The sequence below is a fragment of the Allomuricauda sp. NFXS6 genome (genome assembly GCF_040148835.1).
In the GTDB taxonomy this organism is placed as follows: domain Bacteria; phylum Bacteroidota; class Bacteroidia; order Flavobacteriales; family Flavobacteriaceae; genus Flagellimonas.
In genome coordinates this window covers 1-230,686 of record NZ_JAGEMG010000005.1, presented here as the reverse complement: position 1 = coordinate 230,686, position 230,686 = coordinate 1, and the positions used below count along the sequence as shown (strand labels likewise).

The following is a 230,686-nucleotide window of genomic DNA, read 5'->3' as shown; positions in this document are numbered from 1 at the left end:
ACGACCACGGTGGCATCTTCGGCAAAAACACCGAACTCTATTTTGCTATATTAAGTGGGGTCACACTAATAACAGGTTTCCTATTGGAGAAATTTACAGGGGTTTCAGAAAACATTCCTTTTGGACTCTATATTGCGGCCTACTTTTTTGGAGGTTATTTTACCCTGAAGGAAGCTATTAGCAAAGTGGCCAAGGGCGAATTTGAAATCGATTTCCTGATGCTGGTCGCGGCTGCGGGGGCGGCCTATCTGGGCGAATGGGCAGAAGGTGCCTTGTTGCTTTTCCTTTTTAGTCTGGGTCACGCATTGGAAAACTATGCAATGGGCAAGGCAAAAAAGTCCATTGCGGCACTGACCGACCTCGCCCCAAAAACAGCCCTTCTCAAGAAAGATGACGATACCGTTGAAGTGGGTATTGAAGAACTACAGGTGGGCGACATCATCGTGGTGCGCCCCAACAGCAAGATATCCGCCGATGGTGTAATTGTAAAAGGTAACAGTAGTGTTGACCAGGCACCCATTACCGGGGAAAGCGTTCCGGTGGACAAAACACCAATAGAAAATCCGGACAAAGAGTATACCTCAAAAAGCAATATTCCCAATGAGAACCGTGTATTTTCAGGAACCATCAATGGCAACAATACCCTTGAAATAAAGGTAATCAAAGAGGCAAAAGATTCTACCCTCAACCGCTTGGTCACTATGGTTCAGGAGGCTCAAGACCAGAAATCGCCCACCCAGTTGTTGACCGACAAGTTTGAGCGGTACTATGTGCCAGCGGTCATTATACTGGTCGTTGCACTGAATTTTGCTTTTTTGGTCATCGATGAACCGTGGAGCGAAAGCCTATACCGTTCCTTGGCGGTATTGGTAGCTGCAAGTCCGTGCGCGCTCGCCATTTCGACGCCATCTGCTGTATTGAGTGGTGTGGCAAGGGCTGCGCGTGGCGGGGTCTTGATAAAAGGCGGTCGCCCATTGGAAGATTTAGGGGTGCTTACCGCATTGGCCTTTGACAAGACAGGAACGCTTACCGAAGGAAAACCAAAGCTTACCGACGTCGAAAGTTTTGGCAGTATAGATAAAAAGGAACTGTTGGAAATCGCGATTGCGGTTGAGGAACTGAGCGACCACCCCCTGGCAAAGGCAGTTGTACGGGACGGAATGGAACGGCTCGGGAAGGACACAAAGATTCCGGATGCCGATGATTTGGAGGCCGTACAGGGCAAGGGCATAAAGGCAAACTATCAAGGGAATTCCATTTACATTGGTAACCTGGAACTCTTCGAGGATATTGATAAGGGCGTACCCGACGATGTATCAGAAAAGGTAAGAGCGCTTGAAGGGGAAGGAAAGACCACGATGCTAATAAAAAGGGGCAATGAATTTATAGGGATGCTGGGGCTGATGGACACCCCACGGGAAAAAGCCAAGGAAACCCTTGCCCAACTAAAGGAAATAGGCATCAAGAAAATGATAATGCTTACGGGCGACAACCAGAAAGTGGCAGATGCCGTAGCCGAGGAAATTGGGTTGACCGAAGCTCGCGGAAGTCTGCTTCCCGAAGAAAAAGTGGAGGCCATCAAAAAACTTGCGGAACAGGAAAATAAACTGGCAATGATAGGTGATGGGGTCAATGATGCCCCTGCTATGGCAAACAGTACCGTTGGTATTGCAATGGGTGCGGCGGGAAGCGACGTGGCTTTAGAAACCGCAGATATAGCACTAATGGCAGACAAACTGGAAACCTTGCCTTTTGCCATCGGTTTAAGCAGAAAAGCGAAGGCGATAATCAAGCAAAACTTATGGGTTAGCTTGGGGGTTGTTGCCCTTTTAATTCCTGCGACAATTATGAGTTGGGCAAGTATAGGGATAGCCGTGGCCATTCACGAGGGCTCTACGTTGGTAGTGGTGGTCAATGCATTGCGTTTGCTCGCCTACAAAAAATAAATTCAATAAAGGAGATTGCCTTTGAATCAAGGTTAAAAATGAACAAAACGGAAAAAATATTGTCGAATTACGGTATTCGCCCTACTCAAATGAGGTCCAAGATATACAGGTATCTGAGAAGGAAGCAAAGTGCCGTGTCCTTTTCCGACTTGAAAAAGGTCTTTGCTGAAAAGAGCGAAACCAATAAGACAGCAAACAGAACGACCTTTTATCGCAACCTTAAGATTTTTGAGGATAAAGGACTTATTCATCAGATAAATGATGGAACCGGAGTGGCAAAATTTGCGATTTCCGGTGAAAATGCAAAAGGTGAATACGGTTCAGATTTACATCTGCACTTTCATTGTACCGAATGTAAGAAAACAATCTGTTTGCCAAATAAAATACCGGAAGAAAGTTTACCAGCTGATTATAAAATAAACGATGTCAACCTGGTATTAAAAGGAATATGCGTGAAATGTAAGAAAAAATAACAGGTGGGAGTTCCAGAACTTTGAACCCTTGCGCCCAAGAGTCAAGTTCAAGGTTCTTCCACCTTATTTAACCAAAAAAATACAACTATAGAAAAATATGATATAACAATTATTGGTTTGTGTTTTGGCGATAATGGAATTCAGGGCAGCGGCAGAGGATATCGCACGGATGCCCCATTGGCATCCCACATTTTCAGAAACCTTTAAGGAAGCCTTTCTGGCCGCTACCGAAGATAGGGCATTGCATATATAAATATTGGGGCAAGTAATACCATATAAAATATAAGATGATGAAGAAAATTCAAAAGCTAACCCAGGAAATCAACGAATTGACAGTAAGGATTGAACACGAATATCCCGAACTCTATCGGTATTTGGATGAGAACCCCATAACGATTCCCGTAGATGATGAAGCAAAACCGACCATTAAATCGTTCGCTGATTATTTGGAGAGCTTAAAATCGATTTTGGAAAAATATATGGAATCCCATAATAAGTAAAGAGTGAAAAGACCAAACGTAGAATTTAATACAGATTATTTAAATGTCCACCATAAACAAAACCACTTTTAAGGTAAGTCAAATGGATTGCCCTTCAGAAGAACAGATGATAAGGATGAAACTGGAGTCAAACCCTCAAATCAAATATCTGGACTTTGACATTCCGAATAGAAAGTTGGATGTGTACCATCAGGGGAATGCCCAAGAAATAAACGTGGAATTGGGTGCATTAAAGCTGGGGGAAAAACTTTTGGGAACAGAAAAGGCGGAAACACCTATTGCCGAAGACGAGACCAAACAAAAGAAGATACTCTGGTGGGTCTTGTACATCAATTTTGGGTTTTTCGTTATCGAAATGACCACGGGTTGGATTTCTTCCTCGATGGGCCTTATTGCGGATTCACTAGATATGCTAGCCGATTCCATTGTGTACGCGTTGAGCCTTTTTGCCGTAGGCGGCGCTATTTCCAGAAAAAAGAAAGTGGCGAAGTTCAGTGGCTATTTTCAAATGGCCTTGGCCCTGCTGGGATTTTCGGAAGTCCTGAGAAGGTTTTTGAGCAGTAGTGAAACCCCTTTGTTCCAATGGATGATAATCGTTTCCATTTTCGCCCTTATCGGCAACCTCGTTTCCCTATGGCTGATAAACAAGGCCAAAAGCAAGGAAGCGCATATGCAGGCAAGTGCCATCTTTACCTCAAACGACATTATTGTGAACGGCGGGGTAATACTGGCAGGGGTGCTGGTTTATTTTTTAGACAGTAAATGGCCCGATTTGGTCATAGGCGGTATTGTATTTGCCTTTGTGATGCGAGGAGCCATTAGAATTTTAAAATTGTCCAAATAACGTATTGGGAAGAAAAGAAATAGCAAAAGAAAGATTTTGGAAAGGAATCCAAATGCCATATCCCGAATAGGACTCAAAACTACCCTCGTAGGTATTTTGATCAGTGCATTATTGGCATTGATCAAAGGTTTGGGCGGGGTGTTCGGGCATTCTTATGCCCTTATTGCCGATGCGATCGAATCCGGGGCGGATGTGCTGACATCCGCACTATTATGGGCCGGGTTGAAATGGTCGTCAAGGCCACCGGATGAAAACCATCCCTACGGACACGGTAAGATAGAGGCCCTGGTGGCGGTGGGTATTGCTATAGCCCTAACCATTGCAGGTGGTATAATCATAAGGGACAGCATCGACCATATTCTGGTACCCCACAAAACTCCTGCACCCTTCACACTCTTCATACTGGTATTTGTTGTCCTCACGAAAGAGGCGTTGTATCGTTATGTCATGAAAACAGGTGATGAAATCAATAGTTCGGCCGTCAAGGCCGATGCATTTCACCATAGGAGTGATGCCATTACGTCGATAGCCGCTTTTATAGGTATTTCCATAGCATTGATCGGTGGCGAAGGGTTTGAGATAGCGGATGATTTCGCGGCACTCATTGCAGCGGGCATTATTCTGTTCAATGCCTATAAAATAGCTAGGTCATCGGTAAGGGAGTTGCTGGACGAAGCTGTTGAGCCCGAATTTCGAAATGAGGTTATCCGACAGGCCGAAGCCGTTCCTGAAGTGGTAAGGGTAGAGCGCTGCCATTCCCGAAAGATGGGAACGGCCTTTCATATCGATATGCATATTTGGATCGATGGGGAATTAACTGTGACCGAGGGCCATGATATTGCACACAAAGTAAAGGAGAGATTGTTCAGGTCATATTCCGAGATACTTGACGTGCACATCCATATCGAACCTAGCAAAGAGAGAAATGTTAAAATGACAGAATTATGAACAGTTGGCTATGGGTACTCGTTTTGGGCCTAGCGGCCTGGGCAGCACACTGGGGTGCGGATCGATTGTTGACCCCTTTAAAGTTGCTCCGCAAGCAATGGGGCCTTACCGCTTCCGCTGGAGCCGCTTTTCTTGCCTTTGTAACGGCAAGCCCTGAAGTTGCCATAAATATTACCAGTGCAGCTCGGGGAGTCTCCAATATTGGCCTGGGAAATTTGTTGGGTTCCAATATTATTTCCATTCCCTTAATGGTGACCATAGCTTATTTTGCTTCCCGGAAACAGTTCAAGAACAACAAGGAACATCAAGAGCATCTTGATAAAAACGTTCTGGCATTGAACAAACGTTCGGTTTCCGTACTGTCCCTTCCATACTTGGGCATTATCGCCCTTGTGGCCATTTTGACCTTGCCAAAGCCCTGGCGCGGGCTACAACCAATAGACGGGTGGATTATGCTGGTCGCTTATGCTGCCTTTTTGACTCACGCAATCATAAAAGGCAAGGAAAAGGGCAAAAAAGTAGAATGGAACAAAAAACAGGTCTGGTTATCGATTGCCGGGGCCTTGGCCATAGCAGTCGGAGCATTTTTCATAGTGAAGGCGACCGAAAATATTGTTTCTGCCCTAAATATTTCTGAAATCGTGGGAGGCCTTTTCATCACGGGCATAATGACCACCGCACCGGAAATATTCAAGACCTGGAGCGTGGTAAAAGGGGGAGAGGTGACTGCGGGTACCACCAGTGTTATAGCGGACAATGCCGTAACGATGACGGTGGCATTTTTTCCGCTGGCGTTGGTAACCACCCCCATTGAGGATTTTGAACTGTTCTGGGTCAACCTGGCCTTTGTCGGGCTTATGCCGCTGCTTTACACACTATTTGTGCATCAAAGCAAGGAACTGCACGGTTTCTCTCGTTGGCAAATTTTTGTGTTTGATGCTGCCTATGTCGCCTATTTACTGGTCATGGTTTTTTTCGTGTTGAAACTTTTTGATAGATGAAAAAGGAACTTTTTAAAGATTGCTCGATGAGGCTCAATATGCTGGATGAAAACATCCACAAATTGGCCGTAAAGTATGCTGAAGAATACTATATAACAAACCAATGCTCCAAGGAGGAAGCCCTTGAACGCGGTATTGTAAAAGCAGAGATGGAAGGGCGAAAGCTCTAAAAAAAGTATAGAATATGGACTGGACATTTGAAGATTTCAAAACAAAGCTTGATGGCCTACAGCCGTCAGTTCGGAAGAAGGCCCTCAAAATTGCGCAAGAATTGGTAAAGGAGAATGGGTATTCTCGTGAGAAGGCCATTACGGAGGGAATCAAACGTGCAGAAGAATGGTTTTATGACCTTAGGGGATAGCATTGGTGCGTTAATTTAAGTAAAGCACAGTACATTATGTCACGGGAAAGGAGAAAGCGGAGACTAGAGGAAAAAAAGGGTAATTCAATAAACAAAAAAGTGAGAACCAGAAAGGAGAAAGCGTATTGCCTGTTGGTTTTTGTGGCAATGTTCCTTGCGGTGCTGACAATTGCCTTTCTAGATGCAATTCTATATGGTTTTTACCTGCTTTTCAATTGAATAATTAAACCTAAAAAGAAAGATTAATGAAGTCAAATCAATAAAAACAAAATGATATGAAAGATGACGGAATTTTAATACCTGTAGATTTCACAGAGGTTTCAGAAAATGCGGTGAGCTATGCTATTGGGCTAGCACAAAAATTGAAATCAAAACTGGTTTTTGTCCACGCCTATTCAGTGGCATATCCATCCGGTACGCCCATCGGGATGGCAACTATGGCACACAATGTAACAGATACCACAGCATCACAAGAAAAAATCAATAAAGAAAAATTGGATAAGTTTCTAAGAGGCTTTCCTGAACTGGACAAGTTGGAATTTCAAGCAATGATCGGTTTCGGGGCAACGGTCGATGTGATTTCTGGCCTAGCTAAGGAAATAAATACCAGTCTTGTCGTTATGGGTACCAAGGGTACGGCTTCGGGATTTGATGAAATTTTTATTGGAACCGTTACCGAAAAGGTGACACAAAAGGCACCTTGTCCAGTACTGGCCGTACCTGAAGATGCCAGCTATACTGCATATAAGCGTATCGGGGTCGCAGTGGATACGGATAGTATGGATAATAGAATAGATTTTGAAATGTTGTCCAAATTATTGGAAAACTATAATGCACAATTGCACTTTGTACATATAGCGGACAAACAGGAAAGGGTGCCGGAGAAAGCATTTATTCGTGAAAGATTTGGCAAACTTCTTGTACCTAATCAATGGTCTTTTACAGTTATCGAGGAAGGCAAACCCGAAGAGGGTATCGATGAATTTTTGACTGAAACCCCAATAGACCTATTGGTTTTGCTTTACAGGGAACACGGATTTTTTGAGGCAGTTTTCAAAAAGGGGCTAAGAAAAAAAATGCTGTATGCCTCCAAGGCCCCATTGCTGATAGTTAAGTAGCCCTTCTACTTATGTGCTCTAGTAAATATTAGTTTTCGCTTACTACGCGAAATTATCGTGCTCATTCTGGAAGCTAGTGGACTTGCCACAATGTGGGAGGCCGTATTTGCCGATGTGGGAGTAGCGTTATTGGCAATATTCAATGCGGTTCGATTGCAGAAGATGAAGTGGACTTAGGAATAGTAAGTATCGAAATATAAATTTTCATTCTGACCAACGCACAATTTCCCACAGTACGGGATTTGCATAATTAAATCAACAACCCTTTTAAGATGTAAACACTTCTTTCTTGATAAATTACTATAAATAAATTTAGACTAAACTAAAAATATATTTATATTTACAAAAATATAAATATAGCAATGCCTAAAATTATTCAATTTTACATTGGTCTGTCCTTAATCGCTCTACTTGGCTGTGAAAATTTCGGCCCCGAAGAACCTATGGAGTTTGAGTTATTGGATGGGCCGTTGGATGGATTGTCCGTTAGTGAGCAACAGCGTTTTTTAGCCGGGGATATTGCCTTTAACGATGATGTTTTTACCGTTGAAAAAGGCCTTGGTCCCTTGTTTGTTGGCACCAGCTGTGCAAGTTGCCATTCAGGGGATGGAAAAGGTCACCCATTTAATCAACTTATTAGGTTTGGTAACAATGATTTGACCATACCCTCGATGTTATCCTTTGGTGATGGCAGGAACCAGATTCAAAATAAAGCCATACCGGGTTTTGAACCGGAGACCGTGCCGGAAGGCTTCCCATTTTCCATTTTGGTCGCTCCGGCGGTGACGGGATTGGGTTTGTTGGATGCTGTCTCTGATGCGGATATTTTGGCTCACGCAGACCCTTCTGATGAAAATCAGGACGGCATTAGTGGAAGGCCTCACTACAATATTCCTCCTGAATTCACCAAGATTCGGAATAATAGTGTTCCCCAGGGAAACAATTATATCTTCAGGTTTGGAAAGAAAGCGGGTAGTTATGATTTGTTGCACCAAAGCGTCAGCGCATATAACCAGGACATAGGAATTACATCCCTTTATGACCCTATAGACCCGTTCAGTGGACTTGAAGAGGATCCTGAAATAAGCACCCAGACCTTGAACGATGTCGTTTTCTACCTTAAAACCTTAAAAGCACCAATTCCCAGAAATCAAACAGACCCCGATGTAATTGCTGGGAAAGAACTCTTTGAATCTGTACAATGTGCTGTCTGTCACACACCCACGTTGACCACAGGATTTTCCCCAATTGAATCGTTATCCCTTAAGGAATTTCATCCCTACACGGATTTGTTGTTACATGACATGGGGCCTGAATTGGATGATGGATTCACCGAAGGAAATGTCGGGACTTCTGAATGGAGAACCCCACCGCTGTGGGGAATCGGTTTATCGGCCAATTCCCAAGGCGGGCAAATGTTCCTGTTACATGATGGAAGGGCTTCGAGCATTGAAGAGGCAATTGAATTGCACGGCGGTGAGGCCGATAATTCAAAAGCCCGGTATTTGTCCCTGACCCCAAAAGAAAAATCACAACTGATAAAATTCATTAATTCCCTATAGGTGCATAGAAAAGATTTTATTAAACAATTTGGATATCTGATTGCAGTCCTGCCAGCTTCTTCCGCTTTGCTCAGTAGTTGCGCAGGCCTGTATTATGCTTCCTTTGTTGAAGAAGGGAGAGTGCTACGAATTTCAAAGGGTGAGTTTCAACAGGTGAAAGGGGGAAAGCAGATTGAACGTGATTTCGTAGTCATCCAGAGCGATTCCATGCGATATCCGATCGGAATATTCAAAACACAAAACAGTAATTATCTGGCCAGTTTGATGCAATGTACCCATAGGGGCTGTGAACTCAACATTGGCGGCGGCATATTCAACTGTCCATGTCATGGCAGTGAGTTCGACCGTTCAGGCAGGGTTTTAGAAGGGCCGGCCGAAGAAAACCTAGAATCATTTGAAATAACCACCGATTATGAGAATATCTATGTGCATGTCCGGTAAAATATATGTGGCCTTTGTCTTAATGAACGTCTGCGTTTTAACCCTTAGCTCGCAAACCATCGATAGGGACAGTATTCGGGAATCCATGAATATGGATGCGGTTTATGACCGTCCGTTTTTGACTTTCGATAAATTTCCAGTCAATCTTGGTGGTTATCTTGAGGCGAACTCAATCTACAGTATTGAGGACGGATTGTCGGAGGGGCTTTCTTTTCAGGCCCGAAGATTGACCCTTTTCGTTTCGGCGTCCATTTCAAAGCGCATTAAGTTCTTGACCGAACTGGAATTTGAAAACGGGACAGAGGAAATTGCCATTGAATTCGCCTCAATGGACATTGCCTTGCACCCCTTGTTGAACCTTAGGGGAGGCATCGTACTGAATCCAATAGGATCCTTTAATCAAAATCACGACGGACCAAAATGGGAGTTTGTCGAGCGGCCAGATGTCAGCACCAATTTGTTGCCCGCCACTTTCTCCAATGCCGGATTTGGTATATATGGAAAGGCATATAAGGGAGCTTGGACCTTGGGCTATGAAGCATACCTCACCAATGGCTTTGATACAAGCATTATAGATAATGAGGAAGAAAGGACATTTTTGGCCGCAGTCAAGGAGAATTCCTCGCGTTTCGAGGAGAATTTTAGCGGCAATGCGCTCCTCAATGGAAAGTTCGCCATCAAGCACAGAAAATTAGGAGAATTGGGCATTTCCTATATGGGCGGGGCATACAACAGGAAAGAAGTTGATGGGCTTCAGGTTGATACAAAATCAAGAAGGGTAGATGTTCTTGCCCTGGATTTAAATACTGCCATTAAAAAAACGGGGACAAGGTTTATCGGTGAGATGGCCTACATATGGGTCGATGTTCCGGACACTTTTACGCAGCAATTTGGTGATCGGCAAGTTGGTTTTTTTGTGGACATTGTTCAACCGATACTAAGTACCGCAGTATTGGACTGGGAAGATGCCATACTCAATCTATCGCTCAGAACGGATTATGTGGATTACAACATTGGCAGGTTTGCCCAGACCAATACGAATATTGGGGATGATTTATTCGCAATTACACCTGCAATAAGCTTTAGGCCCGCACCACAGACCGTTCTAAGGATTAACTACAGATACCAGTGGCAACATGATATTCTCAACAATCCATCCTCAAGAACCGCTACATGGTATTTTGGATTCAGCACCTATTTTTAATAAAATATTCTACAAAGCTGCTTTGATTTCATACCGGGTAGAATGTACTTAAGTAAGGTGTGATTTTAAAAGAGCATCGATGGATAGTATTATTTAAGTATTTGCTTAAATAATTATATTAATATATCTTTGTCAAAAACAGTACTATGGCACTTGAATTAAGTTGTACACGCGCCGAGGCCGACCAAAAGCAACTAATGCGTTGTCGCGAAACCTTAGGAACAAACTCAGAGGCAATTTCCGAAATCAGCAAAATACTCGCGCTGGCCGGTAACGAAACACGGTTAAAGATATTATTCCTGTTATATGAGGAAGGTGAGCTTTGTCCCTGTGATTTTGCCGATATACTTGAAATGAGCGTGCCCGCAATTTCACAGCACATACGTAAAATGAAGGATGTGGGACTGATTGTTTCGAGACGTGAAGGGCAAACCCTGTATTATTCATTGGTCCAGAATCATAACGAAATATTGGAAAATGTGTTTATTAAAATTCAGAAAAATAAAAAGGTAGCATAAAATGGAAACAGGAAAAACCTCGAACAAGGTAGCCTACGCAGGAATATTGACGGCCATGGCGGCATCAATATGTTGTATAACCCCGGTTTTGGCTTTGATTGCAGGAACCAGTGGAATCGCATCCACGTTTTCTTGGGTGGAACCATTTCGGCCTTATCTTATCAGCAGCACTATACTCGTATTGGTCTTTGCCTGGTACCAGAAACTACGACCAAAAACACAGGAGGAAATTGACTGTACCTGTGAGGATGATACAAAACCCTCCTTTTGGCAATCCAAAAGCTTTCTTTTAATAGTTACGGTTTTCGCGGGATTGATGCTGGCGTTTCCATATTACTCCAATATGTTTTATGCACAGCCGAGTAAGGACATTGTCTATGTCTCGCAATCCAATATTGTAAAGCACACGTTTAATGTTGAGGGAATGACCTGCGCAGGGTGTGAAGCCCACGTAGAGAGCGAGGTCAACAAATTGGATGGCATATTATCCGTCAAGGCCAGTTACGAAGGTGCGAATACCCTAGTGGAATATGATAAGACCAAAACCGATTTGGCCGCAATCCAAAAAGCGATAAACAGCACAGGTTATAAAGTAATCGATGGTGAAAACAAAGAAAACGAGTAGATGAAAAAGTACGATGTTTTTGTTATCGGTTCCGGGATGGCAGGGATGACCATTGCCAATAAATGTGCTTCCAAAGGCCTTAAGGTAGGCATTACTGACGAACTGCCCTACGGTGGAACCTGCGCGCTAAGAGGTTGCGACCCCAAAAAGGTAATCATCGGTGCGACAGAAGTAAGGGATTTTGCAATACGCTTAAAGGATAAGGGTATCGATACGGTTCCCAATGTCAATTGGCGGGATATTATGGCCTTCAAACAATCCTTTGTGGATGCAATGCCGCCCAAAATAGAAAAAGGATACAGGCATAATGATATAGACACCTATCATTCTTCGGCAAAATTTCTGTCCAAAAATACCCTACAGTTGGGAACAGATACTATCGAAGCCGACAAGATTGTGATTGCAACGGGCGCAAAACCAAGGGTACTGGATTTTGAAGGTGGGTACTTGGCACTTTCGAGTACCGATTTCCTCAATTTAAAGGAGCTACCCAAATCCCTGCTCTTTATTGGCGGAGGTTACATCGCCTTTGAATTTGCACATATCGCCGCCCGTTGTGGTGCCGATGTAACTATTGTACATAGGGGCAAACGACCTTTGGAAAACTTTGAACAGGATATTGTAGTACACTTGATAAATGCCACGAAGGAATTGGGAATAAAACTGGTTCTAGCGACCGAGGTTTCTAAAATCGAAAAGAGAGATAACCACTATACAGTTAAAGGAACTACCGACGGTAAAGAAATGACATTTAGAACGGAAACCGTTTTCAATTCGGCCGGTCGCCCGCCTGCAATTTTTGATTTGGAGCTGGACAAGTCCGGAATATCCTTTTCAAAAGAAGGGGTTGCCGTCAACGAATATCTTCAAAGCGCATCGAACCCAAATGTTTATGCGGCCGGAGATGCGGCAGATTCAAAAGGACTGCCCCTGACACCTGTTGCCGTTATGGAAGGACATATTGTAGCTTCGAATATCATCAAGGGGAACACGAAAAAAGTGAGCTATCCACCTATGCCCTCCGTAGTTTTCACTTTGCCAACATTAGCAGCCGTAGGTCTGACCGAGGCAGAGGCCAAATCACAAAAAATCGAATATCAGGTCAATTATAACGAGGTGGGCAATTGGTTCAACGCAGAGCGGTTGAATGTTAAGGAATATGCCTTTAAGACTATTGTCGATAAAGAAGATCATACGATACTGGGAGCACATTTAATTGGTCCCAACGCCGAGGAAACCATCAATTTGTTCGCAATAGCGATAAAGACCAAGATGAGGATCAACGATTTAAGGACTATGATTTTTTCTTATCCAACATTATCCTCGGATATTCCCTATATGCTTTAACAAAATATCAAAATTTATGAAAAGTGATGAATACACTAAAAAGCACTGGGAAGAGGTTTATACCGGAAAAAGTGATGAAGAAGTAAGTTGGTTTGAAGGGAAACCCTCGACTTCATTGGATATTATAGCTTCCCTTGACTTACCCAAAGATAGTTCAATTATTGATATTGGCGGGGGGAACTCAAACCTTATCAGTCATTTGTTGAAAAATGGCTATAACAACCTGTCCATTCTTGATATTTCAGAAAATGCACTTCAGCGTACCAAATCAAAATTAGGCAAGTCAGCCACAAAGGTGCAGTGGATAAATTCGGACATATTGAATTTTGAACCGACCCAAGACTTTGAGTTATGGCACGACCGGGCTACTTTTCATTTCTTCACACGGGAAGAAGATATCTTAAAGTATATTGACATACTAGGTCGTTCCCTTAAGACGGGAGCGTATTTTATACTGGCAACTTTTTCGACCACCGGCCCAAAAAGATGTAGTGGATTGGAGATTGCCCAATATTCTCCTGAAAAACTAAAGGAATTGTTTAAAGTAGATTTCACCCTATTGGAATCCTTTGAAAAAATTCATAAAACCCCTTTTAAAACAGAGCAAAATTTTATTTATAACCTGTTTCAGAAAAAATAATATGGACTACGAGAGAATCCTTTTAAATTCAACCATTACCTGTCCCGAATGTGGACATACGAAAGAGGAGGAAATGCCAACAACGGCCTGTCAGTTTTTCTATGAATGCGAAAACTGCAATCAAATATTAAGACCAAAGGAAGGCGATTGCTGTGTCTTTTGCTCTTATGGGACGGTAGTCTGCCCACCAATACAAGAAGGCTCTGGTTGTTGTTGAATAATTTCGGGATAAATTTGTAGAGCACCCCCAGTACAATTATATATTGCCAAAATTTTAAAATCGATGATACCACGAGATTTAAGCAAGGACATAAAAAAGAGGTTGCAAAGTATCAATGGGCAAATTGGTGGCCTCATTAAAATGCTCGATGAAGATACAGACCCAGAGAAGATTTTAATACAGTTCAAGGCAGCACAGAAAGGATTGGATAAAGCTCATTTTCTGTTACTGGACGAAGTTTATCGAAAAGCTTTGGCCATAAAAATATCTGAAACTGTCGAAGCCTGCCCTGGAAACTGTGGCAATGAAGGCCGTATCGAATTTATAAGAAAACAGTTTCCAGATTTGGAATTGGACAGCCTAACGGAAAAGATGAGGGAGATAGATGCACTAAAGGCCAAGCTCGAAAACCACAAAAATGCTTGACCCCCGCAATCACAACCGATTTGATGGCCTGCACGACGCGGGCCATTTTTTTGAAATTTTATTTGGAGACCACCCTACCCACCAATCTACCTTTGATTCGTTGTTTGAATTCAATGACGCGTAAAGAAATTTTAAATAGTTAAAAAACAGAAATATGAAACGTCAAGTAGAAGTTTTTACGGCCAATTGTCCGGTCTGTGACCCAGTGGTCAAAATGATAAAGGAAATGGCCTGCGATAAATGTGAGGTAACCACATATGATTTGGTCAAGCAATGTGAAGACAAGACCTGTCTTGATAAGATGGATGAATATGGCATAAAGAAAGTTCCCGCTGTGGTAGTGAACGGTGAGCTCTTGGAATGCTGTAAGGATTCGGCTATCACCGAAGTGAAATTGGTAGAAGCGGGAATCGGACAATCCTAATTATAATGTGTTTGAGTATGATTAACAAAGTATTCCCTAAAATATCATTGAACATTCCCTATCTCAAATTGATATTGTTATTGGCCATATCAGGATCGGCGATGGCCCAAGGCCACGGCCCACTCTATGGGCTTCAGACACCGACCCTTGCCAAAGGTGGGGTCGATTTGAACGTGGCGGGAATGAGCCTAAGTACGGAGACCGAAACGTCCTATATGCTCCGCTATCTGTTTTCCTATGGCATTACGGAAGACCTGCAGATAAACCTGACCACCCCCACGATGATAGAAAGGTTGGGTGATGCACCGAGGACACGGGGCAACAGCAATATGCCCGCCAACGGGGATATTGAGGCTTCCCTTTGGTACCGGTTTTTCTCGAACGCCTTTGGGGTTGGAAAACGCTTTGAGTCCACCGCCATCGTGGGCGTTTCTGCGCCGACGGATGATGTCAGGGGACAGGCCAATGTGGGCAACTCGGTACACGCGGCCATTTCAACGGGCTATGCCTCGCGCACTTGGTATGGATGGATCGGTGGCGGATACCAATATTATTTTGAGAAAGGTGGCGAACAATTGGGCGACCTGCCCTACGCCAGTGCGGTAGTGGGGTATCGCCCCAATATATTTATGGGCGATTACCCAAAGCCCGATTGGCGCATTTTCATAGAATCATTGGCCGAATTCCCTGGCGACAATAAATTTGAGGGGCAAATGGACTTTACAGATTCGCGCAGTACAAAAATACTGGTCGGGCCCTCTTTTCTTGGACTATATGGCGCTTGGGGAATATCGTTCGGTGCGATGTTTCCGGTCGTACAGGACTTGACACTTGGGGCAGTGAAAGAAAGGTATCGATTGGCCATAAACTTAAGCTATTGGTTATAAAGCAAGAATTTTAAAAATGTATAAAATGAGAAATATATTTAGAATTATGATGATAGGTCTATTCGGAATTGGCACAGCATCGGGGCAAATTACCAAAGTTGACCAAGAAGTTTATGGAATGGATTGCGCCCCTTGCGCCTATGGCCTAGAGCGGGGACTGAAAAAGATGGATGGGCTTCAGGAAGTGCGTGTCAGCCTCAATGACGGAAAGGCATATATGGGATTGGCTGCCGAGAACGGACTTAAATTACGTAGCATTCAGGAAGAGGTAAAAAAGAACGGTTTTTCGGCAAAAAAAGCTGAAGTGACCCTAATTGGAAACGCAACGAAAGAAGATGGCCAATGGTACATTGAGACCGCTAATGAACGATTTTCGGTATCGCAGGATACGCCTACGGCGTTGTTACAAAAATTAACCGTTGGAACAGCAAGCATAAGCGGAACGGTGCAGGATGAGGAAGATGATAACCTCTCTGGCCAATGGTCCATCGTACTAACCAAAATCGAATAGATTTTATGAAGACTATTTCCAAAATGGTATTGGGAAGCAGCTTGGTTGCCGCCCTTCTTCCCTTGATGTGCTGTTTTTTGCCTGCTCTGCTATCGGTCGGCGCGGGATTGGGTTTCTTGGGCGGAAGTTTTGAATGGGTACATCCTGCCCAACCCTTTCTGACCACATTTTCGGTCGGAGCCCTTGGGTTTGCCCATTTTAAGAATTTTAAAAGTTCAAAAAAATGTAGTGGAGGGGAATCCTGCCAAAACGACAAAAGTAAACGTACCATCAATACTTGGTTTATGTGGACATTTACCTTGCTGATTCTTGCTCTTATGATTTTAAACTACTGGTATGAACTTTAGAAAGTTATTCATTTTTTCGGTTTTTGCTTTGGTTCTTCTCACATCCGGTTGTGAAAGAACGAAAGAACAATGGCAGTTCGAACGGAAAATTATACTTCCCAAAGAAGCCCGCCCCTTGGCTTTGGCCAAGGACGAGGAGGCCATTTGGTTTTCAGATCCGGATTATTTCCGCTTGTATAAAATCGACCTGAATGGAAAGGTGTTGGATTCCATCACGAGGATACAACGGCCGATGAACATCCATATGGATAAGGAAACACTTTACATACCCGAATTCTTGACCGACACCATCTGGCAATATAAAAAAGGTAAAACCAGTCCGTTGAAAATCAACAAACGGCCACAGGCCCCGGCGGGTGTTTCTGTATATGGGGATACCATTCTGGTAGCCGATTTCTATAACCATCGTATCATCGTTCAGACACCAAATTATAGCTATACTATTGGAAAGCAAGGCCATAATGAGGGCCAATTGTATTATCCAATAGATGTAAAACTAAAGGATGGTAAGGTATTCGTGGCCGATGCGTACAACCATCGGGTTCAGGTCTTTGATTTTGAAGGCAATCATATTGTTACGATCGGCCAAAATGAAAAAATAAACGTGGCCTCTGGCATTACTTTGAGCACTAATGAATTAGCTATCACCGACCAAGAAAATAACCGGATATTAATTTTTGATTATCAAGGAAAGTTGCTGCAAATATTAAAGGAAGGCATTTTCTATCCAACAGATATTCACTTTGACAAGGGAAGGCTTTTCATCGCCAATTTCAAGGACAATTCTATATCCCTTTATGGCAGGTAATATCAATTGGATATTTTTATAAAAGCTATCTTATGCGTTCATACTCCGTAAATTCGAACGTAGTCTCGCCATTTTCGTTTTTATCCGATTCACTTCTGACAAGTAATTGTTGGGCATTTAATTGAATTACAATATGGTATTCACTTGTATTAGAATTAACATGGCTCAGTTTTCCTGATTCTTCGAGAGACCAAGTGCCAATTTCAGTGAAAGTTTTTGATATCTGGCTATGACAGGCAATTGCCCCGATTCCCCAGAAATAGCGGTTATCTTCTTGCTCGTTACCCTTAACATATCTGAGAATATCATCTTTTCGGCAATTTTCGAATTGGGCAAACAAATCTTCCAAGGGCTCCAATATGCCCAATGAATCATTTGGTTGCCCTCTAAATTCTGCAATCCTTTTCCAATCTCCTGCTAAATTATTTTCGGTAAACAAAAGGTTGACTTGTTGTGAACTTTGGTCGTCTTTTTTGCAAGACCACATAACCAACAAGGAAAGTGACACTATGTAAATTGTTTGTTTTGGCATTACTTGATTGATATAAAGTTACATCTTATCCTAACATTTAGTACATCTATTTTACAGAACTATAGTTAGATAGGTTCCAAGTTGTTTTAAATGGCCATTCACTATATAATTTCAAAATACAAATAAGATTCTCGCATTGGAATTTAGACCTATTGGGTTGTCAAGGCCAAAAAAGTCTATCCAATTAGCGATGTTGCCTTTACGTTTCCCGTCGTTTTCCTGAAATCTCAAGTATTTTGACCTGATAGACAATCGGATTTCCCCTTTCGTATAATTTGCTCGAAAATTCATTGATAAACTCAACCTCTCTCCGTTCTTTTCTACGGATAATGCTCTTCACGCCTTCGGTAAAAAGGTGTAACTTTTGTTTGGCAATATTGCCCTCAAGTTCTTCGAATGTGCCGTGCACCATGGCCGATTCCCAATTGAACATCGATTGTATTTCTTCTACCTGTACGGTAACCGAGTTGTTATTTCGCATCGCATTGATTTTATGGCCATCCGAGGTATAGCTAATGATCGTATTGTCGGCAGGATCAAAATAATAGGTGATGGGAATCAAATAAGGCTTCCCTTGCCATAGATAGGCCAAGTGGCCGAGGTAATTGTTTCTGAGGACGCGCTCAATCGCACTAGTTGTTAAATCTGTCATTGCTATTGTTTTTGAATATTACTGATTGCTTATGTGTTTTTCAAAGTGTAGTTTCCACTTGTATTCCATCATCGATTATATATTTCCTTTTTTAAGTTGTTGTGCCTCATGATTTATCGCCTTGTCCGTACAGACAGATAAAGAGGCGAAACCATTTAACCACTTGCCAACATATTATAACCTATAATTTTTCAAAAACCTTAAATGCGGAAGAAAGGTTAGAAAAAGCATGGCTGTGCGTACCATTTGGTAAGAAATCCAATTACCCAACTTATTGAATATACCGGCTCTTTGTCTTAGACTCCCCTTTGTAATTTCGCTACACTGGCTTATAACCATTTCAAAGTCGGCCCGAAGAATTTTGGCAAAATTGACCGAGTGAACTTCTACGTTCATTTCAATACTGCCATAACAACTAAGACTGTTCAAGTTAAATGAGCCTATGGTAGACCATTTATTATCTACTACCGCAGCTTTACCGTGTACCACGGATTTGTTCCACTCATAGATTCTCATATGGTGGTCTAGAAAAGAGGAGTACAAATGTTCGGTAGCCCTACGTACCAAAGGCACATCGCTAATGCCCGCTAAGATCACCGTTGTTTTTATTCCTCTTTTACAGGCCTTTTTCAATGCCTTTGCTATTCTGCTTCCAGGCAAAAAATACGAGCCTATGATAACTATTTCCTTTTCGGCATGAATGAAGGCGTTCGTGTAGGCATCACAGACTTCCGTTTTTTGCTGTAGCCAGTCGTTCTGTAAAATTCCCACGAGTGCCCTACCTGCCGAATGTAACACGGGTGGTATTTTTTTTGAGCTTCCTTTTTTGAAAAAATAGTCGCTACACAGTTTTTGAAGATTTTCAGCTGCCGGGCAATTCAACTGAACGGCATAGTCCAACCAAGGTTCCGAACCTGTGGTTCCGTGGTATTTATTGGCAATATTGATTCCGCCTATCAACGCTATTTTTTCATCGGCGACCGCAATTTTATGATGCATCCGCCTGCCGATATAAAAATTGTTCAAGGAGAATAAAGGCGAAAAAAAACGAAGTAAAATACCATGCTGTACCAAATCCTGGGCAAAACTATCGGGTAATGCAGCGCTACCATAGGCATCCAATAAGACATATACCTTTACTTTTCGTTGAGCGGCTTTCTTTAAACAGGAGGCTATACGGTTTCCCGTGTCATCGTTTTCAAAAATGTAGGTCTGTAAATGGATTTCTTTTTCTGCCCTATCGATTAACATTTCCAGCCTTAAAAAATAGTCTTCTCCCGAACGGACCAATTCAACATATTTCGAATTGTCAACAGCATTTTGAAGTGCTGTTTTACTACGTTTTCTAAGTGCATATCGATGGTCCATCGCTACCCTTTTTTATGCTGGTCGGCCAATAATGGCCTGTCAATCCCTTTATTTGGTCGATTCAAAAAATAAACCAGTCCCATAGCACCCAAAATGGTTGTACCGGCAATAATAAAAGGATAATAAAACCCTCCCGCTATTAGCCAAGTCCCCAATACCGGACCCAAAATTTGACCGATACTATTCGTGGAACTTTGAATGGATATATTCCTTCCCGTGTTTTCCTTGGAAATCAAAGAAACTGCCGAAAGCAGGTTTGGTGTTACCATGGCTCCCCCTGCTGCGAAAATTATTATAGTAACATAAATGTATAGTTCACCGCTCACAAAAGGGAAGACAACTAGCGAAACACCGGAAATCAATAACCCCAATGTTATTTGCTGTTTCGAGGTCAGCATTTTTTCTCCATAGGTCGCAAATACAGGCTGTAAAACTGCCATAACGGAACCACAAAGCATAAAACCAATACCCACCTGATTGGTTGTAAAGGCCAACTCATCCTTCCCATAAATTGAAAACACGGTCTCAAACAAGGTAACCACGAACTGCATCACAAAGGACAAGAGCAACAAAATGATAAAATAGTTACTCAGGGAAAAACTGAATTTGACTGCCTCAGAAGCAATACGATTTTTTATTTCGGTATTCTTCAGCCATTTTATGATTATCAGCAATACCACAAAGCCCAAAAGAGCTGCCAAAATAAAGGGAACCGAAAAACGGTCTAAGTGGAACACTCCAAAAGAGTATGTATAGTGTAGGTTCGTTTGCGACAGAAATCCCCCCAGAACAGGGCCAAATATCACACCGGAACTGATAGCGACCCCAGACCAGGCCATTATTTTGGTCCTTCGCTTTTCTGAAGTGATATCACTTAAATAAGCATTACTGACAGGAATAACCGCAGACGTAAAGATGCCCCCTATGATACGGGCTATATATAGCATCGACAGGGAAGTGGCAAGACCCGTTAGCAAGTTCATCACGACAAAACCTACAAGCCCCAATAGTATTATAGGTTTACGGCCGTATTTATCGGAAAGCTTGCCCCAGACGATAACGAACAAGAGCTGGAACAATGGATAAATACTGGTTAACATTCCGATATGGAAGTTGATAAGGTCCGTATCCAGATTGTCTTTTAGAGCCAGTCTTTCCGTGTAATAGGGCAGGGTAGGCAATAAAATACCGTACCCGAGCATTACCACAAATAAACTTAACAGCACTAAAAATATCCTGTTAAGTTTGTCCTTTCTATTCATTACTTTTTCCCAATTTTTCTTTTCAACAATTGGGCGTTAATGGCTACAATAATGGTGCTCAAACTCATAAACACGGCACCAACTGCGGGACCCAGTACAAAGCCTGATGAGTACAAAACACCTGCTGCCAATGGGATGGCGACCACGTTATAGCCGGTGGCCCATATCAAGTTCTGGATCATCTTGTTGTAGGTGGCCTTGCCGAACAAAATCAAATTGGCAATATCCTGTGGGTTACTGTTTACTAGAATAATGTCGGCAGTCTCCGCAGCGACATCGGTGCCGGAGCCCACAGCTATTCCAACGTTGGCTTGTGCCAATGCAGGTGCGTCATTGACCCCATCGCCCGTCATGGCCACAAACTCTCCTTTGCTTTCCAACTCTTTTACGATTTCCACTTTTTGATGGGGTAGTACCTCGGCATAATAGCCATCCAACCCTAATTTATCGCTAACAGCCTTGGCGGTTTTTTCATTGTCCCCGGTGGCCATCAAGACTTTGATGTTGTTCTTTTTGAAAATTTTGATGGCTTCAGCGGATTCCGGTCTAATCTCATCCGCTAAGGCAATATAACCGACCAATTTTCCATCGATTAGAACAAAAACCACCGTTTCAGCGGCATCGCTATAGGCATCTTCAGGAATTGCAATTTTTTCATCCCTTAAATAACCCGGACTTACTACTTTCACTTGCTTACCTTCCACATTGGCCTCTACACCTTTACCAGTAATGGCATTAAAGTTTTTTGGTTTCGGGATTGTAATATTATCTTCTTTGACCTTTTTTATGATTCCAACTGCAATAGGATGTTCCGAGCTCTGTTCCAAGGCACTTGAAAGCCTTAAGATTTCTTCTGTTGAATATTCTTGTTTAACCGATTCAACTCTTGTGACACCAAAATCACCTTTGGTCAATGTTCCGGTTTTATCAAACAACAAAGCTGATATTTTTCGGGATTCTTCAAAAGCCGTTCGATTTCTTATCAGTAAGCCATTTTGGGCGGATACTGCGGTAGATATAGCGACAACTAACGGAATGGCAAGTCCTAATGCGTGTGGGCAAGCGATAACCATAACCGTTACCATTCTCTCCAAGGCATATACAAAAGGGAAGCCTAAAATCAACCAAACTGCCAATGTGCCAAAACCAATTGCCAGGGCTATGTATGTCAACCATTTTGCCGCCCTATCGGAAAGGTTCTGCATTTTAGATTTGGTCTTTTGCGCTTCCTCAACCATTGTGATTACTTTGTTGAGATAACTGTCCTTTCCGGTATGTTCTACCTTAACCTTTAAGGTGCTATTGCCGTTTACTGAGCCTCCAATTACTTTGTCGTTCTCATCTTTTTTCACTGGCTTGGATTCCCCTGTAAGCATTGATTCATTTAAGTAACTCGAACCATCTACTATAATCCCATCAGCAGGAACTTTTTCACCTGGCTTTACTAAAATCACATCGTCTTTTAACAAATCTTCCAAGGGAATATCTTCTATAGTATCACCCTTTACCCTGTGGGCTTCGGCGGGCATCATACTTACTAATAGCTGTAAGGCTTTTGATGCACCTAGCACACTTTTCATTTCTATCCAATGGCCTAAAAGCATAATTGCGATCAGTGTTGAAAGTTCCCAGAAAAAATCTTCACCTCTTAGTCCGAATACTGTGGCAGTACTATAAAAGTAGGCAACGCTTATGGCCATGGAAATTAGGGTCATCATTCCAGGTGCACCCTTTTTGACCTCTGACCAAAAACCTTTTAAGAAAGGCCAACCTCCATAGAAATAGACGATGGTAGATAGTGCAAATAGGATATATGGGTTTCCTGGTAAGAGAAATTCATATCCGAAAAACTCCTGTATCATTGGCGAGAAGAACAATATGGGAATGGTTAGCACGAGCGTTACCCAAAACCGTTTTCGAAAATCGGCAATCATCATTTTGTGATGGTCGTGACCCATTTGACCGTGACCTGGATTATGACCTGAATGGTCGCCAGAACCGTGATCCATTTTACTATGATCCATCTTGCTATGGTCGTCCGATTTTGGGTCTTCCATTTTCGAGTGATCCATTTTTGAATGGTCATCTTTGTCGTGATTCATTTTAGAATGGTCCATTTTTTTGTTCTTTTGCTCTTCGTGATTGTCCATAGTATTCTATTTAAGGGTTATCGTAATTTTTTTCGCATTGCTTCCGAGATATTTTCAGCATAGACCCCATAGGCATCTACCAAAAGCCCCTTTATACCATCTTTTGATGAAATGGCATAAAGAACACTGTTATCGTCCGTACTGCTCATACCTTCAAAACGATGGGTTTCATCCACATCAAATTCTTCGGGATGGATTTCCAATTCCAATGAAGCACATTTTATACAGTCGGGGGCCAAATTGAAATCATAGGTATATCCCCTGATCTGTAAGTCATTAATTGCTTCTGATAGGGTGTCATAGTTTCTCATAATTTATTGTTTGTATGTCATCGTAAAATAGCTGCCGTCTTTCTCGGTAAATTTCTGGAATGATAACAAGTTCTCACTTGTAAGTTTTTCACTTGCAACATAGTCCAATTGTTTAATTCGTATACCAATGGCATAGGCCTTAATATTGATTTTGGATTTGATTGTTTTCCCATTTCCGTTAGATTCCAACACGCGGTCATAAATTTTAATCTTACTGTTGGAACCAAAGAAGTTCAACAATCCCGAATCAAAGCTCATTTCGAGTTCAACATTCTCTAAGTTCCCAAGGTCATAGAGTTCCTTGAAATTTTTGGACACTGTATTGATTTCGGTTTCCTTGGATTTTGGCTTTGAAAAAGGGAAGGCCATTACTATAATACTGGATTCATCCGGTTTGCATCGGTAAGTGGTGGTATATTTATCGGTCGGGGTGCCTTTTTCATCAAAAAGCTCGGTTGTGACAACAATTTCATAGTAACCATTGGCTTCTTTTAGCTTTCCGGCTTTAAAAGTTTGCTTGTTCAGAAAGTCTCCATTTTTATCAAAATTTTCCCGTACCACCAATCTATCGGACAATTGTCCAATCAACATTTTATCTTGTGGGTATGCGGAAAAAATCATAAAAACGTATACTATTAAGTGCAATCCTATTTTCATATGTGGTGCATCAACTCTTTTACTTCCTTGGCGATCACATCGCTCAAATCAATTTTATTTGACTGGTGTGGAATCGTGTTGCAGGTAATGATGTCCTCCACATAAGCGTCCCACAAATCTTGATAGGCATTTCCTGAAAATACGGCATGAATGCCAATGCATATTGCAGGTTTCATTCCCGCACTTTTCAAATGCTCCGTAGTTTCTATCATGGTCCGGGCCGTAGAAATGATGTCGTCTACTAAAACTGGCGTCGCTTCCTTATATTTATCTACATCGGGAACGGAAACTTCAACATCACGGTCGCCATGGCGGACCTTTTGTAACACCGTGAAGGGTACTCCCGCTTTTTTTGCCACATCGGAAACCCATTGCTCACTTTCGGAATCGGGCCCGATAAGTACCGGATTATGAATGTTCTCCTTGATGTATTTGGAGATTTCGTCCGCTGCATGAATGACCCTGTTCGGAATGTTGTATACCTCGCCCAACGAATGTATTCTATGTAGATGCGGGTCAATGGTCGTGATGCTATCTGCAAAACCAGAAATCAATTTTCCGAAAAACCCAGAAGTAACCCCTTCGCCCTTATGAAAAACCTTGTCTTGCCGCATATAGGCCAAATAGGGAGCCACCAAGCATGTGCACATCGCGCCCAAAGATTTTGCGGTGTGGCTTAAAAAATACAATGGCAATAGTTTTTCATCGGGTTCGTGCAAGGTGCAGACCATGATTACACATTTGTCTTTTACATCGGAAAGGATACGCGTGTAGGATTCCCCATCCGGAAATTTGCGTATGGTACATTCCCCGATTTCCGCTTTCATTTTCTCTGCCAATAATTCCGTGAGTTCTTGGTTTCCCAGAAGACTGAATAATATAGTTTTCATTTGTCCTTTTTTTATTCTATTGTTATAATATCGTCATGGTTCTCATAATATTCCAAGGCATAATTCAACTCACCTTGCGATTCTGCAAAGAGCGTATACAGCAACTGGCCTTTTTCTATTTCATCGTTCAAATGAACGTTCAGTAAAATACCGGCAGATTTTGATTGGGGCGCACCTGAAAGTTTGGCGAGTTTTGCAATCTTTCTATTGTCAATACGCCGTAAAACACCTGTTTTTTTGGCTTTTATTTCGAATTTATAAGGTTTTAGGAGAGGTTGTTTAAAATTACCTTGGGCTTTACAGATAGCGAGAAATTTGTTATATGCCTTACCTGATTCCAATAGCCCTCTGGCGGTTTGCTTTCCTTTTCCCGATTCGATTTCGCCAGAAAGCTCTAACAGCTCGCCCGCCAACAGAACTGCCCTTTCTCTTAGGTCTTTCGGTGCATCAACTTCATTCTTGAGTACACTAAGGATGTCCATTGCTTCAAGGGCTGGACCAATACCTCTGCCGACAGGCTGTGTGCCATCTGTAATAACTACTCTTGTAGTAAGGCCAACAGCTTTGCCCACGACTTCGAGATGTTCCTTAAGCTTCATGGCAGCGTCATTGGTACGAACCTTGGCCGTTTCGCCGACAGGAATATCAATGACCACATGGGTAGAACCTGCTGCCGCTTTTTTGGAAAGAACCGATGCAATCAACTGCCCTTCGCTATCAATATCCAAGGCTTTTTCAATTTTGATGAGCATATCATCTGCCGGACTTAATTGGGCGGTACCCCCCCAAACAAAACATCCGCCTTCTTTTTCAACAACTGCTTTGATTTCTTCCAAAGAAAGGGTAACATTGGTCAATACCTCCATGGTATCGGCTGTTCCTGCCGGGGAAGTAATGGCTCTCGATGATGTTTTGGGCATGGTAAGCCCGTAGGCTGCAACAATGGCTACAACGATGGGTGTTGTTCGGTTTCCTGGCAAGCCACCGATACAATGTTTATCGACTACGATTTTTTTGTTCCAATCCAATTGTTTTCCAGAAGCTATCATGGCTTGTGTGAGATTCGAGATTTCATTGACATCCAATCTATTTCCGGCACAGGCCGTAATAAAAGCCGAAAGATGAATGTTGGAGTAATCTCCTTCAACAATATCTGTAATGATTTCTTCGAAGGCCGTATAAGCTAGTTTTTGATTGTAGATTTTGGCCCTTACATGGCTTAACGAATCTATAGGTTCCAAGTGCGACACCCTTAGTGTTTCATTTCCGGACACTTTTAATTTTTTCGCCGCCGCTTCCGATAAGCCTATCTCTCCGGCTAGCAGCACATCCGACGTTATTACATTAAGACTGGCAACGATGGAAGTATTGAAATTGGATACCCGGATTCTGGTTAATGCTTCAAAACCTTCGGAAACACAGACATGGCAATCTTCCCGCATATAAACCACATGTTCGTTCTGTGTATAAATGCCCAAGTGTTTATATTTTAAAGTACTCGATTTTTCTTCCATAACCTTTTCGTTATTTTATTTTTAATAGTGTTGGTGATGCCACCAATAGTATTCCTATAATCTAGTCCATTAACTGTTTTGAAAAGTTTCTACGGATTCAATGCTATATAATTTGGGAATTTCAGAATCCCAATCATAAGTTTCCTTAATGCCTTTTTGCAATGCCTCCGCACCTTCCTTCTCTCCGTGAACAATAAATATCCTTTCCGGTTTCTGTTCGACCTTGCTTAGCCAATCCAATAGTTCGGCATGGTCGGCATGCGCCGAAAGCCCTTCTATTTCTGCCACCTCCATTTGAAAGGATACTGTTTTTCCGTACACTCTCAATTCCCTGTCGCCGTCCAACAATTTCCGTCCCCGAGTACCTTCTGCTTGATACCCAACAAAAAGCAAGGTGTTTTTTGGTTTTTGCGCCTGGGTTTCCAAGTAATTAAGCATTCTACCTCCCGTGAGCATTCCGCTTCCAGCGATGACGATTTTAGGTGTATCATCGCTTCTCAATTCCATTGTTTCCCGATAACTGCTTACGACCGTAAAGTGCGAACATATTTCGTCACACTCAGCATCTTCCAACCTATGCCAGTCTCTAGTTCGATGGAACAGTTCCAGTACGTTGGCCCCCATCGGGCTGTCCATAATCATCTGTACTTTGGGAATTTTATTTTGTTTTAACAACCTCCAAAATATCAGCATCATCAATTGGGCACGCTCTACGGAAAAACTTGGTATGAAAAGGCTTCCGCCCCTTTCAATGGTTTTGTTGACCAATTTTTCAATTTCGGGAAGTGCCTCCGCCTCTTCGGGATGAAACCTGCCGCCATAGGTCGATTCTATAAAAAGAACATCCGCCTTTTTTGGTTTTAGCGGTGGATATAGCAATAAATCGTTGGTTCTGCCGATATCCCCTGAAAAAACAAAACGTTTTCCGAGAACATCCAATTCAATGTAGGTAGCACCTAGGATATGGCCGTTGTACTGAAATCTAGCCTTTATGTTTTTCATTAAGGGCAGCCATTGGCCGGGGGGTACTCCCTTAAAAAAGGGAACGGTTTTTTCAACATCCTTTAAGTCATAAAGTGGTTCGGCGGGGCTGTGTTTGGAATAACCTTCCTTATTGGCCCGTTCGGCTTCCTGTTCTTGAATCTTGGCACTATCGTTCAATATGATTTTGGCAATGTCCAGGGTGGGGTACGTTCCATAAATGGGCCCCTTAAAACCCTGTTTGACCAATCTGGGCAGATAGCCTGTATGGTCCATGTGCCCATGCGTAAGCAAGACCGCATCAATTTCCGAGACTTCAACGGGTGGATACTCCCAGTTTTTTAGACGTAGTTCTTTTAGCCCTTGAAAAAGACCACAATCAATCAAGATTTTGCGTTCGCCGGTATCCAAGAGATATTTTGAACCGGTAACGGTTCCAGCAGCTCCTAAAAAGTGAATGTTTATTTTGTTGTTTTTCATTTATAGTACCCGTTTAGTGTCCCCCACAGCAGGAAGGTGTGTTCCCTTTATCTTGGTCCGGTTGGCATAACTCCGCTATTTCTTTGTAGAGATCATGAAAATCCTCTTTGATGAGAAGGGCTAGTTTCTTGGTGGATTTGGGTTCGGAGTTTACCATCTCCAGTAATGTTTCGAAGGCCTCTTCAAGTAAGCTTGGATCATCTTCCATTGCTTGGTAAAATGGCTCTAGGTCTATACTGTTCTGTTTTTGTAATGTTTCTGTTCTCATCTGTTTTCTTTTTAGGATTGATCAATGTTTATTGGTTTAATGTGCTGTGCATAATTCTTCTGAATCTTCGAGAATTTTTTTTTGTCGTTGCTTGGCGATACCTATTTGCCCCAAAAATGATGGGTTTTCGCTAATGTCCTTGCAGAGCACAATGCCCTTATCCAATAATTTGGATTTCTCGGCCTTTGTCAATGTTGTTAAAGAGGTTAAGGGATGTAGGCCGGATCTGTCTATGCGTTCTTTCAGACCGTTCCCTTTCGGATAATCCCAACTTGTAAGCATCAGCCCAACACAGGTACCATATTGTATGGCATCGGTGGTAAAGCGGGTATTGGTATAAACACCCCCTTGATGAAACTTGGTTTTATGGCCTTGCTGTTTTTCCCATTGTTTTTCCACATCCAAAAATCTTGAATGGATATAGAGCGGGATTTTCACATTGCAAAACCGGCCCTGATCACTATGGTATTTACATTCAATCATATAATGCTTGTTGTCTTTTTCAGCTATCACATCCACTTCATGCTGTACACAATTGCCTTGAACGATTACCCCGACTTTTGTATCAAAACCTTCTTGACTCAATAGGGCCCCAACAAATTTTTCAAAGGGATAACCCGAAGGCCCGAGTTCCATAAGGGCTTTTTTTAGTTTATACCGCGAAGCGCTCACACGGGCCTTGCTCTTTAGCATCCTAAAGGCACTTCGGTATATTTCTTTGGTGGTCATGCCATGGGATACCCTGTCCCTAATTTCATTGGCAATTTCTTGAACAAGCGTTTCGTCAGCCTTTGAACGGCGCAATGATTTGATGAGCTTTTTGATATCGAATTCCTCAAGTTCACCGGAATATTTTCTTATCTGTACCTGCTGGGTCATTCTCTATATTTTAATGGTCATCACTGGTAGCGAAGAATGGTTGGCGACCCCTTCTGTAATGCTTTTTGAGAACAAACTTAAAAATCCTGTATTCCCATGTGTACACATGGCGATCAGGTCCGCTTTGTTGTGTTTCAAATATGTATTGATGCCCGTTTCAACTTGGTTTTCGTTATACACGTTCATGGAGAAATTCTTGAGTTCTGGAAAACCCTCCAAAAACTTTCGTATGGGATCTAGGCCAAGGGCGATACTATTATGGTCCGATGCCGTGTTGATGCGTAATAGATGAATTTTCGCATTACATTTTTCTGCGATGGAGAGTACTGCCCTAAAAGCACTGCCCACATCTTCCATAAAATCTGAAACGAAAACGATATCCTTGAAAGGAAACCTTACATCATCTTCTTTTACCACAACGACCGGCACATCGGATTTTCTTACCAAACGCTCTACGTTGCTACCAAGAAGTTCACGAACTATGCCTTTGGTGCCACTGCTTCCTGTAACGATGAAATCATGGTCATAATGACCCGAATGTTTCAGAATGTTGTCTTGATCTACATGAAATTGTAAAAAGGTTTGGCATTTTAGATGTTCTTTTTCGGCCTTTTTTTCCAGTTCACGTAACGAGGCTTTCGCTTTTCCAATTTTTTTGAGGGTTTCTGGATACCGTTTTTCCTTTTGCTTATCCAATTTGACCCAATCGACAGGAGTCTTTAACAAATGGAAAAAATGAATTTCCGCATTATAAAGTTTGGCCATTTCAATGCCCAAATCGGCGGCTTTGTTGCAGTTTTCTGAGAAATCCGTGGGTACGAGTATATTTTTCATAGTGCTATTGTTTTTAGGTTTATATAGATTTAAGTACTTCCTATGGAAGCTTGTCGTTTTATTTGCTGGCTACTTCGTTTCCCGAGTCGATTTGTTTTTCAAAACAATCCAGATTATGTATGGTGGTTTCGGCAATATTCGTCAGTGCCGTATCGGTCAAGAAGGCCTGATGGCTCGTTATCAGAACATTATTGAAGGTCATCAAACGAGCGATTACATCGTCCTGTAAAATCTCGTCAGAATGGTCTTCGAAAAACAGTCCTTCCTCTTCTTCATAGACATCCATACCAAAGAACCCGACCTTTCCGGTTTTTAGTCCATCGATGACCGCTTTGGTATCTACCAGACCGCCCCTGCTCGTATTGATGAGCATAACACCTTTTTTCATGACCCCAATTTGCTCGGCATCTATTAAATGTTTCGTGTCGGTAGCCAAAGGCACGTGAAGACTGATAATATCCGATTCGGCACATAATGTTCTACAATCGGTATAGCGGGCACCAAATTTTTCTACTAGGTCTTCATCCTTGTTGACATCATAGGCTAGAATTTTACAGCCAAACCCATGAAGGATTTTGACCAAGACTGCGCCAATCTTTCCGGTGCCCAATACCCCAACCGTTTTGCCGTTCAAGTCAAAACCAGTGAGTCCGTTTAAGGAAAAGTTTTGTTCACGCACTCTATTATTGGCCCTAATTAGTTTTCTGTTCAAAGCCAATATGAGTGCGACCGTGTGTTCTGCGATGGCGTAAGGCGAATATGCGGGAACACGAGCCACCTTGATGTTCATTTCATCCGCCTTTTCCATATCCACATGATTGTAGCCTGCCGAACGAAGAGCTATGTATTTGACTCCGAACGCACCTAATTTTTCCAGTACGTTGGCGGATGCATCATCCCCTGTAAATAGACTGATGGCCTCCGAGCCTTTTGCCAAGGGAACGGTATGCTCGGATAATCGTTCCTCTAGTAGCCTCAATTCATGTTTGCCGTCATTGGCGGATGTTAAATAGGATTCTTCAAACTTATGGGTGCTGAATACCGTTGTTTTCATTTGCGTTTTAATTTTATTTACCAAAAATCTTTACGAGTTCGTACAACTCGTCTTGTACCTGGTGTTGTTTTACCACTTGGTCAAAAGGCGTGAGGCTAAGTTCGTTGTTGAGAATACCGACCATAACGCTCTTTTTTTCTTGTAAAAGGGCCTTTACCGAAGCTGCCCCAAGTCTTATCCCCAACATACGATCGGCAGCGGAAGGGTTTCCACCGCGTTGCACATGCCCCAGTTTTGTGATACGGAGGTCTAGCTTCGGATTTAATTCTTTAATCTTTGATGCCGCTATTTCGGCACCAAGTTCATCGCCTTCGGCAACAACGGCTATGAAGGCTTCTTCGCTATCATAAACACTTGCCTTTTCGAGCAAACGGACAAAATCTTGTCCACTTTCCGGCACTAAAATGGCATCGGCACCTACGCCCAACCCAGAATGCATTGCTATATATCCGCAGTCCCTTCCCATTACCTCAATTAGAAATATTCGGTTATGTGATTCTGCTGTGTCCCTGATCTTATCAATGTTTTCGATTGCCGTATTCACTGCGGAATCAAAGCCCAAGGTGAAGTCGGTTCCGGCCATGTCATTGTCTATGGTACCTGGAATACCGATAAATGGTAGTTCGCAAATCTCCGAAAAGGCGAGCAGCCCTTTAAAAGTACCATCCCCGCCCACGGCGATAAGTGCATCGATGTTATTTTTCCGAAGGTTCTCCAGGGCCTGCTGTCTTCCCTCTTTAGTTAGGAATCTTGCGCTTCGTGCGGTCTTAAGAAAAGTACCGCCCCGATGCACTAATTTTTGAAGTTCCTGGGTATCCAATTCGACTAAATCCCCATCGATTAGGCCTTCATAACCTTTACGAAAACCACTTAATTTTATGCTGTTCACTTCGGCAGTTTTTGCAATGGCAAATAAAGCTGCATTCATGCCTGGGGAATCCCCTCCCGAGGTAAATACCCCAATATGTTTCATATTCGTGTTCATGATTTAGTGGTTTTAAGATTAGCGGTAATCAGATCGGGTATTTTTCCGTAAAACCGATTGAAAACCATACAAGCCGTTAAGTCTCCGGTAACATTCACTGCAGTTCGGAACATGCCGAGCAAGCGCTCCACCCCGATTATTATGATAATTCCCTCAGAAGGTATTCCGGCCCCCGATAGTACCGAAGCCAGTATGACAACGCCACCTCCAGGTATGGCCGGGGTTCCGATTGAGGCCGCAACTATCGTAACGACGACGACAATAATATTTAAAAGGTCCATTTCTAATCCGTAAGCCTGTGCTATGAATAAAGTGGTTATGGTCTGATAGAGGGCCGTCCCATCCATATTTACAGTAGCCCCGATCGGAATTATGAAATTACTGATAGAGCTATCTACTTTCAGTTCTTCCTCTGCTGTTTTCAGCGATAAGGGCATGACCGCGGCAGAACTTGTAGTCGAGAATGCTAAAAGTTGGACATCCGTAATCTTTCTCAAAAATTTAAGAGGATTAGTCCGGCCAAGTGTGCTTACCAATAAGAGGTAGATAACAATCAACATAAATAGGCCCAACAGTACAACGAGCACATAAAAACCCAATCCTGAAAGGGAGCTTAACCCGACACTGGATGTAAGCTGGGCCATCAATCCGAATACTGCCACCGGCACCAACAACATGGCCCATTTTACTACGGTCATACAGATTTCCTGTACGGCACTCAAAAGTAATTTTACTGGTTTGAGCAAATCATTGGGTAACGACAGAACGGCTACCCCTATTATAATGGTAAAAATGACAATGCTCAACATTTCGCCACTTACCATGGAGGCCAATGGGTTTTCGGGCAGTAGATCCGTTATGGCATTCGGAATATCATTTATTCCAAAGGATAGTTCCGAACTTTCGGCAGTATCGGCCAATGCATTTGCATGATCCATTTCCGCCTGTTGGTGCAGATACTTTCCAGGTCTGAACAGTGCGGCTAGCAACGTTCCTATGGTTACTGATATAATTGTTGTTGATATAAAATATAAGAGCACACCACCCCCCAACTTTTTTAGATTTTCCTTGTCGTTACTGGCTATGCCCGTAATGATGGAAGCCACAATCAAGGGAATCATTATCATCTGCACCAATTTAAGGAAGAGCATTCCCGGTAGGGCCAACCAATTTCCCAACATATCGGCAGTCGCCTTACTGACCCAACCGTTTTGAGGACTTAATAACAACCCGAAACCTACACCCAAAAACAAAGCGATAATCACTTTTAGCCATAGCCTGCTCTCTACCAGTCTCTGCAAGTAATGGTTGAGTGATTTTAAAGATTTTATTTCAGTTTCGAACATGGTATTTTATCACTTAGGCTATCGTTATTTTCTCCTCCAAATAAACACTTTGGACTGCATGCAATAATTCTACCCCTTCCTTAATGGGTCGTTGAAAAGCTTTTCTTCCAAGTATCAGACCCGAGCCTCCTGCCCGTTTGTTTATGATTGCGGTTGTAATGGCCTCGGTCAAATCGGATGCTCCTCTGGAACCCCCACCGGAACTGATCAGTCCTACTTTGCCCATATAGCAATTGGCAACCTGTAAACGACACAAATCGATGGGGTGTTCGGTGGTCAGGGTTTCATACATGGCATCGTCATATTTCCCAAATTGAAGGTCTTTAAAACCGTAATTTGTAGTGGGTAATTTTTGTTTGATGATATCCCCCTGTATTGTTACCCCAAGGTGGTTGGCTTGTCCCGTTAAATCTGCAGCGGTGTGATAGTCCTCTTTATCCGTTTTGAAAGCATCGTTACGGGTGTAACACCACAAAATCGTGGCCATGCCCAGATTATGGGCCTCGGCGAAGGCTTCCGCAATCTCCACTATCTGTCGATTACTTTCCTTAGATCCAAAATATATGGTCGCCCCAATAGCAACTGCGCCCATATCCCAAGCGTCCTTGACCTTTCCGAACAAGGTTTGGTCGTAGGCATTGGGATATGACAGTAGTTCATTGTGGTTTATCTTCACGATGAACGGTATTTTATGCGCGTATTTCCGAGCGTACAGACCTAATACACCAAAAGTCGAGGCCACCCCGTTACAACCTGCGCCAATGGCAAGTTTTATAATATTCTCAGGGTCAAAATAATCGGGGTTTTTATAGAAGGAAAAAGCGGCACTATGTTCGATTCCCTGATCTACGGGAAGTATGCTTAAATACCCTGTATCCTTCAGGTTGCCATGCCCGTATAATTGGGCAAGACTTCGAAGCGTTTGTGGATTACGATTGCTGTTGACAAAAACTTTAGAGACAAAATTTTTATCGGGCAATTGCAGTTCATCCTTGGTAATCTTTTCGCTAACATGATCTAAATAGAAGGACGCTTTGTCCCCCAACTGCTCTATTATTTTTTCGTGAGAGTTCATTGTTTTAACTATTGATTAATACCTAGACTTTTATTGGTCTTAGCGATGGATTTATTACCATCCATCTCGATTCCGGTAAGTGCCCGAATGGCGTCGATGGTCTCGGGAATTACAATCGCTTGATTGTCCACCACGTAGGCATAAAAGAGTTCATCGCCCACCACTTTTAGCATATCTTCCCATAGGGCTACCTCGTACATGTCGCCCCAAGGCCTGCCCATATCCAAAAACATTTCCTTGATGGTGTTGTTGGAGACCAAGCCTTGATCATAGTGAATAAACTTGATTCTACTTGAGGTTTTGAGGGCGTTCAACACCTCTTCCTTTGATGTTTCTTTCTTTAGTTTCACGTTCCAGTAATGCATATGGCTCAAGGTTTGGGGAACTTTGACCGCTGAAGTAATGACATCCAAATCAGGATCCACGCTCTGTGCGTCGGGACCTTGGTGGCTCGGGATTTCTTTTTCCGGTACCATGGTGTTCATAATCCCTCCTAAATGACTTTCCCAAGGGTCGGTCGCCCTTCTTAAAAGTGTGCCACGTGCATAATCCAGTAAATCGGCCCTTTTTAAAGCGGTCAATGTTCTCAGGATTGATGTGGTATTACAGGAAACCACTCGGGTTGCATTGATATTCAACGCCGTGTTATAATTGTTTTCAGCACTAAAGGAGTGGCCTGTTGTCTCGTGCTTTTCCCCACCGTGCAGAATGAATTTGATATTGTGTGTTTTATAGGTTTCCACGTTTTTCGCCGCAATCATTTTTGGGGTGCAATCCACCACAAGTTCCACTTTATCCAATAAGTCCTGCATATTGCCCATTACCGAAATGCCCGAAGCCTTCATTTGTTTTTCCGCTTCGGTGGTTGTCGCATAGATATCATAATCCTTTCTTACAGCGTTCTGTATGCGCCAATCGCTGATAATGTCGCAAACCCCGACTAGTTTCATGTCATCCTGTACCTTTATGGCATCGGCAACTCTTTTGCCGATGACCCCGTATCCTACTACTGCAATATTTTTCATTTTCAATTGTTTTTAGTGATTCAATATTTATTCTTGGGTTGATGTGTATTGCGCATCAACTTTCTTTGTTCTTTTGAAACTTCTTATGATTACCCTATTACTTTTTTCGTAAGTAAAATAGCTGATGGCCCAATTGAAGCCCACCAATAGTTTGTTCCTAAACCCACTGATGGAGACCAAGTGAACAACAGACCATAAAAGCCAAGCGGCATAGCCACCGAAATGAAACTTCCCCAAATCAGCGACCGCTTTTCTCTTGCCGACAGTGGCCAATGAACCTTTATCTTTATATGTAAAGGGTTTTGAAGGCTTTGAAAGCAAGGTGTTGAGCAGTACTTTGGCCAAATGTCTGCCTTGTTGTATGGCGGTTTGGGCTACTTGGGGATACCCTTTCGGGGTCTCATCTGTGATTACCCCGGCGATATCCCCAATGGCAAAGACATTGTCCATTCCATAAACTTTTAGGTGGTGGTCCGTTTTAAGACGATTGCCCTTGACAATAGACGTCTCATCGAATCCTTTTGGAAAATCTCCAGTTACCCCTGCTGTCCAAATCAAGTTCTTGGCTAAAATGGTCTTGCCGCTTTTGGTTTTGACCACCCTGCCATCATAGTTACTAACGGATTCTTTCAACATCACCTTAACGTTCAGATTCTCTAAATAGGTCAGCGTTTTTGAAGAAGCTTTGTCCGACATGGCAGAGAGCACTTCGTCCATAGCTTCCACCAAATAGATGTTCATGATGGAGGAAGGATACTCGGGATAGTCTTTAGGAAGGATGTACTTGCAAAACTCCGCCAAAGCACCTGCCATTTCTACTCCGGCGGGACCGCCACCCACGATCACAAAATTCGTGAGGGCATCGCGTTCCTCATCATCGCACGTGATCGCGGCCTGTTCCAAATTTTGCAGCATCATGTGGCGGATATTTAGAGAATCCCGGATATCCTTCATCCCCAAACTATTTCTTTCCACTTCTTCCATACCGAAGAAGTTGGTCTTTGTTCCCGTTGCCAAGACCAGATAATCATAGGTAAGTTTTCCTTTGTCCGTTATGACGGTATTGATGGAGTTTTGAATTTCCTTTACCTCGGCCAGCCTGAAGCTCACATTCTTATATCCCTTGAATTGTTTTCTAAAAGGGAATACAATGCTATCGGGTTCAAGCCCACTGGTGGCTACCTGATAAAATAAGGGCTGAAACTGATGAAAGTTATGGCGGTCAATAAGTACCACCTGAACATCTTTATTTTTCAACCCTTCCACCAATGCCAGACCCGCAAAGCCACCACCTACAATGACTATTCTTGGGAACCTGGAATGCGGCAAGCAGATTGCATCCGTCACTTTGCGTGTATTGTTTTTGCTATCGTCTAACATTTGGTTCTTGCCTGTTAACTTTTCAATAGTTGTTTTTCTCTTTTGAACCGCGTTTTCGGACTATCATGACGGAACAGTCGGCATGTGTTGCCAAGGACTGGGAAACCGAGCCGAGCAAAAATCTAGAGAATGCGCCATGGCCCTGCGACCCGACTATGATCAAATCGGTATCAAAGGCTTCGGTCTTTTCTAAAATTGCACTTTTGGGAAGCCCCTCTACCACGGCTGTTGTTATCGACAATACGTCATTCTTGTCCCTTAATGATTTTGAAGCTTCATTAACAAGATCTTCTGCCGATTTTTTCGCACTGGAGACGGTTTCTTCATAATAATTTCCAAGCGTGCCGCCCAAGGGTAGGGCACCAGGAGCGGCCAACATGGGATTTTCGAACACATTCAAAATACATACTTCGGTACCCGCAGGGAACGGCAGCGTCGCAAGTTCATCTATGGCGACTTTACTAAAGTCAGAACCATCTATTGCCAATAGTATTTTCATCTTTGTAGATTTATTTGTTCATGATTAATTATGTTAATTCCCATATTGCCAAATCAACTTATGGCCAAGGGTTTCATCAATTTTTTCCAATACAAATGCTCGTATAGCCCTGACCAGTACATTCCGAAAGTAAAAGCGAACAAAAGCTCTTCAATTGGAATGCCGGCCACTAGAATATCACTAAGGTTTTCCAGATTCCAGAAAAGTTCTACATAGTTGGGATAGAACGGGAGTATACTTCCAAAATAAACAAAGTACAATGCCGTGAACAGAAATCCACTTATCCAGATTTTGGTCTTTAAATCCGGACGGCAGTATAGCGTGGCCATTCCACCCAAAAACATGGCCAATATTCCACAGTAGATATGATTCAAAGGCGTGAACAGGGCCAATACCAAAAACACTACTGCCGGTACGAAAAGGATATATAGGTGCAACCGGTGCCTTTCATGTTTCCGTTCGGTATGCGGTATTTCAACATACTTTCGCTTAAAAATAAGATTGTAGATTACCGTGCCTATGCCCCCTATGGCAAAAGAGAAGATTAGGCTTTCAATATCGAACCCTGTCTTTATTGCCAAATCGAAAAGCGATGGCGGATGCCAATATTGGGGAACAAAAAGGGGTTCGGTAAGCCCAAAGGGCATGGTTATCCAACTCATCTTCAGCATTTCTCTTCGAGAATCTTTCTTCATTAGATAGACCACGCCCCAGAGGGCTAGAATAATAAGGGACCATATGAACCAGACGTACTGCATTTATCGTTTTAGCTGTGCATTGTAAAAAGCTGCGATCAGCGCTCCTGTCAGCCATCCGATAATGAATGTTTGGATCATCCCAATTATAGCTTCCCAAAAAGGAACATCCATGCGAATAATACTGGTTGTGTCAAGCCCATGGAGCAGGCTGTTGAAAAAATCTATGGTACCTTCCCTGCCGGCCGTAAACATGACGACCATACAGCCAATGTAGAGGATGGCGGCAGTGAGACCGAATGCAAATCCGAATTTTTTAATGTTTATACGGTTCATGATTTCTGTTTTTAGTTATTTGTCCGTTTCCAAGGTTTTTTTTGAATCTTCATATTCTTCCTTGGTAATTTCTCCTTTTGCAAATCGTTTTTTTAGAATTTGCATGGGATCTTCATTGCTCGATTTTTGGTAGGGTACGTCATACGGGATAAAGAAAATCCACACCAGTAGTACGAGCCAGATAATCCACCATATAATGTGCATGCCGCCCCAATGTCCTTCGAAATAGTGCATAGCTAAAAGTTTTAAATGTTAGTAATTAATTCAATTCTGAAATTGTATAACCTTCAAGTCGATTCAACTGTTTCTGCAGATCATCGACCGAAAGGTTCGATTTCATACTGATCTTGGCGACTCCTTTCGGACTTAAAAAAATCTTTGCCTCCTCAATGTCTTCATGAGACTCCAATACTTTTTTGACCTTTGTTATGCAACCGCCACAACTGATTCCGTCTATTTGATATTTTCTTTTCATTTTTTTTGCGGATTTCAGTGTTGATGCTGTTTTTGGTCGTGCTTTTCCTTTTCTTCCTTTTTTCTTTTAAGGTTATCCTCCGTTAGCCCATGGGTATGGCCACCATGTCTCATAGGCATCAAGAGATGCACCGCGAACATGATTACTATGAACGTAAACAGTGTGAGGTTGCCTTTAATGCCGAATGCTGGTGCAAAAAAGATGAAAAGAAGCGGAAGTCCGCAACCTAGTATCATCCATATCCAATGATTTTTCATAATCGAAAATTTAAAAGTTAATCCTTAATGGTGTTCAGAATGGTCTTGCTCAGATGGTTCCATTTTATTTGAACCGTCCATCATGCCCATTCCTTTCATATCCATTCCCTTGTCGCCCATCATCTTCTTACAAGACTCCATACAATCTTCGCTCATCATGCCCTTTTCGTGCATCATTTGCATCATATTGCCTATCATTTTTCCATCTTGCATCATGGATTGCATCATGTTTTTCATCATCATACTATCTTTCATCATCATCTGTATTCCCTGGCCCTGTATCATAGTACCCATCATCTTTTGATTGCCCTGCATCATCTGCATGGCATGGTCGTTGCCTTGCATGTTGTCCATGAATTCAGTCATGTAACTGTGGTTACTGGCAATTGCCTCAAAGAGTTCCGTTCTCGTTTTCGAATTTTCGAGCATTGCGTTAGGATTTGTTTTCTGGTTGCAACCGGATAGACTTACTAAGCCAATTGCCAGTAAAATAATTGCTGCCGTTCTCATCATATTTGATTTTTAATTAATATTATTTCGGTTATTCGTTTTGTATTTATCTCTAATTGTCTTGTTTTAGTAGCATTTTCAATTCTTTTTTTAATTCTAAACATTTGCTTGTTTTTCTGGTAATCTCCAAGGTTAAATCTATGTATTGCCAAAAGCCTTTGTCTGCATAATTCTCTTTATTATTTATATAATTTCGTCAAAGAAATTTCGTTCCCAGGCTTGATCATTTTTATAGTCGGTCATGCTCATGCCCATGATTTCCTTAAACTGCCTGGATAAGTGGTTGACACTGCTGTAATCGAGCAAATAAGCGATATCAGAAAAGGTATGTTGCCGCAACTGAATGAGCTCTTTTACCTTTTCTATCTTCAGCTTTATGAAGTATTTTTCAATAGTGATATTTTCATTTTTTGAAAAAATCTTGCTCAGTACCTTGTACTCTCGATGTACTATGTTAGCCAGATAGTCCGAGGTTTTTCCCCGAATGTTGATAGGGATATCTGCGACCAATGAAATCAAGGCGATCTTGATTTTCTCGACTATCATCTCCTCTTCGCTTTTGGCTATTTCAAAACCGTTGGAATGGAGGACGCCCACCACTTTTTGGTCTGCTTCGACAATAGCTATTTCTGGAGCCTTTACCGTAAGTTTCCCAAGTTCAAGGGATAGTATGGTAATGCCCAAATCATACAATTCTTGCTTTATGACCTTTAGGCAACGCCTACAAACCATATTCTTTATCCAATATTCCCTTATGGAATCCATGGTGCACGTATTATGGTTTACAATAAATCTCAACAGGTAAAACCCTGTTTGGCAATCAATCTGAATGTTCTGTCGTGGGCATGGGGTACGACAAAAAGGGGCCACTTAAGAGGTATGGCCAATGCGAAGAGCGGACTATTGCATAAACAATCCGCTTAAATATAAATCAAATTAAGAAAGTCTCGTGAAGAACTAGTAAATCCTTCTGAATCAACGGAGGTTTATAGTTTTTGAAGGGAACTACATTTTCCTCAAGTCCTTCAAAAAGGTTTATATAAGTGTGGACAAAGGCCTTTAAGAAGACAAAATTTTGAGAATCAATCTCAAAGGAAACCTTTTGGAGATTATCATTACCTTGCTGTATAAATGAATCATCACTACAACAGTCTCCAACTCCAATTGAACATTTTTTTGAAGTGTTTTCCGTCTTTTGGATTTTTTGATCACAGGGCGTTGCTTTACCGAACACGGCAATATCTACCAGTTTTTCACAGCAAAAATGCATATCCGCCGTAAACGAGGTAGTCGAAAAGAGTACCGCCAACGTCAAAAAGATGGATAATATTTTGCTAAAAAACTGCTTCACATTCTAAAATTACAAAATTTTGTTTACCCCCAAAAATAATCGATTTTTTTGATAATCTCACTTAATTATCTGAAAATCAAATATATATTCGGTGATACATATAGCCTTAATACCAAATGTAAACTAAAGGCTTAAACAAATAAATGATATTTATCATATCGCCGATAATTGATTTTGTTCATACGTGACTTGAAAGAAAAATCAAGGGATTAGATTTCCAAAATTTTGTTAAACAAAAAAAGAGTGTTAAAATTTTTGTAGTTTTGCAGAACGGATGAAAAGTGTTTTCCATAAAATAACATCGTTTACAATGGCACTATTAGTGCTGTTATCAACCTTCTCTTTTTCGGTTGCACAACACTATTGTGGTGATGTTCTGGTTGATTACTCTTTCTTGGGCCATGCAGAATCTTGCGGCATGGAAGTTCAGGAGACAGCAGAGTTACCAGAGTGCAATTTGGTCAAAGCCGATTGCTGTAGCGATGAAGTCCTTACCGTTGATGGCCAGAACGACTTAAAAGTATCGTTTGAAAAATTAAGCTTTGAACAACAACAGTTTGTTGCCAGCTTCATCTACACCTATCTTAATCTTTACGAAGGACTACCTGAAAACATAGTCCCGTTTAGTGATTACCCCCCTCCACTTTTGGTCAAGGATATACAGATCCTAGATCAGATTTTTCTCATTTGATTTTTAAGTAATAGCATTTTACAGCCCGACTGATAGCAGTTTAGGGCTTATCCTGTTTTCGTTGGTTTCCGGCCAGCACTTCTAATTACTTAATCATCAATACCATGCTGAATAAAAGCATCAAATTCCTTATCGAAAATAAATTGGTAGCCGTTTTGCTCCTAGTCCTTTTTGTAGGCTGGGGAACCGTAAACGCCCCTTTCGAGTGGAGCACTGGCTCATTACCAAGAAACCCTGTTGCCGTAGATGCCATACCTGACATCGGGGAAAACCAGCAGATTGTTTTTACCAAATGGGACGGTCGTTCCCCACAAGATATCGAGGATCAAATTACCTATCCATTGACAACCTCACTCTTGGGAATACCAGGGGTTAGGACCATCCGTAGCTCCTCCATGTTCGGATTTTCAAGTATCTATATCATATTTGAAGAGGATATCGAGTTCTATTGGAGCCGCAGTCGAATCCTTGAAAAATTGAACTCCTTACCGAGCGGTTTACTGCCCGACGGGGTCAACCCTGCATTGGGGCCGGATGCCACAGGACTTGGACAAATCTACTGGTACACTTTGGAGGGACGCGATGAGAAAGGAAATGTCACAGGCGGCTGGGATTTACAGGAGCTTAGAAGTATTCAGGATTTTTATGTCAAATATGCCCTATCATCGGCAAGCGGTGTTTCAGAGGTGGCCTCTATAGGGGGTTATGTACTCGAATATCAGGTAGATGTGAATCCCGAACTGATGAAGCAATATGGTATTGGGCTACAGCAGGTGGTAAAAGCTGTAAAACAAAGTAATCGTGATATTGGGGCACAGACCTTGGAAATCAACCAGGCCGAATATCTCATTCGCGGGCTTGGGTATGTGAAGTCCATCGAGGATCTACAGAATGCAGTCGTTACCTCTGAGGATTACACGTCCATTCGCTTAAAGGACATTGCAAATGTTTCCTACGGACCGGCCACACGGCGCGGCATATTGGATAAGGAAGGAGCAGAAGTTGTCGGGGGGGTAGTGGTCGCACGGTATGGTGCCAATCCCATGGAAGTCATCAATAATGTCAAAGACCAAATCAATGATTTAAGTGCCGGACTGCCCTCAAAAGTACTTGAGGATGGCAGAACATCCCAACTTACCATTGTTCCTTTTTATGATAGGACCGAACTTATTCAAGAAACGCTCGGAACCCTCAACGAGGCCCTGACCTTGGAAATATTCATTACCATTTTGGTCATCATTATCATGGTCTTCAATTTAAGGGCATCCATCCTGATATCGGGACTGTTACCGGTTGCAGTGCTTATGGTGTTTATTGCGATGAAGCTATTCAATGTGGATGCAAACATCGTGGCACTTTCGGGTATAGCCATTGCCATTGGAACCATGGTGGATGTAGGGGTCATACTCTCGGAAAACGTCATACGGCATTTGGACGAAAATGAAGAGGGCCTACCCATTAATACCGTTGTCTACAATGCCACCGCAGAGGTGTCGGGGGCCATATTGACCGCCGTGATGACCACCATCATCAGTTTTATTCCGGTATTTACGATGATCGGGGCCGAAGGAAAACTCTTCAGACCCTTGGCCTTTACAAAAACCTTTGCGCTTACCGCATCCATTATCGTAGCCTTATTTTTGATACCACCATTTGCGGCCTTTCTATTTAGAAAAAAAAGCATAAAGAAAACTACTGGATACGCCGTTAATGGAATATTGATACTTCTAGGGATTATAGCCCTTGCTTATGGCTTTTTATTAGGATTTATATTGATTGCCTTCGGTATCGTAGGCTTGCTAAAAAATCCGGAATTGGCATCACGTATTTCCACTGGATTTTCGCTTTCCGAAGAACGAGCCAATCTTATCAATATCATTATTTCGGCCTTTGCAATTGTTTTTGTTTTGGCGGAATACTGGAGACCTCTCGGTCTTGATAAGAGTATTTTTTGGAACCTGATTTTTGTTTCGCTTATATGTTTCGGACTACTGGGCTTCTTTACCATATTCCGGAACTATTATACAAGGATACTTCGCTGGGCATTACGGAATAAGCTGATATTTCTTTCCATACCCACCGCCATTGTGGTATTCGGAGTAATGATTATGCGCAATACGGGCAAGGAGTTTATGCCTTCATTGAACGAAGGTTCGTTTTTGTTGATGCCTACCTCCCTTCCGCACGCCGGTGTCGAAGAGAACAAACGGGTATTGCAGCAACTGGATATGGCTGTAGCCAGTATTCCTGAAATAGCAACGATAGTCGGCAAATCCGGTAGAACCGAATCCGCATTGGATCCGGCGCCCTTGTCGATGTATGAGAACGTCATCCAGTACAAGCCAGAATACATGTTGAACGAGAACAGGGAGCGCCAACGGTTCAAGGTCAATGAAGATGGCCTCTTCGAACTCAGGGACGGCACCTTTGTGACCAATCCGAACATGGTTGTAGATGATGAAGGAAATTACGATGAATCTGCCATAGTTTCTGCATTCTCTGTTAAACAAAAGGATTTGATTCCCGACGATGATGGGGAATATTTTAGAAACTGGCGGCCTGAAATTGAATCCCCCGATGATATTTGGAACGAGATTGTACGTGTAACGAAACTTCCAGGCGTTACATCCGCGCCCAAACTGCAACCTATTGAAACCCGCTTGGTCATGTTGCAGACCGGCATGCGTGCGCCCATGGGTATCAAGGTAAAAGGGCAAGATTTAAAGGAAATAGAAGCCTTTGGCCTCAAGCTGGAGGACATTTTAAAGGAGGCCGAGGGGGTCAAGGATGAAGCCGTGTTTGCCGATCGAATTGTCGGAAAGCCTTATTTGCTTATAGATATCAACAGGGAGCGTTTGGCACGATACGGCATTACCATTGAAGATGTGCAAAGCGTGTTGCAAGTAGCGGTTGGCGGCATGGTGCTTACCCAAACTGTTGAAGGCCGTGAGCGTTATGGAGTTCGAGTACGGTATCCAAGGGAATTGCGAGAGAATCCAGCGGACTTAGAGAATATTTATGTTCCCGTTGCCAAGGGAAGCCCGGTTCCTTTGAGCGAGTTGGTTACCATTCGATATGAAAAGGGACCACAGGTCATCAAGAGCGAAGACACCTTTTTGGTGGGTTATGTACTGTTCGATAAGTTGGACGGTTTTGCCGAAGTCGAGGTGGTCGAGAATGCACAGGCCCTTATACAAGAAAAAATAGATAATGGAGAATTGGTGGTTCCCAAGGGCATCAATTATTTGTTTACCGGTACCTATGAAAACCAACTACGTGCCGAAAAGACGCTATCGGTCGTAGTACCGCTGGCATTGGCCATCATATTCTTGATTCTTTATTTCCAATTCCGTTCAGTAGGTACCTCATTGATGGTGTTTACCGGGATTGCTGTTGCCTTTGCCGGAGGTTTTCTGATGATTTGGTTCTATGGTCAGGATTGGTTCCTGAACTTCAACTTTTTCGGGGAAAACCTACGAGACCTCTTCCAGATGCATACCATTAACCTGAGTGTTGCCGTATGGGTTGGGTTTATTGCGCTCTTTGGTATTGCAACCGATGATGGTGTGGTCATGGCCACCTACCTGACCCAAACTTTTGATAGAAACAAGCCCGATTCCCTTGTATCCGTTAGGGATTCGGTTGTCGAAGCTGGTGAAAAACGTATCCGTCCGTGTTTGATGACGACCGCAACCACTATTCTGGCACTGCTTCCGGTATTGACATCCACCGGCCGTGGTAGCGATATTATGATTCCGATGGCGATCCCTTCTTTCGGGGGGATGCTTATCGCCTTGATTACCCTATTTGTTGTTCCAGTGTTGTACAGTTGGAAGGCCGAGTTTCAATTAAAAAGAATGTCCAAATGAAGAAATACCTATACATATTGATCGGAATAGTATCCATCGCTTCTGTGAACGGACAGGAACTGGAAAGCCTTATCCAACAGGCCGAACTCAACAATCCGGAAATCCAGGCTTTTGAGCTGCGGTACAATATTGCCTCCGAAAGAGTGAACGAGGTCAATACTTTGCCCAATACGGAGGTAAGTGCCGGACTTTTCGTAAGCGAGCCCGAAACACGGACCGGAGCACAGAAAGCACGGTTCTCGGCAAAACAGATGATCCCGTGGTTCGGTACCATTACCGCCCGTGAAAATTATGCAAGTTCATTGGCCGATGCCCAATACGAAGAGCTGGTCATCGTCAAAAGAAAATTGGCGTTGTCGGTATCTCAGTCCTATTACCGATTATTCTCGATAAGGGCGAAGCAAAGCGTTTTGGACGAAAATATAGAATTGCTGGAAACCTATGAACGATTGGCCTTGACCTCGGTAGAAGTTGGTAATGCCTCCGCAGTAGATGTGTTGCGCTTGCAGATTCGGCAGAACGAACTGCTTCAGCAAAAAGAAGTTTTGGAACAGGAGTATTTGGCCGAACAAACGCTGTTCAACAATCTATTGAATAGGGACGAACAAACACAAGTCGAAGTTTACGAAGGGCTTACGGTACCCGAACAAGACCCGATAACGGAAGAAGGAAGCCTTGACCTGCATCCTGAACTTTTAAAGTATGACAAGTTGTACGAGTCGGTCGAACAATCTGAAATCTTGAACCAAAAAGAAGCCTTACCGAATCTTGGTTTCGGATTGGATTACGTACCCGTTGCCGAAAGGCCTGATATGTCTTTCGATGATAACGGAAAGGACATCTTGATGCCGATGGTATCGGTGTCCATCCCGATATTCAACAATAAATACAAATCCATTTCCCAACAGAACAAATTAAGGCAAGAGGAAATAACCGCCCAAAAGCAAGAACGAAGAAACAAGCTCGAAACACTTTTGAGCGAGGCCATTAACAACAGAATGGCTGCCAGGATTCGTTTTAGGACCCAAACAAAAAATATCGGACAGGCCAAGGACGGGGAGGAAATCCTTATCAAAAGCTACGAGACCGGAACCATCGATTTTAACGATGTGCTCGATATTCAAGAGCTTCAGCTTAGGTTTCAAATCAATCGAATTGAATCCATCAAGGGCTACTTTGTGCAGTCGGCCATTATCAATTATCTAAGGAGTTAATGTCCGTATCGATAGGAGTAAGGTATCTCGACTGAATAAAATAAAATATTATAAACCACAAAAATGAGAATCATGATCAGAAAAATTACAGTGTTGTTGGTACTTCTCATTTCGTGCAACATTGCCGCACAATTAGTATCCAATGAAAGCGAAGAAAATGTGGATAATTGGCCTGAACGGGTCTATGATTTGACCATTGGTTACGAAACGGTCAACTATACCGGAAAAGATGTGAAGGCCATGACGATCAATGGTGGTATTCCTGGACCCAATCTCGAATTCAACGAGGGCGAGTTTGCCATTATCAACGTAACCAATACGATGGATGTCGAAACCTCGGTACACTGGCATGGGTTGATACTGCCCAACTTCTACGACGGCGTACCTTACCTTACAACGCCACCAATTGAACCCGGCGAGACCCAACAATACAAATTTGCGCTGAAACAGTCGGGCACGTATTGGTACCATTCCCATACGGGTTTACAGGAACAACGTGGTGTTTATGGCTCCATCCAGATCAATCCCAAAGAAACAAATCTTGAGTATGACAAAGATTTGGTACTGATACTTTCGGATTGGATGGATGAAAATCCCAAGACACAACTGAGAAACCTTAAACGAGGCAATGAGTGGTACCTAATCAAAAAGGACCAGGTTCAAAGTTGGGACAAGGTAATCTCAAAAGGTGCGGTAGGTGCGAAACTAAAAATGATGTGGCAGCGTATGCCCGATATGGCCATATTGGACAATTATTACGACCTGTTTTTTATAAATGGAAAATCTTCTAATGAATACCCTGATTTCAATCCCGGCGAACGGGTACGATTGCGCTTCGTAAATGCGGCCGCAGCTTCCTATTTCTGGCTGACATTTGGTGGTAATGACCCTATGTTGGTCTCTGCCGACGGCCTTGATGTAGTGCCGGTAAAACAGAACAAGACCCTTATCGGTGTGGCCGAGACCTATGATTTTATAGTGACCATACCACAAAGCGGAAAACTTGAAATACGTGCCACTTCTCAGGACGGATCTGGTCAGGCTTCCGCCTATCTAGGGACGGGCGATGTTTTGGAAGCCCCCACGGTACCTATACCCGACCTTATCAAACTAATGGAAAACATGATGTCGATGGACATGAAGATGGGTGCACCCGCGGCCAAATTCAATCCCTCCAAAAACGATTCCATCAAAGTGATGAAAAAATATGCGATGGATATGGGCGGTATGAAAATGGACCATTCCAAAATGGATATGCAAAAAGAAGATCAAATGCAGAAGAATGACCAAAAGATGGAAGATGAAGGGGGTAAGATGAAAATGCCAAAGGATAAGACGGATCATGCCAAAATGGAGATGAAAGACGATAAAATGGATATGAAAATGGGCTATGTGCTGCCCGCCGACAAGGTCATTGGCGATGCCATGAAAACCGGGGGCAATCCGGAATTTAACTACAACTATCTCAAAGCACCCGGAAAAACGGTATACGAAGACAACAAACCTGTTAGGGAAATGCTGTTCAACCTTACGGGAAACATGAACCGTTACGTATGGAGCATCAACGGGGTTCCGCTTTCAGAAACCGATAAAATAAAAATTGAACAAGGCGAAGTAGTGCGCATTACTTTGAACAACCTGACCATGATGCACCACCCGATGCACCTACACGGACACTTTTTCAGGGTACTGAACGAACACGGCGAATATTCGCCCTTAAAACATACGGTCAACGTGGCCCCGATGCAAAAAGTGGTCATCGAATTCGATGCCAATGAATATGGCGACTGGTTCTTTCATTGCCACGTACTGTACCATATCAACAGTGGTATGGCAAGGGTATTCAGCTATGACACCCCAAGGGATGAACGATTGAAAGGGTATCCCTTATCCAACCTGACCACCGAGGCCGACCATATGTGGACATGGGGTGAGGTTACGGGTGCCAGCCACATGGGCGAGTTTTTTCTGACCACTACGAACATCCGAAACCAGTTCATATTGCGAGCGGAATATGGATGGAACGAGAACTTGGAAGCCGAATTTACCTATGAACGATGGCTGAACAGTTATTTCCGTGTTTTCGGTGGGGTAAATGTCGAAAACGAAATGGAAGATAGTATGGATGAAATAGGCACCACGGGAGTAGTGGGTATCCGGTACTTCTTGCCATTGTTGATAGATTCTGATCTACGCATCGATAATAAACTACGGCCGACGATTTCATTTTCGACGGCTACGATGATCTTTCAGAGACTCGCCCTTTTTGGCGAATACGAATATCAAATGGATTTTGGCTGGGTCAATGATTTTGAACCGGGAACCGATTTTGAACAAGAGCAGACCTGGCAAGTAGGATTGGAATATGTCCTGAGCAGAGATTTTTCCTTAATGGGCAGTTACGACAACCGTTTCGGTTGGGGAGGCGGACTTTCAATGCGATTTTAACACATGGGACAATACAAAAAAAATAGCCTGAGTTTGACCGGTGCCGTATCTCTAGGAACGGGGGTAATGATTGGCGCAGGTATCTTCGCGCTGTTAGGGCAGGTAGCAGAATTGTCTGGTCAGTGGTTTCCCTATGCGTTTTTGCTGGGGGCCATTATCTCGGGTTTTAGTGCCTATTCGTATGTTAAGATGTCCAATGCCTATCCCTCTGCGGGCGGTATCGCCATGTATCTCAAGAAGATATATGGTAAAAGTGCATTGACAGCTTCCGGAGCGTTGTTGATGGCCTTGTCAATGGTCATCAACGAGAGTTTGGTTGCACGTACCTTCGGCTCGTACACTCTACAATTGTTCGATGTAGATGATAACAGTGTTTGGGTGCCCATTTTGGGGGTATTCCTGCTGATTGTCGCCTTTCTTATCAATATTTCGGGCAACAAAGTTATCGGAAAGGCCTCTTTGGTCATGGCCATTCTAAAAATAGGTGGGATAGCCATTTTTGCCATAGGCGGTCTATGGGCCGCAGGTTTTTCATTCTCCGAAGTAGTTCCGTCCGAAAGTCTGACGGAATATCCAATCACTAATTATTTGGGAGCATTAGCTCTATCTATTTTGGCTTACAAAGGTTTCACTACAATTACCAATAGTGGCGATGAAATAGTCAAACCCAATAAAAATGTTGGGCGTTCAATTGTCATTTCTTTGCTCATCTGTACGGTGGTCTATTTATTGGTCGCTTTTGCGGTCTCTTCCAATCTTTCGATAAACGAAATCATAGCAGCGAAAGACTATTCATTGGCAGAAGCTTCCCGCCCCGCTTTTGGCAAGTATGGGCTTTGGTTCACAGTGGGTATCGCCATCATATCGACAATTTCTGGTGTGATAGCAAGCATTTTTGCAGTATCCAGAATGACAGCAATGCTGACCGAAAAGGAATTGATTCCCCATGAGCATTTTGGTATGCCGGGCAGGCTTCAAAAACATATGCTGGTGTATACAGTAATTCTGGCCATAACCTTAACGGTTCTATTTGATCTTACGAGAATCGCTTCATTGGGTGCTATATTTTATTTGATTATGGATATAGGAATCCATTGGGGAGTGTTTAAAAATCTTCGTAAGGATGTTAAGGCCAATCCTGCCGTTTTGATTACTGCTATTATTCTAGACGTAGTGGTTCTTGGGGCTTTTCTTTGGATAAAGGTAAGCAGTGATGTATTGGTCGTACTAGTGGCGGTCCTACTAATGGTCTTGATTTTTTTCGGAGAAAAATGGTTTTTGAAAAGAAATGATAGTGATGAAAAAGAAGATTTTAAAAATGATGTATGAATCTATAAAAATTAGAAAAATGAAAACAAAAGGAATTTTAATGACAATCGGATTAATAGCAACGATGGTTGGCTGTAAATCAACTTTCAATGCCTCCGAGACCATGCAGGTAGATGAAAATAGAAATGCCATCTATCAAGAGATTATCTCAAATCCGGTGCAGTTTGCCAATTTTATCAGTGAGGCAAGAAAGAATGAAGAGGCCAAAAAATTATTGATGAAAGCCCATATGGAGCAGATGGAATCTGGGGATATGAAAATGATGATGGACAAAAATCCCGAAATGAAAGAAAAAATGCAGGCCCATATGCAGAAGATGATGGAGAAGAATCCTGAAATGAAGGAAAAGATGCAGTCCAAAATGCTCGATAAGATGATGGAGAGTGAAAAGGGCCGTAAGATGTTGATGGAAAAAATGCACAAAAACGAAATGATGAAAAAACAGATGAAGGAAAGAATGAAAAATATGATGGATGAGAATCCTGATATGATGGAAGAAATGATGCAGAAAATGATGGAAAAAAATCCAGAGATGATGAAAAAGATGAAAGAAAAAATGAAAAATAAAGGAGCGTAAGCCTTTGAATACCGAGGTGGATTGAAAACAGAAAATAACTATTGAAATTCTACAATTATGATGATGTGGTGGTGGGTATTGATACCGGTCATTTTGGTGTTGGCCTTTTTTATGTATAACGGACGAAATAGCAGAGGTTCCAGGACCAAGGAAAATCCTATGGAAATTCTAGACAATCGATTCGCCAAAGGCGAACTATCCAAAGAAGAATACGAAGAACAAAAACGAACTATTAACTCTAAAAATTAAAACGATGGAATATTATTTCAACAAGACCCTTAACGAAGACTTTGATAAGGTAATCGAGAGAGTAACGGAAGAACTGAAAAAAGAGGGTTTTGGCATCTTGACCGAAATCGATGTCAAGGAAACCCTGAAAAAGAAACTGGATGTTGATTTTAAAAAGTACAAGATCCTCGGTGCCTGTAATCCGCCCTATGCCCATAAGGCACTGGAAGCCGAAGATAAGATAGGTACCATGTTGCCTTGCAATGTAATCGTGCAGGACGTATCGAAAGGGAATGTAGAAGTGGCGGCGGTAAATCCAATGGCTTCAATGCAAGCAGTCGACAATGAAATATTGGCTGAAATCGCAAATGATATTACCGCCAAATTGGAAAATGTGATCGAGAAACTTTAGAAGGGATAAATATGGAAAATAATAAGGGTAAAAGCGAATGGGTCTCGCAACAAAATTATTCAGAAAGTCAGAGTACCCCTTATTGCATTACGCGGAGGTACGGTAGTTTGACATTTGAGGAAACCGTACAAAACGTAAAAAATGGCATTAAAAAGTTAGGTCTTGACCTTGTTGGTGAATTTGACGTGCGCGAGTATCTCAGTTCAGATATGGAAAAGATGCCTCGGCACCTCATTCTAATGGTATGTGAAAAAGAAACTGCATTAAAACTGATTTCAAATGATATTCAAATGAGCGTTCTTTTTCCGTGCAATGTAACCATTAAGGAAGTGGAAAATAATACGATTATCGAAGTGTCGATAGAAGATACAGATTCGACTTGGTCTTCCGCAAAGAAGAAAGAAATAATAGAGGTGGCCAAAAACACAAAGAACATCTTGAAAAAATTGCTCGACACTATTGAACAGCAAAATGTAAAACTATAATTAACATCAAATTCAACAATCATGAGAAAATCAAATGTAACAACTGGAATTTTGGCCATGGCAATCATAACCCTATCGGCCACATCTTGCAAAGACAAGAAAAAAGTGCAGGAAAACCAAGAAGGTCACCAAACAGAACAAATGGAGGACAGCGGCCATATGGATGGCGCTATGGAAGACCATTCGCAAATGGACCATGACAACATGAATCATGGCGAAATGGCAATGATGTCATCTGAAGTCATCGCTGACTATCTGACGCTAAAGAATGCTCTTGTGTCCGATGACAAAGATGGGGCCGCAAAGGCAGGAGAAAAGCTTGAAGGCAGCCTAAAGAACTTCGATACGAGCAAATTCAGTGATGAACAGCAGGATGAGCTGAAAGACATTATTGAAGATGCCACCGAACATGCAGAACATATCGCGAAAAGTGACATCGGGCATCAACGTGAGCACTTTAAAACCTTGAGCAAAGATGTAGTCGATATGGTCGCCATTACTGGTACAGAAAATACTTTGTATGAACAATATTGCCCAATGTATGATAACAACAAAGGAGGTGCCTGGCTAAGCATGAATGAAGAAATCAAAAATCCATATTTCGGGGATAAGATGCTCACTTGTGGAAAAGTACAAAGGGAAATCAACTAAGTGAAGAAAAGTATAAAAATCATAGCACTAGTGTTTTTGGTCGGGTTTGTGGGGATACAGTTTTTTCCCACTTCCCGAAACCAAAGCGACACAATACCAAAAACTGACTTTATGCTTGTGAACGATGTACCGAAACAAGTGGAGAACATCATCAAGACCTCTTGCTACGATTGCCATAGCAACAACACGGATTATCCTTGGTACAACAAAGTGCAACCCGTTGCCTGGTTTTTGGAGGATCATGTTACCCATGGCAAGGAAGAATTGAATTTTAACGAATGGGCCGATTATTCAAACAGAAGAAAGAACAGCAAGTTAAAATCGATCATAAGTCAGATAGAAAATGGAGAAATGCCCCTTTGGTCTTATACACTAATTCATAGGGAAGCAAAACTTTCGGAGGACAAGAGGAAAACCGTTCTCGATTGGGTTTCAAAATTAAAGGACAGTTTATAAACTAAAAATCCAATAAATGAAGAATTTAAAACATGGTGTAGTAACCCTGCTCATGTTGGGGACTACAATGGGCTACGCACAGCACAAAATAGAACTGAACCATGACCATAGCAAGATGGAGATGAAAGTGGTCGAGTTGGAATTTAACGACAAGAACATCGCCAATGCCTACGAACATTACGAGCACATTAAAAATGACTTGGTCGGTTCCAATCCGGGCGATACCCAAAAGGGAGCGGTTATGTTGAACGAAGCGCTAGAAAAAATCGAGGGTTCCGAAGCGGCATTGGCGGCCTCGCAAAAAATCGCTGCTACCGATAATTTAGAGAGACAGCGAAAGGCTTTTTCCGATTTGAGCAATGAAATGGAACCCTTGTTGAAAGGAACCGTTACATCGGGAAAAATCTATAAGGATTTCTGCCCCATGGCCTTGAACGGAGGTGCTTATTGGTTATCTGCCATTAAGGACATCCGCAACCCATATTATGGAGCAAAAATGCTAAGCTGTGGAAAAGTGACAGCCATCATCGAAAAGTAAAGCTGATTGGGGAGGTTGAATATAGTTAATGATTAGTGTTTAAAATGCTTCCCCTTTTCAGGTAGTAACAATTGATTGTCTCGGTATAGTTATAGGAGTTTTTAAAAATAACGTGTAGAAAAAGAAAATAACATTCGCAAAATCTAGATGGAAACATTAAGCCTTGACATTTTTGTTGTGCCCACCGTTGCGCTGACTTTGGTCATTCTGATGTATATCTATTTTGCCAAACAGGTACGGAACAAAAAAAATTATAGGAACTATATCATCGGTATTGCATTAATAGCGTTTTCGTTCAATTTTATTTGGGAGCTGGCACAAGGTCCGCTCTATGAAGGTTTTGAATACGATTGGCAACATATTTCGTTTTGTGCCTTGGCATCCATCGCCGATATGTTGATGGTGCTTATTCTGCTTTTCGGATTTGGCCTGTTGTATCGCAATGTGTTTTGGATAGATGATTTAACTCCAAAACAGATTTTGGTACTAGTTACAATCGGAACGATCGGTGCCATATTGGGAGAAATTTGGCATACCTCAAGAGGCGATTGGAACTATGCAGGGGCTATGCCTATAGTGCCATGGGTAAATGTGGGGTTGTCGCCGCTATTACAATTTGCGGTATTGCCCTATTTGATTTTTGTGATTGGTAAAAACTATATAAACAAGGGGAATTTGGAAAAGTAAAATCTGGGCTGGTCGGGAATGTGTTTTTTGATTGGTTAGTTATTTAGTGTATTTCATGACCGCCCAGATTGTTTTAATGAAGAAAAAGTCCTGTTATGGGAAGGGGAACTTCGTTGATGTAGTGTTTAACGCCCTTCCCTTGACAGGCACAATATAGATAATGTTGTAATGAAAGATTGTTGTAAAAGGGGGCCGGAAAAGTCAGGGAAACAAGGTTGGAAAAAGTGGTTCAACTATACCATTTACATCGTTATAGGCGCTATTGTATTAGGTGCGCTTATTGTACAGTTAACGAATAATGCATCATAAAAACGATTGATTATGAAAAAAACGGTCTCATTTTTAGTATTACTTCTAAGCCTAATGTCGCTTCATGCAAGTGCACCTAAGTCCATTGAGAACAGTTCAGGGTATTCGGCGAATAGTTTAGGAACCTTTAATACTGTTGAATTGTCCGAAAAACCACAGCAACATACCGAAACCCACGCCGAAAAGCCCATAAACAAAGAAGAGGTAGGTTTGGATGAATTCGACAATTTACATCCGTTGGTAGTGCATTTTCCTATCGTACTCCTGTTGTTTGCGGCATTGCTCCAAGGTATTCAGCTCTTCGTCCTTAAAAGGAACTTGGACTGGGTTATCCTGTTTCTTATCGGTACGGGTTTTATTGGGGCCTACGTAGCGGGAACTTTTGTACACCCGCATACCCATGGCCTTACGGATGTAGCTCAAAAAATCCTGGACAACCATGATAAATATGCAGATTGGACTATTTGGTCAAGTGCTTTGGCCGCAGTTTTAAAAATTATCAGCCTTTTTTGGATAAAACTGAATCGAGGTTTTGAAATTGCCGTTCTCTTTATTATGGCCTTTTCGGCGTTCTCCGTTTCGCAAGCAGGGCATTATGGCGCTCAGCTCGTTTATATTCAGGGTGTTGGACCACAGGGCCAGTATTTGGAAACTGAAAGGGCAGGGGAAGAAAGCCATTCGCATTGAAAAACAAAGCATGAGAAGAATATTTTTAATATCGTCGATAACGCTTTTAGTGGTACTTGCAGGGCTCATAATGTGGAAGCCTCATTTCTGGTGGCTTGCGCTGTTGATCACACCTTTTATGCTTCTCGGCTTAAGAGACTATTTTCAAAAAACCGATAATATCAAAAGAACCTATCCGTTGTTGGGCAGGATTACGAAGCTTCTGGAAAAACAACGTCACGTCGTTCAAGAAACGGTTTTATTGAATAGAACAGAGGGAAAACCTTTCAATTGGATACAGAAAGAAATTGTTTATAAACGTGCCGAGGACGCGGTCAAAAACCAACCCTTTGGAACGCAGATTCCGTATGACGAAGTTGGTCGCGAATGGTTTACCCATTCCACGTATCCTGTTAAGGAAATCAAAGATGATTTTAGGGTTGCCATAGGGAGTTCAAAATGCTCAAAACCCTATTCAGCGAGCATTCTAAATCTGGCAGGGATGAGCTATGGTTCCATCAGTAAAAATGCAACGCTGGCCCTTAACGGCGGTGCAAAAATTGCTGGCTTTGCGCAAAATACCGGCGAAGGTGGATTTACGCCCTACCATCAGGAATATGGAGCTGATATTATCTTTCAGTTCGGTACAGGCTATTTTGGGTGTAGGACAGAAGAAGGGAATTTCGACCCTAAAAAATTTGTGGAAATCGCATCCAATGAAGTGGTCAAAATGATTGAAATAAAAGTCTCACAGGGTGCAAAACCCGGTTTTGGGGCCATTCTTCCTGCCAAAAAAAATACCGAGGAAATCGCAAAGTACAGGGACGTAGAAAAAGGAACCGAAATTCTATCGCCACCACATCACGCTGCATTTGGTACTGATTTGGAAATGGTAGCTTTTATCCAAGAATTACGGAAGCTTTCCGCTGGAAAGCCCATAGGGATTAAAATGTGCATCGGACAGCAGGATGAATTCGAAAGAATGGTCCGCATTTTCGCCGAAAAGCAAAACTATCCGGATTTTATAGCCATAGACGGTGCAGAAGGTGGTTCCGGTGCTGCACATATGGAATCGCTGCATTGGGCTGGAATGCCAATAATTGAAGCCGTGCATTTCGCAAACGGCATTCTTAAAAAGTATGGGTTGCGCGATGAAATAAAAGTAATGGCAGCAGGAAAAATAATTTCAGCTTTTGATATCTATAGAATGTTGGCACTTGGTGCCGATGCTTGCTATAGTGCCAGAGGGATGATGTTTGCCTTGGGCTGCGTACAATCCTTAAAATGCAATCTGGATACCTGCCCTACGGGAATCACCACAATGGAACCTTCAAGGGTCGCATCATTGGTAGTAGAAGATAAAAAGACCAAAGTAGCCAACTACCATAAAAACACTATGGAAGCCTTTAAGGAGCTGCTTAAATCAATGGGAATTGAAAATAGAAGGGGTATCACCAAAATGTATATAAAGAGAAGAATCAGTGAGAATAAAGCAAAAGGCTATGATGAAATTTTTATAGATAACAAATAAGAATGGATAAAGAAAAAGACATAGAAACCACAGGGGCATTTTATGGACAGCTTTTCAATAGCTCAAAGTATGTTCTATTGGTGATGCTTATTGCTTCAGTAATCGAACTGTATGCGCTACCTACTATGGAAGGGTTTTATGCTATGATTATCCTACTGGCCTTAACATTACTAAAGATAGGATTCATTATAGCCTTGTCCTTTAACCAATTGATGAAGATAATTGGTCAGAGCCATCTATTGAGCCACGTACTGGTGTTGTTCGGATACCTGATTGTGTTGATAGTTTTCTCGTTTGCAATAGATTACACAGCGTTGCAGTTTGTGGATGCTATTCATTTTAAAATGAACAACAGTATTGGCAAAGATGGACTGTCGGTATTTTTTGATTTATCCTATTTCAGTTTGATAACATTCTCATCAGTAGGATATGGTGATATAGTCCCAATTTCCTTACCCGCGAAAACCTTGGTGGCGCTTGAAGTGGCACTGCGGTTTTTCGTCCTGGTCTTTGGTATCGCAAATGTGAATAGAATACGAGTAAATAAATAACCTTTAAAAACTAAAAGTATGCAAACACTAAAATCAACTACAGTAACAATGTTGCTCATAATAGCGACAAGTCCACTATGTGGTCAAGATGCAAAAACAGAAAAAGAAGCAGTGCTTACAGTAATGAAAAGCTATAAGGATGCCCTACAAAACCTAACGACCGATGGTACTTTCGAATTATTTACCGAGGATTCCGAGGTTTTTGAATCGGGAGGCGTCGAGGGTACGTACAGCCACTATATAGAACATCATTTAGGACCGGAATTAGGTCATTTTGAAAAATTCGAATTTTCAGATTATGAAATCGATGTAAAGGTAGATGTACCCTATGCCTTTACTACCGAAACGTACATATATACCATTGTCCTCAATCCAGACGACAAGGGAAATAGCCGGACTATAAAGAAAAAAGGGGTAGCAACCTCAATCCTTAAAAAAATAGATGGAAAATGGAAAATAATAAAAACCCATTCATCTTCAAGAAATATTAAGTAACACCCGATGAGTAGATATATTTCAATTAGTATAGTGTTTGGTCTTCTTCTTATTACCAGCTGTAAAGAGAAGAAAACGGAGCCAATGCCAGAACCGTCAAAAGAAGCAATCACAGACCAACCGCCAAAAAAAGTGTTAAGCCCTCACACCTCTGCAATGGCGACCATTGGTAATGCGCACATCCATATTGATTATTCATCGCCAGGGGTTAGGGACAGGATGATTTTTGGTGGTTTGCTGGCGTATGACGAAGTCTGGCAAGCTGGGGCACATATGGCTACGTGGATAGAGACGGATACGGATATAGAAATAGATGGTAAGGAACTAAAAGCAGGTAAATATGGATTTTTTACCATTCCTTCAAAGGAAGAATGGATCATCATTTTAAATTCCAATTGGAACCAGCACGGTAAGGATGAATATGACGAAAAAGATGATGTAATACGATTTAAGGTGACACCGATTATTGCGGATAGCCTAAAGGAACACTTAGAATATAATATCGATAAAATTAGTGATACTGAAGGTGAGATAACATTAGCTTGGGAAAAAGTTAAAGTAGTAATTCCATTCAAAGTAAAATAACAAGATAGGGTCAACAAGGGTACGATGATAAAAAAATTAAAAAAACGTGTATCATCAAAGAATAAAAACTAATACAGTTTAAACCGTGAACGAATTTTTAAAACAATGGGGCGAAGCCGCCTATACGACTACCGGATTTTTCTGGATGGCGCTTTGGGCATTCATTTTGGGTTATATCATCAGTAGTATGATACAGATTTTCGTGACCGAAAAACGGATGCAAAAAACAATGGGCGAAAACGAAGGCAAAAGTGTGCTGTTGGGCACGTTTTTCGGCTTTATAAGTAGCTCGTGCAGTTTTTCTGCTTTGGCAGGTACAAAATCCATCTTTAAGAAAGGTGCAAGTTTTGTGTCTTCCATTGCTTTTCTGTTGGCATCGACCAATCTCGTCATAGAATTGGGGATTATCATTTCCATCTTTTTAGGTTGGCAGTTCGTGGTGGGCGAATATGTAGGTGGTATTCTCTTGATTGGTATTTCGTGGATTCTGATACGACTCATCAATCCTAAAAAACTCATCGAAAAAGCCCGCAAAAATATCGAAAATGAAGATGATGATGAGATGGACGGTTCCAAAGATTGGAAGAAACAAATCAAGAACGAAGACAGTTGGGCGCGCGTTGCCAAAAAATACAAGATGGAATGGCAAATGGTCTGGAAGGATGTAACCGTAGGTTTTACCGTTGCGGGTATTACAGCGGCTTTTGTGCCAGATTCGTTTTTTCAGACCTTATTTATAAATAGTGGTCAAGGCAATACAGATTTCACTTTTCTCGAAATTCTGGAACATATTGTTGTTGGTCCAGTTGCCGCATTCTTAACATTTATCGGTTCAATGGGTAACATCCCATTGGCAGCATTACTATTCAGCAAAGGCGTAAGTTTTGCGGGCGTAATGGCCTTTATTTTTAGCGATTTGGTGGTTTTTCCAGTACTGAGAATCAATGCAAAGTATTATGGTTGGAAAATGTCACTCTTTATTCTATTCTTACTTTTCACGGCATTGATTGGCACCTCTTTGACCTTGCATTATGGTTTCGATTTGCTGGGAATATTGCCCGACCCTTCGCAGGTCAAGATTCAGGATAAGGAACATTTTAAGATTGATTATACCTTTTTCTTGAACGTTGCTTTTCTCATCATTTCGGCCTATCTCGTTTATCTGGGTTTTTTCAAAAAAAAAGATGTAGAACATTCAATGAGCGAGATGGCACCCAAGAGTCCATTGTTGGAAAGTGTTTTAAAATATGCAGCCTTCATCTGTTATATATGGCTCGCTGGGGGACTTATTGTAAAATTTTTAGTGAACTAAAATTCGGATATAGAATAAAACAAATATGGTCAACAGAAAAACAGCAAAATGGATTCGAAAAGCCCACCGCTACTTGGGCATCTTCCTAGGTATTCAGTTCCTGATGTGGACGATTAGCGGGATGTATTTTAGCTGGACGGATATCGATGAAATACACGGCGACCAGTTCAAAAACCAGAAGCCAAAACAGACGGCTTTTTCAGATTTATTGGGTACAGGCCAATTAGATAGTACGCAGCCCATCCAAACGCTTGAATTATTGGAAATAGCAGAAGAACCTTACTATTGGATAAACGAAGCAAAGCTTTATAATGCCAAAACAGGAGAGGAAAAGGACGGTATCACTAAAGAAGAAGCCCAAGAGGTAGCACAAAGATATATACTTCCAGAGCTTAAAATAGCCGCAATAAAAAGGATAGAAGAAGTCGGAGACCACCACGAATATCGAGGACGTCCCCTACCGGCTTATGAGATTTCGTATGAAACACCACAAAATTTAAAGGCTTATGTGGCTGTCGAAAATGGGGCGTTTCAAACGGTGCGGCATAGAGATTGGCGCTGGTTCGACTTTCTGTGGATGACCCATACCATGGACTATGACACAAGAGATAATTTCAACACCCTTTTGTTAAGGTCATTTTCGCTTTTGGGACTAATAACCGTGTTGAGCGGCTTTGTCCTATGGTATATATCATCGCCATCTATTCGAAAGATAAAAAAACAGATTTAGAAAGTAATTTAATGAATGGAGACGTAATTTATGGAAGAAAAGAACCCGAACGGCGAGATTAGAAAAGTGCCATTTGAAAAGGAAGGCGCCTATATTTTAGCGGGCATTATCATACTTTTTATAGTACATACGCTCATTGTACTGGTTTTGAAAACTATTAGTGAATCCGTATAAATTTTTAAGAAACAATAACATTTCAATCTTCAATATCATGAACAAGAACATCATTTACATTGTAGTAGCCGCCTTAGCGGTCGGTTTATTGGGGGGATATTTTATTTTCTCAAACGCTGAGGCCGATCAATCGGCCATAAAAGATCTTTCGGATATGTCCGATAGCCATGACCATTCCGGAGAATCCGAGAATCAGATGTGGACCTGCTCCATGCACCCACAGATTATGCAACCCGAACCGGGAGACTGCCCAATCTGCGGTATGGATCTCATTCCTGCTGAAACCGGAGCGACGGGGCTTAGTGCCAATGAAATAAAAATGACGGACAACGCCTTGGCCTTGGCCAATATACGCACCTCTACCGTTGGTACAGGTGGTTCGGATGGGAGTTCACTTAAACTCTCAGGAAAGATTCGCGAGAACGAAGAAGCCAATGCTACCCAAGCTACATATTTTGCGGGTCGCATTGAACGGCTAAATGTGAATTATACCGGAGAGAACGTTGCCAAGGGCAAACTTTTGGCAACCATCTATTCCCCAGAATTGGTAAGCGCACAACAAGAGCTGTTGACGGCCGCATCCATGAAGGAATCGCAACCGGCATTATACAATGCCGTTCGCAATAAATTAAAATTATGGAAGCTTTCTGACAATCAAATAGATAAGATAGAAGAAGTGGGCAAAGTGCAGGAAAACTTTCCAGTCTATGCCACAGTTTCAGGAACGATTACCGATATCATGGTTGAAGAAGGAGATTATGTAAAACAAGGGCAGCCTTTGTACAAAATTGCCAACTTAAATTCCGTTTGGGCGGTATTCGATGCCTATGAAAATCAGATAGCATCGTTGAAGGAGGGTCAGGAGGTCAAGATAACGACGAATGCCTATCCCAATGAAGAATTTACGGCAAAAATATCCTTTGTAGACCCGTTACTTAATTCTTCTACAAGAACGGTCATGGTAAGGGCAATACTTAACAATAAGGATAATCTCTTGAAGCCGGGTATGTTCGTGGAAGGTACGATCAAAGCTGCCGAAATGCAGATGGAGAATACCGTTATCATACCGGCCAGTGCCGTAATGTGGACGGGGGAACGATCGGTGGTTTATGTAAAGACCAATCCCAATGAGCCTGTCTTTGAAATGCGCGAAGTTGCCCTTGGAAGTACCAATGGCGATACCTATACAATAATTAGCGGGCTTGAAAAGGGGGATCAAATTGTGACCAACGGAACATTTACCGTTGATGCGGCCGCACAGTTACAGGGTAAAAAATCGATGATGAACGCAGAGGGAGGCAAAACCATGACCGGGCATGAGGGTCATTTGGGTATGCAGGAAGGAGATAAAATGGAACCCTCAACAAGTACGGGCACCGACCATTCTAAGATGAAAAAAAGGATTGAAGTATCAAGTGAGTTTCAAGGTCAGTTGAAGCAGGTTTTCGAAGCCTATATAGATGTTAAGGATGCTTTGGTAAATGATGATGGCGCGGCCGCACAAAAAGAAGCAAAACAAATGGAAGAAAGTTTGGCCAAAGTCGATATGAAGTTGCTAAAAGACAAAGAGGCCCATGATCATTGGATGACCATTCAAAAAGAGCTCAAAGCATCGTCAAATGCAGTGGCCAGCACTTCTGAGATCAAGGAGCAAAGGGACCACTTTAAACATTTATCGGCCCACATGATCAGCGGTGTTCAGCTTTTTGGAGTCAATCAAAAAGTGTACAACAGCTATTGCCCGATGGCAGATAGCAATAAGGGAGCCAATTGGCTAAGCCTGGAAAAGGAGATTCGAAACCCATACTACGGAGAAGCAATGATGACTTGTGGGGAAATTAGGGGAACGATACAATAATTAATTATAAGGCCGATAAAATTATAATAGAGAAAATTGAATGGTGTGAGTAAAAGAAAAATGAAAAGATTTTGGCATCATGAGTCAAAAACGTAGGGAGAGAAGAAGCCAACAAAGAAAGGAGAGCAAGAAAACAAAAATAGAATCTAACCGAAAAACAAGATTCTATGCTGCATTGGCGATTATCATCTTGTTTATAGTCACGGTAGTCTTGGTTTTGTTGAGAGCGATTTGGGAACATCGGTCCCATCTGTGATAATGGATAATGTGAGCGCAATGTATTTTAAAACTTTATCATGAGCCATATGCTGCACATAAAAAACATGGTCTGCCCAAGATGTGTTACGGCGGTATACAATGTTCTGAAAAAGATTGGTATTGATTATTCCAATGTGCAACTGGGCCAAGTCACATTGAAGGAAGAACTGACCGCAAAACAAGAAAATCAATTACAAACCGAATTGAATAAGCTGGGTTTTTCTTTGATCGGTAATCGCAAGTCTCAATTGATCGAGCGTATGAAAAATCTTGTAATAGAAAAAATTTTTCATTCAAGACAAGAATTAAACGTCAAATTGACCGATTATGTTGGTTCAGAAATAGGTCTGGATTACAAGTACTTAAGTTCCCTTTTCTCTTCCGTGGAGATTATCACTTTTGAACAGTATGTCATTAGCCAAAAAATTGAAAGGGTTAAGGAATTGCTCATCTATGACGAGCTAAGCTTAAAGGAAATAGCCCATCAGTTAGACTATAGCAGTGTCGCGTATTTAAGCAACCAGTTCAAAAAAATCAATGGTATGGCACCTACACAATTTAAGAAAAGTGCCCTTCAAAATAGAAAATCGCTGGATAACATATAATTTATAAGCTTAACCTTCTCTTCGTGGCTTGTGATAAGAAGTCGATTCCCATGCATTGAATTTCATTATCATCTTCTTTATGTTCAGGTTTCAATAAAGATGTTTAGAGATTTTTTGGTGCATAGTGATGGGCGAACTTAAACCTATTGCACTGAATTTTTAGTCATTAATGGCAAAAGCTCGATTACAATAAAACTTTTTAGGTAATCGCATACTTAAATTGATGTAAATAGCCCTAAATAATCGAATGGGTCAAGGTTTGTTTTTTTTCAAACAACGCCCAGATTTAGTAAATGTTATTTTTCGATAACGTATTTGAATCAACACTTCTGATTCAAAAGGTGAAATTGTTAGAATAAAAATTGATCATAATATGAAAAGAAGATACGAAATAGAAGGAATGACCTGTAACGGCTGTAGAAATCATGTTGAAAATGCACTTTTAAACGTCGCAGGAGTGGCCGATGTATCTGTCGATTTGAAGGATGCCGAAGCAACGGTAGAGTCGCAATTTGAAGTGCCTTTGGAAAATTTGCAAGAGGCCTTAAAAAATGCTGGTAATCAATATAAAATACAACCTGTAAATTGAGTGGAACATGGCTAAAATAATCCCTTTATAGTTGTCCAGTAATCTTGATGATGGCCAAAAAGAATGAAATCATATTAACCAATTAAAAGTATATACAATGGAAAATAAAGAAAAGAAAGTCAACAATTACTTAAAGTTCTTCGCAATGATCGGTACCTCAATGGTCGCGATGTTCTTTTTAATGTACACACACTCCTATCAGATTATCGATCACTTCTGGTATAGTGAAACCAGGTTCTTTATGACGTTGATCATGGGTGGGTCCATGGTTATTATCATGCTGCTGTATATGCTACAGATGTACAAAGACCGCAATAAGAATATTGCCATCTTGGCTTTGGGTGTTTTGCTGATCGCAGGCGGAATATGGCTGGTCAGGAGCCAGGTTACGGTTTCCGGTGTTGACTATATGGAAGGTATGATTCCCCATCATTCCATCGCTATCCTAACTAGTGAACGATCTCAAATAAAAGATATTAGGGTAAGAAAACTTGCCGATGAGATCATCAAAGCGCAGCGTCGGGAAATAATGGAAATGCAATGGTTAATCAACGATATCAAGAAAAATGGGATAGTAGAAACAGAAGAAGAAAAGGAAAAGCGTTCGCTTCCCAAATTTGAAGGATCGCTTACCGAAGAAACAACAAACCTTGACTGATACGGAAAAGTGAATGTCAGGAGGTAATAACAGTTTTTACTTTCGAAAGGAAAAAACGAAAATACAGGAGAATAAACGAAGGCATTTCGGACGTTAAATTATAAACGCATAAAATTTTTATGAAAATACAGCAATTTGAATATGAACCACTTTCCCACTATTCATACGCACTGCTGAGCGAAGGGGAGATGGCGATAATCGATCCCGATCGCGACCCGATGCAGTATTATAATCTTGCGCATAAAGAAAATGCTGTGATTAGAGCTGTGCTATTGACCCACTCCCATGCAGACTTTGTAAGCTCACATTGGCAAATTAGCAAAGAAACAGGTGTCACGATTTATAACAGCAGCAAATTGGAAGCTGAATACCCTTTCGAAAGTTTTGATGGGAACAGTGCCATATTCGTGGGCAATACCAAACTAGAAGCCATAAATACTCCTGGGCATTCATACGATAGTATTTCCATTCTTGCCACAGATGAAAATGAGGTTGCACTTTTTACGGGGGACACCTTATTGATCGGGGATGTCGGACGCCCGGACCTGCGCGGAAATGAAGATGACAAAGAGCAAAAAAAGCAAGCACTGGCCCGTGAAATGTTCAACACAATTCGAACTAAATTCAAAAAAATACCGAATGAGGCCATTATTTACCCCGCCCACGGGGCGGGATCCCTGTGCGGCAAAAGCATGTCGGCAGATAGCATTAGCACATTAGGTAGGGAGCGAAAGGATAACTGGGCATTTGGCCATCAGAATGAAGACGAGTTTGTCAAAGAACTCCTTGAAGACCAACCGTTCATACCGGCCTATTTCAAACATGATGTAGCTATGAACAAAAAGAAAGTTGAATCGATTGATATGGTTACCGCTAAAATCCCTATTCATCTTAATGCCGAAACACCAAAAGATAATATCTTAATTGTCGATAGTCGTGATGAAAACGAGTTTAAACAAGGTCATTGGCCACAGAGTATCAATATTATGCAGGGTGGCGAAGCATCCTCTTTTGAAACATGGTTAGGTACTATAATCCAACCAAATGAGGAATTTCATCTGGTTGTCGATTCTCCAAAAAGTGTAAAGACCATCGCCCGGCGGGTGGCGAAGATTGGATATGAAAATCAACTCAAGGCGATAATTACCCTTTCGAAGAAAAGCTTTGTCGAAAACGAGCGATTGGATTTCAAGCATTTTGTGCAAAATCTGGATAATTACACCATTGTCGATGTCAGAAATACGGATGAAGTAAGAAAAAAGAAAATTTTTGACGGTGCCCTGAACCAACCCCTACACGAACTAAGGGAATCAATTCAGGACATTCCTAACGACAAACCCATTATTGTCCATTGTGGCAGTGGATATAGAAGCGCGATCGGAAGCAGCATACTTTCAAATGAATTGCAAGACGTAAAAGTATATGACCTAGGGGAAGTTATTGAGAAATTCAAATAACCAAGATGCTAAGTTTTAATTGGCAGAAGATGTAAGACAAAATTTTAAATGGTCATGGGAACACGTTTTTTTACAGGTTTAATCATTTCACTCTTAGTATTGGCAACTACAAATGCGCAGACCGTCGATTCGCTACCGCCGATATCGGCCTCCAAATCCTATTCCAACTATAGCAATGTCATTGGCTGGAAAAATGGAAGGACCCCCAAAGCCCCGCCCGGTTTTACCGTTACAAAATATGCTGACGGTTTCAAGAATCCAAGGTGGATGTACGTTACACCGAACGGCGATGTACTTGTGGCGCAAAGCAATTCGAATTATCCGCTCTGGAAAAAAATCGGGGCATGGTTCATCGGGGCATCAAAGTCGAAAAGCTTTAAGAACAGTGCGGACTTGATAACCTTGCTCCGCGATGTAGACAAGGACGGGTCTCCCGATGAACGTACCGTATTTCTCGAAAAGGAACTCGATCAACCATTCGGAATGCTTGTGCTAGATGATTGGTTCTATGTGGCCAATACCAACGGATTGCTACGTTTTCCTTACAAGCCCGGTCAATTGCAAATATCGGGAAAAGCGGAAAAAATTACCACCTTACCCGCAGGAAAGGCCAATCGGCACTGGACACGCAATATTATTGCCAACAAGGACGGCTCGAAAATATATATAGCGGTCGGTAGTGGCTCGAATGTTGGGGAGAAAGGGGCAGAGGCTGAATTCATGAAGGCGGCCATTCTTGAGATTGATCCCGATGGCGCAGGACTAAGAATTTTCGCATCAGGACTAAGAAACCCCGTGGGTATGGATTGGAATCCCGTTACCGGAGACTTATGGACGGCGGTCAACGAACGCGACGGATTGGGCAACAACCTCGTACCTGATTATTTGACCAGTGTCCGCGAAAACGGATTTTACGGTTGGCCCTACTTGTATTATGGGCAAAATGAAGATCCTAGGGTAAAATGGGTGCCTTCGGCCCAAGTGGGAAATACACTGATGCCCGATGTGAACGTTGGCCCCCATACCGCATCTTTGGGATTGACGTTCTACACGGGCGATTCCTTCCCCGAAAAGTATCGGAACGGGGCCTTTGTCGTACAGCATGGCTCTTGGAACAGACAGGTTTTATCAGGCTATAAAGTGGTTTTCGTGCCTTTCGAGAACGGAGAACAAACTGGAAAACCTGAAGATTTTTTAACGGGTTTTATTGTTGACGGCAAAAAAGATGAGGTCTATGGCCGACCCGTGGGTGCCGCCATACTACCCGATGGATCGATGTTGATATCCGATGATGTGACCAATAGGATCTGGAGAATTAGTTGGGACGGTAAACGCGGTATGTGAGGGATTCTCAGTGGGGGTTTGCCGTTTTATAAGTACTTTTATTTATGGAAGATGCACAACCTCCGATAAATGATTTGAGAAATCTTTTTGAAGAAGCCAAGGCTAAAAGCGAATTCGATTTTGTACTTAACCTGATTAATTATAGGGGAATCAGTTCATCTAATTTAAACTCTAACCTTCATGAATGGTTCGATGCAATCGAGTTTTATAAAAGGTTGTACAATGAATTAGAAGGAAAAGAGAAAACCCGTATGGGTTTACAGATTTACTCCACTTTTTTTGAGAACAGCGACTTCTACAACATAATAGGTAATTTGTGCCGTATTAAATTGGGGTACAAAGGTTCATCATATCTTTTTTGGAAAACGAAAAAATATGAGCGCCTTTTGGGAATTGGCGAAAAACAAGATTTCTTGATGGAGCTCTTGGCCGATTCGGAAAAGCAGCACCTAATCGATTTTTATGAACAGAACCATTTTAAAGAAATACGCAACAGTTTCTTTCATTCCGCCTATTCTATAGACGAAGGTCGGTATGTTATGCACGATTCAGACCCTATCAATTTAGATGGCGTTTTGATTCATTCCTTCGATTTAGATGAATTTTTCTATCCCAAGTTGAACAATGTTATTGACTTATTTGACATTTTCAAGAAATTGTATTTTCAATATTTTAATTCTTATAAAAAGGATGTGGTTGTAATGGGAATGTTTCCCAATCCTTGCGAGGTTACCATTTTGGGTTCTGAGGAAGGACTGAAAGGTTTCCGCATTAAAAATGCCGTCAACTTCTTTGGTAAATGGCACGATTCTGGCATTTGGTTCGATGAAGAGTATGGTTTTTGGGCAGGCCATAATATCAATATGAACTTAGCCAGAATTGAAGATATAGAGATTGACGAACAATTAAGACGATACGAAACAAAAGCTAACATTACCAAGAATGACTTAGAGTTTTTCAATTTGGTGGATAAAATCAAAGAACGAAATAACCCGCAGGAAATACGACGAGCAACACTATTACTGTTGAAATTTGGGGATGTCCGTAAAGACAAAATGGATGTAGAGGAAAATGAGTACAAGAAAAGGAGCTTTCCCAAAATCATTCTTCCCTATTATCGCAAAGCCATAGAGATAGGGGCACATATCTTCAAGGATTTAGAACAGTTTAAGAAAACAGTCGCTGAGCTAGAAAAACAACTTTGACTAGTTGTTTTCCCGAGAATATTACAACTCTTTCAGCAAATTTCGTAACAAGGTTGGCGGTAACGATTCTGAACTTTGCATAAAGCAATTCAGGTAAAGCTATGGAAACCACAACTGTTTTGGAGCAAAAGGATAAAACCAAGAAATCAGATATCAAAAAATCCTTTCCGGTAACAGGTATGACCTGTGCTGCCTGTGCCAGTAGTATGGAGTCGATTCTTTCCCATATCGATGGTGTAAACAAGGCCACCGTAAATTTTGCCAGCAATTCCGTGTGGGTAGATTATGATGCAAGTGTTTCCGAAGAAAAACTGCAAAACGTGCTGCGTGAAGTGGGCTATGATATCATTATTGATGTCGAAGACCCAGCCGAAGCGCAACAAGAACTTCAGCGGCAACATTACCGAGACATAAAAAACCGTACCATTTGGTCGGCAATTTTAACGTTGCCCATTTTCGTTCTTGGGATGTTCTTTATGGAATGGATACCTGGAAAATGGATTTCGTTGGTCTTGACCATACCGGTGCTTTTTTGGTTCGGGCGTAGCTTTTTTATCAATGCCTTTAAGCAAGCAAAGTACGCCAAGGCCAATATGGATACTTTGGTCGCGCTCAGTACGGGGATTGCCTTTGTGTTCAGTGTTTTCAATACGCTCTTTCCCGAATTTTGGTTGAGCCGTGGTATAGAACCTCACGTCTATTACGAAGCGGCCACGGTCATTATTACGTTCATTTCCCTTGGGAAATTGTTGGAGGAAAAAGCAAAGTCGAACACTTCTTCGGCCATTAAAAAACTGATGGGATTACAGCCCAAAACGTTAAAGATTGTTGAGGACGGTGAAGAAATGGAGATTCCGATTTCCGAAGTCCAAGTTGGGCAGACCATCTTGGTACGGCCTGGTGAGAAAATTCCTGTGGATGGTGAAGTTTCAAAAGGCAACTCGTATGTTGATGAAAGTATGATTACAGGTGAACCTGTTCCCGTAGAAAAATCAGATGGTGGAAAAGTATTTGCGGGTACGGTAAACCAAAAAGGAAGTTTTCAATTTACCGCTGAAAAAGTAGGCGGCGAAACCTTGCTGTCCCAAATCATTAAAATGGTTCAGGAAGCCCAGGGAAGCAAGGCACCCGTTCAAAAACTGGTCGATAAAATAGCGGGAATATTTGTTCCTATCGTTTTGGGGATATCTATCATTACGTTTATTGTTTGGATGTCGGTAGGAGACGATAATGCATTTTCGCAGGCCTTATTGACCTCTGTAGCAGTATTGGTTATCGCTTGTCCCTGTGCATTGGGATTGGCTACACCTACGGCTATAATGGTGGGGATTGGCAAAGGTGCCGAGAACAATATCCTAATAAAAGATGCCGAAAGTTTAGAACTAGGACACAAAGTGAACGCAGTCATTCTTGATAAAACGGGTACCATTACCAAAGGAAAACCATTAGTGACGGATATTCATTGGTCTGAGAATAATAAAGACACGAAAAAATACAAACAAATTCTTTTAGCAATTGAAGCACAATCAGAACACCCTTTGGCGGAAGCGGTGGTCAACCACTTAAAAGATGAAAATATTGAAAAAGCTGAAATTGCTTCTTTTGAAAGTATTACAGGAAAAGGCGTTCAAGCTGAAATAAAGGACGGTTCACAATACTATGTTGGAAACCATAAACTAATGCTTGAGAATAATATTCAAATCGACGCTTCCTTGATGCAAACAGCAGAGAGTCTTGAAGAGCAAGCAAAGACGGTCATATTTTTTGGTAATGAAAAACAAATGCTCGCGATACTCGCCATTGCGGATAAGATTAAGGAAACTTCAAAAAAGGCCATAGCAACACTTCAAGAAAGAGACATCGAGGTCTTTATGCTTACTGGAGATAATAATAAAACCGCATCGGCTGTCGCAAAACAAGTAGGAATAACAAATTATCAAGGAGAAGTAATGCCCTCGGACAAAGCAGCTTTTGTAGAAAAACTGCAAGCTGATGGAAAGATCGTAGCTATGGTTGGCGATGGCATCAACGATTCACACGCCTTGGCGCAAGCCAATGTGAGCATTGCCATGGGTAAAGGTTCTGACATCGCTATGGACATGGCAAAGATGACCTTGATTACCTCAGATTTGCAATCCATTCCCAAAGCGTTGGAACTTTCAAAAAGAACCGTTTTGGGAATCCGTCAGAACCTGTTTTGGGCATTCATATATAATATCATTGGAATACCGATTGCGGCGGGCGTTTTGTATCCCATAAATGGGTTCTTATTAGACCCAATGATTGCGGGAGCAGCAATGGCATTCAGTAGCGTATCTGTGGTTGCAAATAGCTTAAGACTTAAACGAGCAAAACTTTAATAATTAATTATAAATTCAAATACGATGAAAACTTTAAAATTTAAAACAAATATCAATTGTGGTGGTTGTGTCTCTAAAGTAACCCCATTTTTAAACAAACAAGAAGGCGTTGAAAGTTGGGAAGTGGATACCGCTAATCCTGATAAAATCTTGACTATAGAAAGTCATGGTGCTTCGGAAGAAGATGTAAAAGCTACTTTGCAGAAAATAGGGTTTAGCGCGGAAAGTGTTGATGTTCGTTAATCACCAAACGCCTATAATAAATTTATATCCAATCTAAAAGATATCGTTCTGTCAGTACTGACTTAAGTCAAATGAAAAGAAAATGAAGGTAGCGGAAAAAAGCAAATTCTATAAAACGAAGTTATTGTGGCACCGAATACGCCATGGATTATTTTTATTCACCCTTAGGAATGCTCTGACCCGGATAGGATTGGACATCGCACCCTACTATTGGTATAGGGAAATAAAAAATGGAGCCGAAAAACCTGAGATTCGAGATAGCTTCAAAGACTATGAATTATGTTATATAGGTTTGGACGAGATTGGGATAATGAATAACATCATGGGGCTTACAACCAAGGAATTAGAGCAGAATTTAAGTATGGGGCAGATATGTATCGGTCTCAAGCGAGGGAAAGAGATTGCCGCCCTATTATTCGTTGATTTGCAGGATTTTGTGTTTAAAGGCCGCTCCTTCAAAATAAAAGATAAGGAAGGTTACCTTTTGAATGTTTACACGTTTCAGGCGTATAGAGGTAAGAACTTGGCTACCTACTTACGTTATCATTGCTTTGAACTTCTTGAAAACTATAGCGTAGAAGAACTTTACAGTATTGTCTCCTACTTCAATACGTCATCAATAAAAGTCAATGAAAAATTGAATGCCCAAAAGTTGAAACTCTATTTGTACATAGGATTGTTAAAAAGATACCATTGGAATTTTCTGTTGAAGGACTATTCCAAATAATCAAACCGGATAATTTATTATATGGTGGTCATTCTTGGAAAAACTAAAATCAGATGATATTCCCTTATCCGCTACATCAACTATGATTTATACGATTATATTCGGATTGATGCTTGTCCTTGCCGTTTATTTTGTTTCAAAAATAGGAAGCAAAAAAGTAAAACCGTTCCCAAAATATTGGCATCCGTTACTGATGGAAAATGTGCTCTTCTACCGCAACCTTCCCAAAGCAAAACAGGTAGTTTTTCAACAACGAATGATGCAATTTTTAAGTGAAGTCTATATTGATGGGGTACAACTGGAATTGCAAGAGCTCGACAAGATTTTAATTGCGGCGAGTGCTGTAATTCCCGTTTTTGGTTTTGACGAATGGCACTATACCAATTTAAGCGGAATCCTATTGTATCCTGATAACTTCAATGAGGATATGCAATTTAGCAGCAAAGATAAATCGCGTAATATCGGCGGAATTGTGGGGAATGGACGTTTTGAAAAGCAAATGATTTTATCGAAAAAAGCATTGCATCACGGGTTCAAAAACACAACCGACAAAAGCAATACTGGCATACACGAGTTTGTGCATCTTATTGATAAATTGGACGATTTCACGGATGGAATTCCGGAAAGGTTGTTGGAGCATCAATATACCATCCCGTGGTTAAAGTTGATCCATGCGGAAATGGAAGTTATCAATGCCAATAAATCCGATATAAGAAACTATGGCGGTACCAACGAAGCGGAGTTTTTTGCCGTAGCTGCCGAGTACTTTTTTGAACGTCCCGATTTATTTAAGAGAAAACATCCAGAACTCTACAAAATGCTGGTAGAATGCTTTAGGCAGGAACCAGGAGTTTTAGAAAAGTAACGTTTCAAGAAACCGATTTTTTAGTTTTGGGTAGTAAAGCACCACAACGTAATTCCTTATTTAGGTGTTGGTATTACTAGAAGAACCTTACGAACCATTTTTAATGTTATACCTGATGGATGTTAAAAGATTGAAGCATACATTTTTTCGACATTTTCAATTTCCTCTTGGGATAATTCCTCGAATTCTTTTGCCTTTTTAGTTTTTGACAGCTTTCCCTTGTTTTGATTGAGAAGCTTGATTAATAGATCTACTTTGTTATCGGGCAAATTAACCAACGCATTGATTTGATGGGTCATTTGGTCATATTTTTCCAGAAAATCCAACTCTTCGGGTATTATCTTTTCAATGGTCTCTTCGACACATTCATAAAGAAACTCTGTCTGCAATGTGGCGTCAAAATAGCGATAGAGGTCAATGGTGTCGTTCAAGATTTCAACGTTGTGGTCAAGGGTCGGCTTCCATTCGATTAGATTAAGTCTGGGCGATGAGAAGTGCTCCAGAATATCTTGATACTCTCCTATCCGATTCAGTATAGCTGCCGAAATCGGAAAGATCATATCCCTCTGGGTATAGCCCATGCGAACCAAAATATGATGTATGATATATCGATGTATCCTGCCGTTTCCGTCTGAAAGAGGGTGGATGAACACAAAACCAAAAGCGATACTGGCTGCCGCCAAAACTGGGTTATAGCCACTGTTTTTCAAGAGGTTGTTAGTGTCAATCAATCCACGTAGCAATGATTCCAAATCTTTTGCCTTGGCCGAGATATGATCAGGCATTGGAAGTAAGCTTTCGCGGTCATGTTCACCAATAAATCCTTCGCCTTTGCGAATTCCCATGTGCTTCAATTTCTTGGTGCCTATTACAATATCCTGAAGTCGCTCAATCTCTTCAATCGTCAATGGTTTTTTACCTGCCTGGCCAATGGCCTTGCCCCAATTTCTGGCCCTCATGTTCGGAGGATATTCCCCCTCGATGGCAAAGGATGCTTTTGAATCTTTCAGCAAAAGGAATGCGGCCGTCCTACGTATCAAGTCCTTATTTCTTCCCATTAATCCTTTTTCCATGATTTCAGGAAATTTTGTTGCGGCGTAAGACTCTAATTTTTTGGTCTTGCGTATCATGGGACAGAATTCTCTGGTACCCGGTAGATTATTCTTTACGCGATGCCTGGTACTATTTTCAACCGGTCCTACATATTGATGCTTGGGGTTTACAACTTCAACATAATTACCGGTTTTTAAATCGGGGATATCCAGTTTTTTACCAAAGAGCCATTCATATAGGAACCAAATCCTTCTGGAATATTGACCAGTGGGCTCGTTCTGCACCATGCTCATTACCGGCGCATCACCCACTGCCAGAAAAAACTCTTTTAAAATGAGCAAATCAATACCTTCGTACTTCAGTGCAAAAGTGAGATGGCCACTTGCATTATCCTCGGGGATATACCGTTTTGCAAATACCTGCCATTGTGGGGTATTGTACCGCTGTTGTTTCTCTGTTACAATGGCAAGTAGCTCTGGTAAAGGTAATCGTCTATTTCTTGTATCCTCGATAAATTGTAGAAGCCAACCATACCCAACCAAAATTCCTTCCTCTGGCAAGACCCTATCGTGAAAAGTGCTTATTTTTCGTGCAAATTGATTACTCATAGTTACATTTCATGAAATATAAGTACAAATATAATATGAAAAATGGTTACTTTTCATGAAAAACAGTTATTTATGGGTAAGAGACATGAAAATAAGTTTCTCTTTGCTTAAAAGGAGTTTGACAGATACCTTATTTTAATATGTACTCAACCACTGTTGAATTTTAACAAATCATCTACATCAAGATTTCCAGAGCAGACGTAATTCGCCGCGACACAATCGAGATCTTTCCGTTCCAGATTTATCAACCTCCTCGGAGCCGCACCTGAACACGTGGAGGCGTAAAAGTGCGCTCCCTGCATTTATCTTGTCAAATTACGCAATTTAATCTTCCATTTCTTGTTTTAATCTCATTGATAGTTTCTTAATCGACTGGAAGGGTTAAAAAGGTTAGGGATAAAAATTTTATCTTTATAAAGGCGTCTAAACATTTCGAAATGAAAATCTACACTAAAGTCTTTTTAGTTTTATTGGTGCTATTAATTTACTCTTGTAATAATGACGACAATGGTGTTTCTGAAGCAGATAGGGCAGAAGCCTTGCTTGGTCAATGGGAGTATGAGGCCATTGGTTCCAACATCGCAGTCGATATTAATGGGGATGGCACAGTGAATGATGACTTTTATAATACAAACGAAATTCGGCAGTGCCTAAAGGACAATTTGACGTTTTTCAATGATAGGGGACCTGGGGAAAAGGATGTTTTCACCATCAATGAAAATGGACTTTCTTGCGGTGATGTTCCGGCATTTCAAAACGTGGAAAGTGATACCTATGAATTAATAAATAACGAGATTATCCGATTTGATACCCGTAGCGATTGGACGATCATAGAATTTACCCAAAACCGACTAGTTGTTGAAGAAGAGGACTTTTTAGATGACCGCAATGTGATTGTTACCTATGTATTTAGACGTAGTTAACAGCCTCAAAAAGGAATCTTTAAACGAAGAGATATTTGTCTTATACCCTTATTACTTTACCAAAAGCCACTTCACTCCACTGTCCATTGGTATCCCTGACCCTGACCTCAAAGTCTTGGTCTAAATAACGTAGTCTGCTTTCTCTGGCCTCCTCCTCTAACAAAAAGTATCGGTCCACACCATTCCCCACAGCCTCATTATAGTTGAATACCCGGGTATCCCATCGATTATCCCTTCTGTTGTAAATCCTGATCTCTACTCGGTCCAAGGTGGCACCCCCATAGGCCTCGGAACATCCGATATCATAACAAGTGTATATCCTTACCTGATAATCGCATCCATTCAAACCGCCACAACTGACATTGTACTTTTCTCCTTTTACAAAAGCTACAGGCCTTCTCAAGGTATCCACAAATGTGCTTCCGGTTTGCGTTTCCCCCGTTGAGTTCTCCACCTCAAAATCAATGGTGAACGTATCCTGACTGTCGGGATAGAATGTGAGATTGGTGCTCCCATAGTTCAATGGAACGGTTTCGCCCTCATCATATCTTGATCCTGAAAGAAGAAAATAACCCGCTCGATTACCCTCAAAGGAAAAGGTCATCGTATAGGAAACCGTATTATCATGGGTGCCTATGGCATTGGTGATGACAGTTATATTGAATGCCTCTCCCTCAAGGCGTTCACCAGGAGCCTGACTTATGGTTAAATCGAATGGCTCAACATATCGCTCATAATCAATATCCACACTTTCGTTTTTGGTGACATTGGAAGAAGATATGGTGTTGAATACTATGTTGTGCAAACCCTCCGAAAGGCCGGTGTAGTTACCCGAAAATGAACCAACGGGCACTGGGAATGCCTCTCCTGGGCCATAAGAGTTTCCGTCAAATTCAAAAGTACTATTAGCATTGCCGGTAGAATAGTACATGGTATACGTATCTCCCCCCAGGCCGATTTCAGTAATATTAAAGTTAATGGGTATGGCCTCTCCAATAAATGCGCCAGGCCCCGTAGCATTTACAGTGAGAACATAGTCTTTCGGGCTGACATTGACCGTAATGGGAACAGGTTTTTCCAGCCCTGTCTCATTTTTGGCATAAAAAGTTATAGTAACCGTTCCCTCGCTGATGCCCTCCAAACTCCAATTGAAATTCCCCTTGGGAACATCGTAACTATTGCCTGGGCTTACGGCGTTTCCATTGGTATCCTTCAACAATGCATTGCCGTTCATTGCAAACCGCATGGTATAGTCCGAAGACCCTACGCTTTCTGAAATATTGAAGTTTACCGAGGTCACCTCCCCAACAGAAATATCCGATTTTTGGATGCCGCCAGTGAAAGAAAAATCAACTTGTTGATATGCTATGGTTATAGGTTCCGTCGCATGGGTTACGCCTGATCCCGACTCGACACTAAAGACCAAATTATGCTCACCAGGCTCAAAACCGGTATAAAATATGTTGTTTATGTCTGCGGTCAAGTTAAATTTCTCCCCAGGTCCATAAGAATTTCCGTTAATACTTACCCCACCACTTTTTCCAGAGGTAAAAAATGCCTCATAGGTGTCATTGGTGCCTTCAGGTTCTTCATCGATATTCACAATAGCAGAAACGGGAATATTGGTAAATTCAGATGTTTTTGATGGGGTGAAAGTCGCCTCGAATTCATTTTGCTTGATTTCCAGATCGATGATAACCGGTTCAGAGGATTGTCCAAAATTATCCGTTACCACAAAGGAAACTCTATGGGTATCAGCCGTCTCTGGGATATAGAACAGTGAAAAATTACCGAAAGCGACTGGATAATCCGTTGAATTTATGAGTTCTGTACCGTTCACGTTGCGTACAATACCATTTCCCTCCAGAATTTCATAGGAGATGCTGTATTCTATATTGTTCGTGTTTCCATTGGATTTTATATTGAAGTTGAATTGGGTCCTTTCATTGATGAACACCGAATTACTTTCCGAGTTGCCGGAGAATGTGAACGGAATATTGGCGACCTCGATTTCGACGCTGTCCCGTTTTTGCTGACCATTACTGTCCCGTACGTCAAAATATATTTTACGCTTTCCCAGATTCGTACTCGTAAATGAAAAATTATAAGTGTCAGGGTCAATGGCCCTAAATTGCCCCGGTTCCATAACCCCGCCGTTCTGGTCCCTTACGGTTCCACCACCCTCACTTGAACTGGAAAAGGAATGGGTTATCTCATAGGTCACATTCGAATTTTCATCCTGTGTTGCAAGGTCTATGGCAATGGCCAGATTCGTATCGAGCTCCACCTGTGAAGAGGAAGCCGTTGTATTGAGTGTAAAACCAAGATTTAATACAGTCAATAATAGTTCTTGGGTCAAGGTAGCGCCATCAGGGGCTTTGGCAGTAACGATCAGTTTATGTTCACCCAAATTCTCGGGTAGGTAGGATAGTTCGGAAATGCCTTTTGGCAGGAAAAATGGATTCCCCGCATCAAAGACCTTATCGCCCAAATATAATTTGCCCGAGCCGTTCTCGATTTGATACGTTATTTCAAAATTCCCTATTGCACTTGGACTTTCAGTTTCCTTATCACGAATAAGTGTAAGATTGACCGGGTTTTTTGAATTGATGATAAATTCATTAAGTCCCTTGTTGAGCAAGAAACTGAAACTGGCATATTTGGCACGATGAAACAGCTCCAATCTCTTCTCTCGCATGTTGGAATCCCATGCTAAAAAATTGATCTTATGCATACCGGTATCAATAGCCACGTAATTATAGGCCCAATTTTTATCGGTTATGCGCAATGTGTCGTTCTCACGTATCGTATCCCCCTCCATGTTTAAAAAATAGCCTTTTGCATTGGCTGCCGAGTATTTTAGAAAATAATCTACTGTAGAGATTTCCTTTTCCGGAACCAGGGAAAATGAGGTTCTCGTACGTTCGAATACAAAGCTTTCCTCGGGATGTTCCACCGAGAAGCTGAAATCGAAATCTTCCAAAATGACATCCTCAAAATCCTTGCTACAGGCAATAACTAGGATAGAAATGAGGGTCAAAACCCCTATTGTCACTTTTGTAGTAGTTTTTAACTTTTTCATTTTCGACTGGTTTTAAAACAGAAAATAACGAAGGCCGATACCTGCATAGGGATAGAAATTGCCCACATCGCTATTTACATGATAATACTCGTTGGCCTTGACCAAGAGGGAAAAATCATTGCTCAGGGTAAGCTCGCCCTCAAGCCCTACATAGGCTCCGTAGATAAACTGGCTCTTGGCATCGATGACCGCACCCGTTTCCAAGAGGCTATTGCCATTGTTGATGACCTCGTAACCGATAATGGCACCACCCCCGATATTGAGCGCATAACGTTTAAAGTTTCTTTGTTCCAGAATTTTAAAGAAATAGCCAGGTTGTACCGTGAATATGTTGTAGGGAATCGTGAACGTACCTCGGTCTTCCGCTATGGCGGCGAATACGCTCAACTGGGCATACCGATTTCGATTCAAGTGGTAATTATAGGTTGCCATAATGCCAAAACCGTCTTCGGCATATCCGCTGCTGACCCCGATTGATGAAGCATAATTGCCTTCCTGGGAATGAATTGAACTGCAAGCTATTATTGCGGTTATGAATAATAAATTTTTCATGTTCAAAAGTGTATTGGGTTGTTGATTATTTCATGCCCGATTTTCAGGGACAGGTTTCGGTTGCCCGATTCTTCGTCCAATTCCACGACCACCTCTTTTTTTTCGTCCAATGCGAATTTTTTAAAGACCACCACGAAATGGTTCTCGCTCTTTCCGGCCACCGTTTTGGGCTGTTTGTAGGTAAAAAGGGGCTTTAGTTCCATTCGCTGGTTGCTGCTACTGTTCCTGTAATTTGTGGCGATTTGGTGCTTGATGAAATTGATGTCCAGATCAAGCCCTTCCTTATTCTCGATCCGAAACTGAAAATAGAGTTCGTCCTCGTTGTAATAGACCCCCTTGAGCCAAAGAAAAACATTATCCAACCGTGCAAAATAGCGACTGATTCTGGCCCTGTCAAACTGCATATAATAGCACCGAAGACGATAGTATTCCATTGGATCTTTTTCGTAAAGCTCTTTGGTTGCCCTGTCTATGGAATTGTCGGAAGTTTTTGCAGGTTTAGCCGTTGATATGGCTACCGCCTCATTCTCTTTGTTTTCTGATGTAGTACCCTCAGAAGCGTTATTGTTATTTTGCACATTTCTTGTTGTTCCATCAATATTGGTAATGGCCATTTCGGGCTTGATGTACCAAGTGAACTGTTTTGGTCGCTCGGTCAGTTCAAGAATGAAATCATAGACTTGGCCCGATTCTGTAATTACGGTATGGTTCGTAAAGTTTTTTTCCTCCGTGGCAAGTTCATCGTAATATAGCTTTAAGATCCTTCCATGAAATTTACTTCCCTCAGCTTTTGGCAGGTCTGCTATAAACCCAAAATCGTTCCCGATAATACTTTCAGAAATATTTTCAGGAAATATCAAAATGGTCTTGTAGTTTCTAGCCACTTCCAAAGTGTCGCTATAACGCTGTGCGGCACATGCCGAAGCGAAAATAAATGTTGATATGAGTAGTATTTTCTTAGCCATTCATTTAGGTTTTGGGCACCAAAAAAACACGGTCTCCATTGACCAATAAGATTTTATCCTGTTGTTTGTATTTTTTCTTCTGGAAAAAGTTGCCGAAGGAGCGGACAAGGTTTCGACCGAGTGGTGTTTCAGAAACTTCTCCTGCCGCTTCGGAAAGTTCATTGACTCCTTGTTGTCGGATCTCTGCGTTAAATTCATTCAGCAGTTCACCTGCCCTTTCGTTGTGTAATCCGACCATTCCATCTTCTTGGTCGATAGCCGTTAGCGGTATCTTTACGTTGTCGATATTGGTTACTTCCAACAGAACCCGAGATCCTTGCAAGTTCGATTTGGCATACACAAAGGTGTTCTTGGGGAATCGCTTGTTATTATAGTGCACATCTTCCCTTAAAATAAGCACTACACGATTACCGGGCAGTATGAACTGATCGCGATATATTGACGCATCAAATTTTATTGATTCCACGGTAACTGTAGATGGTGATTCCATATAAGGTGCGGAATAGTCCTGACTTCGCGAGAGACGTTCGTCACGAGCTTCCATCAGTAACTTCCTGTATTCCAGTTTTTCTTTGGCTACGCTCTTTTTTGTAACATATTCGGGGGTTGTAGTGTTTTGGTCGAGGGTGTTTTCATCATCGATATCTTGCGAAGCCGTTTCGTCCAATGAAAAATTGTTCAGTTCTTCCAAGAGGCGTTCCAGTGAATCGTTTTCTTTTTTTGAGTGGAGAATGCTTTTGAAAAGTCCATTATTCTTCTGGGCGTCCAAAGAATCTTGTTGAGCATTTTTATAGATATCGTTTGGTTCCTCGACCTTAAGTTCCTTCTTTTGGTCCGGCAGGAAATTGTTGTAACCATCCTTATCCAAATCGTTTTTCCCATGGTTCCGCACAGAACTTATACTGGTCGTGATAAAAAATACCGTAAGCAACACGATTATGGGTGCAGAAATAGCGAACAGCTTATGCTGCCGTATCCAATGGTTAAACTTTTCAATCATACTGTTCATAGGTTGGTGGTTACAGATCCGTATTGTTCAAAACATCGAACCTGAGGATCTTTAAACCGTTCAAATTGTTCGGTGTCGATTTGGTCTCCTCGATAAACCCCGTTGTGATCAAGGTTCGATATTCCGCATTCCCATCTTTTAAGATTCGTTGTTTTCCGACAAACCGAAATGGAAAGGGATAGCGTGAGTAATCCACTAAAATCGAATCCTTTTCCACTTCGATGGAATAGCCACTTTTGGCTATATCCTCATAATAACTTTGATCGATCAACCTATTGTACAATCGCTGTACCGAATGATCGCCCATATAAAGCGCCCTGCCTTCAATATTTCTTTTGATATGGCGCAAATCAGGTTCCAAGGCAAAGAAGAGTTCATGGAAATTTGCAATATGGCCTTCGCATAAAATATCTACCGCCCGCTTGTAGTCCTTGATTCTGACTACGGCCAATTTCTGGCCTTTATCGAGCAGATAGAAACTGTTCCTGGCACTCTCGTTCGTTCTGTAGGTATAGTAGATATTGAGGATGGTCGAGACGAACGTAAGAATTAAAGATACATATAGTACCTTGTTGCTATTGCTACGAATCCTACTTAAATCGTTGAAAATCCTGTATTTACCGTCCATCTGTTCTTCTGTGTTCGTTTAAATTCTTCTTTGATCGTTGAAAGGATTATTGTATCAAAGTTCTTACGCCTTTTGTAGCTCCGCCCGTCTTTGCATCGACCGCTGTCTGTGCGGCTTTTTTGGCATAATGTTTTGTCCTGTCTTTTAGTTGGCTTGCGCTTACGTTCATGCCCTGCACAATAAAGTTGGACAAGACCGGTGCCTTGAGGTATACGAATACGTTCATTAACATCAATAGGGCACTTGTCAGCACCAGGCCCAAATTGGCTTCTCCGTCGTATAGCAAAGTTTGTATAAGATTATCGAGAATCTTGAGCATAAAATTGTCGATCAGATATAGCATGGGTATCCATAGGCATACGCTCATAAACTTCTGTAGCCAAGCTTTCCACATCCCCGAAAAGACAGGAATGAATGACAGCCCGATATTCAACGGGCCAAATATGATCAGGACGAAAAGGTAGATTACCGACATGGCTTTGATGCCGACAAATACAACGGCCGATATGAACGAGGCAATCGACGTGGCCGTAGAGGTAACAAATCCCAAGGCGATGGATGCAAGTCCTTCCGAATCCAAAGCCAATAAGCTCCATGTGCCGTCCTCGGACTCAAGGGCCTCCATCTGTGCTATAAAAATCTTCGTTTGAAGTACGTCCCACGAAATATCGTTGGCTTTAAAAGTTGTTCCGACCGTTTGATAAAACTCGTATATGGTCAGGATAACCACTTCGTAGTTCAAAAGCAATATGGCCAAAGGCACCCATTTGAGGTAAGCAAGAATGTTCGCTCTTTTTTCTTCGTTCAGAAACACGCCCAGTGCGATAAGCCCGATACCGATATAGGCGAATTGTTGCCCGATACCTATAATGGGATCGACCACCTCAAAAGCGTCAATAATATATTGGTCAAAAAGCTCGTTGACCGTTTCCCGAATTCCTTTGTCCGTAATCTGCATGGTTTCTTTTTATTCTTTGTTCATATTTATCAGTGTGCTTCTGGACTTTCTGAAGGCATTGGTCCGTGAAAGTTTGTTGTTATAGACTATCAGGTTATCGAGAATACTTTCCAGTTCACTGTTGATTCCGTTCACTTTCTTTAGGCGTTCCTCGGGTAGGATTATCGCCTTGGTCTTCAGGATATCGTTGCATTGTTTAAAAAGGTTTTTGGTTTCAAGGATAGCGTTCGCGGCAAAGCCAAAAAACTCCTGCCTTTCTTTTCGATTCAAGTGTTCCAATTGTTGTACGGTCTGTTTGGAAGTGCGATACGCCTCCAAAATCTTGGTTTTTAAGTCGATGGTCCTGCTAACGTCCGTCGATTTGGTCACATAGGCCGGTGCCTGTTTCTTGGCCTCCAGCTCTTCTTTAAGGATCTTTCTCGATTTTAAGGTTTCATTGTTGTTTTTCTCCATCAGGTTAATAAGGCGGGAAAGATTTTTGTTGACGGCCTTTAGCTGTATGTTGATATTCATCAGTTGACTGTTTACCATTCCAACGCTGGCGTTGGTCGCGGCATCGGTAACCGGAATTTGGGAAATGATCGCCAATGGAAAAAGCAAACCCATTAATACAAATGTTCTTTTCATAGTCTTAGTTTTATGGAGCATTTTCAAAGGCGTAGGCCTTTGCGGTCAACTCCCAATTTTTATGATTCTTTTTATACAGTTCCAAAATTTTACCGCTCTCGGTCGGATTGGTTTCGTAAATGCATTTCTCTTCCAAAGAGGTTTCCAAGCCGTAGACCTTTACCTTGTCCATCCAACAGAACGCGGCCTCACGGAACTTTCTGTCCTTCGGTAAATCCTTATTGATGGAAAGAATAAGCTGTTTTTGTTTCTCGTTTAAACCCATAACGGTCTGTATCTTATCGAAGGATTGGGCAAAGTCCCGCATGTCCAGGAAGACCTTGATGTGCGAGTTGACCACAATGGCATTTTTGATGATTTCGGAGGAGATAAAGTCACTTACTTTTTGGGAAATAAAAATAGGCTGGCCTCCCAGTTTTCGCGCCATTCTTGATTGGCTGTTGAAATAGTGTACCAGTTCGGGCCTTACCAAGGCCTTCCATGCCTCGTCTACGGCCAATATTTTATTTATGGACAGTTTGGCGAGGTCATGCATCTTCTTGTTAAAGATCTCCATTATCATCAGCGCAGTGATGGGAAACAGCAGCTCGTTATCGATCAGTTTGCCCAATTTGAAGTACACCACTTTTTCATCGCTTAGTCTGGTAATCCTATCGTCCTGTTTGTTCAAGAGTTCGCCTCTCGGCCCGCCTGTGTAATACTTTTCCAGCAGGAAGAGGAACACATTGGCATCGAATTTTTCCTTCGGAATTTCTTTGGTTCCAATAAATGCTATTATATGATTCCTGCAATACTCATAGAAAGTGTCAAACCTGAAATTTGTATTACCGCTTTGCCACATTAACTCGTAATAACCCGTAACCAAAAGTTCGATAACGGTATTTGCGACTTCCAAACCTGTGACATCCTTACTGTTACCCGTAATCAATTTGAGAAGCGTTACAAGGTGCAGCAGTTTGCTTTCGGCCAAAGTCTTGCTCCGAGTGCGGTTCTCGACAACATCGTGATTGTCCAGAAGAAAAGGATTGAAGGTAAATGGCCGGTCATCATCATGCTGCAGGATTATGCCACCAAATACCTCGGTAAGTTTATCGTAGGAATTGCCGTCCTCGATGATAACGGCCTCCCCGCCTTGCCTCAGTTCGGAAGCGATGTAATGGTTGACATAATAGGATTTGCCGCCGCCCGACCCGGAGGCGACCAACATCCCCCGATTGAATATCCAACCTTTTTCTTCAGGTATTCGATACAAGCTGGCAGTAAGCGGCCGGCCGGAGATTCTATCCACCGTACGCAGCCCATCAACGGCTTTCGACGAATCTTTATAGCCGCCTTCAAAATAGAGTAGGGAGGAGGCCATATCGCTCGGCATGGGTAGGTATAGCTCGAACGGGATGCCAATAGCATTACCAGGGACACCGGCAAAAAACAGATTCTTCCTATCTATACTGTTCCTCTTTGCATTGATCTTCAATTTTTTAAAGGCGGAAGAAATGGAGTTTTCCATTTGCCCTTGCCTGCTCCGGTCGTCCTCGAACCCGAATACATTGAGATGGTAAAAGACCGTTTCCTTGTGGTTTTCAAGGATATCTTTGGTATAGTCGAATATTTGATCCGCGTATATCGCGTTACTGTCATCTTTCTTTCCGGTACTGAAGCGCTGGAAGCTTTTCGCTTTTTTCCGTAGGCTGGAAAGTGCTTTTTCCTGATCCGGTATGTGGATATATTGATTGATGATATGTTCATGGGGCACCTTGAAACCCAAAGAAAACAGATTGCCGATAGGGAAACGATTATGACGGGTAGTGAACTTTCCATATAGCTCATGGGTGCCTACATGCTCTTTGGTGAACTGATCCAAATTTTCCAGCGTGAAAAATTGCCCCTTCTTACTGCCAATATTTATGGAGTTGTTGGCGAAATCCACATCGGTTAGATTGGCGTTTTCTTCACAAATGCCAAAATATTTGGGGTATAGCCCATCCGGGGAAAACAAATCGTCATAATCCAATAGTTCGGACTTTATCAGACCGCTCGAATTAATCAAATTGTCGACATTCTCCACTTGATTTTCGAACTCCTTCAATATTCCGCTATCGATGAATTCTTCGGGAACGGTATGCGACAAATAGAATTCCCGCCTTTTGCCCAAGAACGAGTTCGCCCGTTTGGAACCATAGGTAATGTAATTTTTGGGAACAACGCTGATATATAGATAATGGCTGCCGACCAAATAAGGGCGGTCCTCAAAATGTTTTTCGTTGGCGCGTTCCAACATATCGCCTCGTAGCCTTTGGGAATTCGGAGTATAATTTTCCTGAAGAAAGAAATCCTGCCGGTGTAGGAGCCTATTCGGGCCCAAGACATTGATGATGTTGGAAAACAGCTCTTGAAGCATTCCATATTCCAGAGCATCCAATGTATATACTTCGGGTAATTCAAGTTTTAGGGGAACGGTCAAACAACCCTTCTCTTTGGATATCAATGCCCTTCTCTCATAACCGTAAATAGGGAACGCGTCCCAAAGTGCTACTTGTTTTTCCATAGCAATAGGTTTTCGTATGTATTGGATATTTTTATGGAATCGGGTTTGGCGGCATCTGCCATTTTTTTGACAAACCCATTGGCGCCGTAGGTTCGTGAGTAGAACAGAAGGACGAGGAATATGATGGCGATTGCGATGACGATCGCTAACATGGCCAATACCATCGGAATAAAAGTGGATAGGACCAGTCCCAGTATAATCGCTGCCAGGCCAAGATAAAGGCAGTACATAATGTACTTTGCCTTGAGGCCTCGATATAGGACATCCTTTTGCAGCCCTTTCCTGATCGGGATAAAATTATTCTCCATGACGTAAGGAAATTTAGATGTTGGCAATTTCCTCGCCAATGGCGATCATGGCAAAAAAGATGGCTATCCCAATAATGGCCTTTCCAAGTTTATCCGCAAGATCCGTCTGTTGGTTACGGATATAGATATAGGCCAAGGCCATAATACCAAGTGCCGTGCCCGCTATAATCTTGATAATATCTATGATTTCACGGGAAAGGCTTTTGGAGTCGTTCTTGAAATCTTGCGCCTCTTGCAGGAGTTGGTCAAACTGGCCGTAGAAACATATGGGAATGCAGACCAGAAGTAGGAATAGGATAATGGGATCAGGTTTCGGAATCCGGCCCATTGTTCTCGGCCGTATCCTCATTGCGGATAACTTTGAGTTTTTCATGCTTTTTGCGAGTTAAGGAATTTGCATCATCTTCCAATGAACCCTCTTTAAAAGCTTCCAGAAGTTCCGAGGTGTTTTCCACTTCGGTCATCTGGTCGAGTACAGCTTCCAAATCAGTTTGTTCATTATCTGACTTATATGCAAATATATTATTTAAATGCAAAAAAGCAATATTTTTTGAATCTTTTTTCTTTGACGTTTTTTTCTTCTTGAACAGCACCCACAGAACATACCCGTAATAGATTAGGGCCAAACCTATCAATATGTACCAGTAGCTGCTCAAAGTTTTCTATTTTTGTTCTATTATGTTTATCAGTTTTCTATACTTTTTATCTATAAAATCTTCCAAAACCTTTCTTATCAAGTCATTGCGATGGGTTTTTATGTCCAATTTATAGGATGCCCCCTGTGCCAATTTTTCATATTTTCCCATGCAGTCCTTACTTAAGGAAAGCACGAAGGATTCCTTTCTATCGCGAAAGTTTTCCGTGCGTAGGAACAATTTAAATTGTCGAACCGGGTACTCGTCGGTCATTGAAGAATTTTTGGATGTCATCCCTTTATGATTCTCAATGACTGCGGTTTCTTTCGTATTCCTAACGGTTTTAGGCTCAAAATGTTGTTTGGACCCACTCGGCGTTTCCTCAATCGAACGCTCACTTTTCAAGGTCTTCAGCACATTCACGGTTTCTTTGTTCTGTTCCGCCATTTTTTGGATCAGACCTAGTGTATTTACTTTTTTTCCTCTTTTCATAGTATTGCGCTATTTTGTTAGTTGGCTTACTTCCTCAAAGAAATGTTTGATATCTTTTTCGCCCCTTTCTTTATGCTCAGGTATGGGGTACAGTGTATTCCGATATCTTTCCTTGTAGATGGTCTTGTCCTTGACTACACTGGTCATCATGGGAATACCCGCCTCTTTAAATTGCTGGCGCAGCACCGCAAACTTGTTTCTTTTGACCAGCTTGTACTTGTTGAAAAAAAGATGGATGCTCTTTAATACACGCTCTTCATTATCAAGGAAATTATTTTTCAACGTGAAATAAAAGTGTGAAGTGCTGTCTATTTCCAGTTCGTCATGGTCAAAGGGCACAAAAACATGTTCCACATACATTAGCCCTTTGACCATCTCTACATTCAAACTGCCAGGAAGGTCGAGAATTATATAATCCACTTGGCCATAGTACTTCAGGATGGCATCCTGTAGATTCTGAACGGTTACTGGTTCAATAGGATAAAGTTCCAAACCTGCCCTTTCTTCGGCATCCAACATTTCCATTTCCCGATTCCGTTTTTTGTAGATGGAGTATTGAGGATTATCGGCATCCAAAAGCACAATTTTTTGCTGCTTTGCATAGAAAAGATTTGAAGCTAGAATAATGTTCAATGTCGTTTTTCCGATACCACCTTTTTCGCCTACCACACTAATAATCTTTGTATCCATAATCCGTTATTTAGTTCTTTCAATAATTAGTTAAATGATGAAATAATCAAGGCATTGTTTAATGACCTAAATCCCTAATTAATTATATAATTATTGAGAAATATATAATTATAATTTGTTAATAACTAGATGTTTATGAAAAATAATTTGGGCTAAAACCATATGAGGCCAAATGAATCTAAATGGATCCACAACGTGGTTTCATTTGGCTTAAGGACGAATCTATTTTTATGATATTTCGATGATTTTCTTGAAATGTATAAAGGTCCAATAATGCAAATAGGACCGATTTTTTAAATAATGATCTTGAAAAAATAGGATGGCTGTATCTAGAGCATTTTTGGGTTCAAACACAGTATGACCGATGGGTAAAATCAAAAGAATGTGTAGCCCTTGTTCCTGTGGAAGCCAAGAAATGCCTATCGGCCTCCTTGGCATCCTCGGAACCGCTCAAAAGCCCATGGGACAAAAAAGTCCCATGCACTTTTTTTGCCCAGGCACGGTATTTAAGTTTGCTGTATCGTTTATTATCATTTGAGATGGTGCATATCATAAAATGAATCCGTTATGGGGGCAATAGGTTGTCTTGACAACCCTACTTAAGATGGTAAAAACAATCGTTCGCTGTTATCCAAGATGTTATAATGTCCATAATTAATTTGATGGTACATTTATACCTTAAATATCCCATTTACTTTCGGTAATAATTTCGTATATTGAAATTCAGAGAATTTCGCAAGTTATGTTTTAAGTATCTTAAAACTACTACTTCTAACGAAGTGAAAAATGCGGTTATACCGTTAAACCAGAGAAATGGCACGTAAAACAGGCAGAAAACCTTTAGGCAATAAAAAGCGGATACATGGCATAGTGCTCCGCTTTAATGATTCGGAACTGCAAATGGTCAAGGAGACCATGGGAACCTACAACCTCGATTTTACCAAAAGGGGAGTAGTGGCCCCTTTTTTAAGGCGGCTGATACTTGATAAACAACAGGCCGAGGACACCAAAAAACTGCCCGGACCTTCGGCAAACCTCATTTATCAAATCAATAGGATCGGCACCAATATAAACCAGCTTACAGCAACTGCACATGCCAAAAATTTGAGAAGCCCATCCGCAAAGTTGGATGCTGAAATCGAAAAAACGAATACCTTATTGATGCAAATTTTGGAACTGTTAAGTGAAAAATTACCATAAATGATCGGTCGTATTCTATATCGCGAGACCGTACATGGGGTATTGAACTATGTTTTTGGAAAGAACGGAAGTACCATTTTGGGCTTTCAGAACACGATATCGGAATTTGGCACCACCCCTAAATTTTTCGCGAATACATTACATTTTCAGGGCCAACGCCATGATTCGGCCAGTCGATATGCCCATATTACCCTCAACCTGCCCCATGGGGAGCATCTTGACGACAAAACGTTCTATAAGGTTGCCAAGGATTATATGGATGAAATGGGATACGGGGAACAGCCCTACGTCGTGGTACGCCATAGCGATACCATCCATGAGCATGTACACCTTGTATCTACCACCGTGAACGAATCCGGTACGCTCATCAATTTGCGCAACGATTACCATAGAAATGTAGCCACCCAAAGGTTTTTGGAGAAAAAATACGGTCTCTCTCCTTCGCCGGGCACAAAGGTTCAAAGGGACCTTCCGAAGTACCGTTTGCCCGAACTACAGCTTTCTGTCGATGAAAATAACGGGACTAAATTCTATATGCAGGATGTAATCAACGGCCTGTTGCAGAAATATAAAGTTCGGGGTTTTGAAGAGCTGGCGCGATTGGCAAAACCTTACCATATCGTCGTAAGGACGATGACCCATGCCAGCGGAAGGGTAGGGGTGGCCTACGGCATCGACAACCAAAAACAATACAATACCCAGTTCATAAACGGCTATGTCGTCCATCCTGAACTGAGTGGGCCAAAACTAAGGACCATCTTTGAAAAATACAGCAAATCAAAGCTTTTACCCATGCACAAAAAACGTTTGGAAAAGCAACTGCTGACCACATTTAAACTCTTCAATAATATTAAGACCGAGGATTTGCCCGATGTCCTGAAATCTTATCAGAACATCGATTGTCAGCTACTATATGGAAGGAATAGGCAATTGGCGGACTTTATTATATATGATAAGTCGGGATATACTTTTAAGGCATCCGAGATAAGCCTGCAACACGATTGGCCCAATAATTCCCGATTGAGTGGAGACCAGTCCTCCGAGACCCACATTGATATTGGGAGTAATCAGTTTAGCCTTGAAATCAAAAAACTGATAAAGAACGCTTTCTACAAATCGTATCTGGGCACAAATAAAAGCAAGGAGCTATTGTCGGAATTTGTTGTAAACAGAAATCTTAAGGACTTGCTGCCACTTATAGCACGTACTGAGCACTATTCTTTTTTGAACCACTATCTAGGTGCAAATAACGGAAAAATGTTGCCCAAGACCCTTAAAAATAGGTTTGATGACATTCGAGCCGAATTCGCGAAGACCGAATCGAAAAGGGAAATCAAAAAACTGGAAATAAGGACGGGGTTGATTAAAAAGGTGCTGGAAAAATCGGTTTTTGACATAACCAACGATACGAACATCGCATTTTATCTACTACGGGGGTTAGGTCTAAAATATCATCACGGCAACGTTACCTTTTTGAATTCTGGCACACATTCCATTCCCCTTACATTGCAAGGAATAATTCCCTCCAATTCCGATGAAGCCTATATTTCCACCGGGTCCATCAACCAAAATGAAAAGGTGTTGGAAATGCTAACAGCGGACGATAGCACAAAAGCCATGGATTTAAATCCAACATCATTTTTCCTGCCGATATTGATGCCGGAATTATATGGGAGCATGACCAAAACGTTTCGAACGGGTTACGAGAAAAAGAGTTTAAAGGCCTTTCATAAGGCAATGGAAGGATTCAATATCCTATTTGAAAAATCCCCAACCGATTATATAAGGCTTTTCAATGCCAGAGGTTTCTTTTTTGAAGCACGGGGAGATAAAATCCATGTAGCATCCATCTATTCCAAATATCCGGTCAGTGTTCCATTACGTAAAAACACTAATGAATATCTCAGTTCCCTGAAAAATTTGGATGATGTACTGAAAGAACAACGCACGGCCATGGATAGTATAAAAAAGCAGGGACGAGGGCAGCTTAAAAACCTATGGGTCTCTTATTTAATGGAAAAGCAGTGGTACGGAAAGGTTGCCTACATAATGGTCTATGAAGGTATTCAACCCAATTTACATCCTGAAACGATGGAGTACCATATGGAAAACGGCTTACGGGAAAAATTGATCGAGATGTCAAACCGAAAAGTTAGTGCCGAACAGGCCTCATTGCTACGAAAAAGTGTTTATGCATTCAGTTCACTTCTAGGTGGCGATTATAAAGAAGAAGACGTCTTTAACGGGTTTAAGGACGAGTTTACTGACTACTCGAAATATAAATCTTTATTTATCTAGGAAAAGACACCTTATCGGGATTTGGTTTTGGCGAAACACTTTTTCAGACAACAGGCTGGTACCTATAAGTACCACCATCCACCAAAGCTACGACCCGCGACGTGGTCGACTCGGTAATCTGCGAAACACTGTCGGCATAGAATAGTCTTACGATAACTTTTGGGTTGTTGAAATAGGGTGGTTCCCCTCTCAAGGGCTGCCCTTCGTCAATTCCGGCTATGAACATGACCTGGCCTATGGATTGCCATGATTTCGCCTTGATGAAGAACCCATATTTCAATTCAGCTTCGTAGTATTGTTCGTAAATATTTAAAAGACCATCAGAATTCATACCCTGCTTATTTTAAGCTCCTTGTATCACGGAGAATTTTATTAATAAAGTGTTTCAAAAAACATGGCTAGTGTCGTTAATTTAGAAGTTGAAGCCAATGTCATGATTTTGGGGACGCAATAAAAATTGATTATTTGCGCCTCTTATTTTCAACTAAATATCCCAAATTCTTTAATTATCCCTAAGAGCTTGACTTTTCGAAAAGCCAGTTGGAGTTAACCAAAACTCCATCACTCCATGCCGAGATTTTTATATTTTTTATCGAGGATTTTCTAGTCCGTTTTAATCTCACATCATAGACATTTGCTCTTTCGTCGTTTAGTTCTCGTATTGAGTGCCATATCTTTTGGACTACGAGTTTTTCTCCCAGCTCTATTTTTGATCTAGGGTCCTTTGAAATTACTGTTAGAATATCCCCAGGTCTTGCATTGAACCATAGTCTGGCCTGTTTCAAATTTTCCTCAACTTTGGCTTTTTCCTTACTTTTACGCCAATTTGGGTAAAGAAGTCCTGAACTTGATAAGGATTTATATTCCGAATTGGTCAATCCATTTCTACACCAATCGGCGAACTCAAGTAATTCTTCCATGGTAAACTTTTTTGCGGGACGCTTCATTTTATTGGTTTGAAATATAAAGTCATTGAAATATTGAATTGGTACACGAGTTTAAATTTCCCATCGTAACCTGGTTACTTATATCCAATACGTTTTCTGGGCCCGGTCTCTTTGACGATAAGCTTTTTGATCGCGTCAAAGACCACTTTGAACTGCTGGTCGTATTTCCGTTCCATAGCCAGTATTTGTTTCTCCAGCTCCTTGTTCGATTGAAAAAGCTTTCTGAGTTGGACAAAGGTTCTCATTATAGCGATATTGACATCAAGTGCCTTTTGGCTTCTAAGTACACTGGAAAGCATAGCCACCCCTTGTTCGGTAAAGGCCATGGGAACGGCCCCACCTAAAATACTTCTGTTGGGTATCACATTCTGTGATACCAGTTCATCTATCTCAGGGACGCTGAGCTCGAACATGAAATCCTCCGGAAACCTGTCGAGGTTCCGTTTGACCTGCTGTTTTAACGATCTTGTTTCCACTTCGTATAATCTTGCCAAATAAAAATCCAAGATTACCTTGTGCCCCCTTAAATAATGGATTGTTTCGGCAATGGTTTCTGATACGATCTTTGTCATATTTGGTCGGTTTTGGGGTATCACAAATTGTGATACCCCTCTTTAAATTTTCTTCTTGAAGGTCATTAAGGCATCCACTATAGAGGACTCCAATTCCTTATATTCCTCCTGTACATCCGTTTGGTACACCACGTTCTCGCCGATATTGTGCTTTTCGATAAACTCGTTATCGTACGAAAAGATCCACATCATATTATAGCCCAACGTATAATAATATAGTGCCAGCTTTATAGTGGTAAGGGAAATGGTTCCCCTTTCGACGTTCGCGATGGTCATGGGATTCATATCAAAACGCTCCGCAAGTTTTTTCATTGAGAATTGACTCGTAATTTGATTGTCGGTGTCCTTCTTGACCAGTTCTTCGCGTATCATACGCAAACGCTCCCCGATGTAAGCAAAGTCCTTCTTTGACCCTTTCATGATTTTTTCTATATCTTCCATACTATTTAGTTTACTAGTTTATATGACACTTCAGCTATCGGCATTCTTGATTGGTGAATTTGAGGCTATGCTAAGTTGCTATTCATTATTCTTCTTTGGTTTCGACCGGAAAACTCGAATATAAAGCCTCCAGATCCTCTTGTTCGGCAGCGGCGAACAAATTCACTTCCTGGCTTGCCGACACCTTTTCGAATGTCGGGATTTGATGGACCTTTAAGAACGCATCTGCCAATTCCCTGCTCGGCTTCTTACGATATTCTTTCATGAAATGCGCTGCGATGGCCTCTTCCTTCTCTAGGGATTCCCCGATCTGATCACCCATTTTATTTTTATCGAAAACGGTGGATTCGAGTTGCTTTCCCGTGCTTATCAAATATTCCTCCTGAACTAAAGTATCGATATCCTTAATGACTTTCAAAAAATTGATATCCAACACATTATCGATTTCCTTGTCAATGTACATCCGGTCCACTAACTTAAAAATGAAAGCCTTTAGATCTTCTTTTGAAGTTTTCCTTCTTGAAAGCTCTTCCAAACGGGGCAGGTGGTCAAAAAGTTTCAGTTCACGTACCAATGCTATGAACTGCATACGTTTTATGGTATTGGAATAGTGCTTATGGGCAAACTCCTTTAGATATACATTGTAAAAATCAATATAGTCCAATTGCTGGAAATCGATTGCATGGACATTATCGAAAAAATCAAGGGTCCCAATAAGTCGTAGCTTTCCTTCGACCAACTCTTTATGGTTCTTGCATTTAAAATGGGTATGTACGGGAATATCGTATCTACCTTGAATTTTCTTCGAGGCCATATTAGGTCTTATCTGGCCGAAACATAGTTTTTGTTCAATGGGATTTTCAAAGGTGTCGGCAACGATTCCCCCAAAATGACCTGTGGACATGCTCGTAATCTTACTCTTCGGCAGCAGTTCGGAGAGAATGGTACTATAATTGACCGTAGTGTCGTTATTGGAAACCGTTTTGCTCTTTTTTTCCTGATGTATCCTACCGAATATTTCACTTATCCGTCTTGCGGTTTCTCCTTTGGCGGCCCCACTGAAAACGTTCGAGCAATTGTCGAATATAACCTCCGCAAGTTCTCTACCGTAATCCGCGATCAGTTGCGTGACGCTCTGGATGCCCAATATGGTAGCGATATAGTGCGACCTTCCGGTATCGATTATCTTTCGAAGCCCCATAATAAAGACAGTCGGGACTTCATCGAAAATCAATCCTAACGGTCTTCCCCCGGGTTTATTGACTACTTGCAAGGTCTTATTGATGTAGAGGCCGATAGGGGCCGCGTAGACTTCCGAACGGTCAGGATTGTTTTGGATACACACGATTTTAGGTTTTTTGGGATTGTTGATATCCAGGCGAAAATCGTTACCGGTCATGATATAGTAGATTTCCTTGTTGGCCAACATCGATAGTGAAATTTGTGCGCTCGCGGTCTGCCCTGCCAATTGCTGGCCCGCTTGTCTTTCCATGGCATCCTTAAATGGAATCATCAAGGTGCGTACCTCCAGGTCCTGCATCATGATTTCCAACAGGTACTCGATGTTGACCATGGATAAGGTAATGGCGTGGGGAAGCGTACATATGTTCTTGCCCAATTCCTCGGATTTCTTCTTCAAGTACCAAATCAGTCCCGAAACGAAACTTATGGCGCTCTTCGCGAAGAAATCGCTGCGCTTTATCCAATCCTTGTTCAGGTTTTTCATGATAACGGTGGCCGCATCCGCAGCATCGGACTGGTTCTTCATCAAATACGGATCGATGGGATTGCAACGGTTCGACTTTTCGATGTTATCAAAACTTATGACGTAGAATTCCGGAATTTTTACGGTTCGGGGGACCTTGTCATTTTCGGGCCGTTCCCTTTTTCTTCTGAGGTAGTTGTAGGCGATTTTGCTCAGGGTGTCGAATTTAAAATCATAGAGCAGCATGGTAAAATCCTTTTCTATCATTTGCTCGATAATTTCCTCGATCAAGGCAAAGGACTTTCCGCTACCTGGCGTACCGATAATCAACAAAGCGCGAAAAAGGTTGACAAAATTTATCCAGCCCTTTCTTAATCTCCCTTTATACCTATATTCATAAGGTATGTTTACCGAATGTTCGGTGTCCACACGTTTTTCCGTTTGCCGAAACATCTCGTTCCGGTCATTGAAAGGGTCGTCATCGACCATGTTGCCGAAATTCATCGTTTGGAAAATATGAACCGTACCGGACACGGTAAATAGGAACCCTAAAAAATAGAGACCTGCGGACAACCACAACATACCGATATGGTTCGTTTTAAAATATGCAGATATTAAAAGAAGCATACAGCCCATACCAAAATACGAAAGGCCACCGGAGAGCGATTTGCCTTCCTGTTTTTTAGGGTTGTATAACAAGACCGCACCAAAAATGCACATCACCAACAATCCCCTGCTTTTCAGGGGGCTTTGTAAGGGTCCAAATCGCATCAAGAACCGATAAACTATTTCGGAAAGATTGGAATCCAACTGCCGGTCCTGCAGGATGGGATAGTAGCCCGTAAAACCTATTACCGTAAATACCAGCACGGATAGTAGCATTGCCGAAAAAGCCAGATTCTTGTCCTTCATGTTGAAAACTTCAGGGTTGGAATGAAATTGAAGGACTAATTGAACATACGTTCCTTCCATTGCTCTACCACTATGTTGGACGCAAGGACGAAAGATACTTCATTCGACTTTATGTAGTCTATGGTCTTATCCATCAATAGACCGGCCTGATCGTTGATGAATTGGGCATAGGTATCCGCTTTTTGCAGACGGTGCTTTAGTTCGATATCGTTCTCTTCGACGAGTTCGTCCAAGAGGGCGACATAATATTGGTTGTCCTGTAGTTCTTCCGATAGTGGTTCCATGATATTCATGCGATATGGTTTTGTAAGTTATCGTTTTTCTTTGTTCTTTCATCCTCCCTTTCCCTGGAAAGAAAAGCGGTGTTCTTAAAATGGGAGACAATGGCCAAATAGGGGATGGCATACGTATAGGTCAACCCGAAATCACATTCGACGCCATTTGGCTTTATGGACTTGATGGTTCCTTTGTTCGTTGCGCCCTCTGGACCCTTGGGCGATTTCAATTCGATTTGATCGCCAATCCCCAATTCCTTGGGTACGACTTTTTCCATTTTTATAAATTTTGTTTTTTTCGAAACCATGAGGTCGTCGTTCCAGTCCTTTCCGTTTGATTTATGGATGTTGGCGGTAAAAGGGAGATACAGGCCGTTAATGGCGTCGAGTAAGGTCTTGAATACATTTTGTTGCCGTATGATATGGGTAGTATTGATTACTTCCTGTAAAGAGAATTCCAAAAGCAATTTATCGGAGAACCCCACACATCGAACCAAACCAAAAACATGGTTATCCCTACGGAGGTCAGAGGTCAATTTTTCCTCCAAGAGATTTTTGTGGGATGCAATCCGATTTCGCACTTTTTCAGTATAATGGATGCTCAAACTGACATTGCCATTTTTGAACGAGGCTTCCGCATAGAGGTCCGTATTGTTTTGATTGATCAGGGCCGTAAAGATCTTTAGGTCATACTCATGGCCAGATATGTCATTGTCCATGATGGATTTGAGTTCGAGGCCTTTATTTTGTAGCATTGGCGTAATCAATTGCATGAAGAATTGTAGTTTTTCCCTGTGCACGTTCCCACCGAAGGAAACGTAGAAATCATCCTTTTTGCCATGAAGTTCTTGGTAGGAAAGAAGGTCTATACCGCTTTCCCCGAAAATAATTCTGGTCGGCCTTGCCATGATTTTGGAATGAAAAAGAAAATGATCTTTTTGATTCAATACAAGACGGAACTTTTTTACTTTATTGTCGGCCCTTCTGCGGTAGGGCTTGTTATAGAGGATATAGTTTTTTGGGTCGCCCGCCAAATCATATTTGGGAAAGGCGATGTTGGCGATTCTACCGCCGTTGTCCCTAATGTGATAGGCATTGAAAATGCGGCCCCTAAAGAGCGGACTGTTTATGGTAGCTTTGCAGATTCCCCGATGGATCCGTAAATAGTTTGAATTCCGTAACGGGACTATATTGTATTTTTCTTCCAACGATTTTAAGAAAGCATTCGATTTTGTGATTTTGATAACGGTGTTCCCTAGATCGTAGGTTCGATTGGTTATTTCCAAACCGCTTTCTATGGCTTTGTAGAAATTGGCACTACGTTGCAAAAGGTATTTAAAGAACAGGCCCTTGTCGCAGGAATCGTTCCGGTTGAAGTAGGTCATGGGTTTGCGCATCGTCTGCAGTACAATGCGGTCCTCGTCATTTTGAAACTCCATAGACCCGGCACTTTGTTGTACCAACTTGTATCCGTTCTGATGTAGGTACATCGGAAAATTAGCCTCTTCATTGATCTGGGCAATCAAATTTTTATAGTGTTGCGGGTTATCCCCGTAGTTTGGACTTTGCATGGAAAGGTTTTAAAATGGCCGACACACCAAGCATGTCGGCCATTACATTGAGTTGGTAATTATTGGATTACATACTTATGGCGTTGCTAGGCTGTTTCTTTTTTTTTCGCCGCTTACCGTTATCGCATCCTTGGTTTCCATATCCTTGACCTTTGCTTTTTCCAAAGATTTAGTAATAAAGCGCTCGGCTCTCGGGCTGTAGCTGACCATATAGGTCAAGGGCCCCTTCTTGGTTGCCTTGATCGTTATTTTCGTCTCCTTGCCCTGATTTAAGGAATCCGCCTGTTCTTGGGTCAATTGTTGCCCATAGAGATAGGTGCTGGACGACAAAGCCGATTTTGTACGGATGTCGTTCAGTTTTGGCTCGTAATAGGCCAGTTTCGTGAACGATTCTCCATTGGAGGAACGGCCCTCAAAGGAAACGAACCGGCCCTCATTGACCATTTTGTCAAACTCGGCCTGTGTAAACTGGTGGTTGTATGCCTTGGCCTGGGCCAAGGTTACCTCCTCCTTGCGCTTGATTTGAACATCCAATCGGGAACCAGAAGTGGGGCTGTATACCATTTGCACCATTTTAACGCTTTCCTTGATGACACCATCTTTTGGATACGCGGATTTATGGAGGTATTCTTCCCCTCTTACGATGGCATCCTGCACATTCTCGGGGAGCTTGGCAAAACTGATATACGCACCTTCAAGCCGTTCTTTGGCCTCGCCCAACGCAAATCGCTGCGCAGGAGACTTTTGCATTTCGAGATATTCGCTCTGCTTATCGATTTCAAAGGTCAGATTGTCGGCCGTCTTCACTTTGTACGTTGTGTCGTTGACGGCGACCGCATCGCCTTTCTGCCATGCCTGATTGAGTTTTACGAACACTTTTTCTACTTGTTTTTCCATTTTTGAGTGATTTTTAATTGTTAAGGAATTTTTAATTAAGTACTTTTGAGTAACGAGCATTTCAGGAGTGATTTGCTAGTTAAGGAACGGAAAAGGGGCGGGAGCGCCCTTTTTCCATTTTTTTTATAGTGCGATTCTATATTCTTTCAACTGCACCTCCTTTCCGCTTTTGGATCGATGTTCCATGGTCTCCCATTCCGAATACCAATTACCGGACTTGGGTTTTAGAATATCTATCGCCTTGTTCAAATAGTTTTTATAGTACGACCAGACCAAAAGTTTAATGGCGTTCGTCTCCAAGGGCAATCGCACCTTGATACTTTCCTCGTTTTTGGAAACCGAGATTCCGTACCGGTTCAATCGATGCTGGTCGAGTATGTTGTTATATCTTAAAAAGCTTTGGGCCAGTTCCTTATTGTACCTTTTCGTATGGTCATAAAATCTGGAAAAGGCTTTTTTGTCGCCAATAGGGAATCTTAGTACCATATCCCTGTCCGTCAACGACAATTTGAATCCGGAATCCTTTATGAAGGTTATGAAATGAAGGTCCCGTAAATAACCTTCTATTTTCTTTTCTCCGGTAAAACTAAGCATAATCTTGTCCACTTTAACGGTTTGCCGTATTTGAAAAAGAATATCGGTTGTTTGTGAATTTATTTCTCCCAACGCCATATACACCACGTTTTTCAATTGGAATTTTTTATGAAAGGCCAAGGCCTCCTTGGGATTCTTGAAAAGAAAGAGTCCGTCAATTTTCTTGGGTATATTGGAATACCATAAGGCATGCTTCGCAGCTGATTCCCGGTAGGGGGCCACATTTTTGCCCGCGTCGACGAAATACCCGCAAACGGTATTCTGCATATTGAACAGGGGGAAAAGAATCTCCCCTTTTTCGTTTAGGAACATACGGCCGGTAAAAGAGGGTAAATCGGCAGCATCACCGTACAGGCCTTCGCCATTATTTTGGATGGGAAGTCTATAAGAATCGAAATGATTGAAATCCTTGGGCACTTTTTTGAACTCACCCTTCCAATCCCTTGATATGGTCAAAGCGTCAGTCTCCAATACCTTTGTATGGTAGGCCGCTACCTTGTCCCATAGCATTTCTTTTTGTACGCCCTCAATTTTCGAGACGTGTTCGGTGATCAGATCTGTTGCCGAGAGTTTTTCCTTCGGACGTTGGGCCTTATAGTACAAAAAGCCCTCTTCTGTATATATGACTATATAATACAGTCCGGCATTTTCGAAAATGCGATGGGTCTTTTCCGTTCGAATACTTTGGAAACCCAAGTGTTCAAAAAGTTTGGGGAGATGAATCCTATAGTCTTCCACAAGCCATTTGTTCATCATATCCTATTAATGTTTGTGTATTTGCATTAAAATAATATATTTGCTTATAAATACAAATATATGAATTTTTTTGAATTCACAACATTTCGAACAAAAAATATCATCTTGGGCATTTGGGAATGCTTGAAACAATTGGGAAGAAAGGAGTTGGCCTATCTTCTTTTATTGACGCTTGTATGCCTTGTGTATTTTGTACAGGGAGATCACAAGATGTCGGAAACGAGACTGCATGACGCCACCGTTGCCATGGCCCAGTATCAAGAACGCCTAAAACTGAATATAAATTCCGATTATGGCGATTCACTGACCGTTCAAAAAGAGCGGGAACAACTACTGATGGCCATCGAGGAACGCATCGTGACGTATCTCTATCAAATTCCCGATTATTCCTATATAGGTTCACTGGAAACGTACTTGAAATGTCGCCACGTACTATTGGAGCAACTCCCTTCCGCCGTTCCCTTGGAAAAAGGAGATTATATACTTTCGAGCGATTACGGTATTCGGAGCCATCCGATTTCCGGAAAGACAAAAAAACATTTTGGAATCGATTTGGCCGCATCCAACGGCAAACCCGTCTACGCATCGGCCTCCGGTATCATTACCGATATTTTCTATTCCGATAAGGGCTATGGAACCCATATCATAATCAAGCACCGATTCGGTTTTCAGACCCTTTATGGGCATCTGGATAAAGTTTTGGCCCATAAGGGCCAAAAGGTCGAACAGCATGAACTCATCGCTACCGTGGGAAGTTCGGGAAGTTCCACTGGCTACCACTTACATTACGAGACCATCAAAAATCAAGTAAAGATCGATCCGAGACCCTCACTTGCCTTAAAGAAGAAGATATATGAACATGTAATCCAAATAAATCCAAATAAAGATGGAGAAGAATAGCATAAAACGTTGGCAGAAGGTACTGCGTTCGGCAAGAAGGCTGTACCATTCCGTAAATAACTATAGGATGAGCGCTAAAGACCCCGATTTCAGGGATTTCAGCCTTCTGGAATACGACAAAGTAACACCTGAAGAGGTAAACGATGCGAAACGATTGGGTTTCATGAAACAACTCCAGCTTGCAAAAAGGGGATATGTAGATAAGAACCTTAAATTACAATTGGTAGCCGCAAAACGGAAAGAACGTTTTATAGAACAAGACCACAAGATTGTTCCCTTCGGAAATCTTCGGGTCATGGAAGGGGAAAAGCTAGTGGCCATGATGCAATTGGGCTTTGACACCCTTAACGAAACTTTCTGCGTAGCCTATCGCAATCATGAAAATATTCCCCTATGGAAACCTTATGACACGGTAAGATTGGAACGGTACTTTGGTGCACTGCATCCGGAAATGGGCAATAAACTTAAATTAAGCCATATTTTTTTCGATATAGGTGCTCTGAAAGTCGGCCAAGATTACAAATTGGCGATTTGTCGGGTCTATAATGATGCCGTTCGGCAAACATTTCATAGCAACACCTATTTTCAAAATAGTATTTCCTCCCCAAAGGAAGACCTATTAGTGAACCCCAAAAACTATTTTGGCCAGCAATTTTATCTGTCCTTGTCGCAAGGGAAGGAAACCATAATGACATTGACCGAGGCGACCGACCTTTATTTTGTTTTTCAGTCATTTATGGAAACGGCACCGAAACAGGAATCCATTTATTTTGAAAAGCAAGAGTTTAAGAAGCGATTTCTCGATAGCGGAATTATAGTATTGGCCCATCTTAAACATGGACTCCGCCTAGGGGTTCAAAATGGAACGTTACAGATAGGGAAACATGACGGGGCAAATGGAAAGGGGCGTTTACGCTGGGAAAATTTTGAAAGCCGGATGCAATCGGGTTCGCTCTCGGCCATTGAAAAGTACTATATATCGAAAGAGGTCATTTCAAAAAAGAACTTTTTGGTCGAAACGGATGCCATTTCCTTGAAATCCGACACCAATGAGGCCAGTCTAAAAAAGCACTATGGCACAGGAAAATGGCATTTTTTGGAAGGGAAACATCATCGGTCAGCAATGAATTCCAGACCGGTTGACGACTCGGTATTGGAACACATCAACCGAACCTATTCCCGAAGTACTAATTTCCAAACTGCGTTGGCAAAACTTCAAAAAAATCAAACCATACAAACTGCACAAATAAAACAACAATAGCATGGATCGGAATATGCTTATACATCAGGGCAACACCTTTGAGAAGGTAATGGAAACCATCGATTTTACCTACTACATGGATTTTAGCGAAGGGGACGATAACGGCAGTGTTATTCTATTCGATAGGGAAACACAAAAGTTGGTTTCGGATAACTATATGGCGAACCGTGATTTGTACGAAAACCTTTTGTACTACAATTACGAATGGATTTGTAAAAGGCTCAGATATGCCAGAAAATGTATGGTCGAAGAACACGGAATCGACCTTGCCAAGGAATATTTTCTCAAACATGAAAAAGAGTTCCAGGGAATTCTTTGCAGGTCTGAAAATATAACGGACAAATGCAATATGGCTTTACAAAAGGACTTGGGTTTTACGCTCTCAAGAAATGATCTGCAAGAAGTTCGCAAGCTTCTGAACAGTAACCAAAACAAAGGATTAATTATGTAACATAACCATCCGATCAAGTTCCTTAACTCACTCACTCAAAATGAAATACTCAAAAAAGAAGTACCTGGATTATTTGGTCAGGACGATTGAAGCACTCCACAGTCCTGAAAATCAATCCCATTTTTTCATCAACAATCCAGGATTCGGAAATATCTTCGACATTCTAAAAAATGATGCCTACCGGGCACAGCTCATTAGGATATTGGAGAAATATTATGGCGAAGAATACACAAACACCATTATCGGTAGCCTAAAAAAAGGATCGCTTAATTCTTTTTACACCCCCGAGCCGATTATCGATGCAATATCCCACTATTTAAAAACCCAAGGGTCCTTTACTCCTAAAACCATTCTTGAGCCAAGCGCCGGTAACGGGCTGTTCATTCGGGAATTGTTGAGGCGCTATCCCTCCGCGAAGTTTACCGCTTTTGAAAAGGAGATACTAACCGTACGAATATTGGAGCACAACTTCAGGTTCCGGCAGCGGGTCAAAATCTTCGGCGTTCCCTTTGAAAACCTTTCCCGGACCGATGCTGCGAAAAGCTATGACCTGGTCATCAGCAATGTGCCCTTTGGGGACAATAAAATATTCGACAGCGGTCTAATGGGCCATCCGTTACAAACCAAGATTTCCAGAAATATCCATTCCTATTTTGTCTACAGAAGTCTTGAATGTCTAAAACCTTCAGGTGTTTCCATTTTGATATGCACCAAGAATTTTATGGACAGGACCAAATACGTTCCAATTCGGGAGCATATCATCAAGCGAAACAATTTTATGGGTGGGGTGCGTCTGCCCGATACTACGTTTTCCAAAGAGAACACGGCTATTGTAACGGATATTCTGGTTTTCCAAAATAACCGGCGTATTGAAACTTCGAACGAACAGAAGAAAATAAACAGCTTGTTTGCCAACAGTTCAGAGCAAACCGTAGGGAAAAATAATGTTCAGATAAACGACTACTATACCGAATATACCTCCCAAATTATTGGAACTATCGAAGAAGGCGGTCTCTACAACAATGCGGACTACACCGTAAAAAGCGATAAAGGCTTGGCGCATATCGCTCTTGAAATCAAAGCGTTGATGGCAGGATTTACCGTGCAACCAAAGGCGCAAAAAAAGGCCACAATTCCGGCCATTGCCCCAAAACCTAAAGAAACCTCGCAGGCGGAAGAAACGGCCATCGGTATTTCCGGTGCTGACGATCCCGAACTTAAACCTGGAAATCTGACCATCAAGCAACAAAAACTCTATAAAGTAGAAGAGGAAAACGGTTTACGGTTATTGAAAGTAAAGCCCCGGGAGTTCGATAGGCTGTCAAAAATAATAGCGCTGCGGGATACCTATTTCAAATTTTTACGGGCACCCGAAGAACAGATCGACAAGGTAAGGGACGAGCTAGACTATCAATACGATGCCTTCAATTTCCAGTACGGGCGGCTCCATGACAAAGCCAACTATCCCTTTGTGACCTTGGATATTCAGGGGCCTTTGATTTTGGGGCTGGAAACACCGAAAGACGGAAACTTTATCAAATCGGAGGTTTTCAATAAATCATTCCGGTCGATTTCAAAAGAAAAGCCGCAAGAGCCGAAGAAAGTGCTCAGCTTGGAAGATGCCATTTATTATTCCCTGAACAAATTCAATCGAATAAAATTGGATTCCCTGGTTTCGAACACGGGCATGGAACAGGACGAAATCATAAAAAAGGCTTTGGATCTGCAACTATTGTTTTTGGACCCGAAGGAGCAGGGATGGGAACTGGCCCCCAAGTTCCTGTTTTTATCGGGAACCATTTACGAAAAACTGAATGCCTATCGCAAAAACGATTTTGGGGAATATCAGTCCTATGTGGACAAATCCTATATCGAACGTACTGTTGTTGCCTTGGAAAAGGTAAAGCCACCGATGACCCCTTACGAGGATCTGGATATCAAACTCCATGAACCGTGGTTTCCCATTGAATATACCCAAGCCTTCATTTTCGACACCTACCGCTCCTTGGTACATATCGCCTATAACGAGAGTACCTCCAAGTACATGGTCAAAATCGAAAAGACGGATTATGAGTATATCAAAAAATTCAGCGTGCGTACGGAACATCGCTATTACAATTTCAAAGAGATATTGGAAGGCGCATTGAACTCCACCATACCCTACGTCACAAAAGGCTCGAAACAATATAAGCGCACGGACAAGGCGAAAATGCAGGAAATACGCATCAAGTTCGACCTTATTTACAAGGAGTTTACCGCATACATCTTGGGCAAGCCTGAAATCAAGGCGCAATTGGAGCGTATTTTTTACAATACCTACGATGCCCAGGTCCATCCGAAATACGACGGTGACTACCTTCATTTTGAAGGGCTGCAATATTTTACCCCGTACAAAAGCCAAATGGATACGGTTGCGGGAATCATCGTAAACCAAGGCCTTTTGGTCAACAAGGAAGTCGGTTTTGGAAAAACCTTGGATATTGCCCTTACGACCCAGAAACTAAAGGAGCTGAACCTCTCGGAAAAGACATTGGTCATCGGTCTTCGCTCCACCGTGGTGCAATTGGAACGGGAGTTGTTAAATGCATTTCCCACGATGAAACTATTGGTGGCCCATGATAAGGTAGTAAACGGGAAGACAAAGCGAGACACCTTTTTTAAGAAAATAAAAAATGGCCGGCATGACGTCGTGCTGATGAGTCATGACACGTTTAAGTTCATACCCCAATCCCCCGAGATCATCCATGAAATCATAAGCGAGGAGCTGGCAAACCTTGAACGCGACCTTAGCGTAATCAACGAAAATAAATACGATGTAGGCAAAAGGGTGCTCAAAGGTCTGGAGAAACGAAAGGAAAACCTGAACGTAACCTTGGAGCAGGTCTATTACCAGATCAAAAGCAAACAGAACGATGCCATCGATTTTGAGCAGATGGGGTTTGAACATATTATGGTAGATGAATCCCACAAGTTCAAGAACCTGATGTACACAACAAGGCACCACAGGGTTGCGGGGCTGAATACCAACAAAGGCTCCGAACGCAGTAAAAACCTTTTGGTGGCCATCCGAACACTGCAGAGGGCAAAGACAAGGGATTTTCAGACCACTTTTCTATCGGGTACGCCCATTTCCAATTCCATTACGGAGGTCTATGTGCTGTTCAAATATCTAATCCCGCATAGAATGGAACAGATGAACATTACATCATTCGACCAATGGGCACAGGTCTTCGCCAACAAATCCTATGAATTTGAACCTACCGTCTCGGGGGATTATAAAGTTCGCGAACGCTTTCGTTCGTTCAAGAAAATGAAACTGTTGTCCTCACTGTACAATGAGATTTCCATAATTGTCAACGGAACCACGCACCAAATCGATAGGCCCAAAATGCAGCTCGATGTGCACACGCTAAAACCCACGGCGGCCCAATTGGAATATTTTGAACAGATCAAGGAATTTCTAAGAACGGGGGACAGCAGCCTATTATATGGGGATAAGGACTATACGGAAGACCAAAAAAGCGCCCTCTCACTGATTGCCTTGCACCACATGAGAAACGCCTCCATAGACCCAAGGATGTTGAACCAGAACCTAGAAGATCCGGGCGATGCCAAACTGCAGAAAATAGCCTCCGAGGTATATGACACCTATAGGAAAACGGACGCTTTTAAAGGTACACAGGCCATTTTTTCGGACCTGGGCGTACCGAAAGACACATTTAATATTTACGATGAACTCAAACGCATTCTGACCGAAGAATTCGATATTCCCAAAGAAGAAGTGGTATTTATCCATGATTTCAAGACCGACAACAAGCGGCTGGAATGCTTTAAGCAAGTGAACGAAGGCACTTATAGGGTCATCATCGGTTCTACTGAAAAGTTGGGGACCGGTACCAATATCCAAGAAAGATTGGTACGCATCCATCACGTGGACATTCCCTATCGTCCGACGGACATCGACCAACGAAACGGTAGGGGAGTCCGTAAAGGCAATATTGGCGCAAAGCAGCATTTTGGGGACAAGGTCGTTGTTTCCTTTTACATTGTCGAAAACTGTACCGATGCCCTCATGCTCAACAACGTCAACATCAAGAAAAATTTTATCGAGCAATTGACCAATGGCACCATACAGTTCAATCGGCTGGATATGGGCGCGGTAAACGATGAGGGCACCATAGATTACAAAACGCTCTTGGCGGTCGCAAAGAACGACCCGTTGTATCTGGAAAAAGAGGAATTGGGCAAAGAATTGGACGAACTGGAACTGGAACGATCCATTTTCAAGAAGAACCGTTTGGAGGCCAAGAACAATATCGCCTTTTATGAAACCGAACTGACAAGAACGACAAAGAATATTGACAAACTTGAAAAAGACCTGTCCTTGTGGACCACGCTGCAAGAAAAGGACGTTTACTATAGTGCATTGGGAAAGGCACTTGATAGCCCCGATACCATGGATGCCAATATGTTGGGCCAAATACTTAATTCGAGGTTACAGGCCAAACGGGAAGAAGTTGGCCAGCATACCATTATGACTATATCCAATGCAAGACTGGTTCTTGACGTAGAAGACAAATTGCACCACCGCTTATTGGTACTTACCCCGAATGCCTCCTATGGTTATGGTTCCAAGAGAATCGTGGCCAACTGGCAAAGCCTGACCGACTATGTTTACAATGCCCTATCCAAAATCCCGAAATCCCTCTTGGCACAAAAGGAACATCTGGCCGAGTACAAAAAATCCATAAAGGCCAACCGGAAAGTATTGGAACTTGAATTCGACAAGACCGAAAAACTGGCATTGGTTCAGAAAAGGCTCGTAGAAATCAATACCGACCTTGATGAAAAGTACGATGCCGAACCGGAGGAAAAAGAAGAGAAATGTAACTCACAAAGTGCACGGTCACAGAATATAAACATGAACCAAGAAATTTCAATGTAAGGTTTAGGGCGTTGCCCGGGCTATCCGCTATATCGCCCTTGCGGGCCCCAAGGTTTCGTAAGCCCAAAAAGAGCTCCGTTGTCGCTTTCTTGGGCAACGAACCCTAACGGCCCGCCGCGTTCGATGCCGCTGCTATCCCTAACGCTTGCTTTTTACTCCTTGACCATTCTCTCCGTAAAACGCCTTATAGGCGATTGATTTTCATTTCGTTCTAACCAATCATTAAATAAATTCAGCTCAGAAGCTCCACAGTTAATTACATATTCAACACCCATAATTACAAGAACGAAATAATATATGCCCGGTTCGATGATTAAGAAATCCAATTCGTGAAGTACTTCGTAGGGTTTAGGATTGAATATAGGGTCTACAAACCGCGCCTCTTCGGAATAAATTCTACGCTGACTATAAATCCATTGTTCTCCTTTTCCAAACCGGGCATATTCACGTAATGGGTCTAATTCGGACATATCAATAACTTCATTCAGATTTGACTGGTTATGACCTGCTTTTAAAGCAAATAACTCCAGAGCGGTCTTTGCAAGAAAACGGGACATTTGGTAGTTTTTGTTTTCAGGCATATCCACCACTTCAAACATTAATTTATTGACCTTCTTGTTGCGTATTAAGTTTATTACTTTAGTATCATCGCCTCTAAAACCCAAACTATCCCCATCCATATACATATCAAACCAGCCACCATCTTTATGCGGAAATAGGGTTTTGTATGGGATGTTACGCTCTTTTTTAGATTTGATATTGTTTCTAAATCTTACATTTTGGAAATACTTCATCTCCAATAATGGTTTCTCAATTTTCACGGCAAAATATTGGTTACATTCATCACATACCACACCAGGTCGAAGAATCAATTCTTTATTGCCTAACGATTCTGGAATGATATGCTGAATACTTGAAGACCTGCCGGACGATTTCTTGCAGAAAATACAACGCATAATTCAAAAAATTAAAATAAGCTAGTTTGTATTTCAATACCCGGTGTGAAAGTTCCAATTATCATAAATGGATTTTTAGAACGATAATGAAATGCCTTGGTTGTGCCCAAATACAAATGCAAATCTTTTTTCAAAGCAAAATAGTCGAAGTATTTCTGCCTGACTTTCTCAACGGCAACCGCTTCATTTCCTTCTGCTGCCGCAAGTGTGTTTCTAAATAGTGCTCCAATTTCCCAATCTTCAATCATCATTGTACTTGACACCCCGTTTTCATCTTCAATTACATAAGAGAATTTATATGGAAGTTTTGCCACAACCTCGAAGGGTTCTTCTTCCATTTCGAATAAATTCCCTTGTTCTTGTAGCGCTTTTTGTTCATCTAATTTTTTCTTATCCCATTCGGCCGAAACTTTCTCGACTTTGAAATCGGTTACCTTAGCAGGTTTAAAGACGGCTAGGGATGTGCAGATGTCCTTATCGTGTGCTTCGGCTATAAGTGCCTTGATATCCGTATAAACTTTTCCAAGAACAATTTGTTTGCGTTTATACCAATTGCCTTTGGTATCAATTGTATTCAGAAGTGTAATCGGTGTGTCAATAGTGGCCGGTCGAAAACTTTCAGGTCTAAAGTCCTTGTCGTTATTTACAATATCTAATTCAATCCATTGGTATTTTGTATACTTCTCGTCCTTTTTTAGCTTCCTAAATGGTATAGGATATAGTCTTATCCAAGAACCGTCTTCTAGAAAACCTGCCGTACACACAAGTTCTCCGTATTTCGCCGAAAGGGAAGGGTAGGTTTTTACAGTGATAAGTACTTTTGTAAGCGCCATTTTTTTAAATATGCTTCAAATCGTATTTAAAATTAGGAGACTTCTTCAAATTTTCAGCTAGGTGGGTTCTATGGCATTGACAGGTATCGGCCTCAAAACAAGTAAGGGCAATACGCCTGTGTTTTTCCAACAAACTGAGTATAAAATTTTGACTTTCAATGGCCTCTTTTAGTACGGTCGCCTTATATTCATCGAAAAGCAAATCATAGTCTTCTTGCGTATTTAATTCTCGCCTTTTACTAGAATCAATGCCTACATCCGGAATATGGATGTACTCAATTCCCAATCGACTACAAAAACTACTTAAAGACTTTTTGCTAAAACCGTATTTCTGGCTCAAGGGGTTTCTTCTGACGTCTACAAGAAGATGGACATTGTTTTTTAGTAACCTGTTTAAGTATTCCTCTAGCGAAATACCTTCATACCCAATAGTAAATAAAACTGTAGATTCATCATTATGACGTGCAGTTACAACTCTTTCAAAAAACTTTTCTGGAAGAATTCTCTCTGCTATAATGCTATTGGTGGCATAATACGGAAAATTGATATATGTATGTTTTGTAATGACATCCGTTTTCATGCTTCCGTAAAGCTCGAAAGTTTCGTTGACAAGTTGCTTATCTACTGGGGTAAGTTCTTTATAATATTTCTTCTTTACATTAAGACTATAGGTTTTCTCTGATTCAACTAACCAATCATGTTTTACCATAGCCGCCAAATCCGCCTTCAGAGAATACGAATAGCACCCATATCGATAAGGAACGAAATCATAGTTGGGTTCTTTCTGCATTTGGGTCAACAAAAACATAAGTTTTTGAAGACGAGTGCTTTCCAATCCATCTTCAAACTTTTCCAGTAAAGCAAAAACCAACTTTCTTCGATAAAACATGATGTAAAATTACTTATTAATAAACAAACAGAAATATCAAGGTAATTCCTTAATGAAAAAGAACTACATGAATGCAAACGTAGAATAAGCGTTTTGATTGTTATTTCGGATGTAGAATCCAGCGCCCTATCGGGCGCTTTTTTGTGGACAGGGAGAAGGAAGAAAAGGGTGGATTTTAGCCTGTTTTTACGAGGATTCCCACGGGTATGGGCGTATCTTGAAAGAGAGTTAAGGAAGGAGCGGGGCAAATTAATACGGTGCAAACCAAGCCCCGCTTTTAACTAAATTTTTTTAAGAACTATAAATACCGTTACTATGACAGACTTCTTTTCAACATTACGGCAAACGGGTATAGAACAATATGGCATAAGTGTCTCTTTTGATGGGGATTCGGTCAGCGTGTCCGTTTTGCCCAAATCGAGTGCCAAGGACAAGGCCCTCCAATCCATAAAACCGCTTACCCTACGGGGAAACGTAACGGAAGTGGACGAGAAATTCTTTCAAGTTCTTCAAAAACCATTGGAGCAGACCAAGGCACTTTTCAGAAACACCGTTGCTTTTGAAAAAGCCTTGGCGGAAACCGAACAAAAGACCCAACAGGCCAAGAAGAAAAAAGAATCGACTACCAAAAAGGTCACCGAGTTAAAGCAACTTCTAAAAGAGAAGGACTTTAACCCCATGAGCGACCATAAGAAGGCAACGGACATTGCCAACGAAATCTTGAAGATAGACCCGAACCACAAGGAAGCGCAAAAGGTCATCAAGGATATGAAAGCATACGAATCCCCAAAACTTTTTCAATGATGGAAATCGCAACGATAGAACGCAAGTACATCTACCAAGACGGCAACAACAATGCCATTGAGTTGGATGATTTGGATAGCCAATTGACCCATCAGCAAGTGATGGAACACTATTCGCAGATCTATGCCGAACTGACCAACGCCAATATCATGGACAAGGGCATAGTCAATGGCCATCATGAAATCCATTTCAAGACCTTGGCAGGAACAAAGGGATAGACCGATGAACGTAGACGAATTTCTAAATCACGAAAGATGCACCCACAAACCGACACCCCTTTTATCGAAAGAACTCAAAGAGTTCCACGCCCGATTGTTCAAGGCGGTTCAACAATCCCATTACAGGTACGGAACGCAAAGACCGAAAGTCTTGCAACCAAAGGTTTTTCCCTTTCTGACCTGAGCGTTCTGCCTATTCTTTCCAAGCCGATAATCGAGGACGGATCATCGGTTGATATAAAGGCACTTGCCAGTTTAATGGTGGATGCCACCCGTAACTTTTCGGGAAATATTGACGACTGGCGGTTTTCGGCATCCGATAGCTTGGATGATTTGATATTGCGATGTGCCAATCGGCTGAAAGAAAGGGCAAGAATTGACCATATCGAAGTTTTACGGGAAGATGCCGACCTGCGCTTGGTCTTGAAACGCCATATCGGGAATCGTAGCACGGTCTATTGCATTCCGTTGCGACCCGTTATGCCCCTTCGATGGAAAAACCCTATGCTTTTTGATATACTAATGTCCTTTATCAAAAGCCTACCCTATATCAATCTTTTCCATACGGGAGAGGATAGGGTGGACTGGCTTTGGGAATATCTATTTGAGGAAGAAGCCTACCATAGGAAAAACGGGAGTGTTTTTGGTAATTGTAACTCGGTCAGGTTCTTTGGTCGCTACCAAAAGCTGTTCGACGAATACGAACCACAGGATTGGAAATTCCTTTTACTAAAATACCGTCCTCGAAAACCCCTGCACAAGGGAATCAAGGAACTGTTATCAAAAGCCGATACCATTGATTTTCGGGTGCCGTTCCGTATCGGAACAAGGGATGCCTATGAAAGTATGTTCGAGCATTGGGAATCTTTCCTGATAGTTGACGATGCGGACAGTGAATTTACCCGTTCCTATATCGAAATGCTCAACGAATGTTCCAACGAATATGACATTATTTCTGCCTATGAACTAACTACGGTCGAAAAAGGTAACCTACAGCCCTTTGAGGAAGGGTCGACCTACAAACTTAATCGATTGGAAGAATTTCTTACCGATCTCAACGAACTTTTAAGACTGCTTTGAACATGGAACAGATTGCCAATTTACGGCCCGATGAACACTTTCTTCCAAAATTTGCCATTATCGGTTATTCCCAAGAAGAAGATTATTACAACAGGGGGCACTACTTTTCATATCACAACATCGTAGGGGCAAAGCTTACGGCAGGGATGCCGCTGACCAAGGATACCGCCCGAAACCTCTTTAGGTGTTTGGAAGGGGATTTGATAAAGTTCAGGTTTAAGGGAATGTTGCCCAAGAACCTTATTCATTTTGATTTCAAAGGAAATCTCCAACTGGTATGGTACGTCCATCCAAAACAGCACACCCTGTATTTCGATACACGAACGGGTATCGCTTCGGGAAATTATCCCTTGCCAAAACTGATCTTCAAGCTTGAAGGGAACACCCTTAAAGTCTTTGCCCTCCATCGAAAGGATACATTGACCGACACCGTTTCATTGTACCACGCACCGTTATTGAACGTAGGGAGGCAAGGAAATGTATGTATGGGCAATGCCTCGATGGATTATGACGGCTTTGACTATTACGAGGACATCATGGGGTTTGTCGAGCAGCAATTCTTTCGTTCCGTTTTTACGGCTACCCATCACAACAACATTGCGAAAGGGAACATTGTGGATGTAATGAAACGGAATTTCAGGAAAACATTCTTTGATGACGCTCTACTGAAAAAAAACAAATTGACCTTAAAGGATTTATATGAAAACTAGAATTCATTTCGCTCCCAACTACTTTTACAATCCAACACATCCCATAACCATTGCATTGATCGGGGTAGGGGGTACAGGTTCCCTGATGCTGGCACGGTTGGCACGGATGGATTTTGCCCTGCGCCAAATCGGACACCCAGGTTTGCACATAATCGCCTATGATTCGGATATGGTTGAAAACAACAATGTTGGCAGACAACTCTATGCCCTTAGTGATGTAGGGGAGTATAAAGTGGTCAATGCCGTCAATAAGGTAAATATTGCCTTTGGTCTGCAATGGGAAGGAATTCCCATGGATGCACTTCCCGATGGCGAGGATATTCGGGCGAACATCATCATCACTTGTGTCGATAATGCCCGATTTAGAACGCTGTTATCAAAATCGCTTGCATTTCCCTTCAAGGGGTCTGAATATCAAAGCATGTTCTATTGGCTGGACATTGGCAACTGTAGGGATAGTGGGCAATTCGTGTTAGGAACTTTGTTCGAGGAAGAACGAAATATGGAACGGGAAGATTTTGAAATGGTGGACAAACTCAAAAACATCATCGATTTTTTTCCCGATTTGGATGCCCATGACATTCCCCGTCTTCAAGGTGCGGGATGTGCCTATTCCGATAAGCTGAACGAGCAATCACTTTTCATCAACGATGTACTGGTCGCCCATGCTTCCGATTGCCTATTTCGGTTATTGTACCACAAGCAGATTCAAAAGCATGGGGCATTTGTGAATTTGGAGAGTGGGAAGGTCAATTCGATTTTGGTCTAATTGAGAATTAAAATATTGACGCTAAAAAATATCAGACATGGAAACGTTGCATTATAAAGGATATGAAATCAAAATCGAGCGGGATGATTTTCCCCAAAATCCACTTAGGGATTGGGATGGGCATGTACTTTTTTGTCTAAACCACAAACGATATGATTTGCATAATAACACCGATTTTGATACCAATGAATTTGAGAGTTGGGAAGCTATAAGAGAAGCTATTGAAGATGAATATTGCCCCTTGGCCATATTGTCAGTTTTCATGTACGACCACGGTGGCATTACTATTAAGACTAGCCCTTTTATTTGCTGTTGGGATAGCAGCCAAATCGGTTTTGCCTTTATAGATATTCCTACGTTGAAGCAATGGGGTTTACGGGCAGGGGATAAAACTGCCAAGGAATTGGAAGAAATGATTAGGGACAATGTTCGGTTGTACGATGATTATTTGACGGGTAATGTATTCGGTTACTCCATTGCCGATTCCAGTGGAAATACTTTGGACAGTTGTTATGGCTATTATGGGGATTTGGGAAAGGAAGATATGATCGGGGAAGCAAAATCAAATGATGAGCATTACTTAAGGCAAAAGATCGTTAAACACGCTATTAAAGTGAAAAGATGGATCAGGTCACAAGTTCCATTAATATATAGGCAATCAATTGGCCAAATTCATTTTTACTCTAAATAACAAAAATGAAAACAAATAAAAAGAACAGATCTAACATCAAAGAACAGCATTACGGGACAATTCACAATTTCGTCTACCACAACGAAAGGACAGGATTATATGGTAAAAAGTTGGAAGCCTTGTACCGATTGGTGCAATGGAAGGGAAAACCTCTTGATTTTCCGACTGACCATAAATTCTATAATGTCAAGGTTATAGAATATGCCGATAGGGATTTCATAGGTTTTATCAGAACGGGGTTTTCAAAAAAAGCTTTCTTTCCGTGTAAATTGCAGACCGTTGCGCTTCGGCTTTTGGGTAATACTGGCAAATCAAAAGCACCATTGCAATGACCATGTATGCACATTTAATCACGATTTTTAGAAAAATCGACCCAGAAAAACTGTATTGGGAGTTTACCTATTTTGAGGAAAGGTCTTTTCAATCCGCAGCATTTGGGGCAAGAAAAAAAGAATTATTCAAAATTGATGGCAAATTCTACCGTGTGGATATAGTCGAAAAAATTAGCCCTTTGAAACAGCTTCCGAATTTGGTGGTCAAGCACGGTAGGCACACTATTTTTAGAGACTATGTGGAATGATAAGGAAAAACCAAAAATGTTGTACATATGTTGTACAGAACAAAAAAACCCAAGATTTTCGTCTTGGGTTTTTTATCATCAAAAAGTAGCGAGAGGGGGACTTGAACCCCCGACCTCTGGGTTATGAATCCAACGCTCTAACCACCTGAGCTACCTCGCCATTTACTACAATATTTCAATTTTGTCTCCGGGTTATGAATCCGACGCTCTAACCAGCTGAGCTACCTCGCCGTGATTTTGCTAAGCGGGTGCAAATATATGTTTAAATTTTCGCTGAATCAAAATTCAGGATTAATTTATTATTTGACATTTATTTTTATATCTTCCCAAACTATACTAAAGTTGAAAAACGATTTAAAGAACACGACAATGAGTGATAAGGTTAAATATGAACTGGAATTTGTGATCCAGGCTTCGCCTCAGTTGCTTTACCAATATATTTCTACGCCCTCGGGACTATCTGAATGGTATGCAGACAACGTTAATTCCCGTGGGGAAATATTCACATTTATTTGGGATGGTGCAGAAGAGAGGGCAAAAATGCTCAAGCGTAAAAGTGAAGAGTTTGTAAAATTGGCATGGGAGGAAAGTGATGACGACTCCTTTTTTGAAATGCGCATCATAGTTGACGAAATCACTAAAGATGTATCACTTTTTATAACAGATTTTGCTGAAGAGGACGAGGTGGACGAATCAAAAATGCTTTGGGAAAACCAAGTATCCGACCTTAAACAGGTTCTTGGGTCTACCTAGCCCGATTCTCAACTAAACCGTATATTTGGTCCCGATAAAATTCGGGACTTTTTTATGGTCAATTATAACGGAGCACTTTTAGCGAAAGACAAGGCAATTTTCACCCACAATAACAGGGCTTTTAAGTATGGCGACGCCCTTTTTGAATCGGTTCGCTATGTAAATGGCACCCTATTTTTTTGGGAAGATCATTATTTTAGGTTGATGGCTTCCATGCGTATTCTGCGGATGGAAATTCCTATGGAGTTTACTATGGAGTTTTTGGAAGAGGAAATCAAAAACACGATAAAAGCCAACGAGCTGGAAAATGGAGCGGTGCGTGTGCGTTTGACGGTTTTTAGGAATGAAGGTGGATTGTACACACCGAGCACCAACGAGGTCTCCTACGTCATCGAGACCAGTCCTATGGAATCTCCTTTTTTTATCCTGAACGAGGAAACCTACGAAGTGGAGCTGTTCAAGGACTATTACGTGAACAAGGATATGCTGTCCAATCTAAAATCCACCAACAAAATATTGAATGTGGTAGCTGGGGTTTATGCCGAAGAAAATGGCTATGCCAATTGCTTATTGGTGAACACCGATAAAAAGGTTGTAGAGGCCATTAACGGGAACCTGTTTTTGGTCAAGGGCAATCAAATCAAAACGGCACCATTAAGTGATGGTTGCTTGGATGGCATTATCCGTAAAAACCTAATGAAAATGATTGCCGGTTCCGAAGAATATGATTTGGTGGAAGAATCCATTTCCCCTTTCGAGCTTCAAAAAGTGGATGAATTGTTTCTTACCAATTCCATTGTGGGCATACAACCCATCAGCAAATACAGGAAAAAGGAATATGAAACCAAAGTCGCCAAGAGTTTGGTGGGCAAGTTAAACGCTAGGGCAAGATTAGGTTAATTGAGCGAAGGATTTTCGGGCGCATTGGACCACAGTAGGTAATCGCCGCCCAATTCCACCATCTTTTCTTTCCAAAAGGCATTGGCGGCTTTTTCCAGAATACTGCTTTCGTAATCATTGGGTACCACAATCCAAGATTTGGATGAAAGCTCTTGGTTTAATTGGCTGTTGCCCCATCCCGAATACCCTAAAAAGAATCGGATATCTTGTTCGGTAATAGTGCCGTTATTGATCAGTTCTACGGTCATTTCAAAATTGCCGCCCCAAAAAATCCCATCGGAAATTTCGATGCTGTTTTCGATAAGTTCGGGTACCTTATGTATAAAGTAGAGATTATCCTGTTCCACAGGCCCTCCATTAAATACTTGGAAAGGAATAGTAATATCCGAAACCAAGTCGCAAATGGTGTAGTCCAAAGGTTTGTTCAGAATAAAGCCTACCGAACCCTCGTTGTTGTGCTCGGCGATAAGTACAACCGATCTGTTGAAAGAAACATCACCGGTAAGTGAAGGCTCAGCAACAAGTAAATTCCCTTTTTTCGGCTTTTGAGTAACCATTTGCACGTTTTCTTGTACTTAAATTTAACACATTATTTAACATATGCAAAAAACGCTGATCATATCAACTAAAAAAGCATCCCCGACAAGGGATGCTTTTATATATTAAATAAATAATTGATTAGTTTACTGCACCGCTCAATTCAGCACCTGCTTTGAACTTTACAACGTTCTTAGCGGCAATCTTAATAGTAGCTCCAGTCTGTGGATTTCTACCTTCTCTAGCGCTTCTTTTAGAAACTGACCATGAACCAAATCCTACCAAGGAAACTCTGTCTCCTTTTTTAAGCGTTGCTTCTACATTTCCCAAGAAAGATTCCAATGCTTTTTTTGCTGCTGCTTTAGTGATGCCAGCATCAGCTGCCATAGCATCGATTAATTCTGTTTTGTTCATAATGGAATTAAATTAATTGTTGTTAATATAATTTTAATGCTAAACAAATTTATATGGATTTGCCACTCACACAAGTAAAACCAAGGGAAATCGAGCTTTTTGTTGATAACTTGAAACGTTTGTTGATAAAGTGGGAAAAAAACGACAACTTTTCCCAGCCCAATCATAGCAAGGCTTTAGCGAAGATAGGCTTCTTTTTCCAGATTCAATCCGTTTAAAACCTCGTTGACCTGCATTTTTCGTTTACCGGGAAGTTGTAATTCCAATAAAGAAATGTACCCATCTTTTACCGCAACTTTCAACGATTTTTTCGCTACCAGCAGCTTTCCAAAGTTGTGGTCGTGTTCGGTCTGTTCCATTTCTGTTTTAAAGATTTTCATCTGGTCGGCCTTTCCATCATTAACCAATTTGGTCCAGGCACCTGGGTATGGGCTCAATCCGCGAATGTGATTATAAATATTCTCCATAGAGGCATTCCAATCAATGCGGCAGGTATCCTTATGTATTTTTGGAGCGGACTTGAGTTCCAAACTTTCATTCTGAGGTAGTCGTGTAACGGTTCCGGTTTCAATCTTTTTGCAAGTTTCCACCACTAGATCGGCACCAATCGCCATCAATCTATCGTGTAATGAGCCAGCGCTGTCATTAGGAAGTATTTTTTCTGTTTTTTGAAGTACGATACTACCGGTGTCAATTTTTTCATCAATAAAAAAAGTAGAGACACCTGTTTCCTTTTCGCCGTTGATTATGGCCCAATTGATGGGCGCCGCACCGCGATATTGGGGCAGGAGGGAAGCATGTAGATTAAAAGTTCCGTGTTCGGGCATTTGCCAAACCACTTTTGGCAACATCCTAAAGGCAACCACTATTTGCAAATTGGCATTAAGGCCTTTCAATTCTTTCAGAAAAGATTCGTCCTTTAAGTTGGTAGGCTGCAATACCTTTAAGTGATGCTTCACCGCGAATTGTTTCACCGCTGATTCCTGAACCTTACGGCCACGGCCGGCGGGTCTATCGGGCGCGGTGATCACGCCAACTACATTATAGTCGGCTTCCAAGATGTTTTTTAGGGATTCCACGGCAAATTCGGGGGTACCCATAAATACAATGCGAAGGGAATTATTTTTTGATGTACTCATTCTTAAAGTTAAGGGAGACCAACTCATCTTCCAACAGTTGCTCCAAGGTTTTTAAAAGTTCCTTTTCATTGGCCCCAATGGCCTTTTCCAGCTGTCTGGAGGTATGGGGACGGATTTCCAAAAGTTCCAAAACTCTTTTTTCTAAATCATAAGGAGACGCCACCCGCTCTTTCTTGGTGCAAATATCGCAAGTACCACACTTTTCATTCGTCTTTTCACCAAAATAATTCAACAGATATACGCTACGACATACCTTTTTATTGGAAATATAGCCCAACATAGCGGTCATATTATTTTGCTTCACCTCATTAAAATCCTTGATTTTTTTCGCAAACATATTAATGGTGTGGTCATCTTCCCGGGGCACCAAAAAGCTAATCTCCAGATCACTGGTGTTATTTTGATACTCCACCATATTATCGTCCGCGAGTTGCTGCAGTATTTGCTTTAGGCGATTCTCGCCGACCCCTGTTTTTTTGGACAACATATACAGGTTGATTTTGGTCTCGTACTCGGTAATACCACCGTAAGTGCGCAAAATGGTCTGGATTATGGGAGCGGTTTTCCTGTTTTTGTCCAAATAATTGAAAATTTCATTTTTAGAGGCCACAAATTGAAGGGTGGTTTTTTCCTTAAAATTTTCAGCGAGCGATAAAACTGAATGCTGATCTAGAATGCGAAGGGCATTAAAGGTCATATTGGGGTTGAACCCGTATCTTTTGCAAAACTCGTTGAATTTGAAGGCCAAGGAATCCAAAACCAATTCCCCATATGATATTTGAAAATAGTTGTTGAGCTTTGAATATACCTTTTTAACAAAGGCGACATCGGGTAAGGTGGACAAGAACTGTTGCTTCGCTTTATCTGCATCTTCGTTGGAGGTGATGATGATCGCTGTTGAAGGTTTCCCGTCACGTCCCGCTCTTCCGGCCTCCTGAAAGTAACTTTCCAAGCTATCGGGTATTTGATAATGTACCACGAGACGCACATCGGGTTTATCCACACCCATACCAAAAGCATTGGTGGCCACCATTACCCTTACTTTACCACTTAACCATAGGTTAAGTTTTTTCTCTTTATCGGATTTTGGAATCCCTCCGTGAAAAAAAGAGGCGGAAATTCCTTTCTTGATCAAAAAGTTTGCCAAGGAAATGGACATTTTTCTGGAGCGTACATACACAATGGCACTTCCAGGAATTCTGTCCATATATTTTTTGAGCTGATACAGTTTGTCCTCGGAACGTTTCAGCCTAAAAGTAATATTGGAACGTGAAAAAGAATCCTTAAAAATCCTCACATGTTCCAATTCCAGATTCTCTACAATATCATCCACTACTTTTGGGGTTGCTGTGGCTGTTAGGGCTATCATTGGTGTGTCTGGAACCAACTCCTTTAAAATGGAACAGCCAAGGTAAGCGGGCCTAAAATCGTTTCCCCACTGCGAAATACAATGCGTCTCATCAATGGCAATAAGGTTTACATTCATTTGCTGGATACGTTCCTGCACAATAGTTTGCTGTAATCGTTCCGGGGACAGATATAAAAATTTATAGTTGCCATAAAGGCAATTGTCCAGCAGATTGTTCAACTCATCGGGAGGGATGCCCCCAGTAAGTGCGACGGCCTTTATGTTTCTTTTTTTTAGCTGTGCGACCTGATCTTGAATAAGCGCCACCAAAGGTGAGACCACAATGCAGATGCCTTCTTTGGCCAAAGAAGGTACTTGGTAGCAGATGGATTTTCCTCCACCTGTGGGCATCAAAGCCAAGACATCCTGCCCAGAAAGAACAGTATCGATGATTTCCTTTTGGGATCCCCGGAAATCATCATAACCCCAGAATTGTTGTAAAATGCTTTTAGTATCCTTGTACACTATTTGTTTTTAAGTGTTTCCAAAATAAAATCAATCCGATTGGGGACTGCATCTTTTGGCACTTCGATGGGGTCATAGCCAAATTGGCTATATGTTTTCACCAAGGAGTGATGAATGTTTTCCGCTTCTTCAAAGGTTTCCATTCTTTCATTGTCGGAAACATAAATCTCTTTCCAAGGCGGAACAATAAAAACGGAATCGTATTTATAGTTCTCACAATTTGAAATAAAAAAGTCGTCGTAATCCTGACCAAAGTAATCCATATAGGCCAATACATCAGGTATGCCCCGGTCAAAAAAACTGATGGCCTCGTCCAAGTTGATGGACCTTTTATAGTGAGTAGTTCTTGCCTCGAGCAAATCTTTGTTGAACTGCAGGGCATCATCAACAAAAACCAGGGGATTGGAAATATATTCCTCGGATTGCCCTTCTTGCTTTGCCTTGGAGGTCATATCCCTAATAATCTCGTGAAAGCAATAAAATCCCTTGCTTTCCAGTCCGTTGACTATGGATGTTTTCCCTGTACCGGGTGCTCCCGTAATAACTACCTTATGCTTGCCCAAAGCCCTTGAATTAATGCTACAAAGTAATGAAATCGTCCGAAGGAAAAAAAATCGTTGGTTAAGCCATATATTTGTATAAAATTGCGATATGGACAAAAAGAGTACGGAGGAGTTTTACGCAAAGCTTCGAGAACAATTATTGGAGACCACAAGTTGGCCATCTACATATCTCTATAAATTCATTGTTCCGACGGATAAGGAGCGTATTGACCAAATTCAAGATATTTTTGATAATACCGGTGCGGTGATCGAATCCAAAAAATCCAAAAAGGGCACCTACACCAGTCTTTCCATCACCGTGAATTTGAAAAATCCCGATGAGGTCATCAAAAAATACAAAGAAGTTTCCGTAGTGGAAGGGGTAATTTCATTGTAAACCCAATGTTTGGCATATTTTTATTAATTTGCAAGCGTTATCAGACAGACTTTCCATTAATCAAGTTTCTAAATACATTAATTTGAACGAAGTATACAACTTAGAATACAATACAGAGCGTCCTAAACTTTTTATACCTGAGTATGGCCGTCATTTTCAAAAAATGGTGGATCATGCCGTCGCCATTGAGGACCGTGAAGAGCGCAACAAAGTAGCTAATTCCATTATTAGCGTTATGGGAAATTTACAGCCCCATTTAAGGGATGTCCCGGATTTTCAGCACAAACTCTGGGATCAACTGTTTATTATGGCCGATTTTAAATTGGACGTGGATTCACCTTTCCCGATTACCTCCAAGGAAGTTTTGCAACAGCGTCCAGAGCCATTGGAGTACCCGCAAAATCACCCAAAATATCGTTTTTACGGTAACAATATCAAAAGAATGATCGATGTGGCCGTAAAATGGGAAGAGGGTGATATGAGGTCCGGCTTGGAATATGCCATCGCCAACCACATGAAAAAGTGTTATTTAGTATGGAACAAGGATACGGTAGAGGACTCTGTGATCTTTAATCATTTAAAGGAACTCAGTGATGGAAAAATTGACTTGGCGAAGAGTGACGAGAGCTTAACAGATAGTGGACAGTTCCTCAAAAACAGGCCAAGCAAATCCGGTAGCAGCAATACGAATAGAGGTAAAAAAGGACAACGAGGTCGCAAGAAAAGATATTAAATTCCAGAGGAATACATGGGTACATTTCGAATAGAGGGTGGACACCGGTTGCACGGTGAAATTACACCCCAAGGAGCAAAGAATGAAGCACTTCAGATTCTTTGCGCCGTATTGCTTTCAGAAGAAAAAATCACCATAAACAATATACCGGACATTGTCGATGTCAACAAATTAATTGCCCTGCTCGAGGATTTGGGAGTAAAAATCCAAAAGAAAGGCAAGGGTTCATACACCTTTAAGGCCGACGATGTCAACTTGGACTATTTGCAATCTGCCAAATTCAAAGAAGATGGTCGCGGACTTCGCGGTTCCATTATGTTGGTGGGCCCCTTATTGGCCAGATTTGGTAAAGGCTACATACCAAAACCAGGAGGCGACAAAATTGGTAGAAGAAGATTGGATACCCATTTTGAAGGATTTATTAAGCTCGGAGCCCAGTTCCGATACAATAAAGAAGAATATTTCTACGGAGTTGAGGCCGATAAACTCAAGGGAACCTATATGCTTTTGGATGAAGCATCGGTTACCGGTACGGCCAATATTGTAATGGCGGCTGTTTTGGCCGAAGGTACCACTACGATCTACAATGCCGCTTGCGAACCATATTTGCAGCAGTTGTGCAAAATGTTGAACCGAATGGGAGCCAAAATCTCTGGTATCGGGTCAAATTTATTGACTATTGAAGGCGTGGATTCCTTGGGTGGTACCGAACATACGATGTTGCCCGATATGATTGAAATTGGGAGCTGGATCGGTTTGGCAGCGATGACGCAGAGTGAGCTGACCATCAAAAATGTCAGTTGGGACGATTTGGGTCAGATTCCAACGGTTTTCCGAAAGTTGGGAATCAGCCTAGAACGAAAAGGGGATGACATCTTTATCCCAAAAAACATAGATGGATACGAAATCCAGAATTTTATAGATGGCTCTATCCTCACCATTGCCGATGCTCCTTGGCCTGGACTGACTCCGGATTTATTGAGCATCATTTTGGTGGTTTCCACCCAAGCGCGAGGAGAGGTTCTCATCCATCAAAAAATGTTCGAAAGCCGATTGTTCTTCGTGGATAAACTTATTGATATGGGTGCCAAAATCATCCTTTGCGACCCGCATAGGGCCACAGTTATTGGTCACGACTTTAAATCTACTTTAAAAGCAACTACGATGGTATCTCCGGATATTAGGGCGGGGGTTTCCCTTTTGATTGCAGCACTCTCTGCGAAAGGAACTTCCACCATTCACAACATTGAGCAGATTGACCGTGGCTATGAAAACATTGATGAGCGATTACGAGCCATTGGCGCCAATATTGTTAGGGTATAATTTTTGATTTTATCCTTTAGGAATTAAAATGGTAACCTTTGTACCTGAAAATCCATCTGTATTTAGGTCTTCCACTTTTACCAATTCCTGATCACAGAATTTTTTTAGCGCATTTATCCTCTTTCCCGTAATGGACATTCCCCTGGATATGTTTTTAACCTCCTTTTTCTTGGGTTTGGTAATTCCTACACCATTATCTTCAATTATACATTCGATGTAATTATCGATATCCTTGAATGAAACCGTCAATTTTTTGTCCCCCGTTTTTGGCATCAATCCATGGATAATGGCGTTTTCTATATAGGGTTGAACCAAGAGCATGGGTATTTCATATTTATCAAGGTCTAGGTTTTTATCAATATCAAAAGAGTAACTAAAGGAATGGTCAAATCGAAGCGCCTCCAGTTCAACATATATTTTTAGAAGTTCAATTTCCTCTTTGAGGACCAAGGTAATGTTTACGGAACTCTCCAAAACTTGACGCAAAAGTTTTGAAAACTTAGAGAGGTAGGTAAGCGCCCCCTTTTTATCGTCGGAGCTTATGAGATGTTGTATGGAACTAAGGGAATTAAAAATAAAATGAGGGTTCATTTGGGCCCTGAGCATTCTTTTTTCCAGTTGCCTGTTCATATCGCTGATTACATCTTTTTGTTGGGAAATCAATTGATTTTTCTCGTAGAGCAGGGCGTTGGATCTTTTCTTTGCCAAAAACCGGAAGTATAGGAGACTGGCAGAAAAAAGTAACAATATTAATATTATAATGAAATAAACCATACGCTTCTTATTTTGCTCCACTCGGGTATTGAGCAGCGCAAGCTGTAGTTGGTTTGCCTCAATCTCCCTGTCCTTTACATACACATCGTGCTGAATTTGAAGATTTTGAATTTCCCTGACCTTGGTCTCATTCATAAGGCTATCTTTATAAGTCATGGCCTGCTTTAAGTGATAAAAGGCCTTGGGCAGCTGGTTCACAGCCTCATAAATTTCGTATGCTTTTTGATGGACTTCACGTTTTTGTTCATATCCTCCAGAAATATCAAGGATTTCTATACTTTTATTTGAATAGTAGATGGCTTTTTTGAATTTTTCTTGTTGCAACATCAAATCAGCAAGACCATTATAGTTCTCTACAATTTGATGCTTTAAAGAAAGCTGTTCGGCTAGCTCAAGTGATTTTAGGAGATGTTCCTCTGCAGATTTCCATTGTTGTAATTTTAAATGGCACATACCAATATTTGAGTGACCTATACATTGCGACACATTATCATTTTGCTCCTCTGCGTATTGTTGCCTCTGTAAAAATTTGTCAAGCGCAGCCTGGTAATTGCCATTGTTAAAATCCATTACCGCAAGATTTGACAAGACAGTGTTTTCTGTGGCTAGTCGATTGGGACCCTTATATACTTCAAGCGCTTTTTCATAGCTTTCCACGGCCTTGTCCTGCTCACCCATTAAATCATAAAGAATTCCAAGATTTACATATTCACTTGAAACATTTTCTTCAAGCTGTAAAGAATCTACTAACCGGATGCTTTTAAGATAGTAGCCTTGACTGGCAGGGTAATCACCAATTCTTTTATGGACTATACCCATGGCATTGTAAACGGAGCATACATTACTATAATCTTTTTGCTTTGTTGCCAAATCAAGACATTTGTTGAGGTAATCAAGGGATTCGGCATAATTATCTGTCATTCCATGAGTCACCCCTAGAGCATAAAGCGCTTCGATTTCTCCTTTTACAAAACCGATCTGCCTTGACTTTTCCAAACTCTCTAAACCATATTCAAGGGCTTTTTCTCTGTCTTCAGACCTTGAGTATATTCCCAACCATCTCAGCAGGTTTACCTGTGTAGTGTCATCGGCGGTTTTTAGTAAGTTCTGTAGACTGTCAATCTCCGTTGTTTGCGAAAAACAATTGTTGAAAATTAAATAAAAGATAAGGGCATGCACAATCAATGTTCTGGACATCTTCATACGTAAATGTTCTTGCTTGAATAGTTGTAGGTTGATTTCTATTCAATGGGTTCTGGCTGAAGCTTAAATTATGAAGAATTCTTTTTAATTGCCCTTAAATTATTGAAGCAAAGCACTAAATTATCTTTTCTGTAAGAAAAAAGTTATTTTTTTTCAACCAATTTCCCATCTGGGTAAAGTGCAAATCGACTTTTGTCCTTATCGTGAACGTTGTCAGGATGTGGCCAGGGCCATCCACCAAATTGGGTCAAGCGGTACTCCTCCATCACTTTTTGGATTTCCGCTTGGGTGTTCATTACAAAAGGGCCGTATTTGGCGACAGGTTCCCCAATGGGCTTGCCTTGCAATAACATAAAATGAGCAGTTTCCGAACCTGTTTGGATGGTAACCTCTTCCGTTGGATCTAACACAATTCCGAAATTGGGATTTATTTTCTTGTCTCCAATATGAATTTCACTGCCTTGGTAAAAGTACAGCACCCTATTTACAGCAGAATTAGCTTTCGGTAGCACGTATTCAGAATTTGCTTTGGTATGAATGTTCCATACTGCTACTTCATTTTCGGTATTGGCGGCCCAAGAATCGGGAGCGGGATCAATCGGGGCAACATTTTTATACGTGCCCGTCACTACTTTGATCCTAGCATTCTCTTCTTCAACCATTGGTATATCTTCATTCCAAAGCATTTTAAAATGAGGGTCCACAAATTTTCCAGCTTTGGGCAGATTCAACCAAATTTGGAACAACTCCAAAGTATTCTCCTCATGGTCCTGTAGTAATGGAAACATTTCGGAGTGTTGCACGCCTCTTCCAGCAGTCATCCACTGCACATCTCCTTGACCAAACCTACCAGCGGCACCCAAGGAATCGGAATGATCGCAAAAGCCCCTGTTTACAATAGTGATGGTTTCAAAACCGCAGTGGGGATGAGACGGAAATCCAGGTATGGTCTGCCCGTGGTACATTCGCCATTTTTGGCTGGGATCGAAATCACTTCCTAAGTTCCGCCCTTTTAGCAAAGAGACATCGGGGCCCATTTCACTATTGCCCTTCGGAAAATGGTCTAGATGATAGACACTAAATAAAAAAGGATCCAAGGTTTGCCATGGAGTACTTAATGGAAAGGTTTGTAGAACGGGATTATTCATTGTTCAATAATTTACTAGTTTGAAGGTGTCTAAAAAGATTATAATCTGTCAGTTCGAGCGCAGTCGAGAACCTAAAGTGTTACTGGTAGGCAATAGGTTTCGACTCCGATCAACCTGACAAATTCAAAGGTTTGTTGCTTTTTAGACACCTTCTTCAAATTGTAATTTATTTTCTAGTTAAAGGTTAAAACCCTGCAATTTTATTGCAGTTACTTTAGTTGCTATAAATTTTACGGGTAGTCCCCTCTCGGGTCTCCCCAAGGGGAGAAGTTTCCCTCCTTTGGAGGGATTAAGGGAGGACTTGATAACGGATGACAAAGAATTTCATTCTTTTCTTTAAAACTATGGATTTCAAATCCATAGTGTTTTATTTACCAGGGATTGGTGGTGGGCCATCGATCATGGCCTCATATTTTACATCACCTTTTCTGGTTTTAAACTCTTCTTTTACTTTTTCTACCAATTTTGGGTCATCAAAAAGATCCAACATGGTCATTCCCATTGCTTTTGAAGCATAAATCATCCCTTTGTGGCCAATGCTCATACCGCCACAGGCCACAACAGCCCATGAGTGCCAAGGCGTCCCTTTTGGAGCTACGGTCACACCTAGGTTGATGTTTGGAACGTTCCAGCTTACATCACCCACATCGGTGGAACCTCCACCCGGAAGCTTCTCGGTTTCTTTTAAGGGATGAATTTCTCCGTCCATTCCCACCTGTGGTTTTCCAGTAGCTTCTTGAATGGCTTTACCATAGGTGATTTCTTCTTCGGTATAAGTAATTGGACCCAAAAGCTCCAAATTATTCTGCATTATTTTACCACCTTCGCGGTTCACCAAGGTCTCGTAAATGCCTGAGATCAATGAATATTTGTAGTCCACATCGGCCATGATGGCTGCACCTTCTGCCATTGCTTTTACACGTTCAAAAGTGGGAAGCATCACATCTCTCTTGGGGTCACGGACCCGAACCCATAATCGGGCGTAATCAGGAACCACGTTCACCACTTGCCCACCATCTTGAATGTGGTAATGGATACGTGAAGTTGGTTTGATGTGTTCACGATAATAATTGATTCCCGTGGTGTATAATTCCAATGCATCGGAAGCACTGCGACCGTTCCAAGGATCGGAAGAAGCATGAGCGGCTTGACCATAAAACTCGATCATAAAGTCAATTAAAGACAGACCACTCTGTACGTCGGCCTCAATTTCTGCGGATGGATGCCAGCTTACATTCACATCTACATCGTCCCAAAGACCTGCTTCTACCATCCACACTTTACCAAAAAACTTTTCTTCTGCAGGGGTTCCGAAGAATTTTACGGTTCCTTTTATGTTTCCGGCTTCTATTTGCTCTTTAATGGCAATGGCAGCACCCAAACTAGCAGCACCGAACATGTTGTGTCCACAGCCGTGTCCCGGTTCGCCTTCAATTCTTGGGTCTTTAGTGGGTACGGTGTTTTGCGAAAGCCCAGGAAGTGCATCAAATTCGCCCAAAACGCTGATCACAGGTGAACCCGAACCATAGGTTGCAATAAATGCAGTTGGTATATCCGCCACGCCTCGGGTCACGGTCATTCCGTTTTTCTCTGCATAATCAGCTAGTAATTCTGCGGAAATGGATTCTTCGAAGGCAGTTTCGGCCAGTGCCCAAATGGAATCACTGATTTTAATGAGATTTTCTTTGTGCTTTTCAACGGAAGCAACAACGGCTTTTTTGTCCTTGGTCATCTTTTGGGCGGATAGGTTAAGCGACACCAATCCCAAAAGGAGTAAGGTTGAAAGTTTTTTCATTGTAAAGGTTTTGAGTTAGTTAAATGATATTGATTTTTTCTGTTTTTGGATAAAGCAAAACAGCATCAACAGGAACTAAAAATAACGAAAAAGCATCAACTTACCGCTTCTTTGTACGTTTTTAAGCAACGTTCACGAGCCATTTTATGGTCGACCATGGGTTCGGGATAACTTAGTTCTTGTAAGTTGGGCACCCATTCATTAATGTATTCCTTCTCTTTGTCAAATTTCTTTATCTGGGTCGTAGGATTGAATATCCGAAAATAAGGAGCGGCATCTACACCACTGCCCGCGGCCCATTGCCAATTGCCCACGTTGCTGGCCATTTCGTAATCCAACAGTTTTTCGGCAAAGTAGGCTTCGCCCCAACGCCAATCGATCAACAAGTGCTTGCATAAAAAACTGGCCACCAGCATACGAACCCTATTGTGCATATAGCCCGTCTCGTTCAATTCGTGCATTCCTGCATCTACCAAGGGGTAACCTGTTTCTCCCGCTTTCCATTTTTCAAATTCATCTTGATTGTTCCGCCACTCGATTCTATCGTATTTGGGTCGGAAAGCTTTATTTACCGTATGTGGAAAATGCCAGAGAATCTGCATAAAAAATTCTCGCCAAATCAACTCGTTCCAAAAGGTCTCGTTCTTTTCATCAATGGCTTTTTTTACCATTTTGCGAATGGAAACGGTACCAAAACGCAAGTGTGGCCCTAATCGTGATGTACCTTTTTCTTTGGCTGGATAATCCCTCGTATCCTCATATTTTTGAATCAACTCAGAAGAAACCGTGAAATCGGGAACTTTAATAGCGGACTCTTCGAAGCCCATATCTTCCAATGAAAGTTGTGGTAAAGACTTGGTCTTATACAGGTTTTTGTGTAGGTCACTCAAGGTATCGTATTCCATCAAATGGATGGATGGATTGAAATTCCCCTTCCATTTTCGCATGTACGGGGTGTACACCACATAGGGGTCTCCATCGTCCTTGACCACTTCTTCCTTTTCAAAAATTACTTGGTCCTTAAATGTTTTGAACGGGATATCTTTCTGCGCTAATAGTTCCTTTATTTTGGAATCGCGCTTTTTGGCGTAAGGTTCATAGTCATGGTTGGTGTAGACAGCCTCAATAGTATAGTCTTGTAGTAGTTTTTTGAATACCGCATCCGGCGTATCATAAAACTGAGCAATACCACTGCCGTAATCCGTGCTCAGCTGATTGCTTAGTTTTTGAACCTGTTCGTGAATAAAAGATACCTTCGCATCGGTTTTGGGCAGATTTTCCAGTATTTCGGTATCAAAAATAAATAGCGGTAATACTGGAACATCATTTTGAAGTGCTTGATAAAAGCCAACGTTGTCATCCAATCTTAAATCACGTCGGAACCAAAAAAGTATGACTTTATCTTTCATTAGCTCACATTTAAACTTGACATTCCTCCATCAACACCGATTACCTGCCCAGTAATCCATGAGTTATTGGAATCAAGTAAAAACAGTGCCATGTTTGCGATATCTTTTGGAACGCCCACCCTTTTCATGGGATGTCTTTCGGACATCATTTCTTTTTTCTTGTCGTTGCTCAAAAGTCTTTCGGACAACGGGGTGTCTACCAAGGAGGGGGCAATCACGTTGACCCTGATTTTTGGTGCGTATTCTGCCGCCAGTGCACGTGCAAAGCCCTCGATAGCGCCTTTTGCAGCGGAAACGCTCGTGTGGAAAGGCATTCCTGTTCCCACGGCCACTGTGCTAAAAAAAACCATACTGGAACCTTCGTTCATCCTGTTCATGATGGATTTGACGGTTTTTGCCAAGGCGATAAAATTGATTTCCATATCCTTTTGAATGGTATCGACCCCCATAGTTTTAAAGGGTTTTAGGTTGATACTGCCTGGGCAATATACAAAGCCATCCAATTTTTCAGGTATTTCTTTTTCGGAAATGTCGTCGGACAGGACATCGAAAGGAATATGGGTCACCTCCAGATTTGAAAGTTGTTCGTTGCTTCTGCTAGCGATATAGACATTGTGCTCTGTGGATAATTTCTTAGCCATTTCCAAACCAATGCCGTAAGAACCGCCAATCAATAATATGTTCTTTTTCATGCTATACTTTTCTAATGCTTAAATAATTCTCTTTTCCCTCAACTTTACCGAATAGTTCAGCAAGTTTGTTCTCCCGAAACTCGAAAATGGTTTGCAATTGTTTTTTCACTAAAAGGGGGTGGGTCAGTTGTCCCAAAAATCCAAAGGGTAATTTGTAATCGATAACATCTTCCATTTCAACACCTTCGGGTACTTCTTTTAAAAAATGTTTGTGGTGCCAAAGGGCATAAGGACCAAAACGCTGCTCATCTACGAAATATTCCCCTTCTTTGACATGGGTTATTTCCGTTACCCATTTAGTTGAAACAAGGGGAAATGGTTTTACAATGTATTGAATTACCTGGCCTTGGAACATGGGTCTGTCCGCTCCAGACAAAATATGAAAACCCATATGTTGTGGAGTAATCACGGCCAAATTCTTAGGATCCGACAGAAAATCCCAAGCTTCTTTTTTGCCAATAGGAAATACTTGTTTTGATTGTAATTGGTAAAGTTGCATCCAATAGATTTTCTACAAAGATAAAAGTAAAATGTTCAATATAAATATCAAATAGTTAAACAAAAATTAAATCATAGCCATTAATTGACTATTTTTGTTTTAAGGTTTAATTAACAAATAGAGCAGTGCTTTATCTTAATTTTGCTATACTAAACAATTAATATATACAACAACTATGAAAAAATTTACACTCTTATTATTTGCGGTGTCCATATGTTTTTCTTTGGAAGCACAAATACAGACACCAGCACCCAGCCCATCTTCCACATTGATGCAAAAGGTGGGATTGACCGATGTTACCGTTAAATATTCGCGCCCTGCAATGAAGGGAAGAAAAATATTTGGTGACTTGGTTCCTTTTGATGCCATTTGGAGAACTGGAGCCAACGAGAACACGACAATTACATTCAGTGATGATGTAACTGTGCAAGATAAGCCATTAAAGGCCGGTACCTATGCTATTTTTACTAGGCCAAACGAAGCTGTTTGGGAAGTTTTCTTCTATACAGCTACCGATAACTGGGGAACTCCCCAAGAGTGGGATGCATCTAAAGTGGCTGCAACTGTAAAAGTGGAAACTATGGATATTCCGATGCCTATTGAATCTTTTACCATTACCATTGATGACCTTCACAATAATGGAGCAACCTTGGGCATAATGTGGGAGAACACTTATGTGGGAGTTGACTTTGTGGTTCCCACGGTTGATAAGGCTATCAAGAGCATTGAAGATACCATGGCAAACAAAGAAGATTTGACCGCTAACGACTATTTTGCTGCTGGATCCTATTATTTTGCAGAGGGCATGAATATGGGACAGGCCAAAGAATGGGTTGATAAAGCCGTTGAAATGGATGGGGGTAAAGCCTATTGGATGATGCGTACCCAATCGTTGATTTATGCCAAAATGGGCGATAAAGAAGCTGCTATTGAAGCAGCAAAAAGATCAATGGCCGCTGCACAAGCTGCAGGTAACCAAGATTATGTGAAAATGAACAGAGAGTCATTGCAAGAATGGGCTAAAATGTAATTTTAGGTTCATTTTATAATATCTTAGGAAAGCCCACTTTTTAAGTGGGTTTTTTATTCTCCTACAGGGGAGGAGTTGCCCAAGAAATTATCGAATATTTGGATTATGCTGGCCAAAACAATCACCAAAACACATCCAAAGGCATTTAACCACAAATAAGACATCCAGTCCAAATTATAGCCTACAATAACAATGATCTGTGTTATGATGGCCGCTATAAATACAGCATTTCCTTTTACGAATCTGAAGAAGAAGGCCAACAGAAATATCCCCAGTACGTTGCCGTAGAAAATAGAACCAATAATATTGACCAATTGTATCAAATTGTCAAAAAGACTGGCCACATTGGCAATAATTATCGCGATAATTCCCCAAAGCAAGGTAAAGGCCTTTGTGGCTTTTAGATAGTGTTCTTGGCCATGCTCTTTTTTTACATTTCTTTTATAGAGGTCCAAAGCGGTAATGGTACCGAGTGCATTTAATTCCGAAGCAGTGGATGACATTGCTGCGGACAATATCACCGCCAAAAGCAGACCGATCAGGCCCACGGGCAAATTGTTCAGGATAAAATGGATGAAAACATAATCCTTGTCGTTGGTTTCCACAGATTCATCCGCTTTGGAAATCAAACTCTTGGCGGTCTCTCTATTTGCACTTTCCAGCTCATTGATCTTTACAATATTTTGCTTTGCTTGTTCTATCGCATTGTACTCCTTCAACTCAAGGGCTGCGGAGAACGAATGTTGTGCCATTCGTTTTTCTTTCTCCAATTCTTTATGGTCGGTTTCCAGCGCTTTGTAATCGTTGGCATATTCGGACTGCATCACGGCTTCGGTAGCTGCAGGATTAAAATTGAGGGGGGAGGAATTATACTGATAAAAAACAAAGACCATGGTACCTACCAAAAGGATAAAGAACTGCATCGGTATTTTAAAAATCCCATTAAAAATAAGTGCTAGTTGACTTTCACGAACAGACCTTCCAGATAAATATCGTTGCACCTGACTTTGGTCGGTTCCAAAATAGGCCAAAGCCAAAAAGAAGCCTCCCGTGATACCGCTCCAAAAGGTGTATCGGTTATTGGTATCCAAAGAAAAATCCAAAATCTCAAGCTTGCTATTTGCCCCAGCTATTTTTAAGGCCTTTCCAAAAGATACATCCGTAGGGAGCGCACCCATAATAAAAAAGAAAGCAAAGAACATCCCCAGCATAATAATGAACATTTGCTGTTTTTGAGTCATGCTAACCGCTTTGGTACCGCCCGAAACGGTATAAATAATTACAAGTACCCCGATGATAATGTTCAAGGTCTTTAGGTCCCACCCTAATACGGCCGATAGTATTATGGAGGGGGCAAAAATAGTGATACCGGCGGCCAGTCCGCGCTGTACCAAGAATAAAAGAGCCGTAAGCGTCCTTGTTTTTAGATCAAAACGTCCTTCTAACATTTCGTAAGCGGTGAAGACCTTTAGTTTTTTGTAGATGGGAATAAAAACCAAACAAATGACGATCATGGCCAAGGGCAATCCAAAATAAAATTGAACGAAACCCATCCCATCATGGAAAGCTTGTCCCGGTGTGGATAAAAAAGTAATGGCACTCGCTTGGGTAGCCATAACGGATAATCCAATGGTCCACCATTTCACATTGTCTCCACCACGTACGTAGTCGTCTACATTATTGTTGCCGCGAGTTTTCCAGACACCGTATGCCACGATGAATAGGAGGGTGCTACCAAGAATAATCCAATCTAGTAATGCCATTCAGGTTTCTAATTGTTTAATATCATTATGAGGTAAAAAACCAAAATATATATGGCATTCAAAAAGATTACAATGCTGTATTCCTTTTTCCACTCCAATTTGTTATCCATATCATCCTTTGACATTGCTATCTCTTTTTACTTCATCTTTTCCTATGGAAAGCATATTTGCAAACAGCTTGTATGCCCCCGAAACTCCAACGGGCAACTCCCTGAAAAAGCTTAAACCTGTGTAAATATAGTGACCTTCTCCGTAAGGCGCCACGATCAAGCCACCTTGTTTGTTGTTTTCCCCTTCATCTTTCATGGAAAGTACAGGGGTAAACTCGGAGCTCCATTCACTGGGAAAATAAAGTCCTCGTTCTTGAACCCACCCATCAAAATCTTTTTTTGTAATGGTATTTGGGTAATTGACCAGCGAGTTGTTTGGTGCCAAAATTTCCACTTCGGCATTTTCATCGGTAACTCTATCCCTTGAAAGTGTAATGCTGTAAGGGGCGATGTTTTCAAACTGTCTGGCCCATCTTCCAGCGGTATTGTACTGTACAATCATGGTGCCGCCATTTTTAACATAGTCAAACAACACGGGCTGTTTAAATTTAAGGGCGTCTATCACATTATAGGCTCTAATACCCACCACAACAGCATCATATTTGTCCAAATCACCGTCTTGAATATCATTTGGGTCCACAAGATGCACTTGGTAACCAATTTGTTCCAAGCTTTCAGGTACCATATCGCCCGCTCCCATAATATAAGCTATATGTTCGCCGGATTTTTTAATATCCATACGCACCACTTTGGCTTCCGAAGGCAGTAATACGGATTGCTTTGGAATATGGTCGTAATCGATTTCTACCAGTTCTTTGTCGTAGATATTGTTACCCATTTTGATTTTGGGCTCAATTTTTCCTTCGCTTTCGGTATCGGGAGGGGTAACATTAAAGCTTACCGAGATTTCCTCCCCTTTTTGTGCAATGGAAAAAGGAATATTTTGTGGTGAAACTATCCACCCGGCTGGATGATCTAACTCAATCGTACCGGACACATCATTTTTACCCGCTCTAATTTTAACTTGCACTTCCTTGGTATCTGCATTGGCAAAAATCAGTACCTTTTCGTCAATTTTGGAAGTTACTTCGGGCAAAATGGCAAAGGGTTCGTACTGTTCTCCTTTGTCAGGTTTGGAATAGCGGTGGACCACTTCTTTTTCGAACGGAATTTCAATACCGTCGATCACTAAAGTAAAAATGGCCTTAAAGGCACTTGGCGTTTCGGGCTTGCCTATCAAAGTTTGGTCTTTTACCGTGTAAGTTCCCAACGTTCCCGGTTCGTTCAGCCAATACGGGCTGGTATAGGAGGTGTTTTGAGGAACGGTAAAACTTATTTCAAAATTCTCTCTTTGGTTGTCTTCCAAAATTTTGTTTGGGGTTAGATGGGCATCAACTCCAACAATGTCAATTTCCTTTAGCGTAACACTGGGAGAAGTCCTGTTTATGGTTTCTATATTGATGGTTGCCTTACTGCCGGGCGTTGCAGAAGCACTTGAAGAACTAGCTTCCAAATACAATCCAGCAGCAGCTTGGATGATATTTTTTAACCCTTCCGACTTGAGGGTTTTCCAATGCTCATCTTCGACTTTTTGTAATTGCTGATAAGCTTTTACAAGATCGGGAATATGTTTTGATGGGTTCTGGAAATCGAAGTTCTCTTCAATCTCATATAATAATTCTCCAACCGCTTCACCTCCTTTTACACGCGACCAAGTGGTGTTGATGCCTTCAAACACATCATGGTTTTTGGGCATATCGCCCTTAAGCAGTTCAATATACTCGTTGTCAGCGCCTCTATCCGTCAACCTACCAAATCCTTGGCACAAGTGTTGGCTACGTGCCATAGCGGCAATTTCGTTGTTGGAAAGACCTAATTCTGGATAATACGTACCCACATCCAACTTTACCATATTGGACTTGTCTACTTTTTCAAACGCTTCTTGACTACCATATTGCCACCAAGAAGTATTGTAAAAAATACGTTTGGGTTGCCATATTGTTGTCCATTCCAGTTGCTCCGAGTAAGCATTGGTATTGTTGGCCAGTTCAAAAGCTTCCATGCTCAAAACAGCCGAAGAAGTATGGTGACCGTGGGTGCTCCCGGGCGTTCTATGGTCAAACCTATTAATGATTACATCGGGCTGTATATTTCTAATGGCCCAGACTACATCGGCCAATACTTTGTCCTTGTCCCAAATTTTCAATGTTTCCTTAGGGTGTTTGGAAAACCCAAAATCATTTGCCCGTGTAAAACGCTGTTCACCGCCATCTATATGCCTTGCCGCCAAAAGTTCTTGTGTACGCAATACGCCCAACAACTCGGCTAATTCAGAACCGATCAAGTTTTGTCCACCGTCGCCCCTTGTCATGGACAAATAGACCGTTCTTGCCTTTTCGTGGTTGTCGAGATAGGAAATCAGGCTTGTATTTTCATCATCGGGATGGGCGGCTACGTAAAGGGCCGTACCCAAAAAATTCAGTTTTTGGATTTCATGGAACAACTCGGCAGAAGTGAGTTTATCCGGTTTTTGGGCAAAAGCGTTTGTAAAAAATAAACTGTTAAGGAGGAAGAATACCCAAAAATGCTTCATAGTTGGTCGTTTAGTGGTTGTTTCAAATATAGGCAGTTTGTATGCAGTCATTGGCGTATTTAGAAGAGTTTTAACATTGCCATTTGCGAGGTGCTATAAACCTAAACTATCTCGTAAAATTAGATTTTTATTGTCATTTTGACTCCAATACGCTGTTTTCAGAGTTTTCATTTTGGATGCCGACGTGGTCAATGATTTAGCATTAGGGCCAAAACCACTTTTAAATTCTTCCGTCCAACTTTCTATGTAATATGGGAATTCCGAAGTGAAATTGATGGTTAAGCTACGCTCCAATTCAGGGTAAGATAGGGTATAGGTGGATAAGCCATTTTCTGATGTAATTGATGCGTTGACCTGATAAGCCTTGATTTCCTGATGCCTCAATCGAAGAAACTCCAGAGAGGGAATCATTTCAAAATCGTTCAAGGGCAGGTTTTCAGGATTTATTCTGATTTTGGTCCAGATTTCATTTTCTAGGAATGATTTTTCCATCGGAAAATTTTGGTCGGCTTCCCCTTCAAAATATGAATGTGAGGTAAATTCAAATTTTTCACGATTGTTGAGTTGACTATACACATGCCCACACCATTCCTGAACGGATAAACTAGTTTTTATGGCATGTTGATTATCATAAACAGGATAAAAAGTACTGCTCATAATGGAGTATGGGTAAATCCCTGTCAAAAACTTTTTGGTGGCGTTCAATTTTAGGACGGAAACGTTTTCAGGATTGCTATTATCCGCCTTAACTTGTTTGTTGGGCAAAAATGGTTCGGTAACATAAATTAGTACCGCATTTCCGTCCCGAAGTTCTCCATATCTTGCCTGATTTAATTTATATGAAGTGATTTCAGCCTCACCGGCATACCAATAATCTTTAAAATCTTCATCCAGGGGTTGCTTTGGCTTTACTTTTTCATTGCTTGCAGGATTGGATGCTTCATTGTTTTCAGTTGTTGAAGTTTTATCAACACAGGAGGTCAATATAAAAAAAGCAAGTACCCATATAATACTTGGCATATTGGATTTACCGAATAATTTCATAACAAGAGGATTTTAGTAAAGTTACGGATCCAAATTCAAGAAACAAGCGCAATTAGGGAATGGTAGACCAAATCGGTAGGAAGTCCCACAACATTATTGTAGGAACCTTGAATTTCAGAGATGCCGATCATCCCGATCCATTCCTGAATGCCGTAGGCTCCAGCTTTATCAAAGGGCTGGCAGCTTTCAATATAGTAATTGATTTCATCATCCGTGAGATCTTTCAATTTAACCTTAGTGATGGCGCTAACCGTTTTTTGGGAACCTATTGTGGTAAAACAAACGGAGGTTATCACTTGGTGCCAATCTCCCGAAAGCGCGCGCAGCATTTCAAAAGCCTCTGCTTTGTTGGCGGCTTTGGCTAAAGAAACGTTGTTGTGCCACACCACCGTATCCGAAGTGATCACGATTTGGTCGGACTCCATTTCTTCTTTGAAAGAAGTGGCTTTTAGCTTTGCCAAAAATTCAGAGATTTCCTTGCCTTGCAATTTTTCGGGATAGACTTCCTCTACGGATTTTGGTCGAACTTCAAAATCCAGCCCCAACTCTTCCAAAAACATTTTTCGCCTTGGCGAACCGGAACCCAGTATGATTTTCTTGCCTTTGAGTTTTTCTTTGAGTGGGTTTTTAGTCATTCTTGGCGCTAAAATTATCGTTCCAATCACCACGGACTTTTAAAACCTGCTCAATAATATCCCGAACACAACCATCGCCACCATTTTTATGGGAAACATAATCTGAAATTGCTTTAACTTCGGGCACTGCATTCTGTGGAGCAGTGGCAAGGGCCACCATTTTCATTGGGGGAATGTCGGGCATATCATCACCCATGTACACCACCGATTGAGGGTCTATACCGTGAATGTCCAAGTATTCTTCCAAAGGTTCTTCCTTGTGGTGTGCGCCCATATAAAAATCGGTTACCCCTAATCCTTTTAAGCGCTCTTTTACGCCTTGGTTGGTGCCCCCTGTTATAATGCAAACGTTGTATCCTTTTTTAATGGCCGTTTTAAGGGCGTAGCCGTCCTTAACACTCATTTTACGGAGGAGTTCACCGTCAGTTGTGATCAAAACCGTTCCATCGGTAAAAACACCATCAACATCAAAAACAAAGGTGGTAATGTTGCTCAAAAGCTCTTTATAATTCTTTTTCATGCGCTTGTTTTATGGCTTGGCTCAATAATTTATAGAGTGCAATGTGTTCTTTTTTGTTCAAAAGTTTAAGGTGACTGTCCATACTTTTGGTATCATTTCTGCGAGCTGGCCCTGTTTGTGCTTCTTTTGGCGACATGGCTTGGATTTTATCGGCCGTTTCCGAAATCAGTGGTTTCAACAAATCAAAAGATAGTCCTTCTTCCAAACAAAGTTCTTCTCCAATACTAAACAGGTAATTGGTAAAGTTGTTTACAAAAACGGCTGCAAGATGCAATTTTTTTCGCTGTTCCGAGTCAATATGGTGTACGTTTTCCGAAATGGAGTTGGCCAATGTCCGTAAGGTTTCCAGTGATTCCTTTTCTTCAGCTTCAATGCAAATGGGAATAGAGCTAAAATCAACCGTTTTACCTTTGGTAAAGGTCTGTAACGGATAAAGGACTCCTTTGTTTGCAGGTTGAATCGCCTTTAAACCTAGAGCGCCCGAGGTATGGGCCACGATTCCCTTTTTCTTTAATAAATGTTGAGACACTTCGGTAATGGCATCATCTTTTACGGCAATTAGGTAGACATCGGCATCCGCAATGAAAGCAAAATCATTTGATAGGGTGGAATGCATGGAAAATTGTTCCAACTCTTTCTGATTTCGACCCACGACTTGGACAATATCAACAGCATTAGCTTTTATAAAAGCAGTGTACAAGTGTTTGGCGAGGTTCCCGGTCCCCAAAATCACAATCTTGAGCATGCCCAAAACTACAAATTTAGGGTTGATGGATTGCAGTAAGATTTAACTTGTTGTGCATTTTGAAGCCTTCTTATGCCAAAACTGTCAATTCGAGTGAAATTCTGAAGGGATTTTGTATCGAGAATAGGTTTTGGGCTTGGATTTCTGGTTCTCGATACAATTTTTCTTTAGAAAAATCACTCGAACTAACAAATCTCAGTCAAAACAAACAACGGGTAAGAATTAACAAATCTGTATGATTTTTATAAGCTTTGACAACAAGGATGTTCTAAAAAGACCGTATTTTTGCAAGCCGAAAGTAGACCGAATTTCCATGATCGATATTCTTAAAAAAACGCTTTTTTCCACAAGACTTATGGCTGTTCTTTTTTTGGTTTTTGCTACGGCAATGGCCATGGGAACCTTTGTGGAAAGTTGGTACAGTACCGAAACAGCACGGATTTACATTTACAATGCCACTTGGTTCGAGGCCATTATGGTCTTTTTTGTGATCAATTTCTTTGGGAATATTTACCGATATCGTTTGTTGCAATGGAAAAAGTGGCCCGTGCTCACCCTTCATTTATCTTGGATTTTGATCATTGTTGGGGCGTTTGTTACGCGCTATATCAGTTATGAGGGAATGATGCCTATCCGCGAAGGTGCATCGGAGAAGGTATTTTATTCGGATAAAACCTATTTGACCGCTTTTGTGGATGGTGATATCAACGGGGAAACCAAGCGAAGGGTTTTGGAAGACGATATTTTAGTGACTCCCGAAGGAAAACGTTCCAGTTTGCCCTGGAAATCCGATTTCAACGGACAACCTTTCTCCATTGGTTATGTGGATTTCATCAAAGGAGCCGAAAAAGGATTGATCCCAGATGAAAATGGAAAGGAATATTTACAGCTTGTGGAAGCAGGTAATGGTCAGCGACACGAACATTATCTGGAAAATGGTAAAATAGCCAGTGTCCATAACATTCTTTTTGCCCTGAACAACGAAACCGACGGAGCCATCAACATTTTTTATGATGAAGAAAACGGTTACCGTATCAAATCTCCTTTCGAGGGGAACTTTATGCGAATGGCCGACCAATTCCAAGGCGAAGTGGCCAGTGATAGCATTCAACCCCTGCAATTACGTTCGCTATACACTATGGGCGGTATGCAATTTGTGGTGCCCGAACCTTTGGTTAAAGGAAGCTATGGGATTGTTAAAGTACCGGATGAAGAAATCACCAAGGTTACCCAAGATGCTCTGGTAGTTGCTATCTCTGCCAATGGCGAGACCAAAGAAGTGAAATTGTTGGGAAGCAAGGGAACTTCAAATTTCTCGGATAAGATCAATGTGGGCGGATTGGATTTTTCTTTAAGTTATGGTTCCAAAGTGTATGAGCTTCCCTTTTCTATCGAATTGAACGATTTTATTGCGGAAAAATATCCAGGTACGGAAGCAGGTTATGCTTCATTTATGAGTAAAGTAACGGTGCATGACGATCGCCCTTTTGATTATGATATTTATATGAACCATGTACTGGACCATCAAGGGTATCGCTTTTTCCAGTCCAGTTTTGACCCGGACGAACGAGGAACGGTACTTTCCGTAAACCACGATTGGTGGGGAACATGGATTACCTACATAGGCTATTTTCTACTTTATATTGGTTTGATGGGAATTATGTTCTTTGGAAAAACACGATTCAGGGATTTGCAAACAATGCTCGAAAAAATCAAGACCAAGAAAGCAGCGTTGACCACTATCGCGATTTTCTTCGCCTTAGTTTCTGCCAATGCGCAAGAAGAAAGCCATGAGCATGCCGGTTTGCCTACACAGGCTCAAATAGATTCCGTGATTCAAGCTACGACTGTGGCCACGGAACATGCCGAAAAGTTTGGCGCTTTGGTGATTCAGGATGAAGGTGGACGGATGAAGCCTGTGAATACCTTTGCTTCCGAACTACTGCGAAAGCTAAGCGGAGATGATAAATATAAAGACCTTACAGCCAATCAGGTATTCCTTTCCATGATGCTGAATCCCGGGGTTTGGTACACTGCGGACATAATTGCTTTGGGCAAAAAGGAAAACGACAGTATTCGTAAGGTTATCGGGGTTCCCGAAGGCACCGAGTTTGTAAAGGCCACCGATTTTTTTGATGCTAAAGGCACTTACAAACTAAGACCCTATCTGGAAAAAGCCACGTCCACCAACAATCCATCAAACTTTGAAAAGGACTTTAAAAAAGTAGGGGAGCGGTTGAGTTTGTTGGACATAGCCTTAAGCGGACAGATTGTGAAGATATTTCCTTTGTTGAACGATGAGAACAACAAGTGGATTTCCGCTGTGGAATATCGTGGTGGAGAATACCAAGTTCAGGATTCGTTGTATTCCAATTTTGTTAAGAATGCGATGCCCTATTATTTAAACTCCTTGCAGCAATCCATTGCAAGTGGTGATTATTCCCAACCGGATAGGTTATTGGAAGCATTCCAACAAAATCAAAAAAATCATGGAGAGGAGATTCTACCATCAGAAAACAAGATAAAGACGGAAATCATTTACAACAAGTTGGACCTGTTCAATCGTTTGTACAAGTACTACGCCATGGTCGGTGTGTTGTTGTTTTTTGTGTTGATTGCTAAAATTTTTAAAGAAAGAAAGGTATTGGATGCCTTTGCCTATTTATTAAAAGGTACTATAATCATATTCTTTATTTGGCATACTATTGGTTTAGTGTTGCGTTGGTACATTTCTGGCCACGCCCCTTGGAGTGATGCCTATGAAAGTATTCTGTACGTCGCGTGGGCAACCATGGGCATTGGTTTGGCCTTGGGTCGAAAAAGTGAACTTACCATTGCCGCAAGTGCCTTTGTAACCTCCATGCTATTATGGATAGCCCATCAGAGTTGGGTGGATCCTGCCATCGCCAACTTACAACCTGTTTTGGACAGTTACTGGTTAATGATTCACGTAGCTGTGATCGTGGGCAGCTATGGTCCTTTAACGGTCGGGATGATCTTAGGTGTGGTAGCATTGCTGCTCATGGTTCTTACTACCAAAAAGAACAAAAAGCGAATGGACCTCAATATAAAAGAGCTTACGGTTATCAATGAACTTGCTCTTACCGCTGGTTTGGTCATGTTGACCATAGGTAACTTTTTAGGCGGCCAATGGGCCAACGAGAGTTGGGGACGTTATTGGGGATGGGATCCAAAAGAGACTTGGGCACTGATTTCGATTATGGTATATGCTTTTGTACTTCACATGCGGTTGGTTCCCGGGCTAAGAGGCAAGTGGATTTACAATTTCGCAAGTGTTGTCGCCTTTGCCAGTATTATGATGACCTATTTTGGGGTAAACTTTTATTTGGTTGGCTTGCACAGCTATGCGAGTGGGGACCAAGTAATAACCCCAAGCTTTGTGTGGTACACCGTACTTGGGGTTTTTGTTCTTGGAGGCATAAGCTTTTGGAGATACAAAGTGCATTATGCGAAAAAATAGGTTATTCTTCCATTAAGAGCTTCATAATTTCTTCGGCAGCTACTTTACCTTTTTCCTTTAGGAAAGGTCTGGAAGTATTGTCGCCCAATTCAAATACGATGGCAGGCATTCCATGGTGCACGTAAAAGTATTTGCTCGAAACCATGGTCGGGTCAATCTCATCGGAAGCGCTTATGTTGGTTTGCTTTTGAGGTAATCTTTCGCTGATGTTCTCGATCCAATCAAAGATTATTTTTCCTTTTTCGCCCGTAACTGTGGTATCGATAGGGTAGTAGATATCGTCCCAAGTGGAGTGAAAATCTGCCCCGAAAACAAATTCGTAGTCTTTATCTTTTTCAACAAGGAAATCACGAACATTTCTAGTTTCGGGCTGATTAAAGTTTTGCCAATCTCGGTTTAGGTCTATTCCACCCATATTGTGTCTCCAATGTCCATTGTCGGCTCCATCAGGATTCATTAGGGGCACCGCAAAAACCGTATGTTCTTGTCTAAACGTTTTGGCCAGTTCCGTATCGCCCGAAATGGTTTCAATAAACGATTTCATGGCCAAAAATCCTGTTACCTCCGGTGGATGTTGTCTGGAGATGATCATCAAAGCTTTTTTGGCCTCTTCATTTTCATTGATTTCCATCAGATGCATGGTTCTTTCTTCTTTGGAAAGTCCGATAGGATAATTTTCAATAAAGGGTTTTTGACTCAAGGAATCTACCCATTCTTGCACCACTGAAGAGGTATAAAGCTCCTGTGCAGTAATCCATGTTGGATTTTCATTTACACGGATGGTAAGTTCTGCGGATTCTGGCGCCGCTTTAATGCCAAACTCTCCTTCTCCTGGATTGATTGACTTAAAATTTGTGCTATCTAATGGTTTAAAATTTTTTCCATCAGTGCTGATTTTTGGATAATACCTGCTTCTGGAGTCTTGGTAATTTAGCTGAACTGTAATATCACGAGGTTCTTCGGACCAAACTTGAAAAGCATACCATGGACTTACATTGATGGGTGTATTTTCCGCGGTCACCCAAATGGTGTAATGGTCGTCGCCATCGTAGGCAACACCATTTAAACGGGCACCTTCAAACCTATTGGAAAAGAATGTGATACTGTCGTTAAAGGCCCAAACCCCTCGCCATTGTTTTTGAATGGGTTTGTCCTCGGTTGACACAACAGGACTTTTACCTTGTCCTTGATAACCCGTTTTCTTTTCGATTTCAGCAGCTTTAGGGGTCTTTTTACAAGATGATATGAGCACAACGGAAAACAGTATCCCTATGGCAATCAAATTTTTGGTACGCATAATATTGGAATTATTTGAGTTGGTTTTGTTACGAAGGTAGGAACTAGAAATGGAGTAGGCAGTAAAAATTTATTACTAATATATCGGTTTTTTTCGCATATTTGCGTCATTATGAAGCTATAAGAATTATGTACGCGATAGATGTCACGTTTGGCCAAGGGCCAATCCAATAACCGAATTACTTCTCGGTTCAGTTGACATTTCACACTTTTTACACACATAATTCTTTTATAATGACGCATCAACATACAAATTCATTTAAAAAATTTATCCAATATTTCTGGATAGCTATTTCCGGTAAGGAAACAGAGTTTACAACAGGAAGCATCCGAAAGGCCATATTTATGCTTTCCATTCCAATGATCTTGGAAATGCTCATGGAATCAATTTTTGCCTTGGTGGACATAGCCTATGTTTCCAAAGTGAGCGTAAATGCCGTGGCCACTATCGGGCTCACGGAATCCGTAATCACATTGGTATATGCCTTGGCCATTGGGCTTAGTATGGCGGCAACAGCTGTTGTTGCCCGCAGAATTGGTGAAAAGGATGTGGACGGAGCCAGAATTGCCGCAGTTCAGGCCATTGGTTTAGGAGTACTAATTTCTGTAGTAATTGGAATTATTGGAATTATCTACGCCAAGGATATTTTGGCCTTAATGGGCGGGGAACCGGATTTAATTGAAGAAGGCTACGGCTACACCCAATTTTTGATTGGAGGAAATATCACGGTTGTTCTTTTATTTTTGATCAATGCCATTTTTCGGGGGGCTGGAAATGCCTCGATTGCCATGTGGGCCTTGGTACTTTCCAATGGACTCAATATTATTTTGGACCCGATGTTTATTTTTGGGTTTGGACCTATTCCGGAAATGGGGGTAAAAGGAGCGGCCGTGGCCACCAATATAGGGAGAGGAACCGCTGTACTTTTTCAATTGGGAATATTGTTTTTTGGATGGGGTAAAATCAAATTGATGGCCAAGGATTTAGTCTTGAACCTTAAAGTTATGATCAGTTTGATAAAGGTTTCTTTAGGAGGAATCGCTCAGTTCTTGATTGGAACCTCCAGTTGGATTTTCCTTATGCGCATCATGTCCGAATTTGGAAGTGAGGTATTGGCAGGCTACACCATAGCCATCCGGGTAATTATGTTCACTTTAATGCCCTCCTGGGGTATGAGCAATGCCGCGGCCACCCTGGTAGGGCAGAATTTAGGTGCCAAACAACCTGATAGGGCAGAACAGTCCGTTTGGAAAACGGGTAAGTACAATGCTTGGTTTATGGGAACGGTTTCACTTGGTTATCTCATTTTTGCAAAAACCATCATTTCCTGGTTTAACACCACTCCAGAGGTCGTTAAGAGCGGATCACTTTGTCTACAGATTATTGCTTTGGGGTATATTTTCTATGCCTATGGTATGGTTATGACCCAAGCATTCAATGGAGCAGGGGACACCCGCACGCCGACCAAGATAAATTTCATTTCGTTTTGGCTTTTTCAATTGCCTTTGGCCTACATTTCGGCCTTGGTATTGGGTTGGGGAGCAACGGGTGTTTTTGTCGCCATCACTTTGGCAGAAATACTTATAGCGGTCTTGGCCATGATCTGGTTTAAAAAAGGAAAGTGGAAGAAAGTCCAAGTATGATGGGTTTCGTATCTTTATACGAAAGAAAACCAACATGAAAAACGATAAAAAAGGACTGAACACTATCTGCACCCACATTGGAGAATTGGAGGATAAAGAATATAAAGGAGCAGTGTCTCCATTGTATATGAGTACCTCTTATCAATTTGAAAACGTCGCGGTAAAAAGATACCCTAGATATTTCAATACACCCAATCAAGAAGCGTTGAGCAAAAAACTGGCAGCTTTGGAACATGCCGAGGCTGCTATGATTTTTGGTAGTGGTATGGCCGCTATCAGTACCGCCTTGATGACTTTTTTACAAGCTGGTGATCATGTGGTTTTACAGCAGACCATCTATGGAGGTACTTACCATTTTGCCGAAAGCCAATTTGAACGATTCGGTATCGAATATTCCTTTACCACAGGTTGGGAGGTAGAAGATTTTGAGAAAGAAATCAAACCAAACACCAAAGTGTTGTATTTGGAAACACCTTCCAACCCCTTGTTGACCATTACCGATGTAAAAGGAGTGGCCAATTTGGGAAAAAAGAAAGGAATCCTTTCCATGATCGACAATACTTTCGCGAGCCCCGTTAACCAAAATCCTATTGATTTTGGAATTGATGTGGTGGTGCACAGTGCTACAAAGTACATGGGAGGGCACTCAGATATTTGCGCGGGTGTTGTTGCGGCATCCGAAGAACACATGAAAAAGGTATGGCAAACAGGGATTTGTTTTGGTGGAAGTTTGAGCGATTACACCGTTTGGCTTTTGGAGAGAAGTTTAAAGACCATGGTACTCCGTGTGAAAGCACAAAATGAGAATGCGATGAAGATGGCTAAATATCTCAATGAAAGTAAGGATGTGGACAACGTATATTACCCTGGCTTGGAAAAACATCCCGGGCATGCATTGGCCAAATCGCAAATGAAAGGTTTTGGAGGAATGCTTTCGTTTGAACTGAACCCTGAGATTGATGCATCCTTGTTTTTTAAGGAGCTAAAACTGATAAAACCCTCCATGAGTTTGGCAGGAATTGAAAGCACAGTACTATCACCTACGCAAACTTCCCATGCATTGATGAGTGCAGAGGATAGGGCCAAACAAGGGATAAAAGATTCATTGGTTCGTTTTTCTCTCGGCATTGAGGAGATAGAAGATTTAATAGCGGATATTGAACAGGCGATCGCCAAAGTAAAATCCATGACCGTTACCGCATAAAACAATATGAAATTAGACATTTTAGTATTCGGCGCGCATCCAGACGATGCCGAACTTGGTGCAGGAGCCACCATTGCAAAGGAAGTTTCCAAAGGAAAAAAAGTAGGCATCGTGGATTTGACCCGTGGTGAACTCGGAACCCGCGGTTCTGCCGAAATCAGGGATAAGGAAGCGGCCAGGGCAGCTGAAATTTTGGGTGTTGCTGTTCGCGAGAACATGGAATTTGCGGACGGATTCTTTATGAACGATAAAGAACATCAATTGGAACTTATCAAAATAATCAGAAAATATAGACCGGAGATTGTGTTGTGCAATGCTGTCGAGGACCGGCATATTGATCATGCGCGAGGAAGTAAACTGGTAAGTAACGCCTGTTTTTTAAGCGGTTTGATGAAAATCGATACCAAAATGGATGGTGATGATCAATGGCAAGAGGCTTGGAGACCTAAATTGGTCTATCATTTTATACAATGGAAAAACTTGGAGCCCGATTTTGTAGTGGACGTTACTGGATTTATCGAAAAGAAAACCGAGGCGATCATGGCATATGGTTCCCAGTTTTATGATCCGGATAGTGATGAACCAGAGACGCCAATCAGCAGTAAAAATTTTACTGATAGTGTAAATTACAGGGCTCGGGATTTAGGCCGAATCATTGGTGTGGAATATGCTGAAGGCTTTACCGTGGAACGTTTTGTTGGTGTGGATAGCTTGGAGGACTTAATTTGATTTAGGAAGCTTTTTGGTACCTGTTCTGCGCTTTAGGAACAGTAAAATAGAATGTTGTACCCTTGCGCGGAACACTGTCTACCCAAATTTTCCCATTGTTTTTTTGAACCATCTCTTTACATAGGGAAAGACCAAGTCCAGTACCTTTTTCGTTATTGGTACCGTATGTGGTAACGTTAGAGGAGTCTTTAAAAATGGTCCGTTGCATTTCAGCTGTCATACCAATTCCGGTATCGCGAACCGAGATTTGCCACATATTACCCTTTTCCTCCGCCTCAATGGTAATAAGTCCATTTTCTGGGGTAAACTTTATCGCATTGCTCAGCAGATTTCGGATAACGATATCAATCTGATTGTTATCGGCCCAAATACGGGGATTTTCCGGGAGCTGATTTATAATCTTGATCGATTTGCTTTTGGCAATTTCTGATAATAGTTTAATATTATTGTTAACCAAGTAGGACAACGAAACTCGCTTGGGCTTTGTAACCACTCCATTGAGCTGGTTAAGGCCCCACGAAAGTAAATTGTTTAGGGTAAAGGAAATGTTATCGACATCCGTTTTTAGTTTGGGAATGAAAGAGACCAGTTCTTTTGTGGTAATATCCCCATCGGTGAACATTTTAAGGATGCTCTGTAAACCACCAATGGGACCACGAAGGTCGTGACCAATAATGGAGAACAATTTTGTATTTGTTTTGTTGATTTCGTGCAACTGAGCTTCCCGTTGGGTTACCGCTTGTGATTTCTCTTTGAGTTCCTTGTTCAATTTTTTTTGGATGTTCTCACTTCTGCGGATTACAAAGGTTATAATCGTTAAAATCAAAAGAACAATTACCGAAAAATAAATATAATTCCGTTGTTTGGCAAGAGCTTCCTCGTTCGCTTCTATTAACTCCTCCTTTTCCAGCTGATATTGAATTTTGGTCTCCAAAAGCGACAAACTCTGTTTGTTCTTGTCCATGAACAAAGAATCCGACAGGGTTTTAAATGTTTCTAAATAGGCCAGGGCTTTTGGTGTATCCCCATTCTTTTTATAAACCTTGTACAGCGTTTCGGAGCAGTCTATTTGACCCTGAAGTGATCTGATTTTGTTGGATAGGTCCAGTCCTTTTTTGGCATATACCAAGGACAGACTATCCTGTTCCAGCCCAAAATACACCTTGGCCATACCATTCATCAATTGAATTTGTATTCTATCGTCCTCAATTTGATGTTTGAAGAGCATATCGCTCTGATCATACCAATATAGTGCCCATTTATATTTTTCTTGATCTAGGTAAACATCACCTTTTACCTGATATGCGTAGGCCAACCAATCATAAACTTTATGTTTTTCAAAAATGTTGATGCTCCTGTTGATATTGAACATTGCATTCTTAAAGTCCTTGGCATCTTTATAGATCGATGCCATGTTGCTTTGGGTTTCTGCATCTACAACCTCATCATTTAATCTCCGATTGTATTTTTGAACTGTATCATAGAACATCAGAGCATTTTTAAAATCCTTTTGGTCCGCATAAAGTCCAGCGATATTTTCGTTGAGTACCGATAAGGTTTGCTGGTCTTTGATTTTCCTGGCCAAATCAATTCCTTTTAGGTTAAGGTTTAAGGCTTCGGCGTAATTGCCCTCAAAACTATAGTTTTGGGCCATGGTGTTTATGAGGGACAATTCAGAATCAATATCCCCAACTTCGTTCGCAAGTTCAAGGGCCTCCTTAAGCATGGGCATTGACTTTTCTCGATTTCCTTTATTGTAATGATAGACACCTAAGGCGTTCAATCCCTTGATTATTCCATGTGCATAGTTGATTTTTCTGCTATAACCCAAGGCTCTGTTGGCGATAGAATAAAGGCTATCGCTATCTAAATATTGATAAGAAAAAGCAAGATCGGTCAACAAATTAATGTGGGTGGTATCTTTGGGGTTAAACCGATGGGTCGATTCAAGGCGCTGTAGCTTTAAAGCCAAGCTATCCCTTTCGTTGGAAGATTGAGACAGAACAGGAAAGGAAACACAAAACATAAAAACACAAAGCACCATTGAAAACAATGAGGCTTTACGGTTAGCTATGAAGTTTTTTTCTGACAACACCCAGTTGAAAATATTTAGTGCAAAAATAATTTTGTGACACCGTTTTGGGAATTAATTGTTGTGAAATGCCCAAAAATGTGTGTTTGGTCTTAAAAACGAGCATTTTATCGAGAAATTGTACCATACAACTTTTAATGTTAGTTGCCAGCGAGTTAAAGGATAGGTTATGAAGGACAGATAAGAGGGCATAATAATAAATTGATGGAATTTGAAAAATATTTTGGTTGAATCATTACAAAAAAGTATTTTTGCATCCGCTTTAAATGGTGGTTGTAGCTCAGCTGGTTAGAGCGCTGGATTGTGGTTCCAGAGGTCGCCGGTTCGAACCCGGTCTTCCACCCTTTTACATTGAAATGAATCCCGGACCTTGATTGTTCCGGGATTTTTTTTGGAAATGATTTAGGGTGAGAGGCCTGTGCCGAGCATAGTCGAGGTAAACCCGGTCTTCCACCCTTTTACATTGAAATGAATCCCGGACCTTTATTGTTCCGGGATTTTTTTTTGGAAATGATTTAGGGTGAGAAGCCTGTGCCGAGCATAGTCGAGGTAAACCCGGTCTTCCACCCTTAAGTTTGTAAAAATCCCAAGCCAAATGGTTTGGGATTTTTTGTTTTTTGGCCTATTTGTTGTCTTTTCTCCCTCATCCGTCAATTCAAAAGGGGCATTCATCAATTAGGACTCATATTACATTTCTTTTCAATTACTTTCCCGTCCACAAACAATTCATTTTCTGTTCCCCCGGAAAAAAAGTGATTTTATATGTTCAAACGGGTAGCCTTGATCTGTACACTTATGCTTCAAATGGTACAGTTGATGCAGGCAAATATATCAGTAGGAAAAGATTCATTATCAAATATAAAGGGAAAGACCGAAGAAAAATCTACTCGTCGTTTTTTTGATGGTTTAAGTACAAACCGGCAAAAATCATACAAATATTCTCCTTTAAAAAGTGAATTCGACCAAGATTACTTTTTAGAAAATTTTGCATCGGACACGGTTACCAACCAACAGGTCGGTACTGCAAAATCTGTATTTGAAGCACTCGAAACGAACCAAAACTATGTGAACCTTATATCTCCAAATGATTTGGTCACTTTGCCCATAGGGGTTAAAAAAGAGATTGGGACAATTACCTACAGATTGGCCATTAGTAAGGCTAAAATTATGCGTGATTTTACAGAGGTAACCGCTTTTGTTCATATTCAAATACCACAATCCGATGCAAATGATGAACCCATTGAGCTTTTTTTTGGGGCGGACAATATAAAAATATCACATCAAGGTGGGATTTATGGTGACGCCAACCTTGTGTTGTTGGGGGATATTGGCATTCCAATCAATGGGGGCAATGGATTAGTGGCATTAAAAGGTGGTTTTGATATGCAAACAGGAAATATTCAAGACCTGACCTATGTCACGATTGATTGTAGTGGATTTAAAGAAATGGGCATAACTGCAGATGTATTATTTCCACGTAGTATGCTGGAACCTGTTGATTCCAATTATGAAGTTATTGCAGATGAAAACGTAAAGGTCCAAGGGCACTTTCAAACCATTGTAGGGGATTGGAACGATATTTTGGTTGAGATTGATTTACCCTCTTTTCAATTGGCAAAGCCGCAAAGTTCCGATGGTTCTGGAAAGGCAGGACTCATTTTTGACATTAACAATGCTGTTTTTGATTTTAGTGATATTCGAAATTCATCAAGCGTACAATTTCCTGAAGGTTATCAACAATATTTAGTGCCAGGGAATGAACAGTTATGGCGTGGGGTATATGTCAACAATGTACAAGTAATATTGCCGGAACAGTTCAAAAAAAGAAATAGTGAGGAACGCATAAAATTTCAAGCTACCAATTTGCTTATTGATGGAGTTGGCGTCTCAGGGAATTTTTCTGCAGATAATGTTTTGCCAATCAATGAAGGAGAGGCTTCAAAGTGGCAGTTCTCCGTAGATCATATTGAGGCTGATTTATTGGCCAATAATCTAGTTGGGGCAGGATTTGATGGTAAAATTGTGTTGCCCGTCACCCAAGAAGTTACAGCTCAAGAAGCAAACAATACAACGGAACTCAACAAAAAAACGCTGAGTTATGAAGCAATCATTGACCCTGTAAATGAAGAGTATCTGCTAACCGCCACGACAAATGATGCCATACCCTTTGATGTTTTTAAGGCCAAAGCAACCATTACAGCCAATTCCTATGTAGAATTACGCGTTTCCGATAAAAAATTCAGACCCAAAGCCGTGCTTCATGGTAATTTGGCCATAAAGGGAAGCAACAGTACCTCGGACCCGGATAAGGGTACTGTGGACTTTAAGGGCATCACCTTTCAAAACCTACAACTTCAAACGGTTTCGCCTTATTTTCAAGTAGACTACATGGGCTATACCGGAGATGTCACGTTTGGAAACTTCCCGGTCACCATTTCTCAGATTGAATTTAATTCCAGTAACACCACCGCATCACTTTCCTTCAATTTGGATGTGAATATGATGGAAAAAGGGTTTGCAGGGAACACAGACCTGGCTATTGTGGGAGGGTTCAATGAAGATGAAGGACTGCATCGTTGGCGTTTTCAAAAAATTGAAGTAGGCCAAATTGAGATTAAGGCGGATTTGGGTACGATCCAAATCAGTGGAATGGTCGACATTAAAAATGACGACCCTGTCTACGGCGATGGATTTTATGGAGAATTGGGAGCTACTTTCAATGGTATCGCTGTGGATGCCTCCGCATGGTTTGGCAAAACGGAATTTCGCTACTGGTTCGTAGATGCCTATGTGGATTTATCCAATGCTGTCACACCATCATTCATCGGTCCCGCCAAGGTAAACGGATTGGGTGGTGGAGCTTATTATAGGATGAGCAAAAAGCCCGGAGAATACTCTGCATTGGTTCCTTCGGGACAATCCTATATCCCAAATGCGAACAATGCACTTGGTTTTCGTGCTCTGGTCGGCTTTGCACTTGCCAATGAAAAAGCATTCAACGGCAAAGTGGGTTTTGAAATGGATTTCAACACCAATTACGGACTGAACCGTGTGATGTTTTTTGGAGAAGGGCACATAGTCAAAGCATTGGATTTTGAGTTTGGAGACCAATTCAAACAAAAGCTGCAGGGTATGGAGGAAAAAATCAACTCCTTTGGCGAAAACAATACCACAATGCAACGCCTAAAAGAAACCAACTTGGTTGATTACAGCAAAGTCAGCTTTCCACAAGATGGTTTGACCTTTGATGTCGGAATCGATGCCCATTTTGCCATGGAAATGGATTTTCAGCACAGTACTTTCCATGCAGAATTGGAAATATATGTAAATACACCCGGAGGACTTTTTCAGGGAGTTGGCCCCAAGGGTAGGGCAGGTTGGGCGGTTTTCCACATTGAACCGGAAGAATGGTACCTGCATATCGGAACCCCACAAGATCGAATAGGATTAAAGCTTGGTCTGGGCAGCTTTAGTTTGCAGAGTACAGCTTATCTAATGATTGGGGAAGACCTTCCTGGAAGTCCACCACCCCCACCTATAGTTGCTGAAATTTTAGGTGTGGACGTTGAGAGCTTGAATTATATGCGTGACCTGAATGCACTGGAAAGCGGAATGGGTTTTGCTTTTGGGGCAGATTTTAGCTTGGATACTGGCGATATGACCTTTTTGGTTTTCTATGCACGTTTTCAAGCAGGGCTGGGCTTCGATATTATGATTAAGGACTATGGGGAAACTGCTTGTGCAGGCAGTGGTCAAATAGGCATTGATGGCTGGTACGCGAATGGACAAGCTTATGCTTATCTGCAAGGAGAGTTGGGAATCAACATCAAATTGATGTTCGTTCGGAAGAAGATACCCATAATCAAAGCAGGTGCCGCGGTTCTGTTGCAAGCTAAATTACCCAATCCAGCCTGGTTCAAAGGATATGTCGGCGGCCACTTTAACCTTCTCGGAGGACTGGTCAAAGGAAGGTTCCGGTTTAAGATTGAACTGGGCGAGGAATGTGAAATCGTGGGCGGGGCACCTTTGGGTGGCCTTAAAGTGATTTCCAATGTGACTCCCAGGGACGGGTCTGATGGAATGGATGTGTTTACCGTGCCGCAAGCAGCATTCAATATGCGCATAAATCACCCTTTTGAATTGGAGGATGACGAAGGGATAAAAACCTATCGTATACTTCTGGATGAATATCGGGTAATCAGCGAAGGGAATACAATCCCGGGGGAGTTGGAATGGAATGAAAATAAAGACCTGGCCAACTTTGTTTCTCACGATATTTTACCTCCCAACGCTCCAGTGAATGTCAAAGTTACCGTCAGTTTTCAAGAAAGAAGGGGCAATAGCTGGATTACCTTGACACAAGATGGTAAGCCTGCCAAAGAAATCGAGGAGCGTAGCTTTACAACAGGTGAGGCTCCAGATTATATTCCGTTGACCAATGTAGTTTACACCTATCCCGTGGTCGACCAACAATATTTTTATCAAAATGAGCGAAAAACAGGCTATGTTAAACTGGAAAGGGGTCAACCCTATTTGTTTGCTCCACAGACCGATTGGGTGCAATCCACTAGTTTCAGCACAGAAACACAAAGTTTGGGTACAGATCAGGTATCGTACAATACCTCCGAAAAGATGGTTCACTTTGATTTTCCAACACTTCAAAATCAACAAACATACACGTTTAAAATAGTAAGCCAGTCTCCACAGGAAGCCTCATCAGGTAGTGTAGATGAAAATTATGTGGCTGAGAGTACAGGGCAGGAAGGGACAACCGTGGAAGTGCGCAACCGAGAAATTGGTACAACCGCCCAAAAGGCAGCTGGAACCGAAATTTTGGTGTATGAGTTTTCCACAAGTGTCCATAATTCCTTTAAAGAAAAAATACTTAACAAGGCGACTACAGGTACAGTTAAGGAAATTATATACTCAAATGTACATGCACTTCAAGTAGATGTGAATTCTTCGGAAGGTTTTAGTCTAGAAGAAATTTTTGGGGATAAGTACACGGAAGATCAACCCATGATGGCTCTAGAAGCAGTATTGGACGATTCTTACTATCAAAGTACCATATATCCCCTCATATACGAAGATTACCCAATTCAATCACAGATTACTGTAAGCAGAAATGAAAATATTTTAGGTATTCCACCAAAACGGGCATTGGAATTGATTGGTTGGTATCCCACTTATATGCAACACCAACCTGATCATTCTATGTTGAATGTGCGGTTTCCATATAGGTATAATTTACCGTTCTACTATAATCAGGATTTTAAAGAAATTCAATACAAACTATTGAACGGATATATCTCGAACAATCAAGATTTTCAAATTGAAAATTATAATAACATAATAAATGGTGTTTTTCCGCATATCCCAAAGGGAACTTATAAAGTTAGGGTTAACTATATCCTTCCGGGTAACATGAATGGATCATCAGCAATTTTTAAATATGAAAATCCATTCAATTAGTAATGAAGAACTGCATCGAATATATAAAGCTCGGACGAAAGAGGAAATTATCAACATATTCATTTGTCCTCCTTGGATTTCTTTCAGTGTTTGCGGTCGACCAAGTCTGGTCACAGACACAGGATATGGATTCTATTTTTGGAGATGAACCAAAGATTGTAGTCATGGCACGTCCGCAACAAGATGGCAAGATTATGCTGCGATGGGCGGTCACCACACCCTTGGCATGGCGAAAACTCAACGAATATGGCTATGAGTTAAAGCGCTATGCGGTAACCCGAAATAATGAAACCTTGCCTGTTCCCACAGAAAAATCACTTGGAATATTTAGGCCAAAACCCTTGGAGGAGTGGATGCCGTTAGTGGAGAAAAATGATAATGCCGCCGTAATGGCACAATCCATTTATGGGGAAGGTTTCGATGTGGAGGGTATGAATCAACTATCGGCCATCATAAATTTGGCAGAAGAGCAGGAGCAACGATTCACATGGGGGTTATATGCCGCCGACCAAGATTATGAAGTGGCACAAATGGCAGGTTTGGGTTTTGTAGATGATCAAGTAGCACCCAACGAGAAATATGTGTACAAAATAGTTTCCTTGGTTCCGGAAGATGTAATGACGATAAAGGAAGGTGGAGTGTTTGTAGGGCTTCAAGATTATGAGGATTTACCAAAACCCTTGGATTTGGCAGCGGTTTTTTTTGATGGAAAATCCATGTTGAGTTGGAACTATGCCATCCACAACCAAACGTATAACAGCTATTATATAGAGCGGTCAGTTGATGGTAAAAATTTCCGTCAACTCAATGATTTGCCCTTGACCAGCCTGAACAACAGCGATAAAACGGACCCGTTGCGGATGTTTTATACAGACTCCATTGTGAATGGTACCATTTACTACTACAGGATCAAAGGGAAAACTCCTTTTGGGGAAATAAGTCCCGTTTCTGAAGTGGTTTCTGGAAAAGGAGAGAAAAAACTACCCTACGTACCGCATATCACCTCGAGATATTTTGAAGACGATACAACCGTATTGTTGGAATGGGAGTTTCTGGAAGAAGGCAATGATTTGATCACGGGCTTTGAACTCAACCAAAGTGATAATGTAGACGGAAACTACAAGGCCGTGGTGAAAAATATTCCTCCAGAAGCCAGAAAGGTGCGGTATGATAGTTTGATGCCCACCAACTACATGACGATTACCGCCTTGGGCAAAAACGGAAGTAAACGTACCTCTTTCCCAGCCTTGGTGCAGCCGGTGGATTCCATTCCACCAGCTAAACCCAAAGGGTTTAAAGGGGAGGTGGACAGCTTGGGGGTAGTTACCTTAAGGTGGACTCCCAACACCGAAAAAGATATGCTGGGCTATCGTGTTTTTAAAGGAAACAACAAAAATGAGGAATATTCCCAGATTACGGTTTCGCCGCACCAAGGCACAAAATACTATGATAGTGTTTCGGTAAAAGACCTGAACAGCAAAGTGTATTACCAATTGATTGCTGTGGATCATCGCTTTAATATGTCCGAGCCTTCCGAGATATTGGAACTCAAAAAACCGGATTTTATCAAACCCACGCAACCCGTGTTTAAATCCTACAAGATTAAAGAGGGAAAAGTACACCTCACTTGGGCCAATAGTTCCAGCGAGGATGTGGTAAGGCACGAAGTATATAGGAAGGAACAAGACAGTGATGGTTGGAAACTTGTTTTTACGGTTGACAGTACGCAGTATGCAGGGAGCAGTATGCAGGGAGCAGTGGGCAGTATGCAGATGGCAGATGGCAAATGGCAGTTGGGGGATAGTAGTGTGCAGTGGGCCGATAGGGAAGTAACAGAAGGTCAACAATACAGCTATACCATCATAGCCATTGACGACAGCCAACTGGAATCCGACCCAGCGCCCCCACTTACAGTAATTGTACCCAAGACCAGTTTACGTTCACCCCTGGAAGGATTGTACGGGGAAGCGGACAGGGAAATAGGAACCATAACCATTCGGTGGAAGATCTATACCGAACCTAATGCTTCCAAAATTACCATTTACAAAGGAGTACAAGGCAAATCCATCAATTTGCTAAAAGAAGTGTCTGTAGATGCCAAAGGCATTGTGGACAGCAAAATACAACCGAACAATACCTATGAATATCTGTTTCGGGTGGTTTTTATGGATGGTGGGGTGAGTGAAACTTCAACCTTGGAAGTAAAATATTGAGAACTATGAAAAAACTATTGTTCATACTGACTTTGATAGTATCCACAGGTGTATTTGCACAGCGGCAGGTGATTGTAAGGACACTAATTACCAATGATGAGTTTTTTGATGATGTAGACGCTGTCTCTTTCAATTTGATATTGTCCAACATGGATGAAGATTTCAATGAATCCTACTACTACAATAACGTTCTCTGGCAGATGCCAGGAATCATCGATGAAGAGGTTATAGAAGTACCGGAAAGCTTTACAATAAGCTCCCAACTAAACCTCGATTCATGTCCACAGGATGGTGAAGAATGGATTAGTAATGTAACCCCTGAGAATTTTCATAATTCGGCAGCATATACTACAGGTGCTTGTAACGTCAATGGTTATACCTATCCATTTTATATAGAACCCTTTTATCTCGAACCTGATCCAGAAATGGATAGCACCTTTTGTAAAAGCGAACCAATTCCTTTAAGATCTGCAAGGAGATGGGAGTATCAACTAGTGAATGAAGGAAATACGTGGTATAATTTTGGTTCAAACCCAGACGCTCAGGTACCTATGAATCCAGATTTGATTAACGTATATAATTTTACTTTCGAACAAATTTCCAATAATTACAGCTATACAGGGCCAATACGCATAAAGGGTACTTATAAAGGCGTTTCTACCAACACTATACAGCTAGAAATAATTCCTTGTTCACCCGAATTATTAGAACCTATTGAAACTTTTGACACGCAATGTTCAGATAGTAGTGATGGAGGTTTTATAGCTCAATTTGATAGAGCACTACTTCAAAATGAAGAACTTCAAATGACGCTTTATTTCATTGATGAAAACAACAATGAAATTGCACAGATACCAACCCAAAAAGCAACAGTTTTGGATGAGAATAATAGCTACGACTGGCCAGTTGGGTTGGCCCCGGGAATCTATTATATAAGATATCAAACCGTGGGAGGGGAATACCCAGCGAGTGTGGTGCAAAGTAACCCTTTCGAAATCCTACCCCCATCTGAAGTTACCTTCTCCCTCCAACATCTCAACGATGTCTATTGCCATAACGGCAGTGATGGCCGAATCGAAATTGAAGCTTCTGGGGGTACAGGAGCCAATTATCAATACAACGTAAACAATGAGGGATGGCAAGATTTCAACAATGGGAGCACCCATATCTTGAATAACTTGGAGGCAAATGATTACATCATTCAAGTAAGGGATGGCAACCAATGTGAAGGAACAAGTGAGGATGATTCTGAGACCATCATTGAGCCTCCCGAACCAATTTCAGCTGAGCTTTTTCAATATGTAGAACCCACCGCCTACGGTTTTACCGATGGCAGCATTACAGTAGATGTTTCTGGAGGTACATACTATCAAAACAACAGCTACGACTACACTTGGTATGATGAAAACAACAACCCCATCAATACCACATCGGCAGTTCTCGTGGGTGAAGTCTATCGCATCACTCTGGAAGATATTACCGCAGGCACCTACACCTTAACAGTTGCAGACGCCAATTACGACGATGCCGACGACCAAGGAGGCTGTGAATTGACTCAAGATTTTGAATTGCCAGGCCCTCCCGAGCTGCAATTGACCATAGAGGAGACCCTTCCCATTTCCTGTAACAGTGCCAACAACTATAACAACCCATCCAACGACGGCCAATTAACGGCCATAGCTTCTGGTGGAGTGCCGCCTTATGAATATTTCTGGAGCAAGAAAGATGAGAACGATGACTGGCAAGCCATTCCAAATAACAATTCCGAAGTGCTCAGCGATTTGGAAGCAGGTGAATATGCGGTAAACATTGTCGATGCCAACGGAATTGTCGTCGGCACCTATGAAAACAATCTTTTACAACAAGCCACTCCAGTGGAATATCTATTGGAAGAACCCGTACTGCTTACCGTTCAGATTGAAAAAACAGACATCAACTGTTTCGGGGGCACCGATGGAACGGCTACCGCAATTGTAAACGGCGGAACCCCTCCCTTTGAGTTCAACTGGTCTACCGGAGCGAATACTGAAACTGCAGAAGGATTGTGGTTAGGAAATCATTCCGTATATGTGATTGATGCTCGTGGCTGTGAGGCCGAAGCAGAGGTCAGCATTGGGCAACCCGATGAAGCCGTTTCCATTTCAAACCCACAATATGTGCAGCCCACGGCCAATGGCTTTACCGATGGCAGCATTACGGTACAGGTTAATGGGGGAACGCCCTTCAACGATGATAGCTATAACTACGAATGGCGAGATCAAGGAAACAACATCATCAATACCACCACCACACAGAGCACTCCAGACGGCTACGTCATACAGGCACACGATATACCCGCAGGCACCTATACCATTACCGTAACCGATGCCAATTACGAAAACGCAATTCAGCAAGAAGGGTGTACGTATGTGGCTGAATTTATTTTGGAAGAGCCGCCCGCTTTAGCGTTGACGGTGGAACAGACCATTCCCATATCCTGCAATGGGGGCAATCAGTTCAATAATCCTTCGGATGATGGTCAGCTTCTGGCCATTGCATCCGGCGGAGTCCCTTTTGATCCCTTGATTGACGGTCAGTATGCCTACCTATACACTTGGAAAAAGAAAGACGAGCAGAACAACTGGCAAATCATCCCCAACGTCACTGGAAATGTACTGGACAATGTGGATGCAGGTGAATATTCCGTCAATATTGAGGATGCCAATGGAATCATTTTGGGCATTTACGTGGACAATGTGCTACAAGAACCCACGGATTATGAATACCCCGTTCAGGAAACCGACCCCATTACGCTGCAACTGGATAAAACGGATGTGAGCTGCTTTAATGGCAACGATGGATTTGCCACAGTGGCCATAGAAGGAGGGATGCCCCCTTATGACATTTCGTGGTCATCAGGAGCTACTGGGGATATGGCTGAAAACTTAACAGCAGGCAACTACATGGTCTATGTGATGGATTTTTATGGGTGCGAGGTGAGCGGTCAGGTAACCATAGACCAGCCTGAAGCATTGGTCATCAACATAGTTGATACTGTCGCCCCTACCTGTTACGATGCTACAAATGGTAGCTTAAGTGTGGAAATTGCAGGTGGAATACCTCCTTACACCTATTTGTGGAATATTGATGAAACCTCTTTGTCACTTGATGGTTTAGGGGAGGGCACCTATACCTTGGAGGTGGTGGATGCCATTGGATGCATTACTTCAAAAGCTATTGAATTGACGGCTCCATATCCAAGTGCCGTGGACTTGGGAGCGGATAGGACCCTTTGCAACGGACAAGAACACTATTTGGACATTTCGGTGGATGACCCAGCGGCCACCTATGAGTGGACGTCCAACAACGGGTTTTATAGCACCTCGCCCCAAGTAAACCTATCCGAAGCTGGAATTTACACCGCCACCGTGACCAATAGTTTGGGATGCTCCGGGGTCGATACCATTGAAATAGTTACCACCCAAGTTGATGTAGATGCGCAGTTTTTGATCACGTCGCAGGCCTTTGCAGGGGAAGAAGTGGTTTTGGTAAACACCAGTAACCCAATAGGCACTAATGAAGAATGGATTTTCCCCAATGGTGCTGAGGTTGTGGAACAAGAAGAGGGAATGGCAATCCTCCGATTTGATGCCCCCGGCAATTACGAAGTAATCTTAAGAAACTACCAAGGCGATTGCTATCAAGATGTGTCCAAGACCATCATTGTGGCAGAAGCTAGGGAACTCCCGGATGCAGGAGAGGCCATATCGCCCTTCATCAAAGAATTCAAAGTATATCCAAATCCATCCTCAGGAACATTTACGGTTGTAGTGTCCTTGCAGGAAGCATCAGCTGCATCGTTACGAATTTTCGGTCTCACCACAAATCATATTCACGATGAACAGGAACTGACCGGCAGTGCCATTTATGAAGTTCCGTATAGTTTGGATTTAGCCTCGGGGATGTACCTCATACTGTTGGAAACGGCCAAAGGAAGTGAAATTCGAAAGATTGTGGTTTTATAATGAAGAACGCAAAAAACATAATTGTGTGCCTCATGGCAATCTTTTTGGTTGCATGTGCCAAAGAAGCAGCATTGCCCATTGAGGCCAATTTTGATGTTGAAGTGGTGGACAAGGACTATTCTGTGCCCGTAGCTGTTAAAATCAATAACCAAACCGAAGGCGCGGACACCTTTCAATGGACTTTTGAAGGTGGGGAACCGGCTGCATCCACCGACAAAAACCCGGGAACGGTACGCTACAGTGAGAAAGGGGAGTACAAAATCCGTTTGGTGGCATCCAACCGAGATGGGATTGAGGAAGCAGTGGATTATGAATTGGTAATTGATGAAGCCATTGTACCCAATTTTGAAATCAATGTGGAAGGCGATGATTACGCCCCGGTAACCATCACTATTGAAAACACCACCACAGGAGCCACAACCTATAATTGGACGTTTGACGGAGGCATTCCCCCAAAATCCGATGCACATACCCCTGGGAAAATTGTGTTTCAAGAGCCGGGGGACCATATAGTAACGTTGGAGGCCGGGAATGGCAGGGAAACAGAAACCATAACGGACACAGTTACGGTAGCTTCTGATGTTTTTGCCGATTTTGATATGGAACCCGCCTTTGAAGATGATGACTTTCAAGCACCGGTAACCTTGAATCTTTTCAACAAAAGTATGAACGCCACAGGCTACGAATGGACTTTTGAAACTGCCGAACCAACCTCCAGTATAGCCACTGACCCGATCATTACCATCAATGAACCTGGGGTGCATCAAATTAAGCTTAAAGCTTACAACACCAAGCGCAGCGCCACCAAAATCAAAGAAGTTACCGTTTATGAAAACACCAACCTTAGAATTTTGGAAGATGTGGTGATGGGTATCAGTACGGCCCACAATTCCAATCTAAAAGGTGCGCTGTACTCCACAATTACCCGGCAAGTCTATCACGCAAGTTCTGTGCCCATGGATGATGCCAGTACGATTGATATCGCCTTTTTTGCGCTTAATCAAGAATTCAACTTCAACAAATTTGTGACCCTGGATGAGGTTCAGGACTACACCTTTGAACCGATGCCCAATGCAAAGCATACCAAGTTCATCAATCTACAGGAGTCCTGCGAGTGCGAAGCATCCCTTTCAGTAGCGGAATTTGATGCCTTGGAGGATGATGGGCTTTTGTCTGAAATGATTATTGAGGAAACCATGGGTGGTATTCAAGATTTTGATGACTCTGTGGTTCCTCGGATTGTTCTTTTTGAAACAGCGGACGGACGTAAAGGTGCGATTAAGATAAAGGAGTTTGTAGCGGATGGTATCAATTCTCACATTATGATGGATGTTAAGGTGCAGAAGCAATGAGCAATAAACAATTTACAATAATCAAAATGAAAAATTATCAAAGCCTGATGAATGTCATTCTGAACATCGTGAAGAATCTCTTATGGTGCCCGACCAAGCACCTATCACTTTTTAACAGACTGTTCATTGTATATTGTTTATTGTCCACTGTATTGGCAACCGCCCAAATCTACCCTGTTCAGGCCACACCGCAAATGGTACCGCCGTACAGTTTCAAATTGTCCGATTACACCACAACGACCCAGGAAAAACTGTTTTTGAATCTTTTGCTCACGGATGCCCAGGAATCCGGCAGGCAAGTGCGATTGAAACTGTTCGTGGAAGGCCCCGGCATCAACTTTCAATCCGCGGATTTTGTGAACGGTGCACTGCCCATTGTCTTGGATGGGGGAATCAACCAACGCCTGACCAACCTGGACCTGCAAGCTTATTTTAACCTGAACAACCTGGTGGGGATAACGCCCAAACAATACAGCGAACAATTACCCGAAGGGCAGTACCAGTTCTGTTTTGAGGTGTACGACCAGTTTTCGGGACAGCGCATATCCAACCGTAGCTGTGCCAACATCTATTTGGTGCTCAACGACCCGCCCCTGCTCAATGTTCCCTTCCGTAGCGATCTGGTCACGGCACAGGAGCCGCAGAACATCATTTTTAATTGGACCCCAAGGCACATCAATGCCCCAGCGGTGCAGTACGAGTTTACCCTAAAAGAACTTTGGGATACGGGTATGGACCCACAGGCCGCCTTTTTGACCAGTCCGCACTTGTACCAGACGACCACCTATGCCACTACTTTGCATTACGGCCTGGCCCAAACACCCTTGTTGGAGGGCAAGACCTACGGCTGGCGGGTAAGGGCCTTTGTAAGCGACGGTATAAACACCACAAGCTTGTTCCGAAACAACGGACTGAGCGAGATCTATCATTTTGCCTACCGGGCCGATTGCAAACCGCCTAGTTTTGTGCTTTCCGAGGCCGAGAACTCACAGACCGTAAAAATCAATTGGCAAATGGGGGAACATTTACGCTATCGGGTACAGTACCGCAAAAAGGGGTATGGGGAGGACGATTGGTTCGGACTCTGGTCGCAAACCAACGTGGCCACCATCCGCAATTTGGAGGCGGGCACCGTATACGAGTTCCGTGTGGGTGGGGACTGCAACCCCCTCTCGGTCTCCCCTGGAGGGGGAGAAGAAAGTGGTGTTGGGTTGGCATTTTCGCCCATCCACGAGTTTACCACGCCCACCGAGGACGAAATGGCCTACTACAACTGCGGCATACCGCCCGAGGTAGAAATTACGAACCAAGACCCCTTGCAGCAGCTGGAGCCTTATGAAGTTTTTACGGCAGGGGATTTTCCGATAGTGGTCAGGGAAGCATCGGGAAGCAAAGGCTATTTTTCAGGTTGGGGCTATATCACCTTGCCTTTCTTGGAACAATTCAAAGAAGTCATTGATGTGGCCAACATTGCCACTGAGGGAGAAGTGAACATCGGCAAATTCAGTCGGATACGGGTGGAGTTTGACAACATCAAGATCAACACCGATTACCAATTGGTGGAGGGTATGGTGGAGACGAGTTATGATCCCAATTGGTCGGGGATTGTGGATGTGGACCAAGCTATTGCCGATGTTGGCGATTTTGTAAATGAAATTTATGAAACGCTGGAAGAGGCATTGGCCGCCTTAGGGATTACAAATGGAAATTATGAGGAGGAAAATGTAAATTTTGAAATAGCTGATATTACGGTCAACGAAGAGGGAGAAACCATTGTTGCCGGGAAGAATGGCGAAGAGCAAAACCTTGGTGCTGGAAACAATACCGTTGTGCCCGATGCCAATGGCACTACAATTGTGGTGAATGATGAAGGGAAGGTTGCCGCTGTGAAAAACAGTGATGTAGTCGAAGAAGCAAAGGACACCCCATATTATGTAATGGTCGATGGAAGAACGCAACAATTTAAATATAACGATAAGTTATACTTTGTACGCCAAAGGAAACCAGCGACCCTGTATTTAAAAACCTCAATTGATAGTTTGGGATTTGCAAGCCCAATTTGGAAAATGGGCGATGAAGTTGTTGGAGAGGGAGATACTATTTCTATTGATTTGAAGCAATTGGTAAATGAAAATCTGAATATTGAGGATGGAGAGGATGGCAGCAAAAGTTTTAAAGTAAAATTGGAGGTATACGAGAAGCCAATCACTAGATTTGATTTAACCGTAAGCAATAGAAATAATTTTGATGGAAGTTTTTTGTTTGACGATACAGAAACCGGAAACAACACATCCAAACTAGTATTGGAAAACTCTGGGGATTATGAGGAAATATCGGACGACCTTTTTCACCAAGATTATAGTTTGGACAAAAAGGAAAAATATTTTGTGCCAGTGCTGGGAACAAAATTGAACCAAACAATACAGCTAAAAGTCAAACTTTCCCATTTGAATAACAGTGATTCTGATTTTAAAGTAACTCTAAAGCCTACCAATAAAAATATTATCGTGGGAACCTATCCAACCTTGGATATTTCTTCAAATAACACAACTATTGATATTCAAGTAATAAAAAAACATATTGATGAAAATATAAAGCACTACATTGAAGTATTAGATCAAAGCAATGAACTGGTCGGAAAGATAGAGATTGTCTGTAAATCCCCTTCACCAAAAGAAATACGGTTTGTATACATTGAGGATGAGAACGGTTTGCAAAGTATATTGAAAGAAAGTGATATATTGAACAAGCTCAACAATAGTTCCCACAATCAATTGTTCAAAGAATGGTCTCATGAAAGCTCTGTTTCAATAGCATTGGATACTTTGGCCAAGTACTCATTGCAACGTCCTTCTTTCAATATTACAAATCCAACCATACAACAAATTATCAATGAACGTAATAGAATAAGGACAGATAATCTACAAATGTTTCTTGCGTACGCCTATTATAAAAATTTAGATATAAAAACAAGAAGGGATAAGTTCACCATCATGTTTTTGTCCAGTGAGTTTAATGGAACAAACTCTGGAACAGTGATTTCTAAGGTCAATGGTAGTAATATTTTCAGCTACCATTCCACAATTTTATATTCTACTGCAAATATGCAAACAGTAGCCCATGAGCAAGGCCATGATCTTGGGCTTCCCCATGTGTTTGATGGTTCATCGGGCAAAAGAAAAATGCCAAAATACTCAGCATCTAACAATTTTATGGATTATACCAATGGTACGGATAACAGAAATATGTTCTTTCAATACCAAATGAAAATCAGTCAATAAACCCAAAATATATAACAATGAAAAACTTAATGACAGTGACATTGATTTTATGTATGGGGTTAACCTGCAAAGCCCAGAACGACACCATACGAAAGATGATGAAAAATATCAAAGACCCTAAACGTATAGTGCCTTTGGAAGTAGTGCAAAAGGCCGTAGAAATAAATCTGGACAGTATTAAATACCTAGATTTTGATATCATATTTATAAGGAAGGATATGGCTTTGGAATCTAATCCTAAGACTCAGAAATTTTTCTTTTACGATTATTTCACTGAAAAGGCAAAACAACGAATGGTAGAACTTTTTGAAGGGAAATGGACGGAAGAAGAAATAGAAAATAGGTTAAATGCAAGTATAGAGTCTACTTTGGACACATTAAACCCTAGAAATGGATATTACCAGCAAGCCAAAACAATAGCCAAGCGAGACACCTTACCTTTACAGCAGGTATGGGACAGCATGATTGTGGCCAGAAAAGAAGAGTGGAGACAAGATTTGTTTTTAAGCAGTTACGTTCCAAAGCCAGTGATATTAATTGCAGGTTATTTAAAGGACCCTCGTTTTTTACCCTATTTGAAAAAAATGGCTGAAGGTGACCATGTAATGGATGAAGTTGAACTAGCATTGGCCCGTTATGGTGAAGAACCCTATCATACTAATGCAGTAAAAAAATATGCTTATACCCCTAAAAATTGGAATACCGATGTCTCTAAATTGATGTATATCTGCTCCAAAGAGGCTGTTGTGGAAATATTCAATTACATTATAAAAGAAGATGGGCAGATCTGTGACTCCAATGGGGTCTGTCATGGATATTTGGCAGTATTGGAAATGGGGGCCTTGGTGACATTATTCAAAAGCAAAACTATGAGTGAAGAAATGGATGCACTGGATGCTGAGTATTATCAAAATGGCAAAGAAATAGATGAATCTTATCTAAAAGATATGCGAGGAATAGCAGAAATATATTACAGGAGGTTCAAAGAACAAGAACCTGACTGTGAAAATGTGCCTTTTAATGCATGGTAGTTTATTAAGGACCTAAAGGTTTTATTAAATAGAAGCTAAGTTCTTTGACATATTGAAACAAAAATTATCCACGGACTTTCAGAAAAAGAAATGAAGTCCGTGGAAGCAACGGCCATTTTACGGGTTGGGGCTATATCACGCTGCCCTTTTTGGAAAGTATTAAAGAAATAGTTGATGTCGCCAATGTAGTGACAGGGGGAGAGGTCAACGTGGGCAAATTCAGCCGGATACGGGTGGAGTTTGACAATATCAAAATCAACACCGATTACCAATTGGTGGAAGGGATGGTGGAGACGAGTTATGATCCCAATTGGTCGGGTATTGTGGATTTGGACCAAGCTATTGCTGATATAAAAATGACCCTAGAAGAGTTGGTTGAAATGTTATCCAATATCGGAATTGACAGTACCACTAGGGAAAACATTAAAATTTTGACTGAAATGCTCGTTCAACAGGCTCAAGAAGAGCTTCCACAACTCATTGCCGATAAAATACAGGCGGCCACAGATAAAATTAATGCTGCCAAAGAACAATATGATACGGCACTAGCAAATGGCAATCAGGAATTGGCCGATCAAGCCAAAGATGATTTTAAAGCAGCCCAAGATGACTTAAAAGATGCTGAGAAGGAAAAAGATGATTTTCTAGATGCCTATGCTTCCATCATAAAAGAGGCTCTTAAAGAAATTGTGCGCGAAAGTGACAATAATTTAAAGAATGGGTTGAATCAATATGGAGAAGAGAACATTCAAATTACCGAAACAGGCGAAACGTTGGAATTGGATGGTACTGGCTTAGACCAACTGTCAAACGTATTACAGCCTGATGCTTCAACCACAAATGAACTGGAACAAACAGGAAATTTTGAGTATGAACGTTGGAACATGCTGAATTTTATTGCCACGAACCTACAAACGGACGAAGGCACCCAAGAGCTTGGGGGTTTGTTGGAGAATGAAGGCGAAAAACTGGGTGTGTACATCTACAATAGGTTGGAAGAAGGGGCAAAGGAAAGAGACCTAGTTACTGAAATAAAAGAACTGATTATAGAAACTATTACCGAGAAAATAGCCCTATCCACCAAACTCTTTTGAAAATGAAAAACTTAACCACAATTTTTATGCTTTGTATGGGGCTTCTATGTCAAGCATCCCCCAAACCCAAGGATACCATTTACACCAATGTTGAAGCCTTATTGAAAGAAGTACGAACTACCAAAAAGAAAACGGCGACGTACTATCTAGTACTCAATGATGGAGAGGATAAGGAGGTGAAGGTACGGATAGACCTAAAACAAATCGATTGTGAAATACCCATCTACAAATCAGAATCTTTTGACATTAAAAAGTTGATGGCCCTAAAGGAGGAAAGCCTAATTGAACCCAACCAAAAATTAAAAGTCATTGATGCTAAGTCAAAAGAATGGAAGCGGCTGACAAATGAAGTAAAAACTTTGACTAAGGAACGCGATGCCCTAAAAGCAGATACGTTGTCTCTTGATTCCACGGCCCTTGTCAAGGCTGAACAAGATTTACAAGATAAAAGAGAAGAATATAAAAAGGTAGATAAGGAAGCTAGAAATCTATTTGATGAATACGAAGCTATGATGGACAGCCTTATGGGAAACTTGCGCACGCAGTACAATGAACGTTTGGTTGCTGCAATGGAAGAGGCCTATGAAAAAATTGAAAATAAGGAAACTACCTTTAGAAGTGTTGATGATGATGCGCACATTTGGGATATACGCATGGATCTTTTAAAAATTGATGCCACACGCGAAATGAAAATACCACGACGTTTGGATGGTGGAGATGAGACGATAGAAAAGATTACAGCGGGAAAGCTCTATTATCTATTACATTTTGCTGAGTTTGGCAGTATGTTCGAAGAAGAAGAGGTGAAAAAAGTGTTCAGTACCATTAAATTATGGGAGTTCCATTTAAACCCTTATTTGGTGGACAAACAGTTTGGGTTGGTCTGTGATGATCAGTACCGTACACAGCACTATATTAATAGTGTGGTGGATTATAAGAATTATAAGGAGAATTTAATTGAAAAAGATGATTCAAAGTTTGAAAATATATTTTTAGAAGATGTGCAATGGGTTAGTCAAATCGATGATATGTATAAGGGAACAACTTGTTGGAAATGGTCCTGTTGTAATCGCGCTAGTAATGAAATTTTAAAAAGAAGTGGAACTGGCACAGATAGATCTAAGCAGGTTGTCATTGCTCAAAGCTCTCAACAGGATTGTGGAAACATTACAATGAAAAGCAAAGAAGAATTTGAGGAAGGAATTAATATTTTAAAAACCTCCTTAAAAGAACATAAGTTGCCAATATTGATAGGAGTACATCATCCTAAAGCTATTAAAAATGATAAAGGATTGATAATTGAATGGGTAGAAAAATGTTCAGGGAACACGCCACAAATAACTAACCATTATGTTGTAGTGGTTGGAATGGGATATGATGAGCAAAAACAGCAAAACTATTTTAGATTTTATGAGGTAGGAACATCTATTTTGGGAAAAGGAACAAGTACAAATAATAAACTATATCTAGACGAAAGCTTGAAAATTTTAAAGGGAACCACAGAATACAAATCAAACTCTGAATACTATTATATAATAACAGAAATAAGAAAAAATGATGGAAAGAGCTATAAATAAAACAAGTCTTTTTAAACACTCAATTTTATTGATTCTAACGTTAATCAACTATTGTTGTTCAGCTCAAGTAGAAGAAAAAAAGTTTTTAAATAAAGTTAATGATCAAAGATTCAAAAAAATACTAAATAATCTGGAGCAATTAAAAGACTACAGGTTTACAGATTTGAATTTACCAGCCGTTGACGCAATTGGATACAAATTCAATGAAAACGAAAGTAAGAGTTATCTGGATTTTCAAAAGGATAGTCTTTATGATCGAGTAGAGTATTATAATCACGACGAGGATATTCGAACTTATGGTGAGACAAAGGAAATATTACCCTACTCATGGATTAAGGCATTTTTGTCTGAAAATTTGGTATCCCTCTTTGTGGCTAAGTCTAACGGTGTTAACGATGGGGATTTAGATATGTATTATCTATTCATTTTGGATTACGAGGGAAAACTTGTAGACCATATTATTTTATCCAAACAAATGATAACGTATGATGGTATTCGACCAAACCATTTTGGTTTTTTAGATAAGAACCATTTTAATCGGTATATCTATGATACGCGAGAAATACATAATGGTAAAAAAGTAACATTTGATAATTTCTGCATTATTGAGAAGTATGAAAGAGATGATAATGGAAAAATAAATCTATTGGAAACTATTCAACAAGATTTAAACGATGACCCTAACTTGAATTATGGAAGATACTTGAATTTAAAAGAAATCCCTAGCGATGATCCTATGAGTATATTTATTGAGTGATTTTTGAATATCCTAGCAAGCACTTGGAGGGATAAAGAAAATCATTAGAATCAAGCAAAATAGATTTTGAAAAATGAAGAAAATAATATCAATTCTATTAATAATAAATGTTTCATGTATTAATAATGGTCAAATTAAAAATTCTGAAACATTAAAATATGAACAAAAAGTAAAAGTGATTGAAAACAAAAAACAAGAATCCCCCCGCTAGCGCGAGCACCTGCACTGAGCTTGGCGAAGTGTCGCACTCGTGCTGAAAACAGTACATGGGCTTGAGCATATGAGCATAAAAAAGCAAAGAATACTAGAATGAGCCGTAAATACAAGTTCCATAATCCAGAGACAGCTTACTTTGTAAGCTTTGCCAGTCTTAGAAGTAATTACAGATACAAACAGGTACTTAAATGAATTAAACTTATAAAAACTAAGCGCAGCATAACCCCCGCTAGCGCGAGCATCATGCCCCCCCCCCCCGCTAGCGCGAGCGTCCCGCTCGTGCCGTAGCGAGTGAGCGAACAAAAAGTAATTGAATGAATATGAGCCGTAAATACAAATTCTACAACCCTGAGGCAGCTTACTTTGTAAGCTTTGCCACGGTGTATTGGATAGAGGTGTTCACGAGACAGATGTACTTTAATGTATTGGAAGAGAGTATAAATTATTGTCGGTCAGAAAAGGGTATGGAAGTATTTGCCTACTGTTTTATACCAAGTCATGTGCATTTGATATTCAGGTCAACGAATGGTGCCCCATCAGGTTTGATAAGGGATTTCAAAGGTTACACGTCTCGAAAATCAATAATGGCCATAATGGAAAACCCCCGCTAGCGCGAGCGTCACGCTCGTGCCATATAAGAGTGAGCAAAAAAATGATTGAACAATAAAATGAGCCGTAAATACAAGTTTCACAACCCTGAGGCAGCTTACTTTGTAAGCTTTGCCACGGTGTATTGGATAGATGTGTTCACGAGACAGATGTACTTTAATGTTTTGGAAGAGAGTATAAATTATTGTCGGTCAGAAAAGGGTATGGAAGTATTTGCCTACTGTTTTATGCCAAGTCATGTGCATTTGATATTCAGGTCAACGAATGGTGCCCCATCAGGTTTGATAAGGGATTTCAAAGGTTTCACATCGAGGAAAATGATAAGGACAATTACGGAAAACCCACAGGAGAGCAGAAAGGAATGGCTGTTGGAAATGTTTCAACGAGCAGGAAATGGGAAGAGCAATGTAAGGCAGTGTCAATTTTGGCAACAGCACAACAAGCCTATAGAATTATGGAGCGATGCGGTCATACAGCAAAAGATTGATTATATCCACAACAATCCGGTTGAAGCAGGTTTTGTGACAGACCCAATGGATTGGAAATATAGTAGTGCGAGGAATTATCAAGAAGACCAAACTGTTTTAGCCATAGATATATTATGAACAATAAATATGTACATGGGAGATACGAGCGTGACGCTCGCACCAGCTGGCGACAGCAGGAAATTTTTAATTTAGAGTGATAAACAGACATATTTTAAAATAAACATCAACCTCAAAAAGAAAGCTATGAAAACATAATCCAAAACCAAGACCAAATCCTAACCTACATATGCCATTTTTAAAAGCGCCCAAATTTTGGCTTACGCTATCTTTTATCTTTTTTACTGTTTTTTCATCCGCCCAAACCGTTGATTTGGGGACTTTGGGTAAGGGCAAGGCCTTTAAAGTTGGAGGAGGAGTTTCATCCAATGGTATTTTTTATAACTCCAACCAAGCATTGGGCAGACAACCATTCACCTATTTTTTACAGGGCAACCTTAATATCTCATTCTACCAGTTCAGTATGCCTATCAGTTACAGTTATTCCAATCAAGGGGAACAGTTAAATTATAACCTGCCCTTTAACCTAAACCGATTGAGCCTGCATCCAAAATACAAATGGGTACAAGGCCATATGGGAAGTGTGGCCATGAGTTTTTCTCCCTATACCTTGAACGGACATCAGTTTACCGGCGGTGGGGTGGACTTGACCCCAAACGGACCTTGGAAAGTAAGCGCTATGGCCGGCCGATTGTTAAAAGCCACGGAATTTGATGGCGAGGAACAGACCATTCCAGCTTTTCAACGAATTGGGTATGGATTCAAAGTTGGTTTTGAGCAAGAGAAGTATTCGGCAGGAGTTATCGCTTTTTATGCCAAAGACGATATCAATTCCATAGCACCTGTTCCTAATGAGCAGGAAATAGCCCCAAAGGAAAATTTGGTATTAAGTTTGGAAGGCTCCTACAAAATATTAGAAAATTTACAAGCCAATGCAACTTATGCCACTTCCGGGATGACGCAAGATTTAAGAGCCGATGTATTGGATTCAAGACCATCGAATTTGGCAGGGTTATTTTTAAGGGATAGAACCTCGACCGAATATTTTGATGCTTTCCGTGCAGGTTTGGATTATAATTTTGATAAATCCACCGTGGGAGTCGCCTACGAACGTATCGCTCCCGGCTATCAAACCCTTGGCGCTTATTTTTTTAATAACGATTTTGAAAACATCACTTTGAATACAAGCACGGTTTTGTTTGATACTAAATTAAGCTTGGCATTTAACATTGGGTATCAACGGGATGACCTCAAAAATCAAAAGGAACGTTCCATGAACAGAACAGTAGGTTCCTTGAATGCAACCTACAACGCTTCTGAATTATTGACCATTACAGGCTCGTATTCCAACTTTACCACTTTTACCAATGCCAAAGTAAACCAGTTCGAAGTGATTAACGATGACAACTTATTGGATGACCAATACGATGTTTTGGATTATAAACAATTGTCACAAAATGCCAATATCAATGTCAACTACATACTTTCCAAAAAAGAAAACCTGCAGCAAAACCTGAATGTAAACTATGCCTTGGCGGATGTATCCAATGCCGAAGATGGTGTGGTCAGATTAGGGAATGCGTCAACATTTCATAACGGAAATGTTTCATACACCTTGGGATTGCCCAATCGAAATATTAACATTACCACGGCGCTCAATGGAACAACGAACACCATAGGTGCGGAAAACTCATCAACTTGGGGCCCCACATTGAATGTCAACAACAAATTTTTGGAGAATACCCTGAACACAAATTTTGGTGCATCCTACAACGTCAGCAATTCAAATATGGGAAAAACCAGTGTGACCAACTTAAGGGCAAACCTTTCTTATGTGTTCAAAGAGAAACACAATTTTCACTTGAACATCATCCAATTGTTCAAAAGTCTACCAACAGACAATAGAAACGAACTGACCATTACCTTTGGCCACAGTTATAGTTTTTGAAGTGAAGAGGAAAAAAGCCATCTGTCAATTCGAGCGCAGTCAAGAATTTAAAAAGGTTTTTTAAATTCAAAAGGCTTCGACTGCGCTCAACCTGACAATTGACTTTAATTATTTATTTAAAATCAATGGAACACTAATCAGAAGATTTATCAACTACTAACCTACCGGGTCTGTTTGCTATTTCCCAAGCTGTGTAGAAAATCAGACGGGAACGGTTCTCCAAAAGATCATAATTTATTTTATCGGGGGTGTCGCCTGGCCTGTGGTAGTCCGCATGTGTTCCGTTAAAATAAAAAATGATCGGAATATTGTTCTTTGCAAAATTGTAGTGATCGCTTCGGTAATAAAAACGGTTGGGGTCGTTCTCATCATTATAGGTATAATCAAACTCAATGTTGGTGTACTTTTTATTCACCTCTTCCGATAGCTCGTGCAATTCCGTACTCAATTTATCAGAGCCGATAAGGTAGAGGTAATTTCTAGCTCCGGCATAATTTGGGTCAATGCGACCGATCATATCAATATTAAGATCTGCCACGGTATTTTCCAAAGGAAAAACCGGGTCAACATCGGTATAATATCTTGATCCCAACAGCCCTTTTTCTTCCCCCGTAACATGCAGGAAAACCACGGAACGTTTGGGTCCATTGCCTTCATCCGCTGCTTTTTTAAACGCCTGTGCAATCTCTAACATCGCCACGGTTCCCGAACCGTCGTCATCGGCACCATTGTTTATTTGTCCGTCGCCTGTTATTCCAATATGGTCCAAATGTGAAGAAATCACCACATACTCGTTAGGTTTTTCTGCTCCTTTAATGAATGCAACAACATTTTCGGAGTTTATTTCATCATTGCTACTGGAAATATCCATTGCAATGTTTGTGTTAATGGCTTTCGGCACATAATCTTCTTCAATATCACTTTTTAGGGTTTTTGCAACGTCATCATTCAAGTAAATCAGTACTTTATCAACAGTGTCGGATGCCAACTGCATTCTGCCGCTATTGTTACTTTTCATAAACTGGAAGTATCCTTGAAACCTAGGGAAACTCAACATATCATAGTACAGTACCCCGATTGCTCCCTTTTCATGAGCAATGTCCCGTTTTTTGCCCACTGCTTCGGATGCATTGCTCCAAACCGATTTCTCCATATTTCCTGAAATAGCATAAACACCGTTTTGGTCAACAGGTTCCCCCGCTTTTATTAGCACAATCTTCCCCTGTACATTAATACCACTGTAATCGGAATAATCACCTTCTTCAATACCGTATCCAGCGTAAACAATATTGCTATAAGTTCCTTTGGCTTCGGAAAAGCTCAATATGTCTTTCCCAAGCTCAAAAGACGTACCGTTTATGGTTAAACTGCCCTCTGGTACTTTGGACACTTCCAAAGGGACCTTTTGGAAATAATCCCCATTGGATTGGGCGGGGGGCACATCCAAAGATTCGTAATGGGCTTTAATATATTCAACCGCCTTTTTTTGCCCGGGAGTACCGGTTTTCCTTCCTTCGAACTCGTCGGAAGCATAGGTGTATAAATGTTCTTTTAAGTCTTCTTGTGTAATCGTTTCCGCGTAGGGCAACGGGCTTGCCATTGGTTTGGGTTGTGGTGCCTCCGAAACGGTTTGCTGTGAAGAATTGCAAGAAAAGGCTAGGCCCAATACCAATAAGAATAATTTTTTCATTCGTTAAGATGTTTTCAAAATTCTCCAAAAATAGTCAAAAGTTTGATAAAGAAATCCTAACGTACTAATTAACATTTTCCGGTCCTTTATGTATCTTGGCGCTTCTTATGAATACTGCAAACTTGTATCTATGGGCAAGAATAAAAGTGTGATTGTAGTCGGGGGCGGCATCGTGGGGCTTTCCACAGCTTATTTTTTACAAAAGGCAGGACATGAGGTCACCGTACTGGACAGATCGGACATTACTTCGGGAGCTTCGTTTGTAAATGCAGGGTACCTCACCCCAAGTCACATAATCTCCTTGGCTTCTCCGGGAATGATCACACAAGGATTAAAATATATGTTCAATTCTTCGAGTCCATTTTATATGAAACCTCGGTTGGACCCTGATTTTATACGATGGGCGTGGTATTTTAAAAGGTCTTCTACAAAAGCAAAGGTAGACCAGTCCATGACCGTTATTCGTGATATTAATCTTTTGAGCAGGGAGTTGTATGAAGGAATACAAGCTTCGAACGACTTGGGGGATTTCCAAATAGGGCAACAAGGTTTGATGATGGTGTACCAGACCGAGAAAGCCCGTGACCACGAAATGGAAGTGCTGGAAAAAGCGGCCAAAATGGGTTTGGTGGGAAAGCATCTATCCAAAGATGAACTAAAGAAAATGGAACCCAATGTTGATTTCAATGCGGAAGGAGCCATACTTTGGGAGTGCGATAGGCATACCACACCACCGCTTATTATGAAAAAGATGGTGGAATATCTAGAAACTGTCGGCGTGGACATTCATAAAAATGAAGAAGTAACCGATCTATCTGTTTCTGGTGGAAATATTATTGAAATAAAAACGGAAAAAGCGTCCTACATGGCAGATGAAGTAGTTTTTGCTGCAGGATCTTGGACTGTAAACCTGTCCAAAAAGCTCAACTTAAAGTTACCATTGCAAGCAGGTAAAGGGTACAGAATCGATATGGAAGAACCTACAAACATTACGATACCCGCCATTTTAATGGAAAAGAAAATTGCCGTCACGCCTATGGAAGGATTTACCCGTTTTGCCGGAACCATGGAATTCTCGGGAATCAACCACACTATCCGAAAGGAAAGGGTAGCCGCCATTGCCAAAGCTGCTGAAGCATATTACAACGGATTCAAGATTCCTGAAAAGGCAAAAAACGAAGCAAAATGCGGGCTTCGACCAGTTTCGCCCGATGGTCTCCCGTATATTGGCAAGCCCAAAAACATTAATAATTTAACCATAGCAACAGGTCATGCCATGATGGGATGGAGCATGGGACCGGCAACTGGTAAATTGGTCACAGAACTTATTTCGGGCGATAAATTATCCATGGATATTTCACCCTTTGCCCCCCAACGTAACTTTTAGGTAATTTCTTTTCCTTACGGGCATGATATATGTAGTTTAGATTTTTCAGTTGCGTTTTTAACGACTAATTTTACAGCATGAAAAAACACTACACCCTTTTCCTATTTTTTTCATTCTTCCAGATTTTTGGAATGTGGTCCCAAGAGGTTCAAATCTTTACCTTGGAAGATTTTGATTTACGGGGCAAGGTAAAATCCTGTCTTGTTTCTACTGACTATGGAAAGGAATTGTTTGAGTTTGACAGAGATGGTGTACTCACCAAAACGGTAACCCAGTACAATGATACCGACCAAGACATCACATACTATAAATATAATGATGGTGAATTGGTGGAGAAACGTATGGAAAGCTACAAGAATAATGTGCTCGATGAGTCCACCTCTATGGCCAACTTTTATGAAGTTGATACCGTTCCGAATCGGAAAGTAGTTGAGAAAATAATTTCTTATGACAAACAGTTTTTGGAGCAACAGCAGTACCATTATGATGAGGAAGGAAAATTGGTAAAAATGATTTCTTCCAATGGGGAAGGTGTGGATGAGACGACTTTTGAGTATACCCAGGTAAAAAACGAGCATACGGTAAGCACGTTTACCAACGGAATTTTGCAGAAAGCGGTTAGAACATCCGCCAAAGCCGGACCCAATGGCACCCAAGAGGTGATTTTGACAAAGGAATACATTGATGGTGAGCCCAATACCGCTAATGAAGAAGTTTTTAATAGCAATGGAAAATTGGTGACCAGTGAAGACTTTTTGTACGATGTGGCCGAAAAAGAGTTTGTATCCCAAAAAAAGCGTTTCTATTATTACACTGATGGTAAGTTGAGCAGGATGGTTAAAAAAACAGTGAACACGGAATCTACGGACAAATTTATTTTCCAGTTTGATAGCCATACCCCTAGCAATTGGGTAAAACAGATTGTAACGCCCGGTAACACTTACATTACAAGAACCATTGAGTATTACGAAGATGAAGTTCCAGAGGAAAAAACCACAAATTAGTAGTTAAATTAAATCTTTAATGATTTCTGGCTTCACTTCGTGCCCACCGTTAAAAGTGATGGTCTCTGCTTTGCCTTGAAATAGCTTTTCAATTTTAATCTTTTCGCCTTTCAATCGGTCTGGGGTCAAATATTTGTCCTCATTACCATAAATTAATTTGATTTCGGTGGAATCATGATCAACAAACTCAAAATCATTGGCGGTAAGCTCATTGGGAATGCCCCCGGCGTAGAGGGCGACCAGTTTACAATTAGCTTTTTTACTGGCCCACCATCGTGTGGCCACCGAAACGCCTTGCGAAAATCCAAAAAGGATAAGGTTCATATCTTCTGGAATCTTTTCTGCTTTTAGCACGGCATCAATATAGTTTAGTACATTTTTTACCTCTGTGGCCGTATTTTCCTTGGTGAGCCAACTGGCACCAACGTATTTGTATTCGTTTTTCAAATAATATTTGGAGGGTGCCTGAGGGACTATAATGTAATTTTCCTCGGCATTCAAACCATTAAAATATTTTACAAAATAGCGGCTCAAATAGCCAATGCCATGAAAAACCAGCCACACATTCTTGGTTTTCCCCGTCAATTCATTCTGCGTCAGATAGGTGTTCTCCGTTGTGTAGGTAACTGTCTTCTCTGTGTTGGACATGTTTTATTGTTGATTTAGATATTGCCAAAGCTTTGCGTAATTTTACAAAAAATAGAAGGATGAACGAGCATAAGGAGAAGATTCTGTCCGTTTGCAACGAAATTTGCAAGGGCACATTAATGGAGACGTTGGACATTACTTATATTGATGTGGGTGAAAATTTTCTTTTGGCAAAAATGCCCGTCACCCCAAAAGTTCACCAGCCCGATGGTGTTTTGCACGGCGGCGCATCGGTGGCACTGGCCGAAAGTGTGGGTAGTGCAGCATCCTATATTTTTTTGGACGGACAAAAGTTTTTTGTTCGCGGCATTGAAATCGCTGCCAACCACGTTCGCTCCATTAAGGATGGCTTTGTCTACGCCAAGGCATCCATGCTGCATAAAGGCCGAACCACACAGCTGTGGGAGATAAGAATCACCGATGAGGAGGACCGTTTGATTTCCAATTGTAAACTTACGACCATTGCGCTACCCAGAAGCTAAAGGATTTAAAGCAATTTTGGAAAGGGCGGAATCCTGTCTGGAAAGTGATTCTCCTTTTGTGATGTACAGAAAGCCAAGTGAAACTGCTATTGTTGGAGTTTTTCAGTCCAGTGACACCTTACATACCTCCAAGGATTTTACCGAAAAAGGATTTGTTTTTGCCCCTTTTAATTCAGAAGAAAAAGTGGTTTTGATTCAGCCCGATGAAGTTTGGGAAGGAAAACATCAATTGGAACAATCCCAAGCTGAAAATGATATTACCTTGGATGAATCCGGCAAGGAAGTCCACATTGAATTGGTGAAAAGTGGAATAAAGGAAATTGAAAAGGGAAGGCTTCAAAAAGTGGTGCTCTCCAGAAAAATCCAAGTGTCCATCACAAAATCGCCCATCAAAATATTTGAAACACTTTTAGACAAATACCCGAATGCCTTTGGATATTTTTTCTACCACCCTAAAGTTGGTACGTGGTGTGGTGCAACACCAGAAACTTTGGTGAAGGTAAAAGGAAATAAATTACAGACCATGTCCTTGGCCGCTACCTTACCTTATATAGAAAATGAAAATCCTAAATGGGGCGCTAAGGAAATTGAGGAACAACAAATGGTATCGGAATACATTGGGGATAAATTGGCCCATACCATGGAGCGTTTGGAAGTTGACGAGGCGGAATCCATAAAGGCGGGGAAGCTTTGGCATTTACGTTCCGAGGTACGTGGTATTATGTTGCCTAACCTAAAGGTTAACGAAGTAATAAGGGCCTTGCACCCGACCCCCGCGGTGTGCGGAATTCCCACAGGTGAAGCCCAAAAGTTCATTCAATTGAATGAGAATTACAAAAGAAAGTTCTACACGGGCTTTTTGGGTGAACTGAATTTACGTTTCCAAGGAGAGTTGTCCCTGTACGTGAATTTGAGATGTATGGAGTTGGAGGAAGATAAAGCCTCCATTTTTGTGGGAGGTGGAATCACTGAGGCCTCCGACCCGGAAAGTGAATGGTTGGAGACCCAAAACAAAAGTAAAACTATGCTAGGCATCTTGTAAAATGATGTAGTTCATCGTGGCGTTTGCCGTCCAGATAATGTATTTTTGTAGTCCATGATGTACTCCGATATACCCGCTGCACAGACCTTGGTTTTGTATTTTAAATCAAGAGGCGTTAAAAATATAGTTATCTCACCAGGGTCCAGAAATGCTCCGTTGACCATTAGTTTCACCAAAAACTCTTTTTTTAATTGTTTTAGCATCGTGGATGAGCGTTGCGCCGCCTTTTTTGCCATGGGGATGGCACAGCATTTACAAGAACCTGTTGCCGTGCTTTGCTCGTCGGGCAGTGCTATGTTGAATTTTTACCCAGCTGTTGCCGAAGCTTTTTACAGTGATATCCCGTTGATTGTGATTTCTGCCGACAGGCCCAGTTATCGAATTGATATTGGTGATGGACAGACCATCCGACAGGAAAATGTACTGGAAAAGCACATTGGTTACTCCGCTAATTTGAAACAAGACGTCTCACATGCAACCAACACCATTGCAAAATATGGCAAGTCATTGTTGCATGAAAGCCAAGAAGAAATTCAAAAGTATAATGAAGGTGAAATAGCCAAAGCACTTTCGGTAGCTTTTGATGAAAAAAACCCGGTTCACATCAATGTTCCTTTTGAAGAGCCATTGTACGGTAGGGTAGAGGAGCCTTCTTTACAAATTCAAGATGCAGGAGCAAGTGTGAAGAAAGAAGCATCAGACGATCAGGATTGGGATAAATTGCGTCAAATCTGGCAAAACAGTCCTCGCAAAATGGTTTTGGTAGGAGTGAATCAACCCAATGCTATGGAAACGGAAGTTTTGGAACGGTTGGCAAAAGATCCAAATACGGTATTGTTTACCGAGACCACCTCCAATTTGCATCACCCTGAATTTTTTGAGAGTATTGACAGTATTATTGCCCCTATTGAGAAATCCGAGAAAAGGGATGAACTTTTCAAAAAATTGCAACTAGAGCTTTTGGTAACCTTTGGTGGTTTGATTGTTTCCAAAAAAATTAAGGCCTTTTTACGTGAATATAAGCCCAAGGAACATTGGCACATCGACCCCAAAAAAGCCAACGATACTTTTTATTGCTTAACGAAACATATAAAAACAAACCCTAATCAGTTTTTTAAGGAGGTTGTTTCCGAGGAAATTAAACCAACAAGCGACTTTAAAACATTTTGGGAAAAGAAAAAAGACAACTACGAGGCTAAACGGGATGCTTACCTCAAAGAAATTCTATTTTCAGATTTTTCTGCTTTTGACCAAATCATAAAAAACATACCCAAAGGGTATCAAGTACATTTGGCCAATAGTTCCACGGTTAGATATGCACAACTATTTCCTATGGACAAATCCTTAAAAGTGTTCTGCAACCGAGGAACAAGTGGTATAGACGGCACTACATCCACAGCTGTGGGGAGTTCTGTGTTTAGTGACGACCCCACACTGCTTCTTACAGGCGATCTAAGCTTTTTTTACGATAGCAATGCCTTGTGGAACAAGTATATGCGTCCAGATTTCAGGATAGTGCTCATAAATAATTCTGGTGGTGGAATCTTTAGGATTTTGCCAGGCAAAGAAGATACCGAAGAATTTGAGACCTTTTTTGAGACCAGTCACGAACTATCTGCCAAACATTTGTCCGATATGTACGGTTTTGAACACATCACCGCCAAAAATGAAGCTGAACTGGAAGCATCACTTCAAGATTTTTACATGGATTCCAACAAACCAAAAATCTTGGAGGTCGCTACACCAAGGGTTTTGAACAATAAAATTTTGCTTGGGTACTTCGATTTCATATCTTAGAACCTTAGCTATAAAATAAAACAAGAACACTGACACATTATGAGCAAAAGAGACGAACTAATCGAAAAGTACGCAGAAGACATCAAAGGTAAATTTGGACAAACACCTGATATGGATTTATTGACCAAAGTGGCCATAGGTTTGGGCCCGGCCATCTATAATTTGGATGCCTCAAAGGTTTCTGGTTCTGACGAAAAAGAATTGGAAACGGTCAAGAACAATTTTTTGATCAAAAAATTAGGTTTGGCCGATACGCCTGCATTAATGGAGTCCATTGATAGCGTAATCGATGCCTACGGAAAGTCTGAAAAGAACAAACACCGTGCAGTCATTTATTATATGTTGACGAAGCACTTTGGAAAAGAGTCGGTTTATAATTAAGAATACGACCCATATAAGGGGAGGTCTAAAATGTCGATTTTCGTTAACCTGAACTTGATTCAGGTTCTCATAATGGTTTGGTTATCAAATCGATGAGATTCTGGAAATGAACCCGCCTACCGGCAGTCAGGTTCAGAATGACACTTTTCAATACTTTTTAGACCTCTTTTTATACCCATAATTTACAGCTACCTTTGGCAAATGATAGAATTGGGAAATTATAATACCCTTAAGGTGCTCAGAAGCACCAGCATAGGACTTTTTTTGGGCGATGAGGAAGGCACAGAGATTCTTTTGCCCAACAAATACGTGCCCGAAGATTTTGAGATTGACCAAGAAATGGAAGTGTTCTGTTATCTGGACAATGCAGAGCGTCCAATTTCCACAACCTTGAACCCTAAAATTATCCGAAATGGTTTTGCCTATTTAGAAGTGGTGGAAGTTGGTGCCTACGGCGCTTTTTTGGATTGGGGCTTGGAGAAACACTTGCTGGTTCCCTTTAGGGAACAGTCCGAAAGGATGGAAGGCGGAAGCAAATACATTGTTCATTGTTATATGGATGAGGAAAGTATGCGACTTACCGGGTCGAGCAGGGTGGATAAGTACCTTTCCAACGAAAACGTGGAATATGGGCAAAACAATCAAGTAGACCTTCTTGTGCACCGTAAAACACCTTTAGGTTGGGAGGTCATTGTAGACGATGCCCACAAGGGACTTATTTTCGATAGCGATATTTTTAAACCAGTTTCCGTTGGTGACCGTTTAAAGGGGTATATCAAAAATGTAAGGGAAGATAAAAAGATAGATATTTCCTTACAGCCCATTGGAGCCAAAATGTTGGAACCTACGGCCAAAATGATTTTGGACAAACTAGAAGAAAATGGTGGTTTTTTGGCACTTCACGACAAGTCATCGCCGGAAGCAATAAAGAAAACATTGCACTTGAGCAAAAAAGCCTTTAAAAAAGGAGTGGGCATATTGTACCGTCAGCGCAAAATCAATATTCAGGATGATGGCATCCATTTACTGGATTAAAACCGAATATATGCCAGATTCTTTCAAGCTTTGGCGAAGTAAAGTTTTTTTCTTTCTACAAAAGTTCTATTTTTGTAAGGATTCAGATTAACTTATTGGTTGCTATGGCTTTAGCATAGCATATAATTATAACCCCCTTCACGATATGCCTTTTATTGAAGAAAGCGACTTGTTGGACCTTCATAAGGATATAGATAAGGCCCAGATTATCAACGAGAGACTTCTCGATCAGATAAAGTTCAAGAACAAAGACCTTCGTAAAATAAAGCTTCAACGAAACGTTCTTTTGGGTTTTGTTGGACTCTTTGTAATTGGCGCACTGGCCATAACTTCTTTTACTGCCGGACTGAGCAGCAAGCAATCTTTTGAGAACCAAGGAAACCTTTTGGTATCCATAGATAGTTTGGATGTAATCAAAGCGCGAATAGACAATCTTAAATCCCAAAATGAAGAACTTAGTTTGGTCAAGGAATTTTATCTGGCCAAAGAGTTTTTAAACAAGGAAAAAATCTATTCCGTTCAGGTAAAATCTTTTGTGGAAAACAATGTGACCTTGGCCTCCGAAGCTTTGACCAACACGCTTTTTGTAAAGACCAATCCTTTTTACGCTTATTCCCTAGGTAATTTTGAAACTTTGGAAGAAGCACAGAAATTCAGAAAGCAATTGGTACAAATGGGCTTTCAAGATGCATTTGTGGCATCTTACAAAGATGGTCAAAGAGTTAAAATAGAAGATCCATATTAACATTGGGAAACACGAAGGCTTGGATACAAGCTGCTAGACTAAGAACACTTCCGCTTTCTTTTTCCGGAATCATTGTTGGAACGGCATTGGCTCGTTATCAAGGGCAATTTAATTGGCCTATATTCATTTTAGCCTTGTTGACCACCGTTGGTTTTCAAGTGACCTCCAATTTTGCCAACGATTATGGCGATGGGGTCAAGGGAACGGATAATGAGGATAGAATTGGTCCGGTACGGGCACTGCAAAGCGGTTCCATTTCTCGAAAGGCGCTTAAGCAAGGAATCCTTGTTTCTGTTATAATCAGTATGTTTTTGGCCTTGGCACTTGTTTATTTGGCTTTTGGCCTGGATAACTTGCCCTACATTCTGGTTTTTATGGTGTTGGGGGTGTTGAGTATTTGGGCTGCCATAAAATATACCGTTGGTTCCAATGCATATGGCTATCGTGGAATGGGAGACTTATTTGTGTTTCTTTTCTTTGGGTTGTTGGGTGTATTGGGAAGTATGTTCTTGTACACCAAATCATTGGATTGGAATGCTCTTTTTCCAGCAGTGGCCATCGGACTTTTATGTGTTGCCGTATTAAATTTGAATAACCTGAGGGATATAGCTTCGGATAAAAAGCACGGTAAAATCACAATGGTGGTGAAGATGGGCTTTGAAAAAGGAAAGCGCTATCACTTCTTTTTGATTTTGATGGCCTTGATATGCTTTTCTTTGTTTATATTCATGAAAGGCTTTGGTTGGAAACAATCCTTCTTTATGCTGGCTTTTTTGCCCTTATTGATTCATTTAAGAAAAGTGAACCAAACAACCAACCCGGGAAATTTGGACACAGAATTAAAGAAAGTTGCGTTGAGCACCTTTTTGTTGTCCTTATTATTCTTAATTTCAGTTAATATTTTTTTGTAAATTTGATAGACAACCAAATAAACTTAAAGGAACTTGGAACATCCGATAAAAATTTTAATCGTAGAGGATAATGTTATCATTGCCGATGACATGCAGTCCATGCTAGAGGAAATCGGTTATGAGATCGTGGACAATGTTATTGTTTACGAACAGGCCGTTGATGTATTAAAAAACAATCATGTCGACCTTGTATTGATCGATATTATTTTGGCTTCGGACAAAACAGGTATAGACCTTGGCAAGCATATACGGCAAACGTATAACATACCCTTTATATTTGTTACCTCAAACTCCGACCGGGCTACCGTTGAGAATGCAAAAACCGTAAAGCCCGATGGTTATTTGGTTAAACCCTTTGAGCAACAAGACCTTTACACTTCTATTGAAATAGCACTTTCCAACTTTAATTACGAAAAGAAGGGTGTTCAAAATATGGAGGATGATGCAGCGGATGAAATTACATCAAATTCCGTGCTCAAAGATTCTATTTTTGTGAAGAAGCAACATTTGTATTACCGAATTCAGTTCAGCGATATCCAGTTTATAAAAGCGGACAACGTTTATTTGGAAGTGAACACGGCAGATAAAAAGTTTTTGGTGCGCTCCCCGTTAAAGGATTATTTGGAAAAATTGCCCAAGAACAAATTCTACAGGGCGCATAAATCGTACATAGTAAATGTGGACCATATAGACGCCATCAATTCCAAGGATATAATGATCAACAATAATTTAATACCTATTTCCAAGGACTTCAAGGAGTTTATACTTTCCTCCATGAACAGTTAGTTTTTAAGGGGAACTACAGTACATAAGCGCCCTGATCGGGGCGCTTTTTTTATGATGCCATACTTTTATAAGCGGCTGACCACAACTTTTACCGGCTTCACAACAATATTTTTCAAGCTAGCACAAACAATCATAGTTTAGCAGTGTTATTGATTCAGAAAGTAATTTTTTCATTTTCATATAGTGTTCTCGTAAAAGGGTCTTGTTTGTAAAAAAGCAGGGCCTTTTTCAATTTTAGATATGCTGTACAGAGCACTAAACTCCATGAAAAGCATAAAACATCGATAAAACGACATTTCACATACGGTTAACATCTTTTCACAACAGAAAAGAGCACTTTCACAACATTAATCGACAACTCTTTCTTCTGAGATTTAATTTTACGACCAAACTAACGTTCTTTATATACCCCATACATTGCAATTCAGTACATTGTTCTGTTTTTTGAATTGAATTGATTATCGGGGGCAATAAAGGAAAAAAGGGCACGATAATAATATAGGATCTACGGGATACTCCAATAGGTCACTGTATCAATTTAATTAATGGGACGTTACACAAGACTTTTATTTACCGCAGTATATTTTGTTTTTCTTTTTACTTCTTCGGCACAATCCATTTTGGATCAGGAGCAAAGTGTACTTACAGAATTTGAGAATACCGACCAACCTTCTCAACGGTTTGAGGTCTTCTTCAATTCCTTGGACCGGTACAATGTAAATTCAGCCTATGATTGGTTGGACACCATCAAAATTTATTTGGCCAACGCCCAAAAAACCCAAGATACATCAGCAACACGGCTTTACCAGGTAATGCAGGCCCAAATTTACAATGACTTGGGCGAGTATGACAAGAGTACGGCCCTGGCCAAAGAACTTTATGAAATCAAGGATTCCTTGGACACGGATTCCCAAAAAATTGTTTTGGAAGTTCTGGATAACAACTATGCCAATTTACAATTGTTCGACAAGCAAATTGAAATCAGAAAACAAAAACGTGAACTGGGCATCACCAACAACGTCGCTTTTTATGACATATACAGTAACCTAGGTCTGTACAGAAAGGCGAGGAACCAGTATATCATGGAGGTCAAGCCCACCATAGCCGACAACGATTCTTACGGATTGGCTAAGTACCATGCCAAGGTTGGGAACTATTTGCGCTTGGATGATTCCGCACCCACTGCTTTGAGCGAATTAAAAAAGGCCAATTCCTACTTGGGGGTTTATATGAACGATATCTCCACACAAAAAAGTGAATCCGATATCATTGAAAGTGAGCTTTTGCAAGCAGAAATAGAGGGAAACATTGCAAAGTGCCATATCATGTTGGGTGATTACGAAGAGGCCGTGCCGCTTTTGGAGAAAAGTATCGAGACCTTAAAAAAATCCCCAAAAAACAAAGATCAAAGTGCAGTTGTCGAAAACACACTCTTTTTGGCGGAAGCCAATTTGCAAATGGAGCGCTATAGGGAAGCAAAACAATATTTGGATGTTGAGTTCGACAATATATCCGTGTTACAGACCATTAAAAAGAACAGCTTGCTTGCAGGTTTTTATGATAAGGTCGAAAATTACAAGAATGCTTCTATCTACTATAAGCGCAACGAAAGAATCAAAGATTCGTTGGCCAAAAACCAATCCGCATTGATAAAACAACAGTTGGTAACCATCGTGGCCAATGAGGATTTACAGAATTCGCAACGGTTGATAGATGAGCAGAAACGAATCAACGAGCTTGCGCGGAGCGAAATGAAGGCCAAAGATGAGCGAATCAATCTGGTATTCATTTCGCTGATATTTACACTTTTAGGCTTTGCCGGATTGGTTTATGCCTACTTGAAAAGTATAAAAAATCAACGTTTGATCGCGGAACAAAAACACATTATTGAAAACTCCCTTGTGGAAAAAGATTCATTGCTCAAAGAGATTCACCACAGGGTAAAGAACAACCTACAAATGGTTTCCAGCTTGTTGAGCCTACAAACAAAAAACACACGTAGCAAAGCAGCAATTGTGGCCTTGGAAGAAGGAAAGAGCAGGGTGAAGGCCATGGCACTGATCCATCAGAAATTGTATCAGAACGATGATCTTTCAGTGATTGAAATGCAGGGCTATATCGAAAGTTTGATCAATAGTGTGCAATCCGTTTACAAAAAAGGAGGACATAACATCACCATTACCATTGATGCAGAAGGAACCGAACTGGATATTGACCGTGCAATTCCGTTTGGTTTAATTTTGAACGAACTCGTATCCAATTCGTTTAAATACGCCTTTCCAGAGAATGACGATAACGGAAAGATATATATCCATTTGCGCAAAAATGGGGACCAAGGTTATTTTGAATATACAGATAACGGAATAGGGCTTCCGGAAGATACCGATGAACGCTCTCACTCTTCCATGGGCATACGCCTTATCAACCGATTGGTGAATCAGCTTCAATCCAAATTAAATGTGGATAGACAAGTTGATGGGGTTCGGTTTTGGTTTAACTTTAGTTAAAATTACCTAACCTGACTTTTAAGGACCATTTTGTGCAATAGTTTTGGGAAGAAGCGTTTCAAATAGATTCCTTTTACTTCTTTTCCTCCCACGTACACTTCAAACTTATCGTGCTCTATGGCTGAAACCATTTTTTTGGCCGCCAATTCAGGGGTAATACCGTTTTGTGTAGCAACATCATCGTCTTTTTGAGGGGAGCCATCGGCCGTTAAGGCATTTTTAGCAACATTGGTCTGTACAAAACCTGGACATACCATGGTCACTTTTACACCATCCCCTTCGTGTTCCATACGCATTACATCAAAAAAACCGTGCAATGCATGCTTGGCGCCACAGTAACCAGAACGATAGGGTGATCCAAATTTGCCCATTAAGCTGGTAACCGTAACAAAATGTCCGGAATTGTTGGCAATAAAATGTGGTAAAATAGCTTTGGAAAGCGCCACGGTACCCAAGTAATTGATATGCATAAGTTGCTCATAGACTTCCAATTTGGTGTCCTTTATCAGAGAACGTTGGCTAATCCCGGCATTATTCACCAAGATATCCACTTTACCGTAAAAAGAGATAGCCTTTTGAGACAGACCAATCATCTCTTCATGTTTCTTGAGGTCCAAGGGTAGAACGGAAATATTGTCAGTGTTACCGCAAAGAGCCTTTACCCTATTTAGTTCATATTCCCTTCTTGACGAAATGATCAGATTACAGGAATAGGAACTCAACAACAATACTAAACTTTTTCCTATTCCCGAAGATGCGCCCGTGACCCAAATTGTTTTTCCTTGGATACTTCCCATAAGTGCTGTTTTAGATTCAAAATATACTTAAATTTGGGCTACTGCATGAAAGCAAGCTATAAAAAGTACACCCTCGATTTTAAAGTTCCCAGCGGCACCTCGCGTGGGGTAATGACCCAAAAAGAAACTTGGTACATCATACTTAAGGATGGTGATGTGTTTGGAATAGGGGAGTGTGGCATTTTACGTGGATTGAGCATTGACGACCGTCCAGATTATGAGCAACAACTTGCTTGGACATGCAATAATATTCATTTAGGCAAAGAAGATCTCATGTATCAATTAAGGGAGTTTCCTTCCATTCAATTTGGATTGGAACAAGCTTTTTTGTCTTTTCAATCCAATGATCCATTTGAACTATTTCCTTCGGATTTTACGCAAAAAGAGTCTCCAATATCCATAAACGGGCTTATTTGGATGGGTAATGAAGCCTATATGCTCCAGCAACTGGAGCAAAAGTTAAAAGATGGTTTTGGATGCATTAAAATGAAGATTGGAGCTATTGATTTTGAAAAAGAAATCTCCATTCTTAAAGCGATCCGCGATAATTTTTCACCAAACGAGATAGAGCTACGGGTAGATGCAAACGGGGCATTTGCTCCCAATGAGGCCATGAAGAAGTTGGATCGATTGGCCAACTTCCAACTACATTCCGTAGAACAGCCCATAAAAGCGGGACAATGGGACAAAATGGCCATGCTTTGCGAAAAAACACCATTGCCCATCGCTTTGGATGAAGAGCTTATTGGCATTTTTGATGTAACGGAAAAACAGAAATTGCTACAAACCATACAACCGCAGTTCATCATACTCAAACCGAGTTTGGTAGGTGGAATAAAAGGTAGCGGTGAATGGATAGATTTGGCAGAGAAACAAAACATTGGTTGGTGGATTACCAGTGCGTTGGAGAGCAATATCGGGTTAAACGCCATTGCACAGTTCACCTATTCATTACAAACAACAATGCCACAAGGCTTGGGTACGGGCAGTCTGTTTACCAACAATATAGAAAGTCCTTTGAAGGTAAAGGAGGGCAAACTTTTTTATAGACAGTCAAACGTCTGGGATATGGATTTAATACAAAGAATATGTACATAGAACAAGCATACAAAGGGTTCACGGACCGCTGGAGATATTTTGTGGGATTATTGATTGTTTTTGTAGGGTGGCAAATCATTGGAGGGATTCCCCTTCTTTTTGCCCTGATCATGAAATCAGATTCCTTTAATAGTATAGGCGCCGATTATGGGGCTATGGCCGACTTACTTGGGCTTAATTTATTCTTTTTTTTGGTATTGCTGACTTTTTTCGCGGCAATGGGCAGTTTATGGATCGTGGTAAAGTTTGTGCACAAACTATCATTTAAAAATTTTACCACGTCTCGTAAAAAGGTGGATTGGAAAAGAATCATTTTCTCGTTTGTCCTATGGGGTATCATTTCATCTGGCCTAGTTTTCCTAGACGTTTATATGTCCCCCGAAAACTATGAATTCAACTTTAATTCTGGACCATTCTTTGTCTTGCTTGTTATTTCTTTAATTTTTATCCCTATCCAAACCAGTTTTGAAGAGTATTTTACCCGTGGATATTTGATGCAGGCGATTGGAATTGCTACCAAAAGGAAATGGCTTCCTTTTTTGGTCAGCTCTTCGCTTTTTGGTCTTTTACATATTTTTAACCCGGAGGTGGAAAAACTGGGATATGGTGTTTTGGTATTTTATATAGGAACAGGTTTTTTTCTGGGCATTTTAACCTTGATGGATGAAGGCTTGGAATTACCCTTGGGTTTTCATGCAGCCAATAACTTTTTTACGGCCATCCTTGTTACGGCCGACTGGACAGCTTTCCGTACGAACTCGATTTATAAGGATGTTTCCGAACCCGTATTGGGATGGGATGTGTTAATTCCGGTATTTGTAGTATATCCTATTCTACTATTCATTTTTTCAAAAAAATATGGTTGGAAAAACTGGAAAGAAAAACTTTTTGGACGCGTGTTGTCCAAAGAAGAATTTGTAGCACTTACCGATGGCGAATCCGATATGGCATAATATTCATTCCGAATTTAGACTCAACGGAGTTTCCTGCAAGATGGAAACACTACGTCAGGTGGCGGATGGACTTCAAAAGAAAGGAAAGCCCTTTGAAAAGGCCATTGGCAGATTTTTATCGGATTGGGTTTCCGACGCACCAACGCTAGCGGTTCAAACTTCTGGGTCTACGGGCGAACCCAAAACCATTTTGCTTAAAAAAGAGCAAATGATCAATTCGGCAAAGGCCACTGGGGAGTATTTTGATTTAAAACCCAAACAAAAAGCACTTTTATGTTTGCCGTCCACCGGTATTGCTGGTAAAATGATGTTGGTCAGGGCCATGGTTCTTGGGTTGCATTTGGATTATGTGGAACCCTCATCCAAACCGTTGCCGAACAACAAGAGCTATGATTTTGTGGCGATGGTCCCCTTGCAGGTCGAAAACTCCTTAGATCAATTGGTCAACGTGAAGAAACTGATCATTGGAGGAGCCCCCATAGCTTCCAATTTGCGGGTCGAACTTAAAAAACAATCGGTCGAAGCTTATGAAACCTATGGTATGACGGAGACCATCACACACATTGCCGTAAAAAGAATTGCGGAAGAATCGTCGAACAGTTTTGAGGTGTTACCGAACATTTCCATTGCACAAGATGAGAGGGGCTGTTTAGTGATCGATGCACCTAGAATTTCGGATGAGAAGATAATCACCAATGATTTGGTGGAACTGATCAGTGAAACCCAATTCACCTGGTTGGGCAGGTACGACTCCATCATCAATTCGGGCGGAATCAAATTGGTTCCCGAGACCATTGAGGAAAAACTATCAAGCATAATAAAGTCACGTTTTTTTGTGGCTGGCATTCCGGATGAAACGTTGGGACAAAAATTGGTGCTCGTCGTGGAGGCAGATTCTGACGAAGCGCAAGACCTGCGTCGATCCATCAAGAATATAGAAACGCTTTCAAAATACGAAGTGCCCAAGGAAGTTTACTTTGTAAAAGCTTTTTCGGAAACTGTAACTAAAAAAATCAATAGGCAAAAAACAATTCAACAGATTACTTAATTTTATAGACATCAAACCAAAAAATCAACCATGCGAAAAACCATCAAATTAGTACTGCTGCTCTTACCTTTTGTAGTGACCTCCCAACAAATACTCCCAGAAGTGGAACGGGCCAAGATAATGGATGAAATCCTTGAAGAAAGGTTCAATACATTACTGCCAAAACTAATGGACGAGGCCGGATTGGATATGTGGGTGTTGATCTCCCGCGAATACAACGAAGACCCAGTGCTCCGAACCATGTTGCCCGCTAAGTGGCTGAATGCAAGACGAAGAACTATCATACTCTTCTATCGGGACAAGGAAAAGAATACCATAGACAAACTTGCGGTAGCTCGATACAATATTGGAAAGAGTATCACCTCGGCTTGGGACAAGGAAAAGGAACCGGACCAATGGAAGCGATTGATGCAATTGATCGCAGAGCGAAATCCCGATAAAATAGGCTTAAATTTCTCCAAGGACCACAATATAGCCGATGGATTGGATAAAACCGATTATGATGAGTTTATGGCCAATCTTCCCAAGAAATACAAATCCAAGGTGGTGTCCGCAGAACAATTGGCAGTACGTTGGATAGAGACCCGTACCCCAAGGGAAATGACGATTTATAATCAATTGGTGGATATCACCCACGACATTATTGCAGAGGCTTTTTCTGAAAAAGTGATCACACCGGGTGTTACAACCACTACCGAGGTGGAGTGGTGGATGCGTCAAAAAGTAACCGATTTAGGTCTGGAAACTTGGTTTCATCCAACAGTGGACGTTCAGCGGACCAGTGAAGAGTTGGTGGGACACTTGTACTCTTTTTCCGGAAGACCGGACGATGAAGTCATCCAACAAGGTGATTTGTTGCACTGCGATTTTGGAATCACCTATTTACGTTTGAATACCGATTGCCAAGAATTGGCCTACGTACTAAAACCTGAAGAAAGCGAAGCTCCCTCTTTTTTGGTGAACGCACTTTACGATGGCAACCGCGTACAGGACTTCTTAACGCAGAATATGGTAAAGGGCAGGGTTGGCAACGAAATTCTTTCCAAAGCCTTGCAAGATGCCAAGAATGCTGGACTTAGACCGGCCATTTACACCCATCCCTTGGGTTCTTATGGCCATTCTGCTGGCACTACCATTGGAATGTGGGATTCACAAGGAGGAGCGATGAAAGATGATGGTCAAAACTATCCTTTGAACCCCAATACCGTTTATGCCATTGAGCTCAATACAACGGTCCACATTCCAGAATGGAACCGAGACATAAGAATAATGTTGGAGGAAGCAGGTTTTTTTGGAGAAGGAGGGTTTAGGTACGTCAATGGAAGACAAACAGATTTAATCTTGATCCCTAGGTCTAAACCACAGTTGGGCAATTAGTTGGACTGTTAATTTTTTGTAAGTTTCATAACATCCTTGGATTTATTTTCATAATTTAATTACAAAACTAGGCTGCTATGAAAAATTTATGGATTTTATTTTTTGTGATTACCACTTGCGCTTTTTCACAAACCGCAGAACTTAAAACAATCCGAGGCACCATTACCGATGGCACCCGCCCCATTGAGGATGTGGCCATTTCCATCGAAGGAAACACCCAGACCACCTTTTCGGACGTTAAGGGGAACTATACCATCGATGCCAAAACTGGTGATATCCTTACGTATTCCTACGCAGGTATGAAAACCGTTCAAATCAAAATAGAGGACGTGACCCGGATTCTGAATTTGGAAATGTTCCCCGATATCAACAACTTGGATGAGGTGGAGGTGACCGCAAGCCGCAGAAAGTCCCAAAAGGACCTGGCCGAGGAATATAGAACAAATCCTAGAATCATAAAAACAGCCTATGGGTATTTGAACGCTGAAACAGCAGCGGGTAGAATTAACGTGTTTGGAAAAGAGGACGTCAACGCCATTTTTGTATGCCTGCTCGATTTTGCAAGAGTTAGGATACCAGGAGTCATTGTAGTGGGTGATTGTGGAAAAGATGATAGTGCCATTTATATGAGAGGATATGGTTCAATCAATAACCCATCGCCTATAGCCTACGATATCGACGGAATGCTTTTTACAGACGTGCCCCTTTGGTTCGATATCAACAACGCTGAGCGTATATTTTTATTACAAAGTCTGTCCTTGACCGTGCCCTACGGTTTTCTGGGAGCAGGTGGGGTGATGGTCATCAACACCAAAACGGGAACCCCGGCTGCAAAAAAGGTTGTGGACCAAGCACGCCTGCGCAACAATTATTTGGAAAAAACGGTACTAACGGAAAACCAAGTGCAACAAAATGCTCCCGAATACTTGAAAGAGTTTGCCAATAGCAGTTCTATGTCCGAATCACGTGAAATCTATGAAAGATATGCCGGAAGCTATGTCAATTCATCCTACTTTGTTTTGGATGCCTTCAATCATTTTTCCAAAAAATGGAAAGCCTACGATATGGCAGATGCTATTGTGGACGAACACTGGAAACGAATGGAAACCAATCCCGTGCTGTTAAAAACATTGGCCTATCTCTATGAAGAGCAAGGACGCTTTGACAGGGCGAACGAGATATACAAAGAGGTGTTCATCCTGCGCCCCAATTATGTGCAAAGTTATCTGGATATGGCCAAAAGCTATCGGACCACTGGAGAAATAAAAAAGGCTGCTTCCATTTTTGCACGTTACGAATATTTGGTTGATGAAGAATTTTTACCAGATGGAGAAAATGATTTCGCCACAATCTTTCAAAGGGAGTACAACAACCTTTTGACCTTGGAAAGGAAAGCCATTTTAAATGAAGAAGGCGGAAAGTCCTTGTATGTTGCTGAGGAAGATTTTAAGGGAACCCGTTTGGTATTTGAATGGAGCGATGGGGAAGCGGAGTTCGATTTGATGTTCGTTAATCCTGAAAATCAATATTACACTTGGAAGCACAGTCTGGTCAATAACGCCGAGGAAATCATGGAAGAGAAAAACTTGGGTTACAACATAAAAGAATATTTGATAGATGGTTCACTTCCGGGGCTCTGGCAGGTGAACATCAACTATTTGGGCAACAAAAGCTTGACTCCATCCTATCTGAAGGCGACCATTTACACGGATTATGGCACACCGGACCAAAAAATGGAGGTAAAGGTATTTCGTTTGGGCTTAAAGGGCGTTTATCAGGAGTTGTTCAAGGTCAACGCACCGACCATGGTCTCAAATTAATCCTAAACCTGTATCACTCCCATATTGAACTTTTTCTCGATGGGCGCGTGGTTGGCGGCCTCGATTCCCATAGAAATCCATTTACGGGTATCCAAGGGATCAATGATAGCATCCGTCCAAAGTCGAGCGGCGGCGTAGTAGGGTGATATTTGATCATCGTACCGTTGTTTTATTTGGTCAAAAAGCTCTTTTTCCTTTTCGGCATCAACCGGCTTACCGCTTTTTTCCAAACTGGCTTTTTCAATCTGCATCAGTACTTTGGCTGCCGAATTCCCGCTCATCACCGCAAGTTCGGCACTTGGCCATGCCACAATCAACCTTGGATCATAAGCTTTTCCGCACATTGCATAATTTCCAGCTCCGTAGCTGTTGCCAATCACAATGGTAAATTTGGGTACTACCGAATTACTCACAGCATTCACCATTTTGGCACCATCTTTTATAATACCACCGTGTTCGCTTTTGCTGCCCACCATAAAGCCGGTCACATCTTGTAAAAACACCAAAGGAATTTTCTTTTGGTTGCAATTGGCGATAAATCGCGTAGCCTTATCGGCAGAATCGGAATAAATTACGCCACCGAACTGCATTTCACCTTTTTTTGTTTTGACCACCTTACGCTGATTGGCCACAATGCCTACGGCCCAGCCATCAATACGGGCGTAACCCGTTAAAATCGTTTGTCCGTAGCCTTCTTTGTATTGCTCAAATTCGGAGTTGTCCACCAAGCGTTTTATGATTTCCAACATATCGTACTGGTCGCTTCGGGATGCAGGCAAGATTCCAAAAATATCATCAGGATTCTCGACAGGTTTCTTGGCTTCAACGCGGTTGAATCCCGCCTTGTCAAAATCACCGATTTTACCCACGATGTTCTTGATTTTGTCCAAAGCATCTTTGTCATCTTTGGCTTTGTAATCCGTTACCCCACTAATTTCAGAATGCGTTGTGGCACCCCCGAGGGTTTCGTTGTCAATGGATTCCCCAATGGCCGCCTTCACCAAGTAACTTCCCGCCAAAAAGATGCTTCCGGTTTTGTCCACTATCAACGCTTCGTCACTCATAATGGGCAAATAGGCACCACCGGCAACGCAACTTCCCATAACCGCCGCAATTTGGGTGATTCCCATACTGCTCATCACGGCGTTGTTTCTAAAAATGCGTCCAAAGTGTTCTTTGTCGGGGAAAATCTCATCCTGTAAGGGCAAATATACCCCTGCGCTATCCACCAAATAAATAATGGGCAACTTGTTTTCGATGGAAATTTCCTGTGCGCGTAGGTTTTTCTTTCCCGTAATCGGGAACCAAGCGCCTGCTTTTACGGTAGCATCATTCGCCACCACCACGCATTGTTTTCCTTGCACATAGCCCACTTTTACCACAACGCCTCCCGATGGGCACCCACCGTGTTCTTCGTACATATCTTCCCCGGCAAACGCACCTATTTCAATGGATTGTGTGTCATCATCCAACAAATAATCAATGCGCTCCCTTGCGGTCATTTTACCTTTGGCGTGGTGTTTTTCAATACGGCTTTTGCCACCGCCAAGCTTCACTTTGGCCAATCTACGTTTTAGATCGGATAGTTTTAATTTATTATGGTCTTCGTTCTTATTGAAGTTTATGTCCATTCTTTTGAGAATTCATTTAGTTGGTTAAAGATAAGGAGTTATAATTATTACTTTTGACTGTATGGAAACCAAAATACGATGGGGCATTGTTGGCCCAGGAAAAATAGCGAGAAAATTTGTGTCGGACCTTTTGCTTGTGGAGGATGCCGAAGTCACAGCGGTGGCATCACGATCATTGGAACGGGCCGAAGCGTTTGCCAAAGAATATGATGTGGATCATGCCTTTGGGAGTTATGATGCATTGTTCCGATCAGGGACAGTTGATGTGGTCTATATTGCTACACCGCACAATTTTCATAAAGAATTGTCCGTAAAGGCTTTGGAGAATGGTATCGGTGTACTTTGTGAAAAGCCAATGGGCATCAATAGGGCTGAAGTGGTGGAACAGGTGAATGCTTCCAAACAAAACAACGCATTTTTGATGGAGGCCATGTGGTCTAGATTCAATCCTTCCATTCAAAAAACAAAACAATTGGTTGATGCAGGAGTGGTGGGTGATTTGAAATACATCCATGCGGATTTTGCATTTTACGGTTTGGACAAAGGTTTGGACTCTAGATTATTGAATCCCGATTTAGCTTCGGGCAGTATATTGGATATAGGTATTTATCCCATATTTCTATCGTACTTATTATTGGGAATGCCTGAAGAAATTATGGCTTCGTCAAAATTTCATGAAAATGGAACAGAACTCCAAACCAGTATGATTTTTGATTATAAAGATGCCCAATCAATCCTTTATAGCGGACTTACAAGCGATTCTAAAATGGAGGCTGAAATATCAGGCACCAAAGGGCAGTTATTTTTAAATCCACGCTGGCATGAGGCGGACGGCTACACCTTGGTTAAAGATAAAGAAGAGAATCCCTTTGATTTGCCTTTAACGGGAATTGGCTACTACTACGAGATTTTGGAAGTGAACCAATGTTTGAAGGAAAACAAAATTGAAAGTGAGCTTTGGTCACATCAAAATAGCTTGGATTTATCAGAGTTGCTGGACACGGTCAGGGAAAAGTGTGGTGTAAGTTTTCCTTTTGAAACATAATCCTTAATAATAACTTTACATTATCCCTATTTTTACGATATTTGAAATTCTTCAGAAATTTAAACAATGAGTATGAACAAGAACACGGTGCTGGCCTATGCCACATGGATTATGATTTTGGTAGGCTTGGGAATGATTGCACTTGGAGCTTTTAAATATGATGAAGTAGCAGGATGGGGCTTTGCTGCTGTTGGAATTGGTTTTTTTGCCGTAGCCTGGGTTTTCAATGCCCTAAAAGGTAGAGTGTAGCCCCTTTTTCTTAAACAATTTAATTTATAGTAGATGTCAGACGATAAAAAAGTCATTTTTTCAATGTCTGGGGTAACCAAGACCTTTAAAACGGCCAACACCCCAGTACTTAAAGATATATACCTAAGTTTTTTCTATGGAGCCAAAATCGGAATTTTGGGTCTCAATGGTTCGGGTAAGTCCACTTTGCTGAAAATAATTGCTGGGGTCGATAAGAACTATCAAGGCGATGTGGTTTTTTCACCAGGTTATTCTGTAGGCTTTTTGGAACAGGAACCGCAGTTGGATGAAGATAAAACTGTTCTGGAAGTTGTAAAGGAAGGTGTTGCCGAGACCGTTGCCATTTTGGACGAGTATAATAAAATCAACGATATGTTCGGTTTGCCCGAAGTGTATGAAGATGCAGACAAGATGCAGAAGCTGATGGACAAGCAAGCAGCACTCCAAGATCAGATAGATGCTTCCAACGCTTGGGAACTGGATACCAAATTGGAGATTGCGATGGATGCCCTTCGTACTCCTGAATCCGATAAAAAAATAAGCGTACTTTCCGGTGGTGAGCGTAGACGAGTGGCGCTGTGCCGTTTGTTGTTGAAAGAACCGGACGTGCTTTTGTTGGATGAGCCTACCAACCACTTGGATGCAGAATCCGTACATTGGTTGGAACACCATTTAGCGCAATATAAAGGAACTGTAATTGCCGTAACGCACGACCGTTACTTCTTGGACAATGTGGCTGGCTGGATTTTAGAGCTGGACCGTGGTGAGGGAATCCCTTGGAAAGGAAACTACTCGAGCTGGTTGGACCAAAAGGCGAAACGCTTGGAGAAAGAGAGCAAACAAGCATCCAAGCGTCAAAAAACATTGGAACGCGAGCTGGATTGGGTTCGCCAAGGTGCCAAAGGTAGACAGGCCAAACAAAAAGCACGTTTAAAAAATTATGACAAGTTGCTCAGTCAAGATCAAAAACAAATGGAGGAGAAGTTGGAGATTTATATTCCCAACGGACCTCGTTTGGGAACCAACGTCATCGAAGCCAAGGGGGTAAGCAAAGCTTTCGGTGACAAATTGTTGTACGAGAACTTGAACTTTAACTTACCACAAGCTGGTATTGTTGGTATTATTGGTCCGAACGGAGCAGGTAAGACCACCATTTTTAAAATGATCATGGGTGAGGAAACTCCCGACAAAGGTGAATTTGTGGTTGGTGAAACCGCAAAACTGGCCTACGTGGACCAATCGCATTCCAATATTGACCCTGAAAAATCGATTTGGGAAAATTTTAGCGACAGCCAAGAATTGATCATGATGGGAGGAAAGCAAGTGAATTCCCGTGCCTACTTGAGCCGATTTAATTTTTCGGGGAGTGAGCAGAACAAAAAAGTGAGCATGCTTTCCGGAGGTGAACGTAACCGTCTGCATTTGGCGATGACCTTAAAAGAGGAGGGCAACGTTTTGCTTTTGGATGAGCCTACCAACGATTTGGATGTGAATACGCTACGTGCGTTGGAAGAAGGTCTGGAGAACTTTGCGGGTTGTGCCGTGGTCATTTCCCACGACAGATGGTTCTTGGATAGGATTTGTACCCACATCCTAGCTTTTGAAGGTAATTCTCAGGTATATTTCTTTGAAGGTTCTTTCTCTGATTATGAGGAGAACAAAAAGAAACGCTTGGGAACGGATATCATGCCCAAGCGTATCAAGTACAAAAAATTGATTCGTTAAAAGAGGAATTATTCTTCTCCACCGAGATTTTTGATACCTTCCTCCAATAGTTTTTTGGCTTTTTCCAAGTAAGCTTTTTGGTGTGCAGCCAGACTGTTAGGGTCTTGATTTCCATCAGGTGTTGAACCTATGGAGTTGGATAGCTCTACTAATTGACTAATGGCTTGTTCTGCGGATTGAAGCTTGTCATCAGCGTGCTTTTCGAACACTTTGATCATTTCCAGTTCCATGGATTCTACGGTGGCAGTTTCCGTCGTTTCCTCAATTTCACTTCCCTCATTGTAAGAAGTGGCCTCAGTAGTTGCTATGGATGATGTGGTTGAAGCTCCAAGGGTACATTGGTCGATAATGGTGATCAACTCGTTGATTTCGCCCAATGCTTTTTTGGTAAAGAACCTACCAGTTTCCCAGTCAACAGGTTCTATGGCCTTGTCCAGGGTTTCCATGGCATCCAAGGTTTTGTTCTTGGCCTTGTCGCAACTGCATTCGGCCATAAAAGCTTCGGATTTTTCCAAAGCGGTCAAAGCCCTTTCGGCATAGTACATCTGATGCTCAAAATTTGTGGCATCCATAGCTTTTTTGCCATGGCTGAGGGCATAGGTTACTTTAGCATAAAAATTATCACATTGATTGGAATAGGTAGCTTGTATGGCAAAAAGAAATGCCATCACTACAAAAACATGGGATTTGGGAGCCATATTCAAGTATTTGATTTGGTTATTAAGTTTGTTGTACTAACGACAGAATACCGGTATTATTTCAATAGGCCTAATATTCTTCGTTGGGATACCAATCCAACTGTACTACTTCGATGTTGGAATCCCCTTCGTTTACAATCGTTTTGAATTTTTCCACATCGCTTACCTCAGGTCTTCCCCGAAAATGATATGGATACACTTGCTTAGGCTTAAATTCCAAAACGGCATCGGCAGCACTTTCCACGGTCATGGTATAGGGCAGGTTCATACAGATAAAAGCTTTATCAATATTTTCCAAAGCACGCATTTCAGGAATATCTTCAGTATCACCTGAAAAATAGATGCGTTCATCACCAAAGGTGAAAACATAACCATTTCCTCTTCCTTTTACATGGAAGTCTTTGGCTTCTTCACGTAGGTTGTACATGGGAATTGCTTTTACAGAGAAACCAGCCACTTCTTTAATCTCGCCATTTTTCATTGCAGTTGTTTTGGAAGATAAGTTTTCCTCCATTTGTAATTTCACGGCATCAGGAGCAATAATCTGGACACTTTCAAGATTTAATTCATTTAATGTTTCTGGATTAAAGTGATCACCGTGTACATCGGTAATAAAAATCATATCTGGCGACTCTTGACCTTCAAAAGCGGCTTTACCCCCAACGGGATCTATATATATGGTATTGCCGTTCCATTCGATTACCGCAGTGGCATGCTCAATGGGAATAATTTCGGCTGCTGCTGGAGCTTCTGCTTCCATAGTAGTTTCTTCCGCTTCGGCAGTCTCTTCTTTCTTTTCTTCCTTCTGTTTACAGGAAACGAGGAATATCAGTAAAGCACTTGCAGTTAAAAGTATATTTTTTTTCATGGTCCACTCTTTTTTTAAATCCTTCTAAAAATAGGGGATAATGGGCAGAATACTAATTTTTGTGAAGATTATTTTCATCCGAATAATCCAAACTCAAATCTGATGCGTATATAAACCAAACACGATTGATTAATAACTTTAAAAAAGAATCAATTAAAACAAAAAGTTATGACTGAAACAAAAAATAACAATAACGGATTGAAGGTAATTGCAGGTCTGTTGGGTGTAGTTCTTTTGGGAACCATTATTTACACGGTGAGTCTTTATCAAGATAAAAAGGCTACCACAGAAGCGCTTACGCAAGAGAAAGAATTGGTTGTTGAGGATTTGAACAACCTAAAATCTGAATACGACAAAGCAATTTTGGAAAGCAATGCCACCAACGAAGAATTGGTTGCTGCTAGAGACAACATTGCAAAGTATATCGATTCTGTAAGTGCTATGAAAGCTGACATTGCTACACTATCCCGCTACAGAAGGCAGGTAAGCGTTCTTAAAGCTGAAAGAGAAGAGCTATTGAAGCAGGTTGATTCTTTAACACAATCCAACAGCTTGTTGGCCATGCAAAGAGACAGCACTTTTGCTGAATTGGAAGAACAAACCGTATTCAACGATTCTTTGATTATCCAGAACACACAATTGGCCGATGCGGTTGAAAAAGGTTCTGCGCTTAACTTGAGCACTATCAGTGTTGACGCCATCAAAGAAAGAAACAGCGGTAAATTGGTATCTACAAGAAGAGCCAGAGCTACTGATAAATTTAAAGTTTGTTTTACCATTGCCGATAACGTAATCGCCGAAGCTGGTGACAGAGAATTCTATATAGAAGTTCTTGGCCCACAAGGTAACGTACTAGGCGAAGGTTTGACTAAAACTACAGAAGAAGGAAGCTCTCTTACATATAGTAAAGGAACTAACTTTTACTACGAAAACGATGCTTTGGATGTATGTGATTACATAAACAAGCCAAGTGGAGATTTCCAAGATGGAAACTACATGGTAAATGTTTATGACAGCAAATTGAAATTGTTGGGTACTTCCAGTTTCGAATTGAAATAATAAATACACACTATCACCATTATAAAAATGCCCGTCCAATTTTGGACGGGCATTTTTTGTGTTTCCAACCTGAGTTCGATTATTATTTTTGACCTTGAAAATGCCGTCACTTCGAGTGCGAAGTGTATCGAGAAGTGGCATTTTCGGACTCAAAATCGTTGTTTTCGACCTGCCTGCCGGCAGGCAGGTACAATTTTCTCTGGTTTCGACTTTAGTTTATCCAGAGTATAGATAAAGGGCTCAACCACCTAAAATCACTCAAACTGACGATTTTGAATCATAACTTTCGAATAATTGAACTCAGGTTTACAAGTTTGATCCACTTATTTAAGACTCCCAACCATATCTTCTGGTTTTACCCACTCGTCATACTCTTCCGGGGTAACATAACCAAGATTAACGGCCTCTTCTTTAAGCGTAGTACCGTTTTTATGAGCTGTATTGGCAATCTCCGCAGCTTTGTAATAACCAATCTTGGTGTTCAGCGCAGTGACCAGCATCAAAGAGTTGTTTAATAACGTTTTGATGGTTTCGTGGTTTGGCTCAATGCCAGCAGCGCAGTTTACATCGAAGCTAACACATGCATCCCCAATCAGTTGGGCAGACTGCAAAATATTGGTAGCCATTACAGGTTTAAACACATTAAGCTCATAATGTCCCTGGGTACCTCCAACACTAATGGCCACATCGTTGCCCATAACCTGTGCGCAGACCATGGTCAAGGCTTCACTTTGGGTCGGGTTTACTTTCCCGGGCATAATGGAACTACCGGGCTCATTGGCGGGGATTATAATTTCACCGATTCCAGAACGTGGCCCAGAAGCCATCATACGAATATCATTGGCAATTTTGTTCAAAGAAACGGCCAACTGCTTCAAAGCGCCGTGGCTTTCCACAATGGCATCGTGTGCTGCCAATGCTTCAAATTTGTTTTCTGCCGTCACAAAAGGTTTTCCTGTAAATTCAGCAATATATTTTGCAACCAGAACATCGTAGCCTTTTGGCGTGTTCAGACCAGTACCTACGGCGGTCCCACCAAGTGCGAGTTCGCTCAAATGTGGTAGGGTGTTTTTCAAAGCCTTTAAACCGTGGTCCAATTGGGAAACGTAGCCCGAAAATTCTTGACCCAAGGTTAGGGGAGTGGCATCCATCAGGTGGGTTCTACCTATTTTTACCACATCCTTGAACTCTTTGGATTTTTTCTGTAAAGTGTTTCGCAACTGTTCCACTCCGGGAATGGTAACCTCTACAATCTTCTTGTAGGCCGCAATATGCATTCCCGTTGGAAAAGTGTCGTTGGAAGACTGACTCTTGTTCACATCATCGTTGGGCTGGATGGTTTTTTCGCCCTCTCCAATCTTTTTGCCAGCGATTTCGTGCGCGCGGTTGGCAATCACCTCGTTGACGTTCATATTGCTCTGTGTACCGGAACCCGTTTGCCAAATCACCAAAGGAAACTGGTCATCGTGCTTGCCATCGAGTATTTCATCACAAACCTGTGCGATCAAGTCTCGCTTTTCTTGGCTCAGCACACCAAGTTCGTGGTTGGTATAGGCCGCGGCCTTTTTTAAATAGGCAAATCCGTAGACCACATCCAAAGGCATGGACGCCGGCGCACCAATTTTAAAGTTGTTGCGGGAACGTTCTGTTTGTGCTCCCCAATATTTGTCGGCGGGTACTTTTACCTCGCCCATGGTATCTTTTTCAATCCTAAAACCCATAGTTTAAAATTTTGAATACAAAGGTAGGATATAGGGCATTTATATGGTAGTTGATCGTGGTAAATACATTTTTTTTGTGCTGTATTTGTTTTTTTTGATAAGAAGAAAGTATCTTTGTTAAAACAAAAGGAGTAAAGATGTTCGAATTTGACCAATATTTAGGTTTTTTAGCTTTTCTAACAATTTTGACAATCGGTTTTTGGTTGATGATATTCCTATTGACCTTTGTAGTACCATATTGGTTGATTGGCAACCTTAGGGAAATGTTCAAAGAAAGAAAAGAGGCCAAACGAGCCGAAAGAGAACAATAAAAAATAGAAGAAAGGAGCCGATTTGGCTCCTTTTTTATTTTACGACATTTGCGAAGATTGGTTTGATTACTTTTCTCGATTAGTCAAGAAACATACAAGTTCAGTTTAAAGCATAAAAAAAGCAGCCAAATTGGCTGCTTTTTTAGTTGTTAAGTTTCGGGGGAACCTGATTTTCTAAATTTTAAAATTGTCCTTCCTCATAATCTTCACCACCATTTCTTTGTCGATCACGTTTCTTTTGTTCGTTGATACGATAGATGAACGAAACTCTCAACTGGCGTTGTCTCCATTGAAACTCACTATCCTGCTCGAAAAAATCTGTTGTAGTGAATGAGTCTCTTTTTCTTGAATTCAAAAGGTCTTGCACGTTCAACGATATCGTGGCATTATCATTCAATAAATCTTTACTAAAGGCCAAGTCGATTGACAAAATTCCGGCCGAACGACCTTGAACCTCATCGGATGCACCTCGGTAAAAGGCATTGGTTTGCCAATCAATTTTCCAAGGCAATGAAACTTTGGAACTAAAACGTCCGAACCAGCTATTGTTGGATTGGCTATAGTCCACCCCATTGAATTCACCATCAAGGCTGAAGTTGAAAAAGTTGACACTTCCGTTGATTCGTAGCCACTTTGTGGGATTGTACAATAGGCCCAGTTCTGCACCGGTTCTGTCGTTTGTTGCCAAGTTAAAGGGAATGTTTCTGATTACCTCTACTTGCGAGCCGCCGGGTCCAGTAATGAACACCTGCTCCTGTACCCTTTGAAATGCATCCGTCTCCCTTTGATAATACACGGATGAAGTCAAAGTAAGTTTATCCCATCGCTTTAGGTAACCCAAGTCAAATGCATTGGAAAATGCGGGTCGCAGGTTGGGATTACCTTGAAAAATATTGGTTCTACTGCTTCGTGATGGGAAAGGATTTAAAAACCAGCTCCGAGGACGATTGATTCTTCTGTTGTACCCTAAAGAAACATTTTCTCTTTCATCAAATTCATAAATCAGGTTTACGGTAGGAAAGAGCCCCGTATAGGTATTATCAAAATCTGTATCTATGGGAAATGAAAATTCTTCCTGCAGTTCCTCTTCGGTAAGTTCGGATTCTATTTGACCCTTTAACTGGGTGCTTTCCATTCTTAGGCCCAAAAGAAAGTTGAAATCACCAAATTTTGACCCATATTGTGAATATAGAGCGTGCACGTTTTGGGTAAAATCAAAAACATTGGTCTGATTCACATTGAGCTCAAGAATTCCACTTGCATTTTCCTGCAGTAGTCGGTAATCTGTTACTTCATTTTCAAAGTTCCCTCGATATCCCGCTTCAAATTGTGAGTCTTCACCAAGCGGTAGCACATAATCACTTTGGATTAAATATTCCGTTTGATCTTGTGTTTCGGAAGTTTGTTCCCTTGGAATGTTAATATCCGTATTGTCAGTATTATTGTAGCGGACGGGTTCTGATATAAAACCTTCTTGAGTTTCGGTATCCACGGCATATTGTGCATCTGCTGTTAACACATGTCCATCATCGTCAAATCGATTGATATAGTTAAGCGAAACTTGATGTGTCTTATCCTTCTCCGTTTCTAGCTCACTCCTTGTTGTACCTACCTGTGGATTGTTGTTCAATAGATAATCGTTGACGTTTGTGGTTAAATCTTCGTCACTTCCACCTCTATAAAAATATGACCCGGTAATGGACGATTGTTCATTAAAGAAATACTCCACTCCAAAGTTGGCATTGATACCACGATTTATTCGGTCATAATTTCTATCCTCTATATTTCTGTCATAGGCAATACTGTCCAAAAAAGCATCCTGTCTTGGTTCAAAATACCTGGTGTCAAAAAAACCATTACCAGGACCTTCTCTATATCGATATCCGATCGTGGTAAAAAAGTTAAACTTGTCGGTCCTTAGGTTGGTATTCACGGTTATGCCGCCATTGGTTGGGTGACCCCCAAACATATTGATGGAACCATTGAATCCAAGGGTCTTCTCCCTTTTTAAGACAATGTTCAAAATACCAGCTGTTCCTTCGGCATCATATCGAGCGGAGGGACTGGTGATGACCTCAACTTTTTCTATGGCATCGGCCGGCAATTGTTGAAGGGCTTCCGTAGATCCAAAACCAGCGAGTGCGGAAGGCCTACCATTGATGAGGATACGAACATTTTCGTTTCCACGGAGACTGATGGCGCCATCGACATCAACATTGACCGAAGGCACATTGCTCAAGGCATCACTGATGGTTGCCCCGCTAGTGGTTAAATCTTTACCAATGTTGTAGATTTTCTTGTCCAAACGTACCTCAACGGTCGTTTTTTCTCCCACAACCTCAACTTCTGCAAGTTGGGCAACATCTGGAGATAAGGAGATGGAGCCCAAATCGGTGTCCGAATTATAGGTTTGATTTTTTTGTGAGTATGTTTTGTAGGAAATGAACTCTACGCGGATATTATAAGTACCAGGTGCAGTTTCAACTTCAAACTCACCGGAGAGGTCGGTAATTCCACCCGTTACTTGGTCTGGATTATCAGCATTTTGCAACACGAAAGTTGCATATTCCAGTGGTTGTCCTGACTCCGAATCGATTACTGTTCCCGAAATAGAAATGGGTTTTTGGTTCTGTTGCGCTACTCCTTGATAAGTTGCCAAGGTCAATAGCAGCAACGGAAGTATTATCTTTTGCATAGTTTGATTTTTACGTTGCAAAAGTGGAGGAAAAAAGGAGGAGAGGAAATATTAATCCCCCAACAACGTAATTGAACCTGCGAATGACCTTAAAGAATTGTTAATCCTTGTTCTTCTTCTTTTTCTTCTTCTTTTTCTTTTTGGCCTTAAATTGATTTTCTTGGAGTTCCATAAAGGCTTCGTACTTGTCTTCGGGCAGACCGGCCTTTAATTCTTCGTCTTGTCGACGTTTTATTTTCTCGACTTCCTCTTTCATCTTAAGAGGTTCCAACTGCAATATCTGGAGCTCTATTCGTTGTTGAACGGATTGTATCAATGAGGTACGCACCACCGCTTGCTCAAATGGGTCCAATCCGATGGCTTCGGAGATGGCCGGCATTTGCTCGTCCACAAGTTCCTCTGCTGTTGGCGGGGTTTCATCTTTTTGGCTGTCCACTGGTTGTGCTTGCGGTATGGAGGTACGGCCCTTACCGTACATACTGCGATTGCCATATGGAGATCCATAACCGTATTGGGCCGAAATATCATTGATGAACAAAATGCCCATCAACAAACTAATATAGAGGAGAGTCTGCTTGCTTTTCATACTTCAAAGATACTGTTTAGGTTGAATTTGTCGGGATATTCGCTGTTAAATCTAATTGGTTATCAGAATTATAACAGCTTTGAAATAGACTCAGGAGGTCTACCGACCACGGCTTTTTTTCCATTCACCACAATGGGGCGCTCTATCAATTTTGGGTTTTCGGCCATCGCGGTGATCACCTCATCATCGGTCAGGGTTTTGCCCTTGAATTTTTCTTTCCAGATAGCTTCGGTTTTACGAACCAGATCTATTGGGGATATCCCCAAATATTCAATTAAAGTTTTTAAATCCTCTTTACTGGGAATATCGTCCAAGTATTTCACAACTTCAAATTCCTTCCCCGATTTTTCCAAAATCGCCAATCCTTCCCTGGATTTTCTGCATCGCGGGTTGTGGTATATTTTAATCATGATTATTTCGATTTTTATTCTTGTTCTTCTTTTTGTCCCATCATCATAAGATAGGCTTTTAAAAACGCGTCCAAATCACCGTCCATTACAGCATCCACATTCCCGGTTTCTTCACCTGTGCGCACATCTTTCACCAATTTATAAGGATGCATCACGTAGTTACGGATTTGTGAACCCCATTCAATCTTCATTTTCGAGGATTCTATTTCGGCTCGGGCCTCTTGCTTTTTGCGAAGTTCTATTTCATATAACTGTGACTTCAGCATTTTCATGGCCGTGGCCCTATTATCGTGCTGTGAACGGGAATCGGAACAGGATATTTGGATTCCCGTGGGCTTATGTACCAACTGCACCTTGGTTTCTACCTTGTTCACATTTTGTCCTCCAGCGCCACTGGAACGGGCTGTTGTAATCTCAATATCTGACGGATTTACCTCAATTTCGATGCTGTCGTCCACCAGCGGATACACATAAACCGAGGCGAACGAGGTATGCCTTTTGGCATTGCTATCAAAAGGAGAGATGCGCACCAAACGGTGCACCCCATTTTCACCTTTAAGCCAACCAAAGGCATATTCGCCTTCAATTTCCAAGGTAACGGTTTTGATTCCGGCCACGTCGCCTGCTTGGTAATTGAGCTCTTTTATTTTGTAGCCGTTTTTTTCGGCCCACATCATATACATACGCATAAGCATGGATGCCCAATCGCAACTTTCCGTACCTCCGGCACCTGCCGTTATCTGAAGAACGGCTGTAAGTTCGTCGCCTTCGTCCGAAAGCATATTGCGGAACTCCAGCTTTTCAATCGCCAGCTGGGCTTTGTCAAATTGTTTTGTTACTTCCTCTTCGGAAACCTCACCTGCCTGTTGAAACTCAAGGAGCACTTCAAGGTCGCCGACCAAAGTTTTGGCCTCCTCAAAATCTTCCACCCAATTTTTCTTGAATTTGATGGATTGCATTTGCTTTTGCGCTTCTTGTGGGTTGTCCCAAAAACCGGGAGCGAGGGTTTTTTCTTCCTCGTTCTCTATTTCAATGCGTTTGGCATCAATGTCAAAGATACCTCCTTAACGCACCAAGGCGCTCAATAAGATCTTTCTGATGATCTGTAGTTACCATATATAATATTTTGGGTAAAAATAAGTTTCTTTCCGCAGATTACCTTAGGTAAAGTAGAATACTATTATTAAAATAATCACATCAAAATAATAGGGTTAAAATAAAAATATGTAAAATTCACGAATCAATTTTATCAATTTGAGTTTTACATCCAGTTATAGCTTTTGGCTATCGATTATTAAAAATGAATTCCATATTTTTAGGAACAATATTTCAACCAGATTATGAAGAACACAACTACCCTCATCACTTTGTTTTATTTTGTTTGCGCTTCGTTGGGAGCACAAACCTTTGAGAAGACCAAAGACTTTCAGAAGTTCAACGGTTACTTCAATTTTTTCTATGATGATTCAACCGACAAAATTTACCTTCAGGTGGATGAGCTTGAAAAGGAGTTTCTATACGTATATGCCCTAAGCAGTGGCATTGGCAGTAACGATATTGGCCTTGATCGCGGACAGCTGGGCAACGAGCAAGTGGTTTTTTTCCGCAAAGCGGGAACTAAATTGCTTTTAGTACAGCCCAATCTTGAATTTAGGGCCATTACCGACAACGAACTTGAAAGCAAATCCGTAGAACAGGCCTTCGCCAAATCTATATTGGAAGGGTTTAAAATTGAAGAGGAATCCAAGGGCAGTTATCTTATAGATTTTACTGATTTTTTAATGCGGGATGCCCACGGGGTTTCCAATAGATTGAAACGTGCAAAGCAAGGATCTTACAGCTTGGATAAATCCAAAAGTGCTTTGGCGTTTGACCGTACCAAAGCATTTCCCAAAAATGTGGAGTTTGATGTAACCCTTACCTTTAAAGGGGAACCAGAGGGCGCATGGATTCGTTCGGTCTCCCCAACAGCAAGTTTGGTGACCGTGGCCCAGCACCATTCATTGATAGCGCTTCCGGACGATAATTTTGAGAAGAGGCTGTACGACCCACGAAGTGGAGGATACCCCTTCTCCTATTATGATTATGCAACCCCGGTAGAAGAATCGTTGGTAAAAAGATTTATAAGAAGACACCGTCTTAAAAAGAAGGATCCCAATGCCGAAGTAAGTGAAGCAGTAGAACCAATTGTATATTATTTGGACAACGGTACCCCAGAACCAGTACGTTCGGCTTTATTGGACGGCGGTAAATGGTGGAACCAGGCTTTCGAAGCTGCCGGATACAAAAATGCGTTCCAAATGAAAATGCTTCCGGACGATGCCGACCCCCTCGATATTCGCTATAATGTAGTGCAATGGGTACACCGTTCCACAAGAGGATGGAGCTATGGAGCCAGTGTTGTTGACCCACGAACCGGGGAAATCCTAAAAGGGCATGTAAGTTTGGGAAGTCTTCGCATCCGTCAGGATTTTATGATTGCCCAGGCATTAATGAACCAGCCTTTTGAAGAAAGAGACGATAACTACAAACCTATGTTGGAATTGGCCTTGGCTAGAATTCGTCAGCTTTCTGCGCACGAAATAGGACATACCCTCGGATTTGCCCACAATTTTGCCGCAAGCACCAATAATAGGGCTTCCGTAATGGATTACCCGCATCCACAGTTCGAGTTGAAAGGTGGCGAAATAAGTTTTGAAAATGCCTACGATACTGGTATAGGTGAATGGGACAAGGTAACCGTGGCTTATGCCTATTCAGACTTTCCCAATGGCACTAATGAACAAGACGCATTGAATGCCATTTTAAAGAAAGCCCAAGACGACGGGTTGCGTTATATTTCCGACCAAGATGCCCGCCCAAAAGGGGGAGCACATGTATTGGCACATTTATGGGACAACGGTAAAAGTGCTAGCCAAGAATTGGAAAATATGTTGGAAATACGAGAAAAAGCCATTGAAAACTTTTCTATAGATAATATCAGAACAGGTGAGGCCTATTCTATTTTAGAGGATGTTTTTGTTCCTCTGTATTTCTTCCACAGATACCAGACCGAGGCCGTTTCCAAGGTTATTGGTGGCTTGGATTACAATTATGCAGTTAAAAATGGTGGTCAAACACCTGTAAAACCGGTCGATCAAGCTGTTCAAGAAGCAGCAATGGAATCCATTCTAAAAACACTGGACGCCGAGGTGATTGCGGTTCCTAAGGACAAATTAGACCTTTTTCCGCCAAGAGCCATCGGTTTTAGCCGCTCCAGAGAATCCTTTAAAGGAAGAACAGGTGTAAGTTTTGATGCCCTTTCGGTTGCAGAAACGGCTGCAGATATGACCTTGGAGTTGTTGTTGCACCCAGAGCGCGCATCTAGACTGATTCAGCAAAAAAGTTTGGATAAGGGTCAAATGGGTTTAAAAGAAGTTTTGGATGAAACCATTAAGGGTACATTCGACCTTTCTCATCGCGATGATTACGAAGCAGAAGTACAAAACACCATCAATTTTAGAGTACTTTACCACATTATGAACTTAGCTGCACATAATAAGGTGCACCCACAGGTAAATGCTGTTGCCAACCAGGCGTTGAACGATTTGAAGACGGAATTGTTGAGCGATGGCAAAAATGCTATTTCTGCTGAAATGGTAAAGCGAATCGATGCTTTTATGAAGAAACCATCAGAATTCAAACTTATTCCAGTTTCCACAATTCCGGACGGTTCGCCCATTGGTATGGACTGCATGGACTAAATATTTTTATGGAGATAAATTTAATAAGTGACACTGTCACAAGACCTTCAACGGGAATGTTGGAGGCCATGATGAATGCGAAAGTAGGGGACGATGTATTCAAAAATGACCCTACGGTAAATGAATTGGAAGCCAAGGTGGCCGAGTACTTTGGTATGGAAGCCGCACTATTTTTCCCAAGCGGCACTATGACCAATCAAACGGCGATAAAAATTCACACCAATCCCGGTGATCAGTTGATTTGTGATAAATATGCGCACGTCTACAATTACGAAGGGGGAGGCGTCAGCTTCAACAGTGGTGTTTCCTGTAAATTGGTAGATGGTGACAGAGGGATGATGACCGCCGAACAAGTGGAGGCCTCCATAAACCCACCTGATTTTTATCACAGCCCATTGACCTCATTGGTTTGCATAGAAAACACTACGAACAAAGGCGGTGGAGCCTGTTGGGATTTTGAGGAGTTGAAAAAAATCCGAAAAGTCTGTGATGAGCACAATCTAAAATATCATTTGGACGGTGCCCGACTATGGAACGCCTTGGTGAAAAAAGGCGAAGACCCAAAAGCTTACGGAAAATTGTTCGATACGATCAGTGTATGTTTGAGCAAAGGCATGGGGTGTCCTGTAGGGTCCGTTTTGGTGGGCAGCAAACAAGATATTGACAAAGCAATACGAATCCGAAAGATATTTGGAGGTGGTATGCGTCAATCGGGTTATTTGGCCGCAGCAGGCATCTTTGCACTGGAAAATAATGTGGAACGATTGGCGAAAGACCATAAAAAGGCCAAAGAAATAGGGGAGGTGCTTCAATCTTTGGATTTCATTAAAAAAGTGGAACCCATCGAGACCAATATCATCATTTTTGAAATAAATGAGAACAAAATGTCATCCGAAGCCTTTTTGGAGCAATTGACCAAAAATCAGGTGTCCATCATTGGGATGGGGCAAGGTAAATTACGCATCGTCACCCATTTGAACTATACCGATGCGATGCATCAGCATTTCTTAAAAGTTTTGAAAAGTATTGGGTAATAACATGTAGTTCTCGATACGCTTCGCACTCGAACTGACAATTAATGTCACTTCGAGTGGTTTTGGCGAAGCCAAAATTGTATCGGGAAGTGATTCGGTCTTTGTCAAGAAAATGGTCTCACAAAAAGGTTCTCGATACGTTTCCTGCGGAAACACTCGAACTGACAAATTACAGCAACAATGTCATTTCGAGTGGTTTGGGCGGAGCCAAAAATGTATCGAGAAGTGATTCGGTCTTTGTCGTGAAAATGGATTGCAGAAAAAAGGTTCTCGATACGTTTTCCTCGTTCAGAATACTCAGAAAACACTCGAACTGACAAAATAGAGTCGTGATGTCACTTCGAGTGGTTTTGGCGAAGCCAAAATTGTATCGGGAAGTGATTCGGTCTTTGTCAAGAAAATCGGTTGCACAAAAAGGTTTTCGATACGTTTCCTGCGGAAACACTCGAACTGACATATTTTATTTGAATTGCCATTTTGAGTAACTTTGGTGAAACCCAAATTTCACCAAAAAATCAATCAATGGACAATCCATATGAGAAGCTACTTTGTTTATATCTTAAAATGTTCGGATAATACTTATTACACAGGAATAACTTCCGATTTAATGGGAAGATTGGAATCTCATCAAAAAGGAAAATATAGAGACAGCTACACATATTCCCGTAGACCTCTTGAACTGGTATACCATTGTAAATTTTCCGACCCCAATACTGCTATTATAACAGAAAAGCAGATAAAAAAATGGTCCAAAAAGAAAAAAGAAGCCTTGATTGCAGGTGAATTTGACAAGCTTCCCAATTTATCCAAGAAAAATTTTAGTAAATAAGCAGTTCTCGATACGTTTCCTGCGGAAACACTCGAACTGACAAATTACAGCAACAATGTCACTTCGAGTGGTTTGTAGAAAAGGGTTATCGATGGATTTCCTTTGTGCAAAGCACTTCGGAAAACTGACTAAATATAACTACAATGTCACTTCGAGTGGTTTTGGCAAAGCCAAAATTGTATCGAGAAGTGATTCGGTCTTTGTCAAGAAAATCGGTTGCACAAAAAGGTTCTCGATACGTTCCTGCAGAAACACTCGAACTGACAAATTACAGCAACAATGTCACTTCGAGTGGTTTTGGCGAAGCCAAAAATGTATCGAGAAGTGAATCGGTCTTTGTCGTGAAAAAGGATTGCAGAAAAAAGGTTCTCGATACGTTTCCTCCGTGCTCACACTTCGGAAACACTCGAACTGACATAGTCATTACTTCATAAAAGCATCCATCCCGGGAATATTCGGCATACCCTCTTTGGCTACGGCTGCCAATTCAGCTTCGTTTACCTTGGTAGCTTTTTCAATGGCTTTATTTATCGTAAGTAATAGGTAGTCTTCCAATTGCTCTTTATCATCCAAAAGCGAATCATCAACATAAATGGACTTTATTTCGCGGTTCGCGGTAAGCGTCACTTTGAGCAGTCCATCGGAGGATTCTTCATCAATCATCACGGTGTTCAAGCGTTCCTTTGTGGCTTCCACCTTCTTTTGGGTTTCTTTTATTTTACCCATCATTCCCATAAGATCTCCAAACATAACTTCAATTTTTTTAATTTTTCTTAGATGTGATTCTTGCTCGTCTTTCACTTCAAGCGCAGTCGATACGATTTTTTGCTCTTCCACTGCGTTCAGGGTGACAAAACTCGTGTAAGCAGGCTATATTTATCAAACTTAAGGTCAAAAGTAGTAAATTGGCTAAAATACCGATCTATGAAACATTCTATTTCAAGAATTTCTATTCTGGTTTTATGCCTTATTTTTGCGACCGCTTGCAAAAACAATAAAGAAGAATCCATGAGTATAGCTCCCCCGGTAGCACCCAAACATCCTACCCAACTAGAGAAACACGGAGATGTTAGAATCGATGATTATTACTGGATGAACAATAGGGAAGACCAACAGGTTCTTGATTATTTGAACGCCGAGAACGAATATTATCAAAAAATGACCGCCCATACCAAGGAGTTTCAAGAGAAACTTTTTAAGGAGATGAAGGGAAGGATCAAGGAAGATGATTCGTCTGTTCCTTACAAATTGGATGGGTATTGGTACATTACCCGCTATGAAGAGGGCAAGGAGTATCCCATATATTCCAGGAAAAAGGAAAGCTTGGATGCCGAAGAAGAATTGTTGTTCGATTGCAACGAAATGGCCAAAGGCCACGAATACTTCAACTTGCGTGGTGTTTCCATAAGTCCGGACAATACCATGGCTTCCTTTGGAACGGACACCATTTCCAGAAGGCAGTACAACATTCAGGTTAAAAACCTAAGATCAGGTGAAATTTACCCTGATATTATTGAGAATACAACGGGAAGCGCTGTTTGGGCCAACGATAACACCACGCTATTCTATACCAAAAAAGACCCGGTAACCCTACGTTCCGATAAAATTTTTAAACACGTACTGGGAACATCTTCAGAAGATGATGAATTGGTTTTTCATGAAAAGGATTCTACTTACAACACCTTTGTTTACAAGACCAAATCCAGAAAATATATCGTAATTGGATCTAGTAGTACGCTGACATCGGAATATAGAATTTTGAATGCAGACGATGCTGAGAGCGAATTTAGGGTGTTTTCCCCACGAGAAAAGGGGGTAGAGTATGGCATATCACATTTTGAAGGTGATTTTTATGTGTTGACCAATAAGGACAAGGCCACCAACTTTAAGTTGATGAAAACCGATGAGAGCAATACCTCCTCAGAGCATTGGGAAGAATTTATACCGCACCGGGAAGATGTTTTGTTGGAAGATGTTGAGATTTTTAGGGATTATTACGTGCTTACAGAGCGCAACAATGGCCTCAATCAAATGAAGATAGCCAGATGGGACGGTTCCGATAGTTACTATTTACCTTTTGATAGTGAAACTTACGTTGCTGGACCCTCTGTCAATTTAGATTTTGACACGAAAGTACTCCGCTATTACTACAACGAAATGGGCGTTCCGTTCGCCATCATCGATTTTGATATGGAAACCAAAACCAAAACCGTTATGAAGCAGCAAGAGGTTTTGGGAGGTAAGTTCAATAAGGATAATTACAAAACAGAGCGCTTGTGGGCCACTGCCAGGGATGGTAAAAAAGTCCCTATTTCGGTAATCTATCATAAAGACACTCCCTTGGATGGAACCAGTCCGTTATTGCAATATGGTTACGGTTCTTACGGTGCTACCATCGACCCTTATTTTTCATCCATACGATTGAGCTTGTTGGACCGTGGATTTATCTATGCCATTGCCCATATTCGTGGTGGGGAATATTTGGGGAGGCCTTGGTACGAGGATGGAAAGCTGTTCAATAAGAAGAATACGTTTACCGATTTTGTTGATGTTTCCAAATATTTGATTGACCAGAAATACACCAGTCCCGAGCATTTGTACGCCATGGGGGGCTCTGCTGGTGGACTTTTAATGGGAGCCGTTATTAATATGGCGCCAGAACTGTATCACGGAGTTATTGCGGGAGTTCCTTTTGTGGATGTGGTCACCACCATGTTGGATGACACCATTCCATTGACCACCGGAGAATATGATGAATGGGGAAATCCCAATGACAAGGAATATTACGATTATATTAAATCCTATTCCCCTTATGACAATGTAGAGGCCAAGGAATATCCTAATATGTACGTATCCACCGGATTGCACGATTCGCAGGTGCAGTATTGGGAACCGGCCAAGTGGGTGGCTAAATTACGGGAATATAAAACCGATGACAACCTCTTGTTTTTGGATACCAATATGGAAGCAGGACATGGTGGTGCATCGGGTAGATTTGAGGCTTTAAAGGAAACCGCAAAGGAATATGCGTTTATTTTAGACCTTGAGGGCAAAGCCCTTTAAAAATAAAATGTTACATTTGCATGGAACATTGCTCTTAGTGTTATAGGAATGTTCCCTACCTAATACCAGTTATGAAGACACAGATAAATGCGCACAGCAATATCCTAGACCTAATTGGAAGTACCCCCTTAGTTAAGCTAAATAGAATTACCGCCCCACTTACTGGAAATTTTTATGCTAAGTTGGAATGCTTTAATCCTGGGCACTCTGCAAAAGATAGAATTGCGATTCATATCATTGAAGAGGCCGAGCGAAAAGGTATTCTTAAGCCGGGTAGCACCATTATAGAGACCACATCGGGTAATACGGGCTTTAGTATCGCCATGGTGAGTATTGTTAAGGGATATAAATGTATTTTGGCCGTAAGTTCAAAATCATCCCCCGACAAAATAGATATGTTACGCTCCATGGGGGCCAACGTTTATGTTTGCCCGGCCCATGTTAGTGCCGATGACCCACGTTCGTATTACGAAGTGGCCAAACGTTTGCACAGCGAAACACCGAATTCCATTTACATCAATCAATATTTTAATGAGCTTAATATTGATGCTCACTATTCCAGCACGGGACCCGAAATTTGGGAACAGACCAATGGTCTAATCACCCATTTGGTAGCTTGTAGCGGAACAGGGGGAACTATATCCGGTATCGCTCGTTATTTGAAAGAGCAAAACCCAGATATTAAAATATTAGGGGTTGATGCTTATGGTTCAGTATTGAAAAAGTATCACGAAACCGGAGAGTTCGACCACAACGAGGTGTATCCTTACCGAATTGAAGGATTGGGGAAGAACCTAATCCCGGCAGCCACCGATTTTAATAGTATTGACAGGTACATCAAGGTAACGGATGGCGAAAGTGCCCATATGGCCCGTAAATTGGCCCATACCGAAGGTATTTTTGCTGGTTATACCAGTGGTGCAGCGACTCAAGCCTTATATCAATTAAATACGGAAGGGGAATTTACCGAGGACAGCAACGTGGTTGTGGTGTTCCCAGACCACGGTTCAAGGTACATGAGCAAGGTCTACAGCAACGAATGGATGGAAAACCAAGGGTTTTTCGATATCCAAAACGCAGAAATACCAGAAGAAATCAAGTATATTAAATAAACCAGTACCCTATAATACCTCAAAAACGGCAATGAATTTTTTATTGCCGTTTTTTTATGTGCATATTTCGTTATGCAAGGTTCATAAAAATCTATACTTTTGCATTTGAATTAATACTAAGGTAGATGAGAGATTTATTCGATAGAATCATTGAGAACAAAGGACCTTTAGGAAAGTGGGCTTCGCAGGCTGAAGGCTATTTTGTTTTTCCAAAATTAGAAGGACCTATTTCCAATAGAATGAAGTTTCAAGGAAAAGACGTGATAACGTGGAGTATCAATGACTATCTGGGTCTTGCCAACCTACCTGAAATCAAAAAAGTGGATGGAGAAGCTGCTTTGGAGCATGGTGCGGCTTATCCAATGGGTGCTCGTATGATGAGCGGTCACACTGATTTTCACGAACAATTGCAGAACGAATTGGCGGAGTTCGTCCATAAAGATGCCGCTTATTTATTGAACTTCGGGTACCAAGGATTTATGTCGGTAATCGACGCTTTGGTGTCTAAAGATGATATTATTGTGTACGATGTAGATTGCCACGCTTGTATTATTGATGGTGTTCGTTTGCATATGGGCAAGCGTTTTACCTTTAAGCACAACGATCCCGAAAGTTTGGAAAAAAACTTGGAGCGTGCCACCAAATTGGCCAACGAAACCGGAGGAGGAATCCTGGTGATTTCAGAAGGTGTTTTTGGCATGCGGGGCGAGCAAGGAATCCTTAAGGAAATCGTGGACCTTAAGAAAAAATATCAATTCAGGCTTTTAGTGGATGACGCCCATGGTTTCGGAACATTGGGCAAAACAGGTGCTGGAGCAGGAGAGGAGCAAGGAGTACAAGACGAAATCGACGTGTACTTGGCCACTTTTGCCAAGTCCATGGCCAGTATCGGAGCCTTTGTAGCTGCGGATAAAGAAATTATAGAGTACTTGAAATACAATCTTCGCTCTCAGATGTTTGCTAAGTCCTTGCCGATGGTATATGTAAAAGGAGCCCTAAAGCGACTTGATATGCTTCGTACCATGCCCGAACTTAAAGCAAAACTTTGGGAAAACGTGAATGCCCTTCAAAATGGGTTAAAGGAACGAGGGTTCGATATTGGTACTACTACCAGTTGTGTAACGCCCGTTTATTTGAACGGTAGTATTCCAGAAGCCATGGCCTTGGTGAAGGATTTACGTGAAAATCACGGAATCTTCTGTTCTATTGTGGTATATCCAGTAATCCCAAAAGGTCTGATTTTACTTCGATTGATTCCGACAGCGACCCATACGATAACAGATATAGAGGAAACACTGGTTGCTTTCTCGGCCATTAGGGAACGTTTGCAAAATGGTACTTACAAAAGACTTTCTGCGGCAGTTGCAGCGGCAATGGGAGAATAAGCAAAGAAATTTATATTAAAATATAATTAGTTGCAGCGGACTTTGTTCCGCTGCAATGCGTATTGGGTGTTTCCGCGTCGCCATCTTCCTTGGCGAACTTCATTTGCATTGAATGGATTTAAACTGGTATCCCCATTGTAATATTTTAGATATACCGCAGGTTGACCTTGATAAGAAACCAATTGCCAAGTACCCGAATTATTGCCGTAAGAAGCTCCTTGGGCATTTCCGCCATAATTGCCTTCAATACTGAACGAACCATCCGTATTCATGGCAAAGGTGCCATTGGCACAAAAATTCACGTAGGTGATGGAACTTGCCATACTATCGTTGACATAAGAAGTACGCTCATAAAACACCAATTGACTCCCGGCAATGATGTTCAGAAGCCCTTGGTTATCCAATTCTGGATATTGGGTTGAAAGGTTGTTTTGAGTCGGTGGCGAAGTGGCAGATTGCATACCGGTATTGTTTCCAACAATCCCTGTATTGGTCTTCATATAAGGCGTTAAATCAAAACTGCCCAGATTGTGCAAGTCTGAATATTTGTAAAACGGCTCATTGTATCCTGTGGCTCGGACACGCATATTATTTCCAGAAAGGGTGGCTTCGAAGTCCATTGGACCATCCAATCCATATAGTTCACCATTGATTTTATTCATCGATCCGGTTGCCCTAATGGCAAAACTGGCCCCAACGGCAGCAAGCATACCGTGGTATTCGTCTCCTACTCGTTTAAATTGGATGGAAATACTGTTGGATCCGTTAACAAAGGTTCCAACAAAGTCAGCGCTTTGACCCAAAACGCTCCATCCAGAGAGCAGTATTGTAGTTAAGGTGAGTACAATCTTCTTCATAGCCAATGGTTGAGCTACTAAAACTATCAAAAACCAAGTTGCTTCGCAATAAAATTAGATGTCTGACACCAACATTATGTTTTTGGTCATGTCGATTTTACTGATTTAGCCGTTCCACCAATAATGACGAAAATAGATTCACCCCGGTTTTTATACAGCTTTCGTCCACGGCAAAGTTTGGCGAATGCATTTGCGCAATTATGCCTTTTTCGTAATTGGAACCTCCCATAAAAGAGTATACGCTGGGTACCTTAGGCTGAAAAAATACAAAATCGTCGCTTCGTCCATCGGCAACAACGCCATACATTCTAAGCACCCTGTCCTTTCCGTAAATTCCCGATAACCGTTCCAAACCGGCATTGACCAATGCTTCGTTATTGTCCAAAGTAGGGAATACGTTCACCAATTCAGCATTTATGAATTTATCGGCATATTTGGATTCACCTATTTGTGTTTTAAGTTTCGGAACCGCGGCATCCCGCTGTTTTTTATCGCTAAAACTTAAAAAGGTACTTATTACGATCTTATTTTCAGTTTCCGTAACGGGGTAGTTGTTCTTTTCTACCGTTGTAAAATTATTGTAGATTGATTTTGGTGCCGCAATCCCTATTTCTGGGTCGCCCATGTTCTGCATGTTCCAAAATTTACTTTCGGGAGCAACGTTCTCAAGGCTCATTAGCTGTTTTTTCGTAAAGGCAATCAAGGCTTCATTGTCCGTTGTTACGAATGACTACTCCTTTGTTTTTTTATAGCTAAAGTGTTGAGTGCTATCGTTCTTAATTGATTTAGCCTAGGTGAGTATTGAATGGTAAAGGGTTCTCCATCATTCCGATTTACCAAAATAAAACCAAGTTAGTGGTACAATAAATGTGGTGATGGTCACCAAAACCTAGGGTCTGTAGATCTACGTGTTCTTACTTTGCTTAGTCTATTCAAATTTGATGTAACCACTTCTTGATACCGAATCTTTAATAGCCGATGACACTTATCTTTTTCTTAGTTCAAATAGGTCTTTTCGTCTATCCTTCAGGTTTCTTACACTTCCAAACTGATGAAGCTCTCTCAACAGGTCGATATCCAGATCGGCAATCAAGATCATTTCCGTGTTGGGTGTGGCCTCTGCTTTTATACCGTTGGTCGGAAATGCAAAATCACAGGGAGTGAACACCATGGATTGTGCATATTGAATATCCATATTGTGCACATTTGGTAAATTGCCCACACTGCCCGCAATGGCTACGTAGCACTCATTTTCAATCGCTCTTGCTTGTGCACAATGCCTTACCCTGGAATAGCCATTTTGTGTATCTGTCAAAAATGGCACAAAGAGTATGTCCATTCCTTGGTCCGCGAGCAGTCTGCTCAACTCCGGAAACTCCGAATCGTAACAAATGAGCACTCCAATTTTACCGCAATCCGTATCAAAAACATTTAATTGTTCGCCTCCTTGCATGCCCCATACCTTGGCTTCATCGGGTGTCACGTGCAATTTTTCGTAGCGCTCCACCGTACCATCCCTTTTGCAGAGGTAACCGACATTATAGAGCTTATCATCCTTGATTTCGGGCATGCTTCCAGCTACAATATTGATATTGTAGGAAATGGAGAAGTTGGAAAACTTTTGTACAATCTCTTTGGTATGTTTGGCCAACTCCCGAATTGCTTCCGCTTCCGATAAATGATTGTCTTTGGCCATTAAGGGCGCATTGAAAAACTCCGGGAACAAGGCAAAATCCGAACGATACCCAGCAACCGCATCAATAAAGTATTCTGCCTGCTGCAGCAAGGTTTCAATATCTTTATAGGGTCTCATTTGCCATTGGATCAAGCCCAGCCTTACCACTTTTTTCTTTATAGCTGCTTTTTTTGCCGATTTTTCATAGTAGATATTGTCCCATTCCAACAACACAGCAAATTCTTTGGAGGAGGAGTCCCCCTCTAAATACCCTTTTAGGATTCGGGCAGGGTGAAAATCATTTGATATTTGAAAATTCAGTACAGGGTCGTGGATTTCCTTGAGCTTAACTTTTTCAATGTATTCTTTTGGACTCATTTTATCGGAATACCGATGGTAATTGGGAATACGGCCTCCAAAAGCGATACTTCTCAGGTTCATTTTTTCACAGAGGTCCTTTCTATAGTCATAAAGTCGCCTGCCCAGTCGCAGCCCTCTGAATTCAGGTTTGATGAACACATCTATGCCATATAGGACATCGCCATCCGGATCATGAGAATCAAAAGAATAATCCGAGGTGATTTCCCGATAGGTGTGGTTGTCATCAAATTTGTCATAATCAACAATTATGGACAGGGCACAACCGGCTATTTGGCCATTTACCTTTATTACCACTTGGCCTTCGGGAAATTTATCGAGCAATGAAAGTATGTGGCTTTCCTTCCAATAGGCTTCGGGCATTGAGGAGTAGGCCAATTGCATGGCATCTTTTATCTCCAAATAATCTTCAATTTGGAGGTATAATAATTCAATCTTATCTATGTCGCTTAATTTCATGAGCAATAATTGGTGGGCTTACTTATTTTAAAGATACTAGATTGCGGGTACTAATCTTTAGAAATTTTGGACGGAATTGATTTTATACAGGTGCAGCTTTGTTCTTTTTTTCCGGCATCGCTAAATTAGCCTTCCTTCATAACTTTTTTATTCCAGGCCACTTTCGGAAAGGAGCACTTTCCAATCCATTTTTTCAATATTGTAAAGCATCGAATAATTTATGGCTTGGCTGAGGGAATCCGGTAATTGTTTGCTTAAGCCAAAGGCATAGAACTGAGGATTGTATTTGATATCGATCAGGTCATACTTTGAAAGCGTGTCATTGTTCACTATGGCTTGCAGTGCGGGGCGGTCGTGAGCAATTGCTTCTATTTTTTCTTGGTCCAATGCATTCAGTAGTTCCTCCATGGTTTGAAACTCTTTCTTGTTGGTGAAAAAGTTGTTCCTCATCCATTCGCTCGTAACCGAGTTGGTTATCGTTCCTACGGTTTTATTTTTGAAATCGTCTATCTTACCATTGGATGAACTAATATTATTGACCGTTAAAGAAGATGCGATACTTGCAGTAAATCCTGAGATAATGATAATGGCGGTAAACATCCAAATCAGTGAAATGATCCTTCCCCCCGTGGTTCTAGGCGATTTGTCCCCATATCCTACGGTGGTCATGGTTACGGCGGACCACCAAAAACCTTCCCAAACCCCCTTGATGCTATTATCGAATTCCTCGTGATTTTTGTTTCTCTCAAATACCCAAATCAGAATACCGAATATGAGAATTACGAACGCAAGTGCCCCCAATGCACGCATAAAGTTCACCGAAAAGAATGATTTTACAAATTGCCAGGACTTTTGAATCGGTGTCACTTCGTTTTGTAGTATAGAGGCATGAGCGATATGATATGGAGATGTAAAATCTATGACTTGAGATCTTTCCGCAGTAATGGTCAACGGAGACAGGCTTACGTCTATTTTATCCTTTTCAAGCCCCGATAACAGCTCCTCGAATGGAAGTGCTATGTACTTGTACTGTATGTCGTTGTCGTTGGCGATATTTTCCCACAACCAAACAGAAGGTCCGGAAAGACGGTTATTTTGTAATTCCACCACAAAAGGAGGTTCTAGATTATAGCCAACTCTCAAGGTATCCTTGGATGAGGCCATGTTTAAAATGGGGGATACTAAAAACAAAAGAACAATAATTTTTTTAGGCATATTCACTGTTTCCGGGGTTCTATTATGTGGCATTATAACGAGAGTCTAAATACATTTAATTTTTGGTTGGCACAGACTTTAGCAATTCCAAATGGATTCTAGCCTGTGCTGAGCTTGTCGAAGCATAGTCGAATCCGCCGTAATTGCGGTTATACGTTGTTGTGCTTTCGTTATTAATCTCTAATCTCCTCATCTAGCAGTTTTAATATCTCATAATTCTTTGCCTGCACTTCAATTAATGCCGGAATCAATTTATTTCTTATAATATTAATTCTATTTACCGTATTATTCTGATGTTGCGGATCTCTTGCCCAGCCAAGAAAATCTGACTTATGTGGTTCAGATATACCTAATAAGGACTTGTCAAGCCTTAAAATAGAAGTATATTGTTCACCTAAGGCTCTGTGCTTATTTATCACAATATCTCTATTAACATCCTCAAATTCTTTGTATGCCGCAAATGTACTCGGGTAGGTAGAAAGTTTCTTTTTTAGAAGTTCATTTTGAATTATTCCAAAAATATCGGTATTAATAACGGCTTTTAACGTACCATCAATCAGATTTAATTTCCCATAGTCGGAAACATCAAATTTGTAGATAGAATCTGTGAGAGCTGGTACACTGGGACCTAGATGCTTTAAATACGAATATAGTTCATCCAAATGATATTTGTGCACGGCTAAGCTTCTATCAATAATACTCTGATTTGCTAAAAAATCCTCTTTTAGATTCTCAAGAACAATTTGCTCTTTGTTTCGTCCCTTTCGATTTTCATTCCAATTATTAATTGACAGAGCAATCAGTATCCCGATTACCACAAGCACAATTTCCCCAATCGCATATTTTAGATACTTTCCAGTTTTGCCTTCAGAAAGTAAGTTTTGTCTAATTTTCCTATAGAATTTTATCATTGGTTAGTGATTGGTCTTAAAAATAGTGACCTGTTTTTTAACTTAATTTTCCAATTAAGATTGTTGGTGCACCTCCTGTTGAAATCCTATTTGCATCTGCTGCAACTTCTTGCATTCCTGATGAAGACATTACTTCATTTAATGCCTCAAGCGAATCAAAAGGCATTGTAAACATTTGATAAAAAGGTGGCTTACCTTCTGGTCCTTGTAAAAATTTAGTTATTGTATAAGGTTTTACATCGTTGGGTATTCCTGTTTTCTCGTGAAGTAATTTAATATGAGCAGAATATTCTGATTCAAATTTTTCTACATCTGTTGGTTGTGGATAAAGTACTATTAGATTCATAATTTTTAAGTTTGATTTTATACCTACTCTTGTCGGTTTTCGGTGTCCCCTTTTTCACTCGTTAGTGGTTCGTCGTAATGACGCACAACGTCCCGTATAAAAACAGTGCGAGCTGGCAAGCTTGATTGTCCGCAGGACAATCAGGCGCTGCAAGCAAGCCCAAAATTTTGATTTGAAAATAAATTAAGCATTGTTTTTATATTTTGTTGGTAGCTGGCTTTTTTACCCGTTATTGCTTTTTTGTCAGATATCTTATTTCCTCAAGAAATTCTAAATCTTTGACTATTCCCCCCATCATACAGATGCTGGTCCTGATTTTTCCTTTATCATCATAATTCCCGAAAAAGATATAACTATAACCGATCTCATATAATCTGTCACAATTAGTCCATTCTGTCTGATAATTGAATTTCCCATCTATTAAGTGATCATTTATATCACCTTTAAAATTTTCAATAATTTTAAAAATAGGTTCATAACCGCCTTTATTTGCATAGTCTTTCCCGAAGGTGGAATATTTGACATTTTCTGCGTAAACAGGATCATTACGGTCGTCCACGGCAACAACAGATCCATAAAAAATTATATCCGCGTCCTTAACCATCTCTTCCATTGATTTAGTTTGAATACATTCACAGGCGTAAAGTCCGCCAGAAAGGAAAAGAAAGATTAGTAATATTTGAAATTTAAATTTCATATTAGTTTTTTTCAGCTTGCTGCCAACGGTTGGGTATAACCGTCAGTTGCGGTTATACATTGTTGGCAGTAGTGTTTTTCCACTCACTTATATTCGTTTACCTTCAAGGTTTTCAATTGCATTGATTATTTTTTCCGCTTTTTGGTCGTCCGTTGCAACAGTCCAGATTTCATTTAGAATTTCTGTCTGTTCTATTTTCTCCAGTCGTTCAAAAATTTGCAAAACTTGTGCATCTTTAAAGCACTCCAAAATTTCAGAATTATCATTCGTTCCGGTTTGATTTTCGAGATATAATGTCACAATTACAGTATCTCCTCCATCTTTGTTTATTGCGTTTCTAATTTCTGAATTAACAGACATTTTTTTGTCCGAATTTTTTACTGGTCCTAAATTCTTATTCTTTATTTCATAACCATCTATTGTCCCAGACACTTTCAAATCGCCCCATTTTCCTTTGATATTTTTTGTGTTGGGGACTATCAATTGATAAGTCCAAGCTCCATTTCCTGGAATATATTGAAGGGTTAATTTTTCATTTTCAACAATATAATTCATTTGTTTTTCAATCTTTCAATGGTCTTTAAATTTCGATTTTGTTCGTTTTGTTTACATTACTGCCAACGGTTTGAATATGGTGCGTTTGCCATTTCAACGCTCCAAACTTTCAATTTACTACTATGTTTATTAATTGCTATCATCTTTAATTTTAGCACTATCTGCCAAATGCACTATATTTTTTGTTGTACACAGTTATTCTTTTATGTACTTGCCTTTAAAATTACCTTGTTCAAATGTTAAATGGTCACCATCAGAGGAAAACATAAATGATATAGATTCCCCATACATTTGTTCCATAACAAATCGGTTATTTCCTTTGTAAATAAGAGGTTCCTTAAATTCTCCTTTTATAATATGAACTAAAGTAGTTTCATCCTGGATAAAAACCACTTTATCCTTTTTGTCTTTTTCATAAACATATGTTCCAACAAATCTTTCAACTTCGGTTTTTGATAATTCTATTATAGCATCATTAAAGTATAATTTAAGGATTTCTATATATAAATCATTAATATCAACTTTAGCACCATTTGAAATTAACGTAAAAGCTAAATCTTCTTTAGGAAAGTAAATTGAAGTAGACCTAAATTCATCTAAATGCCCTCGATGACCAAATCCTTTTCGGTCAGTAATTTTGTATTGAAAAAGCCCCATTCCATAATTGTCTTCTATGGTTTTCATTAAATCTAAACTTTCCGTTGAAAGTAATTTACCTGTAAATAAGGCGGTCATAAACTTATTTACATCTTTTGGGGTTGAAACAATTGAACCACTTCCAATAGTTATAGACATATCAGTTTCTACGAATTTTGTCTGTTTTTTAGAAAAGCTGTAGGAATGGGATTCGTTGTTATTTATGTTTATTTGTTTTCCAGAATATGTGTCTTCTAATACTAATGGTAAAGTGATTTTCTCCTGTAAAAGTATTTCATATGGTTTGTTATATTTTTTCTCAAGGATTTGTGATAATAAGAAATAATTAGAATTACTATACTCTCCTTGAGTGTTAGGCTCAAAATCACTTTCATAATTTGATATTATTGAGAGCATATCTTGGGACGATTTATATTGTGTTCTATACTCAAAGAATTTTTTATCTCTTGTATAATCATGAATACCACTTCTGTGTTGAAGTAAATTGGCGATGGTAATCTTGTTAGCATTTTTTATATTGGGAAAGTACTTCTCTATAGTCTCATTGAAGGATAATTTATTTTCTTCAATGGCTTTAAAAATTAATGCAGCGGTAAAAGTTTTTGAAATAGAACCAATTCGATATTTAGTATTTGAATCTGCTTTCTTTTTAGATTCAATGTCACTATATCCGATGGTTTTTGAGTAAATGGATTTCCCTTTATGAGACAATTCTAAACTTCCCATAAATTCTCCATTTTTCTCATAAACAGTTAAGAGACTGTCTGTTTTTAAGGTAAAATTTTTGGGATTTTTCTGATTTAAAGAATTGTTTTTATTTTTTTCTTTACAAGAATAAATTAATAATACTGAAATTAATAATAAAAAGGATGTTCTCATTTTTTTTGATTGATTTGATGAAAAATTGACTATTGATTAAATAATGCTACAAATATCAAAAAATGTCAAATGGTAAATGAAAACAACAACCCGACAATATAGCGTCAATTTGCTGACAGAATTTATATGATGCTGTAATTCAGTGTAATATGAAGCCGTTTGTTTTTGCCAATTTCCATAGCATTTCTAAGAACAATATAGATATTAATAAGCATACAGATAAAAAATATAAAGAATGGTAACTGTTCGTTTAGTAGAAGTTCTTTCTTAAGAATTTCGGTTGTAAAAAATAGAGAAACAGAAATTATCGTCCACAAAATTTGAATAGAAATAATTTGTTTCGTAATAATATTTTTTTCCTTTTTGAGATGCACGATTAATAAAGGAATTAAAATATTAGCAAGGGGGATAAGGAATGATAGAGAAGATAAATTTATTAGTTTAATAAGAGGGTAGTTGTATTGATTTCTTTCTTTAGAGGTTTCATTTAATTCTGAAGGATCAATATTTAAAGCTAAAGCAATGGCTTTAAGTGTATGGCCCTTAAGATTTGCTCCAGATTCGATTCGTTGTATAGTTCTTACAGATATACCTGATTTTTCGGAAAGCTCACTTTGAGTGAAGTTTAGTTTTTCTCTATATTCAATAAGTTTAGACATTATTTTAAACTATTAATTTTAGTATTGGCAGATTTCCATAATTGTGTACAACGTCCCGTATAAAAACTGTGCGAGCGGGCGAGCTTGATTTTCCGCAGGACAATCCGCGAAGCAAGCGAGCACAGAGTTCCAGTTCAAGACTGATTTTAGCATAGTTTTTATATAATGTTGGCAAACGTTTTATAAGTCGATAATCGCGATATTATAAATTTAAAATATTATCCGGGGAAAAATCCAAGGCCAGCATTTTCTATAGTTAAACGAGAAATTTTCCTTTGCTCATTACTATTAGCTTTTTCAAATATTACATCTTCAAGCAAAATATCTAAACTATAAAAGGTTTCGAATTCTGTTATTTCAATATCAGAAACTGATAATTTTATAGTGCCTGAAATTGCGTTCCACGAACTTATTAAATTAGGTCCATCGTCAATAACAACGTCATTGCAAAAACTACTTCGAATAGAAGCGTCAAAAATGGTTATAGTACTATATAAATCATTATTTGGTAAAGAAAATGTTTTGTATTCTGAACTTAGTTCCAATTCTTCTCTTCCTTGACCATGAATATTTAAGGAGATTTCAAAATTCTCCGGTTCAAGAAATTGTTTAACTGAAAAATCGGCACAGCTCAATACTTCTCCATTGAAATTCAATTCCTCAGGTAGAGTTATTTCATTATTATCATCATTGCTACAACTTAATAATATGGTCGATATTAATAAACTAAAAAGTAATTTTTTCATTATTAAGTTTAATTAAAATTGAAATAGTTGACTTCTCTGTTGAAATGTTTGCCAACGGTCTCGGCTATGAGTAGTTGCGTGGTTTAGCACTTAACTTCGCAAGTACACACCAAGTTGGAAATTCCGCAGGAATTTCCAAAGTAGGCGAGAACAAGCAATTACTTATAGCCATTGTTGCCAGTAGTTTTTTATTCAGTTATTATTTGTTCGTTTATTTTTTCCGCAATTAACGAATCAACGATTACTTTACTTTTCACTTTAATTTCAAGATAGGAAACCAATTCATATCCATCTTCTCGGTTATAAGAGTCATATTCCTCAATTTTCTCAACAATTCCATTTCTGCCATAATAGTATTTAGTCTTTTCTTCCAATCCATCTTTTGTCAATTGTAATTCTTCGATTTCAATCAAACGACCAAGATTGTCATAAGTTCTAATTTCTTTTTTTGAGTAATCTTTTCCGTCATTATAATATGTCTGAAATAGGCCAATTCTTTGACTGTCAGAATAAGAATAATTCGTTTCCCAATTCAGTTTTCCATTATAAATCTGCTGTAACTTTAAAAGA

Annotated in this window: 217 protein-coding genes, 2 tRNA genes and 1 pseudogene (1 of these 220 cut by a window edge); 121 read left to right on the top strand and 99 right to left on the bottom strand. The window is 41.2% G+C overall.

The window, feature by feature from the left end; translation table 11 throughout:
* From J4E06_RS09765 to J4E06_RS09650, 24 genes are all read left to right on the top strand, one after another.
* Positions 1–1,946, top strand: the 3' portion of a protein-coding gene (locus J4E06_RS09765; protein WP_067035970.1) for a heavy metal translocating P-type ATPase. It extends 43 nt beyond the left edge of the window; 1,946 of the gene's 1,989 nt are visible here — the last part of the coding sequence; the start codon falls outside the window, past its left edge; the stop codon is at positions 1,944–1,946.
* Between the two features lie 38 nt (positions 1,947–1,984).
* Positions 1,985–2,419 (top strand): Fur family transcriptional regulator, encoded by a 435-nt coding sequence (locus J4E06_RS09760; protein ID WP_067035967.1) that lies wholly within the window; start codon positions 1,985–1,987, stop codon positions 2,417–2,419.
* A gap of 124 nt (positions 2,420–2,543) precedes the next feature.
* Positions 2,544–2,672 carry a hypothetical protein gene (locus J4E06_RS09755; RefSeq protein ID WP_258537667.1) on the top strand — a complete coding sequence of 43 codons (129 nt, stop codon included), beginning with the start codon at positions 2,544–2,546 and terminating at the stop codon, positions 2,670–2,672.
* Between the two features lie 34 nt (positions 2,673–2,706).
* Complete coding sequence (locus J4E06_RS09750) at positions 2,707–2,919, top strand: hypothetical protein (protein WP_229702480.1); 213 nt, start codon at positions 2,707–2,709, stop codon at positions 2,917–2,919.
* 43 nt (positions 2,920–2,962) lie between these two features.
* The gene (locus J4E06_RS09745; RefSeq protein WP_067036940.1) at positions 2,963–3,763 is read left to right on the top strand and encodes a cation efflux transmembrane domain-containing protein; all 801 of its coding nucleotides are present in this window, start codon (positions 2,963–2,965) and stop codon (positions 3,761–3,763) included.
* Between the two features lie 36 nt (positions 3,764–3,799).
* The gene (locus J4E06_RS09740; RefSeq protein ID WP_083158134.1) at positions 3,800–4,711 is read left to right on the top strand and encodes a cation diffusion facilitator family transporter; all 912 of its coding nucleotides are present in this window, start codon (positions 3,800–3,802) and stop codon (positions 4,709–4,711) included.
* Positions 4,708–5,712 (top strand): sodium:calcium antiporter, encoded by a 1,005-nt coding sequence (locus J4E06_RS09735; protein ID WP_067036935.1) that lies wholly within the window; start codon positions 4,708–4,710, stop codon positions 5,710–5,712. The genes J4E06_RS09740 and J4E06_RS09735 overlap by 4 nt, the downstream gene beginning before the upstream one ends.
* Positions 5,709–5,882 (top strand): hypothetical protein, encoded by a 174-nt coding sequence (locus J4E06_RS09730; RefSeq protein WP_166247885.1) that lies wholly within the window; start codon positions 5,709–5,711, stop codon positions 5,880–5,882. Before J4E06_RS09735 ends, J4E06_RS09730 begins: the two co-directional genes overlap by 4 nt.
* A gap of 14 nt (positions 5,883–5,896) precedes the next feature.
* On the top strand, positions 5,897–6,073 hold the full coding sequence (locus tag J4E06_RS09725; protein WP_162987829.1) for a hypothetical protein: 177 nt from the start codon (positions 5,897–5,899) through the stop codon (positions 6,071–6,073).
* A gap of 275 nt (positions 6,074–6,348) precedes the next feature.
* Entirely contained in the window at positions 6,349–7,191 is an 843-nt protein-coding gene (locus J4E06_RS09720; protein ID WP_067036932.1) for a universal stress protein, read from the top strand.
* A 362-nt stretch (positions 7,192–7,553) separates the two neighbouring features.
* On the top strand, positions 7,554–8,753 hold the full coding sequence (locus J4E06_RS09715; RefSeq protein WP_083158133.1) for a di-heme oxidoredictase family protein: 1,200 nt from the start codon (positions 7,554–7,556) through the stop codon (positions 8,751–8,753).
* The gene (locus tag J4E06_RS09710; protein ID WP_067036929.1) at positions 8,754–9,194 is read left to right on the top strand and encodes a QcrA and Rieske domain-containing protein; all 441 of its coding nucleotides are present in this window, start codon (positions 8,754–8,756) and stop codon (positions 9,192–9,194) included. It abuts the gene before it with no gap.
* Positions 9,166–10,398 carry a hypothetical protein gene (locus tag J4E06_RS09705; protein ID WP_116183712.1) on the top strand — a complete coding sequence of 411 codons (1,233 nt, stop codon included), beginning with the start codon at positions 9,166–9,168 and terminating at the stop codon, positions 10,396–10,398. Before J4E06_RS09710 ends, J4E06_RS09705 begins: the two co-directional genes overlap by 29 nt.
* Positions 10,399–10,544: 146 nt before the next feature.
* On the top strand, positions 10,545–10,916 hold the full coding sequence (locus J4E06_RS09700; RefSeq protein WP_067036925.1) for an ArsR/SmtB family transcription factor: 372 nt from the start codon (positions 10,545–10,547) through the stop codon (positions 10,914–10,916).
* A 1-nt stretch (position 10,917) separates the two neighbouring features.
* Positions 10,918–11,541, top strand: a complete 624-nt coding sequence (gene merTP / locus J4E06_RS09695) for a mercuric transport protein MerTP (protein ID WP_067036923.1) — start codon at positions 10,918–10,920, stop codon at positions 11,539–11,541.
* Positions 11,542–12,888 (top strand): dihydrolipoyl dehydrogenase family protein, encoded by a 1,347-nt coding sequence (locus tag J4E06_RS09690; protein ID WP_067036921.1) that lies wholly within the window; start codon positions 11,542–11,544, stop codon positions 12,886–12,888. It abuts the gene before it with no gap.
* A 16-nt stretch (positions 12,889–12,904) separates the two neighbouring features.
* On the top strand, positions 12,905–13,528 hold the full coding sequence (locus tag J4E06_RS09685; RefSeq protein ID WP_067036919.1) for a class I SAM-dependent methyltransferase: 624 nt from the start codon (positions 12,905–12,907) through the stop codon (positions 13,526–13,528).
* Position 13,529: 1 nt separating this feature from the next.
* Positions 13,530–13,745 carry a GDCCVxC domain-containing (seleno)protein gene (locus J4E06_RS09680; protein ID WP_083158132.1) on the top strand — a complete coding sequence of 72 codons (216 nt, stop codon included), beginning with the start codon at positions 13,530–13,532 and terminating at the stop codon, positions 13,743–13,745.
* 66 nt (positions 13,746–13,811) lie between these two features.
* On the top strand, positions 13,812–14,174 hold the full coding sequence (locus tag J4E06_RS09675; protein WP_067036917.1) for a metal-sensitive transcriptional regulator: 363 nt from the start codon (positions 13,812–13,814) through the stop codon (positions 14,172–14,174).
* Positions 14,175–14,328: 154 nt separating this feature from the next.
* Positions 14,329–14,598 (top strand): thioredoxin family protein, encoded by a 270-nt coding sequence (locus J4E06_RS09670; protein ID WP_116183711.1) that lies wholly within the window; start codon positions 14,329–14,331, stop codon positions 14,596–14,598.
* Positions 14,599–14,615: 17 nt separating this feature from the next.
* Positions 14,616–15,485 (top strand): hypothetical protein, encoded by an 870-nt coding sequence (locus J4E06_RS09665; RefSeq protein ID WP_083157918.1) that lies wholly within the window; start codon positions 14,616–14,618, stop codon positions 15,483–15,485.
* A 25-nt stretch (positions 15,486–15,510) separates the two neighbouring features.
* Entirely contained in the window at positions 15,511–15,996 is a 486-nt protein-coding gene (locus tag J4E06_RS09660) for a heavy-metal-associated domain-containing protein (RefSeq protein ID WP_067028999.1), read from the top strand.
* Positions 15,997–16,001: 5 nt separating this feature from the next.
* On the top strand, positions 16,002–16,343 hold the full coding sequence (locus J4E06_RS09655) for a mercuric transporter MerT family protein (protein ID WP_166247886.1): 342 nt from the start codon (positions 16,002–16,004) through the stop codon (positions 16,341–16,343).
* On the top strand, positions 16,333–17,151 hold the full coding sequence (locus J4E06_RS09650; protein WP_067028995.1) for an NHL repeat-containing protein: 819 nt from the start codon (positions 16,333–16,335) through the stop codon (positions 17,149–17,151). The genes J4E06_RS09655 and J4E06_RS09650 overlap by 11 nt, the downstream gene beginning before the upstream one ends.
* 25 nt (positions 17,152–17,176) lie before the next feature.
* Here J4E06_RS09650 and J4E06_RS09645 read toward each other — a convergent pair whose 3' ends face one another.
* The 28 genes from J4E06_RS09645 to J4E06_RS18415 form a co-directional block, all read right to left on the bottom strand.
* The gene (locus J4E06_RS09645; RefSeq protein WP_116183710.1) at positions 17,177–17,683 is read right to left on the bottom strand and encodes a hypothetical protein; all 507 of its coding nucleotides are present in this window, start codon (positions 17,681–17,683) and stop codon (positions 17,177–17,179) included.
* Positions 17,684–17,882: 199 nt separating this feature from the next.
* On the bottom strand, positions 17,883–18,335 hold the full coding sequence (locus J4E06_RS09640) for a pyridoxamine 5'-phosphate oxidase family protein (protein WP_067035861.1): 453 nt from the start codon (positions 18,333–18,335) through the stop codon (positions 17,883–17,885).
* A gap of 174 nt (positions 18,336–18,509) precedes the next feature.
* Positions 18,510–19,703 (bottom strand): phospholipase D-like domain-containing protein, encoded by a 1,194-nt coding sequence (locus tag J4E06_RS09635; RefSeq protein WP_067035864.1) that lies wholly within the window; start codon positions 19,701–19,703, stop codon positions 18,510–18,512.
* Between the two features lie 2 nt (positions 19,704–19,705).
* A complete protein-coding gene (locus J4E06_RS09630; RefSeq protein WP_067035866.1) occupies positions 19,706–20,965 on the bottom strand; it encodes an MFS transporter in 1,260 nt (419 codons plus the stop codon).
* Positions 20,965–23,115, bottom strand: a complete 2,151-nt coding sequence (locus tag J4E06_RS09625) for a copper-translocating P-type ATPase (protein WP_176712428.1) — start codon at positions 23,113–23,115, stop codon at positions 20,965–20,967. Before J4E06_RS09625 ends, J4E06_RS09630 begins: the two co-directional genes overlap by 1 nt.
* A gap of 17 nt (positions 23,116–23,132) precedes the next feature.
* Positions 23,133–23,426: a phosphoribosylpyrophosphate synthetase gene (locus J4E06_RS09620; protein ID WP_067035869.1), complete on the bottom strand. Its 294-nt coding sequence runs from the start codon at positions 23,424–23,426 to the stop codon at positions 23,133–23,135.
* Between the two features lie 3 nt (positions 23,427–23,429).
* A complete protein-coding gene (locus J4E06_RS09615; RefSeq protein ID WP_237685876.1) occupies positions 23,430–24,047 on the bottom strand; it encodes a hypothetical protein in 618 nt (205 codons plus the stop codon).
* A 32-nt stretch (positions 24,048–24,079) separates the two neighbouring features.
* On the bottom strand, positions 24,080–24,973 hold the full coding sequence (locus tag J4E06_RS09610; RefSeq protein ID WP_067035874.1) for a ribose-phosphate pyrophosphokinase: 894 nt from the start codon (positions 24,971–24,973) through the stop codon (positions 24,080–24,082).
* A gap of 11 nt (positions 24,974–24,984) precedes the next feature.
* Positions 24,985–26,487, bottom strand: a complete 1,503-nt coding sequence (locus tag J4E06_RS09605; RefSeq protein WP_067035877.1) for a thymidine phosphorylase family protein — start codon at positions 26,485–26,487, stop codon at positions 24,985–24,987.
* A gap of 69 nt (positions 26,488–26,556) precedes the next feature.
* The gene (locus J4E06_RS09600; protein WP_067035879.1) at positions 26,557–27,948 is read right to left on the bottom strand and encodes an MBL fold metallo-hydrolase RNA specificity domain-containing protein; all 1,392 of its coding nucleotides are present in this window, start codon (positions 27,946–27,948) and stop codon (positions 26,557–26,559) included.
* A gap of 13 nt (positions 27,949–27,961) precedes the next feature.
* Positions 27,962–28,216, bottom strand: coding sequence for a hypothetical protein (locus J4E06_RS09595; RefSeq protein WP_067035882.1), 255 nt, complete (start codon positions 28,214–28,216; stop codon positions 27,962–27,964).
* A gap of 36 nt (positions 28,217–28,252) precedes the next feature.
* Positions 28,253–29,095 (bottom strand): ATP cone domain-containing protein, encoded by an 843-nt coding sequence (locus J4E06_RS09590; protein WP_067035885.1) that lies wholly within the window; start codon positions 29,093–29,095, stop codon positions 28,253–28,255.
* A gap of 3 nt (positions 29,096–29,098) precedes the next feature.
* Positions 29,099–29,929 (bottom strand): universal stress protein, encoded by an 831-nt coding sequence (locus J4E06_RS09585; RefSeq protein WP_067035888.1) that lies wholly within the window; start codon positions 29,927–29,929, stop codon positions 29,099–29,101.
* A gap of 58 nt (positions 29,930–29,987) precedes the next feature.
* Positions 29,988–30,983, bottom strand: coding sequence for a 2-hydroxyacid dehydrogenase (locus tag J4E06_RS09580; protein ID WP_067035891.1), 996 nt, complete (start codon positions 30,981–30,983; stop codon positions 29,988–29,990).
* A 13-nt stretch (positions 30,984–30,996) separates the two neighbouring features.
* Positions 30,997–31,968: an ATP-dependent 6-phosphofructokinase gene (locus tag J4E06_RS09575; protein WP_067035894.1), complete on the bottom strand. Its 972-nt coding sequence runs from the start codon at positions 31,966–31,968 to the stop codon at positions 30,997–30,999.
* Entirely contained in the window at positions 31,965–33,314 is a 1,350-nt protein-coding gene (locus J4E06_RS09570) for a dicarboxylate/amino acid:cation symporter (protein ID WP_067035898.1), read from the bottom strand. Before J4E06_RS09570 ends, J4E06_RS09575 begins: the two co-directional genes overlap by 4 nt.
* Before the next feature lie 13 nt (positions 33,315–33,327).
* The gene (locus J4E06_RS09565; RefSeq protein ID WP_067035901.1) at positions 33,328–34,389 is read right to left on the bottom strand and encodes a class I fructose-bisphosphate aldolase; all 1,062 of its coding nucleotides are present in this window, start codon (positions 34,387–34,389) and stop codon (positions 33,328–33,330) included.
* 8 nt (positions 34,390–34,397) lie between these two features.
* A complete protein-coding gene (locus tag J4E06_RS09560; RefSeq protein WP_067035904.1) occupies positions 34,398–35,414 on the bottom strand; it encodes a type II glyceraldehyde-3-phosphate dehydrogenase in 1,017 nt (338 codons plus the stop codon).
* A 27-nt stretch (positions 35,415–35,441) separates the two neighbouring features.
* Positions 35,442–36,794: an NAD(P)/FAD-dependent oxidoreductase gene (locus J4E06_RS09555; protein WP_067035907.1), complete on the bottom strand. Its 1,353-nt coding sequence runs from the start codon at positions 36,792–36,794 to the stop codon at positions 35,442–35,444.
* Between the two features lie 22 nt (positions 36,795–36,816).
* Entirely contained in the window at positions 36,817–37,293 is a 477-nt protein-coding gene (locus tag J4E06_RS09550) for a universal stress protein (RefSeq protein ID WP_067035909.1), read from the bottom strand.
* Positions 37,294–37,346: 53 nt separating this feature from the next.
* The gene (locus tag J4E06_RS09545) at positions 37,347–38,051 is read right to left on the bottom strand and encodes a lycopene cyclase domain-containing protein (protein WP_067035912.1); all 705 of its coding nucleotides are present in this window, start codon (positions 38,049–38,051) and stop codon (positions 37,347–37,349) included.
* Complete coding sequence (locus tag J4E06_RS09540; RefSeq protein ID WP_067035915.1) at positions 38,052–38,324, bottom strand: DUF5676 family membrane protein; 273 nt, start codon at positions 38,322–38,324, stop codon at positions 38,052–38,054.
* Positions 38,325–38,339: 15 nt separating this feature from the next.
* A complete protein-coding gene (locus J4E06_RS09535; protein ID WP_067035918.1) occupies positions 38,340–38,558 on the bottom strand; it encodes an SHOCT domain-containing protein in 219 nt (72 codons plus the stop codon).
* 25 nt (positions 38,559–38,583) lie between these two features.
* Positions 38,584–38,799 carry a heavy-metal-associated domain-containing protein gene (locus J4E06_RS09530; protein WP_067035921.1) on the bottom strand — a complete coding sequence of 72 codons (216 nt, stop codon included), beginning with the start codon at positions 38,797–38,799 and terminating at the stop codon, positions 38,584–38,586.
* Between the two features lie 14 nt (positions 38,800–38,813).
* Positions 38,814–39,056, bottom strand: a complete 243-nt coding sequence (locus J4E06_RS09525) for a hypothetical protein (RefSeq protein ID WP_067035924.1) — start codon at positions 39,054–39,056, stop codon at positions 38,814–38,816.
* 24 nt (positions 39,057–39,080) lie between these two features.
* Positions 39,081–39,485, bottom strand: a complete 405-nt coding sequence (locus J4E06_RS09520; RefSeq protein ID WP_309474604.1) for a hypothetical protein — start codon at positions 39,483–39,485, stop codon at positions 39,081–39,083.
* Positions 39,486–39,749: 264 nt separating this feature from the next.
* Entirely contained in the window at positions 39,750–40,331 is a 582-nt protein-coding gene (locus J4E06_RS09515) for a helix-turn-helix domain-containing protein (protein WP_067030424.1), read from the bottom strand.
* Positions 40,332–40,497: 166 nt separating this feature from the next.
* On the bottom strand, positions 40,498–40,917 hold the full coding sequence (locus J4E06_RS18415; RefSeq protein ID WP_067030421.1) for an HYC_CC_PP family protein: 420 nt from the start codon (positions 40,915–40,917) through the stop codon (positions 40,498–40,500).
* A 274-nt stretch (positions 40,918–41,191) separates the two neighbouring features.
* Between J4E06_RS18415 and J4E06_RS09510 the strand changes: the two genes are divergently transcribed.
* The 32 genes from J4E06_RS09510 to J4E06_RS09355 all read left to right on the top strand — a co-directional run bounded on the left by J4E06_RS09510 (position 41,192) and on the right by J4E06_RS09355 (position 73,024).
* Positions 41,192–41,608, top strand: a complete 417-nt coding sequence (locus J4E06_RS09510) for an HYC_CC_PP family protein (protein ID WP_067033774.1) — start codon at positions 41,192–41,194, stop codon at positions 41,606–41,608.
* Positions 41,609–41,712: 104 nt separating this feature from the next.
* Positions 41,713–45,477 carry an efflux RND transporter permease subunit gene (locus tag J4E06_RS09505; protein WP_067033771.1) on the top strand — a complete coding sequence of 1,255 codons (3,765 nt, stop codon included), beginning with the start codon at positions 41,713–41,715 and terminating at the stop codon, positions 45,475–45,477.
* Complete coding sequence (locus J4E06_RS09500) at positions 45,474–46,691, top strand: TolC family protein (protein ID WP_067033769.1); 1,218 nt, start codon at positions 45,474–45,476, stop codon at positions 46,689–46,691. The genes J4E06_RS09505 and J4E06_RS09500 overlap by 4 nt, the downstream gene beginning before the upstream one ends.
* Before the next feature lie 72 nt (positions 46,692–46,763).
* Complete coding sequence (locus tag J4E06_RS09495; protein ID WP_067033765.1) at positions 46,764–49,139, top strand: multicopper oxidase domain-containing protein; 2,376 nt, start codon at positions 46,764–46,766, stop codon at positions 49,137–49,139.
* A 3-nt stretch (positions 49,140–49,142) separates the two neighbouring features.
* The gene (locus J4E06_RS09490) at positions 49,143–50,468 is read left to right on the top strand and encodes an APC family permease (protein WP_067033762.1); all 1,326 of its coding nucleotides are present in this window, start codon (positions 49,143–49,145) and stop codon (positions 50,466–50,468) included.
* Positions 50,469–50,487: 19 nt separating this feature from the next.
* Complete coding sequence (locus tag J4E06_RS09485) at positions 50,488–51,045, top strand: DUF4175 domain-containing protein (protein WP_232520874.1); 558 nt, start codon at positions 50,488–50,490, stop codon at positions 51,043–51,045.
* A 57-nt stretch (positions 51,046–51,102) separates the two neighbouring features.
* Positions 51,103–51,294, top strand: coding sequence for an SHOCT domain-containing protein (locus J4E06_RS09480; RefSeq protein WP_067033759.1), 192 nt, complete (start codon positions 51,103–51,105; stop codon positions 51,292–51,294).
* A gap of 4 nt (positions 51,295–51,298) precedes the next feature.
* Entirely contained in the window at positions 51,299–51,685 is a 387-nt protein-coding gene (locus J4E06_RS09475) for a DUF302 domain-containing protein (protein WP_067033756.1), read from the top strand.
* Between the two features lie 11 nt (positions 51,686–51,696).
* Positions 51,697–52,170 carry a DUF302 domain-containing protein gene (locus J4E06_RS09470; protein WP_067033754.1) on the top strand — a complete coding sequence of 158 codons (474 nt, stop codon included), beginning with the start codon at positions 51,697–51,699 and terminating at the stop codon, positions 52,168–52,170.
* Positions 52,171–52,191: 21 nt separating this feature from the next.
* The gene (locus J4E06_RS09465) at positions 52,192–52,821 is read left to right on the top strand and encodes a DUF3347 domain-containing protein (RefSeq protein WP_067033751.1); all 630 of its coding nucleotides are present in this window, start codon (positions 52,192–52,194) and stop codon (positions 52,819–52,821) included.
* Positions 52,822–53,277 (top strand): heme-binding domain-containing protein, encoded by a 456-nt coding sequence (locus tag J4E06_RS09460; RefSeq protein ID WP_067033748.1) that lies wholly within the window; start codon positions 52,822–52,824, stop codon positions 53,275–53,277.
* A 16-nt stretch (positions 53,278–53,293) separates the two neighbouring features.
* Positions 53,294–53,815: a DUF3347 domain-containing protein gene (locus J4E06_RS09455; RefSeq protein WP_067033744.1), complete on the top strand. Its 522-nt coding sequence runs from the start codon at positions 53,294–53,296 to the stop codon at positions 53,813–53,815.
* A gap of 147 nt (positions 53,816–53,962) precedes the next feature.
* Complete coding sequence (locus tag J4E06_RS09450; RefSeq protein WP_067033742.1) at positions 53,963–54,502, top strand: hypothetical protein; 540 nt, start codon at positions 53,963–53,965, stop codon at positions 54,500–54,502.
* A gap of 321 nt (positions 54,503–54,823) precedes the next feature.
* The gene (locus J4E06_RS09445) at positions 54,824–55,498 is read left to right on the top strand and encodes a DUF2231 domain-containing protein (protein ID WP_067033778.1); all 675 of its coding nucleotides are present in this window, start codon (positions 54,824–54,826) and stop codon (positions 55,496–55,498) included.
* A gap of 10 nt (positions 55,499–55,508) precedes the next feature.
* The gene (locus J4E06_RS09440; protein WP_067033740.1) at positions 55,509–57,008 is read left to right on the top strand and encodes an FMN-binding glutamate synthase family protein; all 1,500 of its coding nucleotides are present in this window, start codon (positions 55,509–55,511) and stop codon (positions 57,006–57,008) included.
* A gap of 2 nt (positions 57,009–57,010) precedes the next feature.
* Positions 57,011–57,559 (top strand): ion channel, encoded by a 549-nt coding sequence (locus J4E06_RS09435; RefSeq protein WP_067033738.1) that lies wholly within the window; start codon positions 57,011–57,013, stop codon positions 57,557–57,559.
* A gap of 18 nt (positions 57,560–57,577) precedes the next feature.
* On the top strand, positions 57,578–58,054 hold the full coding sequence (locus tag J4E06_RS09430) for a YybH family protein (RefSeq protein ID WP_067033736.1): 477 nt from the start codon (positions 57,578–57,580) through the stop codon (positions 58,052–58,054).
* A gap of 84 nt (positions 58,055–58,138) precedes the next feature.
* Positions 58,139–58,639, top strand: a complete 501-nt coding sequence (locus J4E06_RS09425) for a DUF2911 domain-containing protein (RefSeq protein WP_349523731.1) — start codon at positions 58,139–58,141, stop codon at positions 58,637–58,639.
* 85 nt (positions 58,640–58,724) lie between these two features.
* Positions 58,725–59,951 (top strand): permease, encoded by a 1,227-nt coding sequence (locus tag J4E06_RS09420; protein WP_067033730.1) that lies wholly within the window; start codon positions 58,725–58,727, stop codon positions 59,949–59,951.
* A gap of 25 nt (positions 59,952–59,976) precedes the next feature.
* Positions 59,977–60,681, top strand: coding sequence for a PepSY domain-containing protein (locus J4E06_RS09415; RefSeq protein ID WP_067033727.1), 705 nt, complete (start codon positions 59,977–59,979; stop codon positions 60,679–60,681).
* Between the two features lie 30 nt (positions 60,682–60,711).
* A complete protein-coding gene (locus tag J4E06_RS09410) occupies positions 60,712–60,855 on the top strand; it encodes a hypothetical protein (protein ID WP_162987835.1) in 144 nt (47 codons plus the stop codon).
* 37 nt (positions 60,856–60,892) lie between these two features.
* A complete protein-coding gene (locus J4E06_RS09405) occupies positions 60,893–62,713 on the top strand; it encodes an efflux RND transporter periplasmic adaptor subunit (RefSeq protein ID WP_067033724.1) in 1,821 nt (606 codons plus the stop codon).
* A gap of 296 nt (positions 62,714–63,009) precedes the next feature.
* On the top strand, positions 63,010–63,576 hold the full coding sequence (locus J4E06_RS09400) for a helix-turn-helix domain-containing protein (protein WP_067033721.1): 567 nt from the start codon (positions 63,010–63,012) through the stop codon (positions 63,574–63,576).
* A 373-nt stretch (positions 63,577–63,949) separates the two neighbouring features.
* The gene (locus J4E06_RS09395) at positions 63,950–64,165 is read left to right on the top strand and encodes a heavy-metal-associated domain-containing protein (RefSeq protein WP_067033717.1); all 216 of its coding nucleotides are present in this window, start codon (positions 63,950–63,952) and stop codon (positions 64,163–64,165) included.
* Positions 64,166–64,262: 97 nt separating this feature from the next.
* On the top strand, positions 64,263–64,823 hold the full coding sequence (locus J4E06_RS09390; protein ID WP_067032975.1) for a DUF305 domain-containing protein: 561 nt from the start codon (positions 64,263–64,265) through the stop codon (positions 64,821–64,823).
* Positions 64,824–64,942: 119 nt separating this feature from the next.
* Positions 64,943–66,280, top strand: a complete 1,338-nt coding sequence (locus J4E06_RS09385; RefSeq protein WP_067032972.1) for an MBL fold metallo-hydrolase — start codon at positions 64,943–64,945, stop codon at positions 66,278–66,280.
* 54 nt (positions 66,281–66,334) lie between these two features.
* Positions 66,335–67,624: a PQQ-dependent sugar dehydrogenase gene (locus tag J4E06_RS09380; RefSeq protein ID WP_067032977.1), complete on the top strand. Its 1,290-nt coding sequence runs from the start codon at positions 66,335–66,337 to the stop codon at positions 67,622–67,624.
* 44 nt (positions 67,625–67,668) lie between these two features.
* Positions 67,669–68,829, top strand: coding sequence for a hypothetical protein (locus tag J4E06_RS09375; RefSeq protein ID WP_116183707.1), 1,161 nt, complete (start codon positions 67,669–67,671; stop codon positions 68,827–68,829).
* A gap of 101 nt (positions 68,830–68,930) precedes the next feature.
* Complete coding sequence (locus tag J4E06_RS09370) at positions 68,931–71,189, top strand: heavy metal translocating P-type ATPase (protein ID WP_116183706.1); 2,259 nt, start codon at positions 68,931–68,933, stop codon at positions 71,187–71,189.
* 24 nt (positions 71,190–71,213) lie between these two features.
* A complete protein-coding gene (locus tag J4E06_RS09365) occupies positions 71,214–71,432 on the top strand; it encodes a heavy-metal-associated domain-containing protein (RefSeq protein ID WP_067037721.1) in 219 nt (72 codons plus the stop codon).
* Between the two features lie 82 nt (positions 71,433–71,514).
* A complete protein-coding gene (locus J4E06_RS09360; RefSeq protein ID WP_116183705.1) occupies positions 71,515–72,159 on the top strand; it encodes a GNAT family N-acetyltransferase in 645 nt (214 codons plus the stop codon).
* 109 nt (positions 72,160–72,268) lie between these two features.
* Positions 72,269–73,024 carry a M90 family metallopeptidase gene (locus tag J4E06_RS09355; protein WP_404828015.1) on the top strand — a complete coding sequence of 252 codons (756 nt, stop codon included), beginning with the start codon at positions 72,269–72,271 and terminating at the stop codon, positions 73,022–73,024.
* A 122-nt stretch (positions 73,025–73,146) separates the two neighbouring features.
* Here the strand turns inward: J4E06_RS09355 and J4E06_RS09350 are convergent, their stop codons facing one another.
* Positions 73,147–74,685 (bottom strand): Fic family protein, encoded by a 1,539-nt coding sequence (locus J4E06_RS09350; protein WP_067037726.1) that lies wholly within the window; start codon positions 74,683–74,685, stop codon positions 73,147–73,149.
* A gap of 437 nt (positions 74,686–75,122) precedes the next feature.
* On the opposite strand from J4E06_RS09350, the gene J4E06_RS09345 reads away from it, so the two are divergent.
* Complete coding sequence (locus J4E06_RS09345; RefSeq protein WP_067037728.1) at positions 75,123–75,608, top strand: hypothetical protein; 486 nt, start codon at positions 75,123–75,125, stop codon at positions 75,606–75,608.
* 40 nt (positions 75,609–75,648) lie between these two features.
* Here the strand turns inward: J4E06_RS09345 and J4E06_RS09340 are convergent, their stop codons facing one another.
* From J4E06_RS09340 to J4E06_RS09275, 14 genes are all read right to left on the bottom strand, one after another.
* A complete protein-coding gene (locus J4E06_RS09340) occupies positions 75,649–78,690 on the bottom strand; it encodes a TraQ conjugal transfer family protein (protein WP_067037730.1) in 3,042 nt (1,013 codons plus the stop codon).
* A gap of 12 nt (positions 78,691–78,702) precedes the next feature.
* The gene (locus J4E06_RS09335) at positions 78,703–79,242 is read right to left on the bottom strand and encodes a conjugal transfer protein TraO (protein ID WP_067037733.1); all 540 of its coding nucleotides are present in this window, start codon (positions 79,240–79,242) and stop codon (positions 78,703–78,705) included.
* Between the two features lie 2 nt (positions 79,243–79,244).
* Entirely contained in the window at positions 79,245–80,207 is a 963-nt protein-coding gene (locus tag J4E06_RS09330; protein WP_067037734.1) for a DUF4138 domain-containing protein, read from the bottom strand.
* Between the two features lie 4 nt (positions 80,208–80,211).
* On the bottom strand, positions 80,212–81,207 hold the full coding sequence (gene traM, locus J4E06_RS09325; RefSeq protein ID WP_318308181.1) for a conjugative transposon protein TraM: 996 nt from the start codon (positions 81,205–81,207) through the stop codon (positions 80,212–80,214).
* Positions 81,208–81,226: 19 nt separating this feature from the next.
* A complete protein-coding gene (locus J4E06_RS09320) occupies positions 81,227–81,844 on the bottom strand; it encodes a hypothetical protein (protein ID WP_067037738.1) in 618 nt (205 codons plus the stop codon).
* Between the two features lie 46 nt (positions 81,845–81,890).
* On the bottom strand, positions 81,891–82,802 hold the full coding sequence (locus J4E06_RS09315) for a TraJ family protein (protein ID WP_116183704.1): 912 nt from the start codon (positions 82,800–82,802) through the stop codon (positions 81,891–81,893).
* 9 nt (positions 82,803–82,811) lie between these two features.
* The gene (locus J4E06_RS09310) at positions 82,812–83,429 is read right to left on the bottom strand and encodes a hypothetical protein (RefSeq protein WP_116183703.1); all 618 of its coding nucleotides are present in this window, start codon (positions 83,427–83,429) and stop codon (positions 82,812–82,814) included.
* Between the two features lie 10 nt (positions 83,430–83,439).
* Positions 83,440–85,974, bottom strand: coding sequence for a TraG family conjugative transposon ATPase (locus J4E06_RS09305; RefSeq protein ID WP_116183702.1), 2,535 nt, complete (start codon positions 85,972–85,974; stop codon positions 83,440–83,442).
* Positions 85,959–86,282 carry a DUF4133 domain-containing protein gene (locus J4E06_RS09300; RefSeq protein ID WP_116183701.1) on the bottom strand — a complete coding sequence of 108 codons (324 nt, stop codon included), beginning with the start codon at positions 86,280–86,282 and terminating at the stop codon, positions 85,959–85,961. Before J4E06_RS09300 ends, J4E06_RS09305 begins: the two co-directional genes overlap by 16 nt.
* 13 nt (positions 86,283–86,295) lie before the next feature.
* Positions 86,296–86,655, bottom strand: a complete 360-nt coding sequence (locus J4E06_RS09295; protein WP_166247889.1) for a hypothetical protein — start codon at positions 86,653–86,655, stop codon at positions 86,296–86,298.
* A complete protein-coding gene (locus tag J4E06_RS09290; protein WP_147296617.1) occupies positions 86,588–86,938 on the bottom strand; it encodes a hypothetical protein in 351 nt (116 codons plus the stop codon). Before J4E06_RS09290 ends, J4E06_RS09295 begins: the two co-directional genes overlap by 68 nt.
* Positions 86,939–86,944: 6 nt before the next feature.
* Entirely contained in the window at positions 86,945–87,409 is a 465-nt protein-coding gene (locus J4E06_RS09285) for a hypothetical protein (RefSeq protein WP_067030415.1), read from the bottom strand.
* 9 nt (positions 87,410–87,418) lie between these two features.
* Positions 87,419–88,099, bottom strand: a complete 681-nt coding sequence (locus J4E06_RS09280; RefSeq protein WP_067030418.1) for a ParA family protein — start codon at positions 88,097–88,099, stop codon at positions 87,419–87,421.
* Positions 88,100–88,445: 346 nt separating this feature from the next.
* A complete protein-coding gene (locus J4E06_RS09275) occupies positions 88,446–88,652 on the bottom strand; it encodes a hypothetical protein (protein ID WP_116183698.1) in 207 nt (68 codons plus the stop codon).
* A gap of 260 nt (positions 88,653–88,912) precedes the next feature.
* Between J4E06_RS09275 and J4E06_RS09270 the strand changes: the two genes are divergently transcribed.
* Positions 88,913–89,299 (top strand): plasmid mobilization relaxosome protein MobC, encoded by a 387-nt coding sequence (locus tag J4E06_RS09270; RefSeq protein WP_116183697.1) that lies wholly within the window; start codon positions 88,913–88,915, stop codon positions 89,297–89,299.
* The gene (locus J4E06_RS09265) at positions 89,300–91,597 is read left to right on the top strand and encodes a relaxase/mobilization nuclease domain-containing protein (RefSeq protein WP_067030351.1); all 2,298 of its coding nucleotides are present in this window, start codon (positions 89,300–89,302) and stop codon (positions 91,595–91,597) included. It begins immediately after the preceding gene.
* A gap of 43 nt (positions 91,598–91,640) precedes the next feature.
* Here the strand turns inward: J4E06_RS09265 and J4E06_RS09260 are convergent, their stop codons facing one another.
* The 9 genes from J4E06_RS09260 to J4E06_RS09220 form a co-directional block, all read right to left on the bottom strand.
* Positions 91,641–91,928 (bottom strand): hypothetical protein, encoded by a 288-nt coding sequence (locus J4E06_RS09260; protein ID WP_067030354.1) that lies wholly within the window; start codon positions 91,926–91,928, stop codon positions 91,641–91,643.
* A gap of 181 nt (positions 91,929–92,109) precedes the next feature.
* Positions 92,110–92,517: a hypothetical protein gene (locus J4E06_RS09255; protein WP_141673212.1), complete on the bottom strand. Its 408-nt coding sequence runs from the start codon at positions 92,515–92,517 to the stop codon at positions 92,110–92,112.
* A 101-nt stretch (positions 92,518–92,618) separates the two neighbouring features.
* Positions 92,619–93,116, bottom strand: coding sequence for an ORF6N domain-containing protein (locus J4E06_RS09250; RefSeq protein ID WP_067030360.1), 498 nt, complete (start codon positions 93,114–93,116; stop codon positions 92,619–92,621).
* Positions 93,117–93,158: 42 nt separating this feature from the next.
* A complete protein-coding gene (locus J4E06_RS09245) occupies positions 93,159–93,557 on the bottom strand; it encodes a helix-turn-helix domain-containing protein (RefSeq protein ID WP_067030363.1) in 399 nt (132 codons plus the stop codon).
* 85 nt (positions 93,558–93,642) lie between these two features.
* Positions 93,643–96,174: a type IV secretory system conjugative DNA transfer family protein gene (locus J4E06_RS09240; RefSeq protein WP_166247890.1), complete on the bottom strand. Its 2,532-nt coding sequence runs from the start codon at positions 96,172–96,174 to the stop codon at positions 93,643–93,645.
* 35 nt (positions 96,175–96,209) lie between these two features.
* Positions 96,210–96,467: a hypothetical protein gene (locus tag J4E06_RS09235; RefSeq protein WP_067030369.1), complete on the bottom strand. Its 258-nt coding sequence runs from the start codon at positions 96,465–96,467 to the stop codon at positions 96,210–96,212.
* Entirely contained in the window at positions 96,464–98,020 is a 1,557-nt protein-coding gene (locus tag J4E06_RS09230; protein WP_067030373.1) for a hypothetical protein, read from the bottom strand. Before J4E06_RS09230 ends, J4E06_RS09235 begins: the two co-directional genes overlap by 4 nt.
* Positions 98,021–98,095: 75 nt before the next feature.
* Entirely contained in the window at positions 98,096–98,917 is an 822-nt protein-coding gene (locus J4E06_RS09225) for a hypothetical protein (protein WP_166247891.1), read from the bottom strand.
* Between the two features lie 123 nt (positions 98,918–99,040).
* The gene (locus J4E06_RS09220) at positions 99,041–100,267 is read right to left on the bottom strand and encodes a hypothetical protein (protein ID WP_147296615.1); all 1,227 of its coding nucleotides are present in this window, start codon (positions 100,265–100,267) and stop codon (positions 99,041–99,043) included.
* Positions 100,268–100,372: 105 nt separating this feature from the next.
* Here J4E06_RS09220 and J4E06_RS09215 point away from each other — a divergent pair, with 105 nt between their 5' ends.
* From J4E06_RS09215 to J4E06_RS09200, 4 genes are read left to right on the top strand one after another with little or no spacing between them, the layout of a single operon-like run.
* On the top strand, positions 100,373–101,167 hold the full coding sequence (locus tag J4E06_RS09215; protein ID WP_181899447.1) for a M23 family metallopeptidase: 795 nt from the start codon (positions 100,373–100,375) through the stop codon (positions 101,165–101,167).
* Positions 101,154–102,428: a hypothetical protein gene (locus tag J4E06_RS09210; RefSeq protein WP_116183684.1), complete on the top strand. Its 1,275-nt coding sequence runs from the start codon at positions 101,154–101,156 to the stop codon at positions 102,426–102,428. Before J4E06_RS09215 ends, J4E06_RS09210 begins: the two co-directional genes overlap by 14 nt.
* 1 nt (position 102,429) lies before the next feature.
* On the top strand, positions 102,430–102,879 hold the full coding sequence (locus J4E06_RS09205) for a hypothetical protein (protein ID WP_141673213.1): 450 nt from the start codon (positions 102,430–102,432) through the stop codon (positions 102,877–102,879).
* Between the two features lie 40 nt (positions 102,880–102,919).
* Positions 102,920–107,824, top strand: a complete 4,905-nt coding sequence (locus J4E06_RS09200; RefSeq protein ID WP_067030391.1) for a helicase-like domain-containing protein — start codon at positions 102,920–102,922, stop codon at positions 107,822–107,824.
* Positions 107,825–107,976: 152 nt separating this feature from the next.
* Here J4E06_RS09200 and J4E06_RS09195 read toward each other — a convergent pair whose 3' ends face one another.
* From J4E06_RS09195 to J4E06_RS09185, 3 genes are read right to left on the bottom strand one after another with little or no spacing between them, the layout of a single operon-like run.
* Positions 107,977–108,780, bottom strand: a complete 804-nt coding sequence (locus tag J4E06_RS09195; protein ID WP_116183683.1) for an HNH endonuclease — start codon at positions 108,778–108,780, stop codon at positions 107,977–107,979.
* A gap of 11 nt (positions 108,781–108,791) precedes the next feature.
* The gene (locus tag J4E06_RS09190) at positions 108,792–109,613 is read right to left on the bottom strand and encodes a DUF8758 domain-containing protein (protein ID WP_067030397.1); all 822 of its coding nucleotides are present in this window, start codon (positions 109,611–109,613) and stop codon (positions 108,792–108,794) included.
* Between the two features lie 4 nt (positions 109,614–109,617).
* Positions 109,618–110,502, bottom strand: a complete 885-nt coding sequence (locus tag J4E06_RS09185; protein WP_116183682.1) for a DUF488 domain-containing protein — start codon at positions 110,500–110,502, stop codon at positions 109,618–109,620.
* A 315-nt stretch (positions 110,503–110,817) separates the two neighbouring features.
* Between J4E06_RS09185 and J4E06_RS09180 the strand changes: the two genes are divergently transcribed.
* Genes J4E06_RS09180 through J4E06_RS09145 form a run of 8 tightly spaced genes read left to right on the top strand, consistent with a single transcriptional unit; the run spans position 110,818 to position 115,354 of the window.
* Positions 110,818–111,306, top strand: a complete 489-nt coding sequence (locus J4E06_RS09180; RefSeq protein WP_116183681.1) for a PRTRC system protein E — start codon at positions 110,818–110,820, stop codon at positions 111,304–111,306.
* Positions 111,303–111,524, top strand: a complete 222-nt coding sequence (locus J4E06_RS09175; RefSeq protein ID WP_116183680.1) for a PRTRC system protein C — start codon at positions 111,303–111,305, stop codon at positions 111,522–111,524. Before J4E06_RS09180 ends, J4E06_RS09175 begins: the two co-directional genes overlap by 4 nt.
* 36 nt (positions 111,525–111,560) lie before the next feature.
* Positions 111,561–112,604: a hypothetical protein gene (locus tag J4E06_RS09170; RefSeq protein WP_116183679.1), complete on the top strand. Its 1,044-nt coding sequence runs from the start codon at positions 111,561–111,563 to the stop codon at positions 112,602–112,604.
* Positions 112,605–112,606: 2 nt separating this feature from the next.
* A complete protein-coding gene (locus tag J4E06_RS09165; protein WP_116183678.1) occupies positions 112,607–113,314 on the top strand; it encodes a hypothetical protein in 708 nt (235 codons plus the stop codon).
* Complete coding sequence (locus tag J4E06_RS09160) at positions 113,304–114,083, top strand: PRTRC system ThiF family protein (protein ID WP_116183677.1); 780 nt, start codon at positions 113,304–113,306, stop codon at positions 114,081–114,083. The genes J4E06_RS09165 and J4E06_RS09160 overlap by 11 nt, the downstream gene beginning before the upstream one ends.
* Positions 114,084–114,120: 37 nt before the next feature.
* Positions 114,121–114,774, top strand: a complete 654-nt coding sequence (locus J4E06_RS09155; protein ID WP_116183676.1) for a hypothetical protein — start codon at positions 114,121–114,123, stop codon at positions 114,772–114,774.
* A 5-nt stretch (positions 114,775–114,779) separates the two neighbouring features.
* Positions 114,780–115,106, top strand: coding sequence for a hypothetical protein (locus tag J4E06_RS09150; protein WP_116183675.1), 327 nt, complete (start codon positions 114,780–114,782; stop codon positions 115,104–115,106).
* On the top strand, positions 115,103–115,354 hold the full coding sequence (locus J4E06_RS09145; RefSeq protein WP_116183674.1) for a hypothetical protein: 252 nt from the start codon (positions 115,103–115,105) through the stop codon (positions 115,352–115,354). Before J4E06_RS09150 ends, J4E06_RS09145 begins: the two co-directional genes overlap by 4 nt.
* A gap of 86 nt (positions 115,355–115,440) precedes the next feature.
* On the opposite strand, the gene J4E06_RS09140 is transcribed toward J4E06_RS09145, so the two are convergent.
* Positions 115,441–115,514: transfer RNA gene (locus tag J4E06_RS09140), tRNA-Met, on the bottom strand.
* A gap of 209 nt (positions 115,515–115,723) precedes the next feature.
* Here J4E06_RS09140 and J4E06_RS09135 point away from each other — a divergent pair.
* Positions 115,724–116,107: an START-like domain-containing protein gene (locus J4E06_RS09135; protein WP_349523782.1), complete on the top strand. Its 384-nt coding sequence runs from the start codon at positions 115,724–115,726 to the stop codon at positions 116,105–116,107.
* Between the two features lie 54 nt (positions 116,108–116,161).
* Complete coding sequence (locus J4E06_RS09130) at positions 116,162–117,007, top strand: aminotransferase class IV (RefSeq protein ID WP_349523730.1); 846 nt, start codon at positions 116,162–116,164, stop codon at positions 117,005–117,007.
* On the opposite strand, the gene J4E06_RS09125 is transcribed toward J4E06_RS09130, so the two are convergent.
* The 5 genes from J4E06_RS09125 to J4E06_RS09105 form a co-directional block, all read right to left on the bottom strand.
* Positions 117,004–117,564 (bottom strand): YqgE/AlgH family protein, encoded by a 561-nt coding sequence (locus J4E06_RS09125; RefSeq protein WP_349523729.1) that lies wholly within the window; start codon positions 117,562–117,564, stop codon positions 117,004–117,006. The genes J4E06_RS09130 and J4E06_RS09125 overlap by 4 nt on opposite strands.
* A 121-nt stretch (positions 117,565–117,685) precedes the next feature.
* Positions 117,686–117,958 carry an HU family DNA-binding protein gene (locus J4E06_RS09120; RefSeq protein ID WP_349523728.1) on the bottom strand — a complete coding sequence of 91 codons (273 nt, stop codon included), beginning with the start codon at positions 117,956–117,958 and terminating at the stop codon, positions 117,686–117,688.
* A gap of 176 nt (positions 117,959–118,134) precedes the next feature.
* Positions 118,135–119,097: a methionyl-tRNA formyltransferase gene (gene fmt, locus J4E06_RS09115; protein WP_349523727.1), complete on the bottom strand. Its 963-nt coding sequence runs from the start codon at positions 119,095–119,097 to the stop codon at positions 118,135–118,137.
* Positions 119,078–120,970 carry a RecQ family ATP-dependent DNA helicase gene (locus J4E06_RS09110; protein ID WP_349523726.1) on the bottom strand — a complete coding sequence of 631 codons (1,893 nt, stop codon included), beginning with the start codon at positions 120,968–120,970 and terminating at the stop codon, positions 119,078–119,080. Before J4E06_RS09110 ends, fmt begins: the two co-directional genes overlap by 20 nt.
* Complete coding sequence (locus J4E06_RS09105) at positions 120,970–121,533, bottom strand: AAA family ATPase (protein ID WP_349523725.1); 564 nt, start codon at positions 121,531–121,533, stop codon at positions 120,970–120,972. Before J4E06_RS09105 ends, J4E06_RS09110 begins: the two co-directional genes overlap by 1 nt.
* An 88-nt stretch (positions 121,534–121,621) precedes the next feature.
* Between J4E06_RS09105 and J4E06_RS09100 the strand changes: the two genes are divergently transcribed.
* From J4E06_RS09100 to murA, 3 genes are all read left to right on the top strand, one after another.
* Positions 121,622–121,909 carry a DUF493 family protein gene (locus tag J4E06_RS09100; RefSeq protein ID WP_349523724.1) on the top strand — a complete coding sequence of 96 codons (288 nt, stop codon included), beginning with the start codon at positions 121,622–121,624 and terminating at the stop codon, positions 121,907–121,909.
* An 82-nt stretch (positions 121,910–121,991) separates the two neighbouring features.
* Positions 121,992–122,642, top strand: coding sequence for a DUF4290 domain-containing protein (locus J4E06_RS09095; protein ID WP_349523723.1), 651 nt, complete (start codon positions 121,992–121,994; stop codon positions 122,640–122,642).
* A 15-nt stretch (positions 122,643–122,657) separates the two neighbouring features.
* On the top strand, positions 122,658–123,965 hold the full coding sequence (gene murA, locus J4E06_RS09090) for a UDP-N-acetylglucosamine 1-carboxyvinyltransferase (protein ID WP_349523722.1): 1,308 nt from the start codon (positions 122,658–122,660) through the stop codon (positions 123,963–123,965).
* Positions 123,966–123,974: 9 nt separating this feature from the next.
* Here murA and J4E06_RS09085 read toward each other — a convergent pair whose 3' ends face one another.
* From J4E06_RS09085 to J4E06_RS09060, 6 genes are all read right to left on the bottom strand, one after another.
* A complete protein-coding gene (locus tag J4E06_RS09085) occupies positions 123,975–125,942 on the bottom strand; it encodes a tetratricopeptide repeat protein (RefSeq protein ID WP_349523721.1) in 1,968 nt (655 codons plus the stop codon).
* A 143-nt stretch (positions 125,943–126,085) separates the two neighbouring features.
* Positions 126,086–127,090: a pirin family protein gene (locus J4E06_RS09080; protein ID WP_349523720.1), complete on the bottom strand. Its 1,005-nt coding sequence runs from the start codon at positions 127,088–127,090 to the stop codon at positions 126,086–126,088.
* Between the two features lie 367 nt (positions 127,091–127,457).
* Positions 127,458–128,885, bottom strand: coding sequence for an amidohydrolase (locus tag J4E06_RS09075; RefSeq protein WP_349523719.1), 1,428 nt, complete (start codon positions 128,883–128,885; stop codon positions 127,458–127,460).
* Between the two features lie 95 nt (positions 128,886–128,980).
* Positions 128,981–130,294: a cryptochrome/photolyase family protein gene (locus tag J4E06_RS09070; protein WP_349523718.1), complete on the bottom strand. Its 1,314-nt coding sequence runs from the start codon at positions 130,292–130,294 to the stop codon at positions 128,981–128,983.
* Positions 130,294–130,986, bottom strand: a complete 693-nt coding sequence (locus J4E06_RS09065) for an SDR family NAD(P)-dependent oxidoreductase (RefSeq protein ID WP_349523717.1) — start codon at positions 130,984–130,986, stop codon at positions 130,294–130,296. The genes J4E06_RS09070 and J4E06_RS09065 overlap by 1 nt, the downstream gene beginning before the upstream one ends.
* Before the next feature lies 1 nt (position 130,987).
* Positions 130,988–131,485, bottom strand: coding sequence for an SRPBCC family protein (locus J4E06_RS09060; RefSeq protein WP_349523716.1), 498 nt, complete (start codon positions 131,483–131,485; stop codon positions 130,988–130,990).
* Between the two features lie 175 nt (positions 131,486–131,660).
* Here J4E06_RS09060 and J4E06_RS09055 point away from each other — a divergent pair, with 175 nt between their 5' ends.
* Positions 131,661–132,515 (top strand): DUF2911 domain-containing protein, encoded by an 855-nt coding sequence (locus tag J4E06_RS09055; RefSeq protein WP_349523715.1) that lies wholly within the window; start codon positions 131,661–131,663, stop codon positions 132,513–132,515.
* A 53-nt stretch (positions 132,516–132,568) separates the two neighbouring features.
* Here the strand turns inward: J4E06_RS09055 and J4E06_RS09050 are convergent, their stop codons facing one another.
* The 6 genes from J4E06_RS09050 to J4E06_RS09025 form a co-directional block, all read right to left on the bottom strand.
* Positions 132,569–134,278 (bottom strand): sodium:solute symporter family protein, encoded by a 1,710-nt coding sequence (locus tag J4E06_RS09050; RefSeq protein ID WP_349523714.1) that lies wholly within the window; start codon positions 134,276–134,278, stop codon positions 132,569–132,571.
* 111 nt (positions 134,279–134,389) lie between these two features.
* Complete coding sequence (locus tag J4E06_RS09045; RefSeq protein ID WP_349523713.1) at positions 134,390–136,921, bottom strand: PIG-L family deacetylase; 2,532 nt, start codon at positions 136,919–136,921, stop codon at positions 134,390–134,392.
* A gap of 93 nt (positions 136,922–137,014) precedes the next feature.
* The gene (locus tag J4E06_RS09040) at positions 137,015–137,965 is read right to left on the bottom strand and encodes a septum formation inhibitor Maf (RefSeq protein ID WP_349523712.1); all 951 of its coding nucleotides are present in this window, start codon (positions 137,963–137,965) and stop codon (positions 137,015–137,017) included.
* Positions 137,966–138,000: 35 nt separating this feature from the next.
* On the bottom strand, positions 138,001–138,600 hold the full coding sequence (locus J4E06_RS09035) for a Maf family nucleotide pyrophosphatase (RefSeq protein ID WP_349523711.1): 600 nt from the start codon (positions 138,598–138,600) through the stop codon (positions 138,001–138,003).
* Positions 138,593–139,120 (bottom strand): KdsC family phosphatase, encoded by a 528-nt coding sequence (locus tag J4E06_RS09030; RefSeq protein WP_349523710.1) that lies wholly within the window; start codon positions 139,118–139,120, stop codon positions 138,593–138,595. Before J4E06_RS09030 ends, J4E06_RS09035 begins: the two co-directional genes overlap by 8 nt.
* Positions 139,104–139,865, bottom strand: a complete 762-nt coding sequence (locus J4E06_RS09025) for a Rossmann-like and DUF2520 domain-containing protein (protein ID WP_349523709.1) — start codon at positions 139,863–139,865, stop codon at positions 139,104–139,106. Before J4E06_RS09025 ends, J4E06_RS09030 begins: the two co-directional genes overlap by 17 nt.
* Positions 139,866–140,178: 313 nt before the next feature.
* Between J4E06_RS09025 and J4E06_RS09020 the strand changes: the two genes are divergently transcribed.
* Positions 140,179–143,346 (top strand): cytochrome c biogenesis protein, encoded by a 3,168-nt coding sequence (locus J4E06_RS09020; protein WP_349523781.1) that lies wholly within the window; start codon positions 140,179–140,181, stop codon positions 143,344–143,346.
* A gap of 1 nt (position 143,347) precedes the next feature.
* On the opposite strand, the gene J4E06_RS09015 is transcribed toward J4E06_RS09020, so the two are convergent.
* Positions 143,348–144,643, bottom strand: coding sequence for a M14 family metallopeptidase (locus tag J4E06_RS09015; RefSeq protein WP_349523708.1), 1,296 nt, complete (start codon positions 144,641–144,643; stop codon positions 143,348–143,350).
* A 233-nt stretch (positions 144,644–144,876) separates the two neighbouring features.
* On the opposite strand from J4E06_RS09015, the gene J4E06_RS09010 reads away from it, so the two are divergent.
* From J4E06_RS09010 to bshB1, 3 genes are read left to right on the top strand one after another with little or no spacing between them, the layout of a single operon-like run.
* Positions 144,877–146,286: an MATE family efflux transporter gene (locus J4E06_RS09010; protein WP_349523707.1), complete on the top strand. Its 1,410-nt coding sequence runs from the start codon at positions 144,877–144,879 to the stop codon at positions 146,284–146,286.
* Positions 146,287–146,320: 34 nt separating this feature from the next.
* Positions 146,321–147,490: a trans-sulfuration enzyme family protein gene (locus J4E06_RS09005; protein WP_349523706.1), complete on the top strand. Its 1,170-nt coding sequence runs from the start codon at positions 146,321–146,323 to the stop codon at positions 147,488–147,490.
* A gap of 6 nt (positions 147,491–147,496) precedes the next feature.
* The gene (gene bshB1, locus J4E06_RS09000; RefSeq protein WP_349523705.1) at positions 147,497–148,219 is read left to right on the top strand and encodes a bacillithiol biosynthesis deacetylase BshB1; all 723 of its coding nucleotides are present in this window, start codon (positions 147,497–147,499) and stop codon (positions 148,217–148,219) included.
* A 1-nt stretch (position 148,220) separates the two neighbouring features.
* On the opposite strand, the gene J4E06_RS08995 is transcribed toward bshB1, so the two are convergent.
* Positions 148,221–150,191, bottom strand: a complete 1,971-nt coding sequence (locus J4E06_RS08995; protein ID WP_349523704.1) for a tetratricopeptide repeat-containing sensor histidine kinase — start codon at positions 150,189–150,191, stop codon at positions 148,221–148,223.
* A 388-nt stretch (positions 150,192–150,579) separates the two neighbouring features.
* Between J4E06_RS08995 and J4E06_RS08990 the strand changes: the two genes are divergently transcribed.
* The 14 genes and pseudogenes from J4E06_RS08990 to J4E06_RS08925 all read left to right on the top strand — a co-directional run bounded on the left by J4E06_RS08990 (position 150,580) and on the right by J4E06_RS08925 (position 174,410).
* Positions 150,580–150,655: transfer RNA gene (locus J4E06_RS08990), tRNA-His, on the top strand.
* A gap of 418 nt (positions 150,656–151,073) precedes the next feature.
* Positions 151,074–155,783 (top strand): hypothetical protein, encoded by a 4,710-nt coding sequence (locus J4E06_RS08985; RefSeq protein ID WP_349523703.1) that lies wholly within the window; start codon positions 151,074–151,076, stop codon positions 155,781–155,783.
* Between the two features lie 125 nt (positions 155,784–155,908).
* Positions 155,909–157,996: a fibronectin type III domain-containing protein gene (locus J4E06_RS08980; protein WP_349523702.1), complete on the top strand. Its 2,088-nt coding sequence runs from the start codon at positions 155,909–155,911 to the stop codon at positions 157,994–157,996.
* 5 nt (positions 157,997–158,001) lie between these two features.
* Positions 158,002–162,000 (top strand): T9SS type A sorting domain-containing protein, encoded by a 3,999-nt coding sequence (locus J4E06_RS08975; RefSeq protein WP_349523701.1) that lies wholly within the window; start codon positions 158,002–158,004, stop codon positions 161,998–162,000.
* A gap of 32 nt (positions 162,001–162,032) precedes the next feature.
* Positions 162,033–163,352, top strand: a complete 1,320-nt coding sequence (locus tag J4E06_RS08970; protein ID WP_349523700.1) for a PKD domain-containing protein — start codon at positions 162,033–162,035, stop codon at positions 163,350–163,352.
* Between the two features lie 26 nt (positions 163,353–163,378).
* A complete protein-coding gene (locus J4E06_RS08965; protein ID WP_349523699.1) occupies positions 163,379–166,633 on the top strand; it encodes a fibronectin type III domain-containing protein in 3,255 nt (1,084 codons plus the stop codon).
* Between the two features lie 17 nt (positions 166,634–166,650).
* Positions 166,651–167,664 carry a hypothetical protein gene (locus J4E06_RS08960; RefSeq protein ID WP_349523698.1) on the top strand — a complete coding sequence of 338 codons (1,014 nt, stop codon included), beginning with the start codon at positions 166,651–166,653 and terminating at the stop codon, positions 167,662–167,664.
* A 149-nt stretch (positions 167,665–167,813) separates the two neighbouring features.
* Positions 167,814–168,758 carry a hypothetical protein gene (locus J4E06_RS08955; protein WP_349523697.1) on the top strand — a complete coding sequence of 315 codons (945 nt, stop codon included), beginning with the start codon at positions 167,814–167,816 and terminating at the stop codon, positions 168,756–168,758.
* A gap of 101 nt (positions 168,759–168,859) precedes the next feature.
* Positions 168,860–170,335, top strand: coding sequence for a hypothetical protein (locus tag J4E06_RS08950; protein WP_349523696.1), 1,476 nt, complete (start codon positions 168,860–168,862; stop codon positions 170,333–170,335).
* A complete protein-coding gene (locus tag J4E06_RS08945; RefSeq protein ID WP_349523695.1) occupies positions 170,313–171,092 on the top strand; it encodes a hypothetical protein in 780 nt (259 codons plus the stop codon). Before J4E06_RS08950 ends, J4E06_RS08945 begins: the two co-directional genes overlap by 23 nt.
* 73 nt (positions 171,093–171,165) lie before the next feature.
* Complete coding sequence (locus J4E06_RS08940) at positions 171,166–171,303, top strand: hypothetical protein (protein WP_349523694.1); 138 nt, start codon at positions 171,166–171,168, stop codon at positions 171,301–171,303.
* A gap of 325 nt (positions 171,304–171,628) precedes the next feature.
* Positions 171,629–171,916, top strand: a pseudogene (locus J4E06_RS08935) (transposase); the annotation flags it as partial.
* 60 nt (positions 171,917–171,976) lie between these two features.
* Complete coding sequence (locus tag J4E06_RS08930) at positions 171,977–172,522, top strand: REP-associated tyrosine transposase (RefSeq protein ID WP_349523693.1); 546 nt, start codon at positions 171,977–171,979, stop codon at positions 172,520–172,522.
* A 169-nt stretch (positions 172,523–172,691) separates the two neighbouring features.
* Positions 172,692–174,410: a hypothetical protein gene (locus J4E06_RS08925; protein ID WP_349523692.1), complete on the top strand. Its 1,719-nt coding sequence runs from the start codon at positions 172,692–172,694 to the stop codon at positions 174,408–174,410.
* Positions 174,411–174,543: 133 nt separating this feature from the next.
* Here J4E06_RS08925 and J4E06_RS08920 read toward each other — a convergent pair whose 3' ends face one another.
* Positions 174,544–176,100 carry a M28 family peptidase gene (locus tag J4E06_RS08920; RefSeq protein ID WP_349523691.1) on the bottom strand — a complete coding sequence of 519 codons (1,557 nt, stop codon included), beginning with the start codon at positions 176,098–176,100 and terminating at the stop codon, positions 174,544–174,546.
* 130 nt (positions 176,101–176,230) lie between these two features.
* On the opposite strand from J4E06_RS08920, the gene J4E06_RS08915 reads away from it, so the two are divergent.
* Both J4E06_RS08915 and J4E06_RS08910 read left to right on the top strand, forming a co-directional pair.
* A complete protein-coding gene (locus J4E06_RS08915) occupies positions 176,231–177,487 on the top strand; it encodes an NAD(P)/FAD-dependent oxidoreductase (protein WP_349523690.1) in 1,257 nt (418 codons plus the stop codon).
* A 77-nt stretch (positions 177,488–177,564) separates the two neighbouring features.
* Positions 177,565–178,491, top strand: a complete 927-nt coding sequence (locus tag J4E06_RS08910; RefSeq protein WP_349523689.1) for a hypothetical protein — start codon at positions 177,565–177,567, stop codon at positions 178,489–178,491.
* A 3-nt stretch (positions 178,492–178,494) separates the two neighbouring features.
* Here J4E06_RS08910 and J4E06_RS08905 read toward each other — a convergent pair whose 3' ends face one another.
* Positions 178,495–179,139 carry an alpha/beta hydrolase gene (locus J4E06_RS08905; RefSeq protein WP_349523688.1) on the bottom strand — a complete coding sequence of 215 codons (645 nt, stop codon included), beginning with the start codon at positions 179,137–179,139 and terminating at the stop codon, positions 178,495–178,497.
* 59 nt (positions 179,140–179,198) lie between these two features.
* Here J4E06_RS08905 and J4E06_RS08900 point away from each other — a divergent pair, with 59 nt between their 5' ends.
* From J4E06_RS08900 to J4E06_RS08860, 9 genes are all read left to right on the top strand, one after another.
* The gene (locus J4E06_RS08900) at positions 179,199–179,621 is read left to right on the top strand and encodes a PaaI family thioesterase (RefSeq protein WP_349523687.1); all 423 of its coding nucleotides are present in this window, start codon (positions 179,199–179,201) and stop codon (positions 179,619–179,621) included.
* A complete protein-coding gene (locus J4E06_RS08895) occupies positions 179,602–180,663 on the top strand; it encodes a chorismate-binding protein (RefSeq protein WP_349523686.1) in 1,062 nt (353 codons plus the stop codon). The genes J4E06_RS08900 and J4E06_RS08895 overlap by 20 nt, the downstream gene beginning before the upstream one ends.
* A gap of 54 nt (positions 180,664–180,717) precedes the next feature.
* Positions 180,718–182,460 (top strand): 2-succinyl-5-enolpyruvyl-6-hydroxy-3-cyclohexene-1-carboxylic-acid synthase, encoded by a 1,743-nt coding sequence (gene menD, locus J4E06_RS08890; protein ID WP_349523685.1) that lies wholly within the window; start codon positions 180,718–180,720, stop codon positions 182,458–182,460.
* A 39-nt stretch (positions 182,461–182,499) separates the two neighbouring features.
* Entirely contained in the window at positions 182,500–182,841 is a 342-nt protein-coding gene (locus J4E06_RS08885; protein ID WP_349523684.1) for a DUF2853 family protein, read from the top strand.
* A gap of 201 nt (positions 182,842–183,042) precedes the next feature.
* Positions 183,043–183,876, top strand: a complete 834-nt coding sequence (locus J4E06_RS08880; RefSeq protein ID WP_349523683.1) for a CvfB family protein — start codon at positions 183,043–183,045, stop codon at positions 183,874–183,876.
* A gap of 145 nt (positions 183,877–184,021) precedes the next feature.
* The gene (locus J4E06_RS08875; RefSeq protein WP_349523682.1) at positions 184,022–184,621 is read left to right on the top strand and encodes an SPOR domain-containing protein; all 600 of its coding nucleotides are present in this window, start codon (positions 184,022–184,024) and stop codon (positions 184,619–184,621) included.
* 2 nt (positions 184,622–184,623) lie between these two features.
* Complete coding sequence (locus tag J4E06_RS08870) at positions 184,624–185,532, top strand: 1,4-dihydroxy-2-naphthoate polyprenyltransferase (protein WP_349523681.1); 909 nt, start codon at positions 184,624–184,626, stop codon at positions 185,530–185,532.
* Between the two features lie 33 nt (positions 185,533–185,565).
* The gene (locus tag J4E06_RS08865) at positions 185,566–186,318 is read left to right on the top strand and encodes a LytR/AlgR family response regulator transcription factor (protein WP_349523680.1); all 753 of its coding nucleotides are present in this window, start codon (positions 185,566–185,568) and stop codon (positions 186,316–186,318) included.
* Between the two features lie 545 nt (positions 186,319–186,863).
* Positions 186,864–188,825: a sensor histidine kinase gene (locus tag J4E06_RS08860; RefSeq protein WP_349523679.1), complete on the top strand. Its 1,962-nt coding sequence runs from the start codon at positions 186,864–186,866 to the stop codon at positions 188,823–188,825.
* Positions 188,826–188,827: 2 nt separating this feature from the next.
* On the opposite strand, the gene J4E06_RS08855 is transcribed toward J4E06_RS08860, so the two are convergent.
* On the bottom strand, positions 188,828–189,622 hold the full coding sequence (locus J4E06_RS08855; RefSeq protein ID WP_349523678.1) for an SDR family oxidoreductase: 795 nt from the start codon (positions 189,620–189,622) through the stop codon (positions 188,828–188,830).
* A gap of 45 nt (positions 189,623–189,667) precedes the next feature.
* Here J4E06_RS08855 and J4E06_RS08850 point away from each other — a divergent pair, with 45 nt between their 5' ends.
* From J4E06_RS08850 to J4E06_RS08830, 5 genes are all read left to right on the top strand, one after another.
* Positions 189,668–190,720 (top strand): o-succinylbenzoate synthase, encoded by a 1,053-nt coding sequence (locus tag J4E06_RS08850; RefSeq protein ID WP_349523677.1) that lies wholly within the window; start codon positions 189,668–189,670, stop codon positions 190,718–190,720.
* Complete coding sequence (locus J4E06_RS08845; protein ID WP_349523676.1) at positions 190,711–191,673, top strand: CPBP family intramembrane glutamic endopeptidase; 963 nt, start codon at positions 190,711–190,713, stop codon at positions 191,671–191,673. Before J4E06_RS08850 ends, J4E06_RS08845 begins: the two co-directional genes overlap by 10 nt.
* Positions 191,674–191,713: 40 nt before the next feature.
* Positions 191,714–192,721, top strand: coding sequence for an AMP-binding protein (locus tag J4E06_RS08840; protein ID WP_349523675.1), 1,008 nt, complete (start codon positions 191,714–191,716; stop codon positions 192,719–192,721).
* Positions 192,722–192,751: 30 nt separating this feature from the next.
* Positions 192,752–194,098 (top strand): M24 family metallopeptidase, encoded by a 1,347-nt coding sequence (locus tag J4E06_RS08835; RefSeq protein ID WP_349523674.1) that lies wholly within the window; start codon positions 192,752–192,754, stop codon positions 194,096–194,098.
* A 77-nt stretch (positions 194,099–194,175) separates the two neighbouring features.
* Positions 194,176–195,918: a DUF2135 domain-containing protein gene (locus J4E06_RS08830; RefSeq protein ID WP_349523673.1), complete on the top strand. Its 1,743-nt coding sequence runs from the start codon at positions 194,176–194,178 to the stop codon at positions 195,916–195,918.
* Positions 195,919–195,920: 2 nt separating this feature from the next.
* Here the strand turns inward: J4E06_RS08830 and J4E06_RS08825 are convergent, their stop codons facing one another.
* Positions 195,921–197,549 carry an acyl-CoA carboxylase subunit beta gene (locus tag J4E06_RS08825; protein ID WP_349523672.1) on the bottom strand — a complete coding sequence of 543 codons (1,629 nt, stop codon included), beginning with the start codon at positions 197,547–197,549 and terminating at the stop codon, positions 195,921–195,923.
* Positions 197,550–197,610: 61 nt separating this feature from the next.
* On the opposite strand from J4E06_RS08825, the gene J4E06_RS08820 reads away from it, so the two are divergent.
* From J4E06_RS08820 to ettA, 3 genes are all read left to right on the top strand, one after another.
* Positions 197,611–198,594, top strand: a complete 984-nt coding sequence (locus J4E06_RS08820; protein ID WP_349523670.1) for a Gfo/Idh/MocA family protein — start codon at positions 197,611–197,613, stop codon at positions 198,592–198,594.
* Positions 198,595–198,660: 66 nt separating this feature from the next.
* Positions 198,661–198,843, top strand: coding sequence for a CAL67264 family membrane protein (locus tag J4E06_RS08815; protein WP_203532449.1), 183 nt, complete (start codon positions 198,661–198,663; stop codon positions 198,841–198,843).
* 33 nt (positions 198,844–198,876) lie between these two features.
* Positions 198,877–200,568 (top strand): energy-dependent translational throttle protein EttA, encoded by a 1,692-nt coding sequence (gene ettA / locus J4E06_RS08810; RefSeq protein WP_349523669.1) that lies wholly within the window; start codon positions 198,877–198,879, stop codon positions 200,566–200,568.
* Between the two features lie 8 nt (positions 200,569–200,576).
* Here the strand turns inward: ettA and J4E06_RS08805 are convergent, their stop codons facing one another.
* On the bottom strand, positions 200,577–201,266 hold the full coding sequence (locus J4E06_RS08805; protein ID WP_349523668.1) for a hypothetical protein: 690 nt from the start codon (positions 201,264–201,266) through the stop codon (positions 200,577–200,579).
* A 70-nt stretch (positions 201,267–201,336) separates the two neighbouring features.
* Positions 201,337–202,134: an MBL fold metallo-hydrolase gene (locus J4E06_RS08800; protein ID WP_349523667.1), complete on the bottom strand. Its 798-nt coding sequence runs from the start codon at positions 202,132–202,134 to the stop codon at positions 201,337–201,339.
* Positions 202,135–202,302: 168 nt separating this feature from the next.
* Here J4E06_RS08800 and J4E06_RS08795 point away from each other — a divergent pair, with 168 nt between their 5' ends.
* A complete protein-coding gene (locus J4E06_RS08795; protein WP_349523666.1) occupies positions 202,303–203,193 on the top strand; it encodes a DUF8428 domain-containing protein in 891 nt (296 codons plus the stop codon).
* 323 nt (positions 203,194–203,516) lie between these two features.
* On the opposite strand, the gene fumC is transcribed toward J4E06_RS08795, so the two are convergent.
* The 5 genes from fumC to prfB form a co-directional block, all read right to left on the bottom strand.
* Complete coding sequence (gene fumC, locus J4E06_RS08790; RefSeq protein WP_349523665.1) at positions 203,517–204,914, bottom strand: class II fumarate hydratase; 1,398 nt, start codon at positions 204,912–204,914, stop codon at positions 203,517–203,519.
* A gap of 492 nt (positions 204,915–205,406) precedes the next feature.
* Complete coding sequence (locus J4E06_RS08785; RefSeq protein WP_349523664.1) at positions 205,407–207,920, bottom strand: TonB-dependent receptor; 2,514 nt, start codon at positions 207,918–207,920, stop codon at positions 205,407–205,409.
* Positions 207,921–208,020: 100 nt separating this feature from the next.
* Positions 208,021–208,506 (bottom strand): hypothetical protein, encoded by a 486-nt coding sequence (locus tag J4E06_RS08780; protein WP_349523663.1) that lies wholly within the window; start codon positions 208,504–208,506, stop codon positions 208,021–208,023.
* Positions 208,507–208,574: 68 nt separating this feature from the next.
* Positions 208,575–208,916 carry an arsenate reductase (glutaredoxin) gene (gene arsC, locus J4E06_RS08775; protein WP_349523662.1) on the bottom strand — a complete coding sequence of 114 codons (342 nt, stop codon included), beginning with the start codon at positions 208,914–208,916 and terminating at the stop codon, positions 208,575–208,577.
* A 14-nt stretch (positions 208,917–208,930) separates the two neighbouring features.
* Positions 208,931–210,032, bottom strand: a protein-coding gene (prfB, locus tag J4E06_RS08770) for a peptide chain release factor 2 (RefSeq protein WP_349523661.1) whose coding sequence is annotated in 2 segments (ribosomal slippage) — positions 208,931–209,968 and positions 209,970–210,032 — 1,101 coding nt in all. Because the reading frame shifts where the segments join, the coding sequence is not laid out codon by codon here.
* Between the two features lie 224 nt (positions 210,033–210,256).
* On the opposite strand from prfB, the gene J4E06_RS08765 reads away from it, so the two are divergent.
* The 3 genes from J4E06_RS08765 (at position 210,257) to J4E06_RS08755 (ending at position 214,522) form a co-directional block, all read left to right on the top strand.
* A complete protein-coding gene (locus J4E06_RS08765) occupies positions 210,257–212,659 on the top strand; it encodes a zinc-dependent metalloprotease (protein ID WP_349523660.1) in 2,403 nt (800 codons plus the stop codon).
* Between the two features lie 8 nt (positions 212,660–212,667).
* The gene (locus J4E06_RS08760) at positions 212,668–213,693 is read left to right on the top strand and encodes a threonine aldolase family protein (protein WP_349523659.1); all 1,026 of its coding nucleotides are present in this window, start codon (positions 212,668–212,670) and stop codon (positions 213,691–213,693) included.
* Between the two features lie 535 nt (positions 213,694–214,228).
* The gene (locus J4E06_RS08755; protein WP_349523658.1) at positions 214,229–214,522 is read left to right on the top strand and encodes a GIY-YIG nuclease family protein; all 294 of its coding nucleotides are present in this window, start codon (positions 214,229–214,231) and stop codon (positions 214,520–214,522) included.
* A gap of 423 nt (positions 214,523–214,945) precedes the next feature.
* Here J4E06_RS08755 and J4E06_RS08750 read toward each other — a convergent pair whose 3' ends face one another.
* Positions 214,946–215,272, bottom strand: coding sequence for a YbaB/EbfC family nucleoid-associated protein (locus J4E06_RS08750; RefSeq protein WP_062787423.1), 327 nt, complete (start codon positions 215,270–215,272; stop codon positions 214,946–214,948).
* Between the two features lie 174 nt (positions 215,273–215,446).
* On the opposite strand from J4E06_RS08750, the gene J4E06_RS08745 reads away from it, so the two are divergent.
* The 3 genes from J4E06_RS08745 to capB all read left to right on the top strand — a co-directional run bounded on the left by J4E06_RS08745 (position 215,447) and on the right by capB (position 220,082).
* Positions 215,447–217,585 (top strand): S9 family peptidase, encoded by a 2,139-nt coding sequence (locus J4E06_RS08745; RefSeq protein ID WP_349523657.1) that lies wholly within the window; start codon positions 215,447–215,449, stop codon positions 217,583–217,585.
* Positions 217,586–217,656: 71 nt separating this feature from the next.
* On the top strand, positions 217,657–218,697 hold the full coding sequence (gene capA, locus J4E06_RS08740) for a cysteate synthase (protein WP_349523656.1): 1,041 nt from the start codon (positions 217,657–217,659) through the stop codon (positions 218,695–218,697).
* Positions 218,698–218,822: 125 nt separating this feature from the next.
* Positions 218,823–220,082: a cysteate-C-fatty acyltransferase gene (gene capB, locus J4E06_RS08735; protein WP_349523655.1), complete on the top strand. Its 1,260-nt coding sequence runs from the start codon at positions 218,823–218,825 to the stop codon at positions 220,080–220,082.
* Positions 220,083–220,108: 26 nt separating this feature from the next.
* On the opposite strand, the gene J4E06_RS08730 is transcribed toward capB, so the two are convergent.
* The 12 genes from J4E06_RS08730 to J4E06_RS08675 all read right to left on the bottom strand — a co-directional run.
* Positions 220,109–220,939 carry a hypothetical protein gene (locus J4E06_RS08730; RefSeq protein WP_349523654.1) on the bottom strand — a complete coding sequence of 277 codons (831 nt, stop codon included), beginning with the start codon at positions 220,937–220,939 and terminating at the stop codon, positions 220,109–220,111.
* 97 nt (positions 220,940–221,036) lie between these two features.
* A complete protein-coding gene (locus tag J4E06_RS08725) occupies positions 221,037–221,615 on the bottom strand; it encodes a zinc-binding metallopeptidase family protein (RefSeq protein ID WP_349523653.1) in 579 nt (192 codons plus the stop codon).
* 309 nt (positions 221,616–221,924) lie between these two features.
* On the bottom strand, positions 221,925–223,451 hold the full coding sequence (locus J4E06_RS08720) for a carbon-nitrogen hydrolase family protein (RefSeq protein WP_349523652.1): 1,527 nt from the start codon (positions 223,449–223,451) through the stop codon (positions 221,925–221,927).
* Between the two features lie 147 nt (positions 223,452–223,598).
* Complete coding sequence (locus J4E06_RS08715) at positions 223,599–224,699, bottom strand: transporter substrate-binding domain-containing protein (RefSeq protein WP_349523651.1); 1,101 nt, start codon at positions 224,697–224,699, stop codon at positions 223,599–223,601.
* A 140-nt stretch (positions 224,700–224,839) separates the two neighbouring features.
* Complete coding sequence (locus tag J4E06_RS08710) at positions 224,840–225,577, bottom strand: DUF6090 family protein (protein WP_349523650.1); 738 nt, start codon at positions 225,575–225,577, stop codon at positions 224,840–224,842.
* 37 nt (positions 225,578–225,614) lie between these two features.
* Entirely contained in the window at positions 225,615–225,923 is a 309-nt protein-coding gene (locus tag J4E06_RS08705) for an EthD family reductase (protein ID WP_349523649.1), read from the bottom strand.
* 229 nt (positions 225,924–226,152) lie between these two features.
* On the bottom strand, positions 226,153–226,620 hold the full coding sequence (locus J4E06_RS08700) for a hypothetical protein (RefSeq protein ID WP_349523648.1): 468 nt from the start codon (positions 226,618–226,620) through the stop codon (positions 226,153–226,155).
* 87 nt (positions 226,621–226,707) lie between these two features.
* The gene (locus J4E06_RS08695; RefSeq protein WP_349523647.1) at positions 226,708–227,175 is read right to left on the bottom strand and encodes a DUF1905 domain-containing protein; all 468 of its coding nucleotides are present in this window, start codon (positions 227,173–227,175) and stop codon (positions 226,708–226,710) included.
* A 195-nt stretch (positions 227,176–227,370) separates the two neighbouring features.
* Positions 227,371–228,711 carry a serine hydrolase domain-containing protein gene (locus J4E06_RS08690; RefSeq protein ID WP_349523646.1) on the bottom strand — a complete coding sequence of 447 codons (1,341 nt, stop codon included), beginning with the start codon at positions 228,709–228,711 and terminating at the stop codon, positions 227,371–227,373.
* Positions 228,712–228,833: 122 nt separating this feature from the next.
* On the bottom strand, positions 228,834–229,370 hold the full coding sequence (locus J4E06_RS08685) for a helix-turn-helix domain-containing protein (protein ID WP_349523645.1): 537 nt from the start codon (positions 229,368–229,370) through the stop codon (positions 228,834–228,836).
* Positions 229,371–229,588: 218 nt separating this feature from the next.
* Positions 229,589–230,116, bottom strand: a complete 528-nt coding sequence (locus J4E06_RS08680; RefSeq protein ID WP_349523644.1) for a hypothetical protein — start codon at positions 230,114–230,116, stop codon at positions 229,589–229,591.
* Between the two features lie 188 nt (positions 230,117–230,304).
* On the bottom strand, positions 230,305–230,686 hold a 382-nt coding region (locus J4E06_RS08675; protein WP_349523643.1), incomplete at its 5' end, for a hypothetical protein.

What these genes read in the sequence shown, in the direction of transcription:
- J4E06_RS09345 (WP_067037728.1), top strand. Translation starts at nt 75,123, where the DNA reads ATGAAAATCTACACTAAAGTCTTTTTAGTTTTATTGGTGCTATTAATT.
- J4E06_RS09300 (WP_116183701.1), bottom strand. Translation starts at nt 86,282, where the DNA reads ATGGAGAATAATTTTATCCCGATCAGGAAAGGGCTGCAAAAGGATGTC.
- J4E06_RS08905 (WP_349523688.1), bottom strand. Translation starts at nt 179,139, where the DNA reads ATGTCCAACACAGAGAAGACAGTTACCTACACAACGGAGAACACCTAT.
- J4E06_RS09670 (WP_116183711.1), top strand. Translation starts at nt 14,329, where the DNA reads ATGAAACGTCAAGTAGAAGTTTTTACGGCCAATTGTCCGGTCTGTGAC.
- J4E06_RS08915 (WP_349523690.1), top strand. Translation starts at nt 176,231, where the DNA reads ATGGGCAAGAATAAAAGTGTGATTGTAGTCGGGGGCGGCATCGTGGGG.
- J4E06_RS09220 (WP_147296615.1), bottom strand. Translation starts at nt 100,267, where the DNA reads ATGATGAACAAATGGCTTGTGGAAGACTATAGGATTCATCTCCCCAAA.
- J4E06_RS09545 (WP_067035912.1), bottom strand. Translation starts at nt 38,051, where the DNA reads ATGCAGTACGTCTGGTTCATATGGTCCCTTATTATTCTAGCCCTCTGG.
- arsC (WP_349523662.1), bottom strand. Translation starts at nt 208,916, where the DNA reads ATGATTAAAATATACCACAACCCGCGATGCAGAAAATCCAGGGAAGGA.
- J4E06_RS08695 (WP_349523647.1), bottom strand. Translation starts at nt 227,175, where the DNA reads ATGAATTATATTGTTGAAAATGAAAAATTAACCCTTCAATATATTCCA.
- murA (WP_349523722.1), top strand. Translation starts at nt 122,658, where the DNA reads ATGGGTACATTTCGAATAGAGGGTGGACACCGGTTGCACGGTGAAATT.
- J4E06_RS09580 (WP_067035891.1), bottom strand. Translation starts at nt 30,983, where the DNA reads ATGAAAACAACGGTATTCAGCACCCATAAGTTTGAAGAATCCTATTTA.
- J4E06_RS09190 (WP_067030397.1), bottom strand. Translation starts at nt 109,613, where the DNA reads ATGGCGCTTACAAAAGTACTTATCACTGTAAAAACCTACCCTTCCCTT.
- J4E06_RS08765 (WP_349523660.1), top strand. Translation starts at nt 210,257, where the DNA reads ATGAAGAACACAACTACCCTCATCACTTTGTTTTATTTTGTTTGCGCT.
- J4E06_RS09200 (WP_067030391.1), top strand. Translation starts at nt 102,920, where the DNA reads ATGAAATACTCAAAAAAGAAGTACCTGGATTATTTGGTCAGGACGATT.
- J4E06_RS09180 (WP_116183681.1), top strand. Translation starts at nt 110,818, where the DNA reads ATGACAGACTTCTTTTCAACATTACGGCAAACGGGTATAGAACAATAT.
- J4E06_RS09590 (WP_067035885.1), bottom strand. Translation starts at nt 29,095, where the DNA reads ATGACCCAGCAGGTACAGATAAGAAAATATTCCGGTGAACTTGAGGAA.
- J4E06_RS08855 (WP_349523678.1), bottom strand. Translation starts at nt 189,622, where the DNA reads ATGGGAAGTATCCAAGGAAAAACAATTTGGGTCACGGGCGCATCTTCG.
- J4E06_RS08860 (WP_349523679.1), top strand. Translation starts at nt 186,864, where the DNA reads ATGGGACGTTACACAAGACTTTTATTTACCGCAGTATATTTTGTTTTT.
- J4E06_RS09320 (WP_067037738.1), bottom strand. Translation starts at nt 81,844, where the DNA reads ATGGACGGTAAATACAGGATTTTCAACGATTTAAGTAGGATTCGTAGC.
- J4E06_RS08730 (WP_349523654.1), bottom strand. Translation starts at nt 220,939, where the DNA reads ATGAAGAAGATTGTACTCACCTTAACTACAATACTGCTCTCTGGATGG.
- J4E06_RS08970 (WP_349523700.1), top strand. Translation starts at nt 162,033, where the DNA reads ATGGCAATCTTTTTGGTTGCATGTGCCAAAGAAGCAGCATTGCCCATT.
- J4E06_RS09330 (WP_067037734.1), bottom strand. Translation starts at nt 80,207, where the DNA reads ATGGCTAAGAAAATACTACTCATATCAACATTTATTTTCGCTTCGGCA.
- J4E06_RS08825 (WP_349523672.1), bottom strand. Translation starts at nt 197,549, where the DNA reads ATGGACATAAACTTCAATAAGAACGAAGACCATAATAAATTAAAACTA.
- J4E06_RS08720 (WP_349523652.1), bottom strand. Translation starts at nt 223,451, where the DNA reads ATGAAATTAAGCGACATAGATAAGATTGAATTATTATACCTCCAAATT.
- J4E06_RS08750 (WP_062787423.1), bottom strand. Translation starts at nt 215,272, where the DNA reads ATGTTTGGAGATCTTATGGGAATGATGGGTAAAATAAAAGAAACCCAA.
- J4E06_RS09750 (WP_229702480.1), top strand. Translation starts at nt 2,707, where the DNA reads ATGATGAAGAAAATTCAAAAGCTAACCCAGGAAATCAACGAATTGACA.
- J4E06_RS09450 (WP_067033742.1), top strand. Translation starts at nt 53,963, where the DNA reads ATGGAAACATTAAGCCTTGACATTTTTGTTGTGCCCACCGTTGCGCTG.
- J4E06_RS09235 (WP_067030369.1), bottom strand. Translation starts at nt 96,467, where the DNA reads ATGAATATCATGGAACCACTATCGGAAGAACTACAGGACAACCAATAT.
- J4E06_RS09020 (WP_349523781.1), top strand. Translation starts at nt 140,179, where the DNA reads ATGATCGATATTCTTAAAAAAACGCTTTTTTCCACAAGACTTATGGCT.
- J4E06_RS09715 (WP_083158133.1), top strand. Translation starts at nt 7,554, where the DNA reads ATGCCTAAAATTATTCAATTTTACATTGGTCTGTCCTTAATCGCTCTA.
- J4E06_RS09555 (WP_067035907.1), bottom strand. Translation starts at nt 36,794, where the DNA reads ATGTTAGACGATAGCAAAAACAATACACGCAAAGTGACGGATGCAATC.
- capA (WP_349523656.1), top strand. Translation starts at nt 217,657, where the DNA reads ATGAAGACACAGATAAATGCGCACAGCAATATCCTAGACCTAATTGGA.
- J4E06_RS09260 (WP_067030354.1), bottom strand. Translation starts at nt 91,928, where the DNA reads ATGAATTCTGATGGTCTTTTAAATATTTACGAACAATACTACGAAGCT.
- J4E06_RS09210 (WP_116183684.1), top strand. Translation starts at nt 101,154, where the DNA reads ATGGAGAAGAATAGCATAAAACGTTGGCAGAAGGTACTGCGTTCGGCA.
- J4E06_RS09725 (WP_162987829.1), top strand. Translation starts at nt 5,897, where the DNA reads ATGGACTGGACATTTGAAGATTTCAAAACAAAGCTTGATGGCCTACAG.
- J4E06_RS09060 (WP_349523716.1), bottom strand. Translation starts at nt 131,485, where the DNA reads ATGCAACTTTACCAATTACAATCAAAACAAGTATTTCCTATTGGCAAA.
- J4E06_RS08845 (WP_349523676.1), top strand. Translation starts at nt 190,711, where the DNA reads ATGTACATAGAACAAGCATACAAAGGGTTCACGGACCGCTGGAGATAT.
- J4E06_RS09250 (WP_067030360.1), bottom strand. Translation starts at nt 93,116, where the DNA reads ATGACAAAGATCGTATCAGAAACCATTGCCGAAACAATCCATTATTTA.
- J4E06_RS09400 (WP_067033721.1), top strand. Translation starts at nt 63,010, where the DNA reads ATGAGCCATATGCTGCACATAAAAAACATGGTCTGCCCAAGATGTGTT.
- J4E06_RS09530 (WP_067035921.1), bottom strand. Translation starts at nt 38,799, where the DNA reads ATGAAAAGAAAATATCAAATAGACGGAATCAGTTGTGGCGGTTGCATA.
- J4E06_RS09305 (WP_116183702.1), bottom strand. Translation starts at nt 85,974, where the DNA reads ATGGAAAAACAAGTAGCACTTTGGGACGCGTTCCCTATTTACGGTTAT.
- J4E06_RS09735 (WP_067036935.1), top strand. Translation starts at nt 4,708, where the DNA reads ATGAACAGTTGGCTATGGGTACTCGTTTTGGGCCTAGCGGCCTGGGCA.
- J4E06_RS08760 (WP_349523659.1), top strand. Translation starts at nt 212,668, where the DNA reads ATGGAGATAAATTTAATAAGTGACACTGTCACAAGACCTTCAACGGGA.
- J4E06_RS09040 (WP_349523712.1), bottom strand. Translation starts at nt 137,965, where the DNA reads ATGAAATTATTCGGTAAATCCAATATGCCAAGTATTATATGGGTACTT.
- traM (WP_318308181.1), bottom strand. Translation starts at nt 81,207, where the DNA reads ATGATTGAAAAGTTTAACCATTGGATACGGCAGCATAAGCTGTTCGCT.
- J4E06_RS08710 (WP_349523650.1), bottom strand. Translation starts at nt 225,577, where the DNA reads ATGATAAAATTCTATAGGAAAATTAGACAAAACTTACTTTCTGAAGGC.
- J4E06_RS09730 (WP_166247885.1), top strand. Translation starts at nt 5,709, where the DNA reads ATGAAAAAGGAACTTTTTAAAGATTGCTCGATGAGGCTCAATATGCTG.
- J4E06_RS09085 (WP_349523721.1), bottom strand. Translation starts at nt 125,942, where the DNA reads ATGAAGATGTCCAGAACATTGATTGTGCATGCCCTTATCTTTTATTTA.
- J4E06_RS09185 (WP_116183682.1), bottom strand. Translation starts at nt 110,502, where the DNA reads ATGTTTTATCGAAGAAAGTTGGTTTTTGCTTTACTGGAAAAGTTTGAA.
- J4E06_RS09690 (WP_067036921.1), top strand. Translation starts at nt 11,542, where the DNA reads ATGAAAAAGTACGATGTTTTTGTTATCGGTTCCGGGATGGCAGGGATG.
- J4E06_RS09265 (WP_067030351.1), top strand. Translation starts at nt 89,300, where the DNA reads ATGATCGGTCGTATTCTATATCGCGAGACCGTACATGGGGTATTGAAC.
- J4E06_RS08960 (WP_349523698.1), top strand. Translation starts at nt 166,651, where the DNA reads ATGAAAAACTTAATGACAGTGACATTGATTTTATGTATGGGGTTAACC.
- J4E06_RS09280 (WP_067030418.1), bottom strand. Translation starts at nt 88,099, where the DNA reads ATGGATACAAAGATTATTAGTGTGGTAGGCGAAAAAGGTGGTATCGGA.
- J4E06_RS09065 (WP_349523717.1), bottom strand. Translation starts at nt 130,986, where the DNA reads ATGAAAAAGAACATATTATTGATTGGCGGTTCTTACGGCATTGGTTTG.
- J4E06_RS09360 (WP_116183705.1), top strand. Translation starts at nt 71,515, where the DNA reads ATGAAGGTAGCGGAAAAAAGCAAATTCTATAAAACGAAGTTATTGTGG.
- J4E06_RS09645 (WP_116183710.1), bottom strand. Translation starts at nt 17,683, where the DNA reads ATGCCAAAACAAACAATTTACATAGTGTCACTTTCCTTGTTGGTTATG.
- J4E06_RS09380 (WP_067032977.1), top strand. Translation starts at nt 66,335, where the DNA reads ATGGGAACACGTTTTTTTACAGGTTTAATCATTTCACTCTTAGTATTG.
- J4E06_RS09650 (WP_067028995.1), top strand. Translation starts at nt 16,333, where the DNA reads ATGAACTTTAGAAAGTTATTCATTTTTTCGGTTTTTGCTTTGGTTCTT.
- J4E06_RS09550 (WP_067035909.1), bottom strand. Translation starts at nt 37,293, where the DNA reads ATGAAAATACTATTGGCAATAGATGGTTCTGACTTTAGTAAAGTCGCC.
- J4E06_RS09145 (WP_116183674.1), top strand. Translation starts at nt 115,103, where the DNA reads ATGACCATGTATGCACATTTAATCACGATTTTTAGAAAAATCGACCCA.
- J4E06_RS09355 (WP_404828015.1), top strand. Translation starts at nt 72,269, where the DNA reads ATGCTTGTCCTTGCCGTTTATTTTGTTTCAAAAATAGGAAGCAAAAAA.
- J4E06_RS09720 (WP_067036932.1), top strand. Translation starts at nt 6,349, where the DNA reads ATGAAAGATGACGGAATTTTAATACCTGTAGATTTCACAGAGGTTTCA.
- J4E06_RS09745 (WP_067036940.1), top strand. Translation starts at nt 2,963, where the DNA reads ATGTCCACCATAAACAAAACCACTTTTAAGGTAAGTCAAATGGATTGC.
- J4E06_RS09615 (WP_237685876.1), bottom strand. Translation starts at nt 24,047, where the DNA reads ATGATTTTTTCCGCATACCCACAAGATAAAATGTTGATTGGACAATTG.
- J4E06_RS09655 (WP_166247886.1), top strand. Translation starts at nt 16,002, where the DNA reads ATGAAGACTATTTCCAAAATGGTATTGGGAAGCAGCTTGGTTGCCGCC.
- J4E06_RS08830 (WP_349523673.1), top strand. Translation starts at nt 194,176, where the DNA reads ATGAAAAATTTATGGATTTTATTTTTTGTGATTACCACTTGCGCTTTT.
- J4E06_RS09500 (WP_067033769.1), top strand. Translation starts at nt 45,474, where the DNA reads ATGAAGAAATACCTATACATATTGATCGGAATAGTATCCATCGCTTCT.
- J4E06_RS08885 (WP_349523684.1), top strand. Translation starts at nt 182,500, where the DNA reads ATGAGCAAAAGAGACGAACTAATCGAAAAGTACGCAGAAGACATCAAA.
- J4E06_RS09570 (WP_067035898.1), bottom strand. Translation starts at nt 33,314, where the DNA reads ATGTTCGAAACTGAAATAAAATCTTTAAAATCACTCAACCATTACTTG.
- J4E06_RS09030 (WP_349523710.1), bottom strand. Translation starts at nt 139,120, where the DNA reads ATGAAAAAGAATTATAAAGAGCTTTTGAGCAACATTACCACCTTTGTT.
- J4E06_RS09680 (WP_083158132.1), top strand. Translation starts at nt 13,530, where the DNA reads ATGGACTACGAGAGAATCCTTTTAAATTCAACCATTACCTGTCCCGAA.
- J4E06_RS09125 (WP_349523729.1), bottom strand. Translation starts at nt 117,564, where the DNA reads ATGGTTACTCAAAAGCCGAAAAAAGGGAATTTACTTGTTGCTGAGCCT.
- J4E06_RS08920 (WP_349523691.1), bottom strand. Translation starts at nt 176,100, where the DNA reads ATGAAAAAATTATTCTTATTGGTATTGGGCCTAGCCTTTTCTTGCAAT.
- J4E06_RS08835 (WP_349523674.1), top strand. Translation starts at nt 192,752, where the DNA reads ATGCGAAAAACCATCAAATTAGTACTGCTGCTCTTACCTTTTGTAGTG.
- J4E06_RS09365 (WP_067037721.1), top strand. Translation starts at nt 71,214, where the DNA reads ATGAAAACTTTAAAATTTAAAACAAATATCAATTGTGGTGGTTGTGTC.
- J4E06_RS09390 (WP_067032975.1), top strand. Translation starts at nt 64,263, where the DNA reads ATGGAAAATAAAGAAAAGAAAGTCAACAATTACTTAAAGTTCTTCGCA.
- J4E06_RS09605 (WP_067035877.1), bottom strand. Translation starts at nt 26,487, where the DNA reads ATGGAAGAAAAATCGAGTACTTTAAAATATAAACACTTGGGCATTTAT.
- J4E06_RS08850 (WP_349523677.1), top strand. Translation starts at nt 189,668, where the DNA reads ATGAAAGCAAGCTATAAAAAGTACACCCTCGATTTTAAAGTTCCCAGC.
- J4E06_RS09625 (WP_176712428.1), bottom strand. Translation starts at nt 23,115, where the DNA reads ATGGACAATCACGAAGAGCAAAAGAACAAAAAAATGGACCATTCTAAA.
- J4E06_RS08745 (WP_349523657.1), top strand. Translation starts at nt 215,447, where the DNA reads ATGAAACATTCTATTTCAAGAATTTCTATTCTGGTTTTATGCCTTATT.
- J4E06_RS08715 (WP_349523651.1), bottom strand. Translation starts at nt 224,699, where the DNA reads ATGCCACATAATAGAACCCCGGAAACAGTGAATATGCCTAAAAAAATT.
- J4E06_RS09170 (WP_116183679.1), top strand. Translation starts at nt 111,561, where the DNA reads ATGCACCCACAAACCGACACCCCTTTTATCGAAAGAACTCAAAGAGTT.
- J4E06_RS09150 (WP_116183675.1), top strand. Translation starts at nt 114,780, where the DNA reads ATGAAAACAAATAAAAAGAACAGATCTAACATCAAAGAACAGCATTAC.
- J4E06_RS09165 (WP_116183678.1), top strand. Translation starts at nt 112,607, where the DNA reads ATGGAACAGATTGCCAATTTACGGCCCGATGAACACTTTCTTCCAAAA.
- J4E06_RS08925 (WP_349523692.1), top strand. Translation starts at nt 172,692, where the DNA reads ATGCCATTTTTAAAAGCGCCCAAATTTTGGCTTACGCTATCTTTTATC.
- J4E06_RS09130 (WP_349523730.1), top strand. Translation starts at nt 116,162, where the DNA reads ATGGTCAATTATAACGGAGCACTTTTAGCGAAAGACAAGGCAATTTTC.
- J4E06_RS09515 (WP_067030424.1), bottom strand. Translation starts at nt 40,331, where the DNA reads ATGGATTCCATAAGGGAATATTGGATAAAGAATATGGTTTGTAGGCGT.
- J4E06_RS08820 (WP_349523670.1), top strand. Translation starts at nt 197,611, where the DNA reads ATGGAAACCAAAATACGATGGGGCATTGTTGGCCCAGGAAAAATAGCG.
- J4E06_RS08940 (WP_349523694.1), top strand. Translation starts at nt 171,166, where the DNA reads ATGAAGAAAATAATATCAATTCTATTAATAATAAATGTTTCATGTATT.
- J4E06_RS09435 (WP_067033738.1), top strand. Translation starts at nt 57,011, where the DNA reads ATGGATAAAGAAAAAGACATAGAAACCACAGGGGCATTTTATGGACAG.
- J4E06_RS08965 (WP_349523699.1), top strand. Translation starts at nt 163,379, where the DNA reads ATGAAAAATTATCAAAGCCTGATGAATGTCATTCTGAACATCGTGAAG.
- J4E06_RS08680 (WP_349523644.1), bottom strand. Translation starts at nt 230,116, where the DNA reads ATGAAAAAATTACTTTTTAGTTTATTAATATCGACCATATTATTAAGT.
- J4E06_RS08780 (WP_349523663.1), bottom strand. Translation starts at nt 208,506, where the DNA reads ATGAAAAGCAAGCAGACTCTCCTCTATATTAGTTTGTTGATGGGCATT.
- J4E06_RS09245 (WP_067030363.1), bottom strand. Translation starts at nt 93,557, where the DNA reads ATGGAAGATATAGAAAAAATCATGAAAGGGTCAAAGAAGGACTTTGCT.
- J4E06_RS08930 (WP_349523693.1), top strand. Translation starts at nt 171,977, where the DNA reads ATGAGCCGTAAATACAAGTTTCACAACCCTGAGGCAGCTTACTTTGTA.
- J4E06_RS09285 (WP_067030415.1), bottom strand. Translation starts at nt 87,409, where the DNA reads ATGAAAAGAGGAAAAAAAGTAAATACACTAGGTCTGATCCAAAAAATG.
- J4E06_RS09440 (WP_067033740.1), top strand. Translation starts at nt 55,509, where the DNA reads ATGAGAAGAATATTTTTAATATCGTCGATAACGCTTTTAGTGGTACTT.
- J4E06_RS09295 (WP_166247889.1), bottom strand. Translation starts at nt 86,655, where the DNA reads ATGAAAAACTCAAAGTTATCCGCAATGAGGATACGGCCGAGAACAATG.
- J4E06_RS09425 (WP_349523731.1), top strand. Translation starts at nt 58,139, where the DNA reads ATGCCAGAACCGTCAAAAGAAGCAATCACAGACCAACCGCCAAAAAAA.
- J4E06_RS09535 (WP_067035918.1), bottom strand. Translation starts at nt 38,558, where the DNA reads ATGCACTATTTCGAAGGACATTGGGGCGGCATGCACATTATATGGTGG.
- J4E06_RS09700 (WP_067036925.1), top strand. Translation starts at nt 10,545, where the DNA reads ATGGCACTTGAATTAAGTTGTACACGCGCCGAGGCCGACCAAAAGCAA.
- J4E06_RS09485 (WP_232520874.1), top strand. Translation starts at nt 50,488, where the DNA reads ATGAAAACAAAAGGAATTTTAATGACAATCGGATTAATAGCAACGATG.
- J4E06_RS09565 (WP_067035901.1), bottom strand. Translation starts at nt 34,389, where the DNA reads ATGAACTCTCACGAAAAAATAATAGAGCAGTTGGGGGACAAAGCGTCC.
- menD (WP_349523685.1), top strand. Translation starts at nt 180,718, where the DNA reads ATGATGTACTCCGATATACCCGCTGCACAGACCTTGGTTTTGTATTTT.
- J4E06_RS09475 (WP_067033756.1), top strand. Translation starts at nt 51,299, where the DNA reads ATGGAATATTATTTCAACAAGACCCTTAACGAAGACTTTGATAAGGTA.
- bshB1 (WP_349523705.1), top strand. Translation starts at nt 147,497, where the DNA reads ATGAAATTAGACATTTTAGTATTCGGCGCGCATCCAGACGATGCCGAA.
- J4E06_RS09275 (WP_116183698.1), bottom strand. Translation starts at nt 88,652, where the DNA reads ATGATATGCACCATCTCAAATGATAATAAACGATACAGCAAACTTAAA.
- J4E06_RS09575 (WP_067035894.1), bottom strand. Translation starts at nt 31,968, where the DNA reads ATGAACACGAATATGAAACATATTGGGGTATTTACCTCGGGAGGGGAT.
- J4E06_RS09135 (WP_349523782.1), top strand. Translation starts at nt 115,724, where the DNA reads ATGAGTGATAAGGTTAAATATGAACTGGAATTTGTGATCCAGGCTTCG.
- J4E06_RS09270 (WP_116183697.1), top strand. Translation starts at nt 88,913, where the DNA reads ATGGCACGTAAAACAGGCAGAAAACCTTTAGGCAATAAAAAGCGGATA.
- J4E06_RS09015 (WP_349523708.1), bottom strand. Translation starts at nt 144,643, where the DNA reads ATGCGTACCAAAAATTTGATTGCCATAGGGATACTGTTTTCCGTTGTG.
- J4E06_RS08685 (WP_349523645.1), bottom strand. Translation starts at nt 229,370, where the DNA reads ATGTCTAAACTTATTGAATATAGAGAAAAACTAAACTTCACTCAAAGT.
- J4E06_RS08975 (WP_349523701.1), top strand. Translation starts at nt 158,002, where the DNA reads ATGAAAAAACTATTGTTCATACTGACTTTGATAGTATCCACAGGTGTA.
- J4E06_RS09035 (WP_349523711.1), bottom strand. Translation starts at nt 138,600, where the DNA reads ATGACTAAAAACCCACTCAAAGAAAAACTCAAAGGCAAGAAAATCATA.
- J4E06_RS09495 (WP_067033765.1), top strand. Translation starts at nt 46,764, where the DNA reads ATGATCAGAAAAATTACAGTGTTGTTGGTACTTCTCATTTCGTGCAAC.
- J4E06_RS09070 (WP_349523718.1), bottom strand. Translation starts at nt 130,294, where the DNA reads ATGAAAGATAAAGTCATACTTTTTTGGTTCCGACGTGATTTAAGATTG.
- J4E06_RS09540 (WP_067035915.1), bottom strand. Translation starts at nt 38,324, where the DNA reads ATGAACCGTATAAACATTAAAAAATTCGGATTTGCATTCGGTCTCACT.
- J4E06_RS09510 (WP_067033774.1), top strand. Translation starts at nt 41,192, where the DNA reads ATGAAAAGTGTTTTCCATAAAATAACATCGTTTACAATGGCACTATTA.
- J4E06_RS09445 (WP_067033778.1), top strand. Translation starts at nt 54,824, where the DNA reads ATGAAAAAAACGGTCTCATTTTTAGTATTACTTCTAAGCCTAATGTCG.
- J4E06_RS08945 (WP_349523695.1), top strand. Translation starts at nt 170,313, where the DNA reads ATGATGGAAAGAGCTATAAATAAAACAAGTCTTTTTAAACACTCAATT.
- J4E06_RS09120 (WP_349523728.1), bottom strand. Translation starts at nt 117,958, where the DNA reads ATGAACAAAACAGAATTAATCGATGCTATGGCAGCTGATGCTGGCATC.
- J4E06_RS09045 (WP_349523713.1), bottom strand. Translation starts at nt 136,921, where the DNA reads ATGAAGCATTTTTGGGTATTCTTCCTCCTTAACAGTTTATTTTTTACA.
- J4E06_RS09470 (WP_067033754.1), top strand. Translation starts at nt 51,697, where the DNA reads ATGGAAAATAATAAGGGTAAAAGCGAATGGGTCTCGCAACAAAATTAT.
- J4E06_RS08875 (WP_349523682.1), top strand. Translation starts at nt 184,022, where the DNA reads ATGCCTTTTATTGAAGAAAGCGACTTGTTGGACCTTCATAAGGATATA.
- J4E06_RS09230 (WP_067030373.1), bottom strand. Translation starts at nt 98,020, where the DNA reads ATGCAAAGTCCAAACTACGGGGATAACCCGCAACACTATAAAAATTTG.
- J4E06_RS08815 (WP_203532449.1), top strand. Translation starts at nt 198,661, where the DNA reads ATGAGTATGAACAAGAACACGGTGCTGGCCTATGCCACATGGATTATG.
- J4E06_RS09005 (WP_349523706.1), top strand. Translation starts at nt 146,321, where the DNA reads ATGAAAAACGATAAAAAAGGACTGAACACTATCTGCACCCACATTGGA.
- J4E06_RS09385 (WP_067032972.1), top strand. Translation starts at nt 64,943, where the DNA reads ATGAAAATACAGCAATTTGAATATGAACCACTTTCCCACTATTCATAC.
- J4E06_RS09610 (WP_067035874.1), bottom strand. Translation starts at nt 24,973, where the DNA reads ATGAAAACTATATTATTCAGTCTTCTGGGAAACCAAGAACTCACGGAA.
- fumC (WP_349523665.1), bottom strand. Translation starts at nt 204,914, where the DNA reads ATGGGTTTTAGGATTGAAAAAGATACCATGGGCGAGGTAAAAGTACCC.
- J4E06_RS09080 (WP_349523720.1), bottom strand. Translation starts at nt 127,090, where the DNA reads ATGAATAATCCCGTTCTACAAACCTTTCCATTAAGTACTCCATGGCAA.
- J4E06_RS09560 (WP_067035904.1), bottom strand. Translation starts at nt 35,414, where the DNA reads ATGAAAAATATTGCAGTAGTAGGATACGGGGTCATCGGCAAAAGAGTT.
- J4E06_RS08985 (WP_349523703.1), top strand. Translation starts at nt 151,074, where the DNA reads ATGTTCAAACGGGTAGCCTTGATCTGTACACTTATGCTTCAAATGGTA.
- J4E06_RS08800 (WP_349523667.1), bottom strand. Translation starts at nt 202,134, where the DNA reads ATGAAAAAAAATATACTTTTAACTGCAAGTGCTTTACTGATATTCCTC.
- J4E06_RS09155 (WP_116183676.1), top strand. Translation starts at nt 114,121, where the DNA reads ATGGAAACGTTGCATTATAAAGGATATGAAATCAAAATCGAGCGGGAT.
- J4E06_RS09665 (WP_083157918.1), top strand. Translation starts at nt 14,616, where the DNA reads ATGATTAACAAAGTATTCCCTAAAATATCATTGAACATTCCCTATCTC.
- J4E06_RS09600 (WP_067035879.1), bottom strand. Translation starts at nt 27,948, where the DNA reads ATGAAAAACAACAAAATAAACATTCACTTTTTAGGAGCTGCTGGAACC.
- J4E06_RS08900 (WP_349523687.1), top strand. Translation starts at nt 179,199, where the DNA reads ATGAACGAGCATAAGGAGAAGATTCTGTCCGTTTGCAACGAAATTTGC.
- J4E06_RS08700 (WP_349523648.1), bottom strand. Translation starts at nt 226,620, where the DNA reads ATGAAATTTAAATTTCAAATATTACTAATCTTTCTTTTCCTTTCTGGC.
- J4E06_RS09050 (WP_349523714.1), bottom strand. Translation starts at nt 134,278, where the DNA reads ATGGCATTACTAGATTGGATTATTCTTGGTAGCACCCTCCTATTCATC.
- J4E06_RS09025 (WP_349523709.1), bottom strand. Translation starts at nt 139,865, where the DNA reads ATGCTCAAGATTGTGATTTTGGGGACCGGGAACCTCGCCAAACACTTG.
- J4E06_RS09315 (WP_116183704.1), bottom strand. Translation starts at nt 82,802, where the DNA reads ATGCAGATTACGGACAAAGGAATTCGGGAAACGGTCAACGAGCTTTTT.
- J4E06_RS08755 (WP_349523658.1), top strand. Translation starts at nt 214,229, where the DNA reads ATGAGAAGCTACTTTGTTTATATCTTAAAATGTTCGGATAATACTTAT.
- J4E06_RS09055 (WP_349523715.1), top strand. Translation starts at nt 131,661, where the DNA reads ATGAAAAAATTTACACTCTTATTATTTGCGGTGTCCATATGTTTTTCT.
- J4E06_RS09705 (WP_116183712.1), top strand. Translation starts at nt 9,166, where the DNA reads ATGAGAATATCTATGTGCATGTCCGGTAAAATATATGTGGCCTTTGTC.
- J4E06_RS08910 (WP_349523689.1), top strand. Translation starts at nt 177,565, where the DNA reads ATGAAAAAACACTACACCCTTTTCCTATTTTTTTCATTCTTCCAGATT.
- J4E06_RS09630 (WP_067035866.1), bottom strand. Translation starts at nt 20,965, where the DNA reads ATGAATAGAAAGGACAAACTTAACAGGATATTTTTAGTGCTGTTAAGT.
- J4E06_RS09640 (WP_067035861.1), bottom strand. Translation starts at nt 18,335, where the DNA reads ATGACAGATTTAACAACTAGTGCGATTGAGCGCGTCCTCAGAAACAAT.
- J4E06_RS09585 (WP_067035888.1), bottom strand. Translation starts at nt 29,929, where the DNA reads ATGAAAAATATACTCGTACCCACGGATTTCTCAGAAAACTGCAACAAA.
- J4E06_RS09195 (WP_116183683.1), bottom strand. Translation starts at nt 108,780, where the DNA reads ATGCGTTGTATTTTCTGCAAGAAATCGTCCGGCAGGTCTTCAAGTATT.
- J4E06_RS08980 (WP_349523702.1), top strand. Translation starts at nt 155,909, where the DNA reads ATGGATTCTATTTTTGGAGATGAACCAAAGATTGTAGTCATGGCACGT.
- J4E06_RS09010 (WP_349523707.1), top strand. Translation starts at nt 144,877, where the DNA reads ATGACGCATCAACATACAAATTCATTTAAAAAATTTATCCAATATTTC.
- J4E06_RS09520 (WP_309474604.1), bottom strand. Translation starts at nt 39,485, where the DNA reads ATGCTCGAAAATTCGAAAACGAGAACGGAACTCTTTGAGGCAATTGCC.
- J4E06_RS09370 (WP_116183706.1), top strand. Translation starts at nt 68,931, where the DNA reads ATGGAAACCACAACTGTTTTGGAGCAAAAGGATAAAACCAAGAAATCA.
- J4E06_RS09660 (WP_067028999.1), top strand. Translation starts at nt 15,511, where the DNA reads ATGAGAAATATATTTAGAATTATGATGATAGGTCTATTCGGAATTGGC.
- J4E06_RS08805 (WP_349523668.1), bottom strand. Translation starts at nt 201,266, where the DNA reads ATGGCTCCCAAATCCCATGTTTTTGTAGTGATGGCATTTCTTTTTGCC.
- J4E06_RS09395 (WP_067033717.1), top strand. Translation starts at nt 63,950, where the DNA reads ATGAAAAGAAGATACGAAATAGAAGGAATGACCTGTAACGGCTGTAGA.
- J4E06_RS08880 (WP_349523683.1), top strand. Translation starts at nt 183,043, where the DNA reads ATGATAGAATTGGGAAATTATAATACCCTTAAGGTGCTCAGAAGCACC.
- J4E06_RS08705 (WP_349523649.1), bottom strand. Translation starts at nt 225,923, where the DNA reads ATGAATCTAATAGTACTTTATCCACAACCAACAGATGTAGAAAAATTT.
- J4E06_RS09375 (WP_116183707.1), top strand. Translation starts at nt 67,669, where the DNA reads ATGGAAGATGCACAACCTCCGATAAATGATTTGAGAAATCTTTTTGAA.
- J4E06_RS09160 (WP_116183677.1), top strand. Translation starts at nt 113,304, where the DNA reads ATGAAAACTAGAATTCATTTCGCTCCCAACTACTTTTACAATCCAACA.
- J4E06_RS08690 (WP_349523646.1), bottom strand. Translation starts at nt 228,711, where the DNA reads ATGAGAACATCCTTTTTATTATTAATTTCAGTATTATTAATTTATTCT.
- fmt (WP_349523727.1), bottom strand. Translation starts at nt 119,097, where the DNA reads ATGAGTACATCAAAAAATAATTCCCTTCGCATTGTATTTATGGGTACC.
- J4E06_RS09595 (WP_067035882.1), bottom strand. Translation starts at nt 28,216, where the DNA reads ATGAGAACAGAAACATTACAAAAACAGAACAGTATAGACCTAGAGCCA.
- J4E06_RS09635 (WP_067035864.1), bottom strand. Translation starts at nt 19,703, where the DNA reads ATGGACCATCGATATGCACTTAGAAAACGTAGTAAAACAGCACTTCAA.
- J4E06_RS09405 (WP_067033724.1), top strand. Translation starts at nt 60,893, where the DNA reads ATGAACAAGAACATCATTTACATTGTAGTAGCCGCCTTAGCGGTCGGT.
- capB (WP_349523655.1), top strand. Translation starts at nt 218,823, where the DNA reads ATGAGAGATTTATTCGATAGAATCATTGAGAACAAAGGACCTTTAGGA.
- J4E06_RS09175 (WP_116183680.1), top strand. Translation starts at nt 111,303, where the DNA reads ATGATGGAAATCGCAACGATAGAACGCAAGTACATCTACCAAGACGGC.
- J4E06_RS09340 (WP_067037730.1), bottom strand. Translation starts at nt 78,690, where the DNA reads ATGAAAAAGTTAAAAACTACTACAAAAGTGACAATAGGGGTTTTGACC.
- ettA (WP_349523669.1), top strand. Translation starts at nt 198,877, where the DNA reads ATGTCAGACGATAAAAAAGTCATTTTTTCAATGTCTGGGGTAACCAAG.
- J4E06_RS09760 (WP_067035967.1), top strand. Translation starts at nt 1,985, where the DNA reads ATGAACAAAACGGAAAAAATATTGTCGAATTACGGTATTCGCCCTACT.
- J4E06_RS08725 (WP_349523653.1), bottom strand. Translation starts at nt 221,615, where the DNA reads ATGAGCCTTGAGAACGTTGCTCCCGAAAGTAAATTTTGGAACATGCAG.
- J4E06_RS09100 (WP_349523724.1), top strand. Translation starts at nt 121,622, where the DNA reads ATGGACAAAAAGAGTACGGAGGAGTTTTACGCAAAGCTTCGAGAACAA.
- J4E06_RS09075 (WP_349523719.1), bottom strand. Translation starts at nt 128,885, where the DNA reads ATGAAAAAACTTTCAACCTTACTCCTTTTGGGATTGGTGTCGCTTAAC.
- J4E06_RS09465 (WP_067033751.1), top strand. Translation starts at nt 52,192, where the DNA reads ATGAGAAAATCAAATGTAACAACTGGAATTTTGGCCATGGCAATCATA.
- J4E06_RS08840 (WP_349523675.1), top strand. Translation starts at nt 191,714, where the DNA reads ATGGAAACACTACGTCAGGTGGCGGATGGACTTCAAAAGAAAGGAAAG.
- J4E06_RS09310 (WP_116183703.1), bottom strand. Translation starts at nt 83,429, where the DNA reads ATGAAAAGAACATTTGTATTAATGGGTTTGCTTTTTCCATTGGCGATC.
- J4E06_RS09240 (WP_166247890.1), bottom strand. Translation starts at nt 96,174, where the DNA reads ATGAAGGACAAGAATCTGGCTTTTTCGGCAATGCTACTATCCGTGCTG.
- J4E06_RS09335 (WP_067037733.1), bottom strand. Translation starts at nt 79,242, where the DNA reads ATGAAAAATTTATTATTCATAACCGCAATAATAGCTTGCAGTTCAATT.
- J4E06_RS09455 (WP_067033744.1), top strand. Translation starts at nt 53,294, where the DNA reads ATGAAGAATTTAAAACATGGTGTAGTAACCCTGCTCATGTTGGGGACT.
- J4E06_RS09255 (WP_141673212.1), bottom strand. Translation starts at nt 92,517, where the DNA reads ATGGAAGAATTACTTGAGTTCGCCGATTGGTGTAGAAATGGATTGACC.
- J4E06_RS09490 (WP_067033762.1), top strand. Translation starts at nt 49,143, where the DNA reads ATGGGACAATACAAAAAAAATAGCCTGAGTTTGACCGGTGCCGTATCT.
- J4E06_RS09480 (WP_067033759.1), top strand. Translation starts at nt 51,103, where the DNA reads ATGATGATGTGGTGGTGGGTATTGATACCGGTCATTTTGGTGTTGGCC.
- J4E06_RS09350 (WP_067037726.1), bottom strand. Translation starts at nt 74,685, where the DNA reads ATGAGTAATCAATTTGCACGAAAAATAAGCACTTTTCACGATAGGGTC.
- J4E06_RS09225 (WP_166247891.1), bottom strand. Translation starts at nt 98,917, where the DNA reads ATGGAAAAACAAGTAGAAAAAGTGTTCGTAAAACTCAATCAGGCATGG.
- J4E06_RS09410 (WP_162987835.1), top strand. Translation starts at nt 60,712, where the DNA reads ATGGAAGAAAAGAACCCGAACGGCGAGATTAGAAAAGTGCCATTTGAA.
- merTP (WP_067036923.1), top strand. Translation starts at nt 10,918, where the DNA reads ATGGAAACAGGAAAAACCTCGAACAAGGTAGCCTACGCAGGAATATTG.
- J4E06_RS09505 (WP_067033771.1), top strand. Translation starts at nt 41,713, where the DNA reads ATGCTGAATAAAAGCATCAAATTCCTTATCGAAAATAAATTGGTAGCC.
- J4E06_RS09205 (WP_141673213.1), top strand. Translation starts at nt 102,430, where the DNA reads ATGGATCGGAATATGCTTATACATCAGGGCAACACCTTTGAGAAGGTA.
- J4E06_RS09430 (WP_067033736.1), top strand. Translation starts at nt 57,578, where the DNA reads ATGCAAACACTAAAATCAACTACAGTAACAATGTTGCTCATAATAGCG.
- J4E06_RS08795 (WP_349523666.1), top strand. Translation starts at nt 202,303, where the DNA reads ATGACTGAAACAAAAAATAACAATAACGGATTGAAGGTAATTGCAGGT.
- J4E06_RS09675 (WP_067036917.1), top strand. Translation starts at nt 13,812, where the DNA reads ATGATACCACGAGATTTAAGCAAGGACATAAAAAAGAGGTTGCAAAGT.
- J4E06_RS09415 (WP_067033727.1), top strand. Translation starts at nt 59,977, where the DNA reads ATGGTCAACAGAAAAACAGCAAAATGGATTCGAAAAGCCCACCGCTAC.
- J4E06_RS09525 (WP_067035924.1), bottom strand. Translation starts at nt 39,056, where the DNA reads ATGAAAAATCATTGGATATGGATGATACTAGGTTGCGGACTTCCGCTT.
- J4E06_RS08785 (WP_349523664.1), bottom strand. Translation starts at nt 207,920, where the DNA reads ATGCAAAAGATAATACTTCCGTTGCTGCTATTGACCTTGGCAACTTAT.
- J4E06_RS09620 (WP_067035869.1), bottom strand. Translation starts at nt 23,426, where the DNA reads ATGAGAAACTATGACACCCTATCAGAAGCAATTAATGACTTACAGATC.
- J4E06_RS09685 (WP_067036919.1), top strand. Translation starts at nt 12,905, where the DNA reads ATGAAAAGTGATGAATACACTAAAAAGCACTGGGAAGAGGTTTATACC.